At 56.1% G+C, this 227924-nt stretch carries 222 protein-coding genes and 1 tRNA gene (2 of these 223 cut by a window edge); 141 read left to right on the forward strand and 82 right to left on the reverse strand.

What is annotated here, in order from left to right; genetic code table 11:
* The 8 genes from J2I48_RS04475 to lodB form a co-directional block, all read left to right on the forward strand.
* A protein-coding gene (locus J2I48_RS04475; RefSeq protein ID WP_207334203.1) for a RagB/SusD family nutrient uptake outer membrane protein crosses the window boundary here: on the forward strand, nt 1-296 show its final stretch. The gene continues 1324 nt to the left of window position 1, outside the view; the window shows 296 of its 1620 coding nt (coding positions 1325-1620); the start codon falls outside the window, past its left edge; its stop codon occupies nt 294-296.
* A 26-nt stretch (nt 297-322) separates the two neighbouring features.
* Complete coding sequence (locus tag J2I48_RS04480; RefSeq protein ID WP_229375812.1) at nt 323-1447, forward strand: SusE domain-containing protein; 1125 nt, start codon at nt 323-325, stop codon at nt 1445-1447.
* 359 nt (nt 1448-1806) lie between these two features.
* Nucleotides 1807-2928, forward strand: coding sequence for a glycoside hydrolase family 76 protein (locus J2I48_RS04485; protein WP_207334205.1), 1122 nt, complete (start codon nt 1807-1809; stop codon nt 2926-2928).
* 110 nt (nt 2929-3038) lie between these two features.
* Nucleotides 3039-4460, forward strand: a complete 1422-nt coding sequence (locus J2I48_RS04490; protein ID WP_207334206.1) for a glycoside hydrolase family 125 protein — start codon at nt 3039-3041, stop codon at nt 4458-4460.
* 222 nt (nt 4461-4682) lie between these two features.
* Nucleotides 4683-5552, forward strand: a complete 870-nt coding sequence (locus J2I48_RS04495) for a hypothetical protein (protein ID WP_207334207.1) — start codon at nt 4683-4685, stop codon at nt 5550-5552.
* 68 nt (nt 5553-5620) lie between these two features.
* Nucleotides 5621-8962, forward strand: coding sequence for a VCBS repeat-containing protein (locus tag J2I48_RS04500; RefSeq protein ID WP_207334208.1), 3342 nt, complete (start codon nt 5621-5623; stop codon nt 8960-8962).
* A 274-nt stretch (nt 8963-9236) separates the two neighbouring features.
* Complete coding sequence (lodA, locus tag J2I48_RS04505; RefSeq protein ID WP_207334209.1) at nt 9237-11288, forward strand: CTQ-dependent lysine 6-oxidase LodA; 2052 nt, start codon at nt 9237-9239, stop codon at nt 11286-11288.
* A gap of 2 nt (nt 11289-11290) precedes the next feature.
* The gene (gene lodB, locus J2I48_RS04510; RefSeq protein ID WP_207334210.1) at nt 11291-12406 is read left to right on the forward strand and encodes a lysine-epsilon-oxidase maturase LodB; all 1116 of its coding nucleotides are present in this window, start codon (nt 11291-11293) and stop codon (nt 12404-12406) included.
* Nucleotides 12407-12417: 11 nt separating this feature from the next.
* Here lodB and J2I48_RS04515 read toward each other — a convergent pair whose 3' ends face one another.
* Nucleotides 12418-13347 (reverse strand): porin family protein, encoded by a 930-nt coding sequence (locus J2I48_RS04515; RefSeq protein WP_207334211.1) that lies wholly within the window; start codon nt 13345-13347, stop codon nt 12418-12420.
* A gap of 557 nt (nt 13348-13904) precedes the next feature.
* Between J2I48_RS04515 and J2I48_RS04520 the strand changes: the two genes are divergently transcribed.
* The gene (locus J2I48_RS04520; protein WP_207334212.1) at nt 13905-15047 is read left to right on the forward strand and encodes an NHL repeat-containing protein; all 1143 of its coding nucleotides are present in this window, start codon (nt 13905-13907) and stop codon (nt 15045-15047) included.
* A gap of 38 nt (nt 15048-15085) precedes the next feature.
* Nucleotides 15086-15817: a hypothetical protein gene (locus tag J2I48_RS04525; RefSeq protein WP_207334213.1), complete on the forward strand. Its 732-nt coding sequence runs from the start codon at nt 15086-15088 to the stop codon at nt 15815-15817.
* A 295-nt stretch (nt 15818-16112) separates the two neighbouring features.
* Here the strand turns inward: J2I48_RS04525 and J2I48_RS04530 are convergent, their stop codons facing one another.
* Entirely contained in the window at nt 16113-16634 is a 522-nt protein-coding gene (locus J2I48_RS04530; protein WP_207334214.1) for a transposase, read from the reverse strand.
* 460 nt (nt 16635-17094) lie between these two features.
* Here J2I48_RS04530 and J2I48_RS04535 point away from each other — a divergent pair, with 460 nt between their 5' ends.
* On the forward strand, nt 17095-21417 hold the full coding sequence (locus J2I48_RS04535) for a glycoside hydrolase family 9 protein (RefSeq protein WP_207334215.1): 4323 nt from the start codon (nt 17095-17097) through the stop codon (nt 21415-21417).
* A gap of 291 nt (nt 21418-21708) precedes the next feature.
* Nucleotides 21709-23019, forward strand: a complete 1311-nt coding sequence (locus J2I48_RS04540; protein ID WP_207334216.1) for a glycosyltransferase — start codon at nt 21709-21711, stop codon at nt 23017-23019.
* Here the strand turns inward: J2I48_RS04540 and J2I48_RS04545 are convergent.
* On the reverse strand, nt 22987-23250 hold the full coding sequence (locus tag J2I48_RS04545) for a hypothetical protein (RefSeq protein ID WP_207334217.1): 264 nt from the start codon (nt 23248-23250) through the stop codon (nt 22987-22989). The two genes, J2I48_RS04540 and J2I48_RS04545, sit on opposite strands and share 33 nt — an antisense overlap.
* Nucleotides 23251-23478: 228 nt before the next feature.
* On the opposite strand from J2I48_RS04545, the gene J2I48_RS04550 reads away from it, so the two are divergent.
* The 5 genes from J2I48_RS04550 to J2I48_RS04570 all read left to right on the forward strand — a co-directional run bounded on the left by J2I48_RS04550 (nt 23479) and on the right by J2I48_RS04570 (nt 33154).
* A complete protein-coding gene (locus tag J2I48_RS04550; RefSeq protein WP_207334218.1) occupies nt 23479-24537 on the forward strand; it encodes an efflux RND transporter periplasmic adaptor subunit in 1059 nt (352 codons plus the stop codon).
* Nucleotides 24538-24642: 105 nt separating this feature from the next.
* Nucleotides 24643-29223 (forward strand): efflux RND transporter permease subunit, encoded by a 4581-nt coding sequence (locus J2I48_RS04555; protein ID WP_207334219.1) that lies wholly within the window; start codon nt 24643-24645, stop codon nt 29221-29223.
* 315 nt (nt 29224-29538) lie between these two features.
* The gene (locus J2I48_RS04560) at nt 29539-30519 is read left to right on the forward strand and encodes a c-type cytochrome (protein WP_207334220.1); all 981 of its coding nucleotides are present in this window, start codon (nt 29539-29541) and stop codon (nt 30517-30519) included.
* A 152-nt stretch (nt 30520-30671) separates the two neighbouring features.
* Complete coding sequence (locus J2I48_RS04565; protein ID WP_207334221.1) at nt 30672-32435, forward strand: IPT/TIG domain-containing protein; 1764 nt, start codon at nt 30672-30674, stop codon at nt 32433-32435.
* A 95-nt stretch (nt 32436-32530) separates the two neighbouring features.
* Nucleotides 32531-33154, forward strand: a complete 624-nt coding sequence (locus J2I48_RS04570; protein WP_207334222.1) for an HAD hydrolase-like protein — start codon at nt 32531-32533, stop codon at nt 33152-33154.
* 109 nt (nt 33155-33263) lie between these two features.
* Here the strand turns inward: J2I48_RS04570 and J2I48_RS04575 are convergent, their stop codons facing one another.
* On the reverse strand, nt 33264-33752 hold the full coding sequence (locus tag J2I48_RS04575; RefSeq protein WP_207334223.1) for a cupin domain-containing protein: 489 nt from the start codon (nt 33750-33752) through the stop codon (nt 33264-33266).
* A 352-nt stretch (nt 33753-34104) separates the two neighbouring features.
* Between J2I48_RS04575 and J2I48_RS04580 the strand changes: the two genes are divergently transcribed.
* The 5 genes from J2I48_RS04580 to J2I48_RS04600 all read left to right on the forward strand — a co-directional run bounded on the left by J2I48_RS04580 (nt 34105) and on the right by J2I48_RS04600 (nt 38928).
* Nucleotides 34105-35061 carry a hypothetical protein gene (locus J2I48_RS04580; protein WP_207334224.1) on the forward strand — a complete coding sequence of 319 codons (957 nt, stop codon included), beginning with the start codon at nt 34105-34107 and terminating at the stop codon, nt 35059-35061.
* 276 nt (nt 35062-35337) lie between these two features.
* Nucleotides 35338-36405, forward strand: coding sequence for a sensor histidine kinase (locus J2I48_RS04585; RefSeq protein WP_207334225.1), 1068 nt, complete (start codon nt 35338-35340; stop codon nt 36403-36405).
* A complete protein-coding gene (locus tag J2I48_RS04590; protein WP_207334226.1) occupies nt 36402-37451 on the forward strand; it encodes a sensor histidine kinase in 1050 nt (349 codons plus the stop codon). Before J2I48_RS04585 ends, J2I48_RS04590 begins: the two co-directional genes overlap by 4 nt.
* Nucleotides 37452-37634: 183 nt before the next feature.
* Nucleotides 37635-38183 carry a hypothetical protein gene (locus J2I48_RS04595; protein ID WP_207334227.1) on the forward strand — a complete coding sequence of 183 codons (549 nt, stop codon included), beginning with the start codon at nt 37635-37637 and terminating at the stop codon, nt 38181-38183.
* Between the two features lie 40 nt (nt 38184-38223).
* Nucleotides 38224-38928 carry a DAPG hydrolase family protein gene (locus J2I48_RS04600; protein WP_207334228.1) on the forward strand — a complete coding sequence of 235 codons (705 nt, stop codon included), beginning with the start codon at nt 38224-38226 and terminating at the stop codon, nt 38926-38928.
* Here J2I48_RS04600 and J2I48_RS04605 read toward each other — a convergent pair.
* A complete protein-coding gene (locus J2I48_RS04605) occupies nt 38865-39893 on the reverse strand; it encodes a sensor histidine kinase (RefSeq protein WP_207334229.1) in 1029 nt (342 codons plus the stop codon). The genes J2I48_RS04600 and J2I48_RS04605 overlap by 64 nt on opposite strands.
* Nucleotides 39894-40043: 150 nt before the next feature.
* Between J2I48_RS04605 and J2I48_RS04610 the strand changes: the two genes are divergently transcribed.
* Nucleotides 40044-40601 (forward strand): cupin domain-containing protein, encoded by a 558-nt coding sequence (locus J2I48_RS04610; RefSeq protein ID WP_207334230.1) that lies wholly within the window; start codon nt 40044-40046, stop codon nt 40599-40601.
* Nucleotides 40602-40743: 142 nt separating this feature from the next.
* Nucleotides 40744-42093, forward strand: a complete 1350-nt coding sequence (locus J2I48_RS04615) for a hypothetical protein (protein ID WP_207334231.1) — start codon at nt 40744-40746, stop codon at nt 42091-42093.
* A gap of 151 nt (nt 42094-42244) precedes the next feature.
* Here the strand turns inward: J2I48_RS04615 and J2I48_RS04620 are convergent, their stop codons facing one another.
* A complete protein-coding gene (locus J2I48_RS04620) occupies nt 42245-42619 on the reverse strand; it encodes a hypothetical protein (RefSeq protein ID WP_207334232.1) in 375 nt (124 codons plus the stop codon).
* A 203-nt stretch (nt 42620-42822) separates the two neighbouring features.
* Between J2I48_RS04620 and J2I48_RS04625 the strand changes: the two genes are divergently transcribed.
* From J2I48_RS04625 to J2I48_RS04670, 10 genes are all read left to right on the forward strand, one after another.
* Nucleotides 42823-45318 carry a hypothetical protein gene (locus J2I48_RS04625; protein WP_207334233.1) on the forward strand — a complete coding sequence of 832 codons (2496 nt, stop codon included), beginning with the start codon at nt 42823-42825 and terminating at the stop codon, nt 45316-45318.
* Between the two features lie 372 nt (nt 45319-45690).
* Nucleotides 45691-47214, forward strand: a complete 1524-nt coding sequence (locus J2I48_RS04630) for a PKD domain-containing protein (RefSeq protein WP_207334234.1) — start codon at nt 45691-45693, stop codon at nt 47212-47214.
* Nucleotides 47215-47379: 165 nt separating this feature from the next.
* Nucleotides 47380-48456 (forward strand): sensor histidine kinase, encoded by a 1077-nt coding sequence (locus tag J2I48_RS04635; protein ID WP_207334235.1) that lies wholly within the window; start codon nt 47380-47382, stop codon nt 48454-48456.
* The gene (locus J2I48_RS04640; protein WP_207334236.1) at nt 48453-49490 is read left to right on the forward strand and encodes a sensor histidine kinase; all 1038 of its coding nucleotides are present in this window, start codon (nt 48453-48455) and stop codon (nt 49488-49490) included. Before J2I48_RS04635 ends, J2I48_RS04640 begins: the two co-directional genes overlap by 4 nt.
* Nucleotides 49491-49675: 185 nt before the next feature.
* Entirely contained in the window at nt 49676-51001 is a 1326-nt protein-coding gene (locus J2I48_RS04645) for a sensor histidine kinase (RefSeq protein ID WP_207334237.1), read from the forward strand.
* A gap of 139 nt (nt 51002-51140) precedes the next feature.
* Nucleotides 51141-52238, forward strand: coding sequence for a sensor histidine kinase (locus J2I48_RS04650; protein ID WP_229375814.1), 1098 nt, complete (start codon nt 51141-51143; stop codon nt 52236-52238).
* 170 nt (nt 52239-52408) lie between these two features.
* Nucleotides 52409-52846, forward strand: a complete 438-nt coding sequence (locus J2I48_RS04655) for a hypothetical protein (protein ID WP_207334238.1) — start codon at nt 52409-52411, stop codon at nt 52844-52846.
* 85 nt (nt 52847-52931) lie between these two features.
* A complete protein-coding gene (locus J2I48_RS04660) occupies nt 52932-54269 on the forward strand; it encodes an alpha-L-fucosidase (protein ID WP_207334239.1) in 1338 nt (445 codons plus the stop codon).
* Nucleotides 54270-54341: 72 nt separating this feature from the next.
* Nucleotides 54342-55055 carry an EcsC family protein gene (locus J2I48_RS04665; protein ID WP_207334240.1) on the forward strand — a complete coding sequence of 238 codons (714 nt, stop codon included), beginning with the start codon at nt 54342-54344 and terminating at the stop codon, nt 55053-55055.
* 270 nt (nt 55056-55325) lie between these two features.
* The gene (locus J2I48_RS04670; protein WP_207334241.1) at nt 55326-57716 is read left to right on the forward strand and encodes a beta strand repeat-containing protein; all 2391 of its coding nucleotides are present in this window, start codon (nt 55326-55328) and stop codon (nt 57714-57716) included.
* An 87-nt stretch (nt 57717-57803) separates the two neighbouring features.
* On the opposite strand, the gene J2I48_RS04675 is transcribed toward J2I48_RS04670, so the two are convergent.
* The gene (locus tag J2I48_RS04675) at nt 57804-58769 is read right to left on the reverse strand and encodes an alpha-E domain-containing protein (RefSeq protein ID WP_207334242.1); all 966 of its coding nucleotides are present in this window, start codon (nt 58767-58769) and stop codon (nt 57804-57806) included.
* Between the two features lie 284 nt (nt 58770-59053).
* Nucleotides 59054-59725 carry an HAD family hydrolase gene (locus J2I48_RS04680; protein WP_207334243.1) on the reverse strand — a complete coding sequence of 224 codons (672 nt, stop codon included), beginning with the start codon at nt 59723-59725 and terminating at the stop codon, nt 59054-59056.
* Nucleotides 59726-59875: 150 nt separating this feature from the next.
* Here J2I48_RS04680 and J2I48_RS04685 point away from each other — a divergent pair, with 150 nt between their 5' ends.
* A complete protein-coding gene (locus J2I48_RS04685; protein ID WP_207334244.1) occupies nt 59876-60670 on the forward strand; it encodes an NIPSNAP family protein in 795 nt (264 codons plus the stop codon).
* Nucleotides 60671-60761: 91 nt separating this feature from the next.
* On the opposite strand, the gene J2I48_RS04690 is transcribed toward J2I48_RS04685, so the two are convergent.
* From J2I48_RS04690 to J2I48_RS04700, 3 genes are read right to left on the reverse strand one after another with little or no spacing between them, the layout of a single operon-like run.
* On the reverse strand, nt 60762-61406 hold the full coding sequence (locus tag J2I48_RS04690) for an MOSC domain-containing protein (protein WP_207334245.1): 645 nt from the start codon (nt 61404-61406) through the stop codon (nt 60762-60764).
* A 27-nt stretch (nt 61407-61433) separates the two neighbouring features.
* Nucleotides 61434-62690 carry an ADP-ribosylglycohydrolase family protein gene (locus J2I48_RS04695; RefSeq protein WP_229375816.1) on the reverse strand — a complete coding sequence of 419 codons (1257 nt, stop codon included), beginning with the start codon at nt 62688-62690 and terminating at the stop codon, nt 61434-61436.
* The gene (locus J2I48_RS04700; RefSeq protein ID WP_207334246.1) at nt 62687-63319 is read right to left on the reverse strand and encodes a 2,3-bisphosphoglycerate-dependent phosphoglycerate mutase; all 633 of its coding nucleotides are present in this window, start codon (nt 63317-63319) and stop codon (nt 62687-62689) included. Before J2I48_RS04700 ends, J2I48_RS04695 begins: the two co-directional genes overlap by 4 nt.
* 113 nt (nt 63320-63432) lie before the next feature.
* Between J2I48_RS04700 and J2I48_RS04705 the strand changes: the two genes are divergently transcribed.
* Nucleotides 63433-65502: an alpha-1,4-glucan--maltose-1-phosphate maltosyltransferase gene (locus J2I48_RS04705; RefSeq protein WP_207334247.1), complete on the forward strand. Its 2070-nt coding sequence runs from the start codon at nt 63433-63435 to the stop codon at nt 65500-65502.
* A 94-nt stretch (nt 65503-65596) separates the two neighbouring features.
* On the opposite strand, the gene J2I48_RS04710 is transcribed toward J2I48_RS04705, so the two are convergent.
* From J2I48_RS04710 to J2I48_RS04755, 10 genes are all read right to left on the reverse strand, one after another.
* The gene (locus tag J2I48_RS04710; RefSeq protein WP_207334248.1) at nt 65597-67096 is read right to left on the reverse strand and encodes a RagB/SusD family nutrient uptake outer membrane protein; all 1500 of its coding nucleotides are present in this window, start codon (nt 67094-67096) and stop codon (nt 65597-65599) included.
* A 128-nt stretch (nt 67097-67224) separates the two neighbouring features.
* Nucleotides 67225-70404 (reverse strand): SusC/RagA family TonB-linked outer membrane protein, encoded by a 3180-nt coding sequence (locus J2I48_RS04715; protein ID WP_207334249.1) that lies wholly within the window; start codon nt 70402-70404, stop codon nt 67225-67227.
* Between the two features lie 587 nt (nt 70405-70991).
* The gene (locus tag J2I48_RS04720) at nt 70992-72074 is read right to left on the reverse strand and encodes a dipeptidase (RefSeq protein ID WP_207334250.1); all 1083 of its coding nucleotides are present in this window, start codon (nt 72072-72074) and stop codon (nt 70992-70994) included.
* Nucleotides 72075-72280: 206 nt separating this feature from the next.
* On the reverse strand, nt 72281-73360 hold the full coding sequence (locus J2I48_RS04725; RefSeq protein ID WP_207334251.1) for a D-TA family PLP-dependent enzyme: 1080 nt from the start codon (nt 73358-73360) through the stop codon (nt 72281-72283).
* A 35-nt stretch (nt 73361-73395) separates the two neighbouring features.
* Nucleotides 73396-74130: an SDR family NAD(P)-dependent oxidoreductase gene (locus J2I48_RS04730; protein ID WP_207334252.1), complete on the reverse strand. Its 735-nt coding sequence runs from the start codon at nt 74128-74130 to the stop codon at nt 73396-73398.
* Nucleotides 74131-74206: 76 nt separating this feature from the next.
* Complete coding sequence (locus J2I48_RS04735) at nt 74207-75178, reverse strand: 3-hydroxyacyl-CoA dehydrogenase family protein (protein WP_207334253.1); 972 nt, start codon at nt 75176-75178, stop codon at nt 74207-74209.
* A 136-nt stretch (nt 75179-75314) separates the two neighbouring features.
* A complete protein-coding gene (locus J2I48_RS04740; protein ID WP_207334254.1) occupies nt 75315-76754 on the reverse strand; it encodes a Gfo/Idh/MocA family protein in 1440 nt (479 codons plus the stop codon).
* Between the two features lie 46 nt (nt 76755-76800).
* Complete coding sequence (locus J2I48_RS04745; protein WP_207334255.1) at nt 76801-80211, reverse strand: VCBS repeat-containing protein; 3411 nt, start codon at nt 80209-80211, stop codon at nt 76801-76803.
* A 78-nt stretch (nt 80212-80289) separates the two neighbouring features.
* A complete protein-coding gene (locus J2I48_RS04750) occupies nt 80290-81849 on the reverse strand; it encodes a SusD/RagB family nutrient-binding outer membrane lipoprotein (protein ID WP_207334256.1) in 1560 nt (519 codons plus the stop codon).
* A 26-nt stretch (nt 81850-81875) separates the two neighbouring features.
* The gene (locus tag J2I48_RS04755; protein WP_207334257.1) at nt 81876-84986 is read right to left on the reverse strand and encodes a SusC/RagA family TonB-linked outer membrane protein; all 3111 of its coding nucleotides are present in this window, start codon (nt 84984-84986) and stop codon (nt 81876-81878) included.
* A gap of 252 nt (nt 84987-85238) precedes the next feature.
* Here J2I48_RS04755 and J2I48_RS04760 point away from each other — a divergent pair, with 252 nt between their 5' ends.
* Nucleotides 85239-86270, forward strand: coding sequence for a LacI family DNA-binding transcriptional regulator (locus J2I48_RS04760; RefSeq protein ID WP_207334258.1), 1032 nt, complete (start codon nt 85239-85241; stop codon nt 86268-86270).
* A gap of 38 nt (nt 86271-86308) precedes the next feature.
* Here the strand turns inward: J2I48_RS04760 and J2I48_RS04765 are convergent, their stop codons facing one another.
* Nucleotides 86309-87406 carry a GHMP family kinase ATP-binding protein gene (locus tag J2I48_RS04765; protein WP_207334259.1) on the reverse strand — a complete coding sequence of 366 codons (1098 nt, stop codon included), beginning with the start codon at nt 87404-87406 and terminating at the stop codon, nt 86309-86311.
* A 101-nt stretch (nt 87407-87507) separates the two neighbouring features.
* Nucleotides 87508-88884, reverse strand: coding sequence for a Gfo/Idh/MocA family protein (locus J2I48_RS04770; protein WP_207334260.1), 1377 nt, complete (start codon nt 88882-88884; stop codon nt 87508-87510).
* A gap of 317 nt (nt 88885-89201) precedes the next feature.
* On the opposite strand from J2I48_RS04770, the gene J2I48_RS04775 reads away from it, so the two are divergent.
* On the forward strand, nt 89202-90200 hold the full coding sequence (locus J2I48_RS04775) for a 2-hydroxyacid dehydrogenase (protein ID WP_207334261.1): 999 nt from the start codon (nt 89202-89204) through the stop codon (nt 90198-90200).
* A 17-nt stretch (nt 90201-90217) separates the two neighbouring features.
* Here the strand turns inward: J2I48_RS04775 and J2I48_RS04780 are convergent, their stop codons facing one another.
* From J2I48_RS04780 to J2I48_RS04795, 4 genes are all read right to left on the reverse strand, one after another.
* Nucleotides 90218-91321, reverse strand: coding sequence for a L,D-transpeptidase family protein (locus J2I48_RS04780; RefSeq protein WP_207334262.1), 1104 nt, complete (start codon nt 91319-91321; stop codon nt 90218-90220).
* Nucleotides 91322-91362: 41 nt separating this feature from the next.
* A complete protein-coding gene (locus tag J2I48_RS04785) occupies nt 91363-91710 on the reverse strand; it encodes a hypothetical protein (RefSeq protein ID WP_207334263.1) in 348 nt (115 codons plus the stop codon).
* Nucleotides 91711-91728: 18 nt separating this feature from the next.
* The gene (locus tag J2I48_RS04790; protein ID WP_207334264.1) at nt 91729-92856 is read right to left on the reverse strand and encodes an Acg family FMN-binding oxidoreductase; all 1128 of its coding nucleotides are present in this window, start codon (nt 92854-92856) and stop codon (nt 91729-91731) included.
* Nucleotides 92857-93288: 432 nt separating this feature from the next.
* On the reverse strand, nt 93289-94116 hold the full coding sequence (locus tag J2I48_RS04795; RefSeq protein WP_207334265.1) for a DUF6544 family protein: 828 nt from the start codon (nt 94114-94116) through the stop codon (nt 93289-93291).
* 265 nt (nt 94117-94381) lie between these two features.
* Here J2I48_RS04795 and J2I48_RS04800 point away from each other — a divergent pair, with 265 nt between their 5' ends.
* The 8 genes from J2I48_RS04800 (at nt 94382) to J2I48_RS04835 (ending at nt 104124) form a co-directional block, all read left to right on the forward strand.
* Nucleotides 94382-94588: a hypothetical protein gene (locus tag J2I48_RS04800; RefSeq protein WP_207334266.1), complete on the forward strand. Its 207-nt coding sequence runs from the start codon at nt 94382-94384 to the stop codon at nt 94586-94588.
* A gap of 43 nt (nt 94589-94631) precedes the next feature.
* Nucleotides 94632-95453 (forward strand): universal stress protein, encoded by an 822-nt coding sequence (locus J2I48_RS04805; protein ID WP_207334267.1) that lies wholly within the window; start codon nt 94632-94634, stop codon nt 95451-95453.
* 27 nt (nt 95454-95480) lie between these two features.
* A complete protein-coding gene (locus tag J2I48_RS04810; protein WP_207334268.1) occupies nt 95481-98102 on the forward strand; it encodes a cation-translocating P-type ATPase in 2622 nt (873 codons plus the stop codon).
* 17 nt (nt 98103-98119) lie between these two features.
* Nucleotides 98120-98989 carry a universal stress protein gene (locus tag J2I48_RS04815; protein ID WP_207334269.1) on the forward strand — a complete coding sequence of 290 codons (870 nt, stop codon included), beginning with the start codon at nt 98120-98122 and terminating at the stop codon, nt 98987-98989.
* 20 nt (nt 98990-99009) lie between these two features.
* Nucleotides 99010-100194, forward strand: coding sequence for an acetate/propionate family kinase (locus tag J2I48_RS04820; RefSeq protein WP_207334270.1), 1185 nt, complete (start codon nt 99010-99012; stop codon nt 100192-100194).
* Nucleotides 100191-102587: a phosphoketolase family protein gene (locus tag J2I48_RS04825; protein ID WP_207334271.1), complete on the forward strand. Its 2397-nt coding sequence runs from the start codon at nt 100191-100193 to the stop codon at nt 102585-102587. Before J2I48_RS04820 ends, J2I48_RS04825 begins: the two co-directional genes overlap by 4 nt.
* 217 nt (nt 102588-102804) lie before the next feature.
* Nucleotides 102805-103380, forward strand: coding sequence for a DedA family protein (locus tag J2I48_RS04830; RefSeq protein ID WP_207334272.1), 576 nt, complete (start codon nt 102805-102807; stop codon nt 103378-103380).
* Nucleotides 103381-103395: 15 nt separating this feature from the next.
* Nucleotides 103396-104124, forward strand: coding sequence for an SDR family NAD(P)-dependent oxidoreductase (locus J2I48_RS04835; RefSeq protein WP_207334273.1), 729 nt, complete (start codon nt 103396-103398; stop codon nt 104122-104124).
* Between the two features lie 3 nt (nt 104125-104127).
* On the opposite strand, the gene J2I48_RS04840 is transcribed toward J2I48_RS04835, so the two are convergent.
* From J2I48_RS04840 to J2I48_RS04860, 5 genes are all read right to left on the reverse strand, one after another.
* A complete protein-coding gene (locus tag J2I48_RS04840) occupies nt 104128-104361 on the reverse strand; it encodes a hypothetical protein (protein ID WP_207334274.1) in 234 nt (77 codons plus the stop codon).
* Nucleotides 104362-104435: 74 nt separating this feature from the next.
* Nucleotides 104436-105911 carry a M48 family metalloprotease gene (locus J2I48_RS04845; RefSeq protein WP_207334275.1) on the reverse strand — a complete coding sequence of 492 codons (1476 nt, stop codon included), beginning with the start codon at nt 105909-105911 and terminating at the stop codon, nt 104436-104438.
* A gap of 240 nt (nt 105912-106151) precedes the next feature.
* The gene (locus tag J2I48_RS04850; protein ID WP_229375818.1) at nt 106152-107012 is read right to left on the reverse strand and encodes a carbohydrate-binding family 9-like protein; all 861 of its coding nucleotides are present in this window, start codon (nt 107010-107012) and stop codon (nt 106152-106154) included.
* 19 nt (nt 107013-107031) lie between these two features.
* Nucleotides 107032-108231: a chromate efflux transporter gene (gene chrA / locus J2I48_RS04855; RefSeq protein WP_207334276.1), complete on the reverse strand. Its 1200-nt coding sequence runs from the start codon at nt 108229-108231 to the stop codon at nt 107032-107034.
* A gap of 136 nt (nt 108232-108367) precedes the next feature.
* Nucleotides 108368-109324, reverse strand: a complete 957-nt coding sequence (locus tag J2I48_RS04860) for an isopenicillin N synthase family dioxygenase (RefSeq protein WP_207334277.1) — start codon at nt 109322-109324, stop codon at nt 108368-108370.
* Nucleotides 109325-109513: 189 nt separating this feature from the next.
* Between J2I48_RS04860 and J2I48_RS04865 the strand changes: the two genes are divergently transcribed.
* Nucleotides 109514-111133: a sensor histidine kinase gene (locus J2I48_RS04865; RefSeq protein ID WP_207334278.1), complete on the forward strand. Its 1620-nt coding sequence runs from the start codon at nt 109514-109516 to the stop codon at nt 111131-111133.
* A gap of 115 nt (nt 111134-111248) precedes the next feature.
* On the opposite strand, the gene J2I48_RS04870 is transcribed toward J2I48_RS04865, so the two are convergent.
* The 3 genes from J2I48_RS04870 to pgeF all read right to left on the reverse strand — a co-directional run bounded on the left by J2I48_RS04870 (nt 111249) and on the right by pgeF (nt 114009).
* Nucleotides 111249-111947, reverse strand: coding sequence for a superoxide dismutase (locus tag J2I48_RS04870; RefSeq protein ID WP_207334279.1), 699 nt, complete (start codon nt 111945-111947; stop codon nt 111249-111251).
* A 122-nt stretch (nt 111948-112069) separates the two neighbouring features.
* Nucleotides 112070-113065 carry a TssN family type VI secretion system protein gene (locus tag J2I48_RS04875; RefSeq protein ID WP_207334280.1) on the reverse strand — a complete coding sequence of 332 codons (996 nt, stop codon included), beginning with the start codon at nt 113063-113065 and terminating at the stop codon, nt 112070-112072.
* Between the two features lie 194 nt (nt 113066-113259).
* Nucleotides 113260-114009 (reverse strand): peptidoglycan editing factor PgeF, encoded by a 750-nt coding sequence (gene pgeF, locus J2I48_RS04880; RefSeq protein ID WP_207334281.1) that lies wholly within the window; start codon nt 114007-114009, stop codon nt 113260-113262.
* Between the two features lie 120 nt (nt 114010-114129).
* On the opposite strand from pgeF, the gene J2I48_RS04885 reads away from it, so the two are divergent.
* On the forward strand, nt 114130-115032 hold the full coding sequence (locus J2I48_RS04885; protein WP_207334282.1) for a LytR/AlgR family response regulator transcription factor: 903 nt from the start codon (nt 114130-114132) through the stop codon (nt 115030-115032).
* A gap of 129 nt (nt 115033-115161) precedes the next feature.
* The gene (locus J2I48_RS04890) at nt 115162-117180 is read left to right on the forward strand and encodes a CPBP family glutamic-type intramembrane protease (RefSeq protein ID WP_207334283.1); all 2019 of its coding nucleotides are present in this window, start codon (nt 115162-115164) and stop codon (nt 117178-117180) included.
* Between the two features lie 80 nt (nt 117181-117260).
* Here J2I48_RS04890 and J2I48_RS04895 read toward each other — a convergent pair whose 3' ends face one another.
* Nucleotides 117261-118184, reverse strand: coding sequence for an aspartate carbamoyltransferase catalytic subunit (locus J2I48_RS04895; RefSeq protein ID WP_207334284.1), 924 nt, complete (start codon nt 118182-118184; stop codon nt 117261-117263).
* 187 nt (nt 118185-118371) lie between these two features.
* Entirely contained in the window at nt 118372-119898 is a 1527-nt protein-coding gene (locus J2I48_RS04900; protein ID WP_207334285.1) for an alpha-amylase family glycosyl hydrolase, read from the reverse strand.
* 119 nt (nt 119899-120017) lie between these two features.
* Here J2I48_RS04900 and J2I48_RS04905 point away from each other — a divergent pair, with 119 nt between their 5' ends.
* From J2I48_RS04905 to J2I48_RS04920, 4 genes are all read left to right on the forward strand, one after another.
* Nucleotides 120018-121394: a glutamine synthetase family protein gene (locus J2I48_RS04905; RefSeq protein ID WP_207334286.1), complete on the forward strand. Its 1377-nt coding sequence runs from the start codon at nt 120018-120020 to the stop codon at nt 121392-121394.
* A 106-nt stretch (nt 121395-121500) separates the two neighbouring features.
* The gene (locus J2I48_RS04910; RefSeq protein ID WP_207334287.1) at nt 121501-122550 is read left to right on the forward strand and encodes an aminoglycoside phosphotransferase/kinase family protein; all 1050 of its coding nucleotides are present in this window, start codon (nt 121501-121503) and stop codon (nt 122548-122550) included.
* Between the two features lie 39 nt (nt 122551-122589).
* Nucleotides 122590-123168 (forward strand): MarC family protein, encoded by a 579-nt coding sequence (locus J2I48_RS04915; RefSeq protein WP_207334288.1) that lies wholly within the window; start codon nt 122590-122592, stop codon nt 123166-123168.
* A gap of 17 nt (nt 123169-123185) precedes the next feature.
* Nucleotides 123186-123659, forward strand: a complete 474-nt coding sequence (locus J2I48_RS04920) for a pyrophosphohydrolase domain-containing protein (RefSeq protein ID WP_207334289.1) — start codon at nt 123186-123188, stop codon at nt 123657-123659.
* On the opposite strand, the gene J2I48_RS04925 is transcribed toward J2I48_RS04920, so the two are convergent.
* From J2I48_RS04925 to J2I48_RS04945, 5 genes are all read right to left on the reverse strand, one after another.
* Nucleotides 123660-125735: a thioredoxin domain-containing protein gene (locus J2I48_RS04925; RefSeq protein ID WP_207334290.1), complete on the reverse strand. Its 2076-nt coding sequence runs from the start codon at nt 125733-125735 to the stop codon at nt 123660-123662.
* 103 nt (nt 125736-125838) lie between these two features.
* Nucleotides 125839-127467 (reverse strand): T9SS type A sorting domain-containing protein, encoded by a 1629-nt coding sequence (locus tag J2I48_RS04930; protein ID WP_207334291.1) that lies wholly within the window; start codon nt 127465-127467, stop codon nt 125839-125841.
* Nucleotides 127464-127928 (reverse strand): type II toxin-antitoxin system VapC family toxin, encoded by a 465-nt coding sequence (locus J2I48_RS04935; protein WP_207334292.1) that lies wholly within the window; start codon nt 127926-127928, stop codon nt 127464-127466. Before J2I48_RS04935 ends, J2I48_RS04930 begins: the two co-directional genes overlap by 4 nt.
* Before the next feature lie 6 nt (nt 127929-127934).
* On the reverse strand, nt 127935-128105 hold the full coding sequence (locus tag J2I48_RS04940) for a hypothetical protein (protein ID WP_207334293.1): 171 nt from the start codon (nt 128103-128105) through the stop codon (nt 127935-127937).
* Nucleotides 128106-128285: 180 nt separating this feature from the next.
* Nucleotides 128286-128729 (reverse strand): helix-turn-helix domain-containing protein, encoded by a 444-nt coding sequence (locus tag J2I48_RS04945; protein ID WP_207334294.1) that lies wholly within the window; start codon nt 128727-128729, stop codon nt 128286-128288.
* A 183-nt stretch (nt 128730-128912) separates the two neighbouring features.
* Between J2I48_RS04945 and J2I48_RS04950 the strand changes: the two genes are divergently transcribed.
* A complete protein-coding gene (locus J2I48_RS04950; RefSeq protein ID WP_207334295.1) occupies nt 128913-129194 on the forward strand; it encodes a hypothetical protein in 282 nt (93 codons plus the stop codon).
* Here the strand turns inward: J2I48_RS04950 and J2I48_RS04955 are convergent.
* Nucleotides 129150-129473, reverse strand: a complete 324-nt coding sequence (locus J2I48_RS04955) for an HNH endonuclease signature motif containing protein (protein ID WP_207334296.1) — start codon at nt 129471-129473, stop codon at nt 129150-129152. The two genes, J2I48_RS04950 and J2I48_RS04955, sit on opposite strands and share 45 nt — an antisense overlap.
* A gap of 121 nt (nt 129474-129594) precedes the next feature.
* Here J2I48_RS04955 and J2I48_RS04960 point away from each other — a divergent pair, with 121 nt between their 5' ends.
* From J2I48_RS04960 to J2I48_RS05205, 51 genes are all read left to right on the forward strand, one after another.
* The gene (locus J2I48_RS04960; protein WP_207334297.1) at nt 129595-129888 is read left to right on the forward strand and encodes a hypothetical protein; all 294 of its coding nucleotides are present in this window, start codon (nt 129595-129597) and stop codon (nt 129886-129888) included.
* Nucleotides 129885-130112 (forward strand): hypothetical protein, encoded by a 228-nt coding sequence (locus J2I48_RS04965; RefSeq protein WP_207334298.1) that lies wholly within the window; start codon nt 129885-129887, stop codon nt 130110-130112. The genes J2I48_RS04960 and J2I48_RS04965 overlap by 4 nt, the downstream gene beginning before the upstream one ends.
* A complete protein-coding gene (locus J2I48_RS04970; protein ID WP_207334299.1) occupies nt 130093-130236 on the forward strand; it encodes a hypothetical protein in 144 nt (47 codons plus the stop codon). Before J2I48_RS04965 ends, J2I48_RS04970 begins: the two co-directional genes overlap by 20 nt.
* The gene (locus tag J2I48_RS04975; RefSeq protein WP_207334300.1) at nt 130229-130582 is read left to right on the forward strand and encodes a hypothetical protein; all 354 of its coding nucleotides are present in this window, start codon (nt 130229-130231) and stop codon (nt 130580-130582) included. Before J2I48_RS04970 ends, J2I48_RS04975 begins: the two co-directional genes overlap by 8 nt.
* A 27-nt stretch (nt 130583-130609) precedes the next feature.
* Nucleotides 130610-130981 carry a hypothetical protein gene (locus J2I48_RS04980; protein WP_207334301.1) on the forward strand — a complete coding sequence of 124 codons (372 nt, stop codon included), beginning with the start codon at nt 130610-130612 and terminating at the stop codon, nt 130979-130981.
* A gap of 2 nt (nt 130982-130983) precedes the next feature.
* Nucleotides 130984-131310 carry a hypothetical protein gene (locus tag J2I48_RS04985; protein ID WP_207334302.1) on the forward strand — a complete coding sequence of 109 codons (327 nt, stop codon included), beginning with the start codon at nt 130984-130986 and terminating at the stop codon, nt 131308-131310.
* Nucleotides 131311-131335: 25 nt separating this feature from the next.
* Nucleotides 131336-131557: a hypothetical protein gene (locus J2I48_RS04990; RefSeq protein ID WP_207334303.1), complete on the forward strand. Its 222-nt coding sequence runs from the start codon at nt 131336-131338 to the stop codon at nt 131555-131557.
* Entirely contained in the window at nt 131550-131807 is a 258-nt protein-coding gene (locus J2I48_RS04995; RefSeq protein WP_207334304.1) for a hypothetical protein, read from the forward strand. Before J2I48_RS04990 ends, J2I48_RS04995 begins: the two co-directional genes overlap by 8 nt.
* A gap of 20 nt (nt 131808-131827) precedes the next feature.
* Nucleotides 131828-132187: a hypothetical protein gene (locus J2I48_RS05000; protein WP_207334305.1), complete on the forward strand. Its 360-nt coding sequence runs from the start codon at nt 131828-131830 to the stop codon at nt 132185-132187.
* Between the two features lie 1059 nt (nt 132188-133246).
* Entirely contained in the window at nt 133247-133894 is a 648-nt protein-coding gene (locus J2I48_RS05005; protein WP_207334306.1) for a hypothetical protein, read from the forward strand.
* Nucleotides 133895-133954: 60 nt separating this feature from the next.
* On the forward strand, nt 133955-134230 hold the full coding sequence (locus tag J2I48_RS05010; protein ID WP_207334307.1) for a hypothetical protein: 276 nt from the start codon (nt 133955-133957) through the stop codon (nt 134228-134230).
* Nucleotides 134231-134328: 98 nt separating this feature from the next.
* On the forward strand, nt 134329-134508 hold the full coding sequence (locus tag J2I48_RS05015; RefSeq protein ID WP_207334308.1) for a hypothetical protein: 180 nt from the start codon (nt 134329-134331) through the stop codon (nt 134506-134508).
* Nucleotides 134505-134756: a hypothetical protein gene (locus J2I48_RS05020; RefSeq protein ID WP_207334309.1), complete on the forward strand. Its 252-nt coding sequence runs from the start codon at nt 134505-134507 to the stop codon at nt 134754-134756. The genes J2I48_RS05015 and J2I48_RS05020 overlap by 4 nt, the downstream gene beginning before the upstream one ends.
* A 50-nt stretch (nt 134757-134806) precedes the next feature.
* Entirely contained in the window at nt 134807-135064 is a 258-nt protein-coding gene (locus J2I48_RS05025; RefSeq protein ID WP_207334310.1) for a hypothetical protein, read from the forward strand.
* Nucleotides 135065-135364: 300 nt separating this feature from the next.
* Complete coding sequence (locus tag J2I48_RS05030; RefSeq protein ID WP_207334311.1) at nt 135365-135781, forward strand: hypothetical protein; 417 nt, start codon at nt 135365-135367, stop codon at nt 135779-135781.
* A gap of 101 nt (nt 135782-135882) precedes the next feature.
* Entirely contained in the window at nt 135883-136056 is a 174-nt protein-coding gene (locus tag J2I48_RS05035) for a hypothetical protein (RefSeq protein WP_207334312.1), read from the forward strand.
* Between the two features lie 176 nt (nt 136057-136232).
* Nucleotides 136233-136700, forward strand: a complete 468-nt coding sequence (locus tag J2I48_RS05040) for a hypothetical protein (protein ID WP_207334313.1) — start codon at nt 136233-136235, stop codon at nt 136698-136700.
* Entirely contained in the window at nt 136697-137041 is a 345-nt protein-coding gene (locus tag J2I48_RS05045; RefSeq protein WP_207334314.1) for a hypothetical protein, read from the forward strand. Before J2I48_RS05040 ends, J2I48_RS05045 begins: the two co-directional genes overlap by 4 nt.
* Complete coding sequence (locus tag J2I48_RS05050; protein WP_207334315.1) at nt 137031-137693, forward strand: hypothetical protein; 663 nt, start codon at nt 137031-137033, stop codon at nt 137691-137693. The genes J2I48_RS05045 and J2I48_RS05050 overlap by 11 nt, the downstream gene beginning before the upstream one ends.
* Nucleotides 137690-138280, forward strand: a complete 591-nt coding sequence (locus J2I48_RS05055) for a hypothetical protein (protein ID WP_207334316.1) — start codon at nt 137690-137692, stop codon at nt 138278-138280. The genes J2I48_RS05050 and J2I48_RS05055 overlap by 4 nt, the downstream gene beginning before the upstream one ends.
* A gap of 11 nt (nt 138281-138291) precedes the next feature.
* Nucleotides 138292-138504: a hypothetical protein gene (locus tag J2I48_RS05060; protein ID WP_207334317.1), complete on the forward strand. Its 213-nt coding sequence runs from the start codon at nt 138292-138294 to the stop codon at nt 138502-138504.
* The gene (locus J2I48_RS05065; protein ID WP_207334318.1) at nt 138497-138772 is read left to right on the forward strand and encodes a hypothetical protein; all 276 of its coding nucleotides are present in this window, start codon (nt 138497-138499) and stop codon (nt 138770-138772) included. Before J2I48_RS05060 ends, J2I48_RS05065 begins: the two co-directional genes overlap by 8 nt.
* 2 nt (nt 138773-138774) lie before the next feature.
* Complete coding sequence (locus J2I48_RS05070; protein ID WP_207334319.1) at nt 138775-138963, forward strand: hypothetical protein; 189 nt, start codon at nt 138775-138777, stop codon at nt 138961-138963.
* A 254-nt stretch (nt 138964-139217) separates the two neighbouring features.
* Nucleotides 139218-139478: a hypothetical protein gene (locus J2I48_RS05075; RefSeq protein ID WP_207334320.1), complete on the forward strand. Its 261-nt coding sequence runs from the start codon at nt 139218-139220 to the stop codon at nt 139476-139478.
* A gap of 88 nt (nt 139479-139566) precedes the next feature.
* Entirely contained in the window at nt 139567-140274 is a 708-nt protein-coding gene (locus tag J2I48_RS05080; RefSeq protein ID WP_207334321.1) for a hypothetical protein, read from the forward strand.
* A gap of 90 nt (nt 140275-140364) precedes the next feature.
* A complete protein-coding gene (locus J2I48_RS05085; RefSeq protein WP_207334322.1) occupies nt 140365-140700 on the forward strand; it encodes a hypothetical protein in 336 nt (111 codons plus the stop codon).
* Nucleotides 140697-141104 carry a hypothetical protein gene (locus J2I48_RS05090; RefSeq protein ID WP_207334323.1) on the forward strand — a complete coding sequence of 136 codons (408 nt, stop codon included), beginning with the start codon at nt 140697-140699 and terminating at the stop codon, nt 141102-141104. Before J2I48_RS05085 ends, J2I48_RS05090 begins: the two co-directional genes overlap by 4 nt.
* 4 nt (nt 141105-141108) lie before the next feature.
* Nucleotides 141109-141723, forward strand: coding sequence for a hypothetical protein (locus tag J2I48_RS05095; protein ID WP_207334324.1), 615 nt, complete (start codon nt 141109-141111; stop codon nt 141721-141723).
* The gene (locus J2I48_RS05100; RefSeq protein ID WP_207334325.1) at nt 141723-142193 is read left to right on the forward strand and encodes a hypothetical protein; all 471 of its coding nucleotides are present in this window, start codon (nt 141723-141725) and stop codon (nt 142191-142193) included. Before J2I48_RS05095 ends, J2I48_RS05100 begins: the two co-directional genes overlap by 1 nt.
* Before the next feature lie 5 nt (nt 142194-142198).
* The gene (locus tag J2I48_RS05105; protein ID WP_207334326.1) at nt 142199-142342 is read left to right on the forward strand and encodes a hypothetical protein; all 144 of its coding nucleotides are present in this window, start codon (nt 142199-142201) and stop codon (nt 142340-142342) included.
* Nucleotides 142335-142769: a hypothetical protein gene (locus tag J2I48_RS05110; protein ID WP_207334327.1), complete on the forward strand. Its 435-nt coding sequence runs from the start codon at nt 142335-142337 to the stop codon at nt 142767-142769. The genes J2I48_RS05105 and J2I48_RS05110 overlap by 8 nt, the downstream gene beginning before the upstream one ends.
* A gap of 3 nt (nt 142770-142772) precedes the next feature.
* Nucleotides 142773-142928, forward strand: a complete 156-nt coding sequence (locus tag J2I48_RS05115) for a hypothetical protein (protein WP_207334328.1) — start codon at nt 142773-142775, stop codon at nt 142926-142928.
* Nucleotide 142929: 1 nt separating this feature from the next.
* Nucleotides 142930-143436, forward strand: a complete 507-nt coding sequence (locus tag J2I48_RS05120) for a transglycosylase SLT domain-containing protein (RefSeq protein WP_207334329.1) — start codon at nt 142930-142932, stop codon at nt 143434-143436.
* A gap of 13 nt (nt 143437-143449) precedes the next feature.
* On the forward strand, nt 143450-143605 hold the full coding sequence (locus J2I48_RS05125) for a hypothetical protein (RefSeq protein WP_207334330.1): 156 nt from the start codon (nt 143450-143452) through the stop codon (nt 143603-143605).
* Complete coding sequence (locus tag J2I48_RS05130; protein WP_207334331.1) at nt 143599-143760, forward strand: hypothetical protein; 162 nt, start codon at nt 143599-143601, stop codon at nt 143758-143760. The genes J2I48_RS05125 and J2I48_RS05130 overlap by 7 nt, the downstream gene beginning before the upstream one ends.
* Before the next feature lie 19 nt (nt 143761-143779).
* A complete protein-coding gene (locus tag J2I48_RS05135; RefSeq protein WP_207334332.1) occupies nt 143780-144481 on the forward strand; it encodes a phage tail tip lysozyme in 702 nt (233 codons plus the stop codon).
* Between the two features lie 8 nt (nt 144482-144489).
* Nucleotides 144490-145548 (forward strand): hypothetical protein, encoded by a 1059-nt coding sequence (locus tag J2I48_RS05140; protein WP_207334333.1) that lies wholly within the window; start codon nt 144490-144492, stop codon nt 145546-145548.
* Between the two features lie 34 nt (nt 145549-145582).
* Complete coding sequence (locus J2I48_RS05145; RefSeq protein ID WP_207334334.1) at nt 145583-145852, forward strand: hypothetical protein; 270 nt, start codon at nt 145583-145585, stop codon at nt 145850-145852.
* 94 nt (nt 145853-145946) lie between these two features.
* Nucleotides 145947-146219: a hypothetical protein gene (locus J2I48_RS05150; protein WP_207334335.1), complete on the forward strand. Its 273-nt coding sequence runs from the start codon at nt 145947-145949 to the stop codon at nt 146217-146219.
* Nucleotides 146216-146347 carry a hypothetical protein gene (locus tag J2I48_RS28420; protein ID WP_262899081.1) on the forward strand — a complete coding sequence of 44 codons (132 nt, stop codon included), beginning with the start codon at nt 146216-146218 and terminating at the stop codon, nt 146345-146347. Before J2I48_RS05150 ends, J2I48_RS28420 begins: the two co-directional genes overlap by 4 nt.
* 8 nt (nt 146348-146355) lie before the next feature.
* Nucleotides 146356-147018 carry a transglycosylase SLT domain-containing protein gene (locus tag J2I48_RS05155; protein WP_207334336.1) on the forward strand — a complete coding sequence of 221 codons (663 nt, stop codon included), beginning with the start codon at nt 146356-146358 and terminating at the stop codon, nt 147016-147018.
* 3 nt (nt 147019-147021) lie between these two features.
* Entirely contained in the window at nt 147022-147579 is a 558-nt protein-coding gene (locus J2I48_RS05160) for a hypothetical protein (RefSeq protein WP_207334337.1), read from the forward strand.
* Nucleotides 147580-147583: 4 nt separating this feature from the next.
* Nucleotides 147584-148162, forward strand: a complete 579-nt coding sequence (locus J2I48_RS05165; RefSeq protein WP_207334338.1) for a hypothetical protein — start codon at nt 147584-147586, stop codon at nt 148160-148162.
* 4 nt (nt 148163-148166) lie between these two features.
* On the forward strand, nt 148167-149522 hold the full coding sequence (locus J2I48_RS05170) for an SGNH/GDSL hydrolase family protein (protein WP_207334339.1): 1356 nt from the start codon (nt 148167-148169) through the stop codon (nt 149520-149522).
* Between the two features lie 23 nt (nt 149523-149545).
* Nucleotides 149546-149689, forward strand: coding sequence for a hypothetical protein (locus tag J2I48_RS05175; protein ID WP_207334340.1), 144 nt, complete (start codon nt 149546-149548; stop codon nt 149687-149689).
* A 13-nt stretch (nt 149690-149702) separates the two neighbouring features.
* Complete coding sequence (locus J2I48_RS05180) at nt 149703-150278, forward strand: discoidin domain-containing protein (protein WP_207334341.1); 576 nt, start codon at nt 149703-149705, stop codon at nt 150276-150278.
* 49 nt (nt 150279-150327) lie between these two features.
* On the forward strand, nt 150328-150615 hold the full coding sequence (locus J2I48_RS05185; RefSeq protein ID WP_207334342.1) for a hypothetical protein: 288 nt from the start codon (nt 150328-150330) through the stop codon (nt 150613-150615).
* A gap of 87 nt (nt 150616-150702) precedes the next feature.
* Entirely contained in the window at nt 150703-151092 is a 390-nt protein-coding gene (locus J2I48_RS05190; RefSeq protein ID WP_207334343.1) for a hypothetical protein, read from the forward strand.
* 20 nt (nt 151093-151112) lie between these two features.
* Entirely contained in the window at nt 151113-152063 is a 951-nt protein-coding gene (locus tag J2I48_RS05195) for a hypothetical protein (protein WP_207334344.1), read from the forward strand.
* 109 nt (nt 152064-152172) lie between these two features.
* On the forward strand, nt 152173-152682 hold the full coding sequence (locus tag J2I48_RS05200; protein WP_207334345.1) for a hypothetical protein: 510 nt from the start codon (nt 152173-152175) through the stop codon (nt 152680-152682).
* Nucleotides 152683-152768: 86 nt separating this feature from the next.
* Entirely contained in the window at nt 152769-153146 is a 378-nt protein-coding gene (locus tag J2I48_RS05205; RefSeq protein ID WP_207334346.1) for a hypothetical protein, read from the forward strand.
* A 71-nt stretch (nt 153147-153217) separates the two neighbouring features.
* Here J2I48_RS05205 and J2I48_RS05210 read toward each other — a convergent pair whose 3' ends face one another.
* From J2I48_RS05210 to J2I48_RS05230, 5 genes are all read right to left on the reverse strand, one after another.
* Nucleotides 153218-153418: a hypothetical protein gene (locus tag J2I48_RS05210; protein WP_374758148.1), complete on the reverse strand. Its 201-nt coding sequence runs from the start codon at nt 153416-153418 to the stop codon at nt 153218-153220.
* A gap of 41 nt (nt 153419-153459) precedes the next feature.
* Complete coding sequence (locus tag J2I48_RS05215) at nt 153460-153759, reverse strand: DUF4160 domain-containing protein (protein WP_207334348.1); 300 nt, start codon at nt 153757-153759, stop codon at nt 153460-153462.
* A 29-nt stretch (nt 153760-153788) separates the two neighbouring features.
* The gene (locus J2I48_RS05220; protein ID WP_207334349.1) at nt 153789-153944 is read right to left on the reverse strand and encodes a hypothetical protein; all 156 of its coding nucleotides are present in this window, start codon (nt 153942-153944) and stop codon (nt 153789-153791) included.
* A gap of 92 nt (nt 153945-154036) precedes the next feature.
* A complete protein-coding gene (locus J2I48_RS05225; RefSeq protein WP_207334350.1) occupies nt 154037-155212 on the reverse strand; it encodes a tyrosine-type recombinase/integrase in 1176 nt (391 codons plus the stop codon).
* Nucleotides 155213-155426: 214 nt separating this feature from the next.
* A tRNA-Ser gene (locus tag J2I48_RS05230) sits at nt 155427-155511 on the reverse strand.
* Between the two features lie 191 nt (nt 155512-155702).
* Here J2I48_RS05230 and purL point away from each other — a divergent pair.
* Genes purL through J2I48_RS05245 form a run of 3 tightly spaced genes read left to right on the forward strand, consistent with a single transcriptional unit; the run spans nt 155703 to nt 159418 of the window.
* Nucleotides 155703-157976 carry a phosphoribosylformylglycinamidine synthase subunit PurL gene (gene purL, locus J2I48_RS05235; RefSeq protein ID WP_207334351.1) on the forward strand — a complete coding sequence of 758 codons (2274 nt, stop codon included), beginning with the start codon at nt 155703-155705 and terminating at the stop codon, nt 157974-157976.
* Between the two features lie 14 nt (nt 157977-157990).
* A complete protein-coding gene (gene truA, locus J2I48_RS05240) occupies nt 157991-158761 on the forward strand; it encodes a tRNA pseudouridine(38-40) synthase TruA (protein ID WP_207334352.1) in 771 nt (256 codons plus the stop codon).
* A gap of 60 nt (nt 158762-158821) precedes the next feature.
* On the forward strand, nt 158822-159418 hold the full coding sequence (locus J2I48_RS05245) for a nucleotidyltransferase family protein (RefSeq protein WP_207334353.1): 597 nt from the start codon (nt 158822-158824) through the stop codon (nt 159416-159418).
* Between the two features lie 4 nt (nt 159419-159422).
* Here the strand turns inward: J2I48_RS05245 and J2I48_RS05250 are convergent, their stop codons facing one another.
* The 4 genes from J2I48_RS05250 to J2I48_RS05265 all read right to left on the reverse strand — a co-directional run bounded on the left by J2I48_RS05250 (nt 159423) and on the right by J2I48_RS05265 (nt 165106).
* Entirely contained in the window at nt 159423-160385 is a 963-nt protein-coding gene (locus J2I48_RS05250) for an AAA family ATPase (protein WP_207334354.1), read from the reverse strand.
* 122 nt (nt 160386-160507) lie between these two features.
* The gene (locus J2I48_RS05255; protein ID WP_207334355.1) at nt 160508-161932 is read right to left on the reverse strand and encodes a peptidylprolyl isomerase; all 1425 of its coding nucleotides are present in this window, start codon (nt 161930-161932) and stop codon (nt 160508-160510) included.
* Nucleotides 161933-161977: 45 nt separating this feature from the next.
* Nucleotides 161978-164416: a peptidylprolyl isomerase gene (locus tag J2I48_RS05260; RefSeq protein WP_229375821.1), complete on the reverse strand. Its 2439-nt coding sequence runs from the start codon at nt 164414-164416 to the stop codon at nt 161978-161980.
* 12 nt (nt 164417-164428) lie between these two features.
* Nucleotides 164429-165106, reverse strand: a complete 678-nt coding sequence (locus J2I48_RS05265) for a hypothetical protein (RefSeq protein ID WP_207334356.1) — start codon at nt 165104-165106, stop codon at nt 164429-164431.
* A 229-nt stretch (nt 165107-165335) separates the two neighbouring features.
* On the opposite strand from J2I48_RS05265, the gene J2I48_RS05270 reads away from it, so the two are divergent.
* Nucleotides 165336-166652 carry a thioredoxin family protein gene (locus tag J2I48_RS05270; protein ID WP_207334357.1) on the forward strand — a complete coding sequence of 439 codons (1317 nt, stop codon included), beginning with the start codon at nt 165336-165338 and terminating at the stop codon, nt 166650-166652.
* Between the two features lie 192 nt (nt 166653-166844).
* Here the strand turns inward: J2I48_RS05270 and J2I48_RS05275 are convergent, their stop codons facing one another.
* Genes J2I48_RS05275 through J2I48_RS05285 form a run of 3 tightly spaced genes read right to left on the reverse strand, consistent with a single transcriptional unit; the run spans nt 166845 to nt 168380 of the window.
* Complete coding sequence (locus J2I48_RS05275) at nt 166845-167360, reverse strand: DUF6169 family protein (RefSeq protein ID WP_207334358.1); 516 nt, start codon at nt 167358-167360, stop codon at nt 166845-166847.
* A complete protein-coding gene (locus tag J2I48_RS05280; protein WP_207334359.1) occupies nt 167326-167517 on the reverse strand; it encodes a hypothetical protein in 192 nt (63 codons plus the stop codon). Before J2I48_RS05280 ends, J2I48_RS05275 begins: the two co-directional genes overlap by 35 nt.
* A gap of 56 nt (nt 167518-167573) precedes the next feature.
* Nucleotides 167574-168380: an SDR family oxidoreductase gene (locus tag J2I48_RS05285; protein WP_207334360.1), complete on the reverse strand. Its 807-nt coding sequence runs from the start codon at nt 168378-168380 to the stop codon at nt 167574-167576.
* A 140-nt stretch (nt 168381-168520) separates the two neighbouring features.
* On the opposite strand from J2I48_RS05285, the gene J2I48_RS05290 reads away from it, so the two are divergent.
* Nucleotides 168521-168721, forward strand: a complete 201-nt coding sequence (locus J2I48_RS05290) for a hypothetical protein (protein WP_207334361.1) — start codon at nt 168521-168523, stop codon at nt 168719-168721.
* Nucleotides 168722-168739: 18 nt separating this feature from the next.
* Here J2I48_RS05290 and J2I48_RS05295 read toward each other — a convergent pair whose 3' ends face one another.
* On the reverse strand, nt 168740-169273 hold the full coding sequence (locus J2I48_RS05295; RefSeq protein ID WP_207334362.1) for a hypothetical protein: 534 nt from the start codon (nt 169271-169273) through the stop codon (nt 168740-168742).
* Nucleotides 169274-169392: 119 nt separating this feature from the next.
* The gene (locus tag J2I48_RS05300) at nt 169393-169902 is read right to left on the reverse strand and encodes a PPC domain-containing DNA-binding protein (RefSeq protein WP_207334363.1); all 510 of its coding nucleotides are present in this window, start codon (nt 169900-169902) and stop codon (nt 169393-169395) included.
* Nucleotides 169903-169935: 33 nt separating this feature from the next.
* Here J2I48_RS05300 and J2I48_RS05305 point away from each other — a divergent pair, with 33 nt between their 5' ends.
* A complete protein-coding gene (locus tag J2I48_RS05305) occupies nt 169936-170934 on the forward strand; it encodes a transglutaminase domain-containing protein (protein ID WP_207334364.1) in 999 nt (332 codons plus the stop codon).
* A 163-nt stretch (nt 170935-171097) separates the two neighbouring features.
* On the opposite strand, the gene J2I48_RS05310 is transcribed toward J2I48_RS05305, so the two are convergent.
* On the reverse strand, nt 171098-173068 hold the full coding sequence (locus J2I48_RS05310; protein ID WP_207334365.1) for a hypothetical protein: 1971 nt from the start codon (nt 173066-173068) through the stop codon (nt 171098-171100).
* Nucleotides 173069-173644: 576 nt separating this feature from the next.
* On the opposite strand from J2I48_RS05310, the gene queG reads away from it, so the two are divergent.
* Nucleotides 173645-174595 (forward strand): tRNA epoxyqueuosine(34) reductase QueG, encoded by a 951-nt coding sequence (queG, locus tag J2I48_RS05315; RefSeq protein WP_207334366.1) that lies wholly within the window; start codon nt 173645-173647, stop codon nt 174593-174595.
* Between the two features lie 206 nt (nt 174596-174801).
* Nucleotides 174802-175470 carry a TetR/AcrR family transcriptional regulator gene (locus J2I48_RS05320; RefSeq protein WP_207334367.1) on the forward strand — a complete coding sequence of 223 codons (669 nt, stop codon included), beginning with the start codon at nt 174802-174804 and terminating at the stop codon, nt 175468-175470.
* Here the strand turns inward: J2I48_RS05320 and kynU are convergent.
* Nucleotides 175444-176718: a kynureninase gene (kynU, locus tag J2I48_RS05325; RefSeq protein ID WP_207334368.1), complete on the reverse strand. Its 1275-nt coding sequence runs from the start codon at nt 176716-176718 to the stop codon at nt 175444-175446. The genes J2I48_RS05320 and kynU overlap by 27 nt on opposite strands.
* Nucleotides 176719-176790: 72 nt before the next feature.
* On the opposite strand from kynU, the gene J2I48_RS05330 reads away from it, so the two are divergent.
* Complete coding sequence (locus J2I48_RS05330) at nt 176791-177798, forward strand: nitrilase-related carbon-nitrogen hydrolase (RefSeq protein ID WP_207334369.1); 1008 nt, start codon at nt 176791-176793, stop codon at nt 177796-177798.
* Nucleotides 177799-177912: 114 nt separating this feature from the next.
* Here the strand turns inward: J2I48_RS05330 and J2I48_RS05335 are convergent, their stop codons facing one another.
* On the reverse strand, nt 177913-178539 hold the full coding sequence (locus J2I48_RS05335) for an NUDIX hydrolase (RefSeq protein ID WP_207334370.1): 627 nt from the start codon (nt 178537-178539) through the stop codon (nt 177913-177915).
* 160 nt (nt 178540-178699) lie between these two features.
* Here J2I48_RS05335 and J2I48_RS05340 point away from each other — a divergent pair, with 160 nt between their 5' ends.
* Nucleotides 178700-179200: a GbsR/MarR family transcriptional regulator gene (locus J2I48_RS05340; RefSeq protein WP_207334371.1), complete on the forward strand. Its 501-nt coding sequence runs from the start codon at nt 178700-178702 to the stop codon at nt 179198-179200.
* A 105-nt stretch (nt 179201-179305) separates the two neighbouring features.
* A complete protein-coding gene (locus tag J2I48_RS05345; protein ID WP_207334372.1) occupies nt 179306-180064 on the forward strand; it encodes a thiol-disulfide oxidoreductase DCC family protein in 759 nt (252 codons plus the stop codon).
* A gap of 73 nt (nt 180065-180137) precedes the next feature.
* Here J2I48_RS05345 and J2I48_RS05350 read toward each other — a convergent pair whose 3' ends face one another.
* Together J2I48_RS05350 and J2I48_RS05355 are read right to left on the reverse strand one after the other, a co-directional pair.
* Entirely contained in the window at nt 180138-180338 is a 201-nt protein-coding gene (locus tag J2I48_RS05350) for a hypothetical protein (RefSeq protein ID WP_207334373.1), read from the reverse strand.
* 84 nt (nt 180339-180422) lie between these two features.
* Complete coding sequence (locus tag J2I48_RS05355) at nt 180423-180683, reverse strand: hypothetical protein (protein ID WP_207334374.1); 261 nt, start codon at nt 180681-180683, stop codon at nt 180423-180425.
* A gap of 226 nt (nt 180684-180909) precedes the next feature.
* Here J2I48_RS05355 and J2I48_RS05360 point away from each other — a divergent pair, with 226 nt between their 5' ends.
* Together J2I48_RS05360 and corA are read left to right on the forward strand one after the other, a co-directional pair.
* Nucleotides 180910-182115 (forward strand): MFS transporter, encoded by a 1206-nt coding sequence (locus J2I48_RS05360; protein WP_207334375.1) that lies wholly within the window; start codon nt 180910-180912, stop codon nt 182113-182115.
* A 63-nt stretch (nt 182116-182178) separates the two neighbouring features.
* Nucleotides 182179-183129 (forward strand): magnesium/cobalt transporter CorA, encoded by a 951-nt coding sequence (gene corA / locus J2I48_RS05365; protein ID WP_207334376.1) that lies wholly within the window; start codon nt 182179-182181, stop codon nt 183127-183129.
* Between the two features lie 101 nt (nt 183130-183230).
* Here the strand turns inward: corA and J2I48_RS05370 are convergent, their stop codons facing one another.
* The 3 genes from J2I48_RS05370 to J2I48_RS05380 all read right to left on the reverse strand — a co-directional run bounded on the left by J2I48_RS05370 (nt 183231) and on the right by J2I48_RS05380 (nt 187190).
* Nucleotides 183231-183716 (reverse strand): Dps family protein, encoded by a 486-nt coding sequence (locus J2I48_RS05370; RefSeq protein WP_207334377.1) that lies wholly within the window; start codon nt 183714-183716, stop codon nt 183231-183233.
* A gap of 184 nt (nt 183717-183900) precedes the next feature.
* On the reverse strand, nt 183901-186369 hold the full coding sequence (locus J2I48_RS05375) for a TonB-dependent receptor (RefSeq protein ID WP_207334378.1): 2469 nt from the start codon (nt 186367-186369) through the stop codon (nt 183901-183903).
* Between the two features lie 8 nt (nt 186370-186377).
* On the reverse strand, nt 186378-187190 hold the full coding sequence (locus J2I48_RS05380; RefSeq protein ID WP_207334379.1) for a hypothetical protein: 813 nt from the start codon (nt 187188-187190) through the stop codon (nt 186378-186380).
* A gap of 335 nt (nt 187191-187525) precedes the next feature.
* Between J2I48_RS05380 and J2I48_RS05385 the strand changes: the two genes are divergently transcribed.
* From J2I48_RS05385 to J2I48_RS05395, 3 genes are all read left to right on the forward strand, one after another.
* Complete coding sequence (locus J2I48_RS05385; RefSeq protein WP_207334380.1) at nt 187526-188983, forward strand: arginine deiminase family protein; 1458 nt, start codon at nt 187526-187528, stop codon at nt 188981-188983.
* Between the two features lie 149 nt (nt 188984-189132).
* Nucleotides 189133-190062: a citrulline utilization hydrolase CtlX gene (gene ctlX, locus J2I48_RS05390; RefSeq protein ID WP_207334381.1), complete on the forward strand. Its 930-nt coding sequence runs from the start codon at nt 189133-189135 to the stop codon at nt 190060-190062.
* A 40-nt stretch (nt 190063-190102) separates the two neighbouring features.
* A complete protein-coding gene (locus J2I48_RS05395; RefSeq protein ID WP_229375823.1) occupies nt 190103-190570 on the forward strand; it encodes a MarR family winged helix-turn-helix transcriptional regulator in 468 nt (155 codons plus the stop codon).
* Nucleotides 190571-190662: 92 nt separating this feature from the next.
* Here the strand turns inward: J2I48_RS05395 and J2I48_RS05400 are convergent, their stop codons facing one another.
* Nucleotides 190663-191250 carry a hypothetical protein gene (locus J2I48_RS05400; RefSeq protein WP_207334382.1) on the reverse strand — a complete coding sequence of 196 codons (588 nt, stop codon included), beginning with the start codon at nt 191248-191250 and terminating at the stop codon, nt 190663-190665.
* A 59-nt stretch (nt 191251-191309) separates the two neighbouring features.
* Here J2I48_RS05400 and J2I48_RS05405 point away from each other — a divergent pair, with 59 nt between their 5' ends.
* Complete coding sequence (locus tag J2I48_RS05405; protein ID WP_207334383.1) at nt 191310-191753, forward strand: hypothetical protein; 444 nt, start codon at nt 191310-191312, stop codon at nt 191751-191753.
* Nucleotides 191754-191842: 89 nt separating this feature from the next.
* Nucleotides 191843-192322 carry an MOSC domain-containing protein gene (locus tag J2I48_RS05410; protein WP_207334384.1) on the forward strand — a complete coding sequence of 160 codons (480 nt, stop codon included), beginning with the start codon at nt 191843-191845 and terminating at the stop codon, nt 192320-192322.
* Between the two features lie 96 nt (nt 192323-192418).
* On the opposite strand, the gene J2I48_RS05415 is transcribed toward J2I48_RS05410, so the two are convergent.
* Entirely contained in the window at nt 192419-193069 is a 651-nt protein-coding gene (locus J2I48_RS05415; RefSeq protein ID WP_207334385.1) for an HAD family hydrolase, read from the reverse strand.
* Between the two features lie 64 nt (nt 193070-193133).
* Nucleotides 193134-194315 carry an MFS transporter gene (locus J2I48_RS05420; protein ID WP_207334386.1) on the reverse strand — a complete coding sequence of 394 codons (1182 nt, stop codon included), beginning with the start codon at nt 194313-194315 and terminating at the stop codon, nt 193134-193136.
* A gap of 475 nt (nt 194316-194790) precedes the next feature.
* Here J2I48_RS05420 and J2I48_RS05425 point away from each other — a divergent pair, with 475 nt between their 5' ends.
* The 3 genes from J2I48_RS05425 to J2I48_RS05435 all read left to right on the forward strand — a co-directional run bounded on the left by J2I48_RS05425 (nt 194791) and on the right by J2I48_RS05435 (nt 198809).
* Nucleotides 194791-195819, forward strand: a complete 1029-nt coding sequence (locus J2I48_RS05425; RefSeq protein ID WP_207334387.1) for a glutamine synthetase beta-grasp domain-containing protein — start codon at nt 194791-194793, stop codon at nt 195817-195819.
* 131 nt (nt 195820-195950) lie between these two features.
* The gene (locus J2I48_RS05430; protein WP_207334388.1) at nt 195951-196580 is read left to right on the forward strand and encodes a carbonic anhydrase; all 630 of its coding nucleotides are present in this window, start codon (nt 195951-195953) and stop codon (nt 196578-196580) included.
* A 39-nt stretch (nt 196581-196619) separates the two neighbouring features.
* A complete protein-coding gene (locus J2I48_RS05435; protein WP_207334389.1) occupies nt 196620-198809 on the forward strand; it encodes a glutamine synthetase III family protein in 2190 nt (729 codons plus the stop codon).
* A gap of 103 nt (nt 198810-198912) precedes the next feature.
* On the opposite strand, the gene J2I48_RS05440 is transcribed toward J2I48_RS05435, so the two are convergent.
* Genes J2I48_RS05440 through J2I48_RS05455 form a run of 4 tightly spaced genes read right to left on the reverse strand, consistent with a single transcriptional unit; the run spans nt 198913 to nt 201710 of the window.
* The gene (locus tag J2I48_RS05440) at nt 198913-199530 is read right to left on the reverse strand and encodes an NADPH-dependent F420 reductase (RefSeq protein ID WP_207334390.1); all 618 of its coding nucleotides are present in this window, start codon (nt 199528-199530) and stop codon (nt 198913-198915) included.
* Complete coding sequence (locus J2I48_RS05445; RefSeq protein WP_207334391.1) at nt 199527-200171, reverse strand: TMEM175 family protein; 645 nt, start codon at nt 200169-200171, stop codon at nt 199527-199529. Before J2I48_RS05445 ends, J2I48_RS05440 begins: the two co-directional genes overlap by 4 nt.
* A gap of 4 nt (nt 200172-200175) precedes the next feature.
* Entirely contained in the window at nt 200176-200937 is a 762-nt protein-coding gene (locus tag J2I48_RS05450; RefSeq protein WP_207334392.1) for a DUF481 domain-containing protein, read from the reverse strand.
* A gap of 2 nt (nt 200938-200939) precedes the next feature.
* Nucleotides 200940-201710, reverse strand: coding sequence for a type 1 glutamine amidotransferase domain-containing protein (locus J2I48_RS05455; protein WP_207334393.1), 771 nt, complete (start codon nt 201708-201710; stop codon nt 200940-200942).
* Nucleotides 201711-201852: 142 nt separating this feature from the next.
* On the opposite strand from J2I48_RS05455, the gene J2I48_RS05460 reads away from it, so the two are divergent.
* The 8 genes from J2I48_RS05460 to J2I48_RS28535 all read left to right on the forward strand — a co-directional run bounded on the left by J2I48_RS05460 (nt 201853) and on the right by J2I48_RS28535 (nt 212763).
* The gene (locus tag J2I48_RS05460; RefSeq protein WP_207334394.1) at nt 201853-202224 is read left to right on the forward strand and encodes a winged helix-turn-helix transcriptional regulator; all 372 of its coding nucleotides are present in this window, start codon (nt 201853-201855) and stop codon (nt 202222-202224) included.
* Nucleotides 202225-202244: 20 nt separating this feature from the next.
* On the forward strand, nt 202245-203432 hold the full coding sequence (locus tag J2I48_RS05465; protein ID WP_229375825.1) for a M28 family metallopeptidase: 1188 nt from the start codon (nt 202245-202247) through the stop codon (nt 203430-203432).
* Nucleotides 203433-203448: 16 nt separating this feature from the next.
* Nucleotides 203449-204045, forward strand: a complete 597-nt coding sequence (locus tag J2I48_RS05470) for a hypothetical protein (protein ID WP_207334396.1) — start codon at nt 203449-203451, stop codon at nt 204043-204045.
* Between the two features lie 120 nt (nt 204046-204165).
* Nucleotides 204166-204999: an AAA family ATPase gene (locus J2I48_RS05475; protein ID WP_207334397.1), complete on the forward strand. Its 834-nt coding sequence runs from the start codon at nt 204166-204168 to the stop codon at nt 204997-204999.
* 104 nt (nt 205000-205103) lie between these two features.
* Nucleotides 205104-206306 (forward strand): vWA domain-containing protein, encoded by a 1203-nt coding sequence (locus J2I48_RS05480; protein ID WP_207334398.1) that lies wholly within the window; start codon nt 205104-205106, stop codon nt 206304-206306.
* Between the two features lie 103 nt (nt 206307-206409).
* Entirely contained in the window at nt 206410-209706 is a 3297-nt protein-coding gene (locus J2I48_RS05485) for a carboxypeptidase-like regulatory domain-containing protein (RefSeq protein ID WP_207334399.1), read from the forward strand.
* Between the two features lie 165 nt (nt 209707-209871).
* Nucleotides 209872-211992: a histidine kinase dimerization/phosphoacceptor domain -containing protein gene (locus tag J2I48_RS05490; RefSeq protein ID WP_207334400.1), complete on the forward strand. Its 2121-nt coding sequence runs from the start codon at nt 209872-209874 to the stop codon at nt 211990-211992.
* A 3-nt stretch (nt 211993-211995) separates the two neighbouring features.
* On the forward strand, nt 211996-212763 hold the full coding sequence (locus J2I48_RS28535) for a response regulator (protein ID WP_207334401.1): 768 nt from the start codon (nt 211996-211998) through the stop codon (nt 212761-212763).
* Between the two features lie 2 nt (nt 212764-212765).
* Here the strand turns inward: J2I48_RS28535 and J2I48_RS05500 are convergent, their stop codons facing one another.
* From J2I48_RS05500 to J2I48_RS05515, 4 genes are read right to left on the reverse strand one after another with little or no spacing between them, the layout of a single operon-like run.
* Nucleotides 212766-213428, reverse strand: coding sequence for a DUF2461 domain-containing protein (locus J2I48_RS05500; protein WP_207334402.1), 663 nt, complete (start codon nt 213426-213428; stop codon nt 212766-212768).
* A 3-nt stretch (nt 213429-213431) separates the two neighbouring features.
* Complete coding sequence (locus J2I48_RS05505) at nt 213432-214265, reverse strand: RNA polymerase sigma factor (RefSeq protein ID WP_207334403.1); 834 nt, start codon at nt 214263-214265, stop codon at nt 213432-213434.
* A 9-nt stretch (nt 214266-214274) separates the two neighbouring features.
* Nucleotides 214275-215318 carry a medium chain dehydrogenase/reductase family protein gene (locus J2I48_RS05510; protein WP_207334404.1) on the reverse strand — a complete coding sequence of 348 codons (1044 nt, stop codon included), beginning with the start codon at nt 215316-215318 and terminating at the stop codon, nt 214275-214277.
* 15 nt (nt 215319-215333) lie between these two features.
* Nucleotides 215334-215708: a DoxX family membrane protein gene (locus J2I48_RS05515; RefSeq protein WP_207334405.1), complete on the reverse strand. Its 375-nt coding sequence runs from the start codon at nt 215706-215708 to the stop codon at nt 215334-215336.
* Nucleotides 215709-215890: 182 nt separating this feature from the next.
* Between J2I48_RS05515 and J2I48_RS05520 the strand changes: the two genes are divergently transcribed.
* From J2I48_RS05520 to J2I48_RS05530, 3 genes are all read left to right on the forward strand, one after another.
* Nucleotides 215891-217525 carry an ABC-F family ATP-binding cassette domain-containing protein gene (locus tag J2I48_RS05520; RefSeq protein ID WP_207334406.1) on the forward strand — a complete coding sequence of 545 codons (1635 nt, stop codon included), beginning with the start codon at nt 215891-215893 and terminating at the stop codon, nt 217523-217525.
* A gap of 95 nt (nt 217526-217620) precedes the next feature.
* Nucleotides 217621-218067 (forward strand): peptidylprolyl isomerase, encoded by a 447-nt coding sequence (locus J2I48_RS05525; protein ID WP_229375827.1) that lies wholly within the window; start codon nt 217621-217623, stop codon nt 218065-218067.
* 93 nt (nt 218068-218160) lie between these two features.
* Nucleotides 218161-219135, forward strand: a complete 975-nt coding sequence (locus tag J2I48_RS05530; RefSeq protein ID WP_207334407.1) for a fatty acid desaturase family protein — start codon at nt 218161-218163, stop codon at nt 219133-219135.
* 21 nt (nt 219136-219156) lie between these two features.
* Here the strand turns inward: J2I48_RS05530 and J2I48_RS05535 are convergent, their stop codons facing one another.
* The 3 genes from J2I48_RS05535 to pth form a co-directional block, all read right to left on the reverse strand.
* Nucleotides 219157-220608 carry a cellulase family glycosylhydrolase gene (locus J2I48_RS05535; protein ID WP_207334408.1) on the reverse strand — a complete coding sequence of 484 codons (1452 nt, stop codon included), beginning with the start codon at nt 220606-220608 and terminating at the stop codon, nt 219157-219159.
* Nucleotides 220609-220790: 182 nt separating this feature from the next.
* Nucleotides 220791-221225, reverse strand: coding sequence for a hypothetical protein (locus J2I48_RS05540; RefSeq protein WP_207334409.1), 435 nt, complete (start codon nt 221223-221225; stop codon nt 220791-220793).
* 241 nt (nt 221226-221466) lie between these two features.
* A complete protein-coding gene (gene pth / locus J2I48_RS05545) occupies nt 221467-222027 on the reverse strand; it encodes an aminoacyl-tRNA hydrolase (protein ID WP_207334410.1) in 561 nt (186 codons plus the stop codon).
* 84 nt (nt 222028-222111) lie between these two features.
* Here pth and pyrR point away from each other — a divergent pair, with 84 nt between their 5' ends.
* Nucleotides 222112-222672: a bifunctional pyr operon transcriptional regulator/uracil phosphoribosyltransferase PyrR gene (gene pyrR / locus J2I48_RS05550; RefSeq protein WP_207334411.1), complete on the forward strand. Its 561-nt coding sequence runs from the start codon at nt 222112-222114 to the stop codon at nt 222670-222672.
* A gap of 88 nt (nt 222673-222760) precedes the next feature.
* Here pyrR and J2I48_RS05555 read toward each other — a convergent pair whose 3' ends face one another.
* A complete protein-coding gene (locus J2I48_RS05555) occupies nt 222761-223195 on the reverse strand; it encodes an Hsp20/alpha crystallin family protein (protein ID WP_207334412.1) in 435 nt (144 codons plus the stop codon).
* Between the two features lie 277 nt (nt 223196-223472).
* On the opposite strand from J2I48_RS05555, the gene J2I48_RS05560 reads away from it, so the two are divergent.
* A complete protein-coding gene (locus J2I48_RS05560) occupies nt 223473-224813 on the forward strand; it encodes a tetratricopeptide repeat protein (RefSeq protein ID WP_207334413.1) in 1341 nt (446 codons plus the stop codon).
* Nucleotides 224814-224836: 23 nt separating this feature from the next.
* Nucleotides 224837-225217, forward strand: coding sequence for a response regulator (locus J2I48_RS05565; RefSeq protein ID WP_207334414.1), 381 nt, complete (start codon nt 224837-224839; stop codon nt 225215-225217).
* Nucleotides 225218-225301: 84 nt separating this feature from the next.
* Here the strand turns inward: J2I48_RS05565 and J2I48_RS05570 are convergent, their stop codons facing one another.
* Together J2I48_RS05570 and J2I48_RS05575 are read right to left on the reverse strand one after the other, a co-directional pair.
* The gene (locus J2I48_RS05570; protein ID WP_207334415.1) at nt 225302-226063 is read right to left on the reverse strand and encodes a hypothetical protein; all 762 of its coding nucleotides are present in this window, start codon (nt 226061-226063) and stop codon (nt 225302-225304) included.
* Between the two features lie 236 nt (nt 226064-226299).
* Complete coding sequence (locus tag J2I48_RS05575) at nt 226300-227097, reverse strand: hypothetical protein (protein WP_207334416.1); 798 nt, start codon at nt 227095-227097, stop codon at nt 226300-226302.
* 169 nt (nt 227098-227266) lie between these two features.
* Here J2I48_RS05575 and J2I48_RS05580 point away from each other — a divergent pair, with 169 nt between their 5' ends.
* Nucleotides 227267-227924: the 5' portion of a homogentisate 1,2-dioxygenase gene (locus J2I48_RS05580; RefSeq protein ID WP_207334417.1), read on the forward strand. Its footprint extends 533 nt past the window's final position; the window shows 658 of its 1191 coding nt (coding positions 1-658); the start codon lies at nt 227267-227269; its stop codon lies off the right edge, out of view.

Here is a 227924-nt window from a genome sequence, read left to right on the forward strand (position 1 = left end):
CCCTGACCTTCCCCACGGGCGCTACACAGGCGACGTTGCGCGAGGCCGTTCGGCGGGAGCGGCGCGTGGAACTGGCGATGGAGGGCCTGCGGGTGTTCGACATTCGGCGGTGGCGCATTGCCGAAACGGTGCTTAACGGCTTTGCTCACGGTGCCAAATTCGGCGACCCTGCCGTTGACAACGGCTATGCCCGCGTGGACCGCCGCAACTTCGACAAAGACAAACAATACCTCTGGCCGATTCCCCAAATCGAGCGAGACCTCAATCAAAACCTGTCACAAAATCCTAAATGGTAAACAGAAAACAGAAGACTTCCTTTCCCATGAAAAAACTCCTCCTTCTCCTTTGCCTGGTGGGCCTGCTGACGCAGTGCAAAGAACCCGGCCGCGACATCAACACGAACATCAGCGATGTGAAGTCGTTCTTTTCGCCCAACGATAATGTATCAGTGAAACTGCTGCCCGCCACGGCCGCGGCGGTGGTTTTTGAGTGGGACCAGGCCCGCGCGGAAGACGGCACGCTGGTGCTGTATGAGGTGGTGTTCGATAAGGAAGCCGGCGATTTCTCGAAGCCCGTTTACAAGCTGGCTTCCGACCAAAACGGGGTGCAAAACAAAGCTACCATTGCTCACCGCGACCTCAACAAGATTGCCGCTCTGGCGGGTATTGGCTCGCTGGGTGTGGGTAAGCTGAAGTGGACCGTCAACGCCTCGCGGGGCATCAACGTGAAGCAGGCGGGCCTGTCGCGGCTCATTCAACTGGAGCGCCCCGCCGGTTTCACCGACATCCCATCGGAGGTGTACCTCACCGGCGACGCTACCGAAGCGGGTGCCGACGTGACGAAGGCCATTAAACTGAAAAGCGTGAAACCCGGCGAATTTGAGGTCTATACGTCGCTGAAGGCCGGTACGTACAAGTTCGTGGACAAGACCACCGGCACGGCCAAGACATTTAACGTGGAGGGCACCAACATCAAGGAAAACGCCACGACCACCGTGACCGGGGCCACCAAAGTGTATCGGATCTACCTCGATTTCAACAACGCCGCCGCCCGCCTGACCGAGATCAAATCGGTGGGGTTGTGGTACAGCAACGACAATGCTGTGCGTTTCGAACTGCCCTACACCGGCAACGGCACCTGGACGCTGGCCAACACCAAAATCGACTTTCCGGCCGTGCCCTGGGGTAAAGAGGAACGCTACAAATTCCGCCTGACGGTGGTGGGTGCCGACGGAAAAGATGCCTACGAGTGGCTGGGCAGCAGCAATTCAGACAACCAACGCGCCGACGCCAACAGCCCGGCGAGCTATTTCTACCTCCAATCTATCGGCGAAAGTCAGTGGGATTATTCCTACAAGTTCAACGGTGCCGTTGACGGTAGCAAAGTAGACCTGCTCGTTTCGCTAGCCCCCACCGGACCATATTTTCATAAGGTGACGGTGAAGTAGAAGAGGGGGTTCGTGGTTTGTGGATAGTTGTTCGTGGTTTGTGGTTGGCTGACGCAAGAGTAGCTGACGCGCGGCCCCGCAGCGGCGGACTAGGCGTCCCCGACCGTCTCGACTGCGCTCGGGGTGACAGGCCACTAGAACAATCTTCTTGAGTTGATTCAAGTTTGTTGTCACCCCGAGCGCAGTCGAGGGGCACGATTAGCGAAGCCAACCACAAACCACAAACCACGAACCACAAACAACTATCCCCCTTTTTCTTCATAGGTTAGGATTACCAACTGAGCGCCCGGCCTTGTTCCGGGCGTTTAGTATGTTCGCTCAATAATTGATAGACGCAGCACAACGTGAAAAATCTCAACATGAAATCGCTTTTCCTCCTGGCACTTCCTTTGACCCTAGCCTGCAAAGACAGCAGCATTGGGCAAGGGGCCGGGCCGGTTACTAAACCATATGTGTTTAACTGGACCATCATTGCCGACAGCAGCAGTCAGGCGCTCACCCAACAGTTTTACAACAGCAATGGCCGGTACTTCAACGAGACCAATGGCGGCAGCACCAAGTTCAACTACTGGCCGCAGGCCCACGCACTTGACGTGCTGGTAGATGCCTATGTGCGCACTAAAGACAACCGCTACCTGTCGCTGATGAACGATTGGTACGGCGGGGTGCCCATCAAAAACGGCAATACTTTCCTGAACGAATATTACGACGACATGCTCTGGAATGCGCTGGCCACGCTCCGCGCCTACGACGCCACCGGTGATAAAAAATGGCTCGACGTGTCACAACTGCTTTGGGACGATATCAAGCTTGGCTGGAACGACACCATGGGTGGGGGCATTGCCTGGCGCAAGGGGCAGCGGTACTACAAAAACACCCCCGCCAACGGCCCCGCCATCATTCTGGCCGCCCGCCTCTACCAACGCCTGAACCGCCAAACGGACCTGGACTGGGCCAAAAAGATCTACGACTGGCAACTAAAAACGCTTGTCGATCCTGCCACGGGCTACGTCTATGACGGCATCAACAGCGACAACGACGGCAAGACCAATACCACTTGGAAATTCACCTACAACCAGGGCCTGGTCATTGGCGCGGGGCTGGAACTGTACCGGGCCACAAAAAACGGCACCTACCTGACCGACGCCATCCGCACCGCCGACTTCACCCTGGCTGACCCTATCTTGTCGGGGTCGGGCTTGCTGAAAGACGAAGGCAACGGCGACGGTGGTTTATTTAAGGCGGTGCTGGTGCGGTATTTGACCCTGTTGGCCACGGAACCCGCCGTGCCTGCGGGTACCCGCACCAAATACGTTAACTTTCTGACCTTCAATGCCGAGACGCTCTGGCGTAGCGGCACCCAGAAACCACAGGTCGTCTTCGGCCCCAACTGGGCCAACCGCCCCACCAACGGCAAAGCCGACTTAACCACCCAACTCAGCGGCGCCACGCTGCTGGAAGCCATGACGAGAATTAAATGATTTACGATGTACGATTGACGAATTACGATTTATTGCTTACGCCAGAGCACGTTTACTCTGGCGTAAGCAACAATCCGAAATCCGCAATCCCCAATCCAAAATCCTTCCTTATGAACAGACGCACCTTTATTCAACACACAGCCCTTACGGCGGCGGCGGTTACGGCCGGGCCAGTTTCCTTTGGTAAAACTGCTGCTGACTTTCCGGTGGTTCGGGAGGCGGTGGGCAAACGCAATTTCCGGTCGGAGGCCGTAGAGCAGACGATCATGGCCGTGAAAAAGGGGATCAATAATCCCGAACTGGCCTGGCTGTTTGAAAACTGTTTTCCCAACACGCTCGACACCACCGTGGACCATTCGATGGTGGACGGGAAGCCCGACACCTACGTCATTACCGGCGATATTGACGCCATGTGGCTGCGCGATTCTACGGCGCAGGTGTGGCCGTATTTGCCCCTTATGAAGCAGGATAAACCCCTTCAGCAGCTGGTGGCGGGGGTTATTCGGCGGCAGGCACGAAACATTAGCTTCGACCCATATGCCAACGCCTTCTACAAAGACCAGACAAAAGTTGGCGAGTGGAAAGACGATGCCACCGACATGAAGCCCGGTCTCCACGAGCGCAAATGGGAGATCGACAGCCTGTGTTACCCCATCCGGCTGGCGTATTATTATTGGAAACAAACCGGCGACACCACCCCGCTGGATGCCGAATGGCAGGCCGCTATGCAAACGGTGGTGAAGACCTTCCGCGAGCAGCAGCGCAAGATGGGTAAGGGACCGTATAAGTTTGAACGGCGCACCACCTGGGCTACCGACGGCGTGCCGCTGGGTGGCTACGGCTACCCCGCCAAACCCAACGGCCTGATCTGCTCGATGTTCCGACCCTCCGACGACGCCACGATTTACCCGTACCTGATCCCGTCGAATTTCTTTGCCGTTACCTCACTCCGGCAGATGGCTGAACTGCTCACGGCCATGAAGGTAAACGCCCCGCTGGCCGCTGAAGCGCGGGCAATGGCCAACGAAGTAGACGCCGCCCTAAAGCAACACGCCACCACCACCCACCCCAAATTTGGGAAGGTATATGCCTATGAGGTAAACGGCTACGGTTCCTATAATTTGATGGACGATGCCAACGTGCCTAGCCTGCTGGCCCTACCTTATCTAGGTGCCATGCCCGCCACCGACCCGGTGTATCAGAACACCCGAAAAATGCTCCTGAGCGATGAGAATCCCTTTTTCTTTAAGGGCAAAGCGGGCGAAGGCATCGGTGGGCCGCACGTGGGCGTAGACATGATCTGGCCGCTGAGCATCATTATTCGGGGCCTCACCAGCACCAACGACGCCGAGATAAAACAGTGCATTCAGACCCTGCAAAAGGTAAACGCCGGCACAGGCTTCATGCACGAAGCTTTCCACAAAGACGACGTGAGCAAGTTCACCCGTAAGTGGTTTGCCTGGGCCAACACCATCTTCGGCGAATTCATCCTAAAGACCTTCAACGAGCGGCAGGGGTTATTAAATGGGTAGTTCGGCACGTCCCAAAGTGCTAGGCAACAAAGCCATTTATGGTAAAAAAGCGAGGACCAACCTTTGGCTAGGGGTTGGTCCTTGGCTATTTTTGATGTTCATTTTTGCCTTGTATTCATTAACAGGCTCCTTGTTTAAGATTAGATTTGTGTTCGATGTGTTGCAGTGAAAAAGCAAAATACTACTCCTTGCTATAGCAAGTTTAACAAATAGGATTGGCTCATGCTAGATAGAGAATACAATAATTCTGAAGAGTTAAAGCCAACGCTTCCCTCAAATTTAACCTCGCCAAACAGCGATTCAACGACAAAAAATACGAATCAATCTTCAGAAAACATGGAAGTTCATCATCATTCACATGCTTCACATGGAGCAAAAAACTGGAAATCATATATTTGGGAATTTCTTATGCTGTTCTTAGCGGTATTCTGCGGTTTTATGGCGGAATACCAATTGGAACATATGATTGAGGGCCAACGCGAAAAGGAATATATCAAATCGATGATTGAAGATGCCGAAACTGATCGAATCAACATAAAACAAGCCATCGAATTTGATAAAAAGCGTATGCTTCATCTCGATACACTATCGAATGTTTGCCTAGACTATACAGGTTCTGCAAAAGACAATGAACTGATGTATAAACATTACGTATATGGCCTTATCCACCCTTCTGTGATAGCTCCCACGGAACGAACGATGACGCAATTGAAAAATGCGGGTGGCATGAGGCTAATAAAAAGCAAGAATTCCACAGACAAAATCGTCAACTACGATGCAATGGCTCAAAAATTGCATGACCAACGAGCTTTCTATGAACTGTATCAAAATAATTCCATTGGTCTAGCTACTAAGCTCTTTTATTTTAAGCGTTTTAACTTCGGTAAAAATTCCTCGTTAAGAGTTGGTTCGGCAGCTTATCAAAACTATTTCAAACTATATGATAACGATCAGGGTAAGCTGGTAGAATTTTCCAATCAAATAAATATGTTCGTGGGAGTGGTTCAGTACTACAATGTACTCTTAGGTGAAATGGATCAGCAAGCCGTTGATTTAATCCAAACATTAAAAAAAGAATATAAAATTCAATAAAACGATATTGTCGGTTGTTGACCCGTATTGAACCGAGCTAACTAATCAAGCCAAATGAAATTTGTGAGATGGCTACGCAGATCAGTTTGCTATGGTTCAATAAGCAGCGTGTAGCGCGGAGCAAACAGGGCGTACCGGCGTTGGTCATGCAGGTTACGGTTTGCATTCTTTTATTCACCACCTGCCAATCGCCTCAGCCGCCCCATTTCCGGGAGCACACGTTGCCCTTTCAAAACACCGTTCACGACACCGATTCGCTGAATATTCTCACCTACCCCTACTTCTATAACGGGGGCGGCGTGGCGGCGGGCGACCTGAACAACGACGGGCTGATCGACCTGTTTTTTACGGCTAATAGGGCGGGCCGCGATGGGCGCGGGGGCAACCGACTCTTGCTCAACAAAGGGCAGCTACGGTTCGATGACGTGACGGACGAGGCGGGTGTAGCAGGCCACTCAGACTGGAATACCGGCGTGACCCTGACTGACGTGAACGCCGACGGCTGGCTGGATATCTACGTTTGTGGCGTGGACCTGCCGGGGCGGCTGTCGTCGCAAAACGAGCTGTGGCTGAATCAACGGAACGGGCAGTTTCGGGAAGCGGCGGCGCAGTATGGGCTGGCGTTTCGGGGGCACAGTACCCAGGCCGTCTTCTTCGATTATGACCACGACAACGACCTCGACTGTTTCCTGCTCAACCACGCCGCCAACCTCCGCGACGACTACCGCGACGCCCGAGACCGGCTGACGGTTGATGCCGAATCGGGTGATCGGCTGTACGAAAACCGCGTTTCCGGGCCGGAAAAACGGTTTGTCGATGTATCGGATGGGGCGGGGATATTCCGGTCGGGCATGGCGTTTGGGCTGGGCGTGGCCGTGGGTGATCTGAACGGTGATGGCTGGGACGACATCTACGTGGGCAACGATTTCCGCGAACACGATTATGTGTACCTGAACCGGGGCGACTTGGCGCGGGGTGGGGGAACGCGTTTTCGGGAGGTAGGGCAGACGCTGCTGGCCCATCACAGCCGTTTTTCCATGGGCGTTGACCTGGCCGATTACACCAACGATGGCCGTGCCGACCTGATTGTGGCCGATATGCTGCCTGACGATCCGCGCGTGTTGAAAGCCTCGGCGGGCGACGATGAGGCCGACGTCTATGATTTCAAACAGGGCTTTGGGTTTCACGATCAGGTGTCGCGCAATACGCTGCAAACCAACTTAGGCAATGACCAAACCGGCCAACCGCTACCCTTCAGCGACCGCGCCCTGCAACTCGGCGTGGCCGCCACCGACTGGAGTTGGTCGCCTCTGCTGGCCGATTTCGACAACGACGGGCGGAAAGACCTCTTCATCAGCAACGGCATTCAACGACGAACCAACGACCTGGATTTCAGCCGGTTCGCCCATCAGTCGGGGCGGGGTAAGGAGGGTCTGGCGCTCATTCAGGAGATGCCCGACGGCAAGGTGCCCGACTGCCTGTTTCTGAATACGCCCACCGGTTTCGTGAGTCAGGCCACGGCATCGGGTAAGGTGTTTCAGCGCCCTACGCTCAGCAACGGGGCCACTTACGCCGACCTCGACAATGACGGCGATCTGGACCTGGTGGTGAACCGCGTGAACGAGCCTGCCGTGGTGCTGGAAAACCGGATGCCAACCCAAACTGCGTTAACCGTTTCGCTTACTGGTCCGTCCGGCAACCCGTTTGGCGTGGGTACGCGGGTAGACGTCTGGGCAGGTGGAGTGCATCAGCAGGTGGCGCAGGTATTCACGCGGGGATTCCTTTCGGCCACCGCCGGTTCGCTGCATATGGGTTTAGGTATGAGTAAAGTAGTTGATAGTCTGTGGGTTAGCTGGCCGGATGGGCGCCGGCAGGTGCTACGTGGCGTAAAGGCGGGCCGGTTGCGGGTTGTGTGGTCGGCGGGTAGGGAATTGAGTAATCAGGCTGTTTCTCAGATAGCTTCGCGCTGTAGTGGGCGGTCCCGCGTCCGGGCCAAGCGTCAGCCTACTTCCAACACCACCATAATCCTCCCCTGGACACACCACGAAAACGCCTACAACGACTTCGCTGCCAACCCGTTTATTCCGCACAAACTCTCCACGCAGGGACCCAAAGCCGCCGCGGGTGACGTCAACGGCGATGGGCTTGACGACGTGTTTCTGGGTGGCGCAGCCCGGCAGCCAAGTGCCTTGCTGGTGCAGACCAAAACGGGCGGGTTTGTGTCAACTAACCAAGCTCTTTTTGCTCAAAATGCCACTGCCGAGGCCGTAGATGCCCTTTTCTTCGACGTCGACAACGACCGTGACCTGGATTTGTATGTGGCCAGTGGGGGCAACGAAGCCTACGGAAACGACCCCCGCCTCAATGACCGGCTCTACCTCAACAACGGCACTGGCACGTTTGCCCAGGCCCCGGACCTGCCCGATTTGCCCGAAACAAAAAGCTGCGTCCGGGCCGCCGATGTTGACCGCGACGGCGACCTGGATTTGTTTGTGGGTGGCCGCACCAATGCCCGGCTCTACGGGGCCACGCCTACCTCAGTGCTGCTCCGAAACACGGGTACGCCGGGTAGGCCGCGCTTCACGCCCGAAGCCCTGGTGATGGGTCTGGTAACCGATGCCCGCTTCTGCGACCCCGACCACGATGGCTGGCCCGACCTGCTGGTGGTGGGGGAGTGGATGGCTCCAACGCTGTGGCACAATACCCGTGGTCGACTTGAAAAAGTGCCTTCTACGTTACCCACGGGCCTTTGGACTTGCCTCACGCCCCTGCCTGATGGCGATTTTGTAGCGGGCAACTGGGGACTCAACAGCAAGCTCCGCGCCTCGGAAACCCAGCCCCTGCGCTACTACCTGGCCGACCCCGATCAAAACGGCGAGACCGACGGGCTGCTGGCGGTGGCCCATAACGGAACGTACTATTCCTTTCTGGGCAAAGACAAACTAGAGCAGCGGTTGCCGTACCTGAAAAAGAAACACCTCGGCTATCGCGACGCGGCCCTGTCGCTGGAGGTGCTGTTTGGCCCCGCGCTGGCCAACGCCCGAACCCTGGAAGCACAAACGCTGTCGTCGGCGTTGCTGCACCTCGACAACGGCCGGTTTACCCTGCAACCCTTGCCTGCCGAGGCCCAGACCGGGCCGTTGCTGTGTGGGTTGGCGCTGCCCGGTGGACGGTTGCTGGTGGGCAGCGGTTTTCGGAGCGTACAACCTTACGAAGGAGCCTACGATGCCCTCATACCCACCCTTTTTCAGATCGGAAAGACCGCTGACCTGGCTGTGCTGAAGCGGCTGAATATCCCCGGCGAAGTCCGCGACCTGAAGGCTATCCGGCTTGCTAATGGCCAGATGGGGGTGCTGGTATTACTGAATAATGCCCCGGCAAGGATTGTGATGCCTGCTGGTGGGCTATAGTCTGTTGTGACGAGACTGCCTGTGTCACGCACTACAATTAGGCAATAAAGCTGTTCTAGATTATTTCTTAAGTAACTATCGCGACTAAATAAGTAGTATGTTTTTATACGTATAGCATACTACTAGGTACCGTCTGGTAAAGAAAACAGGCGATTGTTTTTCCAAGAGTAAAAAACCGTGACCTTTCAACGCGTTGAATCGGACACGTAGTAGCCTCGACGAATTAAAGCCGACTTGAGCGCAGTCAATTAAACCACCTTTAACCTGACTACGCATGAATCTGTCACTACATCCTTCCGTAGGCGTGGCACGCCTGGGAAACAGTAAAACCGACATTTGTTTGTCGCCCGAATCGATTGGGGGTCTCCCTTTCGATGCCGATAGTAGCGGAAATTCGCTAGGCCCTATTTCAACGTTTAAAGACAGTATTGGCCTGGTAAAACGACAGGGACAGCCGTTTAAAATTTTCCAGGCTGATGGAAAAGAAGTAACGCTCGATTCGCCTAATGTGGCGTCAATTTCCTGGACGGTTCATCTGGCCAGTAAGAAAGCAGCCTGGTATAATTATAGTGAGTTACAGGGCAATCTGTTATATGGACAGGACAACAGTTATAAGAACCAGAAAATAGCATTCCGAAATCCTAAAATTCCTGAGGCCAAACGGCAATCCTTACTCGTTGATCCAGGTCCGCGGACGGTGGCTGGTCGGCAGAAAAAAATTGGTTTCTCGGCCGACAAAGCCCCTGCCAATTACCCGGTGCAATACCCACCCGCTACCGTGAAATATGGTGTGGCGGTAACTACCCTGGGCGATCTCCTTACCGACAAAGCGGGTAGACTGGTGGTGCTGGGTGGGTACGGAAATGCCGGGGGAGACCTTGCCCTGACCAGCTACGGGGGTTCCAGCACCTGGCACGACGATATTTCCGACGGGCCGGTCTATTGCACCATCACCTTCAAAACGGGTGAACCGCCGGTTACACTCTCGGCCTGGGTAGTGGTGGGATCGCCCGATTTTGCGCCGGAGATTGTCAATATTTCCAACCTGAGCGACACCATGTTCGACGTGGGGGTTCGGTATTTCAACCTCGTGCCTGAGATGTATGCCAAGGGTGCCTGGAACAAGCAGTATATGGCCAATTTTCAGCGCGATATTCTGCCCATTATTAACCGGATAGGCCGCTATCAATGGGTGGCTAACGTGCAGCCAATGGCCGCTTTTGCCAGTAATATTTTCGATTTCACAGACCCGTCTCCTGCTAATAAACAAAATCGACAAAATTACCTGAATTATTTCAGGCAGAATGACGCGCAGCCGCCCGTGCCGCCCAATTTACCGCAGGAACAATTGTTTAAAACGAATGGCACAAGTATATTTCCTATGATGCCATTAAATTCGGGTAGTAACTCGGTGAGTAATATCAATATCATGAAATTTTTATCGCTCGACGAAACGCAATTGTTTCTGTTGCAGCAGTGGGCCGATGGCCATTTTGTGAGCGATCCAGCCTACAAGCCGTACCCCGTACATCCGCTCGACGCTGCCAGCGTGGGCAACTGCGTTGGGCTGCCCATGTGCCCTGGTATTGAGGTGACCTGGAACATGCAAAACCCCGCCGTATATGCTTCACCGTACCGCATAAGGCAGCACGGCAACGAGGCCTCTTACCAGCAGCATGGCCTGACCCCCTCACGCGATGAGTGCGAAGGCGGCGGCTGTGAACCCGGCGACCTCACCAAACGGATGGCGTGTCCCTGGCAGGCCGACTTTTTCCAGTGTACCATTCAATACGTCAACTTCACCAACCCGGCCGTCAACAAGGTGAAAAACCCCGATGGCACGTCGGCCCCGCTGCCACCCACCTATTACACCTACTGGTGGCCACCGCAAAGCCCCTGGGACGTGCTCGTGGGCGAGTTTACGGCCGAGGGGCAACAGGCCACGGGCGTACCGGCGGGGCAGCAGCTCAACTACGCCCGCGGCATCAACAGCTTTACCCAGATGGTGCAGTACTGGTATGCGCTGGGCTTCATCCGCGACCAGAACGCCAGCAGTCAGGGCTTTCCGTTTATGGTAGAGACCGAACGTAACAACGAGCTGTTTACGGTAGAGGAAGTGCCTGTAAGTCAGATCAGTAACAACCAGCAGGACAGCGAAACCACTATTCCGGTGTTCTTTATCACCCAGAGCAAAAGCGAGGTGAAAACCCGGAGTGTGAAATCGAAAATGCTGATGGAGCATTTCGAGACGCACGTATTCAAAGCCATCGAGATTGCGGCGGAGGGACTGGAAGAACCCCGTTCGGGCACCCGGATACGGCAATAAGTATGGCCAGTTCTTTACAAACCGACGTACTCATTGTGGGTGGCGGCCCTGCCGGGGCCGCCACCGCACTGGGCTTGCTGACCTATTCGGGGTTGCGAGTGCTGATTGTGGAAAGCAGCGACCTGAGCGCCGTGCGCGTGGGCGAGCAGGTAGATCCCAGCCTGTTCGATCTGCTGGCATATCTCCAGATCACACGGGAACAGCTGGAAGAAGACAGCTTTATCCAGGGCTACAACACGCTGTCGGCCTGGGGGAGTAGCCATATCAGTTCGCGCAGTTCCATTACCAGCTCGCGCGAGGCGGCCTACCAGCTGGACCGTGAAAAATTTGACTTGCTGCTGCTGGGCAAAGCCGCCGAAAAAGGGGCCGTGGTCATGCCCAGAGCGCGTTGTATGCACTTCCAGCAGTCGGCAGATGGGCACTGGACGGTGCAGGTGAAGCACCAGACCCGAGGCGAATTGTCGGTACAGGCCCGCTATGTGGTCGACGCCACCGGTCGCCAGAGCAGCATAGCCCGGCAACTGGGCATTGGTGCGGCGGTAAAGGACCAGCTGGTGGCCGTAGGGGCCTTTTTGCAGGTAGGCGAGGGGGGCAGCGTGCGGCAGGAAGTGATGCTGGAAACCGTGGAAGAAGGCTGGTGGTACTGCGCCACCCTGCCCAATCGGCAGGTGGTGACCACCCTGTTTAGCGACGCCGATATGGTGAAAGAACGACAGCTGCAAAAGCCTGCAAACTGGAATGCCCTGCTGGCCAGAACGGTGCATGTGAAACAGCGCGTAGCCAATTCAACGGCCTTCGGCAGTCCGTGGGTACGGGGGGCGTTCTCTAAACGTATCGACACAACAGCCCGGCCTCATTTCATGGCCGTGGGTGACGCCGCCGCCTCGTTCGACCCCGTTTCGTCGCTGGGAATTGGCTTTGCGGTCAGTTCAGGGTGTCACGCTGCCCGTGCCCTTTGTCAGCTTGACGAAGGCGACGGGGCAGCGATCAACACCTATCAGCAGTCCATCGACACGATATTCGACCAATACCTGAGTACCAAAGCGACCTATTATAGCCAGGAAAAACGCTGGCTCACGGCCCCTTTCTGGCAGCGTCGTACTGCTACAACGTACTGATAGCTAGTCTATTAGTGACCACCCAGCGGAAGAAGGTACGCTACCGATAGCTTGGCGTTTTGCAGGCTCGCGTCGCTGTCGCTCGTTTTGAGGTAGGTACCCCGCGCTTCGATCTGGAAACTGCCCGACCCGGCTTTCAGGGCCACGCCCAGTCCCAGCGAACCGCCGTAATTGACCCGGCCATCGTTCGGACCAATTTCTATGGCACCCTGACTCGTTTCGCCGCCCTCTTTCACCGAAAGTGTACCGTTCAGCAGGTAGGTTGCCGTTGGTCCTGCGTTCACGAAAAAGCGCATCCCCGACTGGCCGAAGGTGTATTTGAGTAGCAGCGGCACCTCTACCACGTTATACTTGACCTGCGCATAGTCGGCACCCGACGTCAGTTTGAAGCCGTATTGCGAATACAGAATTTCGGGTTGTATAGTGAAGGCCCGCCGACCAAAGCTCAGGACCAACCCGGCATGAAAACCCGTAACGGGATCGATGGTGGCACCGGCTAAAGCGGCGGTCGACATACCCGACACCAGATTGCCGCTACCCCCCGCCCGAAAGCCGACGCGGAAACCGCTTGGCTGGCTGCTGGCGGGTGTGGCTTTTTCAGACACCCGGACTGGCTTTGCCGTACGCGCCGCCTTCCCATTTTTAGCCGACGCCGTAACTGGGGCCGCTGCCGCTACTGTGGCCACGTCGGGCTTGGTCACGGTAGCCACTGGCGTGGCCGTTGCGCTGGATGAGGCCACTGTTGGGGCCGTCGCCGTGGTGCTGGCCGGAGCCGCCGTAGTCATCATCACCGCCGACCGGGCGGCGGCGGGGCGTGCGGCTGGTCGGCTGGCCGATTGTCGCGTGGGTGCGTGGGTCGATTTGTGGGTTGCTGGTTTGGTTTGGGCCAGCAGGATAAGTGGCGCGAGGGCCAGGGCAAGGAGTACGATAGACTTGTTCATGGTAAAGAGGAAGGTTGATGTGTTGTGACTGTTCGCGTTGAACACCACAAAATTGGCAGGCCTCAATCCCAACGCAGTGCCCTTCCCGACTGGGTTGCCAAAAGCACGCCATGAAGTGACCTAATGGGGCGGTGAAGCAGCGTTTTCAGTTTTCAGTTTAGAGTTTGGAGTTTTCAGTTTAGAGTTTTCCGCGCCACCCTGGCCTGTGTCTCCACAGGCCTACGCCTGCGTAAGCCATCCGGGCGAGTAGGCTGGCGCCAGCGTAGGCCTGTGGAGACACAGGCCAGGGTGGCGGATTGATTCAAAGTCATTGTCACCCTGAGCTTGTCGAAGGGCCATGCGTCAGCCCACCAGAGCGCGAAGCAACTCTAAACTGAAAACTCTAAACTGAAAACTCCAAACTCCAAACTGAAAACTCCAAACTGAAAACTGAAAACGCTGCTTCACAGGCGGCTTTTGTTGTTTCAGGGAGTTGGCTGCTGGGGGTGGGCAGGAGCGGGGGCAACTTTGACCCGGTAGCCCCGATAGGGCGACCAGTAAACAACTCCCCGAATATCATGAACCACTTCCTGCGTCGCCTGGGCCTGTTGGCCTCCTTCTCGCTGGCCCTGGCCTGCACCACCCCCCAAACCGACGCCATCACGCCTGGCGATACCCCCGGCGGGGGCAGCACGGCAGGGAAGAAACCCTACGTGACCATCACTACTGTGGCCGGGGGCGATACCCAAAAAGGCTTTTTGGATGGCAAGGGCACGTCGGCGCGGTTTAATTACCCCGCCCAGATGACCATCGACAAAAACGACAACCTCTACGTCATCGACCAGCGCATCAGTTATTATGGCGGCAGTGTGATTCGCCGAATAGACCCGGCGGGCAACGTCACCACCTTCGTCAAAGGGCTGGCCTCTGTCACCGACATCTGCGTGGACCCCCGCGACGGCGTCACGCTCTACGCCATCGAATGCGGCGATGCACCTGGGGTCTACAACGGCATTTTCCGCATCAGCAGCAGTGGCGAAGTCACCCGTCTGAGTGGTGGCCCCGATGCGAGTGGTGGCTACAGTTTCGGCTACCGCGACGGGCCGCTGGCGCAGGCCAAATTCAGCAACCCCTGGAGCATAGCTATGGACAAAGCCGGGATGATTTACATCGGTGATGGCTTGAACCACTGCATTCGGAAGGTGAACCTCAGCACGGGTATGGTCTCGACGCTGGCGGGCAAACCCGAAAACACCACAACCTGCAAACTGGTAGACGGCAAAGGTGCCGATGCCCGGTTTTGCACCGTAGAAGACCTGACCCTCGACGACGCCGGGAACCTCTACGTACCTGACTGGGGCAACCACGCCGTGCGCCAAATCGCCCCCGACGGCACCGTATCGACCTACCTGGGCCTCAGCACGGGCTATTCGGCCGATAAGCCGCGCACCCAAAGCGGCGTGTATCAGCCCTACCGCATCCAGTATGACCCGGTCAACAAACGCCTGATTGTGGTTGTCGACACGGGCACGTACATGATCATGGTCACCCCCGACGATTACGTCCACAGCCTCGACCGGGTGCTTACCCACGACTATGCCGACACCAGCCCCGGCACCAGCCACGCCAACTACAGCCTGGCTGTCAACAGCAAAGGTGAACTGTTCACCCTCGACAAATACAACCACTGCATCCGCAAGCGGGCCATCACCTGGAAATAAGGCATCGTATTACTCTCACTATCTACATCCACTACACCATGAAACTTCTCCTATGCACCCTGCTCTTACTGAGCCTATTAACCTTTCCCTCCTGTCAGCACAACTCCGACCTTACCCCCGATGGTGGCCCCGATTCAACCGACGTGGGCGTACGCCCCGAAAGCTCGGCACCAGGTTTCGGCAACTCGAAAGCCCGACCACTGGGCACCCCCTTTGCCTTGCCGACAGGGGTTACGGTGGTAGCAACGCCCCGCTTCGATGAAGATTGCTGGACGGAGGCCCTGAAAAAGAAGCAGGTGAAAGGGTCGGGTGGGCTGGTTGAGTTTGGCCTCTCGTTGCGCAACGACAACGACCACCCGGTGCGGATAGAGCTGCCACCGGGGCTGATCTGGATTGCCAGAACCAACACCACCTACCAGGATATTCCGCAGAACGGCCTCATTGTCAAGACCGTGGTGATCCTGATTCCGGCCTATACCACCGAATGTGTCTGGCTCTTAGCGTACTGCATCAACTCGGACCGGAGCGTCACCCGCACCGGCGACACCTACGAGGCGACCCCTGTGGTAAGCAACCACCCCGGCGTGAAGGCACTGGCGCAGCAATTGGCCAACAAGAAGATTAACGAAGACGAATTTTCGCCCGAACCAACCCAGGCCGAGCGTAGTCAACTAGCCTTTATAGGCGTGGCCGTCGAAGACGTTGCTTCATACGGCACCGTGCAGCCCAGCACTCAAAAATATATCGACCAACTGCCCAATTCGAAATAAGAAAAATAAGCGTCTGGAAGGAATTGACACTGGTAATCAAGCTTGAACCTTGGCCTGTGAACCCTGGCCTGTGTCTCCACAGGCCTACGCTGGCGTAAGCCATCCGGGCGAGTAGCTGACGCGAGCGTAGGCCTGTGGAGAGCGGAACGCCGCCCGCACAGGCCAGGGTGACCGGCCCTTAACCTGACGGCTTCTGACAACTAGGGTGTATCCAAAGATCGGTAGGTGATTCCCGCTCTCCGCTCAGGCCAAGGGGCGGGAGACCCAAATCAGGGTATATGGGGCATGTACGAAGTTAAAATCGATCTTTGTAATGGGTTAGAATACCCCATTCGTCCAGGCCTGTCTCATAAAAGGGAGCCGAAGACCACCGATAATTTTCAGGGCTGTCAACTAGGTTCCAGCGTTCATGCAAGGGATTCCGATGCATATATTCGATCTTCTGCTCCACTTTTTCCTGACCATCCATTAGAATAGCCAGCGGGTCACGTTGCCAAACTCGGTGTAAACGATCCGAGTCATCCACGCTGAAAAAAGGTAGCACCTGAGGGTGATGCTGCTTCAAGTCGGCCAGTATAGTATGGCTGGTAAATTTGTTGAAACTAGCGTGGGGTATTTCCTTTCCATTAGGCTCAAGCATTTCCCAAACGATATGCAAGTGGTTGGGCATGATCACAAAACCATAGATGCACACAACGCCCCGACTTACCAACTCTTGCCAGGATTGGAGTATCACGTGTTTGTACTTGTCGGGCTGTAGCAACCGTTTCCAGTCTTTAATAGTGTTCGTCCAAAAATACACCTGGTTGAGCTCCATTCTTGAGTTACGGTATTGACTGTCAATATGTTCGCGCCTGGCCATCGCTGTTGGGTAGATTTAAATCAACTGCCGCCAAGTTAGCTGCTCTGCCGTTAATGCTGTCATCTTTTACCGCATCACCTCACCCTGGCCTGTGTCCGCACCTTGGCCTGTGTCTCCACAGGCCTACTCCTGCGCCAGCCATCCGGGCGAGTAGGCTTGCGCCAGCGTAGGCCTGTGGAGACACAGGCCAGAGTGCAGGGGTGCAGGCTGGTTTTGAATCAGCAACACAGGCTAGGATGCTGAGCGCTTACTTTTCTATTAGCCTCTCCCCACTTCAACCGTTGTTTCTGACGGTTCAGCCTGAACTGACCGGGCGTTCATATGTCGCCGCTATAGGTTTACTCCCGCTTTTGGCCCCAGAAAGGCACTATTCACACACTAATCGCCCGTTTGGGGCGCGGGAATCCTATTTTTTATGAAACAACAACTCATATGGACAATGGTCTGGCTGCTCAGCGTGTGTTACGCATGGGCAGCCCCACCCACCACCACCGGGTTTATCCGGATCGATCAGTTTGGGTATTTGCCCAACGCCCGTAAGGTAGCGGTAGTAGTCAGTCCCCAGGTGGGGGCCAACGCCGGTACGCCCTTCAACGCCAGCACCGGTGCCAACCAGTATCAGGTACGGCGGTGGGCCGACGATGCGGTGGTGTTTACCGGCACGCTCCAGACCTGGGGCGGCGGAGCCACGCAGGTGCAGTCGGGCGATAAGGGCTGGTGGTTCGACTTTTCGGCAGTCAACGTGCCGGGGTCGTATTACGTGTTCGACCTGGGCAACAACGTGGGGTCGTACCGCTTCGAGGTGGGCAACGGGGTGTATACCGACGTGCTCAAAACCGCCCTCCGCACCTTCTATTACCAGCGCATCAACGGCGCGAAGCAACCGCCCTACACCGACCCGAAATGGGCCGACGGGGCCACGCACGAAGGTCCCGGACAGGACCGGCAGGCCACCAGCCGCTATGCGCAGGGCGATCTGACCACGGCCAAAGACCTGCACGGCGGCTGGATGGACGCGGGCGACATGAACAAGTACGTCACCTTTGCCGAAGAGCCGGTGGGCCTGCTGCTGGAGTCGTACCGGCTGAACCCCTCGGTGTTTACCGACAACCTGAACATTCCCGAATCGGGCAACGGCATCCCCGATGTGCTTGACGAGGCCATGTGGGAACTGGACTTCATGCGCCGGATGCAGGACGCCACCGGCACGGGCGGGCTGCTGCTGAAGGTGGGCGTGGTAGATTACAACGAAGCCAACCCACCCAGTGCCGACCGTCGGCCGCGCTACTACGTACCCGAATGCACGGCCTCTACGCTGTCGGGGGCGGCCATGTTTGCCACGGCGGGGGCGGTGCTGCGTACCGTACCAACCCTGACCGCCTATGCGCAGGATATGACCGCCCGCGCCGAACGGGCCTTTGCCCGCGCCCGCATTGCGACTGCCAACTTCACGGCTTTCGAGGCCAATTGCGACGACCAGGTGGTGAAGGCAGGCGATGCCGACCGGCAGCCACCCGTACAGCGGCAGTCGGCCATAGTGGCGGCGGTTTATTTGTTCGAGGCCACCGGCAAGGCGGAATACAAGGCGTTCATCGACGCCCAATACACCCAGATCGAGCCGATTTCGAACAACTGGTGGGGGCCGTATGCCATGCACCTGCACGTGGCCCTGCTGCGCTACGCCGCCAACCCCGCCGCCACGCCTACGGTGGCCACGGCAATTCGGGCGGGCAAGAGCGGACAGGATAACGTGCTGTCTGTCAATGACTACACGGCCAAAACAGACCTTTATCGGGCGCAGCTGGGCAACGAGCAATACCACTGGGGCAGCAACCAGGTGCGGGCCAACGCCGGCGCGGCCAACCTCGACTTTGTGGCCTTCAACGTGAACCCGGCCAACCGGGCACTGTATAAGGAAATCGCGGGCGAGTACCTGCACTGGTTTCACGGCGTGAACGCCCAGGGCAAGGTGATGCTCTCGAACATGTATGCTTTCGGGGCCGAAAACGCCCTCAACGAAGTGTATCACGTCTGGTTTGCCGACGGCACCGACTGGGACAACGCCCTGACCTCGCCCAAGGGGCCGGTGCCGGGCTATGTGCCGGTGGGGCCGCAAAATCTGTACTACTACCAGGGGTCGCAGACGTACCTGAAAAGCGAACCGTTGCAGAAACGCTATAAAGACTGGAACGGCGGCTACGGCGACAATTCGTGGGAACTGACCGAAGTGGCGATCTACAACCAGGCGGCCTACATCAACCTGCTCAGCCGCCTGATGCTGCCCGCCGCAGACCCTACCGACACCGAGCCACCCACCGTGCCCGGCAACCTGACCGCGTCGGAACTGTCGCCCTATTCGGTAAAGCTGAGCTGGACGCCCTCCACCGACAACCGGGCTTTGGCCGCGTATGAGGTTTACCAGAACGGCAGCAAAGTGGCCGAAACCACCGAGACCAACCTGCCCCTGTCGACGCTCTCGCCCAGCACCAGCTACACCTTCACCGTGCGGGCCACCGACGTGTCGGGCAACCGGTCGGCGGTGAGTAATGCCGTGGTGGTGACTACGCCCGCACCCAGCGCCAACGACCTGATTATCTACGGCGACGCGCTTCGCAACACGTTTACGGAATGGTCGTGGAACAGCAGCAGCAACTTTGCCAATACCAGCCCGGTTAAGCTTGGTAGTCAATCGGTTAACGTAGCTATCACAACGGCCTGGGGGGCACTAAGCTTGCGAAACGCCGACATACTGCAAACGGCCAGTTACCCCGGCGGCATTCAGTTCTGGTTCTACGGCACCGAAAAGCCCGTGCGCGTCACCGTCAACCGCGTCGATACCGACCCGCCGTCGGTAGAGTATACCCTGACGGCCGAGCCCAACACCTGGACGCTCGTGCGCATTCCGTGGAGCGCGCTGGGCAGCCCGTCGCAGATTCAGCGGCTGTCGTTCATGGACGGGTCGGGCGGTGCGCAGCGGTTTTACCTCGACGATATCCGGCTTGTGGCCGGTGCCACCACCAACGATACGCAGGCACCAGCGGCTCCTACCGGCCTGACAGCCAGCAACATAACGGCCTCTGGCCTTACGCTCACCTGGACGGCTTCGGCAGATAACGTGGGCGTAACAGGCTACGATATTGTGCAGGGTAGCACAGTCATTGGCACAACTACGGGCACCACATTCAGCGTGTCGGGCCTGAGCTGCAACCTGGGTTATACGTTCAGCATACGGGCCAAAGATGCCGCCGGTAACGTGTCGGTCAGTAGCAACACGGCCTTTGCCACCACCGCCGCCTGCCCATCGGTGCCACCGGTGTCGGGCAGTGACGAGGTGATTTACAACGAAGCGCTGAACCCCAACTGGCAGGAGTGGGGCTGGTCGGTCACGTCCGACTACGCCGCCAGCAGTCCGGTGAAAGTGGGGCAGAAAGCCTTGAGTATCAATTACACCGACGGCTGGGGAGGCTGGGCCATCACGCGCAACGCCCACGTTGCTACCACGCCACAGACCACGATTAGGCTCTGGCTCTACGCTACCACGGCCAAGACGCTGGGCATATGCACCAGTTCGGAAAACGACGGTGGCCTGAGTCCTTACGTCTCGTTTCAGCCCACGCCCAACGCCTGGCAGGAGGTGGTGATCACGATGCCGCAGCTGGGTAATCCGGCGAAGATCAAGCGCCTCACGATCCAGTCGCAGGCACCGGGTGCCAACCTGATCTACGTCGACAATGTGCGGTTTGAGGGGTCATTTGGCGTGTCGGTGAGTAACGTGACCACCACGGGGCTGCAACTGAACTGGACACCGCCATCGGGTCTCTCGACCGTGGCGGCTTATGCGGTGTATCAGAACGGTAACCTACTGAATAGCAGCGTAATGAGTACATCGTTGGCAGTGTCTGGGCTGGTATGTGGCACCGCCTACAGTTTCCAGGTACGGGCAAACGACGCCCAGGGCAACGCGCTGGTGACGAGTGTCCCGCTGAGCGCCACCACCACATTTTGCCCTGGCTCTTCGACCGTAGAACTGATTTATGATGAGGCGTTCAACCCTAACTGGGCCGACTGGTCGTGGGGTGTGACGGAGAATTATGGCAACACCAGTCCCGTAAAAGTGGGTCAGAAATCGGCCTCACTAGTCTTCGACGGCTGGGGTGGCTGGTCGATTTTCCGCAACGCGCCACTAGCCACCACACCGCAGACGACGCTGAAGTTCTGGCTCTACGCTGCGACGACCAAAACGCTGACCGTGACCGCCTACACCGACAACGACAGCGGCGCGGGCACCACAGTAAACCTGACGCCTACGCCTAGTGTGTGGCAAGAAATCACGCTGACGATGGGGCAACTGGGCAACCCAGCCAGGATCAAACGGATCGTGATGAACCTGCCCACGTTCGGTCCGGCACCGATTTTTCTGGATCAGGTCAGGTTTGAAACGCCTAACGGCAGTGCCCGCGTGGCAATGCTGACAGAAGGTGACACCCACAGCCGGATGACCCTTAGCCCCAACCCGACCGATGGCCCCGTGCGGGTACAGGTGCAGGCGGCAGAAGCCGGTTCGGGTATGTTGTCGGTCATGACCCTCACGGGTACGGCGGTACTAAGTCAGGCGGTATCGATGGCGGCTGGTGTGAACGAGTATGCACTAGACGTGAGGTCGTTACCGGCTGGTACGTACCTGGTGCAGTGGCAAACACACACCCAACGGCTCGTGCAGCGGCTGGTGAAACGGTAAATAGTTTACTGTTTTCCGTTTGCAGTCTTCTGTTGCTTCGCGTTCCGCCACCCTGGCCTGTGTCTCCACAGGCCTACGCCTGCGTAAGCCATCCGGGCGAGTAGACTGGCGCCAGCGTAGGCCTGTGGAGACACAGGCCAGGGTGGCGGAACGCGAAGCAACAGAAGACTGCAAACTCTAAACTGAAAACTGCTTACCGTTTCATCCCCCGCTTTTGCCGGTTCAGGCCAATGCCCATTGGGGGGCGGTAAACGACCTGCCATTTTTGGCTACACAAAACAACACATACCGATGAACTCCCAACGTATTCTCATGGCCACCATGCCTATGGATGGCCATTTTAGCCCGCTTACGGGCCTTGCCGTTCACCTCTGTCAACTTGGGCACGACGTCCGCTGGTACGTGGGCGGCGATTATGGCGACCGGGTTACCGCCCTTGGGCTGCACCACTACCCGTTTGTGCGGGCCAAAATCGTTAACCAAGAAAACCTCGACAGCTTGTTTCCTGAACGTAAAGACTTGAAAAACACCATCGCCCGGCTCCGTTTCGACATCAACCAGGTGTTTCTGCTCCGCGCTCCAGAGTTTGTCGACGATCTGACAGCCATTCATGCCGACTGGCCCTTCGACCTCATCATTCACGACGTGGCCTTCATTGGCGGCTCGTTCATCCAGCAGCTGCTGTCGGTGAAATCGGTGGCGGTGGGCGTGGTGCCCCTGGCCGAATCCGACGAGTGGGTTGGGCCGTCGGGGATGGGCATGCCACCCCGGGCTGGGTTTGTTGGTCGACAGTATCAGCGTTTTCTGCGGTTTATGGTGCAGGACGTACTGTTTAAACCCTGTAATGACCTGCACAATCAGCTTCGCGTTGAGCATGGACTGCCCCCGGTGTCGGGCTTTTTGTTCGATTACCTGGTGCGGTCGGCAGACCTGTATCTACAGAGTGGCGTGCCGGGGTTCGAGTATCCGCGCAAACGTATAAGCCCCAACGTTCGGTTTGTGGGACCCCTGTTGCCGTTTAGCAGCAACAAACGGCGCTCGTTTACGCAGGCCGACAAGGTGTTTTGCTACAGTCACGTGGTGCTGGTGACGCAGGGCACGGTTGAGCGCGACGTAGAAAAGCTGCTGGTGCCTACGCTGGAAGCCTTCGCCGACGACCCCAACACGCTGGTGATTGCCACCACGGGCGGTTCGCAAACGGAGGTGCTACGCCACCGGTTTCCGCATGATAACCTCATCATCGAAGACTTTATCCCCTTCAACGCCGTGATGCCCTACGCCAGCGTGTACGTCACCAACGGCGGCTACGGCGGCGTGATGCTGGCCTTAAAACACAACCTGCCCGTGGTGGCGGCGGGCGTTCACGAGGGCAAAAATGAGATCGCCGCCCGCATTGGCTACTGCCAGGTGGGGGTGAACCTGAAGACCGAAACGCCCAAACCAGCCCAGATTCGCCGGGCCATACAAACGCTGCTGACCGACACCCACTACCGGCAGAATGTTCGCAAGCTGAGCCGTGAATTCAGCCAGTACGATGCCCTCAAACTGGCTGAACAGCATATTCAGAACCTATTGGAAAAGGAGGCCCTGGTTGCCGCCTAGCGCTGTGCTCCTGATTCTGGCCCACCGGTGCGGAAACCGCTTGCCTGACTGTGGGTAGACGTAGCTGTCTTCACTCAGTCGCAACTGATCTACGAAGAACGCCTGACTCGCCGCCTGAACATTAACCGGGCCAAAACAAAACGAAACCTGAATACGGTGCTGGAACAGACCCTGTTGGCCTGGCACAAAACGCGCCAATTCCCGGCAGACCGCCAGTTGGTAGCGGGCCAATTCGACAGAAAATAACAGGCCCACACGCCTTCCCACAAAGCCGCTTCAGGAGCGGCTTTTTTCGTTTCAGCCGGGCTTTAGCCGCTTTCGTAAAGCTTACCGTAGTGCCCGGTGCGTAGCCTGTCAACCTTTACATCGCTTTTCGAAGCCAACCTCTTTTTTCATCGGCCACCTGCCGACCTGCCCATTGCTGACGGGCCGACGATGACCACATCTGGACAACTACACATGAAAAAGTTAGTAACCATCATCGGCATCATGACCTGCATGGGCGGAACCACCGCCCTGCTGATGAGCAACAAACAAAAGCAGGCAGGGCAGATACGGGATGCGCAGAAACCGCTGGTCACCACCGTATCTACGGCCCCCGTCACCCGGCAATTCTTTTCAGAAGCGGCGCACTACGTGGGCAAGACCGAATGCTGGCGCGAAGTGACCATGAACGCCACCACGCAGGGCATCATCCGCACCCTTACCGCCCACCTCGACGGGCCGGTACACGAAGGGCAGCCCGTGCTGACGGTGGACACCGAACTGACCACCATTGCCATTGCCCAGGCCGAGGCCCAACGCCACAAAGCCCAAACTGACCTCGCCCGCTATGAGACCCTGCTCCGCGAAAACAACATACCCACCACCGACGTGGAAAACGCCCGCTTGCAGGTGCGTACCCTGGAAACCCAACTGCTCACGCTCCGCAAGCAACTCCGCGACGCGGTCGTGAAAGCACCCATCAGTGGCATCGTGACCACCAAACTGGTGGAGCCGGGCCTATTTATTGCCCCCGGCGCTCCGCTGATGACCATCACCGACGTGTCGGCGCTGAAACTGGTGGTGGGGGTTCCCGAAGCCGAAGTAGCTCAGTTTCGGCCCGGTCGGCACGTGACGGTGCAGTTCGATATGTACCCCCGTCAGTCGGTATCGGGCACGGTGCAGCAGGTACGGCTCAAGGGCGGCGATACGGGCAAGTTCCCGGTCGAAATCCGGGTAGCCAATTCACACACCGCCCCGCTCCGGGTGGGCATGACGGCGAATGTTTCGGTGCCCAACGCCAGCCGCGCCAGTGGCCTGGCGATCCCCCGCGCGGCCCTCGTCACTACTAGTGCCACGCCCGCCGTCTACGTGGTGCAGGGCAGGCAGCTCAGCCTCCGCCCCATCCAGCCCGGCCCCACTTTCGGCACGACGCTACTGGTTAACAAGGGCTTACAGCCTGGCGAACAAGTCGTCGTCAGCGGCACAGAAGGATTAAAAGAAGGACAAACTGTAGTGGTCAGTGATGAGCGATGAGTGGTGAGTTTGCTGCGGTCCGACGTCTCGGCGCAAGAGCAATACGCTGGCGGCAGCAAACTCATCACTTACCACTTATCGCTCACCACTTATTATTCATCACTCATGAAACTCACTCTCCTCTCCATCACCCGCCCCATCCTGGTGATTGTCCTGTTTGTGGTACTGGGCATTCTGGGGCTGTATTCGTACACGCAGATGCGGTACGAACTCCTGCCAAACATGTCGATTCCGTTCATCATCGTCACCACGCCCTATCCGGGGGCGTCGCCGGCGGAGGTCGAAACGGGGCTGACCAAGCCCATTGAAGATGCCGTTTCGTCGGCCGACCGGATCAAGCGCGTCACCTCGCTGTCCCTCGAAAATATCTCGGTCGTTATGGTCGAATTTAAGCACGACGTAGACGTTGACAAAGCGCAGCAGGACGTGCAGCGCAAAGTCAACACCGTGACGGGTACGTTGCCGACGGGGGCTAAAACGCCCATACTCGACCGGTTTTCGCTCACCGAACGGCCCGTCGTGCAGCTGGCGGCCAACAGTAAGCTCTCTGACCTGGAATTGGGCACGTTGCTGAAAACGCAGATCAAGCCCCGGCTGTCGCAGGTGGCGGGCGTGGGGCAGGTGCAGTTTGTGGGCCTGCCCGAAGCCGAGGTGAGCATTGCCCTCGACGCTGCCCGGCTCCGCGCCCTGAACCTTTCTACGTTGCAGGTGGTCGGGGCCATTCGCGCCGCCAACCTCAACGTGCCGTCGGGTAACGTACGCGATGCCGACGCGGCCTATTCGGTGCGCGTGGTGGGCAAAACCGATGCACTCGATCACCTCCGCGAGATCGTGGTATACCGCAGCCCGGCGGGTCAAAAAGTCTTCCTGGGCGACGTAGCGACCATTTCGCTCACACCCAAAGAACTCGAAAACCGGAGCCGCTACATGGTGGCTTCCGATACGGCCCAACCCGAAGGCCACGCGGCCGTGGGTATTCTGGTGAAAAAACAGGCGGGAGCCAACAACGTAGACGTGAGCGCCGCCGTGCGCAAGCTGTTGACCCAACTCGAAAAAGACTACGCCTCGGCAGGCCTGCATTTCACGGTGGCGCAGGACGGGTCGGAGTTTACGCTGGCGGCGGCAACGGCCGTTAACCACGACCTGATGCTGGCTATTGGGCTGGTGGCGCTGGTGATGTTCGTGTTTTTGCACAGCCTGCGGTCGTCGCTGATCGTGATGGTGGCTATTCCCGCTTCGCTGCTGTCGACATTTATTTTCATGAACCTGCTGGGCTTCTCGCTCAACCTGCTCACGCTGCTGGCCCTGTCGCTGGTAATTGGCATCCTGGTCGACGACTCCATTGTGGTGCTGGAAAGCATTTATCAGCGCATGGAAAAAGACGGCGTGTCGTCGGACGACGACCGGAAGGCGGCGGCGCTGAACGGGCGTGGCGACATTGGCTTTGCGGCCATTGCCATTACCCTTGTCGACGTGGTGGTGTTTGTGCCGCTGTCGTTTTCGCCGGGGCTGGTGGGCGACCTGGTGCGCGAGTTTTCGCTCGTGGTGGTCATCTCCACGCTCTTCAGCCTGCTGGTATCATTCACGCTCACGCCCATGATCGCCTCGCGCTTCGGCAAGGTCGAACACCTCACCCGCGACACCCTCATGGGCCGGTTTGGCCTGGGTTTCGAGCGGCAGTTTGCCCGGCTGTCGGCGGCCTACATGCGGCTGCTCCGGCGGACGCTGCATTACCGGAAAACCACCGTCCTGATCACGTTTGGGCTGTTTCTGACGGCCCTGATGCTCCCCGGCGCTGGTTTCATCGGGGGTGAGTTTATGGCCCCCGCCGACAAAGGTGAGATCAACGTGGTGCTGCAATTTCCGGAAGGCTACAAGCTTGAGCAGACCGACGCAATGGCGAAACAGTTCGAACAAAAACTCTACCGCCTGCCCGACGTTCGGCGCGTGTTTACCAACGTGGGGGCCAACCCCGAAGGCTGGTCGAGCCTGCCTACGAGCAAAAATGCGGTGGAATTTGCGGTGGCGTTTTCACCCCGCAACGAGCGCGACAAAGACCTGAACACCCTCACGCGGGAGGTGAAAGAACTGGCCGTTCAGGTGCCCGGTGCGCGGGTGCGGGCCTACCCGCTGGGGCTGCTGGGCAGCGATGGGGCCGCCCCGATTCTGCTGATGGTGAGCGGCACCAACCGGGATGTGCTGCGCCGCGAGACCACCCGCCTCACCGAGGCCATCCGGCAGATTCCCGGCACCGCCGACGTGCGGTTTTCGGGCAATGTGCGCAAGCCGGAACTGGCCATTACCGTCGATCAGGAGAAGCTGGCGCGCTACGGCCTCACCACCGAAGCCGTGGGCATGGCTATCCGCACGGCGCTGGCGGGCTTCGACGACCTTACCATGCAGCAAGACAACCAGACCGTGACCATGCGGGTGCGGTTTGCCGAGGCCTTCCGCAACCGGACCGAGCAGATCGGCCAGCTCACCCTAACCAATGCCTACGGACAGCCCGTTGAGCTGCGGCAGGTGGCCACCGTCCGCGAAACGGTTGACCCGGCCATTCTGGAACGTAAAGACCGCGACAATTCCATGACGATTACGTCACAGGCCGTAGGCCGCCCCTCGGGCGACATTGGCGGCGACATACAGAAGGCCGTGGCCGACCTGAAGCTCGATCCGTCGGTGCAGATTACCTACGGCGGCGACCTCGAAATGCAGGACGATTCGTTCGGCAAGCTGGGGCTGATGTTCCTGGCGGCCATCGTGTTTATGTACCTCGTGATGGTGGCGCTCTACAACTCGTGGGCCTACCCGTTTGTGGTGCTGTTCTCCATTCCCGTAGCCTTGTTTGGTGCCCTGTTTGCGCTGGCGCTGAGCATGAATTCGCTCAACGTATTCACCATCCTGGGCCTGATCATGATGCTGGGGCTAGTGGCCAAAAACGCCATTCTGCTGGTGGAACGGACCAACGAAAACCGCGAACGGGGCCTCACTGTGGTAGACGCCCTGCTCGACGCGGGTCACGTACGCCTGCGCCCTATCCTGATGACCACCCTGGCGATGGTGATCGGGATGCTGCCCATTGCGCTGGCGACCGGCCCCGGTGCCGAGCAAAAAACGGGCCTCGCCTGGGCGCTCATCGGGGGCCTTAGTAGCTCTATGTTCCTCACGCTCATCTTCGTGCCGGTGGTGTATTACTACGTAGCGCGGGGGGTAGGGCGAAGGGCGGGGAGCAAGGAGCAAGGAACTGAGGGCATGAAACATGGGGCGCGGAGCAAAGGGGTGGCGAAGCTGGCAGAGGCCGTTGCGGTTGCACTGCTCATCGTCACCATTGCACCACTCCACGGCCAATCCCCCACCCCAAACTCTTCACCCCACGCCCTCAGCCCCACGCCCCCAGCCCTCAGCCCCCTTCCCCTCTCCCTGCGCCACGCCGCCAACCTGGTTCGGCAGCAGAACGGCGAGGTGCGGGTAGCCCGGCTGGGTGCGCAGAAAGCCGACGCGCTGATTGACGAAACCCGCCGCCTGGGGCTGCCCACGGTAAACGGAACGGTGCAGTATCAGCGCAATATCAGCGCGCCGGTGTTCTTCTTCCCCGCCTTCTCGATCACGCCCGACGGTGGCTTTTCGCTCGACAATACCCGCATGACCCCCGTTACGGCGGCCCTTCAAAACCAGTACAATGCGGGCCTGACCGTGGGCATGCCGCTGGTGCAGCCCAGCCTCCGGGTGGCCCGTCGGCAGGCGACGGTGGGGCAACAGGTGGCCCTTGAGCAGGAACGTGCCGTCACGAACCGGCAGCTAGCCGACGTTAAAAAGTTGTATCTCAATACCTTGCTGGCGAAAGAGCAACGGGTGCTGATAGCCCAAAGTATTGGTCGTGCCGAGCAGGCCCTGCGCGAAGTGCGGAACCTCTACCGGGCACAGCTGGTCACCGATGCCGACACGCTGCGGGCTTTTGTGGAGGTCGAAAACCTGCGTCCTACCCTATCCAAACTCGACCGGTCGGTGCGGCTGCTCAAGGGTCAGTTGCTCGTGCTGACGGGTCTCCCCGCCGCCACCGACCTGATGCTGACCGACTCGCTGACCTACCCGGATGCGACCGTCGTGGCCGAAGAAACCAGCATCGAAGAGACTTATAATCAGCGGCCCGAACTCCGTCAGCTGGCGTTGGGGGTTGTGGCCAGTGAGTTGCAGGGGCAGTTGGAGCAGGCACGTCGTCGGCCTACGCTGAATGCGTTTGGGCAGGTGGGTACGTTGTCACAAACGGGCAGTTTCCGGTTTTCCGACAGTCGCTGGCCGGTGGTGAGCTTCGTCGGGTTGCAGCTGAACGTACCCATTGTCAACGCCGCCACCGCACCCAAAATCCAACAGGCACGGCTGGCGCAACAGCAGGCGCAGGAGCAACTGCGCTACACCCGAACAGCTATGGCCAACGAGGTGCGTTCGTGCCTGTATGCCCTCGACGAAGCCCGCGACCGTATCCGGGCGCAGGCGGGGGTGGTCCGCGCGGCCGAACGGAGCTACGCCCGCACCGAAAGCCGCTACCGGCAGGGCCTCACCAAACTCGGCGACCTCACCGATGCCGAGCTGGCGCTACGGCAGGCACAAACCAACCGCCTCCAAGCCATCTACGACTACCAGGTAGCGCAGGTGGAACTGGAGCGAGCCAAAGGCGAGGTGGAGTGATGGCCACAAACTGATTATTGCTCCCGTTGGCTTGGCTCCCGCACCCTGGCCTGTGTCTCCACAGGCCTACGCTTGCGTCAGCTTACGCGCTCGGATGGCTGGCGCAAGCGTAGGCCTGTGGAGACACAGGCCAGGGTGCGGGTGTTACACCCTGAATACACTCCCTTCAGCCCAAACAAAAAGCCGCTTCACAGGCGGCTTTTTCCGTTTCAGCCGACCTGGTCTTGAGTGGAGACAGGCAGGCGGGCAACTTTGTCACGGTCAGCCTATTCAGACCACACCAACCTCTTTTTCTCTTCTAATCAATTCACAGTCATGAAAAAAGTCATCAAAATCCTCGGCCTCGTGCTGGGTGGCGTAGTGCTGCTGCTGGCCGGTTTCTGCGGATACGTTGCCGCCGTGGGCGTACCTACCTACGACCCGCCCAGCGTTCCAAAAATCAATGTTGCTGTCACGCCTGAACGAGTAGCGCGCGGCGAGGTCATCGCCCAGATTCAATGCATGGCCTGCCATGCCGACAAAGATAACCGTCTCACAGGCAAGCACATGGACGACGTGCCACCCATGTTTGGCACTATCTACACCAAAAATATTACGCAGGACAAAGAAAAAGGCATCGGTAACTGGACCGACGGCGAACTGCTCTACTTCCTGCGCACGGGTATCCGCAAAGACGGTTCTTATGCCTTCATCATGCCACAGTACCCCAACCTGGCCGACGAAGACCTAATGGCCGTAGTAGCGTGGCTGAAGTCAGACCGGTTTCCGGTGCAGGCATCCAAACGAGAGCCGCAATCGTCGGAGTTGAGCTTCGTGTCGACACTACTCACCCACACCATGATTAAGCCGCTGCCTTACCCGCCCTCATTCATTGCCAAGCCCGACACCAACGATCTGGTAGCCTTGGGTAAATACACCGCCGACGCCTTCGGCGACTGCTATGCCTGCCACTCCGGCGACCTGATTAAGCAGGACAAGGTGCAGACCGAAAAAACCGAAGGCTACTACGGCGGAGGGATTGAGTTGGTGGGTGAAAAGGGGCAAAAAATCATCACGCCTAACCTGACCTTCGACGAGCAGACGGGCATTGCCAGGAGATACACCAAAGCGCAATTTATCCAGGCCGTGAAAGGCGGTGTGCGGCCCGATGGCAGCATCCTGCGCTACCCGATGGCCCCCAAAATGGCCTTGTCGGACCGGGAGGTGGGTGCCATTTATGAATACCTGAAAACGGTGCCCAAAATCAACAACGACATTGCCAAAAAAACCGCCGAAATGCAACTGGCGCAGAAGTAGGGAGGTGCGCCAACCACCCCCGCCAATCCCTATTCCGTTTTAACAACGGCTTTTTCCGTTTCACCAGCTTTGTCGCTGGGTCCGAGTTGGGCAGTGGTCAATTTTGAGGCACCAGCCCGATGACGTGGCGAACAGTAAACAACACATACTTCATGAAAACCTTCCTCTACACCCTGCTGGCAGCCATTACCCTGTCCCTTTTTTCGTGTAAACATGACCTGGACCCGGTAGCCCCCGGTCAGGATGGTGGCCCGGTGCAGGGCATCGAACAACCCGTGGGTGAGTCGCTGGGTGATCCGGTGACCAAAAAGATTGGCCCTGCCGGGGGCAACCTACAGTCGGCAGACGGGGCGCTTACGATCACCGTACCCGCCGGGGCGCTCACGGCCCTCACCGAAGTAGGCATTGAACCTATCACCAGCACCTGCCCCGGTGGTATCGGCGATGGCTGGCGGCTGACGCCCCACGGTACCACCTTCGCCAAACCTGTGCAACTCACCATCAATTACAGCGCCCAGAAAGACAGCGTCTCGCTGCCGCAGGCGCTGGGCATGGCCTACCAGGACAGTAAAGGCATCTGGCGGTTTGTGGGCCAAAAAGCTGTCGACGCCAATACCCACAAGCTAACGGTGCAGACTACTCATTTCAGCGATTGGGTTTATCTGCAATGGATGACGCTATCACCCATTACAGCGCGGGTGGGTGCGAAGCAGCAGGTAAAGCTGGAAGCTCTACAATATGCACCGGTGGCCCTGGATGCCGAGGGGCTGGTGATCCCGATTATTGCTGAGTACAAAGACGGCTACCCCGTGGGGGATCCGCATCCACTGCCAGCCAAGTACATTAAAAAATGGTCGCTGGCGGGGGCGGGGTCGCTCAACGCGCCGGGCGGGGCAGAGGCCACGTATACGGCGCCGGGGCAAATCCTGAAATCGACTACGGTGGCTGTTAGCCTGGAGCTGAAGGGCTTCAGGGAGCAGGCCATACTGGTGTCGAACATCACCCTGGCGGCGTTTGAGATTGCTTATGTGCAGGTAGCCGAGAAGACCGGTCCCAACGGGCGGGATAGTGAACTGATTATCTACGGCAGCCAGTTTGGGGCGCAGGACAAAGCCAAATCGGGCGTCACCGTCAACGGACAAGCCATTGATCCACAAGATATTGGCCTTTGGGGCGACAATATCATCGTCTGCCGGATTCCCATGATCGGCCCCGGCTCGTCGGGACCGGTACGGGTGAAAACAGCGTCGGGGGCCATCACCGAACCCCATCTTCTCAACGAATGGACCGTGGCCATGCGGCTTAAACACCTGTGTGCCCGCCCCATTCAGAGCCTGAACCAAACCAGCACCATTTACCTGCGCATTCGGGGCGACGCCTCGCCCGTTCCGCCCGGCCTGACACCCATCTATGATGAAGCGTCACGCAACACCGTCGCCATGAAGTCGTATGTGCACTGGACAGCCGACGGCGAAGGATTTTCAGTCATGAACAATGCCGAATTCTGCGGTACGGAAAAAGAAGTCTGGACCAAAAGCGCGGGCGACATCGACCTGACTTACGGGTCAGACCCCGCCGATAAGCAGTATTTCAACGTGTCGCTCAGTCAGTTGCCGGGGAAAGGGTTTGCCGTCAGTTTCACCTACGAGGCTAAAGATGCCGTGCCCTCCAGTCACGTGTCGACCAATTGCAACGGCTATACGGTCAATAGCAATCGGCCCCATACGGTTAGCTTTCCGAGTGAATTCAGCAGCGAACGCTTCCCGCTGCTGTTTAGCGGCAACACGCTTAAGGGTGGTAAATCGTCCCTGCGCGAAACGGGCACCTACAGCTACCTGCACTACGACTTCGATAAGTCACATGAGTGGAAAAATGAGCTTCAGGTCTTCTGGGACGCCACACCCGGCAAGTTCTAGGCAATGCATGCGACGCCCCACACGTACCCCGCAACATGGCACGATTCTGACACTGAAACAGCAGCCAACGGGCAGGTACACCCTGCCCTGAGTCAATGACAACACCGTATCAACTCCTTATTTTCGACTTCGACGGTACATTGGCCGACTCCTTTCCGCTGTTTGTGCGGTCGTTTAACGCCGTGGCTGATCGGTACGGCATCAAACCCATGAACCCAGCCGAACTCGATCAATTGCGATCGTTAGGCTCCCGGCAACTGATGCAGCAACTGCGCATCTCGGCCTGGAAAGTGCCGTTGGTCGCCTACTCGGTTCGTCGGCTCATGACGCGCGGCCTGGCTGAGGTCAGTCTATTTGAGGGCGTACCTGACCTGTTACGAAGAGCCATTGACGCGCACAAGCAAGTGGCTATTGTCAGCTCGAACAGCGAAGCCAACGTTCGGCAGGTATTGGGGCCGGAATTGGCGGCACTGGTTAGTCAGTATCAGTGTGGCACGGCCCTTTTTGGCAAAGCGCGTGCTTTCCGTCAGGTGATCCGACGGGCTGGAGTCAGTTCGTCAGCGGTGTTGTGCATCGGCGATGAGGTTCGGGATTACGAAGCAGCCCGGTCTGAGGGGATAGCCTTTGGTGGCGTCAGCTGGGGCTACACACAACCTGATACGTTACGGGCCTTGAATGCCCATTTTTTCGACGCGGTGACCGATATCGGCTACCGGTAGCCTACCCGTGGCATTTGTCGGCTCACCCACTCAAACAGCTTACCTTCCGCCCATAAACAGAACAGGCAGACCAGATGGTCTGCCTGTTCTGTTTATGGGCGGAAGTGCATTACATCTTGATGGCGTATTGCTCGTCGAGCAGTGTAAGCATGGCTTCGATGGCTTCGGCGGGTGGTGGCCCCTGCGGCACGGGTGGAAGCGTCAGCGACGTGGCCGGTTCGGCAAGGCCGGGGGTTTGGAAGTAGTTTTCAAACCCGGCCGGTGCAATGGTCATGACGGTTTTAGCAACGGGCGAAAGTACCTCAAACGTATGCTGAATGTTCTTGGGCATACAGACATAGTCGCCTGCGTTGGCCGTGAAGACGTGTTCGCCGATGGTGAACCGGATGGTCCCTTCGAGCAGGTAAAACGTTTCGTCTTCGCGGGTGTGGGTGTGGGCAGGCGGTTCGCAGCCGGGTTGCACGGTCATGGCCAATTGGGCGTAGCGTCCCCCGGTCTGGCTCCCGTCGATCAGGACGGTGACGAGTGAGCCATGATACCAGAACGATTTGCCGAGCGAAGTGGCTGGTTTGGTAACGGGTACTGTTGCTGTGTTCATTGTGTTGTTGTTTTAAGACTAAAAAATGGTGTAAGGGCCGGACCTCCCGGCTGACGAAGCAAAGATGCAGGGGGCCGATTCGAGCCGTATCGGCTGGATGGATGAACCGGAAGTTTTCAACGCTGAAGCGGTCAATATCCCTTTCTATGTGCCAGCGCTTTACCATAAAAGCTACGCCATACCCGCCGTTGCAGCATGCACTAACGGCAGCGCCACGCGGACCACGCGTCCGTCGCCGAAAAGGGGTTTTGCACCGCTCCACCAACCTAAAATACCGGTTCATCGGACTGGGTCTGTGCCAGGGCCGGGTTGCGCGCCATTTTTGGTCCAACGAACAGTAAACAACATCCCCATGACCAAGCCCCTTACTTCCCTGGCCCTCGTGGCCGCGCTCGCCACTTCGCTGGTAGCCCTGCGCTCCACCGACGTACTGACCGACACCGGCGTTACGATGGCCAACATCGAGGAAGCCGCCCTGACCAACCTCAAAGCTGACGGCTCGTTCTACGTTGAACCTACCGCCCTGATGCGCCGGATGGCCCGGCGTATTCCCACCGACGCGCAGGCTGCCACGGTACGGGCTCTCGGCCAGGTGGTACGTACCTACGTGGAGTCAGACGCGTTTAGGCAGGCGTACCGACAGTCGCTGAGTGGGCAGTATGCCGTTAACGAAACCTACAGCGACTCCAACATTGCTCAGCGCGAAGCCGAAGTGGGCATGGTCGATGAGGCAGTCGACGCGCAGTCTGCCGCCCTCCGCCAAACGATGAGCGCCGTCGACCCCGTCATGTTCTACACCATGATGAAGGCGCAGGTGCCCCAATTCGAAGCGCAGGCCGCAGCCGCCACCGGTGCCGAACGTACCCAGCTTACTCAGGAAGTAGCCGACCTAAAGCGCATGCTCGCGGCCAATGCCGGCAAGCCCGCCGAGTTCAAAAAACAGTACGTGGCGTATCAGGAAGGGCGGTTTCGCAAAGGCGGCAAGCAGTATGAGGCAAACGCCAATCAGGAACTTGCCGATGCCAAAATCCATAACGCGGAGTACCGCAAACAAAAAGCCGCCCTCGCCGCCGCCAGCGATGTGCGCCCACCGCTTCGGAAGCAGCTACAGGCCTTTGTAGCCCTCTGCGATGAGGTTGATTTTGGCGCCAAGCTCTACGCTAGCGGGTCGAAACAGTACTTCGTGAACCCGGCCTACGAGCGTAAGCCCGGCGCGTGGAAACTACTCTTCCGCCTGGGCAAAACCCCGACGATGGCCGCCCGACAGTTTGCCGGGGAGTGGCTAACTGCGTTGCCTACACTACGTTAAGTACTATGACACATCCGTTGCCACACACCATCAGGCACTGTTTCGGCGAAAAATGCTTATTCACTGGCATTCGCCATGAAGTAGACAACGATGCCTTATACTGCGAAAACTGGGTGCTGCTCAACAAACGTACCGGATGTATCTTAAGCCCACGCATTGCTCAACGCCTGCGTGGGCTTTTGCCGTATGTTATTGCCGACTGCTAGCTGGTTGGCTTCATACGTGCCTATTTTACATCGGCACTTGTATTTTTGTCGTCATCCTAACTACCTGACCGTGGGCACCTTCAACGATCAACAGCTACGCATCTACGGCCCGTTCGTGCTGTTTCTGATCGGTACGCTCTTTTTTCGGCTGAACTGGTACTTCGAATTATCACTCAGGGATCTGGCTATTTCGGACCTGATCAGCCTGATAGCGGGCTACGTTTGTTGGGAAGTAGCCCGCTGGACGGTTCTGCGGTTGCAAGCCCGCTATCCCGGTCTCCCCAACACCCGTCGGCGGTTGCGCTGGATGGCCCTGTTGTTGCCCATGCTGGCCAATGCTGCCTGGGCCTTGCGGCGGTTGTGTTATGTGCTCCTGGCAACAGACGATACGTTTGTGGTGCCCCTGCCACAGTATACCTATAGCCTGGGGATTCAGCTTTTTTACCATGGCGTGTATTACGTTGTCTACGAGGGGGGCTACGTGTTGCAGGCGTGGCGGCAGACATATAGCCACAACGAGCAGTTGAAAAAAAAACGCCTGACCCACCAGCTGAATCAGCTACGTACCCAACTGAACCCGCACTTTTTGTTCAATAGCCTAAACTCGCTGTCGATGCTGATTCAGGAAAACCCCCGGCAGGCCGAAGCCTTTGTTGATGAACTCAGCAGCGTGTACCGCTACGTGCTGCGGACCAACAACCACAGCGAGGGCACCCCCGAACTCACGACCTTAGAGCAGGAATTACAGTTTATCCGGTCGTATTTCGAGTTGCTGAAGATTCGCTATGGCCGGGGTATCGACCTGCATATTGATGTCGACAGCCGGTACCTGAACCACCAGATTCCGCCGCTGACGCTGCAACTGCTGATCGAGAATGCCGTAAAACACAACGTCATCCTGCCCGACAGCCCGTTGCGCGTGGCCATCCTGACCGAAGGCGGACCCCAACTGGTCATCCAGAACAACCTGCAACGGAAAAACACCGCCGTGCACTCCACAAAGGTTGGCCTGACCACTATTGCCACAAAGTACCGGCTGCTGGGGTCATGCGACATTGGTATCTGTGAAGACGCGGAGCAGTTTGTGGTAAAACTGCCGTTGCTGACCACCCAACCCGCCCCGGTCAACGAACCATGAAGCCCCTCAACGACACGCGCCTGCGCCTGCTGGGGCCACTTGGGATATACCTGTTTGTGGGCATCTTTTTCCGGCTCGACTGGTATCTGACCCTCCCCCTCAACAAACTGCTCATCAACGACCCTATTGCCCTGTTTTGGGGGCTGGTGTGCTGGCAGATTGCCCGCTGGGTGGCGTTGCAGGTTCAGGCGCGGTATCCGGGCCTGCCCAACACGCGCACACGGCTGCTGTGGCTGTTGGCCTGCCTGCCGGTGCTGGTCTGTCTGGCCTGGTTCCTGCGCCACACAACGCGGTTTCTGGTGGATGGGCAATTCCTGTACTTCGGCAGCGCGGTTGAGTTGAGCCGCACCATTGGTATCCAGCTCTTTTACCACTTCATTTACTTCACCGTCTACGAAGGCTGGTATATTCTGCGGCAGTGGCGGCGCGAAACCGTAGAAGCCAGCGCGCTGGAAAACGCGTCGTTGCAAAGCCAGATCTTGTCGCTGCAACACCAGGTAAACCCTCATTTTTTGTTCAACAGTCTCAATTCACTTTCCGCCCTGATTGCCGACGACACGGACCGTGCCGAGCTGTTTCTGGACGAGCTGACCACCGTATTCCGCTACCTGTTGCAGGCCAGCAACCAACCGTCTGCGACACTCGGCGAAGAACTGGCGTTTGTGCGGGCCTATAGCCACCTGTTGCAGGCCCGCTATGAGGCCGGGCTACAGCTGGACGTGGCCGTAGATGCCTCGCAGGAGCAGGCGTACCTTGTACCGCTGACGTTGCAGACGCTGATCGAGAATGCCATTCGCTACAACGTTATTTTGCCCGAACAGCCGCTCCGCATCCGTATCTACACCGAAGGGGGGCGGCTGTTTGTGGCTAACACCCTGCAACGCAAAACCCTGCGCGTGGCCACGGCCGGGTCGGGCCTGACCAACCTGGCCATGCGCTACAAACTGACGAACTATGGGCAACTTGCCATCAGCGAAACGGCCGGGTGGTTTGTGGTGAGCCTGCCACTCATGCACCAGGAAGAAAACGCGCTGCTTACGGCTTAGAAGCCTCACTCAAACCACTACCTACACCTCAGCGCGTACGTCCGGTAGCACACAAAGCCGCTTCATAAGCGGCTTTTTCCGTTTCATAGGCTTGCTCATTTCCCACGGCCCAACGCCTCCCCAACTTTACCACCGTAAACAACAACGCACCGCACGGTGCCTCACAAAAACTTCTTTGTTATCATGAAAACGGTATTTTTCTTCCTGCTCGGCTTTGTGCTGATCACCACAAGCTGCAAAAAAGATGGCGCTGCCGACGTACAGCCCGGCTCCAATCCGGGTGGCAGCCTACCCACTGCTGTCGTGGGCAAATGGATGTACGGCTCCTTCTCAATGGCCGACTTCTGGACGTATAACGGCACGTATGCCGGTAAGCCTTTTGAACTGGCCGTGGTGTTCGACTTTAAAGCCAACGGCACGTATGAGAAATATTTTGTCTCATCAGCGCGGGACTACAGTTGCCGCACCGAAGCCTTTACCTACGAGAAAGGCATTGTGAAATTCAGTGAAGCCGACGGGTCGTTCACCTGCACGCCAACCGAGGGGAAGTATCGCGGATTTTATTCATGCGTTCCCAGCAGAAACATTGACCGCAGCATGGAAAAGTCGGAGATGAAAGTACAAACGTACTACTACGAACTAAAGACCGGCAGCAACGGCAAGCCGACTATTGTTGTGCGCTTCAACAGGGCCGATGAAAACGTCAGCACGTTCCTGCCCACGTCGTGGTAATGGGCTACTAATCAACCCCAGGAGACTAAATCGCCGACCAATGAACCGCCAACTGCCCCCTCCTCTGCCCATTCAGTGGGCCATGAAGCCCCTCACCTCAGCCCGAACGGCCTTCAGGATCCTGCCATTTGGTAGCTACGAACTGACTATTGAGCATGACCTGATTCGGGGCGTAACTCCGGCCATGTTGCTGTGGTGGTTCCGGCACATCGGTGGCACCATGACGTATCAGGGCGATGCCTACCCCCGCTACCGGGTTTGGCATCCGCTCGATCACGTCTGCTGGTCGATGACTAACCCCGGCCCGGATGGTACCGCGCAGGTAGGTTCTCGTTTTCGCATCGTAGAAGCCTTTGGGCGTAATACGGCCCACTACGTAGACAGCGTTGAAACGGTTGTGAAGCTGGACGTGGAAGGAATCCGGCTTGTTCGGCAAGAGGTCGGGCAGGAGGTATTCAGCCTGCAACACTGGTTTGAGGCCGCACCGGGCGGTACATTATACCGGTCGCGGATGCAGGTCGGGGCAGAAAGTGCGTTCGGCAAGTATGTCCTGAACCCACTCTTACACCGCTTCCTGTTCAGCCGCGACATGGGCCACGCCTGGCTCAAACACAACATTGAAGAAGTGGGCAATTTCGAGCATTTTTTGCCGCAACTCTATATGGAAGTCGCTAGCCCTGCTCACACCAGCGGCAACGTAACGCGAAACTCACGCCCGTCGTCTTCGATGGTGGGGGCGGGCTGATCCAGCATCTGGTACTTGCTTAGAATATTGCTCAGGCCCACCCCGTTGCTCAGCGCACGGGTGGGCTTTCGCTGTATGTTGTTGCTCATAACCAGGCGATTAGTCTCGTCGGTGCTGAGCACAATGGTGAGCGGCTGTTCGGGCAAAATGACGTTGTGCTTCACGGCGTTTTCCAGCAGCAGTTGCAGCGTGAGCGGGGGGATTTGGCGGGTTTCGGTGCCGGGCAGTATGCGCCTTTCCAGGGTAAGGGCGTCGCCGTGGCGGGTCTTGAGCAGGTGGTAGTAGGAGTCAATAAAGTTCAGTTCAGCGGTCAGGGTGACCAGGGGTGTTTCGTTGGCCCGCAGCAGGTAACGATAGACCGTGCTTAGCTCGTCGGCATAAGCCCCGGCCTGCTTGGGATTTTCCTCGATGAGGGCACTGAGTGCGTTGAGGCTGTTGAAGAGAAAGTGGGGGTTCACCTGCTGGCGCAGGGCGTCGAGCTGCGCCTGAAGCTGGGCTTTGCTCAGCGTCTCGACCTCCTGTTTCGACTGCTGCCAGTAGCTGAAGTTATGTACACTTTCGTAAGAGACCGTCACGATGGCGTCGGTCAGAATAGTGAAGAGCACCCCGAATCCCAGTCGGCTCAACTGTGGTACAAAACCGGGCAGGTCGATCCACTGATAGATGAAAAAGGCCAGCCCAAACACCAGCGATGAGCCGGTAGCGGTAACGATGAACTGCCTCATTAGCAACTGTATATAGGGGTCTGATGGCGTGGTGGCCCCACGTAGCTGACCGACTGTCGCGCCGTTTATGATGAAATTACAGACGGCCAGGGCGATGACAACGCCCGTAGCCCACCCAAACGTTGTCCAGTTGTGCCAGTACGCATCGCCAATCAGAATCCAGTTGAAGGTGCCGAGGAAAAAAGGAATAACGACAACTTGCAGCAAGGCCAGATAACGGGTAGGTAGCAGTTGTTTCATGGTAGTACAGGGTTGGGTGTTAGTCAAAACTACAAAATCAGGTCGCTTCATGGGCAGGTTTTTCCGGTTCAGCCAGGTTGCCGTTGATGTCGGGCTGTTGGTGGTTGACCTTTGATCCAGTTAATCACCCCCTAAAACGCAGCAAATACCATGAACTTTACCTTCCCCCATAGCATTGACAACGGTACAGGCGAAACGCTCATTTTCAAGCAGTTACTCCACGAACCAGACGGTGACCGGCTGCTTGTCGACAACCAGGTAGCGCCCGGCAGTGGCCCGCCCATGCACGTACACTGGCAGCAGGACGAATCGCTGACGGTGGTCAGCGGCCGGATCGGCTATCAGGTACTGGGCCAGGCCGAGCAGTTTGCCGGTGAGGGCGACACCGTGCTGTTCGAGCGCGGCGTGGCCCACCGGTTTTGGAACGCGGGTACCGACACCCTGACCTGCACCGGCTGGATTAAGCCCGCCAACTCCATTGTTTATTATCTCTCGGCCATCTACGCCGCCCAGCGCAAATCGGGCAGTGTGCAACCCGAACCCTTCGACGCCGCCTACCTGCTGACGCGCTACGCCAGTGAGTACGACATGCTGGTCATCCCCCCGTTTGTGCGGAGGGTAATCATCCCCATCACCTACCGGATTGGGCGGCTCCTGGGCAAATACAACCACTTCGCCGGTGCACCAAGGCCCTTGCCTGCCATGTAGTGATAGTCAATTGATAACTCAATCTTCAGGATATCACAAAGCCGCTTCATTGGCGGCTTTTTCCGTTTCATGGGTTTCGTCATTTCCGACACACCTGCTGCTCCGCAATTTTGGCTCCGTAAACAACCAGTACGTCTGAGCCATGAACAAAGTATATGCCTTCCTCCTGAGCCTCGCGCTCACGGCCGGGTCGATTGCCTGCAAGCACGACGCCGACCCCGTCACGCCCGACACGCCGGGCAATACGCCCGATCAGCCACAAACCCGCCCCGGCAAAGTATGCCCTGTGGGTACGTTGCTCGGCGAAGCGACCACAACCACCATCGGACCCGCCGGGGGCAAACTGGTCTCCGCTGATGAACGCCTGACAATCAATGTACCGGCTGGGGCTGTTGAAACAAACCAAGCGTTCAGCGTACAGCCGATCACCAGCACCGGGCCGCAGGCCCTGGGCACCGGTTTCCGGCTGGCACCACACGGTGTCACGTTCAAAAAACCCATCACCATCACCGTTCGTTACGACCCCAATCACCTCGACGGTACCGTGGCCGAGGCGCTGGCCCTGGCCTACCAGACCGATAAAGGCGTTTGGCGATTGGCAGCGAAGGGAAGGGTGGATACCACGGCCCACACCGTTAGCGTGGAGACAACCCACTTCAGCGACTGGGCCGTGCTGGAACGGGCATTGCTGGCTCCCGGCGTAGGGTTTGTGAAACTGGGAGGAAACATGGGCCTGGAAGTCCGGGTGCTGTCAACGAACTTGGTTGTGCCAATGACCAACGAGGAGGATGTACCTGAACCCTACGAATCACCCTCGACCGTTGTGGACTACAGTAGTTGGAAGCTGATCGGAGTGGGGCAGTTGGTACCGGCAGCTTTCAAAGCACTGTATTACGCTCCCGCCACGGCTCCGGCCCGTAACCCCGTGGCCGTGACGATCAAACTGAACGGCCCAACCGTGATTGACGGGAAACCCTACGGTGAGCTGTGGCTGGTGTCGAACATCTACGTGGGCGACGACGGTATTACGTACCGCATCAACGGTGGCAACTGGGTCAACATGAAGGTGACTCAAGGTTGCCAACTGATGAGTACACCCAAAGGTCCGATGTTGATGATGACTGGCGGCGGTATGGATAACGGGAATCCGGTTGGGGTAACTATCCTGCAACTAAATCCACCAATAGACCCAACTGGCGTAGATTTCGGCACCATCGGTGGGGTAAGTCAGGCCTGGCAGTTAGGCGAAGCAGGCCTTCAGTTCCAGTTGTCGGATCAGGGCGGTGGGCGGCTGTATGTGCACTACTACCGGGTTGGCAAAGACCCGTATCCCAGCCCCGGTGCCTTCACCATTTCGCAGTTTGGCAAGGTGGGTGAACCGGTTACGGGCAAGTTTGAATTGGGCAAAGCGGGCATCATCTATCCCGGACAGGAGGCACTGGGCACCACCGCCCGCATTGAAGGCTTCTTCCGCGTCACCCGCACCAAGTAGGCTACCATCTCACTTTATAATTCCCAAAACGGGAATCTCATATCCAGGTAAAAAGCCGCTTCATCAGTAACAAACAACCAAAGAGCAAGAGGCCCGGCAGGCGGACGAGCAGGCGCAGCATCTTTATACCGAAACAGTGACCGTCAACGAGTTAAGTTCGCGTGGAGTGCCGCAGGTACGCTCCGTTGGCCAGTGCCGAAGAAAGACATAGTTGGTTGCATTTGTAGTAGACCAACTCACCCTTGGCGATGTACAGGTTGTTTTTGTAAAAAACCTGAAACGGCAGGTAAAACAGCCATTGCCTGTACTGCGTATAGACGGCCCCGAACGTCACCTGCGACGGCCGCACCTTCCAGGCTGTATCGCCCCGAAACCGAAACGTAGCCGTTGCCGCCACCCCATAGCCCAGCCGGGTTTCGGGCGTGTAGTAGACCACCGGCAATGGCAGCAGGCAAGACCGTTTTGAAGCCGTTGTGTCGGGTGGGGGTGTGGTGAACAGGAAGGACGTCAGTAGGGCAGTGAGCATACTACGCTACACGGCGAATGAGCGGGCAAGGTTTCTTTATGCCTTCCAGTAAATAGCGCATCCACTCAGTATATGTTTTGCTTTTTACGAATTGAACACCTGAAAATTGCCCGCCAGACAGAAGCCGCATCAGGCTACAAATCAGCAGATAAAGGATGAGAATGTATGTTCTACGGCAATTATTCGGCATAGGTTTGTTGCTTATGTGGATTAGTTACGCTGGGCAGGCGCAAACAACGCGCTATGTATCAACGACAGGCAGCAACGCCAACCCGGCGAGTGCCACCAGTTGGGCCAACAGCACTACCGACTTGCAGGGGGCCATCAACGCCAGCACAGCAGGCGATCAGGTATGGGTAGCTAAAGGAACCTACTACACCACCACTACCCGAAACCCTACCAGTAGCTTCTCGATGAAAGATGGCGTGGGCATCTACGGGGGCTTCGTTGGCACGGAAACCAGCCTGAGCAGCCGAACGCTAATGGTGGCCAACGCCAGCGTATTGAGTGGCGACATTGGTGTTGCCGGTGATGCCGACGATAACAGCTACCACGTTTTCATGAATGTGAACACCCTTACCCCAACCGCCATACTGGATGGCTTTGTGATCACGGGCGGCAACGCGAATCAGACGGTCAACGACAGGGGTGGCGGGATGCTCAACAACGGTATTGCCAGCCCAACCATACGCAACTGTACTTTCCGAGATAACCGGGCTTCCGACAGCAACGGGCAGGGGGGAGCCATTGCTACGTTTACGAACCTGCGGCTCATCAACTGTAGCTTCGAGGGAAATACAGCTCGATTTGGTGGTGCTGTTATTCTGCAAAACGTAGGTGCCGGAAACGCGACGACGATAGTGAATTGTAGCTTTCAGACAAATAGTGCGAGCGACGGCGGGGCCATTTTCAGCTTTGGGGCCAGCCTAACGGTCATTAACGGTAGTTTCCAGCGTAATTCGGCTACGTCTACCGGAGCGGCTATTGCCAGCCAAAATGCGTCGGCAAACGTAGCCTCTGTCGCGCTGATAAATAGTGTGTTGTGGAACAACGGCTCGACCAACACGCTGTCTCGCCTCTCAGGCACGTTCACGGTGCGGAACAGTTTGTCGGAAGCCACTACGTTTAGTAACGGCGGGATCAGCACCGGGCCTGGCAACCTGACGGCCACCGCCTCGCCCTTTATCAGCGCCACCCGAACCAACCTGCTGCCCTGCTCACCGGCCAGCAACACCGGCGACCTGGCATCGTATACCGCCCTGAACGGCCCTGCTACCGATTTGGCTGGCAACCCGCGCCTTCGGAACGACGGCCCGCCGCCCGGCCAGATCGACATGGGGGCCTATGAAACGCCACCGCTCGCTCGCCTGTATGTGAACGCCAGCGCAGTGGGCCGTGCCACGGGGCTTTCCTGGATCGATGCCTTTCCTTCGCTGCAAACGGCACTCACCTACGGTTGCACAACGGACCTGACAGAAATCTGGGTAGCTGGCGGCACCTACAGACCCACTACAACCACCGGCCCCGCCAGCCGAACTATCAGCTTCAGTATGCGGGAGGGCCTGGCAATCATCGGCAGTTTTGCCGGTTGGGAAAGCAGCCTGGGCGAGCGCGTACTCACCTACAACAACGGGATGGTGAACCCCACCAGCATACTCTCAGGCGACATCGGTGCGGGCAACAGTAACACCGACAATTCGTATCACGTGATTTTCAATGGCAGCCCCCTGAGCAACTCGGCTGTGTTGGATGGCTTTCGCATCACAGGCGGCAATGCCAATGCGGCCTCGGGATTAGACCAGAACGGGGCAGGCATGTACAATGCAGACAAGGCAAGCCCCGTGCTGCGGAATTGCCTCTTCAATACAAATCAGGCCGCAGGGCAGGGTGGGGGAATGCTAAATCTTACTCTGAGCAGCCCGATACTGACCGCCTGTGTTTTTCAAAGCAATACGGCCATCAGTGGAGAAGGCGGGGCTATCTGTAACCAAAATGGCAGCAATCTGCGGTTGACGAACTGTGCGTTTATTAATAATGCCGCGTTCTATGGCGGGGCCATTATGAACTTCAACAACACCACTACAGGCACCAACTGCTCGTTTCTTGGCAATACGGCACCATCCGGTGCGGCCATCTACAGCAATGGTGGGGGCAACAGCAGAACTAACAACCTGACCAACTGCATTATTTGGGGCGGCGGCGACCGTGCGCTCGGTCATACGGGCGGGGCCACGACCAACGTCAGTTACAGCCTGTTCGAGCCTGCCGTGCTGTCGATCTCCGGTTTCGTCGGTGGTCCGGGCAACCTAACCACTACCGCCTCCCCGTTTGCCAGTGCCACCACTCCGCAACTGAACGGCTGCACGTTGGGCATCAATGCGGGTTCACCAACCACCACAACAGCCCTGGCCGGAACGCTCGATTTGGCAGGCAATCCGCGCTTCTTCGGGGGGCGAATCGACATGGGAGCTACCGAATTTCAGCAGGTGCCTACGGCTCCTGTAAGTGTTCAGAATGGCAACTGGAACAACACCGCCACCTGGTTATGCGGACGGATACCGCTGCTGACCGAACCGGTGGGTATCCGCCATGCCGTGACCTTGCCAGTGGGCTACACTGGCAAGGCCCTTCGCCTAACGTACGGGCCAAACGGACAATTGATCTACACCACCAACGCGAGGTTACAAACGGGGCAGTGAGTAACGTGGCATAGCCAATCCGCAAACTGCTTCTTGATTAAGTAAATGATAGCACTGAACTAGTCGTTTACGTCAAACTGAGCCTTCTGCGACGTGTCGATTTTGGACCTAAACTGTACGTCAGCGGGTCGAAGCAGTACTTCGTCAACCCGGCCTACGAACGCAAACCGAGCGAATGGAAGCTATTATTCAGGCCACCCAGCAGCTCATGGCTTGATCAACGGTAAAATCACGATAACTAAAGCCCCTGTCTGATACGCTTCAGCAGGGGCTTTTTCCGTTTCATCGGAATGGCCCCTGTGCCAGCGCAACGTACCTGGTAGGTTTGACCCAGTTAAACAACAAACCGGCACGACCTGCCATCCTCTTTTTATGAAACCTGTTACCTTTCTCCTGCCGAACCCGCGCGTTCAAGCCTACCAGTTAGCCAGCAACTTGCTGTTAATTACTGTCATTGCCTGCCTGCTGGCGCTGACCAGTTGTAAGAATAACACAGACGTGAACCCTACACCCGTTGGCACCGTGATCGCCAACGCCGGGCCTGACCAACCAGTGCAGGTGGGGCAGACGGTCACGCTCGACGGGTCGAAGTCGTCCGACAGCCAGGGTAAGCCTCTCAGCTATGCCTGGACGGTGGTGCGTAAGCCTGCCAAAAGCACCATGACACTCGCTGACGCCGCCACGTTCAAGCCGACGTTCAAAGCCGACGAAGTAGGTGAATACGAATTTGAACTGACCGCCACCAGCCCCAACGGTAAAGCCACCGACCGCGTAGTGGTGTCGGCGTCGGCTGCCGAACCGCTCGTGATCTCGGCTAACATTACGGTGAAAACCACCCTCGTCGACCGCATTGTCAACCCCGACCTGCCTGACTACATCGTCACGAAAAACATTGACGTCAACCACGAGCTGACCATCAACCCCGGCGTGGTGATTGCCTTTGAGCGCGACGTGCGGCTGAACGTCAATGATGGTCAGGGCCTACTGATTGCCAAAGGCACTGCCGAACAGCGAATCAAGTTGGTGGGTGTACAGAAAACGAAAGGCTACTGGGTGGGCATTGCGCACTACTCGGGCAGCAACGCCAACATCCTGGAGTACGTAGACGTAATGCACACCGGCAGCCGGTCGCTCTACAGCACTACCAAAGCCGCCCTGTTTTTGTCGGGGGGCAGCAAGGCACAGATTGCGCTGAAAAACTGCCTCTTTTCGCAAAACGATGGCTACGGCATCTACGTCTACGAGGGCGGTATCCTGCGCGAATTTTCGACCAACGCCTTCACCAACAACACCGATGCGGGCATTCTGCTCGACGCCCCCAACGTGGCCAAACTTGACCCGGCTTCGACCTTCAAAGGCGGCAACGGACGCGACGTGGTCGAGGTCACACAGTCGGCCATTACGGGCAGCGGCGAAGTGGTCTGGGCTGGTTTCAACGACAAAGCACCCTACCGTCTCACGGGTAACCTCTCTATTGGCACAGGCTTCGCCCTTAGGCCCGGCGTAACGCTGGAAATGAACCGCGATATCGCCATTTCGGTCAACCTGGAAGGGTATCTGTCGGCCACAGGGACGCAGTCAGAGCCAATTGTGTTTACCGGCGCCAACCGCACGGCGGGCTTCTGGCGAGGGATTATCAGCTACTCGGCCAGCAGCAAAAACGTGCTGGAATACGCTGAAGTGAGCAACGCGGGCAGCATTGCCATCGTGTCGGGCAAAAAGGCCAACATTGCCCTGTGGGGTAATAAGTCGCTAATGAACATCACCAAGAGCCGCATCAGCAACAGCGGTGGCATGGGTGTGTTTGTGGGCTATGGCACGGCCACCAACGCCGACATCAGCACGGCCAATACCTTCGCCAGCAACGCCGAAGCGAATGTGTTTGTGGATAAGTAAAGGCAAGAGGTGAGTGATGAGCGGTGAATGATGAGTTTGCTTCCACGAGCGTAGTTACGCTGGCGGAAGCAAACTCATCATTCACCGCTCACCACTCACCTCTTGCCTCTCCCCTTAAAATTGATACGTTTGTGTCCGTTGTCTCACCTCAACCAGCTCCTCGCTTTGGAACGCCCGAATGACAAATGGCTGCGTATTGTGTTGATTCCACTGATCGCACTGGTGTTCGTTGTTGTTAGCTATAATACGAATAGCTTAACACTCGACTGGACCCAAGCGGTGGCCTGGTGGGTTGTGAACAGCCTGTTTAGCCTGGTTCTGTGGGAGGTGTCGATGCAGTGGGTGCTTTATGTTCGGCGCCGCTACAACCGAATCGAGCAGACGCGCCAACGGGTGCTGACTACCTTCATCGGCTACACGGTGATTGTCGTCGCCTGCCAATCGGCATTTATTCAACTAGTCAAGGTTACGCACACGAACACCGTACCGATAACGGTTGGTATGTATTTGAAAAGTTTTGGTATCGGCTTGATTTGCTTACTGCTTATCGGATCGGTATTAGAGTTTATTTATTACATGGAAAAGTACCGCGAGGCTATCCAGGAGTCGGAAGCGATGAAAAAAGCGGGGTTGCAAAGTCAGTACGACAGCCTGAAGAATCAGGTGAACCCGCATTTTCTGTTCAACTGCCTCAACTCGCTCAGCGCCCTCATCGGTGAAGACCGCGCCAAAGCAACCCTATTCCTCGACGAACTCGCCAGCGTATACCGCTACCTATTGCAGGCGGGTCAGCGCCCGCTGGTGACCCTGGCCGACGAAGCGATCTTTCTCGACGCGTACAGCTATTTGCTCGACACCCGTTTTGGCAGTGCGCTCCGCTGGGAGATCCGCCTGGATAAGTCGCTGATGGACCACTGGCTGCCGCCGCTCACGATTCAGACGCTGGTAGAGAACGCCCTGCGCCTGAACATGGCCCTGCCCGAACGCCCGCTCACACTGCACATCACCACACAGCCTGCTGGTATACTAGCGGTTTGCAATTCGCTTCAGCGCAAGAAAGTGGCGGTGCTGGCCCCGCAGGGCGGGCTGACTATGCTAGCCGAGCGCTATGCGTCGCTGGGGTTGCCCGTACCCACCATCGAAGACAACGGCGAGCAATTTACCGTACGCCTGCCCCTGACGCCAAAAGAACGGGTGCCCGAGTCGCCCTCCGAAACTGTCAGCCACCCAACTAGCCCATGAAGCTCGCGCGCTATTCGAATCAGGACGAAGTGATGCAGGTGCTGATTGTCCCGGTCTACGTGGGCGTGCTCAACTGGCTCATGCTGGGCAACCAATACTGGCGCAACGGCTGGGTGTTTCTCGTCGCCACGGTGCTGACATTGGTGGCAGCGCTGCTGGCCTGGTTTATTAATAACGCCGTCGGACTGTATCTAAACAGGCGTTTTCCAGACATTGACCAAACCCTTCTGCGGTTGTCGTGGCTGCTAGGCTGGTGCGCGCTGGTGGGCTGGTCGTACTGCCTATTTCTCTACGGCTGTTACTACCTGATCAACTCGCCCAACCTGCCCATGCAGCCGGGTCGGCTACCCCTGGTGTTGCTGTTCAACCTGCTGGTGGTACTCATGGTCATCGTCTTTTACGAAGGCATCCGGGCGTTTGAACGCTGGGAGAGCGCATTGCGCAAAACGGAAGAGCTGAAACAAGCGAACCTGCAAAGTCAGTTTGATAGCCTCCGAAGCCAGATCAATCCGCACTTTCTGTTCAACAGCCTCAACACGCTCTCGTCGCTCATTGAAGAAGACGCCGGGCAGGCCGAACTGTTTGTGGAAGAGATGGCGAGTGTGTATCGCTATCTGCTGCGAAGCAACGAATCGCAGATGGCTACTTTAGCCGACGAGCTGGCCTTTGCGCAGTCTTATTTCCATCTCCTCAGCACACGCTACGGGGCCAACATTCACTTGAGCCAGGCCGTAAACGAGCAGTACGAAACCTGCCTGCTACCCCCGCTGACGTTGCAGCTGTTGCTGGAAAATGCGGTGAAGCACAACGTCATTTTGCCCGACCAGCCCCTGCACATCAGCATCCGCACGGCGGACAACGACCGGCTGGTGGTGCAAAACAACCTGCAACGCAAAAGCACGCGCATCCTGAGCAATCAGGTGGGCCTGAGCAACATTGCCACCCAGTACCGCCTGCTGGGCGGGGGTGAGATTCGGGTGGAGGACGACGACCAGTTTTTCACCGTCACCCTGCCACTGCTCCGGCCCCTGTAACCCCCGTCCGCCGCTACGACGGGCATTCATTTAGCAGAATTAAACGACACTTCATGCCGCTGTTTTGACGGTTGAGTGGGTACGTCATTTGTCCCTAACCCGCCTGCGGCAACTTTTATACTGGCAATGCGGCAGAACCTGTTCGTGGCCCTATGCCGCTGCCTACCAAACGCAACAATACACACATGACTTTCCAACTCTGGGGTGCGGTCTTTACGGGTATGATGCTGTCGATCATGTTGTTGAACATGGTCCAGTGGACAATCTACCGCGACCGGAGCTACGGACTCTATACCCTGTATATGCTGGCGTGGCTGTTCTACTTCGGCCTGCGCATCTATGCCTTCCGCGACTGGTTTTCGCCTGAAACCAACCACTTCGTGCGCGCCGTGGCGCCTATGGGGGCCTACTACATCTACTTCGACTTTGCCGACGCTATTCTTGATCTGCGCCGCCGGTTGCCCCGTTTCTACGGCCAGTTGCAGCTCGTTAAACTGGGCATTACGGGCTATATAGGGCTGCATATTAGCCTGTGCTACCTGCTGCCCTGGTTGCCGGGTATCTACGAAACATCGTTTATCACCATGCGGCTGGCAATGGCCGTGCTGGGTGTATATGGTATCTGGCAGATGCTGCGCCTGGGCGACGTGGTCTCCAGGGCCTACGCCACGGGCACGGGCTTTCTGCTGGTAGGTGGTCTCACGGCCATGTTTTTATCGATGACCCGCCCCGCCGAAGACTGGAATGCCCCGTTTTGGCAGGTGTCGCTGACCTACATGCAGATTGGGATCATCGCCGAACTGGTGTGTTTTTCGCTGGGGCTGAGCTACCGGCAACGGCGGGCCACAGTACGCGGCGCGGTAATGGAGCAGGCCCTGGCCCACGAACGCGAAAAACACCACCGCGACCAGCTCGAAGCCGAACTGGCCCTGCGGCGGATGGAACAGGAAAAGGTGGAGGTGCAGATTCGGGGTCTACAGGCGCAGGTGAATCCTCATTTCCTGTTCAATAGCCTCAACTCGCTCAGCGCCCTCATCGAAGACGATACCCAGCGGGCAGGGGTGTTTCTCGACGAGCTAAGTTCGGTCTACCGCTACCTGCTGCGTTCTAACGACCAGATCCTGACCTCACTGGCGGCTGAACTGGCCTTCAGCCGGTCCTACTGCCACCTGTTGCAGACTCGCCACGGCAGTGCGTTGCGCGTGGAATGGCAGGTAGACTCGCCGCTGCTGGGTCGCCAGCTGCCTCCGCTCACGCTGCAACTGCTGCTGGAAAACGCCGTGAAGCACAACATTGCCCTGCCCGAACAGCCGCTGCACATTGCCATCAGCACCGACACCAACAACCAGCTCCAGGTACGTAACAACATCCAGCGAAAGAGCGTCCGGGTGGCCTCGCCCGGCCTGGGTTTAGCCAATATTCTCTCTAAATATCAGATGCTCAACCAGCCCATTCCCACCATTCTCGAAGACGCTGGTCAGTTTGTGGTGACGCTGCCGCTGGTGGGGTGATGGCCTGCCGCCACCTGGGCTGGTCATCCGCCAAAATGGCTGCTTTGTGGTTGCCTTTTTCTGTTTTGTCGGGCGGGAGCTTGCTTGTTTTGGGTCAATAGCGTAATCTGTGAACCAATTGATCTGAACGACCCCGCCTTTGATACCCCTAAACGACAGATGGTTACGTATTGTCGGCATTAGCCTGCTGAGCGTACTCTATATCCTGAGCAGTGGCATCCTGTCGCAGCCTTTCTCAGCGGCAATAGGGCTTCGGATTGGCTTGAGCGTTGGGATCTTCGTTGTTTTCTGGCATGCCTTCCGCGCCCTGATCGTATTCATTCGACGTCGGTTTTTGAGCAAACAACAAGCTGGTAAACGCTTGCTGCTCACGTTCCTGGCGGGCGTGGTGATGGCGTCTGGCTTAAGCTGGCTGTCGGCGGGGCTTCGGTTTTGGGTTCGGCATGGCACGTTGGTCAATTATCACAACGCAGAGCAGGCGGCCAGCTTTTCGCTCAACAGCATGACCGTCTCGTTCAGCCTGTTCGGGATCGATCTATTTCAGTCTATGCTGATAACGGGCTTCTACCTGGCTGTTTACGAGACTTTCTTTTTCATTCGCGACTCGGTTGTCAATCAACGGCGGCTGAAGCAGGTGGAGCAGGAAAAAGAAAAACTGCACACGGCCAACCTGCAAAGTCAGCTCGACGCGCTGAAGCAGCAGGTGCAGCCGCATTTTCTTTTCAACAGCCTGAACGTCCTCGATTCGCTCATTGACGAAGACCCTACGCAGGCCCGAATCTTTCTCGACGAGTTAAGTTCAGTCTACCGCTACCTACTGCGAGCCAACCGCGATAGTAACCTCACAGACCTTAGCACTGAGCTTGAGTTCATCCAGTCGTATTTTCACCTGCTCAAAACACGCCACGGCACGGGTCTGGGTCTGCACGTGGCCGTAGCGGACGAGTACCAGGCCTGCCTGCTGCCGACCCTGACCCTGCAACTGCTGGTAGAAAATGCGGTGAAGCATAACATCGTCTTGCCCGACCAGCCCCTGCACATCAGCATCCGCACGGCGGACAACGACCGGCTGGTGGTGCAAAACAACCTGCAACGCAAAAGCACGCGCATCCTGAGCAACCAGGTGGGCCTGAGCAACATTGCCACCCAGTACCGCCTGCTGGGTGGGGGTGAGATTCGGGTGGAGGACGACGACCAGTTTTTCACCGTCACCCTGCCACTGCTCCGGCCGGCGTAGCCCCGCCTGCTGTTAGAGCGGGTAATCGGTTTAGTTTCGGCAAATGCCGGTTCATCCGTCGCTTTTGACGCCTGAGCGGGCCAGGCATTGGCCTCCGGCCGCCTGTGGGGCAACTTTACATCGCCGATAGGGCAACAACCTTCTTCTTGAACAATAACAAACACATACTCATGAAAACTGCACTCATTACCCGTCGTCTGGCCATGGCTATGCTGGCCGTTTCGCTGTTCAGCGCCTGTAAAAAAGATAGCGTAGATGCCATTACGCCCACCACCGACCTCGGTACCCGCGCCGCTGGTCAGTACACCCTAACCGAGCTGTCGGCTGGTGGAAAGACCATCCCCGCCGCCCAAGCCGACCTGAAAGGGACCATCAGCATCACCCGCGCCACGGCCACGTCGGCCAACATTGATTTCAACATCCGGTCGAAGTCAGACAACGATGAGGTGCTCGTGGGCAACGTCAATGGCCTGGAACTGAGCGCCAGTGGTAATGTTATTGCCTTCAAAGGTCAGAATGCCCAGGTGGCCACCCTCAATGGCAACAAACTCAGCGTCGAGATCGAAGACAATTCTGGTGTTGCCGTTACGTTTATCGCTACAAAATAGGGGAGGGTACAGCCACCATTCACCGCAAATGCAGTAGTATTGGAGCCTAATGGACTGCTCTGTCTCAACCGGCCCCTGTCAACTCATGCGTACCCTCCTTGTTGCCTGCGCCGCGCTTGTGGCGCTCACTGCCACGGCGCAACCCAAACCCACCGCCCGGCAACTGGCCTGGCAACAGCGCGAAACCACGGCGTTTCTACACTTCACGGTCAACACCTTTACCGACAAAGAATGGGGCGACGGCACCGAAAGTCCGGCGGTATTTAACCCCACCAAGCTCGATGCCCGGCAGTGGGTGCGGGCGTTGAAAGCAGGCGGGTTCAGGCTGGCTATTCTCACCGCCAAACACCACGACGGGTTTTGCCTGTGGCCGTCGAAGCTGACGGAGCACTCGGTGAAAAACAGCCCCTACAAGGGCGGAAAAGGGGATATTGTGCGTGAAGTTGCCGATGCCTGCCGTGAATATGGGCTGAAATTTGGGGTGTACCTTTCGCCCTGGGACCGCCACGAACCGCGCTATGGCACCGCTGCCTACAACGACTATTACAAGGCGCAACTGCGCGAACTGCTCACCAACTACGGTCCCATTGCCGAGGTCTGGTTCGACGGGGCTAAGGGTGAAAACGCGAAGGACATGACCTATGATTTTGCGGGTTATTGGGCCATCGTGCGCCAGCTTCAGCCCGAGGCGGTCATGTTCTCCGACGCCGGTCCCGATGTGCGCTGGGTGGGCAACGAAAAGGGCAACGCAGGCGAAACCTGCTGGTCGACGATTGATACTACGGGCCTGGCTCCCGGCAAAGCCGATGCCGCCTACCTGAACCGCGGCGACGCCAATGGCCACGTCTGGCTCCCCGCCGAAACCGACGTGTCTATCCGCCCCGGCTGGTTTTATCACGCGTCGGAAGACGGTAAGGTGCGCACACCGAAGGACCTGGTGAACCTCTATTACGAATCCGTTGGCCGCAACAGCCTGTTGCTGCTCAATATCCCACCCAACCGCGAGGGCCTGCTGGCTGATACCGACGTGGCCAATATCCGCGAGTTTCGGCGCATACTGAACGAGACCTTCCGCCAGAATCTGGTGGCGAATAGCCCAAAACAGACGGATGGCAACCTGGCCACCTACACGGTGCTGGTAACTAATAAGCCATTGGAAATCAGTCTGAAAGCCGAAGTCGATTTTGACCGGGTTTCCATCCAGGAGAACATAGCCAACGGGCAGCAGATCATCGACGGGCGGGTAGAGTATTGGGATGGCAAAACCTGGCAGCTGATCAAACCGTTTACCACCGTAGGCTATAAGCGCCTGCTCCGTTTCCCGGCAATCCGATCCTCAAAAATCCGCCTCACCATCGCTAACGCCAAAGGCCCCGTTGAACTCGCCGAAGTGGGGGTTTTCAAGGCGAGTGAGGGGGAGTAGATTTTAATGTACAATGTACAGACAGTCAAATCCTTTTATTGTACATTGTTCATTATCCATTGTACATTAAACATGACCCCATACGAACAGGCCGCGCAACGAGAACTAGCCCTTTGGGCAGAACAGATGCGGAAGAAGCCGTCGCTGATGAACCGGATGGCCAAGTCGGTGCAGGTAGGCATGAACCGGATCATTCCTAAAAAAGTCCATGCGGTTATCACGGCGGCTATCAAGCACATGACGCGGGCGGTGTTGGTGGGATCGGAATATACCGCGCCGAAGCCTGTGGTGGAATCGCCGTTGCCCGAGCGGGAAGAGCGGGTGCGGGGCCGTATTTTGTGGTACAAGCGCGTAGGCGCTGCCGAGGGCGGCCTAACGGGCGCAGCGGGCTTTCTGGTGGGCCTTTCCGACTTTCCGCTACTGCTGAGCCTGAAAATGAAGTTGTTGTACGATATAGCAGCGCTCTACGGCTATGACGTAGCCGACTACCGCGAACGATTGTACGTGCTCTATATCTTTCAACTGGCATTTTCCAGCCAAAGTCGCCGACAGGAAATTTTCGCCCAGATGGAACATTGGGATGAACATGCCAAAACGCTACCCGAAGACATCAATCAGTTCGACTGGCTCACCTTTCAGCAGGAATACCGCGACTATATCGATCTGGCCAAGATGCTGCAACTCGTACCCGGCATTGGGGCCGTGGTGGGTGTTTGGGCCAATTGGCGACTGCTGGATGAGTTAGGAAGGGTAGCGGTGATGGCCTACCGGATGAGGATTCTGTAGCTACAAGTTTGATGAGTATTTATAGGTAAAACATTGATTCTTTTTACGATAGCAATACTATATAGTGGTTTTTACTTGAAATGCTCAATAAACGGAGCGAGAGTTACTTACCTCTAGGCAAGTATTCCACCTTTTAATTTATATGTCATACCGTCTAATAGATGTGCAATGTAATCGCCATTTCGTCATAATATGTTTGACGGATGCTCCATGTCCCGTCAACGGTTGACGAGTGGCCACTGAAGTGAATTACTTAACACACTATTTCGCATGAAAAAAGTTATCCTCACCGGCATGGCCCTGGTAGCCTTCGCTGCAGTCTCGTTCGCTCAGAACACAGCCACCCTTAACCAAAATGGCAACGCCCAGTCGGCCACACAAATCCAGACGGGATCCTTACAAAACTCAACCATCAACCAAAATAAGGGCGGAGGTAGCGCCGTGAATTTTGGTAATGTGGGTTATACCAATCAGACGGGATCAGCTATTAACACCGCCACTGTGAATCAGAACGGGGCAGGTGCCAACGGGTCACAACGTAACCGGTCAGGCATTACGCAAAGTGGAGGCAGCGGCAACGTGGCCACCACCAACCAGAACGGCGGCGCCCTAGGCGTCAGCGGCGGCGGAACGGTGGCACCTCCGGGCAACCTCAACACCCCTCAGCCTGATGGTAACTTTGCGGGCGTAGCGCAAAAGGGTAATAACAACGCCGGGGTGCAGATTGACCAGAACAATCTGAGCAGCAACAACTATGGCGAAATCTGGCAGAATGGCAATAACAACAGCAACACCACCATTAGCCAGAGCAACAACTCGCAACGCAATACTGCGAACGTCTTCCAAGGGTACACGGGACCAGCTGCCCTGGGAGCAGCTAGCAGCAATAATAAGGCCACGGTAGAACAAAACGGCACGGCTGGAGCCAGCAGTTTTGACAACAAAGTGCGTGCACAGCAGATTGGTACTAACCATAAAGCAACAATTGAACAGAATGCATCTGCTGCGTTCACCAGTCATAACAATCAAACAACGGTAGATCAGTCGGGTGTTAACCAGGCGGCCGTTGTCAAGCAGAGCGGTGGAGCCAATCAGATGTCGCTGGGTAACGTGGCTACTGTTACGCAGCAGGATTATGACAACACTGCCACCGTTGACCAGTCTAATGCCAGTGGCTTCAACACGGCCACCGTCGACCAGAAAGGGTCTACGGCGGGTAACGGAAATAATGCCTCAATCACGCAGACCAGCTACAGTGGATTGCCAGTGTCGGGTTATGGCAACACCGGCACGGTAATGCAAGATGGCGAGAATAATGGGTCAACTATTGAGCAAAACGGCAACCTCAGCAACAACAGCTATGGTAACGTGGCCACCACCGACCAAAAAGGAGAAGGCCACACGGCAACGGTGAAACAGAATGCAGGCGTGAATGGCGACTCCCGATATAACACGGCTACCGTTACGCAGAAAGACCACGATAACGAGGGTACGATTAATCAGACCAACTTCAGTTTTAATAACACCGCTGAAGTAAATCAGAAAAACTCGTCAAACAGCTCAGGTAACGAAGCTACCATCAACCAGACTAATAACAGTGGTGGTTCATCGACAGTAGACGGCAACAAGGGTAAGATCACTCAGGACGGCACTGACCACGACGCGTTCATCAACCAGAACGGCGACGGTTCTGGGGGGCATACCAGCAAGAAAAACAAAGCCACGGTAGATCAGCAGGGCTATGATCACCTGGCCAATGTAAACCAGAACGCCGGTTCGCTGGGCAATAGCGAAAGCAACGAGGCCAAAGTGAAGCAGGTGGGCAGCGGCACACTGGGCGGCGTAGACGAACACGAGGCTACGATCAACCAGAACAATAACAGCATCGGTAACCTGGCCGACGTAGATCAGGCCGACGATGACCAGACGGCTACCGTAAACCAGAATGGCGGCGCAATGGGCTTTAGCAACAGCAACGAAGCCTTTGTGAAACAAACCGGCCTGAAGCAAACGGCGACCGTTGATCAAAGTGACAAAAGCGACGACAACTACGCTAAAGTTGACCAGTCGGGAACGACCAACACGGCACTGGTACAACAAGTCGGTGATGCGTTGAAAAATAAGGGCACGATTACCCAGACCGGTACGTCGGGCAACGCCTGGATTGAGCAGGGGCTGGCCCAGGACCGCAGCATTGCCGACATCAAGCAGGGCGGAACGTCGAACGTCAGCGAAATCCACCAGCTAAAAGGCGGTGATGGCAATGCCAGCGGCGTGGGTAATGAAGCCTATACCGAGCAACTCACGGGCAGCAACAACTACGCCTACATCTATCAGGGAGACTGGATTGGCTACTCAGGCAGTTCGGCGGCGGCGCATGACAACTACGCCAAAGTGAAGCAGGTTGGCTCATCGAACCAAGCCCGGATGTGGCAGACTGGCGACGGCAACACCAGCAATGTGACCCAAACCGGCGACCAAAACAAGCTGGAAGGCCTCACGGGAAGCTCATACGGATTTAGCCAATTTGCGAAGCAATTTGGTAACGGCAATACCCTGACGGTATCGCAAACCAGCGCAACGGGTGGACCGGGCAACATGGCGCATGTAGAGCAGGTGGGCATTGGTAATACCTCAACCATCACGCAGAGCAACAACTAGGTTCAATTATCAGTAAACAGCGAATCCAGCTGCCCTAAATCTCTAGACGGGTAGCTGGATTCGCTGTTTACTGCCCACTGATAACTGTTAATTGTCTACCGGTTTCAGGTCAAAGTACGTCTGGTAGATGGCGGTACCGGCTTCGTTGGTCTGGGTCTGAAAATGATCGAGAAACTCGTGCAGGCCCATCTTGAATATGTCGTCTACTACGGTGAATTCCAGTTCGTTACGCAGCTTGCTAAACGCCCGCTCGGCCTTGTTGCCGAAGCCCTGGGTGATGGGCGTCCCCGATATTTCATAGAGCGACAGTTCGGCCTGCCGGATGCAGTGAGCCGCCGCACGCGGGAATAGCTTGTCGAGAATCAGAAACTCCACAATGTTGGCGGGCGTGAGGTTGCGGTACTGCTGCCGGAACATATTATACGCCGACGCCGACTTTAGCACCGCCGTCCAAATCACCAGGTCGAGGGTGCTGCTACTGGCCCCGTCGGCGTGGGGCAGGAGGGTGAAGTACTTCACGTCGAGAAAGCGGGTGATTTTGTCGGCGCGTTCGGTGAAGCGACCCACGCGGGCAAAATGCCAGGCCTCGTTGCGGGTAATGGTGGCGTCGATGATACCGTAGAACAACTGCGCCCCGTTGCGTATTTCGTTGAAAAACTCCTGCGTACGGCCCAGGCTCCAGTCGGCGTGATTACCGGTTTCGCGCACCATGTGGTAGAGCTGATTCAGGTTTTCCCACATCTCTTTGGAAATGGTTTCGCGCACGGTCCGGGCGTTCTCACGGGCGTAATTCAGGCTCGATACAATCGAGTTGGGATTCCGCTTGTCGAAAGTGAGGTACTCAATCACGGTTTCGCGGGTGGCCTCCTGGTAGTGCTGGTCGAAGCCATACTTGTCGGCGGTGGCAATGAGCAGGGGTTCCCACTGCGGCGGCACGTTGGGCGGCAGATCCAGCGCGAGGTTGAAGTTGACGCTCATGAACCGGGCATAATTTTCGGCCCGTTCAATGTAGCGGTTCATCCAGTAGATCGAGTTGGCAACGCGGCTGAGCATAGAGGAGAGGGGGGAGGTGTCCTTGTAAAAATAGAACATTATTAGTGGTGAGTGGTAAGTGGTGAGCGATGAGTTTGCTGCCGCCCGCGTATTTACTCTGGCGGCAGCAAACTCACCACTCATCACTCACCACTCACCACTAATTTTCTCTACCGTCAGCCCCGGCACCCTGGCCTGTGTCCCCACAGGCCTACTCCGCCGGAGGTACGCTCTGGCTGACGCACAAGTAGGCCTGTGAGGACACAGGCCAGGGTGCCGCAAGCACGCGGGCGGCAGCAAACTCATCACTCACCACTAATTTTCTCTACCGTCAGCCCCACGTAGTCGTCAATGGCCAAATCGGCTTTGTCGGTGGCTTCGGGTTCGTGGCTGATGCTCAGGGCCACCACTTTCATCTTCGCTTTTTGCGCCGACTCTACGCCTTTGGCCGAGTCCTCGAAGACCACGCATTGATCGGGTCTGGCTCCCAGTCGTTGGGCGGCTACCTGAAACACGTCGGGTTCGGGCTTGCCCTTTTCCACGTCGGCGTCGGTCACGATTTCCTGGAAAAACTGGCGGATATGCAGCCCGTCGAGGACAAAGTCGACATTCATCATCGGGGCCGACGTGGCCAGGGCCATGGGAATACCCGCCTGCTGAACGGCTTGTAGAAAATCGGTCAAACCAGCCACGGGGACTAGTTTCGGGGCCATTAATTGTTGATAGAGCGTTTCTTTTTCGGTGGTCAGCTCCTGTAGGCGTTTATCGTCGAGCTTTTCACCTTTCTGCTCGAAAAAGTACGGCATAATTTCCGGATTCATCTTGCCCGAAATATGCTCCTTGAAATCATCGTCGGTGAGTTCGATATCGTAGCGGGCAAAAAATTGCGTGTACGCTTCCTTGTGCGTGGGGTTGCTGTCGATAAGCGTACCGTCCATGTCGAAGAGGAAGTACAGCGGGGATTGATTGGTTGGCATAACGTTGGACGCTGGATGTTGGACATTGGATGTTGGACGTTGGATGCTGGCTATTGGGGAAGTCTAGAGTCCAGTGTCCAACGTCCAACATCCAGCGTCCAATATCCAACATCCAGTTGTATTTTGTGGCCTGTTTGACCACGAATTTCCATGAAAAATCCCCTGACGACCCTTGCCCTCACCGCCGTTGCGCTATGCGGTGCCACCGTTGCGGCCCTGGCGGCTGGCCCCGGCACCCCCGGTAACACACCTCCGGCAGCCCCCTCGACCAAGTATTACGAGATTCGGATTTATTACCCCACGCCCGGCAAGTTCGACGCCATCGTAGACCGCTTCCGGCAGTATACGACCAAGATTTTCGAGAAGCACGGCATGGAAAACATCGGCTACTGGACCCCCACCGACACCAGCCGCAAAGAACTGCTCTACATCCTGGCTTATCCCAGCAAAGCCGCCCGCGACACGTCGTGGAAGCATTTCGGGGCCGACCCGGAGTGGAAAGCCGTAGTGGCCAAAACCGAAGCCAACGGCAAACTGGTCGACCATGTGACGTCGATTTTTATGACCGAATCGGAGTTGTCACCGGTGGTGAAGCCCACGAAACAGTCGCCGCCCCGCACGTTCGAGTTGCGCACCTACAGCACCCATCCCGGCAAGATGCCCGACCTGATTGCCCGCTTCCGCGACCACACCCGCACGCTCTTCACCAAGTACGGCATGACGCACATTGGCTACTGGATGACCCAGCCCAAAGCTGACGAGCAGCCCCAACTGGTCTACATCCTGGCCCACCCCAGCGAGGCCGCTGGCAAACAGCATTTCGACGAGTTCCGCAAAGATCCGGTCTGGGAAAAAGCCAAAGCCGACTCCGAAAAGAACGGCCCGATCACTACGAAAGTGGAATCACTGTATCTAAAGCCCACAGATTATTCGCCAATGCAGTAGGTCTTGTATTTCATCGACAAGCAAAACGGCCAGCCTGATATCAGGCTGGCCGTTTTGCTTGTCGGCGCGGGCCGAACGTTCGCCTTGTGCTTTACTTCTTCTTGCCCGTCATCCGGCGGAGGGTACGCTGCCAGAAAGCAGGCAAAAATGGGATGGGTTGGAGGGCCTGAATGAGCGTTGCGTCTTTAGTTGGTGACCAATACAGATCCGTCATTTGCTGGATTGTAACCTGGTGTTCCGACGAGGCCAGCCGGGTGATGGTATTGCCCACCTGTAGTGTACCCGGCTCCATGACCCGAAAATAGATGCCACTGCGCCCAGATCGCGCAAACTGCTTAACCAGCGTTGGGTCGTTAAGTCGAATACCCAGTTTAAAGCAGGGCAGCCGGGGTTGTACGGCCATCAGCACCGCCGTACCCACGCGAAAAATATCACCAATACACACCTCGTGTTCCAGTAAGCCGCTGGTTGTCAGGTTTTCGCCAAAAGCACCCATCGTTAGCAGGTCTGCTGCTACGCGGCTCTGCCAGTAGTCATAATGCTCCAATGGATAGGCATATACGGCCTTATCACGACCGCCATGAACGCGCAGATCGGCCTGACCGTCGCCGGTCAGGTGGTTGGCTTCGACAGTCACCGGGTGGGTGACGGGTTGTTTGAAAATGCCCGTGGTAACCGGCTCGCCCTGCCAGCTAGCAGTTTGGGGAAGACTGATGTTGACAGAGACAAGGTGCATGGCATAGCGAATGAATGGGTGATAAACTTACTTCCCCTGCCTTGCCCAGATGACTTCCGTTAGCTCGTCGGCGAGTTTAGTTAGGTCCGTTTCGGTGTGTTTTTTATTGACGGTCAGCACTTGATTGACGAGGTCTTTGGGGAGTTTGTTGGCCCCGTGGTAGGCACCCAAAATGGCCCCGATGATGGCCCCGGTGGTGTCGTTGTCGCGGCCAAAGTTGATGGCGAACTGGAGGCTTTTCTGGAAGTCGAACCCGCCGTAGAGCATAGCCGTGAGCGTAATCTGGAAAATCTCGCCCGACTTGATCGGCGAATCCTGATTATAGCCATCCAGCAGCGTGAAGGCATACTGCCGCCGGGCCAGGGCCAGCGTGTCGGCGGTGCCGTGGCGCGGGTATACCAGGCCCGCTGTGTTCAGCACCGCAGGCGGCGTCCACTGCCCGGCCTTGTACACCACCGACCGTGCCCGTTCCAGCGCCCGGTAGCCTATGCGTCCCACCAGTCGGCTTTGGAAATACCCCTGCGGGTCGATGTCGCGCAGCACGTTCAGAACGGTTTCGGGCGTGGCACCGGGCGTTAGAGCGGCGGCCATCATAGCCCCGGTGAGGGCGGTCAGGTCGCGGGCGTAGCCCAGATCGAAGAGGGACAGGCGGAAGGTTTCGGCATAGGCGCGGTCGGGTTGGCCGGGGAAGAAGCTACCGAGTACGGGGGCGTAGAGCAACCCGGCGCAGGTCATCTCGCCGCCGTAGAAACCACTCAGCGCATCCAGGTAGGCGGGCCAGTTTTGGGCGGCATACGGCTTGGCCACTTTCGCCCACTCCTGGAGCCACGCCATGCGCCGGGCGTTGGCCTCAAACGGCCCCGGATCGTCGCCAGGGGTGTTTTTCAGGCGCTGCACGTCGGCGCGGTACTGCGTCAGGATGTGGTTGGCCCAGGCGCGGGCATCCAGCGGGCCACTCCGCTGGGTGAGCAAATAGCCCACCGTCAGCTTCTTCCAGCGGGTGTCGTCGGTGGTGCCACCGGCGGGGAGGTTTATATACCAGGTGCCCTCTGCCGACGGTTCGCGCACCATCGAGTCCAGCCCGGTAACGGAGCCGTACATGGTGCCGATCATTTCGCGCGACCACATCTCGGTGGGAGCACCCATCGCATCGCCAATGGCCGACCCAACCAGCATACCCAGCACCCGGTCGTGCAATTGTTCGCGGCCCAGGCGGGCGGGTGTTTGGGCGGTGGCCGTGGTGACGAAAACCAGCAGGAAAAGGTAACAGAGCAGGCGTATCATTGGGGTGTCGATGGCTGATGCACCGAAAGATACGTGGCATTTGTCAGCTTCATATCGGCATCGAATTCATACAGACGGGGTACGCCCGTGGCCAGTTCCGTTTTGGCAATGTCGGTGGGGCTAATCTGTTCCAAATACATCATCAGCGACCGCAAGCTGTTGCCGTGAGCCACAATCAGCACCCGTTGCCCCGCCTTCAGTTTCGGCTCAATCTCCGACCCAAAATAGGGTATCACGCGCCCATAGGTGTGTTCCAGGCTTTCGCCCTGCGGGGGCACTTCGTCGTAGCTTCGCCGCCACTTGTCGAGTTGCACTACGCCGTATTGTTTGGCGATGTCGTCTTTGTTCAGCCCCTGCAACGACCCGTAGCTGCGTTCGTTCAACGCCGCCGACTGGGTGACGGGCAGGCTGGTCTGGCCGGTTTGCTCCTCAATAATTGCCAGGGTGCGGATGGCTCGTTTCAGTATCGACGTATAGGCGCTGTCGACGGGGTAGGGTTTCAGCAGTTGCCCGGCTTGCCTGGCTTCAGCCTCGCCCTGCGGCGTCAGATCAACGTCTACGTCGCCCGTGAAGCGATTTTCCAGATTCCAGACCGATTGGCCGTGCCTGACAATGGCTAGATATGTCATGGGTTGCGTACAGTTTGCATAAGGTAAACCGCGTTGGCCAGGTAGAATGTTTAGCATTCGCATGGTTCTCCGACCAGGGGCTTATTTTTGCGCATCAATCGCCCTGCGTATTTATGAAGAAACAAGCGTCGGCTAAAAAAGCCACACCCTCCACTGACCTTTCCTTAGCTACTATTCCCGGCCAACAGCGCGTCCGAATCGAGTGCGTCTCGCCCGAAATTGACGCTGGTTTCGACCGGCCCGGCCGCTACCCCATCAAAGCCATCCTTGGCGAAACTATTGCCGTAGAAGCTGACATCATCACCGACGGCCACGACTACCTTGCCGCCCGACTGCTGTATAAACATGCCGATGAGAAAACCTGGCAGGAGTCGCCCATGACGTTGCTGGTGAACGACCGCTGGGCTGGTTCATTTACCGTTGAGAAGCTGGGACGATACCATTATACCATCGAAGCCTGGGTAGATCACATTGCCTCGTGGCAGCACGAAATTCACTTAAAAGTAGCTGACGGACAGCGTATTAGCAGTGAACTAAAAGCCGGTGCCGTGCTGATCGACGGGATGGCGCACCGGGCCGGGGGTGGCCCCAACACCAACGCTACGGCGGCGGCCCACGATGCCGCTGAACTCATTCGCACGGCTGCCCTCTTCCGTCAGGGTGCTGACCATATGGACGATGCTACCGCTGGCGACCCCTACGCCGAAGCCGTAGCCCTGGCCGAGAGCGATCAATTTTTGCAATGGGCACAGCGCTATCCCGAACGCCAACATCCCGCCCGATATCAATATGAACTCGGCGTGGAAGTAGACCGGGCGGCGGCGGGATTCAGCACCTGGTACTGCTTGTTTCCCCGGTCAGCCAGCCGCGAAGAGGGCACCCACGGCACATTTGGCGACGTGGAAAAACTCCTGCCCCGCATTGCCGGTATGGGCTTCGACGTGCTCTACCTGCCACCTATTCACCCCATCGGCACAGCCCACCGGAAGGGTAAAAACAACTCCGTCACCTGCCAGCCCGGCGAACCCGGTGTCCCCTACGGCATTGGTGCCGCCGACGGTGGACACGACACCATCCATGCCGAACTGGGCACCGTCGACGACTTCAAACACCTCATTGCCGAAGCTAAAACCTACGGCATGGAAGTGGCCATGGATCTAGCCATTCAGTGTTCGCCCGACCACCCCTGGGCCACGGAGCACCCCGAATGGTTCAAAAAACGACCCGACGGTACGATTCAGTACGCCGAAAATCCGCCCAAAAAATACCAGGATATCTACCCCGTCTACTTTGAAACCGACGACTGGCAGAACCTCTGGCTGGAGCTAAAACGCGTGCTGCTGGTCTGGGCCGACTGGGGCGTGAAGATCGTACGGGTGGATAATCCGCATACCAAGCCGTTTGGCTTTTGGGAGTGGGTCATCACCGAAGTGAAAAAACACCACCCCGACATGCTCTTTCTGTCGGAGGCGTTTACGAAGCCGAAGGTGATGCAGCAACTGGCCAAAGTGGGGTTCGCGCATTCGTACACCTACTATACCTGGCGCAACACCAAAGCCGAGCTACAGCAGTACATGACCGAGCTAACGGCAGGGGAAATGAAGCATTATTTCCGGCCCAACTTCTGGCCTACTACCCACGATATCAACCCCGGCATTCTGCAATCGGGGCACGAACCGCAGTTTCTGATCCGCTATTTCCTGGCGGCCACGCTGTCGAGCAATTACGGCATTTACGGTCCGTCGTTTGAGCTGATGGAGCACGTGCCGGTGCCAAACAAAGAAGAGTTTCTGAATTCGGAGAAGTACGAAATTCGCCTCTGGGACTGGGAGCGGACCAACAAGCTGACCTACCTCATCAGCCTCACTAACCGCATTCGTCGCGAAAATCCAGCCCTGCAACAGACCAACAACCTCACCTTCTGCACCGTCAACGATGACTACCTGATGGCCTACCTGAAAGTGACTGGCGACAACCGCCTGCTGACGGTGGTGAACACAGACGCCTACAACCGCCGCGCGGGCCTGGTGCAGGTGCCCATCTGGCAACTCGGCATCGGCCCCGACCAGCCCTACACCGTGCACGACCTCCTTACCGGCAACCGCTACACCTGGCAGGGCGAATGGAATTTCGTAGAACTAGATCCCTACATCCTGCCGATGCATCTGTTTCGGGTGGAGTAAGAGAATGTACAATGAATAATGCACAATGTACAATGGCTTCGCACCGACTACTCTAGCGCGAAGCCATTGTACATTGTGCATTATTCATTGTACATTAATTGTCCGTCGCCAGCGTGTTCAGCGACAGCTCGGTGGCGGAGATGGGCCAGATGTAGCCCGAATCGTTGGGGCCTTTGCTGGGGGCCGATCCTTTGGCGGGGATCGTTTGCAGCAGGCGCATCAGGTCGTTGTTGCGCAGGCCTTCGCCCAGAAACTCGATCTGACGTTCGAGCAAAATGGCGTTGATGAGGGCGGCGGGCGTGGCAAAGCTGGCTGCCGTATAGGTCGTGGCTGCGTCTGACCGGTTGCGCACGGCGTTGAGCAGCGCCACCGCCTGCGGATCAACCGAGTTGGTAGTCCGGGCTTTGGCTTCGGCCAGGTTCAGCATCACCTCGGCATACCGGATCACGGGCACCCAGTCGGTGAAGGGGCTGGGCTGCTTGTATTTGATAAGCCAGTTTTTCACCGCCGTACCCGTGCCTGTTTGCTTAATAAACGACCGGCGTTTGTCGGTAGCGGTCCAGTTTGGGTTGGCAATAATTCCATTCGGGTTGAGTGAGTACTCCCCATTTCCAACACCGCCAGTAACCTCAGTGCCAATTTTTGCCGGAGGCGAATAATAATAAGCCAACTGGTTTTGTGTACCCGGAAAATCGCCCGCCGTGGTGGTCATCGGCATCGAGAAGATCGACTCCGCCGTGTTGTAGTTTGGTGCTGTAAATACCGTCGTGATATCGGGCTGAAGCGCGAATTTTACGCCCGTCGGAGCCGTAAACGGAGCCGTGGCACTGACAATCTTGTTAGCTTCCGTTACCACGTTGGCGTAGTCCTGCATAGACAGGTAAACCCGCGTTTTCAGCGCAATAGCGGTGTTTTTGTGAGCGCGGGTCGTGTTGTCGTTGGCCGTTGCGTAGGAGGCGGGCAGGGCAGCTTCGGCTTCGTTCAGGTCTTTCAGCACCTGCGTATACACCTCGGCTACCGTGTTCCGCGCCAGGTTCGACTGGCCGGTGCCTTTGATGCCGTTCAGCCGCAGGGGCACCCCCGGTTTGGCCCCGTTGCCGTCGGCATAGGGGCGGGCGTAGTATTGCAGCAGGCTGTAGTAGCTCAGGCCCCGAATCAGCTTGGCCTCGGCAATGTATTTGGCCCCCGCGTCGTCGCCTACCACTTTGGTACCACCCGCCGCCATACCGTCGAGGAAGATATTGCACTTGTTGATGGTCAGGTAAGCGTAATACCACAGGTTCTGCACTGCCGTGGCGCTGTTGGTGGCGTTGAGGTTCCAGACGTCCGCACCCGTCACCAGGTTGGAGGTCTCGTTGATGAAGTGCTCGCCCCGAATGTCGCCGTAAACTACGTAGCGACCGCCGTAGAAGTTGCCGTCTTTCAGCGCACCGTAGAGCGAGAGCAATTGCCCCTGCACCCGCGTGGTGGTGCTAAACGACGAGGCATCGGAAACCGATGTTTGAGGAATGGGGGTCAGCAGTTCGCGGTCGCACGCGCTGACGCCCAGCAACAGGGCACCCGATAGGGTTGCCGTAAGCAAAGTATGTCTCATAATGTTGTTGTGTCGTAATGGACGCTGGATGTCGGATATTGGAGAGTAGACGGGCCGCCGTAATTTTGATGGGAGACCATTGTTATTTCCGCGTCTACTATCCAAGATCCGATATCCAGTATCTGGTGTTAAAATCCGGCGCGGATGCCGAAGGTGATCGTGCGGGCGTTGGGTACCGAGTTGCGGTCTACACCCTGTCCGCTGGTGCTGTTTCCGCCGTTCGACGACACCTCCGGGTCAGGACCGGGATACTGGGTCAGGATGGCCAGGTTCTGGGCGCTGGCGTACAGCCGCAGGTTGCTGATGCTAAACCGCGACGTGAGGCTGGCGGGCAGCGTGTAGCCAAACGTTACTGTGCGTAGTTTCAGGAAATCACCCTTGAACACGTTGATATCCAGCGGAATAGCCGAGCCGTTCGATACGTTGTCGCCGAAAACGGGCTTGGGGTATTTCTTGCCGGCATCCCCTTCTTTCTGCCAGGCATCGGTCAGCACGTCGTTGGCGTTGTTCCAGAAACGCTGATCGTGCAAGCCCGCATTGGTGCCGTAATACACGTACATGCCCAACTGATAGGTGAGCAATACGCCCAGGTCGAAGTTTTTGTATTTGAAATTATTGTCAAACCCACCATACTGTTTGGGTAGCACGTTGGCATACATCACGGCGTCGGCGGCCTGGGTGATCGACGTGCCACCACTGCCATTTACGTACTTCGTTTTGCCGTCGGGCGTGGTTGAGTAGTTGAACTGACCAGCGGGGGCGTAGAACTGGTAATACACGTTTTGTCCGGCCGAATTCACGAAAATGCGTTTGCCCGTGGTGGGGTCAACACCGCCCGTGCGCACTACCCACAGATAGCCCAGCGGGTAGCCCACCTGCGTCTGGTTGACCGTTTCCAGGCCCGACGTGGCCGTTTGCAGGGCGTTGAGGCCGGGAGCCAGGGCGGTCACTTCGTTCTTGTTGAAGGTGATGTTGAAATTCGACGACCACTGGAAGTCTTTGGTATTAATAATCCGGGCGTTCAATGATACCTCCAGCCCTTTGTTATACATGCTGCCCACGTTCTGCGGCGGATACACCACCCCCGACAGTGTGCCGGGAATACCCGTAGACGGTGCCTGCGCCACGTTCAGAATCAGGTTGTTGACGTCGTTGTGGTAGTAGGCCACTTCACCCGTGATGCGGTCGTTAAACAAGCCAAAGTTGACACCCACGTCGGTTTTGGTGCTGGTTTCCCACTGTAGGTTCGGGTTGCCCACGGTGTTGAAATTCAACGTCGACAAACCACCGTAGAGGCCGGAAGCGTAGATGGAGTAGGGCGAGTAGTCGCCGATGCCGCCAATGTTGCCCACCTTGCCGTAGCTGCCCCGGATCTTGAAGCTGCTGAACACGCGGTCGAGCGAGGTTGCTTTCCAGAAATCTTCTTTGGTGATCTCCCACCCGGCCGATACGCCGTAGAATGTCCCTTTTTTCTGGCCCAGCGCCGAGTATTCGTCCTGACGCAGGTTGCCGCTCAGCAGGTATTTCTCTTTGTAGTTGTAGTTCAACCGCCCAAAAGCAGAGAGCAGGTAGTTCTCGCCGTAGCCCAGATTAGATGGGTTGGTCGTTACCCAGCCTGCCTGAATGGTGCTGTAGGCAGGATCTGACAAGGTTTGGCGGTTCAAACCATACGACACAAACGTGCGCCGCTGCTGCTCCTGACCCACCAGCAAACTCACATTGTGTGCCCCGGCAAACGTTTTATCAAACTGCGCCGTGTTGGTCCAGAGCCAGGTTTTGTTACGACTAAAAATGCTCGATGCGTTGCCTGTCGACGAGTAGCCATCGCTCGAGAGGGGCGACTGGAAAATTTCGTTGTCGGCATAGAGGTAGTCAACGCCGTAGACGCTGCGGAGGGTTATCCAGCTCAGGGGTTTCACCTGCAAATACACGTTCGACTGGATGTGGTTGTTCTCCGTGTTCGACCGGTTCAGGTCAAGCTGTGGCAGCGGGTTTGGGTATGAAATGGCCGTGCCTGTGATGTTGTTGGCAAAACCAATGGCCGACCCGTTGATGTTGTAAGTGCCGTCGTTGTTATAGGGAGCCAGGATGGGGGGTAGCACCAGCCCTACCCGGCCCAGACCGCTCGTGTTGTAGGCCTCGCCGTTCAGCGACCCCGACGTACCCGACGACAGGTTCTGCTCGTTGGAGTAAGCGATTTTGCCCCCAATTGTCACGGCTTTGCCTATTTTGCTGTCTACATTAAACAACACGTTGGCCCGATTGAAGTCGTTGCGGCGGATGATGCCCTGCTGCTTGGTATAGCCCGCGCCGAAGTAATAGTTGGTGTTTTCGCTCCCGCCCGATACGTTCATGGCATGGCTCTGCGATACCCCCGTGCGGTAGATGTAGTCGTACCAACGGGTGTCGATGGGGTTACCGTTGGCGTCGTTGGTTTGCTTAAACGTGGCTGTCGAGTTGGGGTTGTTGACTACGGCAGCCGTTTTGAATCCTACGTACTCGCTGGCATTCATCATCTTAGGCAAACGGTAGGCTTCTGAACTACCAATCCAGCCGTCATAATTCACTTTCACCCTGCCCGACTTGCCGCGCTTGGTCGTGATAAACACCACGCCGTTGGCGGCCCGGCTTCCGTAGATGGCCGTGGCGGCGGCGTCTTTAGCAATGTCGATGTTCTCGATGTCGTTGGGGTTGATACTCGCCAGTGGGTTGCTGGGTGCGTTGGTCAGGCCCACGTCGCCTGTGTAGGTGGGAATACCATCGACCACGATTAGCGGCTGCGAGCTGAGCGAGATCGAGTTGGTACCCCGGATGCGGAACACGGGCGGGTTGTTCAACACGCCGTTGGGCACGGTAATCTGCACCCCCGCGCTGCGCCCGGCCAGGCCCGACTCGAAACTCTGAATGGGTGTCTGGGCAATGGCGGCCCCCTTTACCGAGGCAATGCTGCCTGTGGCATCCTGCCGGGTTTGGGTACCGTAGCCCGTAACGACCACCTCGTTGAGCTGCTGCTGATTGGCCACCAGCGTCACGTTGATCGTGGTTTGGCCATTGACAATCACTTCCTGGTTGGTGTAGCCAATGAAGCTGTAAACCAGCACCGCATTGGCCGGTGCATTGATCCGGTACGTGCCGGCGGCGTCGGTGGTGGTGCCACGGGTGCTGCCTTTTATTTGCACGCTCACGCCGGGCAAGCCGGCGGCATCGTCTGAGCCAGAAACGCGTCCGCTGATAGTTATGTCCTGCGCCAGTATGGGCAAACAAAACAGTAAACTCAGCCAGACAACGTTGAGTATAGTTTTAAACATCGTTGTGTTAATGAAAACGGTTGAAAAAATGAATAATCGAACCGCAAAAGTAAATAGCGAATGAATTGCTCAGATAAATAATTTGGTATATTTCATAAAAGGCAGCGTTTTCTTTGTGCGACTATTTTTCTAGATTAGTGCAGTTACTTATTTTTATTTATGTCCGTTATAATTTATAATTTGGTAAAAAATACTCAAGTGTTATTGTGAAAAAGAGTTTGAAATTTATTGATGCTGTTTTGAGTGGAAACTTAGCTCAGTTCGTGAGTATAAATTAATGGGTAGACTGGGAAAAAGGGTTTGGAGGGATTGTGAGGGGTTTTTTATGGTTTATTCTTTTGTGTGGCTTCGCGCTGTAGGTTGCTGACGCATAGCCCCGCGGCGGCGGACCGTCTCGACTGCGCTCGGAGTGACAACGATCTTGAATCGATTTCTTAGGTTGAGTCTATTTGCCTGTCACCCCGAGCGCAGTCGAGGGGCCTAGAGCACGAAGCCACATCTCACAAAATCCCTCAAAAAACAAGGCGCAAAAAATGCCTCACAAGGTTGCAAGGCATTTTTGTAATAATCCTTATTTATACTCAACACTACGTCCACAATTCGCGCAAAAAGCGCAGTGCATTTTCATGAAAAATAGCACTTATATCGTTCTCAGAATAACCACGACCTTTAAGTAATCCTGTCAGGTTTTGCACATCGGAAATGGTATCCAAATCGGCGGGCGATTGTTCGAGGCCGTAGGTGCCGTCGAGGTCGGAGCCGAGGGCGCAATGGCGCGAGGTGCTGGTGAGCTGACAGATATGGTCGATGTGGTCAATGAGCGTGTCGAGGGTGACGCCCAGGGTTTTGGCTTCAAACAAAGCCCGTTGCGTCAGTCCCGGTTTCATCATCCAGGCATCCAGACAGCCGCCAATGATAGCGCCCCGTTCGGCCAGCCGCAGAATCTGATGGTCCGTAAGTTGGCGCTGATGCGGCACCAGCGCCCGGCAATTGTGGTGACTGGCCCAGACCGCTCCCTGATACAGATCCAGCGCCTCGTCGAAGCCCTCGTCGGTGAGGTGCGTCACGTCGAGGATCATGCCCAGCCGGTCCATTTCGCGCAGCAACTCGCGCCCTATGGGCGTAAGCGGACCAGTCAACCCCGTGCCGGGGGCGTAGCGGCCTGTACTGTAGTGCGCCGGACCAATGGCTCGCAGCCCGTAGGCATACGCCTTTTCGACATACGACACGTCGATGAGCGAATCGGCCCCTTCCAGGCTGAGGATATAGCCAATGGGTTTTTGTGCGTTCGGAATGGCCTCGTTCTGCCATAGTGCCACGTGCTCATTCAGCGTAGCTAACGAGTTGATCTGGCGCATTTGTCCGTCGGCTTCCATAGCTTCGTACCAGGCCCGTTGCGCCTGCGTCATGGCCCAGGCCTGTTGCGGCGAGTTCCAGCCCGCGCCGGGCAATGTGCTGTCGGTCTGGTTGAACCGGGCAATCTGCGTGGCTACCACCAGCCCGATGTTTCCCCGCCGCAGATTGGGCAGCGACACCACGCCGCGTCCCCGGTCGGGCTTGTCGGTCATGCCGGTTTCGGCCTGCCGAATCGTGGTTACGGGCAACCGGTAATCGCGGTTCCATTCAATGGCGTTGAGCGCCATGTCGAGGTGGAGATCGATTGTAAACATCTTTTTTTGAGTGGTAAGTGGTGAGTGCTAAGTGGTGAGTGGCGGTCCCGCGCCTGGGCTGGCGCGACGTGTTTATGTCATCCCGACGCAGGAGGGATCTACTTTCCTTCATGTATACTCTACGTTAGGAAAGTAGATCCCTCCTGCGTCGGGATGACATAAACCGATGACAAAAACGCTTTAGCAACACGTTGCAAAACAGTTATTTACCGGTTCCGCGCCGTAACGGGCCATTCGCCGGAGACAGCGCCGTTTCTGACCGGTAAGGCTTTTTCGTACAGGGCCACGGTGGGGCAGATGTGGATCGGTACGGCGTACCAGATCTCGCCGGGAGTATGTCGGCCCGTGTCGGGCACACGAACAATCAGGTGTTCTTCGTTCTGACTAACTACTTTGGCATCAGACTGTTGTGGAAAAATCACGCGCGGTAACGGCGACTCCGACGCCACCGATTTATAGCCCAGATCCAGCGTCAGCGTATGCTCATCTACGACCGAAACGACCCGCGTGAGCAGGACGGCGGCCAGCTGAAACGGAAGTTCAGGTATGGTTTGAGCGTAGCCTGCATCCCAGAAAACAAACGTGCCGGGGCTGGTTTGCAACCGTTCGGCATGGTGTTGGGCATGAATAGCAAACGTGGGCGAACCGCCGATAATCAGGTTCAACGGACGATTGAATTCGTCCTGAACGGCCTGCCGAACGCCCTCGGCCAGCGCATAGGCAGCATCGGCCTGTTGTGTGCGTTGGGTGAGGTCCGTAGCATGAATGTGACCATCGTAGGCATGTACGCCAACACAGTTAATAGTACTAATATCAGCCAGTTCGCTAAACAACGTTGCTGCTTTCTGTGGTAAGATGCCCGTCCGGTTCATGCCCACATTCAGGTCCACGTACACCTCAAGCGACTTTCCGGCAAAGACGTCTGATAACTGCCGGGCCGCCTCGATAGAATCGATCAGGCACGAAAAATGGGTAGCGGGATACTGCTCGGTCAACGCCCGAAACCGCGCCATTTTCGGGCCAACCAGGGGGTAGGCCAGCAGCACGTCGGGCGCACCGGCCTGCCCCAGCATGTCGGCTTCGGCAATGGTAGCGCACTTGAATTGCCGGATGCCCGCCGTCAGCAGCAAGTCTGTCACGGCTCGCATCTTGTGGGTTTTCACATGTGGCCGCAGCCGATCAGCTCCCCCCGCCCGGTCAATGGCCATCTGTATATTGGCCTTCACCCGGTCGGGATAGACCAGCAGCGCGGGGGAATCAATGGCAGAAACGTTGGTGATTTGCATGGAAAGAGTACAGTTAACTGCTCACTGATAACTGTCTAATATGTTGCCCGGCCGCCGCTGAGGTCGTAGCAGAAGCCGGTAGTGAAACTGTTTTGTCTGGATACGATAAACGCCGCCAGATGGGCCACTTCCGTAAGGGTGCCGCAACGACGCATCGGAATACGGTCGGTCATGTAACGCACTTGTGCGTCGGGGAGGGCCTCAACGAGTGGGGTCATGATCACGGCGGGGGCAATGGCGTTGACGGTGATGCCTGTTTCGGCGTACTCTTTGCCCTGCGCTTTGGTCATACCAATCAGGGCCGCTTTCGAGGCCGAATAGCCCAGCATGCCGGGGTTGCCCTCTTTGCCCGCGATACTGGCAATGTGCAGAATGCGGCCATAATCCTGGGCGAGCATGGCGGGCAGCACGGCTTTGGTAAGGTACAATGCCCCCCAGAAGTTCAGCTCAAAAACGGCCCGCACGTTCTCAAGCGGCATGAGGTGCGTGGGTGTCTGGGTCAGGCCCGTGATGCCCGCCGCGTTCACCAGTACGTCAATCTGCCCAAACCGCGAAAGTACATCCGCAACCACATGATGCACAGCTATTTCGTCTGTCAGATCGACCGGAAACGATACGGCTCGTTCGCCTAGTTGGCTGGCCTCGGCAGTGACTGCTTCGGCGTTGAGGTCGAGCAGAGCCACGGTGGCACCGTCTGCAATGAATCTCTGGGCAATGGCCCGGCCAATACCCGATGCCGCCCCGGTTACAATGGCGATTTGGTTCTGCATAGAATGGTGAAAGAGCGAAAGAGTGAATGGTGAAAGAGGTTTTTGCAGCGTTTCTAACGCGTCACTCTTTCACCATTCACTCTTTCACAATCTTCTTCACCACGTCGGCGGGGTAGCGGAGGGCCAGTTCGCGAATCTCGTAACTAAACCGTTCGAAGGTGCGCTGCCAGGCTTCGGCTTCTTCGGGAGTATAGGTGTAAAAACCATCGGCGTTGGCCACGCCGCGCCCGCCCCGGTCTACGATGTCCTGAATCAGTTTGGGCACGTCGGTGCGGGTGCTGAGGGTGGGCCAGAGGTCTTTGAGCACGTTGAGGTAGGCCGGTACGCCGGTGAGGTCCATCCACCGAAACACGCCCACGAGGGTCATCCAGTAGCCCGCGTTGTTGCGGCAGGCCCGGTCTACGTCTTCAATACTGGCGTAGCCGTCTTCCACCAGCGTAAACGCCTCGCGGTACATGGCGTACATGAGCCGGTTGGTGATAAACCCGCGAATGTCTTTGCGCACCAGCGTGGGTTCCTTACCCCAGTGGTGAGCTATGTCGTAGAAAAATTCGGCGTAGCGACTATCGGTTTGGTCGCCGCAGATGACCTCCAGAAACCGCGTTGTGTGCGAGGGTTCGGCCCAGTGCAGCCCAATAAACCGCGCCGGACGGCGGGTGAGGCCCTGCAATTGCGTAATCGGGATGGCCGAGGTGTTGGAGGCAATGACTGCTTCGTCGTCCACCTGCACCTCAATTAACTCATACACCCGCCGCTTGATGTCGATGTCCTCAAGGGTGCATTCAATCACCAGCCGACAGGGTTTCAGGGCCGCATAAGCATCAGTGATGGTCAGGCGCTGAAGAAAAAAGTCGGGGTCCTGCGCCACAATGTCATGCTCAAGCAACTCGCTCAGGTGGTGCCTGATGCGCGGTTCGGCGGTGGTCATGTCGGCAGGAATGGGGGCTACGGCTACCACCGGGTGCCCCGCCATGAGCAGGCAAGTGGTGACGCTACAGCCCATCAGCCCCAACCCCACCACAGCCACAGGTATTGTTTCGGGAGACATAGGTGAAAGAGTGAAAGAATGAATGGTGAAAGAGCGAAAAGAAGGTTTTACAACGTTCCTAACGCGTCAGCCGGAATACCGGACCACACTCTTTCGCTCTTTCACTCTTTCACCATTCACGCTTTCACTCCCTCCCTCATTCATTTTTCGGTAGCGGCCCTCTAAATTGATCCAGCTTTGCCGTGGCCAACGTGGCACCTTTGCCACGGGTGGCTTTCACCGCCGAGGGTACTTTGACGGGCCGGCCCGTTTTGGCTGATTTATAGATGGCTTCCATAATGCGCTGATCCTGAAGGCCTTCTTCGCCGGGCGTGAACGGAACGCGGTCGGTCAGTACGCACTCCGACATGTGGTCGATTTCGGCGGCAAACTGGTTAACATCTGGAAGACTCACGGCTTCGCGGCGTTCGGCTTTCTTTTCGGCGAAGGCTACTTCCATCTTCAGGCCGCTGTACGAAAAGCCGGGGTCGAGACCAATCCAGCCGCGTTCGGCCATGACACGGTAGCGGCGCGTTTCGTGCACACCGTAGTGGGTCAGGCAATTGGTGATGATGCCACTGGGAAACCGCATCTGCCAGCTTACCATCTCTTCTACCTCCTTAAAACGAGGGTCGCCGGGCGTACTCGACTGGTAGGCAAATACTTCCGTGGGCTCCTCGCCGGTCAGGTAGCGGAGGGTGTTGAGGCAGTACAAACCAATATCGGGCAGGGCACCACCCCCGGCCAGAGCTTTTTTGAAGCGCCAGTGCGCCGGGTTGTCCGAGTTCTGCACGTTGACGGCCTCAATGGTTTTGGTCCGGCCAAACTGATTGCTGCGCACCATGTCGCGCACAAGCCGGTTGTAGGGTTCGTACTGAATGCGGTAGGCCACCATCAGCTTGCGGTTGGCCTTGCGGCAGGCGTCGATCATGGCCTGGCACTCGGCAGCGGAGTTGGCCATGGGTTTTTCGCACAGGATGTGTTTGCCTGCTTTCGCCCCGCGAATGGTGTATTCGGCATGCATGGAGTTGGGCAGTACAATGTAGATCACCTGCACCTCCGGGTTGTCTTTCAGGCGGTCGTAGGTGGCGTAGCTGTAGCAACTTTTCTCGTTGATACCATACTGACGGGCCACTTTGAGCATCTTTTCGGGGCTACCGCTCACCAGCGCCACCACCTTCGATTTCTTGCATTGGGCAAAGGCGGGCATCAGCTCTTCCAGCGCCAGGTGCCCCAGCCCCACAATGGCGTAGCCCACGCGCTTGTCGGGCGGCATGGGGGTGGGCGTAGGGCCGCTTTGGCGTTCGGTGGCGGCTTTCCACTGCTCCAGCTTCACGGGCTGTTCGGGGTTGGTGGTATTTTGTGGCTTCATCGTGGGCGAGGCGGCCACCGTTTCCGAACTTGGTTTACCCGCCGTGGGTGCTTCGGAAACGGGTGCCGAACTGCCTTTTTTGCCGGTCGATTTTCCTGTTGAACAGGCCGCGGCAATGGTGCTCACTGCCCCCACCGCTGCCGCCCGCAGAAACGATTTCCGTGATACCCCTGCCCGTCCATCAGTGCTCAGTAGTTGGTCTACCCATTCGTCTATCGAGTTCATAGCGTGTTAGTTTCGGATAGAAAAACGGGCGGAGTGGGGGTAATGTTTACATAAGAACCACCCGCAGCAGACTACCACCGTTCACACCTACAAGTACTTCTGAATCGTTTAATTGCGCCAGACCGCGTACGTCGCCGCGAATGCCCGCGTTGGCCCGGAAACGGAAGTGGCCGCGCTGATTGTCGAAGAGCGGTACATAGCTGGCGTCAGACCGACCTACCCGTACGCGGGCCTGGGCGATGTTGCCGCCAAGTAGCAAATCGAGGTCGCCGTCGTGGTCATAATCAAGCGGTTCCAGCGCGAATACAGGTGCGAACTGCGCTTCTACGGGTAGCGGATGGGCTACGAACTTGCCTCGTCTGTTTTCGTAATACGTTGATTGTAAGGTTTTAGCGCTAAGCTCTTTGCCCTTGATCAGTTCGTCGGGGGTGAAGAGGTCCGATAGGGTGGCGTTGGCGTAGAGGGTGTAGTCGGGGAAGCGGGCTTTGAGGAAATTAACCTGCCCCAGGGCCTCATCGCGGCTGGCGTAGGGGTAGGCCTTGCCCTGCACGAAATAAGTCATAAACGGGTCTACGCGCCCGTCGCCGTCGAAGTCGCCGTAGGTGAGCTGCACCGGTCGGGCGGGTGAGGCCTTGAATTGAGAGTTTAGGCCGTAGTTGCCCGCCACCATGTCCATGTCGCCGTCGTTGTCGAAATCGGCCAGGGTGAGGCAGTTCCACCAGCCTTCCTGGTTGGCGGGCATCCACTGTTTGGTGGCATCGGCAAAGCGGCCACCTTCGTTGAGTAGCACCATCGGGGCCATCCATTCACCCACTACAACGAGGTCGGGCCGCCCATCTTTGTTCAGGTCAGCAGCGCGGGCATCGCAGACAAGCCCATTGGAAGGCAGGGGCAGGGCTGACGCGGGGGCTTTGGTGAACGCCGGACCGCCGCCCGGCCCTTTGCCTGAATTGATGAGCAAAAAGCTCCGCTCCGAACGCGGGTATTGCCCAGGCACAAACCGCGTTCCGACAAACAAATCCAGGTCTTTATCACTGTCCACATCCAGCGGCACCACGCACGAACCAGCTTGATTGTCAACGGGTAAGGCATTGGGTGCTTTGCTGAAACCGCCCTTTCCGTCGTTCAGATACAGCCGGTCCTGCAACAACGGATCGCCCGCCGCGAAGGGGTAGCCGCCGCTCACTACATACAAATCCTGGTCACCGTCGCCATCGGCATCGAAGAACGCAGCGGCTTCGTCCTGACTGCCCTTATCGGCCTCAAAAGCAGGTACGGTTACCTTCGTCAGTGCGCCATTAGCCTGTTGCAAGAAAAGCACCCCCGCCTGATTTTTGGGTCCGCAGGCGTACACGTCGGCTTGCCCATCGCCGTTCACGTCGCCGGTGGCTAGTTTGGGGCCGCTGTACGAAAACTGGTAGGGGAGGAGTAGTTGCTGCTTGAAATCGTTGGTGTCTACGGGTGTTTGCACCCACCCCGGCACGGGCGCAATCGTGAACGGACCCGGAGCCTCTGCCGGGTATACAAATCCTGCTACGGCCTGCCCGTATCGCGGCTGCAACGGCTGCTTAACCGGCACGTTAACAAGCAGTTGCGTTTTGTTGTCGGGATACACAATCCGCACCGAATCGGCGGTGGCGTGGCCCGTCATACCGAAGCGGAGCGGGCCGTAGCTGCACGACTGAAACCCCCGCACGGGCGAAAACTCTTCGTACTGCACCCGCCCACCGGCATACACCCACACCTTTGTGCCAATGAGTTGCCGGGTGGGGTTGTCATGCGCCAGATCGACGGTCAGGAACCCGGCCTCGTGGTCTTCTACCGACCGGTTTTTATATACCACCGACGGCCCGTTCATGACGTTGGCCAGCAAATCCAGATCGCCGTCATTATCCAGATCGGCATAGGCGGCACCGTTGGCTTTCACGGCGCGGGTCAGGCCCCAGTGCTGCGTTATGTTCCTGAACGTCAGTGAACTATCGCCGTTGTTGCGGAACAAGTAACCCCCCACGTCGATGCCCGGCATCTTGTCCAGAATCTGATCGACGGAGGCCGCCTGCATGCCCTGCTGCGCTTTCACCCGTTCATCGACGGTGTATTTCAGGAACTGCATGTTGGTGTAGTCTTTCTCGTAGCCGTTGGTCACGAAGAGATCTTTCCACCCGTCGCCGTCATAATCCGCCAGCAGCGCCGACCAGCTCCAGTCCGTATTCGACACGCCGGAAAGTTGGCCGATGTCGGAGAAAAGGGGCGTAGAGCTGAGGGCGTGGAGCAGAGGGGTCTGTTCTTTGCTCTTGCCTCTCGGCTCTACGCTCTTTGCCCCACGCCCTACGCTTAACTGCACCATATTCCGCATGGTTTGGGGGTGGAAACCGGCGCGGAGGAGTTGGTTGTACTTGTCGAAATTATCATCGCCGGAGGAGAGCTTGATGCGCTCGTTGGTGGCGGGGAGCATGTCGAGGGTGATGATGTCGGGGCGGGCGTCGTTGTTGATATCCGCCACGTCCGACCCCATCGAATAGAGCGACGTATGGCCCGTGGCGGTCTTGATCACGTTCCTGAAATGCGGTTCGCCGGGCTTCGCGTCGGGGATGTTCAGCAGCAGGTAGTCTTCCTCGTTGAAATCGTTGGAGATGTACAAATCCGGCCACCCATCGGCGTTTAGGTCCGATACGGCAATGCCCAGTCCGAAGCTCAACGCGTTGTTAATCAGCCCCGACGTGGCCGACACGTCTACAAACCGGGGCGCAGTGGGGCTACCCTCGTTGCTGTATAGTTTCGAGCCAAAATGCGCGCTCTTCTCCGTCTTCAACGTACCTAGCAGCTTGCTGAACCCGGCGTACTGCGGCAGCGAATGGTTCAACACAAACAGGTCCAGATCCCCGTCGCGGTCATAGTCGAAAAAGGCCGCCTGGGTGGAGTACGAATCATCGGCGATACCAAATTCGGCGGCGCGTTCGGTGAACGTAGGTACGCCCGTGGCGTCGGCGTGGTTGTTGATATAGAGCAGGTTACGCCGCAGGGTGGAATCGCTCTGCGCCGACCGGCACACGTAAATATCCAGCCAGCCATCGGCGTTGACGTCGGCTAGGGTAACGCCCGTTTTCCAGCCCGCCGCCGCGCCCACCCCCGCTTTCTCGGTCACGTCGTCGAAGTGGAGTTGGGCCTCTCCTCCCTCTTTCTGGAAAATTGTCCGGTTCAGATACAGCTGGTTCGGCACGCGGTTGCCCGTAAAATACACGTCGGCCAGGCCATCGTTATTCAGATCGCCCACCGCCACGCCGCCCCCGTTGAAATAGTAAGGGTATTTGAGTACGTTGTTGTCCCCGTCCTGCACCACCGTATTGACAAAGGCAATGCCGGTCTGTTCAGACGTAAGTTCCTCAAACAGCGGCTTGTCGGTTTGGGAACAGGCTTGCAGGATGAGGAGGAAAAGGAGGGGGATGGGGAAGCGCATGTTGAGGGAGGGGTACACAAGCTACAAAAAAACAGAGCCACCAGGGGCAGCTCTGTTTCCGTAACATACCTATTTTGGTCAATTTTTGTCCCACCAGAGCGGTGTTGTCACTTTGTCGGCACCACCCAGCAGGGCTTCTGCCTTTTTCACTTCGGCACCGTTGGTGTTGCGCTCTACGTCGAGAAATGGGATGCGGCGCAGTACGCCCCCGGCCGGAATGTCGGGGTTGTCGGAGTTGGCCACGGGGTATAGCTTGGGCAGACGGGTGCGGCGATATTCGGCCCAGCCTTCAAAGCCGTCGGGGAAGAGGGCGAGCCATTTCTGCGTAGCAATCTGCTCACGCTGAATGGCCGCCGTGCTGCCCCAGGCCACGGGTACGTCGCTCATCGGGGCCGACTTCAGGTAGTCGTTAGGAGCCACGGGCTTTTTGGTGCTCGTCTGGTAGGCTTTGATCGCGGCGGCGTCGGTGATGCCCCACTGCTTCATCGAGTTGGCAATGCCCGTTTCGTAGTAGCTCTGGGCCGTACCACCACCCATGTTCCAGCCGTTGAGGGCACCCTCGGCGCGGAGGAAGTACGCCTCGGCGGTGGCCATCACGTTTTGCGGCGTCTCCAGGCCCGACGACGTCCAGCGCTCACCCACGTGCGAGTTGGCATCGGCGGTGTTCATAGGGTCGGTCAACTGACTGGTGGCCAATCCGTTGCGCAGGCCCTCGTAAGTGTTTGTTTTCACCGCAGGCAGGAAATACACCGGCATCCGGGGGTCGGCGTACCCTTTCAGGGTCGATTCCATAGACGCGCTCATGCGGAACTCGTTCCAGTCCGACATGATTGAGAGACCGTTGTAGTCGTTGCCTTTGGTGCTGCGCTGCACCAGGGCGTCGTCGTCGGGGCTGTTGGCCAGCACCCCACCCGCCACGGCCGCCTCGGCCTCGGTTTTGGCGCGGGCCGGATCTACTTTCGACGCCCGCAACGCCAGCCGCAGCCGCAACGTGTTGGCAAACCGAATCCACTTGTTCACGTCGCCGCCGTAGATGAGGTCAAACGTGCCAAAGGGCTTGTCGGCAGTTTTGGTTTTCAACACAGACACCGCTTTATCGAGGCGCTTGAAGAAGTCGTCGTAAATGGTGGCCTGCGCGTCGTAGGCTACCGATTGAGCCGGTTCGCCCGCTTTAAAATACGGAATAGGCCCCACGTGATCGGTCCAGCGGTGGAAGGTCCACACCCACCAGATATTAGTGATGGCGTTTTCGGCCGAGGCGGCGTCGGTGCTGCTGAGAATGGTCTTCATCTGCGGCACAGCCTGCGTGTAGGTTTCCACCCAGGGGTCGCCGATCCAGTCCATCCTGATCACAAACCGATCTGACGGAAAATAGGTAGCCACGCAGGCGAAATACTGCGCATACTGGTCAGAAAACAGGTTTTGTCCCACCTGATAATGGTAATAGTTGAGCGTGGCCGCCGACTGCGCTTTGGCAAACAGGTACGGAATTTCGCTTTTGCCAATAGTCGAAATCTTGGTCTTGTCGGTATTGATTTCGTCGAAATTGCTCGTGCAGCCCGGTGCCAGAACGGCCAGCGGACCCGCCACGCAAAGGCCGACAAGGGCTTTATGGACGACGTTGTTGTTGATTTTCATAATATAACTCAGTTGACGGGTCGGTTTTAAAACGAAAGTTTCAGGTTGAAGCCGAGGCTGCGGTTGGCCGGCAGCGTGCCGTATTCTACGCCCTGGAAATTACCATTGCCGAGGTTGATGTCGGGGTCGAACGGCATGGTGCGCTTGCCCACGCCGGGGATCTCCAGGATAGACTTACCCCGGTAAAGCCAAAACAGGTTGCGCGCTACAAACGACAGCCGCGCCGACTTGATGAAGAAGTTGCTGGGCACCGGAATCCCATAGCCCAGCGACAGTTCGCGCACCCGGAAGCTGGTGGCGTCGTAGGTGAAAAATTCGCCCCAGCCATACCGCTTGCCCGACACCGTTTGCCAGAACTGCTCGGCGTTGATAGCCTTGGTGTTTGGCGTGCCAATTAAGTCTTCGCTGTTTTTCAATACCACGCCGGGTAGCACCCAACCCCCTTCGCGATTTTGGGCCGTCACCTCAGGAATGCCGCTAAACGCCAGGTTCATTTCTGTCCCCGACGTCACGATGCCCCCTACGCGCCCATCGACCAACACGCGGAGCGAGAACCCCTTATAGTTGAAGACATTAGTGAGGCCCAGCAGCATTTTTGGGTTAAAATTGCCAATGTACTCCTGATTTTTTGTCGCCACGGGCCTGCCGTCGGCGGTAACCACATACTGACCATTGGCGTTGGTCTGCCAGCGATATGCTACCAGATCACCATATGAGCCGCCCTCTTTCACAATGGGCGTGGCCGACCGGCTGTAGCCACCACCCAGCAGGGCCTGCTTCACATCGTCGCTCAGGCTATTGATGGTGTTGCTGTTACGGCCCAGGTTAAAGATCACATCCCAGCTAAAATTGTCTGTTTTTGCCGCCGTGCCGTTGATAACCAGTTCAATACCCGAATTCTGGATATCGCCCGCGTTAATATATTGGTTCGAGAAACCCGACGCCGGCGCCAGGCCCAGCGTGAGCAACTGGTTGATGGAATTGGTCTGGTAATAGGTCAGGTTGGCCCCGATGCGGTTATTCAGGAACCGGGCATCTACGCCAAACTCCAGACTTTTGGTGATCTCGGGCTTCAGGTTACCAATTGCCTGTGTTCCCGCCCGGCTGATGAACCCCGTGCCCGCACCCTGGCTGTACGAATAGTTGGTTTGCAACAAATACGGACTAGCCCCATTGCCTACCTGCGCCAACGACGCGTTGACTTTCAGGAACGACAGCGCCCCCTTCATATCAAACAGTTCCGACAGCACCGCCGACACGCCCACTGAGGGGTATTGGTAGGTATAGGGCTTGGGTAGTGTGCTCGACCAGTCATTGCGGAGGCTGGCATCCAGAAAGATAGCGTCGCGGAAGGCCAGCGTGGCTTGTCCATAAACCGACTGCGTTTGCGAACGCACGAAATCATCGCCCAGCCGCTGCGTTGAGCCGAAATTCAGGTTAAACCGGTTAGGGATGTTCAGGCCATTAGCCTGCGAATAGGTGTTTTCGTAGCGCGAATCCTGCAAAATGGCTCCCACGCGGTAGTCGATTTGCAGGTCTTTGGTGAGGGTATTCTTGCCTTCCAACATCACGTCGAACCATTTTTGGGTCGTGATCGTGTTGTTGCGGGCAAAGAAACCACCCGGCTGCGATGCCCACAGCACGGTCCCCTGCGAATAGCTCTCTTCGTTCTTGTCGAATGACTTGTCGAGGTTGGCACGACCCTGCACACTCAAGAAGGAGGTAAGCTGGTATTTGGCCGACAAAAACCCGATTACGCGGTCGCGCTGCTCGGTTATATTGGTGCGGTTGAGCAGCCAGTAGGGGTTCTGGTAGATGGACGACAGCGTTGATGGCCAGGCGGTTGGTTTGGGCAGGCCGAGGTTGTCGCTGGTTTCGTAGTTCTTCGCATCATCCAGCGACACGTTGCGCGGAATCTGGTAGATGTCAATCACCGGGGCGTTTTCTTCGCCCGTGCGCGGCTTGTGGTCGATGCTCTGGTTGATGTACGTAATCTTGGCATCGGTCGAAAATTTCGAGCTGATCTGGTTGCTCAGGCGCAGGTTTACCGTGTGGCGCGTGAGGTCGTTGCCCGGCACGGTGCCTTGCAGCGCGTTGTTGGTATACGACAAATACGTCTGCGATTTCTCTGATCCGCCCGAAATACCGATGGAGTTATTGAGGCTTACGGCGTTACGGAAAAAGTCGCGGATGTTGTTGGGCTGGGCCGAATAGATAGCCTGATTGCCGAGGTAATTGGTAAACGACTGCCCCGTCATGGCCGCGCCCCAGCTTTCGCCTTTGGCGGGGTCGATCTTGCCGCCCACACCCTGTCCGTATTGATTCTGCACGCTGGGCAACACAAACGGGCTGTCCATAGAAACGCCCGCGTTCACATCGACCGATACTTTGCCGGCTTTACCACGCTTGGTGGTGATCAGGATCACGCCGTTGGCCGCCTGACTGCCGTAGAGCGCCGCCGCTGAGGCACCGCGCAAAATGGTAGTGGTCTCGATGTCGTCGGGATTGATGTTCGAAGCCCCGTCTGACCCCGCCACGGCCCCAAAATCGCTGCTGGGTACGCTGTAGGTACTATTGTTGATCGGTACGCCATCCACCACGATCAGGGCATTGTTGGTGCCCTGGATAGACCGGTTTCCCCGCAGCACAATCCGCGATCCCGATCCCACGCCGCCTGAGCCTTGGGTGATGTAGGCCCCGGCAATTTTGCCCTGCAAGGTGTTGAGCACGTTGCCGTCGCGCACCTCGTTGAGCTGGTTCGACCGGATCGTCTGCGTGGCATAGGTCAGCGCTTTAGCGTCGCGCTTAATGCCCAGGGCGGTTACTACCAATTCGTTCAGCGACCGGCTGTCGGGTTCGAGCGAGGCGTTAATCTGGTCCTGCGACCCCACCGTGACTTCTTTTTTCACGTAGCCCACAAAACCCAGCACCAGCACGTCGCCCGCTTTAGCCCGAAGCTGGTAAACCCCGTTGCCATCGGTGGTGGTACCGCGTGAGGTACCTTTCACGACCACACTTACCCCGCTGAGGGGGGCCGCCCGTTCGTCGATGACGGTGCCGGTGATGGTCCGGTCCTGCGCCAGTGCCCAGGGAGCAGCCAGCAGCAGGAGGTTCAGAAGTAGAAGTAATTTTTTCATGAAGCAAGATTATGGAGTACGATAAATACCGATTTTCTACTGAGCAAATATCCTTTTTCCCATCAGACCACAGCGGAGAAAAGCGGGTGTCAGCAGCGTGTTTCTGCCCGTTAATTTGCTTTCAGCAATGAACAACCGTTTGCACATATATGCGCAAACGGTTGCGCAAAAACCGATTTGTTACGGCATTATTACCATATTTATAAAACATACCCGCCATTTGCCTTTTGCAAGACCGGCTACCCATCGTTTATGAAAGAATTAGTGACCATAAAGGCCATTGCCCGCCAGTTGGGCGTGTCGCCCTCTACGGTGTCGCGGGCCTTGCAGGACCATCCGCGCATTAGCCTGCACACGCGGGAAGCCGTACACGCCCTCGCCCGTCAGCTCAACTATTTCCCCAGCACCACAGCCCGCAACCTCAAGTCGGGCAAGACGGGTATCATTGCCGTAGTGCTGCCCGAAATCAGAGAGAATTTCTTTAGCGAAATTATCAACGGTATTGAAGAACTGGCCTTCGACCGGGGTTATACCGTAGCCCTCTACCAGTCGCACGATAAGGTGGAGCGCGAGGAGCGTATTTTTACCGGGCTGGCTTCGCAACGCGTTGACGGTATCCTGGTGTCGGTGGCCAAAGAAACCCAGCGGTTCGGGCATATTCAGGCCGTCATTGACCGGCAGATTCCCGTGGTGCTGCTCGACCGGATTCCACCGGGCATTGCCGCGCACCGCGTAGGCTGCGACATGGAGCGCGGGGCCTACGAAGCCACCAAGTGGCTGGCCGGTCGGGGGTACAAACGCATTGCCCTGCTCAACGGACCCATTGCGCTGGTGGCCAGTGAAGATCGCTACCGGGGTTACGTGAAAGCCCTGCTGGAAGAAAACCTGCCCGTAGAAAACGCCCTCATCAAGCGCGTTGACCTCACCACGCCCGACGTGATTGACAAGATGACGCAACTGATTCAGTCGGCCATCCGGCCCGACGCCGTGCTGGCGTTTAATGATTACGTGGCACTGGATGCCATGCGGGCCTGCCGCGCTCAACACCTGCGCATCAACGTCGATATTGGGTTTGTGTCCTTTGCCAATCTGCCTCTTACCACTTACATGGACCCGCCACCCCTGGCCTCGGTCGAACAGCACCCGTTCAGAATGGGTACCACGGCCGTAGAAATTTTGCTGGCAACGCTGGTAGAGGATAATGAAAGTGCTGAATTTCAGACGATTATGCTTAAGCCAGAACTAGTTGTGAGTCAGGCAGCCATGCGGGTGCAGGAAGCGTAACAGTCATGGTTGTCGGCGTAGCTTCGCGCTTAAGGTCCTCACGCCACTACTGCCACTGGCTCCACTCGCGTGCCTTCGTCGATCTGGATAATTGCTGCCTCGCCGCCAGCGGCCGTGATGGCATTGGCCACGCGTTGCGGGTTTTCGGGGGCGTAAACAAACATGCACCCGCCCCCGCCAGAGCCGTTTATTTTACCGCCCAGCGCGCCCGCGTCGAGGGCCGCCTGGAGCATTCGGTCAATTTTTGGGGTTGAAATGCGCTGCGCTTCCCGTAGATTTTGCTGGTGCTTCGTCAATAATGCCCCAAAGCCGATGTGATCTAATGGGCTGATTTTCAATAAGATAAGTGCCTCGCGCAGGATGTCGCGGTTGCTGATGTTGCCCAGCAGCAGGGTCATTTCGTCGGGAGTAAAGAGATGAGCGTATTGGGCCACATCGGCGGCGGTGGTGGTGTGGAGAGAGAACGTATTGTCCAGACTCCGAATCTGTTCAATGATGCGCAACATACCCCCCTTCACCCGGCCCAGAATACCGATGGTGTCTTTGGGTTCGCCCGAATTGCCCAGCACAAACGTACCCAGCGCCGGGCGGATGGTCTCGACCTGAATGGCGGGCTGACTTTCGAGGTAGATCAGGTTGCCCATCGCCGTGGCGTAGTGGTCCATCATACCACCGGGTTCGCCAAACTCCAGCACCTCGGCGCGGTAGGCCAATTCGGCGATCTGGGCGGGCGGCAAGGTGCGGGGTTGGTCGGCAAGTTGGGTGAGCAGGTTGATCCAGCTAATCAGCAGCGCCGATGAACTGGAGGCCCCCGCGTTGATGGGAATGTTGCCCGTCACCTCGCCCCGAATACCCCCCGAAAACCGGAACCCCTCGCGCAGCAACACGTTGACAGCCGACCGGAAATAGTCACGCTTGTCCTGATACGTCAGCGGCTGTTTTTCGAGCGAAAAGGCCATCTGTTGTCCAATGTCGGGCAGTTCGAGCTGCACCACGGGCTGCGAAATGGCTTCGGCGCTGATCTGAATACGGCACGAAATGGCCGCCGCAATCACCGGCAGGCCCAGGTAGTCCTGATGTTCGCCAAACAAACAAATGCGGCCCGGCGTAGAGATGGTGTGGGAAGGTGTTTGCATTGGAAGAGAATGTACAATGTATAATGAATAATGTACAATGCGGTCCGACGGGTCGGCTTCGCGTCGGACCGCATTGTACATTATTCATTATACATTGTACATTAAAAATTGTTGGTCAATCCAAAAACGGGCACGTTGGTTTTCCACTTGCCGCGGGTGAAATCGGGGATGTCCATGGGTTTACTGCCTTTGGCAATGCTCTGTTCAGACAGCGGGCTGATGCAGCTCCAGGCGGCGGCATCGTAGACGTCGATGGGAGGCGCTACCTGATTTTTCACCGATTCGATAAAGCCGCGCAGCACGAAGTAGTCAATGCCACCGTGGCCCGCCGCCGCCGCCGAGTCGGCATGTTGTTTCCAGAGCGGGTGGTCGTATTTGTCCTGATACGCGGCAAACGGCTCCCAGACGTGGGGTTTGGCGCTGGTGCCTTCCAGGTAAATCTGCTTACCATCGTCCATCCAGATGCCCTTGGTACCCTGCGCCCGGAACCCCAGCGAGTAGGGGCGGGGCGAGTTGGTGTCGTGGATAATCACGATGTTTTCGCCGTTAGCGCACTCTACCACCGTAGTCACTACGTCGCCGAGTTTGAAATTGACTTTCGCGTTGGGATGGTTGGCCCCGCCTTTGTCTACGACATAGTTGTGCAGGCTGCGGGCCTTAGTGGCCGTTGACGTGAGCCGCACAAACTGGTTGCCCCGGTTAATGTTAAGCCAGTGTGCCACCGGTCCCAGGCCGTGGGTGGGGTAGAGGTCGCCGTTGCGGTCTACGGAGTGCTGGGTGCGCCAGTGGGCTTCGGAAAAGCCGTTGGCGCCAAATTCCACACCCCCGCCATAGGGTTGTTTGCCGTCGTTGAACTTTACTTCGCGCAGGTCGTGCTGGTAGCCGCAGTGGGCATAGAGCATTTCGCCAAACATATTTTGCCGCACCATGTTGAGCACGGCCATCACGTCGCGGCGGTAGCAGACGTTTTCGAGCAACATGCAGGGCTTGCCGCTTTGCTCGTAGGCATTGACCAGGTCCCACGATTCTTTCAGCGTCACCGTGGCCGACACCTCCAGCCCGGCGTATTTGCCGGCTTTCATGGTGGCTACGGCCATGGGCGTGTGCCATTCCCAGGGGGTGGCAATAATGACCCCGTCGATGTCGTCGCGCTTGAGCAGCTGCAAAAAAGCCTCGTTGCCTTTGGTGTAGGCAGGCGGTGCCTTTCGGCCCGCTTTTTCAATCATAGCGTTGGCCTGCGCAATGGCGTTAGGGTCAATATCGCACAGGGCCGTCACCTCCACGTCGGGGCGGTAAAGAGCCTGTTCCAGGTGGTTGCGACCTCGTAGTCCTACGCCAATAAACGCCAGGCGGACTTTGGCTAACGGCGCCGCAGGGGGCATGAAAAAAGGCCGGGCAAAAGCCGAAGCCGCGAAAGGAGCCACCGCGCCGGTGACGGCAACAGTTTGCAGAAATTTCCGACGAGAGGAAAGCGACATAGGTGGTATAAGACAGCGAGTTGGTTGTAAAAAAGGCGAAAGAGGAATAGGATCAGCTTATTGTACAAATAGCGCTGGTAATCGTGATAAAACGAAATGTTTTTTCGCCGGAATGGACCAGTTACACGGCTGCGCTGGTGTGCAAACGTGTGTATGACCTTTGGCAAACGTTTGTACAACTTGCGCGACGATGGTCATTTGCTTGACTGCAAGTGTGCAAGTGAATCTGGTTGCCTGAAATAAAATCGTTTCCGTGGCTGGCTTGTTCAGCAGGTACGCAGTAGCCACTGTGTGCCTGCCAATCCTGCTAACTCATCATGACTGTTGCGTTTTATAGTTGCCACACGTACGAACAGCCTTTTCTGGACGCGGCCAATCACAGCCACAACCACCAACTGACGTTTTTTTCTCAGCCCCTTACGCCCGACACTGTAGCGTTGGCGGCGGGGCAGCAAGCCATCTGCGTCTTTGTTAATGACCCGCTGACGCGCCCCATCCTACAGGCGCTGGTGGGGCTGCGTATTCGGCTGATCGCCCTGCGTTGCGCGGGTTATAACCAGGTAGATATCCCCGCCGCACACGAACTTGGCATCCGCATCCTGCGCGTACCGGCCTACTCCCCCCATGCCGTGGCTGAACACGCCGTGGCTCTGCTACTGGCGCTTAACCGAAAGACGTATCTGGCCTATCAGCGTACCAAAGAAAACAATTTTACCCTTGATGGGCTGATGGGCTTTGACCTTTGCGGCAAGCGCGTGGGTGTGGTTGGCACGGGTAAAATCGGCGCTGCATTTGCCCGTATCATGCTAGGCTTCGGCTGTCACGTGCTGGCCTACGATAACATACATTCGGCTGTACTACAGGAGATTGGCGTTACGTACCTGCCGCTGAACGAGGTGCTCGCCAACGCCGACGTACTGTCGCTGCATTGCCCGCTGCTGCCCGACACTCACCACCTGATCAACGCCTCTGCGTTGGCCGCAATGAAGCCTGGTGCCTACCTGATTAATACAAGTCGGGGTGCCCTGCTCGATACGCCCGCTGTGCTACGTGCCCTGGAAACTGGCCAGCTAGGTGCTCTGGGCGTTGACGTATATGAAGGAGAAGACGATTTTTTCTACGCCGACTGGTCCGATAAACCCCTGCCCGACGCCAACCTGAACGCGCTGACGCATTTGCCGAACGTGCTGGTTACGGCCCATCAGGGCTTCTTCACTCGTGAGGCAATGGAGCAAATCGCCCGCGTGACAATAAACAACTTAACGTGCCTGGAGCAGCATCAGATACCCATCAATGAGGCTACCGTTGTTGTGTAAATGGCTCCGTAAGATGCCTACCGGTAGGTGTTGCGGTAGACCTGAATAGATCCATTTTCGTCAATATCGAGCACATTGTAGACTATGAACAACGGCACCGGGTGGTGTAATCCCAGCGTTTGGGGGCGGGCGTTGACAGGGCACACAGTCAGATAATTGGGTTTGAACCGGACATAACCAAGTAACAGATTGGCCAGGGCATCGGGCTGCTCGACACGGATACAGCCGTGGCTCAACTGCCGGTTGTCGCGGACAAATGCCTGCCGGGCGTTGGTGTCATGCAGATAGATGTCATAAGGGCTGTTTACGTTGAATTTCAGCACCCCAAGGGCGTTGTCGCAACCCGTCGATTGGCGTAGGCGGTAGGGGAAGGCGCGGGCCGGGGTGTGCCAGTTAATCAACTTTGAGTCAACCAATTGCCCTTTTGCGTCAACCACTTGCAGCTTCATGGCCGCTAACACAGCTGCTGGGTTACGCTTTATTTTGGGCAGCAGTTCCTTTACGGTAATGGATCGAGGTACGTTCCAGTAGGGGTACATGACCAGGCTGGGAATATAGGCCGAAAACAGGGGTGTTGGCGTACTGGGCTTACCCACCACTACCCGGCTGCTGAGTAGCGTATTACCCTGTCCGTTGGTAACCCGCAGCGTAGCCGACGGAATGTTGACGATAACTCGTTTGGTGGCCGGAAACCGATTCAGCCAACGGTAGGTGTTCAGCGTTTCCTGCACCTGTTCAATGGTCAGCGAATCGCCGATGTAATCATCTACAAGGCAACGCAGGCAGTAGGCGATCAATTGGCGGTAACGCCGGTCGTGCGTTTCGAGCGAATCCAGGAGCGGGCACCAGTCGGCCCCCGTTAGCAACTGCCGGGTGAGTCGGCCAATGCGAACGGAATCGACCAGGGGCAGTACACCCTGATAGTGCATTTGGCGGGGCGTGTGGCCATAAACGACGTCAGTGAAGTAGCGACTTGCGCAGGCCGAATCGGGTTGGGCGCACAGGCTGTCTACGCCAATTTCCCGGCCATATTGCCGCAGCCGCCCCCACTCGGTGGTCAACTGGGCAGTAGCGGTGGAGGTAGTCAGTACGAAGAGGGCGATACTCAGTAAACGGACCATACTGTTCTGACGCCAACCTGGAAAGACGAAAATGACCGACTTCAATTCGACTTCGATTTTTGAATGGCTGCCTCGGCTTTAGCGGCCTGTTTATCCGCCTTTATTCGCATTTTTTGTGCCCTCTTCTCGGTGTTAAATGCCTTTCTCGATGCCTTGGCTGCATCAGCAGCTTCGTTGCTGATTCGTCGGGTCTCCTTAGCATCTGCTTTGGTGTCCTTTTGCTGTTGTTTTTCCTGCGTTAAAATAGCCTGGTTGCGTTGCTGGTTTATGTCGTCGGTAGTTGTCACCGTGGCTGACTGAGTAGCTGTAGTTGCCTGAGCGAAAACAGGAACGGAAAGGCTTACACAAGCGCCTGAGAGCAGAACTGACATGATGATTTTCGTAAACATGGTTGTTTTTTTTAAAAATTAGCTCACCCGCATCACCTGCTCCAATGGTCGGCGGAGCGACTGGGGCATGGCCGGGCCATAACCAAACCGGAACAAAAGCTGCGGAAACGCACCGTTCAGGTTCAGATGCGCTTGCAGTTGTGATCGTAGTTCAGGCACTTCGCAGGGTTGATTCATAAACGCATTTTTGATATTCATCGCCGTTGACAGCAGCGCGAATCGCTCGTAAGCCCGCCCTGTTTCAATCCAGGCCGTTTTGTCGTTGTTTGCCGACACCAACAGCATCATTCCCGACGAACTGCGGATAAATTTGTCGTCCTTTTTGGTCTCGGCTTTTGGGTTCAGCAGACTACCGATAAATAACGTGGCCATCCAGCGCGGAATAGATGGATTACCCATTACCCGGCTCGCCAGGCCGTCCATTTTTTTAACTGCCTCGCCGTTGCTGAACCGAATCCAATCGGTGAGTTCGCGCTTGAAATTGTTGTTGGTCATCTGCCGGTCGTTGCCTGCATTCACGTAGCCGAGCATCGGTTCTATGGTTGCTGCGCTCGTAAACAGCATGGGCGTAATGCCTGCACCGGCCGTTGCCGATTCGAGCTTTTTAAGGTTGGCGACGACAACAGGCTTACCGTCATACGCATTACGGGTGCATTGCCGTACGGGAATGGCGCTGAAAAACAGCGGTTGCTCCACAGTTTTTGCGCCGACTTGTTTAAGCGAAACCGCGATATATTCGTCGCCGGTAGTGCCAAGCGAGTAGGCGATATCGGTCTGATAGCCAGTGTGTTCTGCGGAAATAATCAGGTTTTCCAAAGCACCGCCAAGGCTAATCCAGAGTTCGCGGTTGTCTGGATCAACGGCGGGGACGCGCCGGGTCAGGTCGGGGTAGATCCGAATCTCATTTGGGGTTACGGCAAATTTCCAGGGTTGGGTATTGTGGCCCGAGGGCGCAAGCGTTGCCAGCCGAACCAGTTCGATCAGGGCCTGTTTTGTTCGGGTGTCGGGGAGACGGGCTTTGCTGGCCACCGTGTCGTAATCGGTAGTGCTGCAACTGGTAAGCGTTGGCACAATCGCCAGGCCCAGGGCCGAAGCACCGGTTATCCGCAGCATGTCGCGCCGATTTTGAAGCGAAGTTGGTTTCATCGCTGAGAATTTGCTGTGAGTATTGTCATCCGCATTGGCTGTCTGGTGCCGTAACCTTGAGTAGTTTTTTCATGATTTCAGCATAATGATCTCTGTACTTTGTTATTGAATGCCGAAGGTGTGGCTTTAGACAAAAACGTGGGCACCAAACTCTCCACAATATATTGCTACAGTAACCGGATTCCTCTGATTCTAGTCATACAGAGGTATGATACATATCAGGGCCTACTATCGCTTTAGTCTTGCTGGTTTAGTATCGGCGCAGGCTGATGATTATAGATGATGTATCGAAACCGAGCAAAATCAATGGTAACAAACATGGTTCCTCCTCCCACCACCAGGCTAAACAGTGCCCAACTGGCATAGTAGGTTCCATGGGTTAGTTGGTGCCGACGTAGGGGTAGTGATAAAAACGGTACGGGCCGTGGAAACTCAATACGCATATGGCTGATCGTAGGCGATGTCGCGCAGGACGAAACGGGCGTAGGGCTTTTCTACACCCCCAACCACCCAGGCAGCTCCACCCTGCGTAGGGACGAGTACTCCCTGCTTTTCGCGGTAATCGAACAGGCGACACACCCAGGTTTGGACGTGCGTTTCGTCGGATTGCCGTTGTGCCTCGCACCGCACGAGTTCATCGTTTTTGTTGAAACTCATCAGGCAGGATACCGTTTGGCTATGATCGGTGAGCGTTAGCGTAGCCGACTGGTCATCGACCGGCGACCAGACAGCCGGTCCACCGGGCAGCAAACTCGTTGGAAACCAGGCGGTTTCGGCCAGCCAGCGCAACAGTTCGCCCTGATCGTAGGCGGGGCCGCTGCCGTGCTGAATGGGCAATGCACTCAACAGCCGGACAGTCAGGCTGCCGTGCCCTGCCACGTACTGATCCCGCGCACTGAACCAGGCCGTCGTGCCGATCCAGATGTAGCCTGGTTTGTCGGCCAGAAAATATTCCTCGCCGGTGATGGACATCCAGTCTTTTTCCAGGTCGGTTTTGAAGTCGCCATCGTGCTTCAGCCGGACGGTGCGCAGGTAGGGTTGACCGGGTGTCAGTACATGTCGGAAGTACCGCTGCACAGGCGCAGGTAAATCAGCGAGTTGGGCGGGGCTATACTGCTTGACCGGTCCGGTGTCGGCCTGCGAAAATAAGTCGGCTACATCCTGGCGAAGCTGACGGCCTATCAGCCACCGGCCAGCCAGCAATGCCAGCACCGGCACGGCCACCGCCGACAGCACAATAAAAGGTGTCTTGTTTTTCATACTACTACCTGTGGCGACATTGGTACCCGCAAATACCCGGTCACCAGTTTTCTTCGACACGACTAGGTGTCATGACCGCAAAGCACGGGATAATAAGCCCCCTGTAACCTGACGCCAACCGGCTCCCCAACTGATATGTATCAGGTTCCCAACTGACTGGCATCATATGGCAACGGTGGGGCAGGCCATAGCTTTGATGCAGCCAAAACCCGACCTGTGGGCGGCATAAAGCCGTGGAATCTGACCACTAGAACCCTAACCAGCTATGATGGCCAAAGAGAAAGTGATGATTACTGAGATAACACATGCGATTGAACAGACGATCAGTCCAGCCTGGAACCAGCCTAAAAAAGTGATCAAAGCCATTGAAAAATCAGCACAAAAGCTGGCTCACAAACTGAGCAGAACAATAAAAAAGGAAGGCAAGTCGCTGCTTAAAGTAAAGCGCAATGCCCATAAACAACGATCCTGACAGCATCAGGAAAAGCTGCCCACTCGACCTGCATTATCCAGTTATGAAAACGATTCTTCTCGCCACTGATTTTTCGGCTGGTGCCCATCAGGCTGCCAACTTTGCCAGTCAACTGGCCAACGACCAGAAGGCCACCCTGGTGCTGCTACATGCCTGGCAGTTCTGGCCCGACAACCCCGCTAAAACCGGTGATTTCCCGCTGTCGGCAACAGCTACCCGTGCCGACAGTGAAGCTAAACTAGCCCAACTAGCCCACGAATTGACCAAGGTTTTTGGGATGTACACACCCATCCGTTGCCTTGCCCGCGAAGGTCATGCCCGCGACGTAATTCGGAAGGTGGCTATGGAAGAAGACGCCGACCTATTGGTAATGGCCACCGTTGGCACTGCCCCACAAACTACCCGGCTGATGGGGAGCCTCGCCACGGAAATGGTCACCAGCACCACACTGCCAATGTTGCTCATACCGCCCGTTGCCAGCTATGAAGGACTAAAAAATACAATGCTGGGTATCGACCTGGCTCATCCCCCCGGCGTGGTTGCCTTCGACAAGGTCATGGCTTTCGCCCGTATCTTCGGTAGTACGCTTAATGTGCTGTGTGTCAGCGCTAAACTAGATGATCCGAAAACGCACGAACAGGCAGCTAAACTGCGCGAACTGCTTAGTCGGCAGCCGTTTACACTCACGATTCAGGCGGAAGATGATGACCTTCAGGATACACTGCTTGCTTTCGCCCACAGTATCCAGGCCGACCTGATCATGCTGCTCCCCCAGCCGCACAACTGGCTGATGAACCTGTTGGTAGAGGGCGAAACCCAGCGCATGGCCCGCCTCACCAACGTGCCGCTGCTGGCCATTGTCTAGCCGGCGCACCGCCCGCCTGTAGATACAATGAACTACTACGCTACACCCGTTGCCGAAGTCGCCCGTTCACTGGCTACGTCGCCAGATGGACTTGATGCCGACACCGCCCGGCAGCGGCTTGGTGAATACGGACCGAATCAGCTTCAGGACGCAAAAAAGAAGACCGCCTGGGCAATTTTATTCAGTCAGTTCGCCGACGTCATGATCCTGGTGCTGATCGCAGCGACGATTATTTCGGGTCTGATGGGCGATTACAAATCGGCCGGTGTCATTCTGGCCATTGTAGTGCTCAATGCCACCATCGGGTTTTTTCAGGAAAATCAGGCCCAGAAAGCTATGAACGCCTTGAAAAAGATGGCTCCCAATCGGGCACAGGTGCAGCGAAATGGGCTACCTGTACAGATAGCAGCCACCGATCTCGTGCCCGGCGACGTAATCCTGCTGGAAGCCGGTAACAGCATCCCCGCCGACGTTCGGTTTCTGGACACGCACGCGCTGAAGGTTGACGAATCATCGCTGACGGGCGAGTCGGCGACCGTTGAAAAAAGCCATGCCGTGCTACCCGAAGGCGATTATTCGCTTGGCGACCGGCTGAATTTGGGCTACAAGGGCACTTTCGTAACCAATGGACGAGCTACGGCCTATGTAGTAGCCACGGGCATGAACACCGAACTGGGCCAAATTGCCAAACTGGTGCAAACCGACGAGACCGCCACGCCCCTGCAAAAACGGCTGGCTACTTTTGGGATGTATCTAGCAGTGGGCGCGCTAGGCATTTGTCTACTGTTTTTTGGTGTGGGCTGGCTACGGGGCGAACCGCTGCTAAACCTGCTGATGGTCTCGATTTCGTTGGCAGTAGCGGCCATCCCTGAAGCCCTGCCCGCCGTGGTTACGGTAGCGCTGGCGCTGGGAGCCAGTCGTCTGGTGAAAAGCAAAGCACTGGTTCGTAAACTGTCGGCGGTAGAGACGCTGGGGTCGGTCACCTACATCTGCACCGACAAAACGGGTACGCTGACGCTCAACAAAATGACAGTAGAAGCCAGCTTCGAAGCACCCCCTTCACCCGCCATTTTTGGTGCTGACAATGGGTTGCTGCTGGCCATGGCCCTCAACAATGACGTGGTCAAAAATACCGATGGCGACTGGACCGGTGAGGCCACCGAAGTTGCTTTGGCCCGGTATGCTGCTGAAAAGGCCTACGAACGCCTGCCGCTCACAGCCCGTTTTCCGCGCATTGCCGAGCTGCCTTTCGACTCGGAACGCAAGTGCATGACCACCCTGCACCAGACCGAGGCGGGGGTTTTGGTCGTGACCAAAGGGGCCGTAGGCGCGTTGGTGAAACAACTTGATAAAGCAGAGGCGGGCAAGGTTCCTGACCTGCTGAAACGAGTGGACACGATGGCCGAGAAAGGGTTTCGTACCCTGGGCTACGCTGCCCGCCTGCTGCCCCAACTGCCCACCGACGTTACGCCCCAAACCATCGAGACAGGCCTGACGTTCGTTGGTTTCGCCGGGCTGATTGACCCACCTCGCCCCGAAGCCAAGAGAGCCGTAGCTATGTGCCGGACAGCCGGTATCACGACGGTAATGATTACCGGCGACCACAAACTGACCGCCAAAGCCATTGCCGAATCACTCGGTATCATCACCTCCCCGGCCGACCTGGTGCTGACTGGTCCCGAACTGACCAAATTGGATGATGAAGCGTTTGCCGCCATTGTAGCGCAGGTACGCGTTTACGCCCGCGTTGATCCAGCGCAGAAGTTGCGGATTATCAGTGCGTTACAAGCCCAACATCAGTACGTAGCCATGACCGGCGACGGCGTAAACGATGCCCCCGCTCTGAAGAACGCCGACATTGGCATTGCCATGGGAATCAACGGTACGGAAGTGGCCAAAGAAGCTGCGCACCTGATTTTGCTCGACGATAATTTTGCCACCATCGTGAAAGCCGTACGGCACGGTCGGCGGATTTACGATAATATTCTGAAGTTCATCCGCTACATCCTGTCGGGCAACGCGGGCGAAATCTGGGCTATTTTTCTGGCTCCGCTGCTGGGCTTGCCCATTCCGTTGCTCGCCATCCATATCCTGTGGGTCAATCTCGTCACCGACGGCCTGCCCGGCCTCGCGCTGGCCTACGAACCCGCCGAAAAGAACGTCATGCAGCGCCCGCCCGTTTCCCCGGCGCAGACCATTTTTGGTAATGGCTTGGGCTGGTTTGTGCTGTGGGTTGGGCTGTTGATCGGGGCCGTCACCATTGGCGTGCAGGCGTGGGCTATTCACCAGAAGCTGCCGCACTGGCAGACGATGGTTTTTACGGTGCTGTGTTTCAGTCAGTTGGGAAATGCCGCCGCCATTCGGTCCCAGCGAAGTTCGTTTTTCAGCGTCAGCCTGCTTGTCAACAAACCTATGTTGGGCGCGCTGCTGGTGGCCGTGGTTTCGCAACTGCTCATCATTTACGTCCCCATCTTCAACCGCCTTTTCAACACCCAACCGCTGTCGTGGTCTGAACTGGGTATTACCGTGGTCGCTGCGAGTCTGGTTTTCTGGGCCGTTGAACTACAGAAACTAGTGACCCGCCACCGGCCCCGGGCAAAGACAAAAGCGCAAATCCGTCACGTAGCCCCTGAATTGGCTGCTGTTTAAAATCACCCCCATATACCATGAAGAAGATCCTTGTGCTCACCGATTTTTCAGTAGCCTCGCGCCATGCCCTTCAGTTCGCCCGGTCATTTTTTAGTGATACCGCCGCCGATTTTCACCTGCTCTATCCACACCTGGCCGACCCTGATGGCATTGAAGTACCTGATTTTGTGGCCGAAATGACCCATCTGACGTACGCCGCCGGACCTGCTGACACGGCAGCGGGCCTGCCGGGGCAGCCATCAGCCGACTGGCATACGTTTCGCTCGTCGAACAAGCTGGGGCAACCTATGGCTATGGTCGAGCAGTCGGTGGCCCAGGAGGTCTATGACCTGGTGGTGGTGGGACCCCATGAAACTAGTTCAGATGACCTGTTTGGTAACAGCGCCATCACGCTGATCCGGTTGCTGAAGGCCAACGTGCTGGTGGTGCCTGCCAACATACCTGTTAAAGCGGTGGAGCAGGTTGTGCTCGCCGTTGATTTTGCCCGTCTTACCAACCTGCACCTGCTGGACCCGGTGAAGGAACTGGTACTCTTGAAAGGAGCCGTACTCACCCTGCTTAGCATTGCCACCCCTGACAAAAAGGTCGTCAATGTGACGCAGGAGACCCAGATCAGACAGTATCTGAGTCCTATCGATCCCACCGTGGCGCACATACAGGCACCCTCGGCCAAGCAGGGTATCGATGCCTATCTGGAAAGCCATCCGGTAGACTTGCTGGTGACCATGCCCAAATACAATGGGCACCCGGTTCATTCGTCGGGAAATAGCCACGTACGGGCCAGGGCTTTCTCGCCCCATGTACTACTGCTGACAATTTATGATGGGCAAAGCGGGGCGTTACCCCACCACATTGAAGACTTATCGAACCTTGATTTCGCCCTCTAACCACCAATATCCAACGGGCTATGCCACCAAAAGAACCACACATCCTCAGCCTTAACGGTGGTTCATCGAGCATCAAGTTTGCTATTTTTCGGGTCGCCGACACCCTGGTGCGGGAACTGCACGGACAGATTGACCGGATCGGTATGCCTGGCTCGTCGATGACCGTCACCAACGCGGCCACCCGCCAGTCCAGCCAACTCGATGTGGCGGCTCCTGATCAGGCTGCGGCGGTGACGTACCTGCTCAACTGGCTGGAACAGCAACCTATATTCGAGTTTGTCGCGGCGGTGGGCCACCGGGTGGTGCATGGTATGCATCACGTAGACCCTGAGCTGATTACGCCCGAACTACTGATCGACCTGCGCCGGGTTACCAGCCTTGACCCTGACCACCTGCCCGCCGAGATTGCCCTTATCGACGCCATGCAGCAGCGGCACCCAACCCTGCCGCAGGTGGCCTGTTTCGACACCGCTTTTCACCAGAATATGCCTCATGTGGCTCAGTTGCTGGCTATTCCGCGCCGGTTCGAGGCGCAGGGGATACGCCGATACGGGTTCCACGGCCTCTCGTACGCCTACTTGCTGGGTGAACTCACCCACCTGGCTGGTACCGCCGCCGCCGAAGGGCGGGTAATAGTCGCACACCTGGGTAGCGGGGCTAGTTTAGCCGCCGTACATGGGGGAAAAGGCATCGATACCACCATGGGGTTCACGCCCACCGGAGGCCTGCCCATGGGTACCCGCCCCGGCGACCTCGACCCCGGCGTGATGGCGTTTCTAATGCAGTCGGAACAGATGACACCCGGCCAGTTCAATCAATTCATCAACCACGACTGCGGTCTGCTGGGCCTGTCGGAAACGAGCGCCGACATGCGCGATCTGCTGGCAAACCAGGCTAATGACAGCCGGGCGGCAGCAGCCGTATCGTTGTTTTGCTACCAGACCAAGAAAGCCATCGGCGCGTTTGCCGCCGTGCTTAATGGCCTCGACACCCTGGTATTTAGCGGTGGCATCGGGGAGCAATCGCCTGAGATTCGGCACCGTATCTGTCACGGCATGGCCTACCTGGGCATTAAACTAAACATCCAGCGCAACGAGGAAAATGCTTCCATCGTCTCCACCGACGATAGCCGCGTCACCGTCTGGGTAATCCCCACCGATGAGGAACTGATGATGGCCCGACTCGTACGCACCAAAATCTTATGAACACAACCACACCGAACCCTTGGACCTCACCAACCTCCCTGCATTCGCCGGAGTTATTGCGTCGGATCGATGCCTACTGGCGGGCAGCCAACTACCTGTCAGTGGGGCAGATTTACTTGCGCGACAATCCACTGCTGCGTGAACCACTGGTCCTGGAACACATCAAAAAAATGTTGTTGGGGCACTGGGGCACCACGCCGGGGCAGAATTTCATTTATGCTCACCTCAACCGGGTTATTCAGGCGTATGACCTGGATATGATCTACCTCTCCGGCCCTGGTCATGGTGGCCCGGCGGTGGTGGCCAATACGTACCTGGAGGGTACCTACAGTGAGGTATATCCAGCTGTCAGTCAAGACGTTGCGGGCCTGAAAAAGTTGTTTACGCAGTTCTCATTTCCTGGGGGGATTTCCAGCCACGCTTCCCCCCAGGTTCCCGGCTCTATTCACGAAGGCGGCGAACTGGGCTACTCGCTCAGCCATGCCTTTGGGGCCGTTTTCGATAACCCCGACCTGATTGCTGCCTGCGTGGTGGGCGACGGCGAAGCCGAAACCGGCCCGCTGGCTACAGCCTGGCATAGCAACAAATTTCTGAATCCGATCACCGACGGGGCCGTGCTGCCCATTCTGCACCTCAACGGCTACAAGATTTCTAACCCTACGGTGTTGGCCCGCATCACCCACCAGGAACTGGAGCAACTCCTGCTTGGCTACGGCTGGACGCCCATTTTTGTGGAAGGCCACAACCCCGAACCCATGCATGAGGCCATGGCCGCCGCCCTCGATACCGCCATCGCCCAGATCAAAACAAGTCAGCACCAGGCCCGCTACGGAGTGTCTACCGAACGTCCGCGCTGGCCCATGATAGTACTGAAATCGCCGAAAGGATGGACGGGCCCGGTGGAGATTGATGGCCTGCCCAACGAGGGCACCTTCCGGGCACACCAGGTACCACTATCGGTGTCGGCCACCGCACCGCCGGGTCATCTGGCCCAGCTGGAGGCGTGGCTGAAGAGCTACCGGCCCCAGGAACTTTTCGACAAACAGGGGAAGCTGATTCCTGAACTGGCCGAACTGGCCCCCACCGGCAACCGGCGCATGGGGGCCAATCCCCACGCGAATGGTGGCCTGCTACTGCAAGGCCTGCACCTGCCCGACTACGCCGACTATGCTGTGTCGGTACCTGTACCTGGCGTGACCATGGCCAGTGATACGTTTGTGGTGGGGCAGTTTCTGCGCGATGTGGTCCGGCTGAACAACGAACCCCGCAACTTCCGGATCTTTGGACCTGACGAAACGCTCTCGAACCGGCTGGAAGCCGTCTTTGAAGCTACCAACCGCCAGTGGAATGCCGATATGGCCGAGAACGACCAGTTTCTGGCCCCCACGGGCAGCGTGATGGAAATGCTCAGCGAACACCAGTGCGAAGGCTGGCTGGAAGGTTACCTGCTCACGGGTCGGCATGGGCTGTTCAATAGTTACGAAGCCTTTGTTCACATCGTCGATTCGATGTTCAACCAGCACGCCAAGTGGCTGAAAACCACGCTGGAACTGCCCTGGCGGCGGACTATTGCCTCGCTCAATTACTTGCTCACCTCCACCGTTTGGCGGCAGGACCATAATGGGTTCACCCATCAGGACCCCGGCTTTATGGATCACGTGGTGAACAAAAAAGCGGGTATCGTGCGCGTGTACCTACCCCCAGATGCCAACTGTCTGCTGTCGGTGATGGACCACTGCCTGCGGTCACGGCACTACGTCAACGTTGTTGTGGCGGGTAAACACCCCGCCCCGCAGTGGCTCAGTATGGAAGCCGCCCGCACCCACTGCGCCGAAGGTATCGGCATCTGGGCCTGGGCCAGCAACGACGAAGGTACCGAGCCTGATGCGGTTATGGCCTGCTGTGGCGACGTGCCTACCCTGGAAACGCTGGCCGCCGTGACCATTCTACGGCAGCACCTACCCGAACTGAAAATCAGGGTCGTCAACGTAGTAGATCTGCTGAAACTAGAGCAGCATACCGAACATCCCCACGGCCTCACCGATGCCGATTATGATGCACTGTTTACCCAGGATAAGCCCGTTATTTTTGCTTTTCATGGCTATCCCTGGTTGGTACACCGGCTCACCTACAACCGCAGCAACAACGTGAACATGCATGTACACGGCTACCGCGAAGAAGGCACCATCACTACTGCCTTTGACATGACCGTGCTCAACGAGATGGACCGCTTCCACCTGGCCATGGATGTAATCGACCGGTTGCCGCAACTGGGTAATCGGGGGGCATACCTGAAGCAATCGTTGAAAGATAAACTGGTTGAACATAAGCACTACATTACCACCCATGGCGAGGACATGCCTGAGATTCGGAATTGGGCATGGGCTTTGTAGCATCTGCCTGTCCCGCTGCTAGTTTAGACCAATTGACCAGATTCGTGAACAGCTTTATTTGGCTGATTCGGCGAAAAGCTCCATCGATTAAAAACAAAAACTGGCTACCCTACGAGCTTCCGCGAAGCGAGGCAGCCAGCCGTGGGGTGCAGTAAATCATTTTTTTTGGCCTTTTTACCCACTACCAGGTTATGAGCTGCATCCAACCTTTATCGCTATGTCGCTCGAATCCATCATTACCACCTACGGGTATCCAGCCTTGTTTTTCGGGGTAATCTTGGAACCGGAGGCGTTTTTGGTGCTGGGTGCCTACCTGGCTCATCGGGGCTATTTTTCGTTGCCCATGGTCATTGGCGTGGCAGTTATCGCCTCGTTTTCGGCCACCGAACTCTTTTTCTACGTGGGACGGCGCTACGGTGCCGCTTTGCTGCAAAAACGACCCAACTGGTACAAAAAAGTAGCCCGTATCCACGCCTGGTTTACCAAATATGGTGACGGACTGGTGCTTGGTTTTCGGGCAGTATATGGTATGCGGCTCGTGATTCCGGTCACCATTGGCACGTCGGCCTATTCACGCAGCCGGTTTACACTGTTCAATGCCCTTGGTGCGCTGGCGTGGGGGCTACTCATTGGGCTGGCAGGCAATAGCATTGCTCAGTTTGTAGAGGAATTCTTTTCGCACCTGCGCCACCACGAGTTGCTTGTTGTTATCGTGCTGGCAGCGCTGGCCGCCACGTTCGGGTTGGTGCAGTGGTATCGCCGCCGGAAGCTTATTGTACCACCCAAAATTTAACAGTAAACTGCTTTTATGCGATTTAAAAACAAGGTATGCATCGTTACCGGCGGCACCTCGGGGATTGGCCGGGCTACGGCCGTGCGCATGGGCGCCGAAGGTGGCAAAGTGCTGATCGTTGGCCGGAATGAGGAAGAAGCCAATGAAGTCATTGCCGAAATAACGGCTAAAGAGGGCGAAGCTCAGTTTGCCCAGACTGATATTGAAAACCCCGACGAGGTAAGAGCGGCTGTTGATCAGGCACTTGCCGCCTGGGGTCGTATCGACGTGCTGGTGAATGATGCCGCCATGATGACCTTTACACCCATAGTGGACCTGACAATGGACGACTGGGAGCAGGTGATGAACGTCAACCTGCGGTCGATGTTTCTGTTCTGCAAACACTGCATTCCGCACCTCAACGGCGGAGCTATCGTAAATGTTAGTTCTGTGCACGCCCATCAGACCACGCCCAACGTGATTCCTTATGCCACCAGCAAAGGGGGTATGGAAGCCTTCACGCGGGGGATGAGCCTGGAATACCCGATTGATAAACTGCGGATCAACTGCGTGGCACCGGGGGCCGTAGATACCCCCATGCTCTGGGACAACCCGAACGTGAAAAGTGGTAAAGAGAAAGTGGAAGGCGTGGTAGGCAAACCCGAAAATATTGCCGCCGCCATTTGTTTTCTGGCTGCTGACGAGGCTTGTTTCGTTAACGGCACGACGCTCGTGGTAGACGGTGGCCGACTGGCCATGCTCTAAGCCTTAACCGCCAATCAGGTGCCGGACTACGTCCAGAATGATCGCTACCAGGTCGGCAAGGCGGTCGGCAAACCAGTTAGCCAGGCTGAAATCAGCAGCCCGGGGCAGGCTCAGCGTGGGACGGGGCAGTGATATAGAGGTGCTGAATCGTACCAGCAACATGGCCCCAATCACGAGCAGGTTTAACCCAACGGTGAGTGTGGTTTTAGACGAAAAACGGTCGGTGAAGAAGCGCACGGTAGATTCAATAGCGGGGACGTGAGCTAGTCCCCGCTACAAAAATAAGTAATTTAGCTACAGGTGATGCTAAATTACTTACTGATTACCTTGATCAAATCGCCCTGGTTTACGCGCTCGTCGGCCTTCAGGCTGTTCAACACACCCAATTCTTCCAAACGGCTGGCGGGCATACCCAACGTAGTCATGACCTCGCGGAATGTGCCACTGCGGGATGCTGTCTTCACATACACGCGGTCTGGTTTGCGATTCAGCTTCTCGGGGTCGGTGAGGGTGCGAAACCGTTCAGACACACTTTTGAAAGTGGGAAACCTGGCCGAAAAATCGGTAGCTGCGGCCAGTCCATGCAGGGAATAGATGGCGTTGTTGTGCTGAATGAGGTACGTGCCGATTTGCAGGGTGTTGGCGGCGGTCTGCTGGGTTTGCTGCTGCTGGGGTTGCCCCTGTTGCTGCGCTGGCTGTTGCTGCGAAATAAATACCAAGGCCGGATTACCGTTGATAGTGGTACGGTTGCTTTCTAACACCTTTAAATTCAGCTGCTTAACTAATGCCTGCGCCGCTTCATCGAGCGAGTTGCCGGGGGCGGGCATCAGGATCATGGCCGACTTGCCGTCTTTTGGACCCATCTGAAATTGGGCGGGCGAGTTCTGGTATTGCCAGCCGTTGGGCACCGGAAACTGAAATTTCAGTTCAGGGTGGTAGAACATATCGTTTTCAACGAAACCTTGCTTGGGGTCTTCGCCAAATACCAGCCCATTCACCAGTTTCAGGTACTCGTTGCGCCGAATGGCATAGTTGCCGGGGTTCTGCGCCTGATACTCTTTGGCCAATTGATTCACCCGCGTGAACCGGTTGCCCGGGTCGGGGTGGGTAGACATCATGTTGGGAACGGCCTGCCCCGAATTGTCCTGAATGCGCTTGATAGTCTGGAAGAAGCTGGCCATTTCGCGGGCATCATAGCCTATTTTGCTCGAATAGCCTACCCCAATCTGGTCTGATTCCGACTCATGATCGCGGCTGTATTTAAGCAGGAACAGACCCGCGCCCTGTTGCACTACCTGCCCCAGTTGCGGGTTATAAATGGCCGCCGCAATCGTGCCCAGGGTGCCAAACAACTGCTTGGTCTGCTGCCGGGCGGCGTGTTTGGCCGTAATGTGGCCAATTTCGTGGCCTAGCACCCCGGCAAATTCGGCTTCGTTGTTGAAGTGGGCCAGAATACCCCTTGTAAAATAGACATACCCACCCGGCACAGCAAAAGCGTTGACCACTGGCGAGTCGACGATGTAGAATTGGTAAGGCAGGTCAGGGCGGTGCGAAATCTTGGCCATTGCTCTGCCTTTTTCGGTCATAAACGCCTGTAGTTCAGCGTTTTCGTACAAACCCATAGAGGCCACAATGGATGGGTGCGATTCTTTGCCAGTGGCGATTTCCTGCTCGGTCGACATCAGGCTGATCTCGCGTTTACCCGTTACGGGGTTGCGTGCGCAGGTAGAGAGCGTGAACAAGGCAGCCCCTAAAACAAGGGTGCGAAGGGTGGTGGTTAGATGCATGGGGTCCAATAACTGGTGAATGATACTGACACATCAACCCGCAAACATACCGAACCGGGTTAAAAAAAGAGTAACCGGCATTGCTGAGGTGCTGCGTGAGAAGTGAGTTTTGGACAGGATTAGCAGAATTTCGGCGGTCCGCCGTTGCGGATTTATAGGATTTTCTTTTTGCTCTACCGATTAAATGTTGAGCAAAAAGAAAATCCTATAAATCCGCAACGGCGGACCGCCAAAATCCTGCTAATCCTGTCCAAAAAACATTTTTTTCTCCTCAAACCGGACGCGTGTGAAGCACTGAGGCATGTGTGTGTCATACACGCCGTGTTTGTTAAAGGCCCAGGCCGGGTGCGGCTGGATTTCCTGCCCGGAGGGGGTTAGTTTCTGAAAACGGCCAAAAAACATGCGCCACTCGTCGCCGGGTTGCGGGGGTAGCGACCGGCCGTGGGCCAGCCAGGTCAGGCTTTGCCAGGGAATAGCTATTTCCAGCGTCCAGCCTTTGTCGACGTGGGTGGGGTCGTTGATCTGGCCGTCTACCTGTACGGCGGTTTGCAGGCCGGGCATGTCGTAGTCCAGAAAAGCCCACCGCAGGCCACGCGGGTGCCGCCCCCACCAAAACGAATCGCCGGTACGGTCGTAGTCGCCGCCGAAGGTCATGGCCCTGGGCTGATGCACGTCGAACTGGGGCACGTCGAACCGCCCGCCCCGTTGGTAGGCATCTTTCCAGATAAAAAACACCTCGTAGATCGTGTTGAGGGCGTTGACCTCCAATTCGTAATAGCAGTCGCCGCCGTCGATAAACACTTCGAGGTCGTTGTCGAGAAACACAATGGCATCGCGCTCAGTCTGGGTGGCGGTCACAAACGGCTCTTCGGCCCAAAAGGCAATGTAGAGGTTGGTGTCGTCCCAAAGCGCCGCCGAACGGGTGTCGTAAAAAGCGGGGCCGCCCGTCACCATATCGACAAACCGGGGCGATTTGAGGGCGTTTTGCCAGGCTGGTTTCGTCAGATCGCCGTCAATAATGAGCGGGCTGTCTACGCGATGACAGCTGTACTGGCCAATCTCCGACTCAGGAATGCCGTGGTGGTAGTGAGGTGGTTCCATCTGTCGAAAAGGGCTTGACTTACAAGATGACACCCAGGCCTAGCCCGCCCAGAATAAGCAGGTAAGGGGGTATTTTGGTGAATTCGAGCAGCAATATCGTACCCGCCACCACGGCCACAAACGGCCAGTGGGGGGCCATGGGTTCAAACAGCACAATGGCCGACGCCGCCGTGAGGCCAGTGGTGACAGCGTTGATGCCCTCCAAAGAAGCCCGCACGGGGCGGTGGCGTTTGAGCTGATCCCAGAATCGGTAGACGAAGAAGATAAGAAACGTACCCGGCAAAAAGATGCCCACGGTAGCCACCAGGCTGCCCAGCAACTGCCCGTTGAGGCCTTCGTGGCGCATAGCCAGCGCACCTATATAAGAGGCAAACGCAAAAACCGGCCCCGGCACGGCCTGCACCAGCCCCAATCCCGACAAGAATTCTTCGCGGGAGAGGTAATGCTTGAAGGCCACAAATTCGTTGTAGAGGATAGGCGTGAGCACTTGTCCCCCACCAAACACCAGGCTGCCGTTACGATAGAAATTCTCGAACAGCCGCACGGGCATCCACTGCGAGAGTGCCCCCACCACAGCCGCTGTAATGAGCACACCCAGCCACAGCAAAAAATTAGCCCAGTGGATGTGCATCGGCTGGGGGGGCATTTTTTCGTGCTTGCGGTACGTGAGGGAGGTGGTCAGCCCGCCAATGGCAATGGCAATGGGCGTCATAAACGGCGACCGAAACACGTAGGCCGCCACCGCCGCCAGTAACGCCAGCATCAGCCCGGTCTGATTATGGATCACCTTGCGCCCGATACGGTAGCCCGCCACCACCAGAAACCCCACGGCCATGGGTTGCACGTAGCGCATGAACGCCAGCGATCCGTTGTGCCGCTCTACGTAGGCAAAGCCAATGGCGGCAGCCGTCATAATCAGCACGGCAGGTAAACACCAGATCAACAGCGTGAGGTAAGCCAGGTTTGGCCCGCCAATTTTATAACCCAGGGCCGTAATCGTCTGCGTGGAGGTAGGGCCGGGCAGCAGCTGACAGAGTGCCGTTAGCTCCATGAGTTCTTCTTCCGTAAAGTACCGCCGTTTTGTCACCAGCCGGTCTAGAAACATAGCTAGATGCACCTGCGGCCCCCCAAACGTGGTCACGGCAAGAATGAGCACATCTTTCAGAAAGATGATGTACCGAATCTTACGGACGGGGGGTAGGGTAGGGGCTAGTTTCAAGGGTCGGGGTTTGATGTTCAAGATTCAATGTCTAAGGTCTAAACGGTCCGCCGTCGCGGTTGCTCCGCGAACTACTGTAGCAAGCGGAGCAACCGCGACGGCGGACCGTTTAGACCTTAGACATTGAACCTTGAACTTACTTTTTCAGTCCTAATTCCAACAGGCGCTCGTTCAAAAATTCGCCGGCGGTCATGTCTGAATAAAGTTTGGGGTTTTCCCCATTTACGCAGTCGGGCAGGCTGGCCAGGTTCATGTCGGCGCGGGGGTGCATAAAGAACGGGATCGAGTAGCGCGAGGTACCCATCTTTTCGCGGGGCGGGTTCACCACCCGGTGAATGGTCGATTTCAGGCGGTGGTTGGTTAGCCGGTCCAGCATGTCGCCCACGTTTACGATGATCTGGTCAGGCAGGGCGGTAATCGCAATCCACTGCCCGTCGCGGCGGAGCACCTCCAGGCCGTCGGCCGAGGCACCCATCAGCAGCGTAATGAGGTTGATGTCGCCGTGGGCGGCGGCACGTACGGCCCCGTCGGGGGTGGTGTTGGGGTCGAGCGGGAAGTAGTGGAGTGCCCGCAGGATACTGTCGCCGTTGCGCACTTTGTCTTCAAAATAGGTTTCGGGCAGGGCCAGGTAGAGGGCAATGGCCCTCAGCAGGGTCTTGCCGGTATTTTCCAGAATGCGGTAGGTTGCCAGCGTGTTTTCGCTAAAATCGGGGTACTCGGTGGGCAGTACGTTGGCGGGCATATCACCTTCGGGTTCGGGCTGACCCACGTGGTAAAACTCCTTCAGATCGGCCACTTTAAAACCTTTGGCGGTTTCTTTGCCTTTGCCGATATAGCCGCGTTGCCCGTTGAGGTCGGGGCGTTCATACTTTTTCTTTACCTCGTCGGGAGCCGAAAAAAACGACTGCGCTGAGCTGTACAGCCGGGTGGTGAGGTCATCGGTGAGGCCATGGTTGCGGATGGCCACAAAACCGATGTTGGTGAAGGCGTTGCCCAGTTTTTGCACAAAATCAGCCCGGCGGGTGGCATCGTCCGACAAAAAATCGGCCAGATCGAGCGAGGGAATTTCGTTATAGTCAGATAAGTCAGTCATGACAGCGAGATGATTTTTTGGCTTCAAAAGTACAAAAAGCGATGGAATGTTTCTGAACGGCCCCTAACCCAAACACTAGCCTGATAACTTGCGCCCCCAAAAAACATTACCAGATTATTACCTGTTTTTGGGATTGGTGGCCTTCCTGCGAGTACCTGCCACTACGCTGATTCCCTGGCCATTCAACGTATGAAACAACGGTCTATCGAAACGCTACATCCCAACGAGGTACCATCGCTGGCACTGATGCAGGCGGCACTCGATCAGTCGCCAACGGGCATCATTATCTATGAAGCCGTTCGTGATACTGACCAGCGCCGTGCTCAGCACCAGCCACAGGATGCGGTGGAAGCCAACGACGAACGCCCCCCCATTCGCACCCTGCGGCTGGTGCTGGTCAACGCCAAAACAGAACAGACCCTGGGACTTAACCGGGATCAACTGCTGGGACACACCGTCGACGTGCTTTTCCCAGAGTCGATGACCACCAACCTGTGGGACATCGTAGGGCGGGTGATTGAGACTGGTCAGCCCCACCGGCAGGACTTTTTCTATCACATTCGCCGAAACAACACCGCCGCCTGGTACGACATGACCGTGAAGCCAGTGGGCGACGGCGAGCGGGCCGTGGTTTCGTTCACTGACGTGACCGAGCTGCGGAGTGCCCGCCAGGCGCTGCTGGGCGACTCGATCTTGTTTAAAGCCCTGTCGTCTACGGTGCCGGAGATGGGCGTGATCGTGACCGATTTTTTCAAGAAAATCATCACTGCCAGCGGCGTCTTGCCCGGCCTGCTCGACAACACCAACCCCGACGAGTTGGCTGGCGAGATGCTGGAAAACATGGTACAGCCCGACTTTCGTGAGGACTGGCGTAACTACCTTGGCACGGCCCGCAACGGCGAAGCCCACTTTTTCTCCGACCACTGGGGGGGCTGGCGCAGCGAGGTCTACGTAGGGCCGGTGTTTAATGACGTGGGGGCCGTGGTGATGATTCTGGTAGTATTTAGAAACGTGACTGAGCAGTACCGGCAGCAACAGGCGCTCATTCAGAGCAACGCAGCCCTGCAACGGAGCAATCAGAGCCTGGAGCAGTTTGCCTACGTGGCCAGTCACGATTTGCAGGAACCCCTCCGCAAGATAAAATCCTTTGGCGACCTGCTGCGGTCGCAATACGGTCAGGCTATTGGGCAGCAGGGAGCAGATATGATTGGCCGCATGCAGTCGGCTGCCGACCGGATGAGCACACTCATACAGTCGTTGCTGGCCTACGCCCGGCTTAGCGCCGAGCAGAAACAGCAGCCTGGCATGGTGCACCTGGAAGACCTCTTCAACGACCTCATTGCTGACCTGAGCGTGCTTATTCAGGAGCGACAGGGGGTGGTTCGACTGAAACCGCCAATGCCCATCATCCCCGGCGATCCGCAACAGTTGCGGCAGCTGTTTCAGAATTTACTTACCAACGCGTTGAAGTTCGTCCCCATCAACCGAACACCCCTGATTACCCTGTCGGCGCAAATTGTTGAAGGACCAAATGTGCCGAGTCTGGCCACCGCTGCCGACTCTATCTACGCGCTGATTAGCGTACAGGATAATGGTATAGGTATCGATCAGGCCAATTACGATAAGGTGTTTGGGTTGTTTAATCGCCTCCACGGGCGGCAGCAGTTCGAAGGCTCAGGTATTGGGCTGGCCACCTCAAAAAAGGTTGTAGAGAACCATAAAGGCACTATTTCCATCGATAGCGAAGTAGGCAAAGGCACCACCTTCAACGTGTATCTGCCCATGGAAATAAGCCCAGTAGGGGTTTAAAATTTACGAATTATGAATTACGATGTACGGTTTATTGCTGACGCGTCAGCCCACTTTTGCGTAAGCTGACGCGTCAGCAATAAATCGTACATCGTAATTCGTACATCGTAAATTTTTAAGAAAACAGCTTCTCCACCTTATCCCAATCATACACGTTCCAGGCGGCGGCTACGTAGTCGGGGCGTTTGTTTTGGTACTTGAGGTAGTAGGCATGTTCCCACACGTCGAGGCCCAAAATGGGGGTGCCTTTCTTTTCGGCGAGGGCCATCAGGGGGTTGTCCTGGTTGGGTGTCGAGATGATCTCTACGTCGCTGCCGGTCTTGATAAGCCACACCCAGCCCGACCCGAAACGACCCGTGGCGGCCTTGGCCCACTCTTCCTTAAACTTATCGAATGACCCGTATTTTTTGTTGATCGCGGTGGCCACGGCACCCTTGGGTTGCCCACCGCCCTTCGGCGACATGATGTTCCAGAAGAAAGTGTGGTTCCAGTGGCCACCCGCGTTGTTGCGCACGGCGGCGGGGGTGCTGGCGTTTACGCTCTTCACCAAATCGTCGATGGCCATCTTGGCCATGTCGGTACCGGCCACGGCCTTGTTGAGGTTGTCAACATAGGCCTTGTGGTGCTTGCCGTGGTGGATTTCCATAGTCATCTTATCGATGTGGGGTTCCAGGGCACCGGCATCATAGGGGAGAGGAGCCAGCGTGAATGGCCCGGCAGGCTGTTGTCCCAGGCCACGGGCAAACCCAGCCCCGGCGGCGGTTATACCTAAGCCAGCCCCAAAGGCGAGCTTCAAAAAGTCAGCACGATTCATGTTGTCAGTTGTTTTTGATAAGACAAAAAAAGGCAGCAACAGGGCTGATTAAAGCCGTTTGCTGCCCTTCTCTGGGCAAATAACACTGTTTTACCCGGCAAACCAAGCCTGGCATGGCTGGCTCAACGGCCCGGTGCGCTACCGAAGGGCTGCCCATTGCCGAAGCCACCATTACCGCCCGGTCCCCCAGCGTTTGACAGGCCACTGCCCGGCACCCGACCGGGTGTGGGCACGGGGTTGCGGCGGCGCGAAATGATCCGGTCGCCATCGCGAAGGGCGTTTTCTTCCACCGTTTTGTAGGGGTCCACAAAGCGGTAGGGCTTATACCAGGCCCGACGGATGTAGAAATACCACTCGAAAAATTCACCGCGCGGGTTGGCAATCTGAATCATCCGGTTAGGGTTCTTGCGGTTGTCTTCGTCAATAGTCAGCTTGAAACCGTCGCCTACCAGCATCACGTCGGGAATTTTCGAGCGCATGTCATAGGGGTTAGGTTCGTTGTTGTTCACGTCGAGCACAAACGTGACCACCTTGGTGTTGTTGCGGTCGCGTTCGGTGAGGTTGGGCAGGCGAATGAGGGGGTTGTATTTCCAGATTTTGTAAATCTTGGGCGGAATACGCTCGTAGGCTTCGTAGGCCCAGGCAATGAAATACGGCAGCGGAAAGGCCATCATGGCGCTGGTGAGTGGCCGCACGTTGCCGCGAAACTCCTGCGCGTTGAGCGAGTCGAACCATTTGGTGGTATAGGTCAGGAAAAAGAGCGTCAGGCTACCTACCAGCCCCACAATAAGGACCATAATGGTACCCATGAAATAGTCGTTGGGCTTCACCCACTTAAATACCGATGACTGCACGTTGGCGTGGATCATGCCCAGCAGCAGTATCAGCGTCAAGGTGATAAGGTATACCCACAACCCCACATCAACGGTGGCGGGCAGGAGTTCATTAATAACAATGGCGTGGGCCAAAAAACCGACCAGGCCAAAGACCAGGATCACGGCCAGAAAATACAGGATCGTTGACCGTACGCCGGGCCGCGTAAAAAACCGCCCCTTCGCCTGATTGACGGTACTGGAAACGATGGTCCGGGCTTCGCCGCCAAAATTGGGAGTGTACATAAACTGGAATAGGTGTGTCTATATAACCACTAAACTCGATTGAATTACTGCCACACTAAGTAACGAAATAAACGGGAGAAAAGGCAGTATGACAGTATGTAGTATGCAGTGGGGCTGCGGTCCGACGTCTCGGCGCCAGCACATCCTCTAGCGTTAGCCCCACTGCATACTACATACTGTCGAACTGCATACTGTCATACTGCTCCAATAACCGCCAACATCCGGCCGGTGATGCCTTTTTCTAGGCGGTGGGAAAAATAATCGGTGTTGTGCGTCACCGTGGAATAGGGCGATAGCTCGATCTGCGATTCGGGAACACCCGCTTCCCGGAGTTGATCGGCGTTGGCCTGCTTTAGGTCTACAAAGGCCTTGCCGGGCTGGCTGGCGGGGCGCTGCCGGTGGGGGGCGAACTGGGCAGCCACGTCGTCGCTGACCTCGAAGTTACAATCGTCGATACACGTACCCACGTAGGCGAGGCAGTGGACGGGGTTGGTACCAAATTCGGTTTGCATCAAGGCCAGTGTGTCTGTTACGATGCCGCCCACTGTGCCCCGCCATCCTGAGTGGATGGCGGCTACGGCCTTATTTTGGGGGTCGTAGACCAGAATAGGCGTACAGTCGGCCACGGTCACGCCCACCAGCAGGCCGGGCTTGTTGGTAATGAGCGCGTCGAACCCGTGGGTACGTTCGCCCTGCAAAGCCACCCGGATGGCCGTACCATGCACCTGATACGACGACGCCAGGTCGGCTTCGGTCAGTTGCCAGTTTGCCAGAAATCGCCGCCGGTTTTCGGCTACGTGGGCGGGGTCATCGTCGGTGTTAATACCGAGGTTGTTGCTGGCGTATGGCCCCATACTAATGCCGCCATGGCGCGTACTCTCAGCCGCAATGAGGCCGGGAATAGTTTGAAAAATGGCAGGTGTGCGGTAGGAGGAGTTTTGCATCGTTGAATGAACAAGGAACAATGTACAATGTATAATGAACAATGTACAATGGCGCTTGCGGTACTCAAAAGCAAACGCCATTGTACATTGTTCATTATACATTGTACATTAATTTCACCCATGCTTTCCACCCTCCGTACTTTCCTAAACAGGCCGCTTTACGAGGATTTTAGTGTTCGCGCCCAACTCCGGCTGTCGCTGCTTGCGGGGTTTTATGTGTTCGTCTTCCTGATCGTATTTACGGGGACCAACACCAATCCCTACAACCCTTACTTGCTCTACGGCAGCTTTGGGTTGGGGGTGGTCGTCGCCTCGCTGCTGGCAAACACGCTGCCACCCCTGCTGCTCCCCATCCTCTACGACGACGACCGCTGGACGGTGGGCCGCCACGCCCTGCATATTCTGTGGGTACTGCTCTGCATTACGACGGCTAATCAATTGATTTCTTGGCTATTTGGGCTAAAAGGGCCGTCGTTTGGGGCTATGTACGCCATCGTTACGGCGGTGGGTTTTTTTCCCATCAGCGTGGGGGTGATGGTGGCCGAACAACGGCGGCTGAACCGGAATCTCGCCCAGGCCCAGCAACTGAACAGCCAACTCGACCGGCTCCACGAATCTGTGAAAACAACCCCGCCCGCTACCCCCGAACTGCCCAAAGGCATTTTGCTCACGGGCGAGGGAGGCAAAGACCGGCTGAGTCTGTTGCCCAATCAGTTGATTTATATTGAGTCGGTGGGGAACTACGTGGAGGTACATTGGCTGAATTTCATGTTTCCGCAAAAGACCATCCTGCGCTCGACCCTGAAAGACGTAGAAGCCGCCCTTGCCGATCAGCCTCAGTTTTTTCGGTGCCACCGGGCGTTTCTGGTGAACCTGCGGGCCGTTAGCCACACTACCGGCAACAGCCGGGGCTACCAACTCACAATGAGCGGTTCGCAACAAGACATTCCCGTTTCGCGCACCTACGTACCGGCCTTCGATGACCGCATGAGCAAGTTGGCAGCCCTTCCCAGATATCCCTAAAACGGTCATTTCGCCCCGATTTAGGCAGTTTATCCCACAAATGGGTAGTGCATCCCAATGGGTTGTGCAGAGGGCGTGGCCCCATCACCTTTGCTGTCAGTCATCGCTTAATAAACTGACTGAACCGCCATGAACCGCCTCCTTCCTGCCGCCACCCGCGCCGCATTTGGTGCCGTAAACTGGTCCGCCGTTGTCTGCTTTTACGCTCTTGCCTGCGCTATCTCATTTGCGTTGCGGAACGTGCCCAACCCCACCGAAAGCTGGCTGCCCTATCACACCATCTTTACCTTCGGACTTGGCCCGATTGGAGCGGCCTTGATCTGCCGCCATTTCTTCCCGTCTGTAGCCCTGACCGTGTCGGTGCTGGGTACGTCGCCGGGGCGGACGTTGCTCTTTGTTGGTCTGCCGTTCTGGTTGGGGTGTCTGTTTGGCGTAGCCAACAAACGTGGTATCGACCCGCATCTTTTCGGCGGGCTGGTCATGCTATCGGGCGTGCTGTATGGCATCGTGGAAGAGGCAGGCTGGCGGGGATTTCTGCATAACGCGCTGCGCCCGCTACCAACGTCCTGGCGGGTGGGCATCACGGCCCCGCTCTGGTTGGGATGGCACTTCACGATTATGACTGATCTGAAAGGGGTATTTGAGCATGGGGTATTTGGGTCTGCACCAGTTTGGGCTATCGTTTTGGTGTTCATACTAGGATCGTGGGGATTGGGCAACGCCGCCGAGCGCACCCGTTCAGTGTTGGTGGCAGCCTGTCTGCACGATGTCATGATCATAAAACTCACGGCCCAGCCCGTTGCAATGAGTTTATTGGCAACGGGCTGGGCCTGGATGCTCTGGCGGTGGCATCAGGAGCTTCTGCCCACGTTTTGGACAAAAACCAAACAGGTTGGATTGGGCGTTAGCTTACTACTAACCGGATTCTCAGCCCTGGCCCAGCCCGCCACGCCGATGCCCAAGCAGGAAATTAATCTGCAACAAGGCGTACCCGATTTCCCTTTGTTCGATAAGGCGTTTTACGACAACCAACTGTTTCTGTTAGGCGAGGTTCACGGCTATCAGAAACCGCAACAGGTCGATTTGGCCCTGCTGAAACACCTGAATCAGCGTGTGGGCGTTCGGTATTACATCGCCGAAGTAGACCCGACCAAAGCCTATTACCTGAACCAATACTTACAAACGGGTAATGACAGCACGTTGCGGCTCGTGTTCCGGTCATGGGTTGCCAATCAGGCGCAGTGGGGCAACCGCGATTTCTACCGGAAAATTCAGGCTATCCGGGCGTATAACCAGACCCTGCGCCAAGCTAAACGCATTCGGTTTGTGGGTATCGATGCGGTGCAGGACCGGGCGTTGGTGGCGCAGCAACTGCTGGAATTAACCGCCAATAACGGCCCCGCCCGCAACCTGCCCCTGCGCGATTCCATCGTGGCGGTGTTGACAGCCTACCCCAAACGTCCCGACAGTCTTGCCGCCCCTTTCGCCGAGCAATGGATGGCCAACCTAGTTACATATCCGCCTGACTACAAGGTTGTTGGTACAGAAAACATAGCTGAATTACAAGCTACGCTTACGGGTTTGGTGTACCGAAAAACTATCAAAAGTCGCGAGAAAACCATCTTCGCTAATTTCCGGGAGGCCATCGGTCGGTTGAAGCTTGGCAATGAAAAGTTATATGGCTTCTGGGGGTTCTACCACGTCTTGCAGGGCGTACCCAAAGGCAGTGGTAAACCCTTCGCCACACTGGTCAATGAATCTGCCCTGCCGATGCACGGCAAAGTAGTATCGTTGGTATGCCGGTACGTGGATAGTTACTCCATGCTGCCGACGCAGTACCTGCCGCCGTTCTGGCAAGATAAAGGCAAAGCATTCACCCGCATTGACAAGTTCAACGACAACGGCGAGATGATGAAGGTGAGCGGCATCGACAGCCTAATCGCCCAAAGTCGCCCCAATACCACGACGTTGTTTAAACTCACTGACACCGAGGCAGGGCGGCAGCCTCCCCACGTTACCTACTCACCCTTTATGCCCAAAGAGCAGCAACTCAACTTCAACCCCGCCTCACCCACGACCGACTATTTTCAGTACATCGTCCTGATCCGAAATTCGGACATGACGGAGCCAATGGAAATTAAGAATTAAGAATGCAGAATTAAGAATGAGTCGGCTTAATTATATAGGAGTGTCAGCCCATTCTTAATTCTGCATTCTTAATTCTTAATTTACTTTTCCTGCGCCAGCAGATACAACACCGCCATGCGGACGGCGACACCGTTTTCTACCTGGTCGAGGATGATGCTGTGGGGGGAGTCGGCGGCATCGGAGGTGAGTTCTACGCCGCGGTTGATGGGGCCGGGGTGCATGAGCACAATGGGCCGGTCAAGCTCGTCGAGCATCTGGCGGCTGATGCCATAGTAGAGGCTGTACTCGCGCAGGCTGGGGAAGTATTTGATCTGCTGCCGCTCCAGCTGAATGCGCAGTACGTTGGCTACGTCGCACCAGGCCAGAGCCTCGCGCACGTCGTGGCCAATGCGCACACCCAGCGCAGCCATATGTTTGGGAATGAGCGTGGTAGGGCCGCACACCATCACGTCGGCACCCTGTTTTTGCAGGCAAAAAATGTTCGACAGCGCCACCCGCGAATGGGTAATGTCGCCGATGATGGCGATGCGTTTTCCGGCGAGGTTACCCAGTTTTTCACGCATCGAAAACGAGTCGAGCAGGGCTTGGGTAGGGTGTTCGTGGGTGCCATCGCCGGCGTTGATTACGTTGGCCGGAATGCGGCTGGCCAGGTAATGCGGCGCACCGGGACTGCTGTGGCGCATCACGATCATGTCCACTTTCATGGCCAGGATATTGTTAACCGTGTCGAGCAGCGTCTCGCCTTTTTTCACCGAACTGCCTGATGCCGAGAAGTTTACTACGTCGGCCGACAGGCGCTTTTCGGCCAGTTCAAACGATAGTCGGGTGCGGGTGGAGTTCTCGAAAAAAACGTTGGCAATGGTGATGTCGCGCAGCGAAGGTACCTTCTTGATAGGCCGGTTGATGACCTCTTTAAACTGAGTAGCCGTCTCCAGAATAAGCTGGATGTCGGTCTGGGTCAGGTCTTTAATGCCAAGCAGGTGGCGCGTACTGAGTTGCGGCATGGGGCGCAGCGAGGGCGACGATTTGGCAAATATAGGGAAAAGGAGGAGGAAAGGAGCGGTCCGCCGTCGCGGAAGGCAGGAGCGGAGGAACGGAATGGCTGATGCAAAATCAACTACGCTGGCGTCAGCTATACCTTTCCTCCGTTCCTGCCTTCCGCGACGGCGGACCGCTCCTTTCCTCCTCCTTTTATGTCATCACCACACACCCATACCCCGGCACGCGCACGCCAGCATCCAATACGCGTGCACCGGTAGTTGTGGAGAAAATGAGCTGCCGATAACCTGCCTCGTCGGGTGAGAAAACTACGTCGATGGGTTGGGCCGAGAGGTTATGCAGCACCAGTATCCGCGCCCCACCTGTCGACTGTCGCCCGAAGGCCACGATGCCCCGCTGCCGTATGCCCGTGAGCACAAGCCGACTGCGATTGTCGTTGAGTATGGCATGGCCATTCCGAAACGCGATGAGCCGTTTATAATGCGAATAGAGCGAGTGGGGGTCGTTTTGTTGCTGCGCCAGTGGCCGCACCGTGCGGCTGGTACTGTAGCGGGCCGGGCGACCTGCCCCAAGGCGGGCGCGGTGGGAATCCTGTTTGCCCATGTCCCAGAGGAACGGTTCGCGGATGTACTCGTCGGGTTTCAGGCCCAGCATCCCGATCTCTTCGCCGTAATAGAGATACGGGTTACCCGGCAGGGTCAGCAGCAGGTTAGCCGCCACTTTCAGCTTGTCGATGTTGCCGTTGAGCAGGCTGCCAATGCGGTTCTGGTCGTGGTTCGACAGAATCAGAGCATCGATGAAATCGGGATTAGCGGTGGCGTAGGCAGCGTGGGTATCGGCCAGAAACGACATCAGGTCGCCCGAATCGGTGCTCCGGTTGATGGCCGTTTCCAGTTCCAGCGCCAGATCGAAATTGAAATTGGCCTGCAATCCACGGAAGTACGGGGCCACGCGGTCGGGGCGGGTCCAGACTTCGCCCACGAGGTAGGCACCGGGTTTGGCCACCTGCACCACCTGCCCGAATTCTTCCCAGAACTGGTGATTCTTAGGCTCCTCACTTTCCCGATACAAATGTCGCGCTGCGTCGAGCCGAAAGCCATCTACGCCGACCTCCGTCAGCCAATACCGGGCAATTTTATACACTTCCTCGCGCAGGGGCCGATGGTCGAAATTCAGGTCGGGCATACCGCTCCAGAACATGCCATAATACTTTTCCGTGGCGGGGTTTTTGGTATCGTCGCCCAGCGCATAATGCCACGGGCTACGTTCGCCTGAATCAGCGGTGATGTCGCGGGTAGCGAGCTTGCGGCGGGTGATTTCGGCAGGAGGCAGCCACTTATAAAACGCCCGGTAGGGGTTGTCAGGACCTTTTTTAGCTTCCAGAAACCACGGGTGCCGGATGCTGGTGTGGTGAATGACCAGGTCCATGAGTACGGCAATACCCCGGTTGTGCGCTTCGCTCACCAGTCGCCGAAAGTCATCCAGCGTGCCGTATTCGGGGTCGATGCCGTAGAAGTCGGTAATGTCGTATTTGTGGTAAGTAGGCGAGGGGTTGATGGGCATGAACCATATGGCCCGGATGCCGAGGTCGTGGAGGTAATCGAGCTTGCTGGTAACGCCATTCAAATCACCAATACCATCGCCGTTACTATCATAAAACGACCGCACAAAAATTTCGTAATGGACACCCGTGGTGCCGGTAGGTGTAAGAGAAAACATGGGGGCAAAGGTAGTTTTCAGTCTTTTGTTTACTGTCTTCTGTTGGCTTGCGCGAGAGAATTGCTTGCGCAAGCCAACAGAAGACAGTAAACAAAAGACTGAAAACTACCTTTGCCCCCATGGACGCTCCTCAACTGCTGGCCCAATTTGATGAACAGGGCACTACTGCTATCCAATTCGCCTTCGCCGACATCGACGGGGTGCTGCGAGGTAAGGTGATCAGCCTCGACAAGTTCCGGGCGGGACTGGCCGATGGTTATGGCTTCTGCGACGTGGTCTTCGGCTGGGATAGCGCCGACGCCGCCTACGACAACGCTACCCTCACCGGCTGGCATACTGGTTACCCCGACCGCCCTGTACGCATCGACCTCAGCACCTTCCGCGAAAAGCCCTGGGCCGATAGCAAGCCGTTTTTTCTGGCCGATTTTTCGTCAGCCACCAACACTGTTAGTGACCTGGTGTCTTGCCCGCGGTCGTTGATGAAACGGGTGGCCGGCCAGGCCGACAGCATGGGATACCGGGCCGAAATGGCGCAGGAATTCGAGTGGTTCACGTTTCAGGAAACGCCCCAAACGCTGCAACAGAAGGGTTTTCGAGACCTTGTTCCCCTTACGCCGGGCATGTTTGGTTACTCGATTCTGCGCCCCGCTCTGGCCCAGGCTTTCACCGATGATTTGTTCAACCTGCTCACCCGGTTTGGTATCCCTATTGAAGGCCTGCACACCGAAACCGGGCCGGGTGTGTATGAAGCGGCCATTCACCACGACTCCGCCCTCCGCGCTGCCGACAAGGCGATTTTGTTTAAAACGGCGGTGAAAGAAATTGCCTATAAGCACGGACTGGTGGCTTCCTTCATGGCCAAATGGAACGCCGATCTGCCCGGTTGCAGTGGCCATATTCACCAAAGCCTCTGGACCCCAACCGGTGCTGCTGACGGGGTGAAAAACCTATTCTACGACGCCACCCAACCCAATAACCTAAGTACCCTGGCCCACCAGTATATTGCCGGGCAACTGCACTGCCTGCCTCATATTTTGCCCATGTACGCCCCCACCATCAACAGCTATAAACGGCTGGTAGAAGGTGCCTGGGCACCCACCACGCTTACCTGGGGGTTCGACAACCGGACCGTGGCCATGCGCGTGCTGAACCATGCCGAGGCCTACACCCGCGTGGAAATGCGCGTGCCGGGTGCCGACACCAACCCCTATCTGGCCATGAGCGCGGCTCTGGCGTCGGGCCTCTACGGCATCCGGCACAAGCTGGAACTGACCACGCCCCCAACCACCGGCAACGGCTACGAAAACACCACTAACGGTAGCATTGCCCCCAACCTCCGCCATGCCACCGACCTCATGCGCACCTCGCCCGTTGCCGCTGAACTATTCGGCGCGGGCTTCGTTACTCATTTCTGCCAAACCCGCGACTGGGAGCACCGCCAGTATGCCCGCCAGGTAGGCGACTGGGAACTCCGGCGGTACTTTGAGATAGTTTAAAAACGAGTTCAATGTCTAAAGTCTAATGTTTAAAGTCGCTCCACCAAGTAGAGCAGTTCGCTTAGGCGAAGCCACTTTAGACATCAGACTTTAGACATCCTTCCCAATGACCTTCATCAATTATCCAATCATCATCAGGCAGGCGTGGGCGGCGTTTGATCCGAGCCGGTCGGTGCAGGAAGTAGACGACATCAGCGCCCTGGTCTCGACCAACCACGTCTTCCGCATAACCCTCGACGGGGGCGACCGCGTCATTGCCAAGCTGTCTTTTTTTGGGAAATTCGAGCAGTTCAAAGACGACCACCGCATCATTCACGCCCTGGCCAACAACCTGCTTTACCCCTTCGAGAACGTGCTGGCCAAGTCGCTGATGAAAAACGGGCAGGTGTTTATTTACCGCCATCAGGATGGCCCCGTAGATGCCTGGGTGGTGTTTTACAACCCCATCCGCACCCTCGACCGCCTGCCCCGCCGCCTCGACGAAACGGATATCCGCAGGCTCGGTGCCGAAATGGCCCGCTTCCATCTGGCCTGTGCGCGGGCGTCGTCGGTGCTGCCCAAATATGCCAAAACGTTGCGCTCCGACATTCAGGGGCTGCTCGACCTGTTGAACACCGAAGCCGGACAGGCCGAGCACCACGCCCATGCCGACGTTATCCGGCATCACTGCCAGTTGTTTCTCGAAAACCGACAAAAGCTAGTAGCCAAAACCGTGGAGACCATGCCCGTTTTCGTTGACTGGAACATTGGCAATTTCTCCGTCACCGACGACCTGAAACTGTTTTCGCGCTGGGATTACGACTGGTTCCGCATCAGCTACCGGGTACTGGACTTCTACTTTTTCAGCCGTGTCTGCTCCGACGCCGGCGACCGGACCGTTTTTTCGTACTACATAGGCCCGCTGGCCGAAGAGCGCTTTGGCTGGTTTTTGGAAGAGTATCACCAGATTTATCCCCTCACCGAGCGCGAAATCCGCTTTTTGCCCGAAGCGTATCGGTTCTTTATTCTTAACTACGTGATCAAATACGGTCGCTACTTTTTCAATGATACCTACGCCGCCCAGCTTCAACACGACGCCTACACGATCCACCTGCCCTCTATCGAACACTTCAGCGTTGACCCCATTTTGGCAAGACTAGGCTTAAACACGGCTTAACCGATCTGTCTATTCACCACTACACCTACACTAGCCGCCATGTTTATTTTTAAAGAAGTAATCTCCGTTACGCTTATTTTATTTTCCGTTATCGATATACTTGGTTCTTTGCCAGTGTTAATTGATTTACGAAAAAAAGTAGGCAAAATTGAGGCTGAACGAGCCACGTTTGCATCGGGATTATTAATGATTACGTTCCTATTTTTGGGCGAACGTATTTTGAAATTATTTGGTGTCGATGTGGCTTCGTTTGCCGTAGCGGGTGCCCTGATTATTTTTCTGATTGGCCTGGAAATGATTTTGGGACGTACCATTTTCAAATCGGAACTCGAAGCCGACGGGGCCGCCCACATTGTGCCCATCGCGTTTCCGCTTATTGCCGGGGCGGGTACACTGACCACGTTGATTTCACTGCGGGCTGAATATCAGACGGTTAATATACTAGTTGGCATTGTCCTGAACCTGGTACTGATCTATGTTGTCCTGAAATCGTCGGAGTGGCTGGAAGACCGAATTGGCCCCGGCGGACTGAATGTACTCCGCAAAATATTTGGTATTATCCTGCTGGCTATTGCCATTAAATTGATTAAGACGAATCTACTCCCCGCTAATTTTTGACCGTATTTTTACTATTTATGACTTCACCCGATGCTCTCAATGCGGTGGCCGAATTTCATCGCACGTTTCACGCCCCCGTACTCGATACACCCCAAATTCCTTCCGCAGCCCGTTGCGGTTTGCGCGTGGCTTTATTAACCGAAGAACTTGAAGAATTACGCGTGGCTATTGCCGATAATAACCTGGTCGAAATTGCAGATGCCCTCTGCGATTTACAGTATGTACTGGCTGGGGCCGTGCTTGAATTTGGCCTGGGCGATTCGTTCAAAATGCTCTTCGACGAAGTGCAGCGGTCAAATATGAGCAAGGCGTGCCTGACGGTTGAGGAGGCCGAAGCCACCGTGGCGCTATATACGGGCAAGGGCGTACCCTGCCACTACGTCGAATCGGAAGGCAAGTACCTCGTCTTCCGCGACGCCGACCGCAAAACCCTCAAAAGCGTCAACTATTCCCCCGCTGATTTAGTCAGCATCATCAACGCGACGGTATAGTCACGAAACCTGTTCCCACATGGCCGACACGCTAGTGACGGGCAGGCGGCAGGCGCGGTTGTAGCAGACGTAGAGGGCCGTTTGGCCGTCTATAGGTGTGCGGTGTTCGAGTAGGGGCAGGGCGCTCTTGCTCTCAGTTCCGGCCAGCACTTTGTTCGGAAAGAAGCGGGCATCGATCTCCTGCCGGAATGCCTGCGCACCTGGCCCCACCAGGGCAATTTCGGCCGTGGGCCGCACCCGCATCGTATACAGCGCGGCCCAATTCGAGAGATCGTATACCTGCCCTTCCAGCAACGCCTGAATGTGACCCAGCATCTGATCCACCCGCTCGGCATACTGCGGTCGGTTAAGCAATAGGCTGAGGGTGAATAGGTTATGCGCCATCATGGAGTTCGAAGCGGGAATTACATTGTCGAATACCTCTTTCTTGCGAGCTATCAGTTCCTCGCCCGATTTGTCGGTGAAGAAGAACAGCGGACTATCCTTTTTCTCGTCGGCAGTGGGGTTCACATCATCGAAATGCAGGAACACGTATTGCGCCAGCCGGTCAGCTTCGGTAAGCCAGTCTTCGTTGAATGTGGCCTGATAAAGGGCCAGGTAGCCATCGATTACGGCGGCGTAGTCTTCCAGAAAACCGAGTTGTTTGGCGCGTCCAGGCATGTTATTCGGGGCCATTTTGTAGCTATGCCACAGCCGCCCGCCATTGCGCGAGTCGGTCAGTTTTTGACGGATGAAAAACGCCAGTCGCAGGGCCGTTTGCAGAAAATCGGGTTCGTTAAACACACGATAGGCCGTTACTAATCCCTTCAGGGCCAAGCCATTCCACGAACAGAGCATCTTGTCGTCCAGACCGGGGCGGATGCGCTTGTCGCGCTCGGCCATGAGCTTTTGGTGGGCATCGGCCAGTTTCCGGGCTAGTTCGTCGGCCGTCCATCCCATCTGATCGGCGAAGGCGGGGTTGGTTTCGGTCCGGTGTAGAATATTCGTCCGCCCATGACCGTGCCCAATGTCCCAGTTCCCCTCATCGGTGATCGTATACAGCTGCTCGAACCACTCGAAATCATCACCTAAAATAGTCTGTAATTCCTGAGCTGACCAGGTGTAGAATTTACCCTCAATTCTCTCACTATCAGCGTCTAAGGCCGAATAGAAGCCACCTTCGGGGCTGAGCAGTTCGCGCTCCACAAACCGGACCGTGCCGTAGACCGTGTCGCGATAGAGTGCGTTTCCGGTTAGGGTATAGGCCTCGCTGTAGAGCGTTAGCAACTGCGCATTGTCGTAGAGCATCTTCTCGAAATGCGGCGCAAACCAGTGCCGATCTGTCGAATACCGCGCAAAGCCACCGCCAATCTGATCATAGATGCCGCCCAGCGCCATGCGGTTTAGGGTGAGCGTCAGCTGGTTATAGGCCGAGGCATCGCCGGTGAGGTCGGCGTAGCGAAGCAGAAACCCATAGATCGACGGCATCGGAAACTTGGGTGCCCGGCCCGTGCCGCCGTCTTCCGTATCGAAGCGCGTGGCCAGTTTTCGGTACATGGTCTCAACAGTTTCCAGCGCAAAGATCGGGTCGCCATTCGTCAGGTTAAACCGCGCCAGTTCCGACGTATTCAAATGCTCGGCAAACCCCTCTGCCGACTGCTGAAGCTGATCGCGGTTGTTATCGAACGCTTCGCGCACGCCACCCAGCAGGTTGAACCAGTTTTGGGCAGGGGCGTAGGTGAGGCCGTAGAAGGGTTTGGCGTCGGGCATGAGAAACACGTTGAGCGGCCATCCGCCCTGCACGCCCATGGCCTGCACGGCTTCCATGTAGATGGCATCAACGTCGGGCCGCTCTTCGCGGTCTACTTTAATACACACGAACAGTTCGTTCATACGCTGCGCAACCCGCTCATTTTCAAATGATTCGCGCTCCATTACGTGGCACCAGTGGCAGGCCGAATAGCCAATGCTTACCAGAATGGGCTTGTCTTCCTCGATGGCTTTTTGCAGGGCTTCGTCCCCCCACGCATACCAGTCGACGGGGTTGTGGGCATGTTGAAGCAGGTATGGGCTGGTTTCGTTGGCGAGTCTGTTCATGGGGAAGGGAGGGGAGTTTAATGTTCAATGTCTAAAGTCTAAGGTTGCTCCGCCCATGTCTGACGGAGCAACCTTAGACTTTAGACATTGAACATTAAACTCATTATTCAACTATAATCTGTTTCGTTACCCCTCCGCTGCGGATGAGGTACAGTCCGGCGGGGAGGGTGCTTATATCAAGGCGAAGCGGTCCCGAAATGTTCGGAATCTGACGCAAAATCCGCCCTTGGATGTCTATTAGCGCGACTGGATCGGATTGTTTCGTCTCGACGATGATCTCGTTTCGAGCGGGGTTAGGGTATATATTCAGGTCGGGTAGGGTAGGGGTTTCGGTAGTCAGCAGGCTCAGGTCATACTGGCAGAGGGCAATTTCGCGGCCCGTGAGGGTAATACTGCCCTGCCAACTTTTGTACGAAATAGGAAGCGTAGTGGTCTGACCGTCAGTCGCATAGGGATTATGCGCTGCCACCAGCAGCTTGTTCTGATTAAACACGCCCCGCCAGACTGGCTTGCGGGCGTCCATCAGATCGCGTGCGGGCGTTTCGATCACCAGCTCATAATTACCCGCAAACTGCCCGTTGAACTGCGACAGGCGGTAAAGGCCGTGAATGAAGTGTTCATAGGCGGCGTGAACGTCCTGCCGCGTGGTAGCCAGGTTGAGCTGATCCCAGAACCAAAGTCCCTTGGCCCCCGAAAAAAACGGAAAAATAGCCGTGGCTTCGGCCATGTTGGCCGGGATAAAGTTGGGGTTATTGCCGCAGCAGTCGTGGAACCGCATCCAGACAAACGGGATCACCGGCTTTTGGCTCCACGCCCGGTTAGCTTCGACCTGAAACAGCGAGTAGGCCAAAAAATCGGGGGCCAGCGGGTTAGGGTAATCGTAGTAGTAATAGCTCGACGGACTCAGAAAATCGAGTTGGTTGTAGAACGGTCCACCGGAGCGCAGGCCAGTGCTGTCGGCGGTCAGGAAGTTCAGCCGGGCGGGGTTAGTGGTCCAGTCGGTCCAGGCATTAGCCACCACGTTGGCGTAGGCGTTGCGGATGGGTACGTCGCTGTAGGTGCTTAGTTTTGTGCGCGTCAAGTCTGCTTTTTCGCGGAGAAATTGCAGCCCCAGGGCATACAGCGCGGTCATGTCTTTTTTGTATTGCCGCAAAAAATCGGTATCTGAGAGGCTGCGGTAGGCGGTGGGCGTGGCTGTGTTTTGCTTTAGCCGCAGAATCGCCGCGTCGGTTTCCAGCACCCGTTCCAGGTCCACCATCAGGATGTCAGCGGGGAGCACAAACTGTCCGGCGGCGTTGGTCTGTCCACCCGATTGCTCCCGCAACCAGGCCGTCCATTTCGCCCGATAAAGGCCCAGATCGTTGCCCCAGGGGCTTTCCAGGGTCTCCCATGGCTGATTCAGGCCGTACACAAAGCCGGAGTACTCCAGTGCCCGCTGCCCCCGCTGAACGTTCTCGGCCTGGCGGGGCTGGGTGAGGTGGGTGGACCCATGCGAAAGCGGCCCGCCCGTGTCGCCATCAAGTCGGGGGCCGCCGTAGATGAGCGTGAACGAGCCGGGCAGGGAAAACGCGGGGAACTTGCTCCACTCCACCCGGTTAGGCACACTCACGGGCGTAAACGGCACCCGCTCAGCGCAACGCGGCTGCGCCAACGCCACAGCAGGCAGCCAAGTTATAAGCAACAGCGTGGGCCAGCGAAAAGCAATGGCTTGAAAACTTACAGCTGCTTTCATTTCCAGAGCACGTTCAATCCCAGTGATTTGTAGAAAGGAAATAGCGAATCGGGTGAAACTATTTGTAGTTGACCAGTCAACGCATGAGCGATTAACATGCGGTCGAAGGTGTCTTTGTGCAAGGCCTTCTTTATTCCTGTCACAGACTCTCCATTTATGGTTTTTTCGTAGAGTGTATCAACAGACTGATATGCGAAGCTGCTGAGGTATTCGAGTGCATCCCATTGGATTGGCAGGAGTGTAAGGCCATGCACTCGTATAGCTTTCTTGAAGTAACGTTCAAAGTTGATTGAAACCTGAAATTTTCCGTCCCGCACATGATTGCCCAATTCCCATAGACTAACTACTGATAAATAAACTGCGTCGGCACGATCAATCTCAAGGCGTGACTTGAGAGGAATTTTTAGTGGATCCGTTAGTAGAAAATCAAATGTGATTGTGTCTAGTAGGAGCTTACTCATCAGGCGTTAGTTGGTCTCACCAGCCGACATCATATCTTCATCCCATTGAGTGGGATCGTGGTGAACGATGTACTTTTTCATTGGTGTGTTTAAGAGCACACGCTGGGACTTTCGTTTGCCCACTTGGGGCAGTTTTACAGATTTGTCCGAAGTGGGAGTTTTAGTGATCTGCGCCATAGTGAACTTCTGAATGTAATAAATCAAATATACAACCGCATTGGGGGACTTCAAAACCTTACTGAGCTAGTAAAATTGCCTAAACAGCCCAACAAAAAGCCCCGCCAACAAGGTTAGCGGGGCTGGGGCAGAGAGAGAGGGACTCATACCCCCTATAGAAACCAGTTCATTACCAGCATGTTACGAGAGGTTCGTAACCGCACGTGGGCGCTGACGTGGCCAAATGTCGGGAAAAATGCCCGAATCGGGTGTATTCACGTCAGGCTGGGACGCCACGCGCTTTATCTTTTTTCGTAGTTCGACGAAGGCTTTGTGCAACTGGGTCAACAAGTCTTCCTTGCGCTCGAGTTCTTCTTTAAGCTCATCGACCTCCGCCGCCAGGCTGTGGTTATCGGTGAACATATCACCGACACCAAGGATCAACCAGTTAGTGTTGACCTTATACCGTTTAGCCAGCTTTTCAGCTACGTAGAAGCCAGGGTTGGCCGTGTGCCCCTGCTCAATTTTTCTGAGGACCGGCAATGGTATGTCGGCTTCCTCCGCCGTTTGCGAACACGTAACACCTAGCTTTTGCCGCAAGAGCTTCAGCCGGTATCCGAGGTCTGATGAGATGATTTGTTCCATGTTAGAAAGAAAGAAGAGATAGTAAAAAAAATACAGGCAAAATTAGGAAGTAATAAATAATTACTACTATCATTGCATCAACAATGACGCAAATAACGCCTCCAGGGTTCCCCACGAAAGCCCGCCAGTAGGCTAAACGGTCATTAAACTGAGTGAACGCACAATTTCACCGCTATCCATTTTATGCAAAATAACGATTCTGGTAGTGAAAAGCCAGATCGAAGTCAACCGCGTAGGGATGATTTAATCCTCACGGTACGGATTGACGACAATTCGATCAAAGTAAAAGCCGAAGTGGTTTTATCCCCCTACCATAACATGGAAGCGGCCAATCAGATTGTTCAGCGGCTGGCTGATGAGTTCCGTCAGCACGTTGATGTGGCCATTCCGCCAGCTAATCCCTACGTGTGGCGTGAGGACCTACTTCCGCTTTCGGGCGGGCTTGAGCAAGCGGCTAACGGGTAATGGGTCAACCGACTCGATACCAAAGGGATAGGTAGCGCCTTTTTGCCGGTTGGTTTTCCAGTGGGTGGGTTGCAGGTTCCGAATGTTGTTGGAACCGCCCTTGCTGAGTGGCTTGCGGTGGTCGATCTCCCAACCCATCTCCCATGGTTTGCCGTGATGGGGCCAATAGATCAACGTGCCGTAGGCATCCAACCGGTGCAGATCGGGATTTTTACCAGGAATGGGTTCACCTTTTTGAAATACGCGCCAGGCAAGTGGCTTCTTTTCTTTCAACGTCATTGGGGGTATGTGGTGTTCAGTGAGAAGTATGATTGTCAGAGATCACTTCAAACTTACCCACTACCCCCGATACTACCAACCTAAGAGAAATGCTTACTAACAGTAGTTCAATGACCGGCTCATGAATGATGTATTGACCGCCGTGGCCGCATTGCTCATGAATTTTAATTGGCTGGAAAGCCTGTTGCTAGCTGCCTATGTGTGGTCGGGTATTCAATTGCCCAGGGTGGGCTATTCGGAGACCTACCGTATGGATCATGGCCAACCAGATAAGGTTCTTGAGTGGTCTGCGTCAGTGGCGCCCATGATGGGGTTTGGCGTCTGCAACCAACGCAGTGACGCATTAGGCTACCGGGAGACGTGTTTTTTACTGGGCTGCTTTGTTTTTCACATCCGCAGAAGTACCCATGCATGAACAGACTGAATCGAGATATAGACCGCCTGTTTGGCGACGTGCTGCTGTTGATGGGCCAGGTGATCACCAAAACCCTGGAACACTACCAGGCCGCGCAAGCGGCCAAACTCAAGCCTCGTTTTACCCCATCGGATGCCGCCGTAACCGACGTGCAGGCCGACCCACTACCAACCCCATCTACCCAACCAGTGAGCACCAATACCAATGAACGAAAACCAGCCTGACACCCTGCACGACGTGGCGTTGGTGGCCCTGCTGCTGCTGCTGCTGATGGTACCCATTCTGCCCCTGCTGATCTGGGCTAACAACCTCATTACCTGGCTTTTCCGCCCCCGCCGCCATGCCTAGCAAGCCCACCAACAGCTTTGATTTTCCCATGCTCGACCTGGGCGACGTGGTGCAGCAACGCGCCTACGTAGACCGGTTCACCGCCGCCGTGGCCGCTGCGCACCAGGTGCCGCTGGTGGGCAACGACTGCACGGTGCAGCCCCGCCCGGCCATGTTCGTCTACGTGCCGCTGATCCCCTTGAAATACAGCGCCGAACCCGGTGACATTGCCGCCTTCGTGGGTGCCCAGGGCCTGGATCTGGCCGATATGGCCAAGTATCTGGTGGGCTACCATTATGACTTCGCCACCGAGCTGGCCATGCACCTGACCGCCGCCCTCTGCGCGGTACCCGACCCTTACCGGTAGTTCCTGCACCAACCCCCCCAACGCTATATGGAAGCCCCCCCCCTTGCCCCCCTCCACCTGAGTAACGAGTCTGACTGCCTGACCTACATCGACGGCATCAACGCCGCCCTGGGCCGCGCCGCCAATGCCCAGGCCTACTACCCCGCCGAACCTAAGCTGGCCAATGCCGGCGTGAAGTCACTCGTCTACGTTGACCTGGCTGACCTGCCCGATCAGCAGCCGGGTAGTGAGAACCACAACTACCTGCTCACCATCCAGTCTCTCGGTGTCAACAAGTTGGCCTACGCCCTGGTGAACGAAAGCCCCGCCTTTGCCGACGCGCTGATGGTGGCCATTGGCACCCTGCTCATGGCCCAGGGCCAAACCGACGTCATTCCCCGCGACCACCTCACCGACTAGCCATGACTGACGCCCAACAAAAAGCCATGATGCTGGCCCTGAGCGAGGCCATTCAGGTCAATGTGCCGACCGTTATTCACTCGTTTCAGCCGCAGATGCAGACCCGCATGGCCCATTTCGCCATCGTGGCCACCGTCGAAAACGCCCCTACGCCCGGCACGTCGGGCTGCATGGTGGCCCTCAACAACATCAGCCCGGAGCAACTGGCCTTCGGGCTGGTGAGTAGCCTGCCCCGCCCCTACATCCAAGCGCTGGTGGCCTCCATCACCATGCAGCTGGCCGACGACGATGCCGACACCGCCGCGTTTACGCGATTCTCCGACAACTGATGCCGCTCACTAAACTCCCCTGACCATGCCGTATTTCCTCTGCATCGTGCTGGTGGTCGTCATTGCCGTGCTGGTGTATTTCCAGCACATGACCGTGCACGTGGTACGCCACTACACCGACGAAAACGAGCGCCTGCGGGCCGATAACGACCGGCTGCGCGGGCTGGTCTCGACGCGCATCGCTGACCTGACCAGTGACGATGCCAACGCCATGATGGACATCCTGCACCAACGGCCCCATGCATAGCGCCCCCCGCCGCTCCGACACCAGCCTGACGGTCTACCGCGTCCAGTACCAGACGCTTCAGGAAGAACTAGCCCATGTCAACGATGACCTCTACGCGCTGCGGCTGCGGCCCTGGCCCCTGCGGCTGCTGCAACGGGGACAAATTCGGCTGCTGGAGGCCCGTGCGCACCGCCTGCAACAGCAAAGTGACAGCGTGTACCGGCTCATGCAGCGGCTGGTGAAACAGCACAACCCCAACGCCTTCGAGTAAGTGTTTTAACCCCCTTTCAGATGCCTAAAATCATTACCTACGCCCTGCTCAAACCGCAGGTGAAGGCCTACCACCAGATCGTGTACGGTGGCGAGTTCTACAGCCTGGCCAGCTTCAAATCGCACTGCTTTCGGGCCAAAGTCTGGGAATACCCCGAAGGGGCCGTACAGCTCTACGACACGCGTAGCAAAACCTACAGCGACCCCGAGTACAGCGACGACCCCACGCCGGAGCAAACGCCCGACGGGATGCCCGCAGCGGACGGCGACGGCCCGGCCGACCCCGATCTGACGGCCCCCGATGCCCCTGCGATGCCCCCGCCCGACTTCAGCAACCCGCCGCCCGACTTCGTGCCGGGGCCACTGCCGGTTCTTCAGTAGTTTATAGTGACGCCAGACAACCCGGCTGGCCTGATCCGGCCGGGGCTGTTTCCCCTGGTAGCCACTTGGTAGCCACTTGGTAGCGATTGGCTACCAGTGTGGTACCCAGATTGGTAGCCAACTGGTAGCCAATTGGTAGCACGGTGGTAGCCAAGTGGTACCCAGTTGGTAGCAGGTTGGTAGCCAAGTGGTAGCCAAGGTGGTAACAGGCTGTTACCAGCTGGTAACAGGCATTTTTGCTGGTAGTAGCCTATACGATATTGCCGCCAGGTCTAACCAGCCTGTAAAGCGCCTATAGTAAGCGGTAGGCGACGTCTTGCACGTTGAGCGATCATTAACGTGCCGGTGAGCCACACTGGCCAAGGGCTGCAAAGGTGGCGGTAGGCGTGGGTACGTACATCAACTGTGGGGTGGTGCCCAAATCATGATGTGCCGACGTGGCGGTTCGATTCCGCCACCTACCACATGATCCGTAACGGGATCAATTGAGTGCCCTTACTGCCCCGGTTGGGCGGGTAGGGGAAGTACCAGCCCGGTAAGGCTGCAATGGTGTGGAAACGTGTTTGGCGGGCTGGTGTGATCTGGCCTGCCAACATCGAATCGACGCCGTGGCCAGCTACCTGCCAGGCTACCCAGCCACCCTTTTTTCTTCGCTTTCATGAACGCCCTGCACCCCCGCCCCCGGCCCCCAACGGCCTAACCACCATACCGCCCCCTCGTTGTCTGGCCAGGTTGCAAACTGGCTTGTGTTCGCCCGCAACGGCACCCGCTATACTGCCAAAATTTCACGATTTTGGCACTTGACTTGGAAACATATGGCCAGCCGTAACAAGCTGATTTTTTTAGGGCAGTGGTTCACTGTACTGTTTCGGACCTTAGTATAAAGTGTTTAAAACTGTTCGACTGTCCTAGTACCAAGTGTTACAGACGTACAAGGTGTACAGTGGCCCAAATCGCACGAAAACGCGAAAAACGACTGCCGCGTCATTTGCCCGGCCGCGTGGCTCCATCGGCCTCCAATGGCCCTACAACCCCCTTATTTTTCAACAAAACGTCACTATGACCCAACCAGGCGATTCGATCAGTGCTACCATCAATGACATTGCTGCCACGATTTCGGTTAGTCTTCAACAGCGATTTGGCCAGTTTGAACGGCGCAACGCCACCTACTGCTGGACCATCAACCGCGTCGGTATGCATAAACTCTACGGGTACAGTAAGCCCGTCGGTGCCGCTGAGAAAACCGATAAACAAGCCCTGCTCTTCGACGTGATCGGGCGGATTCATCGTTCCAGCAAGGGGTATATCCGGGCGGGTAACAGCGTCGAATTTTACCGTTGCTTCACCGACGATAACCGGGATAACGTCAAGTTCCTGACGATGTACGAAACCCGGTTCGATCTGGAACCCGTGGCGCTGAGCGAAACGTGGCTGGTGCTCTGGCTGAAGAACTTTTACGATTCGCCGGTGGCCCGCTACGGGACCGAATTATTCCCCAAAACGGCTCCCGTGCCACTAGGTGGCTTGCAGATTGACCCCACCAAGCCCGCCTACCACAACAAAGCGATGTACGACGAAACCCGGACGTTCAAGAGCACCGATAAACTGCTGGATTACGTCACGGCCTTGCTGGAAAAAGGCGAACCCAAAGGCCAGGTGGAAGACTACTTCCGCAAAATGTCGATCAAACTCAAGCTGAGTACCTGAGGCTGGTACCACGGTGTTACCAGGTGGTAACACGCGATTTTACTGCTACCTGATGATGCTATGACCACAGACCAAGACCCTGACATTGAATGGGTGTATGACCTGGCATGTCCCCAATGTGGCCACGAACCAGTTTACCGACGGGACTGCATCAGTCTTGTTTGTGAAGACGGCATGGTCGATGAGTCCGAAGACGATTTTTGCCTGCCAGGCACCATCCTGATTGAATGCAGCGAATGCAATGGCCACGGGGATCACCTGTGGTGCCCACAATGTGGCTATGACCTCAACGACGACCCTGCTAAGCTGCTGGTTGACGTCGATGACGACAATTAACAGCCCTGTTACCAGGTGGTAACACAAGATTTTACCCAAAAAAATGCCCTGACCGTGCTACCAACACCGGTCAGGGCCAACCCCAAAAAACTAAGTCGATGACAAACCTACAACATCCGGCTGGGGGAAGCAACCCCGACCGCTTCGCCAACATCCAGTCGTACCAGCTGTTTGCCCGCCAGCGGCTGAGCGCCCGCCGACAGGGCAAAACGGATACCGCCGTCTATTACCAGGAGCAAATGGTACGCACTCAACGCTTAATCAGCCAACACCCATGACCAGCATCTTCATATATACCCCAGGGGCCGACGACGATCCGGCCGACACGTTTGTCTACGATTGCGCCCACTGTAGCCGCCAGCTGGAGGCCTGCGTACCCGCTAATCAGTCCCCACCCGATGGGCCAACGCTCACCCCGCCCGGCCTGGACGATGATGATTTACTGGAGGAAGGGTACTGGCAATGCCATTTGTGCCGGAAGGTGCTGGTGGCCGCGACGGAACCCGATGACGACGACGAAAACTAACCCCCTCACGCCCCCGGCTCCTGCGGTCGGGGGCATAACCCATTGACACCATGGCCAAGATCAACTTTACCAAATCGCCCAAGTCCCAAAAAGTCAATGCCAGCTACGAAGAGAAATTTGAAGCATTAAATGAAGCCATAGCGGCGGTGATGGAAGCCCACGGGTTCGATGAATTTCTGCTCACCGTCAAGTCGAAGAACGGCCCCTACTCAACCGCCATAGGCACCGATACCTATGACCAGGCGTTGCGGCTGTTCGATAAATCGCGGTCAACCATCATTGAGTTTCGCGACAGCCAAACCAAATAATCTTCGGTTCGCTGTCGCCAAAAACACCCGATATCGGGCAGATCAGGCCAAAATAGGATCTGGCCAGCTCGTGCCGGCGTCGTTTTCGTCGATCCCAAACCAAACATTATTCTGAAACTGCCCTATGAACCAGGATGAACAAATTCGCTGTACGCGCTGTCGGCACACCCACCGGTTTGGCAGTCGAGTGGACATACAAGACAAAAAGGAAACGTACCTGAGGCATTCGGTTTGCCCCCGGTGCGCGGGCCGCTCCTTCACCCGTGACAAGTCGGCGCTTAGCCTAACAACCCCTTTCCCATGATCCGCTACTTTCCTATCAAGCTCCTGTTCTGCACCAGCGATTACGTAGCCCTGCATGATTTCTGTCAGGGGTTTGCTGACTACGTGCTTGGCCACGAAGACCAATTAGACCAGGTGCGCAACGCCCACCTGGTGCTGGCCCACTTCTACACCAAGCAGTTTACCTACGCCCGCAACCAGCTCTGGACGGGTGTCACCCGCCGCCGCTCGGGCAAACGCTACCCCTTTACCATGGGGCTGCTCTACGCCCGGCTGCTGCACACCTACATGCAGGAATGCGCCATCAGCCCCGCCCAGCAACTTGTACTGGGGCAGCTGAACCAGGCGCTGACCAACGCCGGTGACGTGCTCACGCCAGGCGGCCTGGAAAGTCGACAACTGGTACCAGTAAGGCGACACCGACTAACAGAGTAGTTCTAGCGATTAGTACGTATTGGTATAGTAAGTATATTTGGTGTGCGTCATAACAGCCCAACCTATCCTATGTTCAACGTCCGCCCCCCACATTCTTTTCCATGCGTAAAAGTCAGCTCTGCGCCGAACTATCGGCTACGGGCAAACCCATCTCGTACAAAACCCTGCGCCAGTGGCTGGACCGAGCGGGGTTATATGATGAGATTCCCGACCTGAAGAACCGGCGAATCTTAACCGTCAACGAAGCCAAGCTCATTCTCAACCGGCTCAACTGACTCCCGCACCAACCTGTCAGCCCCTGGCTGACAGGTTTTTTTTGCGACTAATTGTACCTATGTGTACCTATCTGTACCCTGACTAGCGGCATCGTAGTAGGTTGGCCCCCAGAAAAGAAAGAAGGGTAGCGACATCCGGCCAGCCCCCTGTGGCGGGCTGGATGTTTTGTTTTACTATGGCCAAATCTGCAACCGAAAGAGACCCCCAGGTCAGTTTCCGCGTCCGACGCGAGATCTTCGACACACTGACCCAACTAGCCGACGGCGAAACGTTGTACCAGTTCATGCCCCAATGGGTTGAAGACATGCTGAGCGGTGAGGCGATCACCCGGCTTACCCAGGAACTGGCCGACGCCCGGCGTGTCAACGGCAACCTGGAGCGCGAAAACCAGGGTATGGCCGACCGCATGTTTGCTGCTGAAGACACCGTAAAAACCCTCCGGCAAGAAGCCGTAGACACCACGATGAACGTGGAACGCCTGCGGGCGAAGCTGGGCACGGAGTCCCAAAAAGTGCAGGCGCTCCAGCTTCAAAACGTGGAACTGCTCACCGAAAACGGTGTCCTGCGCGACCGGCTGAAGCGGGTCATCGACAAGGCCGTCCAAAATTCATTCGTCACCCGTAAAACGTTTGAAGCCTTATGAGTCAGTCCGTTAGCTCTATCCATGCGCCCGGACGCGGGACCGCCGTTGCGGCCCAGAATACCGACCTGAGTGAAGCCATCATGGTCAGTATTCCCGTGGCACAGCTCGACCGGCTCAAAGCCGCCTACGCCCAAATGCTCACCGAAAAAGTGCAGATGGAGCGGGACGTCTCCGTGTTGATGACCACCGGCCGCAGGCTCATGGCGCTCTTCCAGGGCAAAAACATCCTCAAAACGGCCAGCCAGGTCATGCGCCACCCCGAAAAGCACAAAGCCGAATTTGCCGAACTCGAAGCCCTGTACCTGAAGTACCAGCACCTCATGCCCGCCGATGGACACTGATCTTCACCAGTTGCCCGCTGGCCGCGAGCCGCTACCCGCCACCGCCGCCGACGACCTCGACGCGCTGCTGAGCCAGCCGACCAGCTACATACCGCCGCCACCCCTGGCCACCGACGAGGGGCAGGAACCTCCGCCGTCGGGCACCGTACCCCCCAATCCGGGTGACTTCGAGGCCGACCCCCAACCCGACGACACCACCGCAGATCCCGACGCCGAGCCGCCCAAAACCCGGTCGTTCTACCGCCGCCAGGCCACCCAGTTCGTGCGCACCTTCGACGTGGCGCAAAAGACGGTGCTGGCCAGCTTTGTCTACCCCCGCACCATGCTGGAGCCGGGCGATCGGGCACTGGTGAGTGAGTACCGCACCCGCTACAAAACCGCCAAACGGTCCAACCGGCTGGAGGTACCGGTAGAAGGGGATCCGCTCTGGGATGCCCTGCGCCGCTACGAACAACTCGACGCGGCGGTGGGCGAACTACCCCTGACCGACGACGAAAAAGCCGACCTGGTAGCCCCGCTGACCGACGTGCTGGAAAAGCACCAGAAAAAGGCCCTGACGCCCGAATGGGCGCTGGTGGTGGCCGTTTTCCTGGTGATGCTACCGCGCCTGGAGCCGCTGTTTCCCAACCTGTTTTCCTCGCTACAAAAATGAGTGCTACCCCCGCCGCCGCCGTCGATGCCCGCGCCAACCTGGTGGTGCTGCGGGTGGGTTTTCCGCGCACGGGTAAAACGGTTCATCTGAAACGACTCATCGAGACGGCGGGCCAGAAAAAAGGGGTGCTCATCTACGACATCAACAACGAGGCCAAGTACCAGGACTACCCCCAGATCACGCTGGCGCAGCTGGCCAAGTGGAAGAGTACGGGCATCTACCGCATTTTTTCCGACGATGACCAGGCCGTGCTAGCCGCCATTTATAAGTACGCCTACAACTGTATGGTGGTCTTTGAGGATGCCACGGCCTACATCAAACCCAACGTGCAGGATGAAATCAGGAAGCTGCTGGTGAGCCGTCGCCACCGCAACCTGGACCTGCTGTTTACCTTCCACAGCCTCAACCGGGTACCCAAGCAGTTGTATGAAATGACCAACCTGCTGGTGCTGGGCAAAACCTCAGACGGCATCGAAAACGGCGGCACGTTGCAGAAGGTACCCAACTTCGAGCTGGTGAAAGCAGCCTGGCAACGGGTGCAGGCCCACGAGAGCCGCTACCATTACGAAGTGATTACGATCCAATAACCACCCCCCCGATGCCCGCGCATGAGAGCTATACCATCAAAGAACTGCTGGCCCTCTACAACGTATCGTGGAAGGTGTGGCGGGCCTGGCTACGGCCCATTCTGCCGCAGCTGGCGGCGGCGGGCTACGTGCCGGGTCAACGACGGCTGACGCCCAACCAACAAACCATTATTTTCAACCAGGTCGGTCAGCCACCGGCCCTAACGACTGATACCCATGCGTAAGACCCTGAAAAGTTATGTCCTGGTGGTGCTGCTCTTCGCCCTGACCGTGCTCACGTTCGTCAGCGTCTGGCTGGGCTGTTATGCCATCCTGGCCTGGTTGCACCTTACCGGCGCGTTCTGGCTGTTGCCCGTGGTAGCGCTCTGTTACGTGGCCACCTACGCCACCGTCGATGCTGTCCGGGCCTGGCTGCGGGGGGTGCTGCCCGGCCTTTTTGATGATGACGATACCAACTCTACCACAACGGGCGGTGCCTGCATTCACGGCTGACGATGGACCTGACCCCGATTTTTTACGGTATCTGGGCGCTGGTGAGCCTGCTGCTGGCCATCGCGGGCGTGTTGACGGGCTGGATCCTGGCCGACGACGTGCCGCGCGCGTGGGTGGTGGCCCTGCGGCTGATCACCGGGTTTCTGCTGCTCAATACCCTGGTGTTTTTGCTGTTGCTAGTCGGGCAGTAGGTCGTTCCAGTCGACCGGTACTGCACGTGAATAGGCCCCTTACCCACCGGTAGGGGGCTTTTTTTGGTCGCCCGTCGTGGCCCCTCATCGCCATTGGTGGCCGTTGGTAAACCGGGCTGTGCCTAGCTGTTACCCCGCTGACGGTGGTCCTACAGCTTTGGACTCACAGAACGGCAAACGGGCTGGTGTCGCTCCCGCTCCTCGAAGCGAAGACACCCCCCGTTTGGCCGCTCACCTGTTGCTGCTGCTATATCATGATCGAACAAGGAAAAATTAACCTGGGCTTCGTGGCCAGCATCGTGCTGGGGCTGCTGATTGCCTACCTGCTCATTAGTGCCCTGACGCGGGTGCTGGACCGACCGGCCACCACCGCCACCACGGCCGGGCCACCACCGCCCAAACCGGCCCGCCGCAAAGCCCCCATCGGCTTCACCGATACCGCCAGCGACAGCACGGGCGCGGTAGCCGATGATGACTCGGCGGGGGACGATGATGACGATGACGGATCAGTATAAAGCCTTTGGTGGCTTCACCGATGATGATTTATGGGCCATCGCACTGGGCGATGATCCCGATACGACAACTTTTATACCGAACAATTCAATGACGACTAACAAAACCGTCGAAGCCCTGGGCGTCGGCAACCCCGTTTTAGACTTTGGGCCTGAAGACGTGCATTTCGGCTCCAACTACAAAAAAGGCCGTGCCTTCACGCTCCAGATCACCAACTCCGCCGTGGCCGCTGGCCAGGACAACGGGGTGCGGAAACTGTGCATGTTCGCGGGCCTCGATCAGCTGGTGGGTGCGGGCACCGTACCGGGTCTGTTGAAAGATGGTGCGTTCAATGACATCGACGCCAAGGCTGGCCTGTCGGGTATCAGCCAGGAGGCCAAAACCATTCTGGCCCTGCAAAAATACCTGACCACGCGGCCGACGCTGCTGAAGGCCATGCACTTGCAGTTTTCGGATGCCCTCCAGGCGGGTGCGGCCTTCCGCATCAGCTACGACGATCCGTTCGCCGTCAAGCCCGACCGCACTTTGCGCTCATCGACCAACTACGACCAGAACACCAACAACACCAACTACCTGGTGGTCGACCGCATCGACGAGATTCTGGACGGCGACACCAGCATGTACTACCAGCTCAACCCGGGCATCACGGTGACGATCACGCTGTACTTCGGGGCGAGCACGAGCCTGAAGAAAATGCTGTCGGTCTTCAAGAAAACGGCCGAATCCGAAATTGCGACCACGGGCCAAGGGGCCATTGACCGCATGGACATCATTGCCGCCGCCAACGCGCTGCGGTAGGCCGGTAGCCCCCTTTTGTATAGCAGTGGTGTGTGACTGCGGGCTGGCCGATGGTCAGCCCGCACACGTTTTTAGCCACTCCCCACGCCTATGCCTACAGCCCCTGGTCTGACGGCCGTCCGCTTTTCGAATGCCCCCGGCCTGGAGGCCACCACCGACCCGGCCACCGGCGTCTGCACAGTGGGCAGCGCGTTGTGGCGTCGGCTCAGTGCACTCGAGCGGTATTTCCTGCTGCTGCACGAAACGGCCCACCAGGTGCTACAAACGGGGGATGAACGGGCCTGTGATGCCTACGCCCTGGCCCAGTACCGCAGGCGATTTCCCCGTGATGTGTGGCCCACCTATACGCTGCTGACTCACGTGCTCGATGCGAGCGATCCGGTTCACGCCGCCCGCTTGCAGCAGCACTTAACGAACCTGTTATGAATCCCATTTCGTACCCCCTGGCCCTGTACCTGGGTCGCCTGAGCACGACGCAGAAAGTGGGGGATAAGGTCATTTTCGCCGATTACACCAAGACGACACCCAAGTACACCGACGTGACGGGTGGGCAGAAAAAGCCCATCACGTTCCAGGAAATTCTGAACTACGGTACGCAGCTGGGCGGGCTGGCGGTGAACATCATCAACGCCCTCAAAAGCCCGCCGACGTCGGGCAGTGCGGGCATCAGCCTGACGGGCCTGAGCGGGGCCGAACAGGCAGCGGTGGGTGATCTCAAGGCTCAGGCTGACGCCGAAACCAAACGCAAACAACGCAACACGTATCTCATTGGCGGCATCGCGCTGGTGGTGATCATCGGGGCGACCCTCATTTTCAAACACAACAAGTAAGGCTATGACCTCACAAGTAAATCGGTTTTCCGATGCCCTGGCCCTGGCGCAGGGCAGTGCGTATTACGCCGACGGCGGTACCGTGCGTGGCATCACCCACAAACAGCATTTAGGCTGGTTCAACGCCGACGTGGCCGTATTCGCCTGGGTGCGCGACGGCAAAGTATACCCCGTGGTGATGGAGGCCAATACGAGCTTTTCGAACTACGGCGACTGCCGCATCGTGCAGGCTACGTGGCTGGCCGGTACCGAGTTCAACAAATCCATCCTGGCGCTGCTCGATCAGTACAGCGTCAACGGCGAACCCATTGGTAAGGCCGCCTCGCTGGGGCTGGTCGTTAGCCTGACCTACCCCAATTCAGCCACCATTGGCGGTGGTGGATCGGGTAGCGGTGGTGGCACCGGTGGGTCGGGTGGCGGCACCGGTGGCGGCACCGGTTCGGGTGGTGGCACTGGTTCGGGCGGTGGCTCCGGGTCGGGTTCGGGTGGTGGTGGTGTCATCAACACCCCGGCGACGACGGGCTTTTTCACCAAATACAAGACGCCGCTCATCATCGGCGGGTCGGTGCTGGGCGTGATCGTCATTGCCGTCGTGGCCTGGTTTGCCCTCAAAAAGTAATGACGACTTCCACGCGGTGGGTAATGGTGGGCCTCGCCGTGGTGGTGCTGAGTCTGGTGGCGGCGGTGGCTTCGGCTGCTGTCCGCCGCCGACAAGGCGACACCACCGCGCCGGGCAGTACCACCGGTGGCAGCACGGGTCCCAACGGGACCATCGACGGCGGTACGCTGATCGACAAGCTGCAAAACGAACCCTGTTTGCTGGTGTCGGGTGGCACGGTGCAGGCGGGGGAGGTGCTCTACAGCCTCAAAAACACGCCCATGGTGGTGGCTCCCGATAACAAAGCGGCCATCGTGACCGAGCGATTCGATAACGAGGTCGTTGGCACCTTCACCGGCAAGTACGCCTTCAACCCCAACTACTTCGCCGGGGGCAGCTGCTTTTTGCAGGTAAACCCCACCGGCGCGGGCGCGGGTAAGCTCCTCTGGGTGCTCACCAAGCACGTGTATACCAAGACGTATCCGATCTAATCGACATGACGGAGATTCCGCTAAAATACATCCTCACCGGCCTGGCCGTGAGCGCCATCCTGGCTTACCTCAGCTGGAGCGCCGGGGGGCGGGCCGGTACGCAGGCGGGCACCGACTACTGCACCCAAAACCTGTTTCCCAATGCCTAACAACCTCTGGAAATGGGCCGTGGGTGGCCTGGCCATCCTGGCGGGGCTGTACTGGCTCAACTACTACAGTAGCAAAAAACGGGTGCAGGCCTCCACCAAATGCCCCGGCACCCTGGATCTGCCCGACAAAGGCCGGACGCTGGGGGGCTTTTCGCTCATCCAGGCCTCGAACCTGGCCAAAGAGTGCAACGACGTCTTCGACGCCTGGATCAGCACAGGTTACGGGCAGGATGCCCTGATCGAGAAATTAACGGGCCTGACCAACGATCAGCTCTACGCGGTGATGACCGTCTACGACGGCACCTACCAACCCGGTCTGATCGAAGAAATTGGGGATGACTACACCTACATGATTCCCCAGTACGTCACGGGCGGGAAAGGTGCGCAACTGCTTAAACGACTTAAAGCCCTCAAAAGTGGGGCCTAATTTATGCTCTCCAGCCTTTTTTCCGATAACGGTGTGAACGCCAACGTCAACGTCAACGTGCAGGTGGATACCACCAGCACCATCAACATCGCCGTCGCCCTAACGGTGGCGGGTATCCTCATCATCATCATCAACCGGGTGGTGACTAAATACTGGTAAGATGAAGCAACTTCCCTACCAGGCCCTCATCGGTCCCCAACTGCTGGCGGGCATCATCGACCTGGCGCAGTGGCTGGGCATCAACCCCGCCTGGCTGCTGATCGTGATGTACAAAGAAAGTGGCCTGAACCCCAAAGCGGTGAACCGCTATTCGGGGGCCAGTGGCCTCATTCAGTTCATGCCCGGCACGGCCAAGGGTCTGGGTACGTCAGTGGCGTATATACGCACCCTGACGGGCCTCCAGCAACTGCCCTGGGTGAAGCAGTACTTCACGCCCTACCGGGGCCGGATGCACTCGTTATGGGACACCTACTTTGCGGTGTTCTACCCCGCCGCCATTGGTAAACCCACTGACCACGTGCTGTTTAGCCGGGGTTCGACGGCCTACAAATGGAACAAAGGCATGGATATGAACAAGAACGGTCACGTGTCGGTGGGCGACGTGAAAGCCTGGCTGCTGCGCTACCTCCCCGACGACTACGACCCCTGCGACTGCGATTGTCATTAACCTAACTGCGATTATGGACGGTAAAAAACTCATGTACATCGCCATTGCCCTGACCTTGGTAAGCGGTACCGCTATCTACATCGATCAGTACCGACGTCGAATTTCAGCGCAAAACGACTGCGCCAAAAAGAAGGCGGCTGCCAAGCCTGGTGAAAACATCATGTGCTAATGATCACCAAAGAAACCATCGCCACGGGCCTCATTGCCGGTGTGGTCGCAGCGAGCACCCTGCTGCTGGTGGCCTGGCTGCTGGCCGAATACCGGCACCGGATGACCACCGCCGGCACGCCCAAAACGACCCCCTGCGGCTGCGGGGGGCATTAACGTAAACCAACGCTGAGTCATGTTACTGGAATCGAAGATACCCGCCGCCGAACGGGCCGCGTTTGTGGCCAAAGTGAAGGGGGTGGCCACGGCCCTGGCGGTCGATCCTGACTGGCTCATGGCCACCATGTGGGTGGAATCACGCCTCAACCCGAAAGCCTACAACAGCGGCGGGGGGGCCTCTGGCCTCATTCAGTTCATGCCCGGCACCGCCGTTGGCCTGGGTACCACCACCGCCGCCATCCGCCAGATGACGCGGCTGCGGCAACTGGATTTCGTGCTGAAGTACCTCAAGCCCTACAAAGGCAAGATGACCTCCGCCTTCCAGGTGTACGTAGCGGTGCATTTCCCCAAACAGCTGGGGGCACCCCTCTCCGAGGTCTGGTATGCCAAAACGGGCAACGCCTTTTCGCGCAAGTGCTACGCGGGCAACAAAGACATTGATATCAAGTGGGGCAACAACGACGGGGCCGTGAGTGGGGCCGACGTGCAGGCGTTTTTTTACGGTTCACTGCGCGGCATCCTGGCTCCCCCCACCACGCCCACGGTGCCGGAAACAAAGCTCGTGCCCGAAACCCCCGATGAAACCCCACCGGCGTTTACGCCGACGCCCTACAACCAGCGGGGGTTCCCCTGGCTGGTGGTGAGCCTGGTGGTTGTGGGCATCACCCTCGCTATTGTCCTGCTTAAAAAACCCGCCCTGCTGCGGCTGGGCCGCTAACTACCTGCATGAAAGAGCAATCGTTTTACCTACAAAACCCGGTCACGGGGCAGTTTCACCGCCTGCGGGGCATTTCGCCGGTGGGTTCCCCGGTGGCCCTGGTGCAGAAGCCGTCGGGTATGGCCCTCTACCACAATTCGTTGTCGGAAGCCATGGCCTTCGCCAACCCCGGCGATACGGTGCTGCTGCTACGCGACACCCGCGAGTTTGTGACCCTCAAAAACGGGGTGAACATCAACGGCAACGGCTACAGCCTGTTTTCGGACCTCGACGGGCCGCTGATGACCGACGGTGGCCAGACCGTGCAGTGCGAAGTGACCAACTTCGAGCGCATGGAAAGCACCTTCGCCGGTGGCGTCTCCGAATGGAACGCGCTGGTGATGGTGTCGGGGGCTACCTCCAACATCACCATTCAGGGCAAAAGTTTGGTGACGCCCGCCACCGCCCTCAACTGGAACGGTAAGTCGGTGATCAACCTGGGTACGGGGGCTACCGTCACGCTCCGGGTGAAAACCATCCGGGCCAACGCCGTGGAAGTGGGGGGTACCAACGCCCGCGTGATCATCGAAGACGGCCGCTACATCAGCCCCATGGGGGCGTCGTATACCTACCGCGTGACGGCGGGGCAGGTCGGCCGGGTGATCTACAACAACATGGACATTCGGGTGAATAACGTGCTGACGTTCGACGATTCGTGTCAGGTGACGTTCAATGCCTGTCGGCTGACCTCGGAGCGCAACGGGCTGTCGGACCGGGGCAACTCCCGGTACACGTTCATCGACTGCCAGTTTCTGGGCCAGATCAAGGCCAGTTGGCAGGCTGAAGTGTGGCCCATGCATGGCCTGAGCGCCACGGGTAGTATCGAACTCATCGGTACAAACGTCATGGTCGCCAAAGGGGCGTCGGCGTCCTGGCTGGGCACGGCGGCGGGTAGCCAGGTGAGCATCATGGGCAAGGTGGTGGCCAACAAGCCCTCGCCAGCGGCCAATTTCGTGCCCACGGTGGGCACGGGGGCCAACGGCTCGATCCTCATCGACGCCGCCACGGATCTCAAATTCATGCAGTAAGCCCGTGCGCTGCGCCGGGCTACGACACTCAACGATGGAACCGCTTGCCGAAACAATGGCCGACTCCGATACAATCAAAGCCACTGCTATGGCCTTTGTGGGCTGGCTATTGCACCTGCTGAGCTACGATATGGCCGCTAAGGCGCTGACCCTGATTGGGTTGGCGCTGTACGTGATCTACCTGGCCTACAGCATCTGGTGCAAGCGGCTCGAACTCAGGCAACGCGAATTGACGACCACCAGCCCCGCGCCGGTGGTCGTCGTCGACGACGAATCAGAAGACCCCAACACGACGAGCCTATGAACTGGAAAACTGTCCTGCTGGTGCTGAGCATCCTCTATTTCATCACCGGCATTGCCGCCAACATCCGCCAATTTACCCACCAACCGGCCTGACCATGCCCCGCAAACCCACCCGCGTTAAACCGAACCCCGTTCGCCAGCTGGTGAGCCACGTGCTGAAAAACGGCCTGACCACCATGCTGGGCCTGAGCACCGGCGTCCCGCTCATGCTCGACGGCTACAGCCGCAAAGACTGGAGCACGCTGGGCAGTGGGGTGAGCACGGTGCTGCTGGGCCTGAGTGGTCAGGATAAGTTTGGTATGGGCAGCGGGCCACCCCCCGAATCACCCCGGCAACCCCCGCCGCCACCACAACCGCCTTACGTATGAGCAAGCTCCTGACAACGAAGACCCTGGGTATCACCCTGCTGCTGCTGGCGGTGGGGGCAGGCCTGTGGTACGCCCTGGCCGAAGCGCCCCGGCAAACCAAACTCGATACGACCTATAGTTTTACCTAAGCTGATCTATGGCCAACGTCATCATTCGCCGCCGCATGACCGAACAGGGGTTTTACACCCCGTTGCAGCAACAGGCCAACGTGCAGGCCGTGGCCGGTATTCGTGCCCGGTTCGGGGCCTACATCGACCAGGCCGCGCGGCTGTGCAACATCCCCGAACCGGTGATTACCTCGTTTATCTACATCGAAAGCGCGGGCAACCCCAACGCCAACACCGGGGCCATCGGCCTCATGCAGATCGACCACATCACGGCCTCGGAGGGTATCTATCTGGAGAAGAAAAAAGGACGGCTGACGGCCGACGAACGGGCGGTACTCTACCGGTTCATGGGCAGTCGGCTCGACTGCATCCTCAAGCAGAAAAGCCGGGGCCAAAAGCTGGCCTGCAACAACAGCACCGGCGTGGCCGTCACCCGGAGCGAGCTGCTGAATCCTGAATTCAACATCCTGGTGGGCAGCATCTACCTGGCGACGCTCATCGAGGAAGAAACCACCGGCGGCATCGTGCGGCTGGATAAGGTCATTGCCCGCTACAACCGCAAATACGACATCCGCCCAACCGGGGCCACCGCCGATGACGTCATCGCTGAATCACCGGCCGTGACGCAGAATTACATCAAAAAATTCGTGGGTCCCCTGGGCCTGCTCGAAACCCTTATAACCAACGTATAAGCTATGGCAGACATCATCAATGGTCAGGTAGTGGGCACGTGGGCGCGGGGGTACAATTGTGGCATAGGGGGATTAGGAACGTGCTACCAGTACAACACCTACCGGGTCCGCAAATTCAAGAACCGGCTGCTGATTACCCGGACGTATTCCTCCCGAAGTGGCGACAGCGCCGGTGAACTGGTGTGTAGTGAAGCCTACATCCAGGAGATCGTGGCCGCTGGCGTGTTCAACGTCGATTTTCGCCAGTCGGCCCTATTTGCCAAGCTGGCCAAACAGCCGGTGTTATCGGCGGAAGGTTTTATCGGCAGTGATACGCAACTCTCCTCGACCTACACCCAGGACAACGAGAGTGTGCTGAAGCTGAGTGATTTCGATGGTACCACACCGGCCATTACCAACCCCAATACCCCCAACAACCCGACCAACAACGGGAACAACGGTGGCAATAACAACGGTGGTAACACCACCAATGGCCTGACGCTGGATCAACTCTTGCCCTACATCGCCGGTACCATCGTACTGCTGGGGGTGGTGCTCATCGTCGTGCTCAACCGGAAATAAGACCATGGCTCAGGATGCCGTCTATATCGCCCAATTACAGAACTGCCAGTTGTACGACGGGGTGGCTAACCCCGACGTCGCTTATTCGCAGGCCTGTAAGCAGGTGCAGACGCTGGTGAGCCAGATCAACGAAGTCTACCAAGGTAGCAGTACGGCCGACCGGCTGGCGTTCCTCAAACGTCGGCGGGGGCTGCTCATCGCCCGTGCGGCGGTCATCCAGGGGGCCATGGCCGAACTGGGGGCCACCGATGCCCGCGACCGCACGGCGCTGACCATCAGCGGGTTGGGCGGGGCCGTACAGCAACTGTTTTCCGTCATTCCCGGCATTGGCGGGGCCATCGGTACGTTTGTCGGCCTGGGTGCGCAGCTCATCGCGGGTGCCTTCGACAACACCGCCGCCAACGAAGCGGCCAAAATTGCCGAACTGAACAAACTGCAAACCGATTTCACCGGTCTGCAAGTGCTGGTCAATGACCATACCGCCGAAATAGGGCGGCTGAGCCTGCCGTACTACGTCCTCTACGGCGCGGCGGGGCTAGTGCTCCTCGCGGTTTTATACACGTTTTTTCGCCGCCAGGCCTAATGCCATGACCCAAACCATCACCATCAGCCGACCGTTGCGCCACCTGGTGCACCAGCGCGACAATGCCAACCGGGCCGCCGTGCCCGTGGTGGGCGTAGCGCCCGTGGGCAGTGACCGGCTGAGCGTGCAACTGACGCCCGTGAAAGGCGGCACGGCCGTGGCCACCACCCTGACGCCCGATGCCACCACCGGCCAGTTTTCGGGCAACATTATTGCCACCGGGGGCAGTTATGCGCTGAGTATCACCGCCTACCAGAACGGGAGCGTGGTGGGCACGGGTCAGGTGAGCCGGGTCAACGTGGGGGAAGTGCTGCTCAACTTCGGCCATTCGGTCGCGCAGGGTGGTATCGACGCCAACGTGGCCAAATATGGCAACACCACCGGCCCACCGGCCACCGACGACCGCGTGATCGTGGCCACCGGCGTGCAGCCCTACCCCTACGACGAAAGCAAGCTGGCGCTGGATTTTCAGCCGCTGACAGCCGCGCCCATGAACATTTTGCCCTTTAATCCCGGCCCCTACGTGTATGGGCTGCTGGGCGACAAGCTGGTGAAGCAACTGGGTGTGCCCGTCCTGTTTTTGGGCTGCGCGTTTGGGGGTTCCAACCTCGACCAGTGCGTAAAGGTGATCCAGGGCATCCCTTTCGACCACTCGTTTATCAAGTATGACCAGCGGTTTCCGATTCGGCAAGTGGAATCGGCCTTGTCGGTCTACGTGCCGCTCACGGGAGGCCTGCGGGGCATCTTCATGAACCACGGGGCCAACGACCGCATCGACGGTACCACCGCCGACCAGTTCAAAGAGCGGGTCCGTATCGTGGTGGACCACCTGCGCAAAAAGGCCGGTCGGCCGGATCTGGCGGTCTGGGTGGCCGTCGATAACCAGCCCACCCCGGATGCCATCGACCTGGTGGCCATTCGCGCCGGGCAGGAAGCGGCCATTGCCAGTATTCCGGGGGTGCGGCGCGGGCTGGATTTAAGCAAATTGTTTGTCTCTGACCGGCCCGACAACGTGCATTTGCACGAAAACGGTTTCAACCGCTACGCCCAGGGGTGGGCCGATGTGCTCACGCCAGCGGCGTTGGCTAGTTGCCCCATGCCCGCCGTGGTGGTGCCTGCGGACCCCACCCCGACGGTGCCGACGACCCCCAACCCAACACTCACGACGCTGGCCACCACCCTGAGCCAGTACGGCCCCGCCGTGGCCCTGGTGGTGGGGGTGTGCCTGCTGACCTACGTAGCCTGGCAACGGCGGCAGTCGCTGCTGCTGGTGGCGGGTGGCGTGGTGGCCGTCGCCGGTGCGCTGGTGTTCACCCGGACGCCCCGACCGACCACTGATACGACCCCGACCGCCGCCTAACAAGCTAAACAAGTAAATTCCATATGGCCAAGAAAACCACGTCCGCCGCCCAGAAACGGGCACAATCCCGGCTGAAGAAAGCCGTTGCCGAAGCGAAAAAGATTCGCCGTTCATCGCCCACCATCGCTTGGAAGACTGCCATGAAACGCGGTTTCGCCAAGGTATAACCCCACTCGACGCATGAAATTGTCTGCAACGAACATACTTATTGGGTTCGCCCTCGTCGCCCTGCTGGCGGTGGGCGCGGGCCTCTGGCTCAGCCGCCGAAAAGACCCGCTGAGCACCGATACGACGGTGGTGCGCAACATCGCCCCGGAAGCCACGCTCACCACGTCCTCGCAATCGCCCTACTTCACCAATGCCAAAAGCATCCTGGCGGCGGCCATCCCCACCCCGTTCAAATGGGGTGACGGGGGCTGGAACGATGCCAGTGAACTGGCCTTCCCCGACTGGGTGGAACTGAACTGGCCTACGCTCATGCGCATCCAAAGCCTGACCATTGTCGGACTCGATGCCGCCATGCAGCCCGGCAAGGGAGCCGACGGTCCGTATGGGCTGAAAGACTTTACGGTGCAGGCCTGGGTGAACGGGGCCTGGAGTACCGTAGTGACCGTGACGGGTAACACCAAAGACATGACGACGCATACGCTCAGCACCCCCGTAACGGCCCAAAAGCTGCGGATCAGTATCACCGACAGTGTGGACCATGCCTGGAGCCGCATCGTGCAGTTGCAGGTGCAGGGCAGCGAAGCCTAACCGATTAACCCGATTAATCACCCCCGGCCCGTGTGCCGGGGGTTTGTCTATGCAGCGCAAAGCCCCCATCGCCCGGCTCGACCCTCAGGAAGTACGCCTGGGCTTCACCCCGTCGTACCAGTCGGCCAAATTTGCCGTCGATACCGACACGACCGTTAGTATTGGCAGTCGGCTGGATAAGTACTACAAGAAATACGGCTTTAAGCCCTACTACAAGGGGTTTTCAGCGACGGCCCGGCCCATCACGCCCGCATGGCCCAAAAGGGCATCGAAAACGCCTTCCTGCACAAAACCAAGTACGAAGCCTACGCCGGTGGCAGGATGCCGGTCTACCTGACCGCCGCCGAACTAAAGGGACTGATGCCCCAACTCGACACGCTGGTGAAGCAGCTGGCCACGATCATCAAAAAAGACTAGTAGTACCATGTTCAAATCCCTGTTCACCAACCTACTCACGCATATGGGAACCATTGCCCTGCTGGCCCTACTGGCCTACGTGGTCTACTGTGAATTTATTCGGCCATCAGCCAGTCGGCAGCAACTGGCCGATGCCACGGCGCTGGCTGCGAGTGCCCTGGCCGAATCGCGCCAGGCCCGCGCCGAGCTGGATACGGCCCGCCAGTTGGTGCAGACCATCGAAGCCCACCACCAACAGATTATCGACCAGGCTACGACCTTGCTGATCGACGTGCAGGCGCTCAACGACAGCCTGACGGCCCATGCCAACGAACTGGTGGCCAAAGAAGCGGAGCTGGAGAAACGCTACAAGGGGCAAAAACGACGGGTGCAGCAAACCCAAAAATTAGTGATGTAATCCTTTAACGACAGCCGACGATGACGGGTATCTGGAAACAAGTAGTGGATGAGCGGGGCTTTCAGACCATGATTTGCGTGAGCGGCCTGGCCACCACCACCACGCCCGGCGCGGTGCGGCTGGGTAAGGGTGATGCACCGGGCGCTATGCTGGAAGAGTGGGGCTGGAGTAATGACGTTGATGCGCTGGCGACCGACGTGGCCACGATTGAATTGGTGAGCAACCTGGCCAATCTGACGTTTAATGAGTCGGAGACTATCCGCGCCAATGTAGCGGTAAAGCAGCCCAAGGAAGCGGGTAAGGGCTTGTCAACCAACGATTACAGCACCGCCGACAAAAACAAGCTGGCGGGCATTGCCCCTGGTGCCACGGCCAACAGTACCGATGCCCAGTTGCTGGCGCGGGCCAACCATACCGGCAGCGAGACCATTACCGGCGGCGACCAAACCACGCTGCTGGCCCTGGTGCGGGCGGCCGGTGGTGGCGTGCTGGCCAAAGCCACCGTCACCGGGTTTGGTGATGCGATGGTCTTGCAGGGGGGCAACAACGCCGAGCACACTGAACTGCGGATCGCGTCTTTCGGTGGGCGAACAGCCCTCTTCCGAGCCTCTTCAGCCGGGGGCACCAGTGAATTTTCCGTCGATTCGGGCGGTAACACCGTTTTCCGGGGTAATGCGGCGGGGTCGATGTATTTCGATGCCCTTAATGGTACCCTCATCTTCCGGGGGGTAGGGTATGCCGAACTAGCCCGCTTAACCAATGGTCGGCTGTTGGTGGGTACTACCACCGACAACGGCCGGGACCGGCTTCAGGTGAACGGATCTATTTTACAGCAATTCGTCACCGCCCCCGCCGATCCGACCACGGCCACCGTGCTGGCGGGTACGTTTCTGGTTTGGAAAACCACCGGTGGCCCGCTGAAGCTGTGGGCCAACGACGGCGGCACCCTCAAATCGGTGGCGTTAACGTAAGGACCAATACCAAAGATAATTCGGCGGTCGCGGCCACGTCGCGCTGCTGCACCAGGCTGCGCGGAGCCACTTTTGGCCCGATCTGGCCCCAACTTCCGAGAAACGACGCATGACCACCAAATTTTCTACTGTTTTGCTGGTTTTCCTGGCACGGGCGGTTTGGGCGCAACCCGACACCACCCGGAGCGCCCGGATCGTGCCGTTGACCATCCGCCCGGCACCAGCTGGCGACAGCGTGTCGATCAGTCGCTACGACCTGGCTAAGCTCGAACTGGCCCGCCAAACGCTGCTGGCCATCGACTACACCGACACCGATGAGCTGATCAGCATCCTGAAAGAACAGGCGGCGTTGTCAGATCAGGGACGGGAACAACTCATGGCGTTGACCCAAACCCGGCTGCGCACCTTGCAGGATTCATTGCAACGCCAAACCGCTGCCCTGGTGGCCGTGTCGCGGCGGCTGGAGCGGGCGGGCAGCCACCTGGGCCGCGATGACTGGTTGCTGAGTCAGACCGCCGCCAGTCTACGCCGTTCCCGCCGCCGACTGTGGTGGGAACGAATGGGCACCGGTGCGCTGGGCGTGGCCCTGGGCATTACGGTTGGGTCATTCAGCAAGTAACCCATTAAATCAAAAAAAGACCCGTCGAACGTCATCGGCGGGTCTTTTTTGTGTAGCATTGTGGCCAATCTCAACCAACCATTCACATGCATTTAGCTACCAAATTAGTAACAGCATCACTCTTTGTATCGATGCTAGTCGGCTGTACCATCAACACCGTTGACCCAACCAAAACCACGTCGGGAAGCACCACTGGGGGCGGCACGGCCAAGCAGGATTGCGAATTGAAAGGGTATGGCTGGATAGACGCCAGCAACACATCGAAAAACCCCTATGACCTCTGGTTAAATGGGGTCTACGTGATGCGGCTGAGTGGCAACACGCTGACCAAAAACATTCAGATATCGCAGGGGCCATCCAAGATTTATGTCAAGCAGGTCACTGGCTATTTGCTCTATCCCACTGAAGTTACCTGGTCGCCGACCATCAACAGTTGCAAGAGTATGGCTATCTCGTTTCCCTAATACGACTGCCTGACAGGCTATTCCACAAAAAAGCCCCATTCACCAGAATGGGGCTTTTTTGTGAGGTAAACTCAGAGGTGGCCACGGTGCAGTTTCCAGGTGGGAAAAATCATGTCCCAGTCTTCGCCCCACACCAGGTTGCCCCGCTCAATCTGAAAGGTTTTGAACTGCTCAGGATCTTTGTAGGGATCAATGTAGGGGTGGGTGTGCGTGGCTAAATAGGGGCCAAAATCGACCACTTGCCGGGTGTCATCGCTAAAGCGAATGGCCACTTTATAGCCCTCCACCCACTGGGCCGCAACGACCTGAAGACTTACAGCTTTTTGGTGATTTTTTCGTTTTTCACCGTTGTCTTTAAGACGTGTATTTTCATCCATTTGTCCACGATGCCATTAGCATAGTTTTCAATAAAGCGATTGACTTCTTTTTGCTTGTCGGCGGGTAACAGCTTGGCTCCCCGCACTTTACGCACTTTCAGTGTTAACACTTCATCCTCAAAATGAAGTTCAACTTTAGCGGCATATTCGGCGTATTGCACATGGACGTGAATGGGCATGTGGTCGTCGGTATAGATGAACAGCACATAGCCCAGGTACTCGTAAATTTTTGGCATTGAGGTAACAGGATAATGGTCAACGAGTACTACTCACCAGATCCGGTTTCGATGTCCTTTTTCCACTGGTTAGGATCGTGATAGACAATGTGCTTGCGCAGCGCCCGGCTGGCGGGGCTGTCGATACGGCGCTTGGGTGAAGCGGTCTTGGTTGCCCCCGAACGGGGCTTTGTCTGTGTACTCATGGTGGTTGGCGCTAAACGGCTACTGGCTCAATCGTAGGCCTAAATATACAAAATACCCACCGGCTGCACAGGGTAGCCGGTGGGCATGTTACTTACGCCAGCCGCAGGCTCCGGTGGTCGATGTCGCCGTAATGCGCCAGGTACTTGGTCGAGCTTAGCCCCAGCATTTTGGCCACCTGGTCTTTGCTCCACTTCTTTTCATTCAAAAAGAAGTCGGTGAAGCTCTTGCGGCCTACTTTGCTGGTGAGTGGTACCGTGATCTTGGCCGCAATGGCCACCAGCTTCAGGGTCTGGTTGAGTTTCTGGTTGCTCATGTGGGGCAACGCGTCGATGCTTCCCGCCTGGTCGATCAGCCGACCGGCCAGGTCAGTGACGGGTACGATGAGTTCTTTGCCTGACTTCTGGCGGTCATCCACGATAAACCGCTGCCCATCCAGTACGTGCAGTTCGGCCGACGTCAGGTTGGTGTAGTCGATGTAGTGCATCCCTGTTGCGCACATAAACAAAAACATCGTCCTCGCCCGGATCATGCGGTCGAGGTAGGGCCGCAGCACCACGATTTGGGCGAGGTCGGCGCGCTCCAGCTGGTCGATCTGTTCCCGCGTCAGGTAGATGGGTTTGCCTGGCGCTTCGCGGGGGATGCGCAGGCCGTGCAGGCGGTTGGCGTTGATGTGCTCCATCATTACCCCGTGGTCGAGCACCGCTTTCAGGAGGTCCAGGTGTTTGCCGACGTAGTTGGGTTTGTAGCTTTTGAGCAAATGCGCCTGCCAGGCTTTGGCAAAGGCCACGTTGGTGGCTTCAGCCAGTAGGGTAGGAGTTTGGCCCGTGTCGTTGAGATAGGTCAGCAGGTTGGCTAGTCGATCCTGGTAGGCTGAAAAGGTCGATTGGGTGATGCCGCCCGGCTGACCGACCGTCTGTTCTTTGGCAAATAAGTATGCCTCCAGCAATTGGGCCAACGTATACTCCAGTCGGCGCTTGCCGACGTAGGTTTCCCGGATCATGTGCGCGGTGACGGGCCGGTTTTTGGCCTCGAAATGGTGGTAGATGGAATACAGTTTGGCCCGGATCCACTCCAGGCGCTGGGTGTCGGTCTGGGCGCGGTCGTTGCGGCCCTTAATCTGTTGCAGCCGGGCGTTCCAGTCCGAGCGGTTCAGCTCGACGCCGGTGCTAAAGGCGTTGGCCCGGATGCCGTTGACGCTGACGCGGCATTGGATCGTTGCCCTGGTGGCGTAGGTGGCTGACGGCCGGGCAATGAAGCGAACGTTCATGTGTTTTTAACATGGTTTTGGTTGAGTTATAAAAATCAAAAACCAGGTGCTACAAACGTGCCGCCATTCCCTGACCGGTCGGGCTGTGGGCGAATGTTTAGCCAGTGGTCCAGAACGTGACCAGAAGTTTACAGGCCTGGTTGATCAGCCTGCCCACATGCGGCATAAAAAAAGCCCGCTACAGTAGCGGGCTTGCTGGTAATGAACCTAGTTGCAGAGAGAGAGGGATTCGAACCCCCGGACCTGTTACAGTCAGCGGTTTTCAAGACCGCCGCAATCGACCACTCTGCCATCTCTCTGGGTGATTGATGATGCAAAAGTAGGCCGATTTCTGACAATTGTCAAGCCCACTGGGGAAAAAATGGCCCGAAACGGCCTGAAAACCGTATTTTTGCACCCGAAAACAGACCCGCCCCCAACGTAATCGGTTGATTACGAACCGGTCAGCGGGCTTATCTTCCGGCTTCGTTTACTCCCCAATTCTGTACTCTTGGAACTCCTCGATCCCCTGCCTACCGTAGAAACCGCCCGCAAACTGGGTGTGCTGCCCGACGAATTCGACCGTATCGTAGCGATCTTGGGCCGCCAGCCCAACTTCACCGAGCTGAGCATCTTTTCGGTGATGTGGTCGGAACATTGTTCCTACAAAAATTCCATCGTCTGGCTCAAAACCCTCCCCCGCGACTCAGACCGGATGCTGGCCAAAGCAGGCGAAGAAAACGCGGGTCTGGTCGATATTGGCGACGGGCTGGCCTGCTCGTTCAAGATCGAATCGCACAATCACCCCTCGGCGCTGGAACCCTATCAGGGCGCAGCAACGGGCGTGGGCGGTATCAACCGCGATATTTTTACGATGGGTGCCCGGCCCATTGCCCAGCTTAACTCGCTCCGGTTTGGTGACCTCTCCCTGCCCAAGACCCGTCGGCTGTTGCGCGGCGTGACAAAGGGCATCGGCGATTACGGCAACGCTTTTGGCATTCCCACGGTGGGCGGCGAAATCTATTTCGACGAGTGCTACAACACCAATCCCCTCGTCAACGCCTTTTCGGCGGGCATCGTGGAAATTGGCAAATCGGCCAAAGCGACCTCCTACGGGGTGGGCAATCCGGTGTTTATTGTGGGTTCGGCTACGGGTAAAGACGGCATTCATGGGGCTACGTTTGCCTCGGAAGATATTTCGGCGGCCTCGACCGATAAGCTCCCGGCGGTGCAGGTAGGCGATCCGTTCATGGAAAAACTCCTGCTGGAAGCCACACTAGAGATCATCGCCACGGGCTATGTGATTGGTATTCAGGACATGGGCGCGGCAGGCATCATCTGCTCGACCTCGGAAATGAGCGCCAAGGGCGAACACGGCATGATCATCGACCTAGACAAAGTGCCCACCCGTCAACCCAACATGGCCCCGTTCGAGATTCTGCTGTCCGAGTCGCAGGAGCGGATGCTGGTGGTGATCGAGAAAGGGAAAGAAGGTATCATCCAGGGCATTTTCGACAAGTGGGATCTGCACTGCGCCCAAATTGGCGAGGTGACCGCCGCCCCCGCAGACGGCATTGGCCGGCTGCACTTCTACCGCTACGGTCAGCTTGTGGCCGACGTGCCCGCGCATGACCTGGTGCTGGGTGGTGGCGCGCCGCAATATCGCCGCGAATACAAAGAACCGGCCTACATTAAGGAGTTTGCCAAATTCCGCATCGGCACCGTTCCCGATGTAACAACCGACGAACTCGGCGACGTAGCCCGGCATTTGCTGGGTCACCCCAACATCTGTTCGCGGCGGTGGGTCTACGAGCAGTACGACTCGATGGTGGGCACGGCCAACCGCAGCACCAACGCCCCGTCTGACGCCGCTGTAGTGCGGGTAAAGGGCGCGGGTATTCCTAAAACGGACAAATCCATCGTGATCACGGTAGACTGCAACAGCCGCTACGTGAACGCCAACCCCTTCACCGGGGCGCAGATTGCCGTGGCCGAAGCCGCCCGCAACATTGTTTGCACCGGTGGCGAGCCATTGGCCGTGACCAATAACCTGAACTTCGGCAACCCCTACGTGCCGGAGGTGTACTGGCACTTCGTAGAGGCTGTGAAAGGCATGGGCGAAGCCTGCGCCCGCTTTGAAACCCCCGTCACGGGCGGCAACGTGAGCTTCTACAACCAATCGTCGGACGATGGGCCGGTGTTTCCCACGCCTACCATTGGCATGCTTGGTTTGATGGAAAAGCCCGACAACCGGATGACGCTGAACTTCCAACAGTCAAGCGCAGGAGCGCCTGCCGACTTCATTTATTTGATCGGTTCACCGCAGAATGATATTGCTTCGTCGGAGTACCTGTACTCATACCGGAAGGTGAAAGCCTCGCCCGCCCCGGCGTTCGACATAGAGCAGGAGATTGCCGTACAAGCTGTTGTGAAACAGTTGATTACCAAAAAGCTGATTGCCTCGGCCCACGACGTTTCCGACGGTGGTTTGTTTGTGGCCGTAGCGGAATCTGCCATGGCTGGCGGCACCGGCTTTGCCATCGCCACCGACCCGGAATACCGCAAAGACGCGTACTTGTTCGGGGAAAGCCAGAGTCGGGTGGTTGTTTCCGTGTCGGCTAGTCAGCAGGCTGACTTCGAGGCGTTTATGGACAAAGCCCACGTGATCTGCACGCAGATTGGCACCGTTACCCCCGCCGATTACGTCGTAGATGGGCAGGTTATAACCGCTTCTGATAAAGCTACGATGCTCTATAATAATGCCTTGGGTGAGATTATGGCATAGCAGCCAAAGCATAGATGCAGCGTTATTTTATCCAACTAAGTTACAAGGGGACGGATTTTCATGGGTGGCAGATTCAGCCGAATGGTGTCAGTGTGCAGCAGGTGCTCGACGAAACACTGACGCAGCGACTTAGTCGGCCGATCTACGTAACGGGGAGTGGCCGGACTGATGCGGGTGTTCATGCGTCGCAGCAGTTTGCGCATTTCGATACCGACGGAGACCTGCCCGAGACCGACATGCTGGTTTATTCGCTCAATAACATGCTACCCGATGGCATCGCCATCCACGACATCTTTCCCGTTGCGCCAACTACTCATGCCCGTTTTTCGGCTACGGCACGGTATTATCAGTACCACATCCGTCGGCAGAAAAGCCCGTTTCTAGCCAGCCTGAGCTATATTTTTCGGCCTGAGCTAGACGTGCCGCTCATGAATGGGGCCGCGTCCAAACTGCTGGAGCACAGTAATTTTCGCAGTTTCAGTAAAGTGCGCACCAACGTAAACCATTACCATTGCCGCATCATGCGGGCCGAATGGGAACAACGCGCAGACGAACTCGTTTTCCATATTAAGGCCGACCGGTTTCTCTACGGCATGGTGCGCTGCCTGGTGGGTACGCTGCTCGACGTGGGGCAGCACCGCCTGACCGTCGAGGAGTTCGTGGCCATCATTCGGGCCGAAGACCGCACCGCCGCCAGCCGGGCCGTACCCGCCAGTGGCTTATTTTTAACCGAAGTAAGCTACCCGGAGGGACTGCTGAAGGGTAGTTCAAAGTCCAATGTCTAAAGTTTAAAGTTACCCTTTCGTGGTTGCATTGAACTTTGGACTTTAAACGTTAAACTCATTTTGCTTACAGGCATTATTATTCTCGCAGCGGGTTCGTCGAAACGATTTGGCGGCATCAGCAAGCAGTTGTTGAGCATCAACGGCACTTCGCTGGTGCGCCATGCGGCCGAAGTGGCCCTAGCGGCTAATCTGGGTGGGCCGGTGGTGGTGGTACTCGGCGACCGGCGCGAACAGGTGGCCCCCGAACTAGACGGACTGGCCGTAACCCTGATCGACAACCCTACGCATACAGACGGCGTTGCATCGTCGGTGAAGATTGGGTTGGCGGGGCTGTTTTTGATGGAACCACGCATCGATAAATTCATTATCATGCCCTGCGACCAGCCTTACGTATCGGCGGGGTTGTTGCAACAGTTGGTGGTTACCCAGACCGAAACCGACAAAGGCATTGTGGCCACCCGCTACGCCGATCAGGTACATATGCCCGCCCTGTTTGCCCGCCGCTATGCCGAACCCCTGGCCGCGCTCACCGCCGACAAGGCCCCCAAATGGGTTATTATTAAGCACAAAAACGACCTGGCCGAAGTGGGCTTTGAACTAGCTGCTATTGACCTCGACCTCTGGACGCAGGTAGAAGCATTGAAGAAAAACGACTAGTTCTCTACATCAACTTCTTCACCAGCGTTTCCACCGTGATGCCTTCGGCTTCGGCTTTGAAGTTGCGCACCATGCGGTGGCGGAGAATGGGCAGGGCCACGGCGCGAACATCTTCAATGTCGGGCGAATATTTGCCGTTGAGCAGGGCGTTGCATTTGGCGGCCAGAATCAGGGCCTGCGACGCCCGCGGACCAGCGCCCCACTCAATGTATTGGTTGGTTTCGGTGGCGGCCATGGCGGTGTTGGGGCGCGTTTTATGCACCAGCCGCACGGCGTAATCAACCACGTTATCGGCCACGGGGACGCGCCGCACCAGGTGCTGAAACTCCAGAATCTGGTCGCCCGAAATGATCTGCTTTACCTGATACTTTTCGTCGGAGGTGGTGCTTTTCACAATGGCTAGTTCCGACTCGAACGAGGGGTAGTCGAGCCAGATATTGAACATAAACCGGTCCAACTGGGCTTCGGGCAGGGGGTAGGTACCTTCCTGTTCGATGGGGTTCTGGGTGGCGAGTACAAAAAATGGACGCCCCAGGCTGTAATTCTCCCCAGCAATAGTCACCTTATATTCCTGCATGGCCTCCAGCAGGGCCGACTGCGTTTTGGGCGGCGTCCGGTTGATCTCGTCGGCCAGGATGATGTTGGCGAAAATGGGGCCTTTGATAAACTTGAAATTCCGCGATTGGTCCAGCGTTTCCGACCCCAGAATATCCGACGGCATCAAGTCAGGTGTGAACTGTATTCGGTTAAAATCGAGGTCGAGCGCGCCTGCGATAGTCTGAATCAGCAGCGTTTTGGCCAATCCCGGCACGCCCACCAGCAGGCAGTGGCCCTGGCAAAAGATGGCCGTTAGCAGCAGCCGAACGGTCTCGTCCTGACCAATGATGACTTTGCCAATTTCGGCCCGCAATTTTTCGTACGACTCTTTCAGCGCTTCCGCCGCCGCAACATCCGATGAGTAAGGCACTTTTTTCTTTGTTAAGAGTGAATATTAAGTGGTAAGTGCTGAGTGGTAAACGGTAAGTGCTTCGCGTCAGAATAGACACGGTCGACACGAAGCACTTACCGTTTACCACTCAGCACTTACCACTAATTACTTGCTTGCGCCCCGTTGGTCTGGGTGGTGCCGAAAATCTTGCAGCCGTTGTATTCTGGCTCGACGGTAATGTACACGTCACTGACCGATTTGCGGAACCACTCGTCGATAGCCCGGTTCTTTTTGTTTTGCAGTACAATGTTCTGCAACTTCTCGAAGTCCAGTTTATAGTCGGCGGTGTGGGGTTCAATCTTGGCACGGTAGTACAAAATTCGTACCCCCGTTTTGCCGTCGTCGGAGCGGTAAGGGAGAACGGGGGTCATTTTGCCCACCGTCATGGTGTCCAGGGTCGAGAAAAGAGCGTAGTCCATCGTGCCGTCCATGGCCAGGCGACTGTTGCCCGTCTGCGGGTCGCGGAGCTGTCCACCGGCGTCGGCGGTGGCTTTGTCTTCTGAATGCAGCTTAGCGGCTTTCTCGAACTTCAGGCTATCAACCACAATCAGGGTACGCAGGCTGTCGAGGAAGCGCGTGGCGTCGGTCACGTCGAGACGGGCGTATTCGGGGCGGAGCAGGATGTGGCGGGCGTGGTATTCGGCCCCACGCGTTTCGATCAGTTGAATCAGGTGAAACCCAAACTCCGACTCCACCACGTCCGACATCTCGCCGGGTTTCAGTTTCAGGGCAGCCCCTTCGAACGGTGCCACCATGGCCCCCCGTTTGGCATAGCCCAGGTCGCCACCGTTGGGTGCCGAGCCTACATCTTCCGAGTTCGCTTTGGCCACCGCCGCAAAATCAGCCCCTTTCGAGATGCTGTCGCGCAGGGCCAGCAGCCGCTGACGCAACGTTTCTTTTTGTGACTTAGTCACCTTGGCATACCGCACAATCTGTGCAATTTCTACCTCAGCGGGCATATAGGGCAGGCTGTCGCGGGGAATGCTGTTGTAGAACTTCAGCACCTCGCGGGGCGTCACCTTCATCTTCTCGGTGATCTTTCGCTGCATTTCGCGCGTCACCAGCTGGTCTTTTACTTGCGACCGCACCTCGCTTTTCAGCATCTCCAGGCTTTTGCCAAACTGCTCAACAATGTTCTTTTCCGAACCGTATTGCTGCACCATATACGACATCCGGCCGTCGAGCTGACTGTCGATCTCCTTGTCAGGCACCACCACCGAGTCGATCTCGGCTTTAGCCAGCATCATCTTGCTGATCACCAGGCTCTCCAGAATCTGGCAGTCTTTGGGCGCTTTGGGGTTGCCCGCATACTGCTGCATCGACTCGTCGAGGTCCGATTTCAGCACGTAGTAGTTGTCTACTTTGGCGATGATTTTATTCAGCAGCACACCCTCCGTGGAGGTGTCGGCAGTGACAGCTTTTCTTGTAAACTTAGCCGAACCCGGCTTAGCCGGTCCCGACAAGCTGTGGGCCAGCGCGAGGGTAGATCCCAGCAGCCCGAGCGATATGGTTTGTACTAGATTCATGATGGCTTTATTAATTAGTTCAACTTTAACTCTTGAATGTTGAACTCATTTGACTAATCGTTTCAATTCGTTTTCGTTAACCTGCACGGGGTATTTTTCCCGAAGTGTAGCCAAAAACTGTTTCTCTAATTGTGCCTGATACTCGTTGATGACCGCTCCTCGTGCTTCGGCAAAGGTCTTGGGCCGGGCGGGTTCGATGCGGGTAATTTGCACCTGCGCCACTCGGTTGTTTACCGTCTTCGTCTGCGTACCCACCTGCCACGCCACCGCGTCGACGTAGGGGTTCTGCCCTTTGGCAAACAGGCCCTCGGTCAGCACCAGGGCGTCGGTAGCCGTGCCGCTGATGACCCGCGCTACGTCGAGCTTGTCGGTCGAGGCGTAGGTGAACGTGACGCGTCGGGCCGACTGCGTTGCGTTGGCTCCGGTTAGTGCTGGGCGGAAGGCCCGCAGGTCTTTTTCAGTGATCCGCGATAGCGTTATGCCGTTGGTCGTTAGGTATTTAACTACGTTGCGGATGCGGCTGGCCGACGCGCTGTCTGCTTCCGTGACCTCATGCGAACCGGTCACTTCTAATACATAAGCCGGGTTTTTGACCATCGCTACCAGCACGTCGAACAGTTGGTCACGGGCGGCGCTGGTCAGCATGGTTTGGTTGCGCTCGTAACGTAGTTCGGGTGCCGACCGGCGCAGGGCGTAGGGAGCAGGGCCTGACAACCGGCTCTGAAGCTGGTCGATGAGGGCTTTATCCTGCGCCACGGCAATGGTTGCGGCCACACGTTCGGGGTAGTTATAGTTAGCGCGGTGGGCTTCGTAATAGGCTTTTTGCCCTACCGAATCGGCCATTGATCGCTCCCACACCTGCTCTTCCATCACCTGCGAGAGCAACACACCGTCACGCACTTCGGCCAGCAGGTTACGGAAATCGGGGTATTTGCGCTCCAGATTGGCTTCTTCGGTGGCCAGCAACTGGTCGCCCACAAAGCGGGTATACAGCTTTTCCAGCACGGCAGCGGGGGCCACGGCGGGCGCACCATCGCGGCGGGGTGTTTGCTTCTGCCGGGCATAAGCCAGAAACGCGCTGATGGGCACGGTCTTGCCGTCGATAGTCAGCAGGGGTTGGCCTGATGCGTCGGTGATGGCGGGTTTCCATTTGCCCTGCAACAACGACGAGTCGGCGGTGGCGAGCACGGACTGTTTCACGCTGGCGTATTCGGTGATGGGGTATTCGCGGCTGAGGCGGGTCAGAGTAGCCTGCCGCAGCACCTCGGCGCGGGTGTCGGTCACTACCTTTTGCCGCAGGGCCGGGGCCAGTTCAGCAAACGACTCCATCGGTTTCCGCTCAATGAGTTTCAGAATATGCCAGCCGTAGTTGGTTTGCACCGGCGGACTGATGCTGCCCGGCGTGGGGAGGGCAAAAGCGGCGGCTTCCAGGGCGGGCACTACCTGCCCAGTGGCGAAGGGTGGCAACTTACCACCCGCGTTTTTGCTCTGCACGTCGTCGGAATAGGCGCGGCAAACGGCTTCGAACGGCTCACCCGCCTGCAATTTGGCGTAAGCCTCGTCTATTTTGGTTTTGGCTTCAATGGGGGCGTTGGGCGTGGCCGAGGGCGATACCCGCACCAGAATATGCGCCACCTGCACCTTCCCGCGCGAGGGTCGGCGGTCGTTGACGCGCAGCACGTGGTAGCCAAACTTCGAGCGGATGGGCATGGAAATGGTGCCCACGGGTGTGGTGTAGGCCGCCGTTTCAACGGGATAGACCATCTGGAACGCCGTGAACCAGCCCAGCGTGCCGCCATTCTGCCGGGCGGTGGGATCAGCCGAAAACTGGTCGGCGAGGGTGTTGAAGGCTTCTCCTTTCAAGAGTCGGTTGCGCAACTCGATAGCCTGCCCGTACGCCTTCAGCGTGTCGGCGGGAAGGGCTTCTTCGGCCAGAGCGATGAGAATGTGCGAGGCGTTGACTTCCTGCTGCATCCGTTGGTAGGCTTCGTTGGCCAGCTGCTCCACCAGCCCTTTGTCAGTCAGGTAAGGTTGGGCAAGCTGCTTGCGGTAGGTGGCCATTTCTTCGCGGAAGGCCTCTGTGGTGTCGCGCCCGGCCTGTTCGGCGGCCAGCACCTTCAGTTTCAGGTTGGTATACAGCTCCAGGTACCCGCGCATGTCGGTACGCTGCGTGGTGTCAGACGAGAGCTGATTTTTGGTAAATGAATCGAAAAACTCGTCGCTGGTAATGGTCCGGTTCTGGCCCAGCGTAAGCACCACCGGCTTGGGGGCGGGCACTACCGGCGCGGGAGGCGTCACGGCCACGGGTTTCGCCGACTGGCAACCCGACAGCAGGGTCAGAAAAAGCCCGGCGGCGGCAAGCTGAGGGCCAAATGGGGAGTAGTTTCGGGGAGAAATCAACGAGAGAGGAATGGGCATTTTCTGGCGCATATCGCTACAAAACAAACAGCCCGACAGGCGTTTAGATTCCGGTAGGTTACTCATCAAAGGTAGTCATTATTGGCCAGAAGGCCCCATTTTAAGGGTTTTTAACGCCACATCGTAGGTCAGTTCGTAGTCGAACGAGTCGCGCAGGTGCTGTCCGGTAAAGCGGGCCGGTATGTGCAGTTGCTGCTTGCCCGACTTGCGCCAGGCGGCATCGTCAATGGTCACGCTGCTTTGGCCCAGCACGTCGTCATCGTCGAGCTGATTGGCGAACTGCAAACCCAGCCCCGCCGCTGCCAGCCCCGCCGAGACGTATTTCAGGGGCGTGAGCACTTCGGTAGCCGTCAGCAAAATGCCCGCTGGCACCGCCACGATGTTGTTCAACTTCTGAATCTGCATCACCAGCGTACTGGCCGTTTTGTAATCGTCTACTTCCACCAGCACCACCGAGGCCACAATTTTGCCCCCGCGTGGCATGGGTAATCGCACCGGAATGGCCTGCGCCAAATTGGCCGACTGCCCCTTTTTCAGCGTCTCCACACCCCAGCCGCCGTTGATGACCCCAACGGCCTTGTTTTGGTTGTCATAGCTCACCAATGAATAGGCCAGCATGACCTCGTCGCGGCGACTAATGGTTTCTTCGAGGTTATTAGCCCGCAGGCTGCGGGGCGTCAGTTCAGCCGTCAGTGATTTCGGCGCGGCGCAAGATGTGAAGAGCAGGAGAGAACTGATAAAGAAAGGATGACGCATGAACCAAGTACGGATTCAGAACCCCATTTGTTGTACGTGGATAGACAAAACCACGTCTGTGAACTGGGCCTATGCAACGAAGTTTGTTTACTGCCGGTGTTTACATGATACTGGGAGAACAATGCAGGCCGCTAAGTAACTAATGCAGTAACTCATATGGCAGCTACAATATAAATTGAGTTACTTTCCGTTGACTGTACAGTATAAATCCGTCTCAGGTTAACTTGTCATGAAAACTTCTGTCCTTCACCTATTGCTTTTGCTTTGCATTGGTCAAGCGGTAGCTCAACAAAGTATAAAGTCAGCTGCTGATTTTGATAAAGTGGTAGCAACTGCCCGCGAACAACACAAACCCATTTTCTTAGACTTCTACACAACGTGGTGTGCGCCTTGTAAACAAATGGACAAGCTAGTTTTTAGCCGCCCTGATGTTCAGCAAGTAGTAACTCAGCAATTCGTCAGTGCCAGAATTGACGCAGGTAGTTCATTCGGGTTATTATTGAAACAAAATTTCAATGTAGAGGCCTATCCAACGCTTTTATATCTGGATGACTATCAGGTGCCGCTCTATACGCAGGTAGGTAGCTTAGATGCAAAATCGTTTATCGATTTATCAAGGAAAGTAGTCGGATTATTTAGTGAAAATAAACCTGTTTCCTATTATGAACAGCTTTATGAAAAAGGCGAACGAGGTGATGCATTCATGAAACGGTACTTGCAAAAAATGATCGATGCTAACTTGGACGTTAAACTAAGCGATCAGCTAGGGAAATACCTTGCCAAACAGCCTGCCGATTCCTTGTATACGCCCGATAATTTTCAGTTTGTCTTGTCCTACGTGGCTGATTGCAATAATCCTTATTTTCATGTATTGGAGCAACGCCATACTCGAAAATTGCCGTTTGCTACGGTCATAAAGGCAGATCGGAGCTATAACAAAGCAATCAAAAACTGCCTCAGCCAGGCAATACGAAATAAAGACAATACTATGTTCAAAAGAATAGAAGATGTTGAGTTAAGCGATTCAACAAACATGTCGCCAGACGTAACGCTTCTACGTCTGCGGCTCAATTATTATAAAGAAACAGATCAAGATTCTTTGTACATACACTGGATGAACTACTATATGGATAAATGGGCCGGGTCGAAAGATGATAGTCTGATTAACGTTGCACAAAAAGCTTATCACAGACTGTTTCAGAAAGAAAAACGTACTGCTGCCGATGAAGCGGAGTTTATCAGGAAATGGATGCGCGGCGATAAGGAAACAATGGCGATTAATCTGAATGATAATGCTTTTGTTATTTATGAAAAAAATGGTTCGGTATATCAATTGAAGAAGGCGCTTCAATGGAGTCGAAAGTCAACAGAGTTACTACCCGAAGCTGCTCATTTTGATACGTATGCTCATTTACTTTACAAGCTTGATCAGAAAGAAGAAGCGGTGAAGCAGCAGAAAAAGGCCATTGATGTAGCTCGTCAGGCTAATGAAGATAGTAAGCGGTACGAAGCTGAATATAATAAAATGGTTCTGGGGCAACTTTGATGTTCGATTTTAACCAACCTTAAGCAGAAAGGTATTCAGTCAAAAAAGGCAATTTTAGTGCCTCACCCTCCCGTGGCGAAGCCTTCGAAGACGGTCATGCCGCCATCGATGAAGGTGCTGGTACCGGGCCCCGGTGATGTAGTTTATATCAATCTGGCGAACTATTGGAGGGTCGAGGCACGCAGATGGGGATTACTTTCCCTCACTGTAAGCACCAATAAGCCGCTGAAAGGCCAGAATTGTATTGCCCAGGTTAGGGTTGCTGGCCCGTAGAATGAGCGAGGTAAGGAAAACGGACCCGTCAGTATCGGCTAAACGACTGTCTATTTTCACAAAGTTGAGTTGACCATACTGCTCAAACCAACCACTAAATTTTCGTTGTCGCGCAGCTCCCCGACTGTCCGACGATTCGCAGATATAAACCACTACGCGCTCGTGAACACGCATGAACTGCTCGAAAACGGCAGCTATCGTTGGTGGAATTCGTGGGTCTATTGCAGGAGGTTTTCCGCCGGGATTACTAATGAGCGCAATCACCATTTCATAAACGTGCGGCTCAAGCAGTGGTTCATCTGGAAACAGATAGCCACTTGGCTTGAACCGCACTTCGTAGGCTATGTCCTGATCGGTTGTGAAGTAAAACAAATTCGATTCATTGCCGGACGAATCGATTTCATAGCTCACTAGCCGCTTGTCTTTTAGCTGCATTTTTCCGGCGGAGTTCGGCGACAATGGCCTGTTTAGCAGGGTCATTTTTGAACTCCTCGACCATTTTCTTTTGCTCAGCGCGCTTATTAGCCAACATCGTGCGCAGAAAAGTGAGACCACGTTCACTAACCGGCATTTCTTTTTCGGTAGGTGTCATCGCTTTGTCTGGTTTGTGTTCTCCCAAACCTACAAAAAATGGGCCGTTTTAGTGCCTCACCCTCCCGTGGCGAAGCCTTCGAAGACGGTCATGCCGCCGTCGATGAAGATGCTGGCGCCGGTGATGTAGTCGGCATCGTCAGAGGCGAGGAAGACGGCGAGGTTGCCGATATCTTCGGGTTGGCCAATGCGGTTGTAGGGCACCAGCGTCATCAGTGAATTATAGGCCTGCGGGGTGCTCCAGGCGGCGGTGTTGATAGGTGTCTGAATAGCACCGGGGCAAATGCTGTTGACCCGGATTTTGCGGTCACCGTATTCCTGCGCCATCGACTGCATTAGCATCTTAATCGCCCCCTTGGTGGATGCGTAGTTGGCGTGGCCCGCCCAGGGAATCAACTCATGCACCGAACTCATGCAGATAATTTTGCCCGTCGCCTTCGATACCTCCGGGCGGGGGCCACGGCGCAAAAACTCGCGGATAGCTTCGCGGGCGCACAAAAATTGCCCCGTCAGGTTCACGTCGATCACCAGTTGCCACTGCGCCAGGGTCATCTCGTCGAACTTGGCGTCGCGTTGCAGGCCCGCGTTGTTTACTAGTATATCAATCGTGCCGAAGTGGTCAATGGCCTGTCTGAACATGGCCTGCACCTGATCTTCTTTAGATACGTCGGCCATCAGGGCCAGGGCGTCAACGCCGTAGCCTTTAATTTCGGCCACGATGGCCTCGGCATCTTCGGGCTTCGAGACGTAATTGATGATCACGTTGGCCCCGGCCTGACCAAGTGATTTGGCCACCCCGGCCCCAATGCCTGAGTTGGCTCCTGTAATTAGGGCGGTTTGTCCCGAAAGTTTTTTGTCTGCCATAAGTTGCGGTTGACGTTGTGTGGTTTGCTCTCCTAATTACTACCAAAGGCACTGTTTGGTTAATCGGCGCTACCGATTTAATAGCTTCTTAAACTTTCGGGCGGGGGGCGGGTTCAATTCCAAACGAACCAACTAAAACCATGATTGAACGCCCCGAATCAGGACAGTCGCCCAGCGACGAAGACCCTAAACCCGGCACTTTCCTGAAAGAAGTAAACGAAGACACCGACGTAGATGCCGATGAGGTAAAAGACAAGTCAGACGGCATGCAGGAAACGGATTACCTCGGCAGAAGCAATCTTCGCAACCGAGATAAAGAGTCGGAAGAAGATAAGGCGTAGGGCGGGTGTACGGGCTGCCTACAGCGTTGGCCGAACCGTTTTAATGATGGCAAGCACTTCAGCCTGCACCTCTACATCGAACGCTACATTCAATGACTCTTTCAACTGCCCTTTTTCCGATAAGTAGAGCAGGCCCAGCGATTTGGGGGCTACGGAGTAATAGAAAATCCCGAGGGTCTGGCTTCCCTGCATCAGTGTAATCGATTTGTCGAGGGTTTGGCCGTTGTAGGTTACTGACGTGGATGCGCCCCCAAAAAGTGGGTTGCCATATTCATTGCAGGTAAGCGGGCCGCAGAAGCTATAGCTGAAAGCAGCCCGTTTGTCTATGCGGTTTTTTCCAAAGCTCAACCCCTCGAACCCAACGGCGCCTTCGCCTTCGTAGCCGCTCGGAAACTTGATGGTGTAGGCCGTGTTGAGTTTAATCGCTGGCCAATTTGTCGGGTCGGTAGAGATGGTAACCGTGTTGCCGGGCGTAGGGGTTGGTTGAACCGTGTCCTTACTGCGGCAAGTCACTAAAAACCCAACAAACAGGAGTATAACGAGCTGACGCATGGTAATTTGCTCTTTTCAATAAAACGAACAGACAAACGTTTCCGTGTAAAGATAAATCGCTGGCAGCGACTGTGGCTGTTACATCGCGGCTGTTTATCAGAAGGTACATAGCCAGCGCACTAATCCCTGTTGGGCTTACTTTTCTTCTTCCGCACCACCAGTTCCCGGTACCCAAACGTGGGGTCGGGTTCGCGGCTGAAAACAACGTCCGGCAGTATTCCCACTACAATCTCGGCGGTGGTGTAGACCTTGCAACCAACCATCAGGTGGCCACCGAGGGTGCGCCCGGTAGAGTCGGAGACCGATAGATGAACATGACTACCGCTAGCGGCAAGTGTGCCCACCAGCGAGACAATCTCGAAGTGACCCTGGTAGTGCGTTGGCCCATCCTGGTTAGCCAGCCGCAGCGACACATCGGTTAAGCTACCCACACAGGTAAGCAGCGTACCGGCCGCAATGTGCTGATTTTGAACCAGTTCATCCAACGCCAACTTTAGATCCTGCCCCGGTTTCAGGCGAAAAGACAGGGTAGTCATGGCCGACGGTTGGGCCGAAACGGTGGGCTGGGCGGTGGTGGTTTCCATAGTGGCGACGAGCAGATAGAGCGTAAACAATAAAATAGCGGGCATAGCGGTTAATGTGATGTGTGATTGAACCGAGGTATGCGAAAATACACCCTCCCAGCCATTCTTGCCGCTTTCCTGCTTACGGGAAGCACCGCCCTAACGCCCCAATCGGGCGAAACCATAACGACGGTTGCCGCAGTGGCAGCCAACCCAACGCGTTTTGACGTCATAGACACCTATGCCCGAAACGCGCCGGAAGCTTATGCAAAAAGTCTGCAAAGCCTTAGTGAGTACCTAACCTCGCCTGCCCGCACCGACCTGGCCAAAGCCCGCTCGATCTACGCCTGGATCACGTCGCACGTGCGCTACGACATGAGTACCTACACGGGTGCGTCCTACGCGTCGGAGATAGCCTATGCCAACCGGGCGTTGCAAAGCCGCCGTACGGTATGCACTGGTTTTGCGCTGTTGTTCAAGCAGTTGCTGACCCGGGCGGGGGTAGAGGCCATCACCGTAAAAGGCTTTTCTCGCTATGCCGATTCGCAGGCGGGCCTGCCTACGGGGGGCATTGACCACGAGTGGAATGCTGTGCGTTTGGATGGTGACTGGTATCTCTTCGACCTTACGTGGGCCTGTACGACCGCGCAGAAGGGAAGGCCAAACGATTTCTATTTCATGACCGATCCGCAGGCGTTTATTGCGCAACACCTGCCGCTCCAAAGCCGCTGGCAACTGCTGGACCGACCCGTGAGCAAACCCGATTTTGACCGGTTTCCGAAGTATTACGATGCCTACTTCACCTTAGGTTTCACTCCTTATTTTCCTAAACAGGGGTTGCTCCGCGCTTATGACGGTGTCACGTTGAATCTGACCAACGAGGAAAACGTTGAGTTTTGGTGTTCGGCTGGCCCACGTGGTTCGGGTTCTTCGTCAGCGGTGCCCATCAGAATTACCCGCCGCGACGATCAGTATCAGTTGCAGGTAAAGCTGCCTGCCAGGGGACCACAAACGTTATATGTGTTTGCTAAGCCCAAAGCCAACTCCCGCGAATCCTACAAACAGTACGCTGCTATTGCTTCATTTACGGTGCAGTAAAAAAGTGGTGAGTGGTAAACGATGAGTGGTGAGTTTGCTTCCGCTAGAGTAGATACGCTGGCGGAAGCAAACTCACCACTCATCGTTTACCATTTACCGTTCTGTTACAAACGAAAAAGGCCCAGATCGTGAGATCTGGGCCTTTTTCGTTTGTAACAGCCGCTTACTTATTCACTTCGTCGATGCCGAAGCTCATGTCGCGGCGACCGCTGTTACCACCCCGGCGCGATTTCCGTGGGGCTGGCGGCGTAACCATCTTCTGATACTGCTCGGCGTTCAGCGGCTTCAGGTCGGTGATCGAGTACGTGTTATCGCTGATCACGGTATTGAAGCTACCTACGCTACGCTCTGGCTGACCATTGCAGGGTAGTTGCGTTACGCTGAACACAGCACGGAAGTACTGTACCTGCGGACGAACGCGACGGCCTTTGAACCGGATGGCTTTGCCACTTTCGATCTGCGACTTCTCCTGTTGCAGTGTGCGGGCCAGATCGCCTGGCAGCTCACGAATGTTCAGGATCAGTGCTGTCGTGTCGAACTCGAATGGCTGGGTAGCCAGGCGACGATTCAGCGTACGGTAGCGCAGACGGGTGGTAGTATCGCCTACCGACGTAACCTGACCGTTGCAATAGCAGATATTAGCTATCTCACGCGTGTATGGGTTGCGGTAGTATACCTCCAGGCGCTCTAGGCGATGACGGAATTCGCAGGGAGGATTTGGCGGAGGCGTACCTGTTTTCAGGCTACCCAATACGGCGAAACTCGTCGTAGCTACTTCGCTCATGCAATCACCGCACTTGGCTGTTTGGTGGTTATGCACCGTTATATAGTAGAAACCGCGCGTTGGCTTGCCATTCTGCAAATACTGCGTGGGGAACGCCAGCGTGGTGTCCTTCGTATCGACCACCTGCGCAATGATCTGATCTCCCGCCTGCTGCGTACCAACACTGTCAGGGCGGAAGTACAAACGAGCCGTAAACGTTTCGTTCTTGGGGTTGATCGTCGTTGAGCGCCAGCTAATAGTTGGTGCCGACACGTTGTCTGGAATACTATCAGATGCCAGAGTAAGACCGTTGAGGGGTGTATTCCGGAAGCTAACTGCCAACTTGGGAATCGAATCGCAGGTGGGGCAGAACGTTGGCGCTTTCGGGATCAGGCGCTTCTGGATGAAGGTTCTGCGCACCCCCAGACCAGCCGAGAAACCACCATGCTTGCGAGTAAACTCGAACAGGTTGTTGGGCAGGTTAGTCTGGCCACCGTCGATAATCAGATAGTTTAGGTCTGTGTAATAGCCCTGTACTTGAGGACCTAGCAGCCAACTGTTACCAATAGGGAAGAAAACCCCCACCGATGCGTTAGCGCCGAAGTGCAACAGGCGGTTGCTGGGTTCCACAATCCGAACAATCTGTTCAGCGCTGGTACCCGCACTCGGTACTGAGGCACCGTTAAACGCCGACTCGGTCCGGTAGAGACCGCCACGGGCAGCTGCTTCAATAAACGTTGCCGTACGGAACGGGTTTTTCCGGCGACCAATTTCCCACGACAAAATTGGACCCACCGTTAGGAAGAAATCTTCTTGGGGCTTGTTTCTGAGTGTCACCCGGTCGCTTGAAATACCGCGTGTGTTGGCAATAGCCAGAAAGTCGGTTTTCCAGTCGTCGCGGGTGTAAAAATTCTGATAGCCCAGCGCGGCACTCAGACCTAGTTTAAACTTCTTCTCTGGCTTGGTAAAGAAGTAGTCGGCACTGAAGGTGGTGTTGATACCCGTACCATTATAGAGCGAATTGTCGCGTTTGGTTGGCCCAAAAGTATTGGCCCATGAACCGCAATAGGCAAACGCTGGGCCAGCGTAGAAACCCAGCCGCCAGGGTGAAATTCGCCGTGCCAAGGCGAATGTCTGCAACGTAGTGTCGCAGTCTTCCAACTCGGTGACGTTGGGGTATTGGCTCTTGAAACTGGCCCGTTGAACAGTGTCGCCAAAGTTTCCTTTACCAAGGTTGAAAATGCGTTCACGGGGGGCATAGCGATCCGGCGCCTGGTTTCGGCGTAACGTGTCGCCCTGCTGTGCATGGGTGGCCGTCGTACCCGCATAGAGGAACGTGAGGCCCGCCATGAGTCGGATAAGTCTGTGCATACGTACAGTTATTTTTGATTCGTTGGCAAAATACAACTTCACTAACTTAAATCAAGAGACGCTCCTATAAAGAATTTAGGCAACGGTCCAGGTATTAAGTCGCTTCTAACCAGTCCCCACTGCCATAAAGGGCTGGTTATCGGCTTGGTAACACTGTCTTGCTGAACACTAAAAAATGAAGCAGTCAACGCGGGCAAAAGTAGCTCAGAATTGTACAGAAACGTTTTTTAATCCATACTTCTGGACAAAATCGCTTTTATGGTCAGAAAAGCAGGCGGCAAATGTGTTACATTAAACCGGCTATTTTCCTGGTAGTCAAGATTGAAGAAGCCGTTGCTTAACAAAAGTCACGCCAAAGGTGCTGATTGCCCTGCCTTCATGCTGCAAGCTATTTTACACTGACAGTCCTCAATTTGTTAGCTTATCAGAACGAATTAGCTGTTCGCTGGTTAGTATATGTCTGACTATGAGTTGTTTGTGTTTGGCAGACTGCTTGTGGCTGACACGATAACATGGCACAGGTAAGGGTTGTTCTGTCAAACGAACCTGATACCCAACCCCCGTTGTTCTTGTTGTATGTCAACCACTGCTTCGTTTGTTAACGCCCAGAAAATCAAAGCTAAAGCGCTTGAATTAGGCTTTGATTTTTGTGGTATTGCCAAAGCCGACTTTCTGGAAACTGAAGCGCCCCGTCTCGAGAACTGGCTGACACAACATATGCACGGGCAAATGGGCTACATGGCCAATCACTTCGATAAACGGCTGGACCCCCGCCTATTGGTCGATGGTGCCAAATCTGTGGTGTCTGTATTATTAAATTATTTTCCGGGGCATGAAGCAGAAAATCGGCTACCTGAAGGAGAAGTTACTTATAAACTATCGAAGTATGCCTATGGAACTGATTATCATTTTGTATTGAAAGATAAATTAAAAGCACTGCTTGCCTACATCCACACAGAAATTGGTGAGGTAGGCGGGCGGGCGTTTGTCGATTCGGCCCCGGTGATGGACAAAGTGTGGGCAGCAAAAGCGGGAGTAGGCTGGGTAGGTAAGCATAGTAATCTCCTAAACCGGCAGATGGGCAGCTTTTTCTTTATCGGTGAACTGATTCTTGACCTCGAACTGACCCCCGATGGTCCTACCACCGACCACTGCGGAACTTGTACACGGTGCATCGACGCTTGTCCAACCGAGGCTATTGTAGCTCCATACGTAGTTGATGGTAGTCGCTGCATTTCCTACTTCACCATCGAATTGAAAGAAGCGATTCCGCAGGAAGTGAAGGGCAAATTTGAGAACTGGATTTTTGGCTGTGATATCTGCCAGGATGTTTGCCCCTGGAATCGGTTTGCCAAACCTCATCATACACCTGATTTTTCGCTCTCACCCGAACTGGCACAATTTAGCGCTATCGATTGGGAAGAGATTACTGAAGACCTATTCAATAAGGTGTTTCGGCGTTCGCCAGTGAAACGTACCAAACTGGAAGGGTTAAAGAGAAATATAAGCTTCGTGAAAGGTGAGTAGGGGGAAAAGTCGTAGAGTAGTCAAGATATAAGGTATTGATTCAAATGGTTACAGAACGCTGCTCACTAGAGTAAGTCTATGAGAAGTGTATATTCAGAATTCACTAATCTTGTGCATTGATAAACAATAGGACAGCAAACAAAACGTTGTAAGAAACAGTTCGTGTATATCCATACCCAACATCTTTGGTAATCCACACTACATAGATGACTCGAGACCGTTTACAAACCGAAAACAGGTTGATTGATGCTATTCACGAATTACTAACAGAAGAAGGCATAAGCCAGATTAAAATAAACCGGGTAGCACAACACGCTAAAGTAAATAAAATACTGATATACAGGTATTTTGGTGGCATAGAAGGGCTGCTTAACGCTTATTACAAAAAGTATAAACCTGTAATAGATACCCCCCCTATTGATATAGAGCGTCTCAAAGGTGCCCCGCTTGATGAGTTTTTTCAGGCCTGTTGCGAGTACGTAATAACAGAATTCAGGCAGCTACGAAACAATCCACAGGCCCAAAGCTTTTTGAAAAACGACCTGATGGCCTATCAACCAGGTGTTGTAAGCCCGTTTGCAGACCAGAAATCGACTCAGTTTCTTGCCATGATCGATGAATTGAGTGAGTTAATCCAGAGCGAGAATGGCCGGGCTTTCTCGGCTATCATTGTGAGTGGCATGACGCTACTCACGTTCATGGCACAGGATAAGCGTACCGTGTTTGGTGTTGACCTGAGCACTGAAGAAGGATGGGCCAATATTGAGAGTGCACTTCAGCGCATTTACCAGGCGCTGGCCGAGGTAAACAAAGCGCGCATTGGTAACACCCTGCCCATACCTCCCTTATCAACTTCTGGCCAGGAGTCTTCGTAGCGTATTGCCTACTTCCCAGACATCCTCAAACGACGTATAGAGGGGTGCGGGGGCTAGTCGTACGCAGTCGGGTTCGCGCCAGTCGCCTATGATGCCAGCCTGCGTGAGCTGGTCAAATATGGTTTTGCCCTGCTCGGGAATGAGTAGCGAGAGTTGACAACCACGCAGGTTTGGGTCCTCGGGTGTGATGATGCGAATAATATCGCCGAGTAAAAAATAGAGATAGCCAGTCAATAATTCACTTTTTTGGCGCAGGGCAGGCATACCCGCTTCGGCCGTGATCTGCACTGCCGTATCGTGAACGGCCATGGCCAACACGGTGGGGGTGCTCACCTGCCAGCCATCTGCGCCGGGCATAGGCACGAAGCCTTTGGTCATGGCAAACCGCTGTGACTGGTCATATCCCCACCAGCCTGCCAGCCGGGGCAGCATAGCTGCACTGGCATGATGCCGTTCGTGGACAAAAATACCCGACACGCCCCCCGGTCCGGCATTAAGGTATTTATAGGAACACCAATAGGCAAAATCAACCTGCCAGTGGTGCAGTTGCAGCACTACGTTGCCCACACCATGAGCCAGATCGAACCCTACCAGCGCCCCCGCATCGTGCGCTGCCTGAGCAACAGCCGCCATGTCGAACACCTGGCCGGTATAATAATGCACACCGCTGAAAAGAACAAGTGCCAGTGAATCAGCGTGTTGTGCTATGGACCGAAGCAGATCTGCCATCTGCCAGGTTTCGTGGCCGGGCCGAGGATATACCTCAATCAGCACGTCGTCGGGGTTGAGGCTACGGGCGCGGATGTGTGTTTCAAAGGCATACATATCTGAGGGGAAATCGCCGCCGATGGTCAGGATCCTGGTACGCTTGCCGACCGGGCGGTAGAACGACGTCAACAACAGGTGCATGTTGACGGTCAGGTTGTTCATGGCGCAGACCTCTGTTTCCAAGGCACCCACAATATGCGCCAGGGCGGGTTTGCTGCGCTCGTGGATCGTGAGCCAGGGTTTGTTGCGCACTACTTCATCCTCATCAAACCAACCTTCGACAGCCAGATTTTGCCAGACAGACAACTCATGGTCTAGGGCAGCCCGGACTGCTTTGGGCTGTAGTCCCAGCGAGTTTCCGCAGAAGTAACGGAGCGGCTGCCCATTGCGCTGAGGTATATAAAAACGGTCTCGAAAGGAGCGGAGCGGGTCTTTTTGGTCAAGCTGACGGGCAAAGTCAAGTTCGTTGATGAAGTTCATGGGCGAAAGTTAGCGCAGAATTTACGGAGGACTGTGTAATTTGGGCGTCGTATAATCTCACCCGTAACTAAGATGTATAAAGCGCTTGCCCTCCAATTAACCTGCCAAACCGTTAATGCTGCCACCAACCGCGATGAAGCCGAAGCCATGATGCTGGCCACCATCGACCGGATTGACAAACAAATAGAAGCCTCCATCGCCTACGCCGGGCGCGACACACTACTGGTGGTGGTTCCCGAATATTTTCTGACGGGTTTTCCGGTAGGAGAGAGCTTGATCGAATGGCGTGAAAAAGCGGCTATCGAGATCGACGGGCGCATTTATGAGGCACTGGGTGCCATGGCGCAGAAGCATAAAATTTATTTCTCCGGCAACGCCTTCGAGCTAGACCCGCACCTGACCGAACTGTATTTCCAGACTAGTTTCATCATTGGCCCCGGTGGCGACGTGATCTTGCGCTATCGGCGGCTGAATGCCCTTAACACACCCACTCCCCACGATGTTTGGGCCTATTACCTGGAGGCCTACGGCTACGAAGCCATTTTTCCGGTGGTGAAAACCAACATTGGCAACCTGGCCTGTATTGCTTCTGAAGAGATACTCTTTCCTGAAGTGGCGCGCTGCCTGGCCATGCGTGGTGCCGAAATTTTTCTGCACTCATCGTCCGAAATTGGTTCGCCGCTGATGACTCAGAAAAACGTGGGCAAGCTGGCGCGGGCCATTGAAAACATGGGATACCTGGTGTCGGCCAATTCGGCGGGGGTGTCGGGCACAGCGCTGCCACTTGGTACTATCGACGCGGGATCTAAAATTGTGGATTATCGGGGTCTGGTACTTGCCGAGGCCGGTTATGGCGAAAGTATGGTTGCCAATGCCGACATCGATCTGGCTGCTTTACGCCAGTACCGCCAACGACCCGGCCCGGCTAACCTGCTCTCGCGTCAGCGCTTTGAACTCTATGCCGAGAGCTACGCCCAGTATAGCTACTACCCTCCCAACACCCTGTTGGCCGAATCGCCCGACCGCGCCATCTTCGCCAGAAACCAACAAGACGTAATCAGGAGGCTATTTGAAAAATAGTCATTAGTCATTCAGTAGTCATTCGCTTCGCTGTCAGTCAATGGTCATTTATTGCCTTTACAACGAATGACCATCGACTGACAGCGAAGCGAATGACTACTGAATGACTAATGACTATTTCATCACCATCAACAACTCGGCGATCATCATGGCGGTAGCGCCCCAGACGCGGTGGCCGTCGATGGCGTAATAGGGAGCGTCGACAGTGATGCCGCGCACCTCAATCTGGCTGTCGCCTACAATGGTGTCATCGAGCAGGGTATCGAGATTGACTTCTACAACAGCGTCGACTTCGCGGGGGTCGGGGTAAAAATCGGGTCGGCCCGGCAGCATACCTACTACCGGCTGCACGAAGAAATTGCTGGGGGGAATAAACAGCTCAGATAGTTGCCCCAGCACCGTTACATCCTGCACACGAATGCCGATTTCTTCCTGCGCTTCTCGGAGAGCCGTCTGGGTCAGGTCGCGGTCGGTGCGCTCCATTCGCCCACCAGGAAACGCCATTTGTCCGGCATGAACACCGTCGTACTGAGGCCGTAGAATCAGGGGCAGGTAGATCGAATCCTGGTAGGGGTAGAAAAGAATGAGCACGGCACTGCGCCGGGTGCGCTCATTGGGGCGAATGCCCAGTTTAGTCCGTGCCGTTGATGCCATTGTCTGATGCGCCGCCTCGCCCGGCAGGGGTTGCTGTAAACGGTGCCTCAGGTGGTTGGTCAGGTCGGAAAACGGCTTGGGTAGCATTGGTCAAATGTAAGAATTACTACCGAACCACTAAGGCTACTGCCCGCATTTTCGTCAAAACACTAACAAGAATAACAAGCCAACCGAATAGAGCGACTGCTTTCGAAAATATATTTTCAGAAATAATTGAAAATTAGAAAACTACTGATACATTTGAGCCATGGAATTCGCAGACGCAAGAGACAAGTTTATTCAAACCTGGGGCACACTGGCCACGCAGTGGGGCATCAACCGGACGATGGCGCAGATTCATGCCCTGCTGATGATATCGCCCGAGTCGATGGACACTGATGGCATCATGGCCGGGCTTCAGATTTCACGGGGCAATGCCAACATGAACCTGCGCGATTTGATGGATTGGGGACTGGTATTTAAGCAACTGAAAACAGGGGAGCGCCGCGAGTTTTTTTACGCCGAAAAAGACATCTGGAAGGTAGCCAGGCAGGTTGTGAAGGAACGGCGCCGTCGTGAGATAGCACCAGTGCTGACTGTTTTAGACGAACTGAAAACGGTTAAAACGGATTCGCTGGAAGCCGCCGAATTTGCCAAAGTAATTGGCAACATCAGCCGGGTAGCCAACTTCGCTGATACTACGGCAAGCGCGGTGCTGAAAGCCGAAGAAAACTGGCTGGTGAACCAATTCTTCAGTGTCTTTGCCTAGCTGTCGGGGTAGGCAGGTGTAGCACAGGCCACAAACGGGTAGCTCTCTTAAGTGAAGAAACTTTCAATTATTTCTGAAAAATACAAACAAACATCAACGTAAGCCATGAATAAGGTCTTGATTTACGATGCCGACTGTCCACTTTGCCGGGCCTATACCAAAGGGCTGGTGATGACCGGTGCGCTCCCTGCCGCCATGCGCGTGTCTAGCAGTGCCGTGACGGATCAACGCGTGATCGACCAACTGGACCCGGTGCGTCGGCGGCACGAAATACCCCTGCTAGACCTGGAAACGGGCGAAACACACTACGGCGTGGATGCCGTCCTGACGGTGTTGGGCACGGCGTGGCCCCGGTTCGTATGCTTTGTGCGTGATACGGCCCTGTTCGAGATTGGCAGACAGTTCTACGCCTTTATTTCGTATAACCGCCGCGTGATGTTTCCCGTAGCCCCCGAACGCTGGCATGTGATGGATCTCGACCCCGACCTGCACGTGGGCTACCGCATGGTGTTCTTGGTGTTGCTCTACGCCGCCCTCGCCATGGGGCATCTGGGGGCCGTTGGCCACATGGCGCCGCTGGCTGTTGCTGCGTTGGCTGGGCAGTTAGGGCTGGCTCTAGTCTATATCAGGCGCCATTCAGGCAACCGCCTCACCGCCAATGTGCTCGATTACGTTGGCCACCTCGGCGTGAGCATTCTGGCGGGCGGTGTCTTCAAAGCCGCAGGCGTATTGCTTGACTTGCCCATGCTGCTACTACTTGGCAATGCGGTTATGATCTGGCAATTAGCCGTTCGCCAGCGCGTGATGCAACTGCCTGATTATGTTCTTATTCCGTTCATAATTTTTACCTGCCTGAATCATTAATTCAGTGTAATCAGGTACCTACAAAAAAAGCGCAGCAAGGATTGTTGCGCTTTTTTTGTAAGTACCTGAAAGCCTACGTGTTGGTGTTACTGCTGCCGCCGCCGAAGAGCTTGGAAACAAGCCAGATGACCAGAGCGATACCCACGATCACAAACATGGCACCTGTCCAGGCACCGGCTTTGAAGATGTCGCCGATGGCGGCGCAGCTGCTCATCGAGAGCAACAGGAAGAACATGAGCGAAAAAAGAACGTAGCGTTGTGCTGGCGTTTTCATGGTGTTGAGTGATTTTAGTAATGAATCTCAGATCAAACACGCTGCCAGTCAGGTTGTTGCTTTTTTCGAGCTAACGCGCCTAATTCAATCCTGACCGACCAGTTCTGACTTGCTTACAACGGTTTTTGCGGACTGATATAGTGAGTCTGTAGGTGCAGTTGGCTTGGCCGAACGGTTGAGTCGATACGATATCCAGCCCACACCTACGATGGTGGCGATGATAGTCAGTACGCCCAAGATTACTTCGGCTACGGGTGCTTCGCGGAAAAGCGTTAGACCGGCAACAAAAAGCAGGGCGGCCAGAAAGGCGGCTGAATATAGCAAGTGGCGGGTGAGCGTCTTCATTGGTTAGGTTGTGTTTCTGTCCGGCTACTATCATCGTTAGAACGCAGGCGGACCCTAAAAAATGACCATGATGCGCGGCTGACTGCCAACTTTAATAGCATTTAAATAGGTCGCCAGAAGCTGCATTCGGCATTTTGCCCTAAACTGGCAATGATCCTTTTGAGGTAACGGCGGGCGTATCCGGGCGGGGGGGCTTATCTTTGGGTCTCGCCAACGTTGCTCTCTTTTGATCGCGCACCAGCCCACTGTCAGTTCGCCTCGCCCCAGCCTCTACACGCTGCCATTCTGGTTGTTGTGTATCAGTAATTTCCTGTTTTCGGCCAGTTTTTCGATGATGATTCCCGAACTGCCCGACTACCTCACCAGTCTGGGCGGGCGCGAGTATCTGGGTTGGGTTATTGCCCTGTTTACCCTCACGGCGGGGCTATCGAGACCCTTCAGCGGCAAAGTAACCGACACCGTGGGCCGTGTACCGGTAATGGCCTTTGGCTCCGTTGTTTGTTTCTTTTGTGGACTACTCTACCCATTTCTGATCACCGTGGCAGGCTTTCTGACCCTACGCCTCGTCCACGGTTTTTCTACCGGCACCAAACCCACGGCTACCTCAGCCTATGTTGCCGACGTGGTAGCGTCCGACCGACGGGGCGAAGCTATGGGCGCGCTGGGTCTGTTTACGGCCACGGGCATGTCGCTGGGACCGGTCATTGGCTCGTTTCTGGTCAACAACGCTTCTATGAACACCATGTTCTATACGTCGTCGGTGTTTGCGTTGCTGTCTATTGGTATTCTTATGCGCCTTCCCGAAACGCTGGCACACCGGCAACCGTTTCGATTTGGTCTGCTTCGCCTTCAAAAAGACGAATGGTTTGATTGGGGGGTGCGGTGGCCGTTTTTGGTGCAGCTACTGGCTTCATTTGCTTCTGGTGCTGTTATCACACTGGCTCCGGCGCTGAGTCAGTCGGTGGGGGTGGCCAACAAAGGTTGGTTCTTTGCCGTCTATACGCTGGCCTCGCTGCTGGTACGGCTTTTCTTCTCAAAATCGTCAGATCGGCATGGGCGCGTGCCGGTGTTGATTGGGGCCAACGTGATCTTGGTGGTGTCGCTGGTGATGCTGTCTATGACCACAACCATTGCGCTGTTTTATGCCTCAGCCATGCTTTATGGTATTGCCTGGGGTATGAACTCGCCCACGGTACAGGCCTGGACGGTCGACCTCAGCGACGAAGCCACGCGGGGGCAGGCCGTGGCAACCACCTACATTGCGCTCGAAGCAGGCATTGGCATTGGTGCCCTGGCGGCCGGCTGGTTCTACACGCACATGCCGAATAGTGCCCTACAAGCTACCTTCGGCCTGTCGGCGGCCCTGTCGGCTGTGGGCGTCTTGTTCTTGTTTTGGGTGCAAACCAGAAAAACGTTGGACGTTGGACCTTAGACACTGGATCTACCTCGCCGAAAAAGTTCAACATCTATAATCCAACATCCAACGTCCCCATTCATGATTCGCATATTTCAGCAGGACGAGACGTCAGTACGAAAAATTCGCGATATCGACTCGTTTCAGGATACTGAACGCACGCTATGGGTGGATCTACAGAATCCCACGCCCGACGAGATCCGGAGCGTAGAGGAAAAATTCGACATCAGCTTTCAGACGCAGCAGGAGCAGGCCGAGATTGAAAGTAGCTCACGCTTTATTGAGGAAGATGAAATTCTGGTAGCCAACTCCAATTTTATGGTGCCCGACCGGCAGCAGCAGTACCGCACGGTGCCGGTTAACTTCCTGCTCAAAGACGACGTGCTGTTCACTTACCGCAACGCCGATCTGCGCTCGTTTGCCGATATGGTGAAGAAGATTAAATCGAAACGGACGGTCTTCAGCGACGGGGCGCAGATCCTGATTTCCATTTTCGAATCGCGCATTGATTACGATGCCGATATTCTCGAGGGCCTGTCGTCGGCGGTGAAGGCGATTAATAAGCAGATGGACCTCGATGCCAAACTGGAGCGGCAAATGCTTCTGCAAATAAATGACTATCAAGAGCTTACAATGTCCATTCGGGAAAATGTGGTGGACAAACAACGCGTAATTTCGGCCATGATCCGGTCCGACGGTTGGTTCACTACCGAAGAGCAGCAGCGGTTGCGTACGCTCATCAAAGACATCAACTCATTAGTAGATCACACGAATTTCGTGTTCGAACGGCTGGAGTTTTTACAGAATACGTTTCTGGGCCTGGTGAACCTGGAGCAGAATAACATCATCAAGATATTCACTGTACTCTCGCTGGTGCTGCTGCCGCCCACGCTCATTGCCAGCGTATACGGTATGAACTTCCCCAATATGCCGGAAGTAAACTGGCGCTATGGTTACGCCTTCGCCATTGCCCTTATGATACTCTCTTCTGGCGCTACCTACTACTTCTTCAAGAAGAAAAACTGGCTTTAAACGTAGTGGTAAGTGGTGAACGGTAAACGGTGAGTGGCTGACGCAACATTAAAAACGCGTCAGCCACTCACCGTTTACCGTTCACCACTTACCACTACCTGCTATCCTCGCTCGTCGCTTAAGTACTTGCGAAGCATCCATGCCATTTTTTCGTGGGCTTCCATCAAGCCGGTCAGGAAGTCGGCGGTACCGGCGTCCTTCAGGTCGTCGGCGCAGGTGTCTACGTCGTCGCGGAGTTCGCGGATCACCTGCTCATGGTCGGCCAGGAGGCGTTTGAACATTTCCTGCGTTTTGATGTGGCCATCATGGTCTTCCTGTAAGCTTGAGGTCGACAAAAAGTCTTTCATCGTGGCAATGGGGCGGCCACCCAGTTGCCGAATGCGTTCGGCTACCTGGTCGATTTCTTCTTCCAGTGCTTCATACTGCTCCTGGAAGAATTCGTGGTATTCTTTGAAACTTGGACCCGCCACGTCCCAGTGAAACTTGCGGGTTTTAATGTAGAGCACATGAAGGTCGGCCAGAAAGCCGTTCAGCAAATCGTTGTCTTGTTGGAGGACATCCTTGTCAAGGCCAATGTTGGGTTGCATGATAGAGTTGAGTATGTTGTTAAAAAATGGACCCGTTAACCGAGTTAGTCCACTAGTTAACTGGAAGGGGCGAAAAGAGTTTTGCCAGTCTTTTGCTGCGGCTCAACGTAAAAGTCCTCTGCTTACAGCACACCGGAAGACCGTGAGCTGTAAGCAGAGGACTAGTTACTGGAGACAGTGGTTGTTAGCGGAAATTCAGATATACTTCAACGCCGTAATAGCGAGGGCGGCTCCAGGCAATCTGGTTGCCAAATTCATACTCCCACCCATGCTGGATATACAGTTTGTTAGTCAGGTTTTTGCCCCAGAGTGCAACACTCCATTTACCGTTGGCTGGCACAAGGGCCAGGCGTCCGTTCACGATGCTGGCTGGTACACGGGCAAGTATCTCCGAATTCGAGATGTCGTTATAGGCCTTGCCTGTGTGGTTTATGTTCAAACCTACAAACACTCGATACCTGTCATTCAGGGGTATGTTGTATTCGGGGGCGACTGAAAACGTCCAATCGGGGGCCTTCAGCAGGCGGTTACCCGCGTAATTGACGGGGTTGCCATTGTCGTCGGTACCGAAGGGAAAGTCAATGAATTTCAGGTTCAGATAGCCTGCCGATAGGTCGAGCCGAAACCGCTTAAGCATGGCCGAAAACTCAACTTCGGCCCCGTAGCCCCGCGTCAGGGGAGCGTTGGCTACCCGCACCCGCGTACCCTGGTCGAGCAGTTCTTGCTTGTCTTTGTAGTCGGTGTAAAAGACGGCACCATTTATCTGTACGCGCTCGGTGGGTTTGGCTTTCACCCCAATTTCGTAGTTGTTTACGTATTCGGGCCGAAATACCAGCCCCCCACTTTCGCTGTCTTTGATCGGGGTCGTGTTGAAGCCTGCGCCTTTAAAGCCCCGTACAAACTTGGCATATCCCATCAGGTTCGATGTAAACCGGTAGTCCAGACCCACATCGTAGGATAGGGCCAAATTGGTGGTTTGGCGCGTTTCAGGGTTGGCCTTGGAGCCTATGTTGGTAGCGTATAGGTTGATGATGTTGAAGGGCTTGCCATTCAGGAACTGATTCCGTATCCGCTGATAATAGGCTAGTTCACGGGTTTCGGTGGTGAGTCGCAATCCGCCGCTCATCCGTAGCTTAGGCGTCAGTTCAAAGGTGCCAGATACAAACCCGGCGGTACTCTGCGACTGGATGACCGCGTTGGAGGTGTATCCCTCGCTCGTAAACTTGCTGGCGTTGGCAATAGGCGTACCCAGCAACCGGGCAGCAACGGGCACGAAGTCCTTATTGAGCGTGAAGGTATCGGTGACGCTGATGCGTTCGTTGAGGTAATACAGCCCCGCCACGTAGGCAAATTTCTGGTCGCGGGGCGAGTTGATACGCAACTCCTGACTGAACGTACGCAGACCCTGAGAACGGCCCCAGCGCGAGGCGTCGGCAGACGATATGTCATTGTCGCTGAAGTAGCTATCTGATGAGCTGTTCAGTGCCGAGATAGCTGTGAGCGTATTTCGCCCTAGTTTAACTTCCAGCTTGCCCATGGCCCCGTATTGGTCGCGGGTGAATTCGGCTGGTGCGTTCTGGTTGGTTGTCAGGCCTTCGTCTGCTCGAACGCCCACCGGGTTATAATCGGGCTTGCTGGTATACACAAAGGTGTTTTCAGCTTTGCCATCGCGCCCGTAGTTACCCCGTAGTGTCAGCGATACCCGATCACTGGGGGTGAAGAGCAGCGAACCGCGCAACCCGAAAAAGGCCGTTTTGTTGAGCGCTTCAATGGCTGGCGTACGGTCGGTAACATAGCCATCGCGTAGACTAAGGGCACCCGTCATTCGGAAGGCCAACTTGTCTTTGATGAGTTGTTGGTTGAGTTTAGCCCTGATCTGCCGGAAGTTGTAGTTGCCATAATTCAGTTCAATCTGTGCGTTGTTGTTCATATCTGGCTTTTCAGAGATGATATGAATAACCCCGCCAATGGTGTTCTTGCCAAACAGCGTTCCCTGTGGGCCGCGCAACACTTCCACGCGGTCAATGTCCATCAGGGTCTGGTTAAAGGCAAAACTGCGTGAGAAGTACACATCGTCGATGTACAGGGCCACGGTCGACTCGAACCCCACGTTGTCGAATACAGTCGATAGCCCCCGAATCGAAAATGACACCTGCGAATTCAGCCAGGAGTCGGTGATGAGGTTCGGCGTGTTGTTCAGGGCTTCCATGGTGTTGTAGATGCTGCGCCGCTCGAGGTCGCGCCGCCCCACCACCGAGGCTGCTACGGGTACTTTCTGGAGGTATTCGTCCTGCCGGTTGGCAGCTACCAATACATCAGCCAGTTGGGTGTCATTGCTGAGCAGATCGAAGTTCTGCTCAATGGGTTTGCCTGTTGGCAGCAGTAGTACCTCTACATCACGAAAACCCACAAAGCGGGCCACTATGGTTACGGGTTCGGTGAGTACAAGCCGGTAACGACCTGCTCGGTTGGTGATTGTGCCGCGTTTGGTCCCTTTTATTAGTATCGACGCGCCCACGAGGGGGTCGCCGTTGGACGCCCGCAATACGCGCCCGGTCAACACAGTCTGTTGCTTTTGGGCCAGCACTGGGCTGACGCACCACCACCATAAAGCCAGCCAACACGCTGGCCAGAAACGTATACTTTTTTTCATGCAACAGGTTATTTGTCAGCAGATCTGCGGAGGGTTCCTTCCAGCAGTTTCAGGGTTTTGTCGCGGTAAAGGGCAATTTTTTCAGTGTCGGCCTGTTCTTCGAACGGCTTGTTACTGTAGCGGGTTTTTTGCAACAGGCGCGAGTTGGCAAAGACCAGCGTACGGTTGTTGTCGAACCGATCACGTTTGAACTGAAGGGTAAGTTCAAGTATAGTGTCCAGCGTTTTGTCGAACAACCACCAGGCTTCAGTCTGGGCGTCGAAGTGACGGATAATCTTAAGCTCATTGGCCGTAGAATCCACATTATACTCAAAGCCCGATTCGGTCTGGTTGAGGTTTCGAAGCAATGTGGCCATCGTTTGGGAAGGTGATACCCGGTAAATCCGAATCAGATCACTAATGGTCAGCAAGTTGCGCTCGTAGGTAAGCCGGGCCACTTTAGACAGGGCTGAGTCGCGGACGACTTCGATCCGGGCGCGGGTAGCGTCGGCCTCGCGCCGGGCGATTTGCATTTGTGAGATTCTGCCGTTCAGGTCATTGATCTCCTGGATATAGCGGCTAATAGAGTCGTTGCGGCTCTCGATGGTCCTTTCGGCCGCAGCCAGCCGTTCTTCGGCTTGCTTACTTCGGCGTTCTTCCTGTCGTAGCCGGTTTCGGAGCGTGGTTTGTTGCTGTTGCAACGTCGTGATACGATCTCGTAACGATTCGATCAGCCTGGCATCGGTCTCAGACTGGACCGGGGTGGGTGTTTGGGCAAATAGGGACAGGGTAACCAGTTGTAGTAATATACCTGTTAGCCATCTAAATTGCGTAAGGTGCATACATAAAAGAGTTTTACTCATACAAAAATAGTTGTTTTTACCATATGAAGATCGGTTTAATCAGCGTATTTGCAGCGAGTATCTGATCGGCTCAACTCTCTGGTCAAAGATCTATCGTCACAATGGCGCATCAATGACTACAAAGGTCGGTCTAAACAGCTACTTAGAGCAATTACCCTGCCGAAATATAAGGCGTGAGCCACAAAATTAAGTAGCCGGTAGTTCCAGGCCGGTAGGCCCGGTCAGGTGCCTATGCCAACCATTACAAACGCTTTCCGCCGTACCTTGCGATTTTCCAATCCCGCCGTGGCGGAACAAGCTCTGTACCCAAACGTATGATTGCCCAGGACACACCCGTTGCCACTGATCAGCTTCATGTTTCGTCTGAAATCGGCACCCTGCGCCGCTTGCTCATTCATAGTCCCGACCGGGGCCTGGGCAAGGTTGTACCCTCCAAAGCTCAGGACTGGCTCTTTGAAGACATTGTGAACCTCGACATGATGCGGCGCGATGAATATGATTTTTATGTTAAGTTGCTACTCTACTTTCTCGACCCCGACAAGATTAAAGGCCGCGTAGCGGCGCTGGCACCCGGCACCGACCGGGGCTATTTCAAACCTGACCATGTCGACTATTTTGCGTCTGATAAAGTGGTTGACATCCAGTGTCTGCTGGCTGATATTCTGGCTGACGAAGGTATCAGGACCAAGCTTGTTGCGGCCATTTGTGGCATTGAACGAACTTCTTTTCAGACCCAGTTCAAGATCAATCAGTATGAGCCTGCCGAACTGGCCAAGATCCTGATATCGGGGTCGCTGCCCGACAAGTCGATGTTATTTGCACCCCTGCCGAACTTCATCTTCACGCGCGACATCGGCATTGTCATTAACGACCATATCCTGCTCAACAAGCCTGCCAAGCAGGCCCGCACCCGCGAGGCACTGCTGGCTCAGTACATCTTTTTCAACCACCCTATCTTTGCTGGTTACCGCGACAGAATTATTGAGATTCCCGACAACGAGCATGGGTTTCTGCTGCCCGATGGCGAAACCGCCCACGATCTTACCCGCGCCACGCTAGAGGGAGGCGACGTGATGATGATTGCACCCCGGCACCTGATTATTGGTTGCAGCGAACGCACCACACTTTATGCCGCCCAACAGGTGATGCGGCTGGTTTTTGAGAAGGGCGTGATTGACAAGCTGACAATTGTGAAGATTCCCAAAAAGCGCGATTACATGCACATCGACACGATTTTCACGCAGGTGAAGCGCAACGTGTGGGTGCTGTTGGGGTCGCTTGGCCGCACCGGCGATGAGGCGAGGAAGAAAGACGTAATCCATTTTTTCGCGCCCAAAGACCTGTCGGAGGACCTCAAAATTTTTCAGTTTACAAAAGGCCAGGAACACCAGCCCAGGATTATCGATAACCTTGAAGACCTGCTGATCGACATCAGCCAGAACGACCTGGGCAGCACCGAACCCGTACGGTTTATTTATTCGGGCAACAACGAGTTTCCCTTTGGTGCCCGTGAACAATGGACGGACTCGTGCAACCTGCTGGCCCTGAAAGACGGCGTGGTGGTGGGCTATGACCGCAACGACAAAACGGCACAGGCATTCCGCGAGGCTGGTTTCGACATCATCACCGCCGCTGCCCTTCTAGATCAGTTCGAACGGGGCGAGGCCTCACCCGAAACCATTGAAAACACGTTTATTATGCTCCCCTCCGCCGAACTCAGCCGCGCCCGTGGCGGCAGTCACTGCATGAGTTTGCCGCTGCTGCGGGATTGAAAGAGTGAATAGCGAAAGAGTGAATAGCGAAAGAGTGGCCGACGCTGAAGAATACCTCGCGGAAGCCACTCTTTCACTCTTTCGCCATTCACTCTTTCACCACTCACTCTTTAGTTTTCGTATTTTTGAACAACACGACTATTTTCTTCATGCAATCGCAAACTACCTCACGCATCCTCATGATTCGGCCCGTGCGGTTTGGGTTCAACGACCAGACCGCCCCATCGAACACGTTTCAGGACGCCACATTGGCCAACCAACCGTCTGAACTAGCCCAGGCCGAAGCCCAACGCGAGTTTGATGAAATGGTACGCCAACTGCGGGCGATAGGGGTAGATGTTATGGTCTACGACGACACCGCCGACCCGCATACACCCGACTCTATTTTTCCCAACAACTGGGTGTCGTTTCACTACAGCGGCACGGTCGTGCTATATCCCATGCAGGCAGAAAACAGGCGTCTGGAGCGCCGTCAGGACATTATCGATGAGTTGTCGCAACGGTTTCACGTCTCGAAGGTCGTAGACCTTACAGTCTTTGAGCAGGAAGGGAAATACCTGGAAGGCACTGGCAGCTTGGTGCTCGACCGGATGCACCGCGTGGCGTTTGCCTGCCTTTCGCCCCGTACCGACCCCGACGTACTGGCCGAATTTCGGCGGCAAACGGGCTACCAGACCGTAGCTTTTCGGGCTGTAGACCAGGCAGGCAAGGCCGTATACCATACCAACGTACTCATGTCTATCGGCGACACCTTTGTGGTGGTTTGTTTGCAGGCCATCCCCGACCTCGACGAGCGGCTAATGGTGCGGCAGGCGCTGGAAGGCCTCAACAAACGCATCGTAGAGATTACCCCCGACCAGATGAACGCCTTTGCTGGCAATATGCTTCAGGTACAGACTATACGGGGCCAAAAGCTACTGGTGATGTCGAAACGCGCACTTAACTCACTGACAGAGAAGCAAATTGATGTGCTTGATGACTATGCTACCTTGCAGGCGTTCGACCTGTCGGCCATTGAAGCTAACGGCGGCGGGTCGGCACGATGCATGATGGCCGAAGTGCATCTACCGCTTAAGTAGTGTACTGCAACGGAAACGTCGATAGACTTGTTTGCTCATTATGGAACCTGCAATTGCGCTTATGCCGCCTGAAACATCTGCCAGCACATCGCGCTACGGTGCCTGTTTGCTGTTTGCGGCCAATGCGCTGGCGCGGGCCGTTACGGTCATCGGCGACGCCCGGTTTGCCCAGCTAGGGTTGTCATACTCACACGCATACCTCCTCAACGAAGTAGCCCAGTATCCGGGACAGACGCCCACTGCCCTCAGCGAAACGCTATTCCTGTCGCCATCGACGATTACGCGCTTGATCGAAAAGCTTGAAGGGAAAGGAATGGTCCGTCGGCAGCCGGAAGGTAAGCGCACTCTAGTGTTTGCTACGGAGACGGGTCAGGCACTAGCTCCCGCCATTGCCAAAGCCTGGCAGGACAACTGGGCCACTTTTGCCGAGAATTTGGGCGAAGCAGAAGCCGTACAACTGACAAAACAGATTATCGCCGCCGCTGAAAAGTTCAGCGCAACGGAGTAACGTCTTGAAAAGGGTGTCTTCTGTTCTGCTGCGGCCGATGTCTCGGTGCCGGAGTTAGCAAAACAGAAGACAGCAAACTGTAAACAGAAAACTTATTTCTCCGAATTCTCCACATGCATATCGCTTACGCGCCAGAAGCTGAGCGTGGCGGTGTCTTCGCCTTCGTAGAGCGCAAACTCTTCGATGCCCGGCGCAAGCCGCTCGAAATAGAGTACGAATTTCACTTTGTCGTTGGCCTCCACTTTGCGGCTATCAGGTGAGAGGGGCAGGCCTTCGGCTTTGACAAAGGCAAAAGTGCTTTTACCATCGGGGGCCAGCAGCTTAGCTTTAGGGTCAATTGAAATCTCGGTGCCTGCGTTGTTACCATAGCCCGCCAGTGTATGGTCGAACGTAAGGTAGAGGACCGTGTACTGGGCGGTGAGGCGGATGTCGGTCACGCGCAGTTGAGGGTCATTGCTATGGCCAAGCCCACCAACCGGATCGGGCAAAATGCGGCGGTTAATAATATCGTCGGGTACGGCTTGTACGTAATATTCTGAATCGTCGGCGGCGCGGTGCGTATGCACGGGTGTAGTAGGGGCGCAAGCCGCCAGCCAGCAGCAACTCCCCATTACTAGCCAACGGATGGGTCGGTTCAGCCCTGCTCGAAGCGATCGGTTGATGTATTTCAGACGTGCCATAAAGTGAAGATACAACCAAAGTAGTGTTATTTCGTTCTGAGAAAACAACCACTCAACCCATGCGCAGACTACTTTTTCTGATCAGTATTGGCCTACTGAGCCTCACAGGCTGCAAAAAAGAAGACGTTATTCAATCGGCGGCTACCCGGTCTGAACTATTGGTGGCGAACAAATGGCGCATGGAGCGCATCACCAGGGCCGACGACGGTACCGTGGTGCCAGTCAACCAGCTTGGCGTGTCGGCGTTGGCGCTCAATTTCATCGACATCCAGTTTACCGATGCCAACATTGCTCGCGCCATCGACCGTGGTTCCAAGCAGATTGTCAACGCCGGTAGCTGGAAACTGACCCAAGACTTTCAGGGACTAGACGTTGACGTGACGGGTTTTAAGGGCATCTTCCCCATCATCGAACTCAGCCGCACCAAACTGATTCTTCGCCAGAATACCACGGTCAACAGCACCAAAACAGATGTAAATCTGGAGTTTGTACCATCGGTCTAAAAACAGTTTTCAGTTTGTAGTTTTCAGTTGCTGGCGCGAAGATTTCCTCGTGCAAGCAACTGAAAACTACAAACTGAAAACTCAAAGAAATGCCTGCCAATATCAAAGACCTGTTTGAAGTGTTTCCGCGCGTTGGAAAACTGGAATATATCAGCATCAGACCTGCTCGTAATGAGCCAGTTACGTCGCTCACTGAGGTTGTTGTGCTGGAGAATGGTGGCCTGGCAGGCGATCATTATAGCGGCAAAAACGGCAAGCGCGACGTAACACTGCTTCAGGCCGAACACCTGCCCGTGATCGCCTCATTCATGGGCCTGCCCACCCTCGACCCGGCACTGACCCGCCGTAACCTGGTAGTATCGGGTCTGAATCTGCTGGCATTCAAAGGCCATACGTTTCAGATCGGCGACGAGGTGCAACTGGAATATACCGGCGAGTGCTACCCCTGCTCGAAAATGGAAACCGCTCTCGGCGACGGTGGCTACAATGCCCTCCGCGGTCACGGCGGTATCACCGCACGAGTAGTTAGGGGCGGAGTAATCAGGGTGGGAGATGAGGTGAAGGTTTGATTTACGATGTACGAATTACGATGTACGATTTGTTGCTGACGCTAGCGTACTATCGCGTCAGCAACAAATCGTACATCGTAATTCGTACATCGTAAATCATACGCTCACTCGCTCCCAACTCATTTCGGTGAAGTCATGAACGGCGTCGTGGGTATAGGGGGCCAGTTCGTCGAGGGTATGGGTAGTGGCCACACCAATGACGCGGGCACCGGCGGCGCGGGCGGCTTGCAGGCCCGTCATAGAGTCTTCAAAAATCACTGATTCTGCTGCCGACACGCCCAGCATGTTCATGGCTTTGAGATAAATCTCCGGGTCGGGTTTGGGTCGGGTAACCAACTTTTCGTGCAGGAGCGCGTCGAAAAAGGGGCGGAGTTGTAGCGTATCAATGACGAAATCGAGGTTTTCGACAGGTGCCGACGTGGCCACGGCGGTTTTAATGCCGTGCTCTTTGAGCATGGTCAGAAAAGCCGGAAGGCCAGCCACGGGCTTGATGTCGGGTGCGTAAAGTTCGCGGAAGAGGGCTTCCTTTTCGTAGCCCAGCCGATACACGTCGTCAGGCGGCAGCACCTGACCGGGAAAGAGGTGGCCCACAATGGCGTTATTGTGCTTACCCGCAATGTGTTCTACAAACTCAGCGTCGGAGAGCGTCCGGCCATGTTGTTCGTAATAAGCCCGCCAGGCAATCTGGTGGTGCGCGTTGGTGTCGGCAATAACACCGTCCATGTCGAAAATAACCGCTTTAAGCATAGAAAGAAGGAGTCAATAGTCGTCAGTCAATAGTCGATGGTTGACTGACGACTATTGACTTATTTTAAAACAACTTCACAAACCGGCTCACGATGGCTGAGCCGATCAACATCAGGGCAACAAACAGCAGGCCCCACGATAGACCAAACCCCTGAGCAATAAACCCAATGAGTGGAGGTCCGGCCAGAAAACCCACAAAGCTAAACGTAGCGAAAGTAGCCAGTCCGGCTGCGGGCGAGATGCCGGGTACGCGCAACGCCGCTGAGTACAGAATAGGAGCGCCCAACGAACTGCCCGCCCCCAGCATGGCAAAGCCCAGCAAGGCTATGGGTGGGTAGGGGAGTACTACGGCCAGCACCAGGCCCGCCGCCGCCATCAGCCCGCCCAGCAGTAGCCAGCGTTTGGCCCCGATGCGCGGAATGATGGCGTCGCCCATGAATCGACCCAGGGTCATGGTCAGCGAAAACGCACCGAAGCCCAGTGCTGCCACCTGACTGCTGGTTTTGAGGGTGTCGCGAAGGTAAATGCCGCTCCAGTCGAAAGCCAGCCCTTCGCCCATAGCCACGGCCAACCCAATGAAAATCATCAACAGCAGGTCGAGGTTGGGTCGCACAAATGCCGCCGATTTTTCGGGTGGAATCACCGTGATCGACTGTAAAATGGGCCTAACCAGAAAGGTGCAGAATACCACAAATGCCGCAATGCCCGCCACATGCACGGCAGGCGATACGTGGTTGGCAATGGCAATGCCCGCAATGACCGAACTGAGTATACCCCCCACGCTCCACATCCCGTGGCACGATGACATAATCACGATCCCGTTGGCTTTTTCTACGTCGGTGGCGAGTGTGTTCATCGCCACGTTGATTAGGGCGCTACAGAGGCCCACTACATATAAACCGGTCACCAGCACATAGACATTGGGCGCGTTGATGGGTACCAGCAGGGCGGCACAAAAGGCCAGGGCAGCCCAGAAGCAGGCATTTACCTGGCCCAGTTTACTTACCAGCCAGCCCGTCATAGGGTTCATGGTGATCAGCCCGGCGGGCAGGGCAAAAAGTGTCATGCCTAGTTGCGCGTCAGTGAGTTGCAGTGTGTCTTTAACATGCGGAATATGCGCCACCCAGCTGCCAAAAAGTATACTCTCAGTGGCAAAAACCAATCCCACCGCCCTAGCCTGTGCATCGCTGAAGAACAGGGACAGATGGCGGGTCAACGAACGAACAGGTTGTATGGATGCATTCATGCCACAAAGATAAGGCCCCCCTACCAGGCTTAGCTTGATCAGATTTGCCAGTAGTAGCACTGTATTGACCAAAACTAAGCTCATACAACTGTCTTTAAGACAATTGACGGACTAATAGGGAGGAAGTGAAACAGGCAAAAAAGGTCTTGAACGGGATTATGGACTTAGTTATAAATAGATCCAATCTTGCTCAAAAAGTTGTCACATGATAAACTAGGTGTGCGGAAATTAACTTGCTTTTCAAACAGAAGGCGTTTTTCAGTCAAGGCTGGTTTAATGCAAAAAAGGGAGTCAACAGGGGAATCATTGGTATAAATAGGATTTAACGAATATTAATTGTCATTCAGGCATAATGCCTTTATAAAATCCTGTCCTCGTTTATAATAGCTTATTTTTATTTTGATAGCGTGGGTCTATATTTGATGCCGACATACACAAATCACGTATTTAGTTCGTTAAACGCCCGCTACAGATCATGGCAAAGTCCAAATTAGAGTACATCTGGCTCGATGGTTACAAGCCCACGCAAAGCCTCCGGTCAAAAACCAAAATTGAAGGTGATTTTTCGGGTAATCTGGAAGACTGCCCCATGTGGTCATTCGATGGTTCATCGACGGAACAAGCTGCCGGTGGTTCGTCAGACTGCCTGCTGAAGCCCGTGTTCATCTGCCCTGATCCGCAGCGGAAGAACGCCTTTCTGGTGATGTGCGAAGTGTTGAACGCCGACGGTACGCCCCACGCTACCAACGGCCGGGCTACCATAGAAGACGACGATAACGATTTCTGGTTTGGTTTCGAGCAGGAGTATTTCCTCTACGACATAGCTACCAACAAGCCCCTGGGCTTCCCCGAAGAGGGCGAACCTGCCCCACAAGGCCCCTACTATTGCTCAGTTGGTGCCAACAACGCCTTTGGCCGCAACATCATTGAAGAACACCTCGACGTGTGCCTCGACGCAGGCCTGAACGTGGAAGGCATCAACGCCGAAGTAGCCCCTGGTCAGTGGGAGTTCCAGATTTTTGCCAAAGGTGCCCGCGAAGCCGGTGATCAGATCTGGGTAGCCCGCTACCTGCTCGAGCGCATTGGCGAAAGCTACGACGTGGCTATCAACTGGCACTGCAAGCCCCTGGGCGTCGATGCCGACTGGAACGGCTCAGGCATGCACGCCAACTTCTCGAACTCGGTGCTCCGTACGGCGGGCAACAAAGAAACGTATGATGCCATCTGCCAGTCATTTGCCCCCGCCGACCGCATCAAAGCACACATCGATGTATACGGTGCCGACAACCACCTTCGCCTCACGGGCAAGCACGAGACCCAGTCAATCGACCAGTTCTCGTATGGTGTGTCAGACCGGGGTGCGTCGATTCGTATTCCCATTGCCACGGTGCAGCGCGGCTGGAAAGGCTGGCTGGAAGACCGTCGCCCCAACTCGGCGGCTGATCCGTATAAAGTAGCGGCTGAGATCATCAAGACCGTTAAATCGGCTGAGGTACCTGCCTAAGCTATCAGTACAGATTTAAATGGAAATGGCCCGTCAGCAATGGCGGGCCATTTTTTTGTGGGTAGCGGGGGGCGAAATCGCTTCAACACTTCACATCGTTCACGGGTTAGTACCTAAAAAAACATCTCACAATGACGCTCTACGAACGCGTATTTGACCATAACCAGCAATGGGTTGCCAAACAGTTACAGCAGGACCCCAGCTATTTCAGCCACATGGCCGACGGGCAACATCCTGAGTTTCTATACATCGGCTGCTCCGACAGTCGGGTGCAGCCCGAAGATTTTATGGGCGTGAAACCGGGGGAGGTGTTTGTACACCGGAATATCGCTAACCTGGTGCCTAACAATGATTTGAGTGCGCTGTCGGTGGTTCAGTATGCCGTTGAACACCTCAATGTGAAACACATTGTGGTATGTGGGCACTACGGCTGTGGGGGGGTGAAGGCCGCTATGGACAACAAAGATTTGGGTGGGCTAAACACCTGGATTCGTAACATCGACGACGTATATCGGACGTACCGTACAGAACTGAACGCCATTGCAGATAAGGAAGCCCGATTTCGTCGGCTAGTTGAGCTGAACGTGCAGGAACAGTGCATCAATATTATGAAGTTGAGTTTCATCCAGCACCGCCGGGCCGACAGCTTCTACCCGCACATCTATGGCTGGGTGTATGATATTGCCACCGGAACGGTGAAAGACCTGGAAATTGACATGGCCAAATTCAAAGACGAACTTGCCGTGTATAAATTGGATTAAGGCTGGTTTTTGTATGTTTGGGGATACTGAACTGCCCTTATGGCCCACCTCCGTTTTAACGCCCTACAGGTTGCACAAAGCCGTCAGGCTTTGCCCGTGCCGCCACCCGCCGAACGTATCGCCGATTATTTTGGCGTGTACACCTTCACCAAAGACATTATGCGCACGTTGCTCTCACCAGAGGCATTCGGGCGCATTTCCGAGGCCATCGACACAGGCGGGCGTATCGACCGCGACATTGCCGACGAGGTAGCCAACGCCCTGCGGTCATGGGCGGTGAGCAAAGGGGCCACTCACTACACGCACTGGTTTCAGCCCCTGACCGGCTCGACCGCTGAAAAACACGATTCGTTTTTCGACATTGCCAACGATGGAAAGGCCATTGAAAAATTCAAAGGCTCAGCGCTGGTACAGCAGGAACCCGACGCATCGTCGTTTCCGAGTGGAGGGCTGCGCAACACGTTTGAGGCGCGGGGCTACACCGGCTGGGACCCCTCGTCGCCCGCGTTTTTGATGGATAACGGCGCGGGGGGTAAAACGCTCTGCATCCCGTCGGTGTTTATTTCCTACACTGGCGAGGCGCTCGACTATAAAACACCCCTGCTGAAAGCCCTTGCCGCGCTGGACAAAGCTGCCACCGCCGCCTGCCAATATTTCGACCGGAACATTGATAAAGTCATGCCCACGCTGGGGATCGAGCAGGAATATTTCCTGGTCGACAAAGCGCTGTATGTGGCTCGGCCTGACCTGGTTATGGCCGGGCGCACCGTGTTTGGCCACGCCCCGGCGCGGGGACAGCAGCTGGAAGATCACTACTTTGGCACTATTCCGCCACGGGTCAACGCCTTTATGGTCGACTTTGAGTTTGAAGCCCTGAAACTGGGGATTCCCGTCAGGACGCGGCACAACGAAGTAGCCCCCGGACAGTTTGAAGTGGCCCCCACGTTTGAGGAAGTCAATCTGGCCATCGACCACAATGCGTTGCTGATGGATTTAATGGAAAAAGTAGCCGAACGGCATAGCTTGAAAGTGCTTTTCCACGAAAAACCGTTTGCGGGCATCAACGGGTCGGGCAAGCACAATAACTGGGCCTTGGGTACCGACACGGGCGTTAACCTGCTGGCTCCCAGCAGCAAACCCAAAGAAACGTTGCGATTTATTGCTTTTGTGGTCAACGTGGTAAAAGCCGTGCATGACCACGCCGATTTGCTCCGGGCTAGTATTGCGTCGGCGGGCAACGAGTACCGGCTGGGTGCCAACGAGGCCCCACCCGCCATCATGTCGATCTTCCTGGGCGAGACCCTGACGAAGGCCCTGGAAGACCTCGAAAACAAGTCCGAGATATCGCTCAATAAGGGCGACAACGTCTACTATAAGCTGGGTCTGAACCGAATTCCGGCCCTTATGCGCGACAATACCGACCGCAACCGCACCTCGCCGTTTGCGTTCACAGGCAACAAATTCGAGTTCCGTGCGGTGGGTGGCGGGGCCAACTCAGCCTCGACCATGATTGTGCTCAACACCATTGTGGCCAACCAGCTCATCCAGTTTCGGCGCGACATGGACGCCCGGCTCGACGCGGGCGAGAAGAAGGAACTGGCTGTGGTGGAGGTGCTGAAACAATACTATCGCGAGGCAAAACGGATTTTGTTTGAAGGCAATGGATACGCCGACGAGTGGGTAGCTGAAGCCGAACGGCGTGGCCTCTCGAACATCAAATCCACCCCCGAAGCCCTGGCCGTGTACCTGAAACCGGAGTCGCTGGCCCTTTTTGAGAAAATGGGCGTCATGAACCACGCCGAGGTGGAAGCCCGCTACGAAATCGAGCTAGAGAAGTACATCAAAAACGTGCAGATCGAGTCGCGCGTGATGGGTGATCTGGCCACCAACCACGTGGTATCGACGGCGTTAAAGTATATGAATCAGCTCTCGCAAACGGCCAAGTCATTGGTGGATTTGGACATGGTCAACGAAGCACAACCCGTAAAAGGCATCATCCGCGAACTGTCGGGCCGGGTGGTGGCGATCAAAAAAAACGTAGAAGCGATGGTAGAGGCCCGCAAACGCGCCAACAACATCGGTAACTCGGCCGAGATGGCCCGCCTCTACGCTACGGAAGTGAAAGATTATTTCGACGTGATCCGTTACGAAGTCGATAAGCTCGAACTCCTTATTGACGACGAAGACTGGCCGCTGGTGAAGTATCGTGAGATGTTATTTGTGAAGTAAAACGAGTTCAAGGTTTAAAGTCCAAGGTTTAAAATTGCTCCGCATCAGTAAGCTGGCGGAGCAACTTTAAACCTTGGACTTTAAACCTTGAACTCGTTTTACTTCACCGTTTCAACAATTTAAACGCCATGGCCCGCCCTTGGCCCTGCATGATGGCCAGGTTGATCCAGACGAAGGCAAACTGTTCCAGCAGCGGTACTTTGTCGTCGCCGCCGAAATCATAGCATTCGGCAAAGCCCGCGTCGAGGGCCAGTTGTTGGGCAATGGCCTTGCCTTTGGCGCTGCTACCCGCCATAAACATGTCGATGTGTACCCCGCCGTAGTTGGGGTCATGCATGTTTTCAGCCCCGGTACTGTTGAAGCACTTCACTATGTCGGGGCAATTGGTCCAGTGTTGAAGGGCTTCGGTGGTGTGCGAAAACGGCTCAGGCCTGGCGCGCAGGCCATTCATGGCGTCGATGATCACCTTTTGACTTACGTCGCCGAGGGCTTCAGCAATCGATTGGGTGGCCTGCGGCACGGCGGCAATGAGCACCACGTCGGCCGCTGCCACGGCCTCGCCAATAGGGTATACGGTGATGGCGGCAGATTTGTCAAGCAACGCCCTGCCTTTAAAGTCGGCCGTGTTGCGTACGCCCAGTCTGATGGTGTGCCCGGCCTTGGCCCAGGCTTCGGCCAGGGCGGCACCTACGTTGCCGGTGCCAATGATTGCGATGTTCATGCGTTTGTTTTGGCATGTAGCCCTGGCTGGTGAGCAACTGACTGTTGGGCGGAGTTAAAGAAAATAAAGTAGATGGGCACGAGAGCAAACACGGCCATGGCCAGCCTGTAGTCGACAAGGCCCAACAGCGCACCTGTGCTGTAGAGCAGCGGCCCGAATAGCAGCGACCGTACTGTAGCTTTCCGAAAATGAGCGCGGTTCACGTCTGGTTTCAGTACACCATGACTACGATAGGCCTGCCATCGTAACCCACTAAATGTCAGCGACATAAGGGCCATGACGCCACCAAATACCAGCGACGAGACCGGGTTGGTGAGGTAATCGCCCAGCAGGGCCGTCGGAAATGGAATAAAGGAACACCAGAGCAACAGAAAGGCATTGAGCCAGAAAACGCCGTGGGTGATGTGGGCAATTTGGTCAAGAATGCGGTGGTGGTTAACCCAGATGATGCACACCATCAGGAAGCTGATAACCCAGCTCACCAGCTTGGGTAACAGCAGCAGCAGCGCCTTATATAAGTCAGCCATCGACGCATCGTGTGTCAAATGAGGCACTTTCAATTCCAGCACCAACAGCGTGACGATGATGGCAAACACGCCGTCGCTAAAGGCTTCTACCCGCGATTTGGAAAAGTAGGTCATGGGGTTAGTTGTTGCTCAGTGAGATGCCGTAGGTGATAAACAGGTCATACGGTTTGTTTCCCACCAGCTCCACATGCTCAAACGTATAACGCAATCTGGCCCGCACCGCCACCCGTTTACTGATCGGTAGTTCCAGCGAATCGTCGGTGTGAAATCGGTAGTTTTCGCCATCCAGTACCGACTGCTGAAACCAGCATTCGTAGTGTAGCCGCAACTTATTGCCTAGTAGTTGTTGCCGCCCAAATACGCGCCCCGTTGCCCGGATGGTCTCGATCACATTGGGCCGTGAGCCGTTGGATTCGTGGTGTTCAAAGACAGTGCCGCCATAGGCTGAATGCTCGAAACTGGCTGTGAGTGACAGCTTTAGCAAGCTGTGTTTTTCGCGAACCAAATTATAGCTTATCCCCACGCCGGGCTGATACCGGAAGTTAATTTTCCGGCGGTAATTTGTTTCCATAAGGAGCATTACGTAAGGATATGGGCGATGCAACGGGTTCAAATACAGAAAGTTAGTCGAAAGTAGGTCTGATTCGGTCTGCCTGTTAAACGTCTGGCCATATTGGTAGTCGTTGCGGCTGCTGACGCCCCACCGCTGGTTGGCATACGCCAGCTCGGCCCGGTTAATGAGCAACAACCGGCTCACGATACCATCGAGGTAGGAGCCGGTTGTGGTCAGTTTCAGTTGCAACGGAATGGAGTCGCTCTCGTTGAGTTGCGCCAGCGCGGGCCGGGTAATCAGAGCAAACATCAGCAGCCACCATCTCATAGTTATTCGCCGAGGGCAGCAATGATGGCACGGGCGGTTTCGGCACCGCTGAAGTTCTGCTGTCCGGTAATGAGGTTGCCGTCGCGGATGGCAAAGCCGCGCCACAGACCCGCCTGCACGTAGTTGGCTCCCAGTTTCTTCAGTTCGTCTTCAATGCGCCAGGGCATTAGGTGCTGGCCACGGGGCATCAGGTTATAGTCCCAGACGGCATTGTCGGCAAAATCTTCTTCTACGTTGGCAAAGCCCGTAACTGTTTTGCCCTTCACCAAATACTCGCCGTTGCTCAGTTTAGCGTAGCGCAACACCGCTGTGCCGTGACACAGAGCTGCCGTCACCTTGCCCGATTCATAAAATTCGGCAAACTTGGCGTGTAGGTCGATGGCGTTGGCAAAGGAGAACATGGGCGCTTGCCCACCCGCCACCACGAGGGCATCGAACTCATCGATGTTGAGGGCCGCAATCGGTTTGGTGTTGTCGATGAGTGACCGCAGCCGGGGCGTGTGCATGAACCCCTGCGAAATGAGGTCTGTCGATGAATAGTCGCTTGGGTCGTTGGGATCACTCATGGCGTCGGCTTCACAGGGCCCACCGTTGGGACTAAACAGCTCGACATGGTAGCCTTTCTCGGTAAATTCGTAGTAGGGGTGAGTCAGTTCGCTCCACCAGAAACCAACAAGCCAGCCGGTAGTGGTCGACACGGCGGGGTTGGCAATGACAAGGGCAACCCGTTTGGGTTGCTTCGTGCTGACGATGTTCGGGTCTTTAAGGCTCATGATCGTACTGTGTTAAGAAAAGTGAGTAACGCGCCTTAGCGCACTACAAATCTGAACGGACCACCTACTTTTACAACCTGACACACTTTTTTGGTTGTCACTCTCTAAATAGTGAGCTGCTGATTATCAGCATATTAACTCTATGCCTGACTTCCTCGATAATGGCCGTGTGTACTACAACCCCGTCGATTATGCGATGCACCACATTGGCGGGACCTGGAAAACGCCTATTCTGTGGCGGTTGCGCAACCAGACCCTGCGCTATAGTGAGTTGAAAAAATCACTCGACCACATATCCCATAAAATGCTGACCACACAGCTCCACGAATTGGAAGAAAACGGGTTTGTTACGCGCACGGCCTATGCCACCGTACCGCCCAAAGTAGAATATGCCCTGACCGAAAAAGGTCAGCGGGCCATTCAGGTCATCGACGCCATTCGGGCTTATGGTATGGAGCTGATGCGCGAAGCAGGCATTGACCCGGACATTGTTTTTAAAAAGAGAGAAGCCTGATGGCACCCACCCAAATCAGCATGATTACCACACATTCGCTCCTTCAACTCCTAACCCGCCTGCCGCACCGGGGCGCGGCAACGCCGCATGAACGCGAGGCCGCCCAACTGCTGGTCGACACCCTGGCCGAGGCGGGGGCGGCCACGCGGCTGATGCCGTTTCAGACGCCCAAAACCTATGCCACGGTGGTTTACTGGATCATTGGGGGGCTGCTGTCCAGCATTGTGCTCGTGATCTCCAATGGCTTTTTACTACAGCAGGTGGGCCTCGTTATCTGTGGCATCGCGCTCACGCAGGCCTGGCTCTATTTCAACTGGCGGCATGCGTCGGTGGTGACGTGGCCGGTGCAGCATACCGCCCTCAATGTGCTGGGACAGTGGCCGGTAGCAGACAGAACGCCCCCCACGCGGCGCGTGGTGCTGCTGGCCCATTACGATACGGCCCCGGTGTCGGCGCTATATAATCCGAAGCAGCAGCGCGACTTCCAAAAATCACTGCAACTGTCGCTGGGGGTAATGACACTCACGGCTATTTTACTTCTGGTGCATACCGCCGTGGGGTTGCCCGCCTGGGGGTTCTGGCTGCTGGGGCTGGTGGCCCTGTACCTGGTGGCTCAGGCGATATTGGGCACCGTGGGCTTCTGGAATCAGGGTTATACCAACGGGGCCAGCGATAATGCCACGGGTGTGGTGGCGGCCATCGAAACGGCCAAACGCCTGCGGGAAAACGCCCCGCCGGGCCTGCTGGTGGAGGTGGTGCTGCCCTCTGCTGAAGAGGTGGGCATGATTGGTGCCCATGCCTACTGGCAGGCCAACAAAGGCCGTTTCGCTAAAGAAGCAGCCACTACGGCCGTTATCAATTTCGACACACTCGGGGCCGGTAAACTGACCGTGATTGAGCGCACAGGCACCGTCGAGATGATTCACTACGACAGTCCGCTTACTCAACTAGCGCGGGATCTGGTATCCAGGCCTGCCTTCCAAAATCGGGCGCAGGTTGGCCGATGGCACACCGCCGATTTCGACAGCGTGTGGTTTGTGCGGGCGGGCATTCCTACGCTGGCACTCTGCGCGTTAGCCCCCGACGGCACCATGCCGCGCATTCACCGGCCCGACGATATACTAGCTGCCGTTGACGAAACACCCATGCACGACGCCGTCGATCTGGCCGAGGCGGTAGTGCGAGAGTGGTGCGCCACGCCGCTATAATGCGTAACTTTGGCCCATGCAGGAATTTCCGAACCAGGGGTACGACCCCGATGTGATAGCCGAATTACGTGACGAATGTCGTCAGCAAGGCAAAACGTTTGTGTATACAGACGAGGAAGAAGACTTTGAAAACGACGACGTAGACGATGACGAGCCTCGCCAGTTTGCGCAGGTGATGTTCGTGGGTAAAGACGCCGCCGGGAAGGAGGTGATCTACGACGCCATGATCTGCACCCTCCGCCTCCACCACGGCAGCATCGTATTCGAGCAGGCCGTTGAGGAAGTGAAAAAGATGTTTCCCGGCTACAAACTGCCCGAAGAACGCCAGCCCGGCTACAAATTCGACGCCAGCAAAGAGCAGGAAGTAGAAGAAACCATGGCCGACATCATTGCCGAAAAGGAAGAAACCGAGTCGGTGAAGGTGCGCGAAGAGGTCACGGTTTCCGACGATGTTGACCCCGACGAAATTGGCCTTGAACTTGACGCCTACCTGAACGTCGAAGAAATCAACGATGAGGTCATCAGCACGTTCATCGAGCAGTTCAACAGCAACACCCTCAAACTCGACCCCACCATGTACTCGTTCATAAGCGAGGATGAGGAGGAGGATTAGAATGTACAATGAATAATGTACAATGGCTTCGCGTTCGGAATTTGCTGAGCCGCACCGGCGGACCGGCGAAGCCATTGTACATTATTCATTGTACATTAATAAACTAAATCAAACGCATTTATGCACTTCCAGGGTACCGATGCCTACGTGGCTACGCGCGAGCTGAGCGTGGCGGTCAATGCGGCCATTCAGTTGCAGAAGCCACTGCTGATTAAGGGTGAACCGGGCACGGGCAAGACCCTGCTGGCGTTTGAAGTGGCCAAAGCCCTCAACAAACCCTTGTTTACCTGGCACGTGAAATCGACCACGTCGGCGCAGCAGGGGTTGTATGAGTACGACGCCGTGTCGCGGCTGCGCGACTCGCAGTTGGGCAACGAGGGCGTAGGCGACTTGGAGCGGTACATCAAAAAAGGGAAGCTCTGGGAAGCCTTCGAGACCGACGAATCGGCGGTATTGCTGATCGACGAAATCGACAAGGCCGACATTGAATTTCCGAACGACCTGCTGCTGGAGATTGACCGGATGGAGTTCTACTGCTACGAACTGCGGCGCACGATTTCGGCCCGCCACCGGCCCATTGTCATTATCACGTCGAACAACGAAAAAGAACTGCCCGACGCGTTTTTGCGCCGCTGCTTTTTCCACTATATCCGTTTCCCGGAGCGCGAAACCATGCAGCGCATCGTAGACGTGCATTTCCCGAACCTGCCCGGCGAACTGATGGCCAAAGCGCTGTCGGTGTTTTATGGCATCCGCGAGGTGCGCGCCCTGAAAAAACGCCCCTCCACCAGCGAACTCATCGACTGGCTTCAGCTCCTGATGCACGCGGGCGTCACGCAGGACGATCTTCTCGACCTCGAAAACCTCCGCGAAGTGCCCCCTTATTTGGGTGCCCTCCTCAAAAACGAACAAGACTCCGAACTCCTGGCCGCCCTACGGGCGAAAGGAAGGTGAAAGTAACGGTGAATGATGAGTGCTAAGTGATGAGTTTGCTTCCGCGTCTATTCTTGCGGAAGCAAACTCACCACTTACCACTTACCACTCACCACTCAAAAGCCATGTTTCTCTCCTTCTTCCTGCTTCTTCGTCGGAATGCGCTGCCGGTTACGTTGCCGGAGTATTTGACCCTGCTTGAAGCGTTGCAGAGCGAGGTGGGGGGCGTGACAATTGACGACTTCTATTTCCTGAGCAAAACCGCCCTCATCAAGCACGAACAGCACCTCGATCTGTTCGACAAACTGTTTGGTCAGTGGGTGGCCGGGCAGGTTCCCGACGGAGCCGACAGCCTGCCCGCCATCCCGCCCGACTGGCTGCGAAACGCGCTGGAACAAAACCTGACCGATGAAGAAAAAGCCGCGCTAAAAGCCGCTGGGGGCCTCGATGCACTCTACGACCGGCTTCGTTCGCTGCTTGACGAGCAGAAAGAACGGCATGAGGGCGGCAATAAGTGGATTGGTACCGGGGGCACGTCGCCGTTTGGGACGGGGGGCTACGCGCCGGAGGGTTTCAAGATTGGGCCGTCGGAGCAGGGAGCGGGACAGCGGAGAGCGGCGAAGGTGTGGGAGCAGCGGGCCTACAAAAACCTCGACGATAGCGTAGAATTGAACACCCGCAATATGAAAATGGCCCTGCGCCGGTTGCGCCTGCTTACCCGCGAGGGGGCCGAAGATGAACTTGACATTGACGAGACCATTGCCGAAACCAGCCGCAACGGCGGTATTCTGGACGTGAAGCTCCAGGCCACGCGCAAAAACAGAGTGAAAGTGCTGTTGCTCTTCGACGTGGGCGGGTCCATGGATGAGCACATCGATCTGTGCAACCAGCTGTTTTCGGCGGCCAAATACCAGTTCAAGCACATGGAGTTTCTGTATTTCCACAACTGCGTCTACGAAACGCTCTGGAAAGACAACACCCGCCGCAAAGACCGCCTGCCCACCTGGGAGGTGCTGCACAAATACAACAAAGAATATAAGGTCATTTTTGTGGGCGATGCGGCCATGTCGCCCTACGAAATCACCGAAGCCCGTGGCAGCGTGGAACACTACAACGAAGAGGCCGGGCAAGTCTGGCTCGACCGGTTCAAGACGCAGTACCCGCACATGGTGTGGCTAAACCCGTCACCGTCAGCCTATTGGCAGTATACCCACAGCACCAACCTCCTCCGTGAGTGGTCGGGTCACCGCATGTTTCCCCTCACCCTCGGTGGGCTGACGCAGGCCATGAAATCGCTGAAAAATCCGAAAGTAACGTTCGAGGGGTAAGCGGGTTTTATCCCAAACAGATACAGCTCCGAACGTACGGAATGCGCTGAAAATGGGTAAGTTGCGGTAATTAGAATTGGCTACACTGGCTCACTACCGTATCATGAACACGTACTTAAAGCATCCCAGGCAGTTGTGGCTAGCGCTGTGCTGCCTGACTACCCTGGCCATAGCCCAACCCGTGCCACGGGCAACCCTCACCGGCCAGATTACCAATGCCGCCGACGGGCAACCGCTGCCCTTTGCCAGCGTGTACCTCAACGGTAGTACGCAGGGGACTACCACCAACGAACGTGGCCAGTTTACGCTGCCCAATGTGGCGCTGGGTTCCGTTGAACTGGTAATCTCCTACACCGGATTTTCCACCGTTCGGCAGGCGCTGCGAATTACCGACACCACGCCAAAACCCGTTGCCGTGGCGCTTTCGCCGCTGGCCAATCAACTGGCCGACGTGGTGGTGCGCGTGAAGCAGGACAAGACCTGGCTAAAGCAGCTCAAACAGTTCGAGGCTGACCTCTTTGGGTCGTCGAGCTACGCGGGCGAGTGTGTGCTGACCAACCCGCAGGTAGTCGAATTCGAAACGTCGGGCAATACGCTCTTTGCCACGGCCCGCGAGGTGCTGGTGATCGATAACCGGGCGTTGGGCTACCGGCTTCGGTACACGCTCCAGGGCTTTCGGAGTCAGCCCGAGCGGATCACGTTTGGTGGCACCACCCTGTTTGAAGAATTGCCGCCCGCCACGCCCAAGCAGGCCCGGCAGTGGCAGCGCAACCGGCAGGAGGCCTATCGGGGGTCGTTGCGGCATTTGCTCACCAGCCTGGTGCAGGGTAACTACGAAAAAGAAGGGTTTATGGTGTATCAATCTGACCCCTCGCGGCCACTGAGCACCAACCCGCCACCGCTGCTGAATGATGAACTGGGCCGGTATCTGCTGCCGTTTAAGCCCGCCGAGATGATACAGCCCGGCAAACTACCCCATGAACGCTGGCTCAGAAGTGCCACCCCGCTAGTGGTGTTATATACCCGCTACGCCTCGCGGCAGTCACCCTTTCGCGATGCGCCCTATGCCTATTCGCAACTGGTGCTGCCCCAGAAGATGCTGGGCTTCACAGTGGCCGGGCAGATTACGGCACCTATGGGTTTCGACGCCGTGGGCTACCTCAGCAACGACCGCCTGGGCAACGCTATGCCCGACGACTGGGACCGCGATGGACCAGCCCCCGCCATCCGCCGCGATTCAGTACAGCGTGACCTAGGAGTATCAAAAAATCTTGATAATCAATTGGTTAGTTTGGTGAAATCAGAAGCCGACGTTACGCTCGACACGCTGGCACGCCGATGGAAAGGGCATGAGATAGCAACGGCCCCCATTGTTTTTGCGCAGATCGACAAACCGCTGTACCTCACCGGCGACCGCCTTTGGCTGAGTGCTTACGTCCTGAACCGACAGGCTCAGCGCCTCGATACGGCGCTGGCTGGCCCGGCCCTGAACGCCGAACTTCGGTCGGGTGATAACCGGCTGGTGCAGCACCAGTTTTTGCCTGTCACCGACGGTCGCACGGCAGGGATGTTTCGGCTGGCCGACACCCTGGCTACGGGTATGTACTGGCTACGGGCCTATACCGAAGCCGACCGGCAAAGGCAGAAGCCCGCTTTTGAACGGCCACTTTGGGTAGTCAACAGCGCAATGGGTATCGTTACGCAACCCATTGACCGGGAGGTGCTTATCGTTAAAAAAGAGCCGGAAAGTGCCGTCGATCTGTTGGTTGGTGACGTACCGAACGCGCCGTTTCGGACCAGGATCAGCGCAGACAGCAGTGAGGCTATCCTGACGCTCGACAAGCCCATGTCGGCCCGGCAACCAGCCGTTTTTGCCCTGGTCTATAACCGCGACAAACTGTTACAGTCGGGGAGGGTGCCCGTTGGTGGGGCTACAACAAGGCTGCGGTTGTCGACCCTGACATGGCCCGCGGGGTTGGCGTGGTTGTCGCTGATGGACAGCACCGGCCACGTCTGGTCAACGCGGCCCATTCAGGTGCCCGACCGGGTGTTGCCTATTACCGTAAACCTGACCCTGGGCGAGGCAGAACCTATCGCTGACAAGCCTCGGACCCTGCTGCTCTCCCTGCTCGACGGGGTGGGGCGGCCAGTGAATGCCCACGTGTCGGTAGCCGTTACCGATGCCGATAAAGTACCTTCAGACTCGCTGGTGGCTGATTTTTCTAGTCACCTGCGTGAAAGTAAAAATGAAGCAGGTGGTGCCATGCAGATTGAAAACACGCCCAACATCACCCTCAACGGCCGGGTGACGACCACCGAGAAGCAGCCGGTCAATGTGGTCGTGATGGTGGCCGACGGGCAAAATACCCAGGTTCGGGCGGCACTGACTGATCTGGCGGGGCAGTTTCAGGTTGGCAACTTAACCCTGGCCGACACGGCGCAGGCACTGGTTCGGATAACCAACAGCCGGGGTAAACCCATCGACGCTACGGTGCAGTTTAGCCCCGCCGTCAGCGGGTTTAGGCTGCCCGCCCCACCGTCTGGTACCGGTTTGCTACTGAAACGTTGGCGGGCGTTGATTGCTACTGCCAAACAACGACAGGATGCCGAACCAGCCTTGTATCGAAGCAATGGTGGCCGACAGCTCCGCGAAGTGACCGTACGCGCGCCCAAGCCCATAGACCAACGCCCCGACGACATTAAACTCCGGAGCCTGCACAGTCAGGTTGACCAGACGATTTTGCTCGATGAAAAAACACCGCCCTACGACAATCTGTATTCCCTCATTCAGGCCAAAGTGCCCAATGTGCGGGTAGAGACCGTGTTGAACCGGGGTGTGGTGGCCTATTCGGTTAAGTTTTCGGGAAATGTGGCCTCGGTACTCAACGCGTCCATCCCTGCTCTTGCCAGCCGTGGCGCACCCCCGCCACCAGCTATACCCAAAGCCGACGCCACGATGCAAAATCCGCTATTTCTGATTGATGGTTTCCCCGTCAACGATACCGACGGCACGCAGTTGCTGATGTTTTCGGCGGGCAATATAGAGCGGGTAGAAGTGCTGAAGACGGGTGCCATTGCGGCTATGTACGGCACGCAGGCCAGCCGGGGCGTGATTGCGTTTTACACCAAAACCACCCGCGAAGCCACTAAAGCAAAAGGTATCAGTCGGCAAACAGTACTTGGCTATCCGGCCTTACCCCAGTTTCCGCTTTCCACGCAAGCGGTTGGCAGTCAGCGCGATGTGTTGGCGTGGCTACCTGTGGCCGTTACTAGTCAGCAAGGAAAACTCTCGGTGCCAGTCGCTGTTTCCGCAGCGGTGCGGACGCTGCGCGTGAGTGTTCAGGGTATCAGCGGTACGGGACAGCCCATCTCATTCGTTAAGCTCTTGCCTGTAAACTGATTAACCCGCGCTCGCTGGCCGTTTAGCAAATAGTTGTGCCTGTGGGGCAGTATCCGGGCGATTTTTGTTAATGATCGGTGACAATTGGTTTATTTTGTTCTTTTTCAGCGGTTTCCGGCTATGGTCTTTTCTCGTGTTGTTCTTGTATGTCTGAGCTGTTTGTTCGTGCACACCCTGTATGGACAGACTACCCAGCCACGCCAGACCGACAGTTTGCTGCGCCGCTATAGCACTGCCCGTAAACCGGAGCGTGCCGAACTGGCCATCCGACTCTCGGAATCCTACCTATACGTAGACCCCGCTCGCAGCCGTGACTATGCAGCCATGGGCCTTATCATGCTGCGCCAGTTTCCCGATGACACGCTCTACCTGGTGGCGATCAATAATCTGGCGGTGGCCTACGGCAGTTTAGGTCAAAACAAGCGGGCCGATTCCTGCTTTCAGGTGGGCATCCGCCGGGCGCAGGCCCAGCATAACATCGACAAACTGGTGCGTATGCTGGCCAACCAGGGTACTACCTACATGGACGAAGGCCGGAACCGCGATGCGCTAAAACGCCTGCGTCTAGCCCTGTCTTATGCTGTAGGCCCAAACCACGACGACAAGCGGGCACTGTTACTTAACAACATAGGATTGGTCTATGATAACCTGGGCGTTTATGGCCCCGCCCTGCGCTACTACCACGCCGCTCTCCGCGAGGCCGAACAACAACACAACCTAAACGTGCTGGGGCTGGCTAAAGGCAATATTGCCACCATCTACGCCCAACTCGATAACCCCCGGCGTTCGAACCAACTGCTGGGACAGGCCATTAGGCACCTCACCGACTCGAACGACCCGATCATGGCCAACCAATGCCGACTGATGGTGGCTGAAAACTGGCTCAACATGGCCCGCCCCGATTCGGCGAGTCAGTTGGTGTGGCGGGGCCTCCAACAAGCCAAAGCAACCCAGGTGCCTTATCAGATGGCTATGGCCTACGTGCTGCTGTCGCGGTTATATTCTAGCCAGCAGCGATACGTACAGGCCGAAATTTCGGCGCGGCAGGCCCTGCAACTGGCCCAGGCCGAAAACCAGTCGATGGAAGGACAGGCGCTAATGAACCTGGCCAAAGCAATTGATGCACAGGGACTTACGGCCAAAGCGCTGCCCCTGGCCCGTGAGGCTGTCACGGCTACGCAGCAAACCGCCAACAAAGGTGAACGGCGCGACGCCAACCGCATTTTGGCCGATATTCTGGAACACGACGGGCAACTGGACAAAGCGCTGGCCACCCGAAAGATCTATGAGGCTCTCAACGACTCGCTCTACACGGCTGGTTTTCGAGAGCAGTTTTCGCAGCTACAAGTTACCTACGAGTCGGAGCGCAAAGAGCAGCAGATTGCGTTCCTGAACCGCGAAAACGACCTGCGCGAAAGTCAGCTCAAGGCGCTTGGACTGGGGCTTGGTGTGGTATTGGCACTGCTGGGGCTGGTCTACTGGCTGTATCGTCGCCAGCACCTGGCTACCGAAAAAATTAGCCAACAGAAAGAACTCCTCACCCGGCAGTCGGCGCAGCTAGCACTCCTCATGCGCGAACTGCACCACCGGGTGAAAAACAATTTGCAGATTGTGTCAAGCCTGCTAAGCCTTCAGTCGGGGCGGCTTGTTGACGAACAGGCGCGGGCGGCAGTGCGCGAAGGACAGCGGCGGGTAGAGGCCATGGCTATGCTCCACCAGCGCCTATATGCCACCGCCGAAGTGACGAGCATCAACTTCCGAAGCTACGTGGCCGATCTGGTCGAAAGTCTGATGACCACCTACGGCTACCGCCCGGCCGACGTAGATCTCACGCTTGAGATCAGCCATGAACAGATCGAAACCGACACGGCCATACCCCTTGGGTTGATTATCAATGAGCTGATTACCAACTCGTTAAAACATGCTTATCAGCATGTAGCCCGCCCTGCACTGACCGTACGTCTGGAACCTACCCGCAACGCCGATGGCTTGCTGACACTCCGACTTACCGTAGCCGACAATGGCCCCGGCCTGCCCAACGTGCGCTCAACGGTAGCTTATTCGGCTGGGACCGAGTGGGTACCAACGGCGGGTAGCGTTGGGGAGAAAGTGTCACGGCAAGCTAAAAAAAGAAGTCGTTCGGGTGATCTTATGCCAAAGGTGCCAACGTTTGGTATGCAGTTGGTGCTTTCATTGGCGCGACAACTTCGGGCAACGGGCCATTTTGTCGACGATAATGGTGCTCAGTTTCAGTTAGATATACCGATGATCCAACCTACTGCCTGATCTGTGGAAACGATTCATATTCTTGTTGTGGAAGATGAAGCCATCCTGGCAATGGACATTGCTCAGCGCCTTGGTGATCTCGGCTATTTCGTGGTCGACACCGTCGATAACGGCCCGCAGGCGCTAACCATCATGCGCGAACAACCCATTGACCTGGTGTTAATGGATATTCACATCATGGGCGAATGGGACGGGATCGAAACCATCCGCCGGATGCAGACCACACAATCGATTCCGTTTATCTTTCTAACCGCCATGACCGACCCGACCACCATTGAGCGGGCACGGCAGGTGTCACCGTCGGCTTATATTACCAAGCCTTTCAACGACCTCAACCTGCGCATTGCCATTGACCTGGCCATTCATAATTTTGCCGCCCGCCAACCCGCCGACCGACCCCACACCATGGATAATACGTCGTCGGAGTCCTTGCTAAAAAATGAGGCGCTGTTGCTGGTAAAGGACTACTACTTCATCAAGCAAAACTATCGGTTCATCAAGTTTCAGCTCCGCGACGTGCTATTCCTCCAGTCAGACGGCAATTATACCGACATCGTAACGCGCGAGGGCAAATACACCCTGCGCGTGGTGATGAGTAAGGTAATCGAAAAAATGCAAACGACTGATATTGTGCGCATTCATCGCTCATTTGCCATCAATAGGCGGGTGATCGACAGCTTTGGCGAAAGCGAAGTCATTATTGGCAAACATACCCTGCCCATTGGCCGATCATACCGCGAAGAGTTTATCAGCGGGCTTGAGGCGATGTAATATCACAACGACTGGTTCAGAAAGCTAATCAACGGCTGAAGGCTGGCGTAAGCCGCCAGCATGTGGGCGGGTAATTCGGCTTTCGTGAGCAGCTTGTCAGGTAGGGGAGAGGAGGCTGTAAAGCTTTTCAGTTTTAGGAATTCAATGGCTGGGTTGTCGGGTAAATAGCCTTTGGGTGGGCGCGACAGGGCCTCCTCACGGCTTAGGCCGCCAAACTGTTTCTGGAAGGTCGCTTCGTTGACGATGGCTTCAAAATGGGGTAGGTTGTAGTCTATTTCCTGCCTGACCGTAGCCAGCAACGGGGGTTCAGGCATATAGAGACCACCCGCCACAAAAGCCCCGCCCGGCTCCAGATGAAGGTAGTACCCCGCCGAGTTGAGCGCCTTGCCCCCGATGTTAAACCACGCCCCAAAATGGTTTTTGTAGGGTGCTTTGTCTTTCGAAAAGCGCACGTCGCGGTTGATGCGGAAGATGCATTTCTTCGCCTCCAGTGGTGTTTCGGCAATGGCCGGGTCTAGCTGACTTAAGCCGGTAATCAACTCGCCAACCAGGCCAACAAAATCAGCCTTAGCGGCATCATACGCCGCCCGGTTTTCATCGAACCAGGGTTTGTTATTATTGGCTTTCAGGTTGCGCAGGAAGGCAATCGTGGCAGGTTTAAGCATGAGTTAGAACGTGTTTGTTTCGCCGATAGCTTTGCGGGTGCAGCGCATGATTGCGTCCTGCAAATCGGCCCCACCCGACGTTAGCGGGTCAATGTGCTGCACCAATGCGGCCCGAAGTTCGTACAATTCCGACTGAGATGCGTCCTCGGAAGCACGTACCAGAGCCAGTTTCATCAACTCAACTTGTTTATTCTGCTTCGGGTTGAAGACGCCGTTCAGTTCCGAGCATTGATGGCACGTACCGGTCTTGCTCACTAGCGCACAACGGTCTGCAAAAATACCGATCATCGTTTGCCGGGCATCGCGGAGCAGGTGTTTCACGAAGCTCTCCGTCCGGTCCAGAATCTGGCTGATCTCCACAACGCTGAAACCGTATACGTCTTTTAGCAATAAGGCCACCTGGTGCTCAATGGGCAATGTTTTTCCGGTGCAGGTAAAGCAGAAATCAATATGTTCGCGGATATCGTAGTCTCCCTGAGGCGAATGGGCATGCACGGCAAAGAAGGCGTCGCGGGTGTAAAGGTTCGCCATTGAGTAGGCCTTGCTAACGTCCTGCGCGTCGGTACGCCACCGGGGCCGGGTACGCAGGAAATCGTAGGCAAGGTTCGTCGCAATCTGGAACACCCATGTCTTCAGCGACGACCCACCCGCGAATGTGCCTAGCTTGTCGAACGCCCGCACGAAGGTGTCGTGCGTGAGGTCGTCGGTGTCGTTACGGTCGACCAAAAGGCGGTATAAATACGACTTAAGGTGCGGCTGAAACTGCGCGAATAGCTGCTGAAAGGCCACGATATCGCCGTTTAGGGCTTGTTTGAGAATTGGCTCTAACGAATTCATGGAGGTTGATTATAGTTGGGAATTGACTAATACGAGTTGTCCGGTACGTTGCCCGCTTTCCAGTCGTTCGTGAGCTGTGCGGGCCTTGACGAGGGGTAGTCGGTCGGCGATGAGCGGCTGTAGCTGCCGGGTCTGTACCAGGCTAAACAGGTGCGTAAGGTCGTCGGCAAAGCGTTGCGGATGGTTGCGTCGGCTGTCGATAATCCCAAAAAAGACGGCTTTGCGCCCACCGGGTAGGCTGTTCCAATAACGTAAGGTGAGCATCCAAAGGCCAAAATTTAGTCCGAATCGAAGAAATTGAAACGGGGTGCGGCCGAGAATCGATTGGGCAATCTGCTGCGTTCCGAAGGTAACGAGCTTACCCATAGGAGCTAGCAATTGCCATGAACGGCGAAAATTAGGGAGGCTCACCGCGTCAAAAACGGCATCGAACCCTTGGCCCGCCGCTCGCCTTAACTGCTCGTCATAGTCGGTGGCGTGGTAGTTGATGCCAGTGGCCCCGTACTGACGAATGGTAGGCAGGTGCCGGGCCGACGCCGTGGCGACCATCTCGATGCCCAGGTGTTGTCCCATTTGAAGCAACATCGACCCAACGGCCCCAGCCCCACCATGCACCAACATTCGTTGCCCCCGTTGCCCTGCCGCCACGTGTACAAGCATCTGGTAGGCTGTCATACCGGCCACCACACAGCAAACCGCCTCGGCGGCATCCAGAGCTGCCGGAACGGGCCACAGTGAATCGGCCCGGCAACAGACGTAGGTAGCGTGGCCGCCCACCTGCGGCATGGCCGCTACGCGCTGCCCCGGTTGCCACTGTGTAACGCCATCGCCAACAGCATCGATCCAACCGACCAAATCGTAACCCAGCGCGAAAGGCGGCGTGGGTTGCACCAACGGATAAATGCCTTTCCGAATGAGCATATCCGTTGCCGATACACATGTAGCTTCGACCCGAATCCGAACTTCGTTAGGTGCGGGTGTAGGCACGGGTATTTCGTCAATCCTTATCGTGCATGGCCCGCCATAGGCTACTACGCTGACTTGTTGATTCATGATGTAGTGTATGGGTTAACCAATGATTCGGTTGTCTTTGGCAATGGCTCCGGCGTAGAGCAGGGCTGCGCCTGCGTAGCCCATGTCACGCATCGCGCTGATGACACCCATGAAATCGCCCGCCACGGCTTTGGGTACGTGCATCGTAGCGATGAACACAATCATCATTAGGGCTAGTAGCAACGCCGCGAGCTTGTCGAACCTCTCAATCAGGATGCTGACGGCGAAGCAAAGTTGCCCGATGCCGGTGAGGTACACCCAAAACAACGGAGCGGGAAAAAACGTGGGTACTTGCTGGACTGTAAAGGTGGGGCCGGTGATGTGTAGCAGCCCGCCCATGATGAAGGTGAGGGCGAAGAGCTTTTGGCCCGTTTTCGCGTAGGTGTTCATTGGCTAGATGATCCGGGGTTTGTGCCGAACCAATCCTTAGACGAACAACGTGGGTAAGATGATCGGGAAAGCGAGGCAAGTGCTATTACCCTATTTTACCAACCGTTCTCCCATTCCTCCCTTCCTCCGTTCTCCCTCTTTTTTCGTACCTTTGCGGCCGAATTCAGCCACAATCAACGCGAATGCTATCAGTATCTAATGTCTCGCTTCGCTACGGCAAGCGGGTTCTCTTTGACGACGTCAACATAAAATTTAACCCCGGCAACTGCTACGGTGTGATCGGTGCCAACGGGGCGGGAAAATCAACGTTTCTGAAAATCCTTTCGGGCGAGATCGAGCCACAGACGGGCAACGTCAGCATGGGTCCCAATGAGCGGATGTCGGTGCTGAACCAGAACCAGTTTGCCTACGACGAATTCCCCGTTCTCCAGACCGTTATCATGGGCAACAAACGCCTGTATGAGATCATGCAGGAGAAAGACGAGATCTACGCCAAAGCCGACTTCTCCGATGCCGACGGGGAGCGGGTGGCTGAACTCGAATCGGAATTTGCCGAGATGAACGGCTGGGATGCCGAGTCTGATGCCGCCTCGCTGCTGTCGGGCCTGGGTATCCGCGAAGACCTCCACTACACGCAGATGGCCGACCTCAACGCGTCGGAAAAAGTGCGTGTGCTGTTGGCACAGGCCCTTTTTGGCAATCCCGACATCCTGCTGCTCGACGAACCAACCAACAACCTCGACGTGGAATCGGCGATTTGGCTGGAAGGTTTTCTGGCCAATTTCAAGAACACCGTGATCGTGGTTTCCCACGACCGTCACTTCCTCGATCAGGTCTGTACGCACATTGTCGACATCGACTTCTCGAAGGTAAAGCAGTATGCGGGTAACTACACATTCTGGTACGAGTCGAGCCAATTGGCGCTCCGTCAGCGGCAGGATCAGAACAAAAAGACCGAAGACAAGCGTAAGGAATTGGAAGAGTTTATACGTCGCTTCTCGGCCAACGCCTCCAAGTCGAAGCAGGCCACGAGCCGCCAGAAACTACTGGAAAAACTCACGATTGACGATATCGCCTATTCGTCGCGGAAATACCCCTACATCCAGTTCAAGCCCGAGCGTGAACCTGGCGATCAGATTCTGACCGTTGAAAACCTGAGCTACACCGGCGAAGACGGCCAAAAGCTGTTCAGCAACGTGTCGTTCAGCATGAACCGCACCGACAAGATTTTTCTATATAGTCGTGATAGTCTGGCCGTTACAGCTCTGCTCGACGTGCTGTCGGGTACGAAACAGGCCGATTCAGGTACGTTCAAATGGGGCGTCACCATCACCAGTGCTTATTTCCCCAATGATACGGGCCGTGATGCATTCTTTGAAGGCAACGACCAGAACCTGGTGGATTGGCTGCGGCAGTTTTCGGCAGAAAAAGACGAAAGTTTTATCCGGGGCTTTCTGGGTCGTATGCTGTTTTCGGGCGAAGAGTCGCTGAAAAAAGCTACGGTGCTGTCGGGGGGTGAAAAAGTGCGGTGTATGCTCTCGCGGATGATGCTGTCGGGTGCTAACGCCCTGATGCTCGACGAACCCACCAACCACCTCGATCTGGAGTCTATCGAAGCCGAAAACCGGGGTTTGATTGATTTTAAAGGCCCGGTGCTGTTCTCCTCACATGACCATCAGTTTGTAGAGACCATTGCCAACCGCATCATCGAGTTGTCGCCCAACGGCATCCTCGACAAGCTGATGACCTACGACGAGTTCATCACCGACGAACGCGTAAAACAACAACGCGAAGAATTATATTTAAAAGCAGTATAAAACGAGTTGGTGGTTTGTAGTTGGCTGACGCACGCTCTCGCGTCAGCCAACTACAAACCACCAACTACGAACCACAAACAGAAAACTCTCTTTCCATGAAAGCTGAAATGCGTACCAATAAGGGTACAATGACCATTGAATTTTTTGAAAAAGATGCGCCGCAAACGGTAGCTAACTTCGTGAAGCTGGCCAAGTCGGGCTACTACGATGGGGTGAAGTTTCACCGCGTCATTCCCAACTTCATGATTCAGGGCGGCGACCCCACCGGCACCGGCTCAGGTGGCCCCGGCTACAATATTCCCGACGAACTGACCGGCGACAATCAGTATCACGACCGGGGTGTGCTGAGCATGGCTAACACGGGTCGGCCCAATTCGGGTGGTTCGCAATTCTTTATCTGCCACAACCGGCAGGGCACGGCCCACCTCGACCGGAAGCATACTGTGTTTGGCAAGGTGGTTGATGGCCTCGACGTGATCGACCAGGTTCAGCAGGGCGACAAGATCGAGTCGATTGCCATTACCGAAGAAGCCGCTGCTTAATAAGCTTATGCTTCACGTAAAATGCCCCGCCAGCCGCTGGTGGGGCATTTTTTTGTTACTTGCCCCAAAGTTGGCCAACCCAGCTTGTAGCCTATGGAAACGTCGCACATGGCCTGGTATAGCCAGACCATCAAGCAGTACCTGACCCGGCAGGAAGTAGACGATATCATGCGGAGGTCTAATTGGCGGGCCGCTGCCGAACTGGTTACCACCTGGGGCTGGATCGCCGCTGCCTTTGCGCTGGCGGGCTTTTTCCCCAACCCGTTCACCATCCTGATTGCCCTGCTAGTGCTGGGCGGCAAGCAACTGGCCTGCGCCATTATCATGCACGACTGTTCGCACAATGCCTACTTTACCTCGGCCCGCTGGAATATGCTGGCAGGCAACTGGCTGGGCAGTTATCCCATCATTCAGAACGTGGAGCAATACCGGCCCTACCACCTGCAACACCACAAATTTGCGGGCCTCCACGACGACCCGGACCTGAGCCTGACCAAAGGCTATCCCACCACGGTACTCAGTATGGTCCGGAAATTTAGCCGTGATTTGCTCGGTGCCACGGGCTTAAAAGGGCAGTTAGCCGTACTTACCATGCACGCGGGCTATCTATCGTATTCGCTGGGTGGGGCGGCGCAATGGCTGCAAAAAAGGTCGCTTTCGTCGCACCTGCGGCAGGGCTGGCAAAACCTGCGCGGCCCGGTTGCGGCCAACCTTATTCTGTTTGGTATACTGTGGGCCTCTGGCGCGGGCTGGCTCTACCTGCTCTGGATTGGTGCCCTGTTGACGACCTACAACGTGTCGCTACGCGTACGGTCAATGGCCGAACATAGTGTGGTCGAGGAGCAGGAAAACCCTCACAAGAACACCCGGACCACCTACGCCAATTTTCTGGAGCGGCTACTATTTGCCCCGCACCATGTGAACTACCACGCCGAGCACCACCTGATGATGGCTGCCCCGCCCTACAATTACCCCAAACTCCACCGACTGCTGCTATCGCGTGGTTATTTCAACGAGGGCGTTCTGGAAACAGGCTACTGGCAGATTATCAGGAAAGCAATTAAGTAGTCATTGGTCATTGCGTACTGACTACTGACCAATAACCACAACCCGATCAGCCACACCAGCGGGGGCTTGTACAACGCCATTTTTTACGGCAACGCGCTGGAGGCTTTTGCCCGTTTTGGCATCGATCCATTCGGCGGTGTAGGTGCCTTTGGGCAAGTTCAGAGTCAGGTCGTAGGGCTTCGTGGCCAGAGTCTCGCAATAGATAGCCCAGCGGGTTTTGCCGTTGCTCATGGCCCAGGTCTGGGTGCCGGGCGCTGCTTTAACAATTCGTTCGTCGGGCGATAACTGACTTACGTTGAGTGATTTAAGTAGGTTAGCTAACACCTTGAACTGCGCCCGCAGGGCTGGTCCACCACCACCCGGCGACGTACTAACGCTGTCGGTACCGGTTTCTGAACCCACGGCATAGCTGTAGTCGAGCTGATTGAACAGGCCACCACCACTAAACAAAAACCGCCACGCCTGCCGCCGGTAGGTCGAGTCGGCCTGACCGGCAAAGCCCGTTTCGTTGAAGCCAATGACCTTGTTTAGGTAGCTGTTTTCGCGGACGGCGTCGGGCGAGGCGTAGTGGAACGTGAAGATCGACACGTTGGGATCGGGGTTGGTAATGGGGTAGTGGAAGTTGCTGATATCTTGCGAGATCAGGTGCTTCACGGGCAGTTGTTTTTCTTCGTCGGTGATCCAGCTTGCCACCTGCCGTTGCCAGTCGTTTGAGCGTTGCGACACCACTTGCAGCGTGGTGCGCCAGTCGGTGGCGGGGCCGTAGGCGTTATGCATCCGAACTACGTCTGACTGGTCGGCCCAGGGTTCATTCTGAATTTCGAAGTAGAGATTGCCAAACCCATTTACCCGACGAACAATCTCGCGGACATAGCGTTCCTGATGGCCCAATATGTTGCCATTCTGGAGCGTATTTACCGTCGTTGCTTTCACCGAATCGGTGCTGTTGACGTTGTTTTTGGGGTTAAAGGCGCTGTAATTCCAGCCGCCGCCGTAGTGGGCCGAGAAAAGATTGACTTCCACGATGATGCCGTTACGTTGGGCTTCGGCCAAAAAATCGTTGAGGCGTGTGAAATAGGCTTCATCCCAGCTGGTGAGGTCGAACTTGTTGCCGCCCAGTGCGTAACCAGAGTCATTGCTGCGTTGCCAGGGCAAAACCAGTCTACCAACTACCGGGGCCAGGGTGTTTTTCCGAATGCCAAAATCACCGAGCTTCTCCACGTAGGCCCCGGTAAAGAGGCGCGTGGTGTTCAGGCCGTCGGCAGTGGTGGCTTGCAGGTATTTTTTAAAATCGAAGTCGAGGTTGACAACCGAACCATAGTGTTCGCCGGAACCAATCAAAACCACAGGCTGCCCATTATAGGCCAGGTAGTGCGGGTTTGGGGCATAGAGCCGAAGCATATTGGCGGGCTGGGCGAACAGCGAGGTGGCAAGGCCAACGATGGCGAACAACAGCAGCAGTCTTGACAACATAGGTCGGGAGCTTAGAAAGCCCAATGTAGTGGTGCCGCTGCGAAAAATACAAAAAGAAAGAGTCGGATCACTGACCCGACTCTTTGCTGACTATTCCTAAACCCTTAACCTTTTCTACTTGAAAAACTAACTTAAACTCGTTCTTGTTCCAATAACCCAATTGATTGGGTAGATTTTTTCAGTTACTCATTCTCAGGCAGTTGCGCCTGATCTTGACTCACTGTCCAGAAGTACGAAATCGTACGAACTGTGTTATTTACCTGACCTGCCCATTGGACGGCTTCGGCTTGCTTTTGTCTCGCCAGTTGGCCAGAAACTTCCGACGATGCTTTCACAAACTCGGCCCGGTCAGCGGCTGACAAACGCAGCACATCAATCGGATTTTGGTTATACATCGACACGACATTCATGTATGTCTGCCAGGCCGACGTACGGCTGAAGCGGTTGGCGCGTTGCTCGATAAAGTGAGCGAATTGCTTTTCCGATCCATTAATCAACAGGGCACCCGCTGACTTGGTGGCAGCCGGGCTATCATCAGTGATGGTGGTAGCCGCGTTTGCCGTGGTCGTTAACACTAATCCAAGAATCAACGACGCAAAGATAACACGCGATTTCATTGTTTTGTTCTATTTGGTATTCAGTAATAGAACAGGGCCACACCTCGATAAGTTTATATTTATCAGCGCATATATAGTGTCACTTCAAAATTTTATGTTGATTTTTTAGGCATATTTACGGATTTAAACCGATTTATGGGGCTATTTTTTCAATTGGAACAGAATATTATTTGGGTTAGTGTAGGCCATATATACGAATTGTACTTTTTCGTGTTTATTGAAAGTTCTTTAAAAAAGTCAATTATTGGTTAAAATTATTCATGGCCTGTTGTATGCCCATAGTGCAAAATGCCAGTGCTGCATCGCCGGCCCGGTCCAGTACCTCAGGTAAAATGGCTAATTCGTCGTCTGGAAACTGACCGAGTACGAAATCGATCTGCCTTCCCCGCGAAAAGGCATTGCCAATGCCAAACCGCAGGCGAGCGTATTGTTGCGTGCCCAACACCTCGTCTATATTACGTAACCCGTTGTGCCCGCCAGCCGAACCTTTGGGTTTCATGCGCAGCTTGCCAAAGTCAATATCCTTGTCGTCAGAGATGACAAGGATATTTTCGACCGGGATGTTTTCCTGCTTCATATAATACGAAACAGCCCGGCCACTGAGGTTCATGAAGGTTGTGGGCTTGATAAAAAATAACTGCCTGCCCTTGTGCGACCACGCCGCCGTATAAGCTAGCCGGTTCATGATGAAGCTGAAACCGTGTTGTGCGGCCAGCCGGTCGAGCACCATAAAACCCGCATTGTGGCGAGTGAGGGCATATTCAGGACCAATGTTGCCCAGCCCAACGATCAAAAATTTCATGAATAGACGAATCGAATGGGTGCAAATTTGGGGAATTCGACGGCTTGTTCAGAGAAAATACGCGTAGAATCCTACTTTTAGCGCATGAATCAGAAACGCCTTATCCTAGCCAGTCCATTGCTCGAGATCGTGATTAGTCGACTAAGTCAGGAGTTGATCGAAAACCACACCGATTTTTCCGATTCGGTAGTTTTGGGCCTGCAACCCCGTGGTATCTACTTCGCCGAGCGCGTAGTGAACGAACTGAACCGAACGCTGGCGGGGCGTTACCCAGGCCGTACGGTGCCGTTGGGCTATCTAGATGCCACGTTTTACCGTGACGATTTCCGCCGCCGCGATGCACCCCTGCGGCCCAACACCACCCATGTGCCTTTTTTACTGGAAGACAAGCGCGTGATCCTCATCGACGACGTGATGGCTACGGGCCGGATGGTGCGCGCTGCGCTCGATGCGATGTCAGCGTTTGGACGGCCCCGGAAGGTGGAGCTACTAGTGCTGATTGACAGACAATTCAATCGCGACCTGCCCATCAAGCCCGACTATGTGGGGCAGCGCGTACAGACACTCGATACCCAGCGCGTACTAGTGGAATGGACCGAGCAAGGTGCCGAAACCGACCGCGTCTGGCTGATTGATAAGGAGTGAGTCTAAAGTCTAATGTCTAAAGTTGCTTCGCCAGTTACTGTACTGCGCGAAGCAACTTTAGACATTAGACCTTAAACTTATCTGCCCCTTAAGCGATTTCGATTTGCTTCACTTCGGGTTGTTTTTCTTCAACCTTGGGCAGTGATACGGTCAGGATACCGGCTTCGTAGGTGGCTGTGATGGCGTTGGCATCGACGTTTTTGGGCAGACGGAAGCTGCGTTCAAAGGCCTCAAAGCCAAACTCTTTCCGCACATAACCTTCATTGGTGGTTTCGTTGGCTTGCTCGTTTTTGAGCGTCAGCGTCAGCACGTTCTGGGTTACGTTCAGGGCGAATTGCTCTTTCTGGGCACCCGGAGCGGCTACTTCCAGCACATAATTGGTATCTGTTTCTTTCACATTTACGGCTGGACCGGTGGTGGCAGGTTTGCGGTAATTTACCACATAAGGGCGGCTGGCCAATGAGGGGCCAAAGAAGGTGTCGAATAAGGCAGGCATGGTGTTAATTCGTGCTAAGGTGTTCATTGCTGTTTGTTGTTTAGCTGCTCAGTAGCAGGTTGTACTGCCTATAGTACAAATCTATTGCCAGATCATTATTGCTGACAAGATGACCTATTTTTTGGCTATTTATTCTAAAAACCTGCCATTAAGTCTGATTCGAGCCCATAGTGTGTGTTTCATTATGTCAGTATTCGTATGCTTAGTGCTTATAAACTGGTTAGGAGTTGGTCAAGCCAATCCCGAATAGTAATTTTATGGTCCACCCACCTCCGAATTCTTGCATTTAACCCCAATTGTAACCATGTATCGACTTTACGCTTTATTGCTGGTCGTTGCCCTCGCCAGCTTCTGTCCCCACCAACTGAACGCGCAACAAACGGCGGTTGATTATTTCGAGAGCGGCGTGACCAAAAGCCGTACCGGCGATTTTACGGGGGCACTCCAGGCATTCAGCATGGCTATCACCATGAACCCCGATAATGGCCCCAGCTATTATAACCGGGGGCTGGCCAAAGCGAACCTGAAAGACCACCGCGGTGCTATTCTGGACTATGACCGAGCTATTGAACTCAATCCCAAAGATGCCCTGGCGTTTCTGAGCCGGGGGGTAAGCAAAAGCAAGCAGGATGACCACCGGTCGGCTCTACTCGACTACGGGCGGGCCATTGAACTTAGCCCCGACGATGCCCAGGCGTATTATAACCGGGGCGCCAGCCGCAGCCGCCTGGAGCAGTATCGGGGTGCGTTGCAGGATTTCAGTCGCACGCTGGAACTGGAACCTAACAATCAGGCGGCGCTCTATGCGCGGGGTATTACCAAACAGAAACTGGAAGAGTTTTCGAGCAGCCTGGTCGATTTCTCTAAGTTGATTGAACTAAATCCCAAGCGTGCGCAGGCCTATGCCTCACGCGGTGCCTCACGGGTGGAGCTAAACGATTTCACAGGGGCCATTGCCGATCTCAACAAGGCCATTGAATTAAACCCCGAAGACACCGAGTCGTACCTGAACCGGGGGTTTGCCAAGGGTAAAACAGAAGACTTTAAAGGGGCCAACGTTGACTTCGACCGGGCCATTGGCTTAGACAAAAACAGCCATCGCGGCTACTACGGCCGGGGCTTTTGTCGGAGCAAACTGGGCGACCAGAAAGGGGCCGTACAGGATTTTAATCAGGCTATTGAGCTGAACAACACCAACACCGACACGAAGGTGTTTTTCAACGGCCGCCTGAACCGTGGCGCATTGGACAATCTCCGTTCGGTGGTGCAGGAGCGGAACAAAATGAACGAACTGTCGAACGAGCGGTCGGAGGCATTTTTCAGTCTGGCCGTGAGTCGCAACAAGCAAGGCGATGCCAAACTGGCCATTGCTGATCTGAACAAAGCCATTGAACTGAACCCCACCTACGCCGAGGCCTACTTTACGCGGGGCATGATCAAATCGGCGCAGAACGACCAAAAAGGAGCCTTGCTCGATTGTAGCAGTGCCATTAAACTTAACCCACGGTACGCCGAAGCGTATTATATTCGGGGCATAATCCGACACAGCCTGGGTGACGAAAACGGCGGTTGCCTGGACCTCTCAAAGGCCGGCGAACTGGGCTATACCCCCGCCTACAAAGTCATCAGCGACTACTGCAACTAAACGCACACCTGTTCCCTCCCGGCATGACCCATATTCTTGTTGTTGACGACGAACCCGACGTTCGCCCGCTGTTTGAGCAGCGTTTCCGGCGTGAAATCCGGGGTGGTACCATCCACCTGACCTTTGCTTCGTCGGGCGAGGAGGCGCTGACTATTTTCACCGAACGGCCACAGGAGGCAGTGCTGATTTTGTCGGACATCAACATGCCAGGTATGAGCGGGCTGGAATTGCTGCGGCACATCAGGAGCGTAACGCCAAAACGCCCGCCGGTGGTGATGATGATTACGGCCTACGGCGATGAAGACAGCCACAAACAGGCCATGGACCTGGGGGCCGATGATTTTCTGACCAAGCCGCTTGACTTCACTGATTTGAAAGTAAAGCTGGCTAGTTTGCCGGTCTGATAACACCATAGCATTTGACCGAAAAAGGCCTCCTGTAGATACGGGAGGCCTTTTTAATTACGACAGTAATAAGAAGTAGGCGTTTTATTGAATCGCGGCTTGCCGGAGCTTGCGTAGCGTGACTACGTCGGCTGAGATCGTGTTGGTTTCCATGTCGGCCAGCCTCAACTGATTAGCCATAGCCTCCAGGCGTTCAAAAGTGAATTTCTCAGGTTGTTTCTGGCCCAGCGCTGCTTTGAGTTCAGCAATTCCTGTCAACACAGTGCGTTCTTGGGCTTCAGCTTCAGGAATCAGCGTGGTGAGCCACCCACCGAGCACAGGACGGGGAATATCGTTCTGGAGTAAGGGGAGTGCCTTTGCCAGCGTGGCGAAGTCCTGCGAATGGGCCTCGATCATGTGTTCTGTAAAATACAGAATCTGCTTGTGGTGGTTGCTGGCCAGGATGCCGTACCTGTTCAGCAAAATGCGCGGATAGAGTTGTTTAAAAACTACTAGAATGGGCGCGTTGGCATGGACCGTGAGATATTTTTTGTACAAAACCGTGGCTTCTTCTGCCGAAATCAGCGGCGGTACATTCGGTTGGGGAACCGGTATAGGATAATCTTCGGCTACCTGGCGATGCAGGCGATGCAATTCTTTGCGGCAACTAAGGGTGTTCATGCCTGGACAAAGCGCGGCAGCGCTCAGCCTGACTTCCACAAAAGACCGGTGGTGCGAAATGCCCAGATCCGCGTCCGTAAACAATGAAGGTGTCTCTGAGTCCGCTACGCTTAGCGATTTATCCGACTCGGTCTGGCAGGCAACACTTATAAACAGCAGGGTTGTTAAGAGGAAGAGTTTCTTCATGGGATTTCGTTATGAAAAGGCCACAACTTTCTGGATGCTTTCGACACTGAAATTCCACACGCACCGACGACAAAAGCAGCTTTTATGCAGGCAATAATTTAACGCGAAATACAGATTACCAATCCGCCAACGTGTTAAATGCCAACTACTTATCGCTAACGAGACTAACACGGCACAAAAGTAACACGCCGTCGGCTAATAAGCTGCTTCAAAAATTATCCATAATTCACGTTAACTCACACACGATCAGCTTGCCGGAGCTTGCGCAAGGCAGTCAGATCGGCAGTGATAGACGAATGTTCGAGGTGCTCCAGGAGAAATGTTAGGCTGATGGCGAGGCTTTTACGTTCCTTGTCGTCACTTCTCGCCTTAGCTTTCAGGTGCGCAATACGCCGTTGCAGTGCCGCAATAGTTTGCTGTTGGTTGGCTTGCTGAGCTTCGGCTTCCCGGATGGTCACAGCCAGCCATTGGTTATACTGGTCAGCGGGAACATCTGCTTTTAGCGAGGGAAGCGCTTTTGCCAGCGTGGCAAAATCCTGCGCGTGGGCCTCCAGCATGTGTTCCGTGAAATACCGGATCAACGCGTGGTCCTGACTGGCCAGCACGCCATATTTGTTTAGCAAAATACGCGGGTAGAGTTGCTTGAAGACAAACAGTTTAGGGTCACCTGCATTGTCGGCCATGTACTTTTTGTAACGGGCTACGGCCTCACTAGCTGGCATAGGAGCAGGCACGTTTGGCTGGGGAATAGGTATGGGGTAATCCTGCACAACCTGGCGTTGCAACTGAATAAGCCGGTTGCGACAGGTAAACGACGTGTCGCCCGGGCAAAGGCCTTCGCTACTAAGGGCTACGTCGGCCAGTGCGGTATGGCTATTGTCAATGAAATGATCCGCATCGAGCCGGTCAACGTCGGTCAGTGTGGCCATAGGCGGTAGTAACCGGACGGGCGCAGGCCTTGAGCGGTATTGATTATAAATGGATACTACGCCAAAGACGATAATGCAAAGGGATAGATAGTACGATTGTTTCATCTGCTGAAGGGATAAACAGAATACGACACTCCTCAAAGATACCTAACCCAGCAAGGGATTATTCACCAGCGCCAGCGTACTACTGGTAGGCAGTATGGAAGTTTTGGCGCGTACTTTTGCCACTGACGCGCCTATTTTGCGTTAGTCTACATATACTTCGTCACAAACCATGCCTATCTACCATCACCTCGGCCAACTGCCGCCCAAGCGCCACACGGTCTTCAAAAGTCCGGCGGGGGCGTTTTATTACGAACAACTCTTCGGCACAGTCGGCTTCGACGGGATGTCGTCGCTGCTGTATCACCTCCACCGCCCCACGCAGGTACAGGCCGTACTCGACCCCGTCGATCTCCGCCCGTCATTGGCGGTAGAACATAACATCATGTCGCGGAAGCTGATCGGGTTTGACGTGGCCCCGGTCGATGATTTTTTGCAAAGCCGTACGCCATTGCTCGTCAACAACGACGTGGTCATTGGCGTGGCGGCCCCGCGCCAGTCGCTTACAGACTATTTCTACAAAAACGCCGACGCCGACGAACTGCTGTTTGTGCACCGGGGTACGGGTACGCTGCATACGTTGCTGGGCCAGATTCCATTTGTGCCGGGCGATTACCTGCTCATTCCTAGAGGCATGATCTACCAGATTGCGTTTAACGAAACAGGCCCTGCCGATGCCGATTCGACAGGTAACCGGCTGTTCTACGTGGAGTCGACCTCGCCGATGTACACGCCTAAACGCTACCGGAATCACTTTGGTCAGCAACTGGAACACTCGCCCTATTCGGAGCGCGACCTAAAGCTGCCTCAGGATCTGGAAACTCACGATG

Origin of the sequence: Fibrella aquatilis (assembly GCF_017353255.1) — a bacterium.
Classification (GTDB): domain Bacteria; phylum Bacteroidota; class Bacteroidia; order Cytophagales; family Spirosomataceae; genus Fibrella; species Fibrella aquatilis.

What these genes read in the sequence shown, in the direction of transcription:
- lodA (WP_207334209.1), top strand. Translation starts at nt 9,237, where the DNA reads ATGAATCTGTCACTACATCCTTCCGTAGGCGTGGCACGCCTGGGAAAC.
- J2I48_RS05160 (WP_207334337.1), top strand. Translation starts at nt 147,022, where the DNA reads ATGGCAGACATCATCAATGGTCAGGTAGTGGGCACGTGGGCGCGGGGG.
- J2I48_RS05025 (WP_207334310.1), top strand. Translation starts at nt 134,807, where the DNA reads ATGGCCAAGATCAACTTTACCAAATCGCCCAAGTCCCAAAAAGTCAAT.
- J2I48_RS05425 (WP_207334387.1), top strand. Translation starts at nt 194,791, where the DNA reads ATGGCAAAGTCCAAATTAGAGTACATCTGGCTCGATGGTTACAAGCCC.
- truA (WP_207334352.1), top strand. Translation starts at nt 157,991, where the DNA reads ATGCAGCGTTATTTTATCCAACTAAGTTACAAGGGGACGGATTTTCAT.
- J2I48_RS05295 (WP_207334362.1), bottom strand. Translation starts at nt 169,273, where the DNA reads ATGCGTCAGCTCGTTATACTCCTGTTTGTTGGGTTTTTAGTGACTTGC.
- J2I48_RS05115 (WP_207334328.1), top strand. Translation starts at nt 142,773, where the DNA reads ATGCTCTCCAGCCTTTTTTCCGATAACGGTGTGAACGCCAACGTCAAC.
- J2I48_RS05155 (WP_207334336.1), top strand. Translation starts at nt 146,356, where the DNA reads ATGGCCAACGTCATCATTCGCCGCCGCATGACCGAACAGGGGTTTTAC.
- J2I48_RS05485 (WP_207334399.1), top strand. Translation starts at nt 206,410, where the DNA reads ATGAACACGTACTTAAAGCATCCCAGGCAGTTGTGGCTAGCGCTGTGC.
- J2I48_RS05215 (WP_207334348.1), bottom strand. Translation starts at nt 153,759, where the DNA reads ATGCCAAAAATTTACGAGTACCTGGGCTATGTGCTGTTCATCTATACC.
- J2I48_RS05105 (WP_207334326.1), top strand. Translation starts at nt 142,199, where the DNA reads ATGACGGAGATTCCGCTAAAATACATCCTCACCGGCCTGGCCGTGAGC.
- J2I48_RS04860 (WP_207334277.1), bottom strand. Translation starts at nt 109,324, where the DNA reads ATGACTGACTTATCTGACTATAACGAAATTCCCTCGCTCGATCTGGCC.
- J2I48_RS05500 (WP_207334402.1), bottom strand. Translation starts at nt 213,428, where the DNA reads ATGCTTAAACCTGCCACGATTGCCTTCCTGCGCAACCTGAAAGCCAAT.
- J2I48_RS05150 (WP_207334335.1), top strand. Translation starts at nt 145,947, where the DNA reads ATGCCCCGCAAACCCACCCGCGTTAAACCGAACCCCGTTCGCCAGCTG.
- J2I48_RS04675 (WP_207334242.1), bottom strand. Translation starts at nt 58,769, where the DNA reads ATGCTCAGCCGCGTTGCCAACTCGATCTACTGGATGAACCGCTACATT.
- J2I48_RS04770 (WP_207334260.1), bottom strand. Translation starts at nt 88,884, where the DNA reads ATGTCGCTTTCCTCTCGTCGGAAATTTCTGCAAACTGTTGCCGTCACC.
- pth (WP_207334410.1), bottom strand. Translation starts at nt 222,027, where the DNA reads ATGAAATTTTTGATCGTTGGGCTGGGCAACATTGGTCCTGAATATGCC.
- J2I48_RS05525 (WP_229375827.1), top strand. Translation starts at nt 217,621, where the DNA reads ATGAAAGCTGAAATGCGTACCAATAAGGGTACAATGACCATTGAATTT.
- J2I48_RS05120 (WP_207334329.1), top strand. Translation starts at nt 142,930, where the DNA reads ATGAAGCAACTTCCCTACCAGGCCCTCATCGGTCCCCAACTGCTGGCG.
- J2I48_RS05440 (WP_207334390.1), bottom strand. Translation starts at nt 199,530, where the DNA reads ATGAACATCGCAATCATTGGCACCGGCAACGTAGGTGCCGCCCTGGCC.
- J2I48_RS04875 (WP_207334280.1), bottom strand. Translation starts at nt 113,065, where the DNA reads ATGTACACTCCCAATTTTGGCGGCGAAGCCCGGACCATCGTTTCCAGT.
- J2I48_RS05140 (WP_207334333.1), top strand. Translation starts at nt 144,490, where the DNA reads ATGAAAGAGCAATCGTTTTACCTACAAAACCCGGTCACGGGGCAGTTT.
- J2I48_RS05175 (WP_207334340.1), top strand. Translation starts at nt 149,546, where the DNA reads ATGGCCAAGAAAACCACGTCCGCCGCCCAGAAACGGGCACAATCCCGG.
- J2I48_RS04755 (WP_207334257.1), bottom strand. Translation starts at nt 84,986, where the DNA reads ATGAAAAAATTACTTCTACTTCTGAACCTCCTGCTGCTGGCTGCTCCC.
- J2I48_RS04910 (WP_207334287.1), top strand. Translation starts at nt 121,501, where the DNA reads ATGACCTTCATCAATTATCCAATCATCATCAGGCAGGCGTGGGCGGCG.
- J2I48_RS05305 (WP_207334364.1), top strand. Translation starts at nt 169,936, where the DNA reads ATGCGAAAATACACCCTCCCAGCCATTCTTGCCGCTTTCCTGCTTACG.
- kynU (WP_207334368.1), bottom strand. Translation starts at nt 176,718, where the DNA reads ATGAACTTCATCAACGAACTTGACTTTGCCCGTCAGCTTGACCAAAAA.
- J2I48_RS05055 (WP_207334316.1), top strand. Translation starts at nt 137,690, where the DNA reads ATGAGTGCTACCCCCGCCGCCGCCGTCGATGCCCGCGCCAACCTGGTG.
- J2I48_RS04715 (WP_207334249.1), bottom strand. Translation starts at nt 70,404, where the DNA reads ATGTTTAAAACTATACTCAACGTTGTCTGGCTGAGTTTACTGTTTTGT.
- J2I48_RS04720 (WP_207334250.1), bottom strand. Translation starts at nt 72,074, where the DNA reads ATGTTTACAATCGATCTCCACCTCGACATGGCGCTCAACGCCATTGAA.
- J2I48_RS05050 (WP_207334315.1), top strand. Translation starts at nt 137,031, where the DNA reads ATGGACACTGATCTTCACCAGTTGCCCGCTGGCCGCGAGCCGCTACCC.
- J2I48_RS04705 (WP_207334247.1), top strand. Translation starts at nt 63,433, where the DNA reads ATGAAGAAACAAGCGTCGGCTAAAAAAGCCACACCCTCCACTGACCTT.
- J2I48_RS04890 (WP_207334283.1), top strand. Translation starts at nt 115,162, where the DNA reads ATGAACCGCCTCCTTCCTGCCGCCACCCGCGCCGCATTTGGTGCCGTA.
- J2I48_RS04940 (WP_207334293.1), bottom strand. Translation starts at nt 128,105, where the DNA reads ATGGCGCAGATCACTAAAACTCCCACTTCGGACAAATCTGTAAAACTG.
- J2I48_RS05000 (WP_207334305.1), top strand. Translation starts at nt 131,828, where the DNA reads ATGCCTAAAATCATTACCTACGCCCTGCTCAAACCGCAGGTGAAGGCC.
- J2I48_RS04540 (WP_207334216.1), top strand. Translation starts at nt 21,709, where the DNA reads ATGAACTCCCAACGTATTCTCATGGCCACCATGCCTATGGATGGCCAT.
- J2I48_RS04955 (WP_207334296.1), bottom strand. Translation starts at nt 129,473, where the DNA reads ATGACGTTGAAAGAAAAGAAGCCACTTGCCTGGCGCGTATTTCAAAAA.
- J2I48_RS04735 (WP_207334253.1), bottom strand. Translation starts at nt 75,178, where the DNA reads ATGTCTCCCGAAACAATACCTGTGGCTGTGGTGGGGTTGGGGCTGATG.
- J2I48_RS04815 (WP_207334269.1), top strand. Translation starts at nt 98,120, where the DNA reads ATGAAGAAGATCCTTGTGCTCACCGATTTTTCAGTAGCCTCGCGCCAT.
- J2I48_RS05415 (WP_207334385.1), bottom strand. Translation starts at nt 193,069, where the DNA reads ATGCTTAAAGCGGTTATTTTCGACATGGACGGTGTTATTGCCGACACC.
- J2I48_RS04745 (WP_207334255.1), bottom strand. Translation starts at nt 80,211, where the DNA reads ATGCGCTTCCCCATCCCCCTCCTTTTCCTCCTCATCCTGCAAGCCTGT.
- J2I48_RS05255 (WP_207334355.1), bottom strand. Translation starts at nt 161,932, where the DNA reads ATGAATCTAGTACAAACCATATCGCTCGGGCTGCTGGGATCTACCCTC.
- J2I48_RS05455 (WP_207334393.1), bottom strand. Translation starts at nt 201,710, where the DNA reads ATGAGCCTTAAAGACCCGAACATCGTCAGCACGAAGCAACCCAAACGG.
- J2I48_RS05340 (WP_207334371.1), top strand. Translation starts at nt 178,700, where the DNA reads ATGGAATTCGCAGACGCAAGAGACAAGTTTATTCAAACCTGGGGCACA.
- J2I48_RS04680 (WP_207334243.1), bottom strand. Translation starts at nt 59,725, where the DNA reads ATGCCAACCAATCAATCCCCGCTGTACTTCCTCTTCGACATGGACGGT.
- J2I48_RS05540 (WP_207334409.1), bottom strand. Translation starts at nt 221,225, where the DNA reads ATGAAATCGCGTGTTATCTTTGCGTCGTTGATTCTTGGATTAGTGTTA.
- J2I48_RS05530 (WP_207334407.1), top strand. Translation starts at nt 218,161, where the DNA reads ATGGAAACGTCGCACATGGCCTGGTATAGCCAGACCATCAAGCAGTAC.
- J2I48_RS04885 (WP_207334282.1), top strand. Translation starts at nt 114,130, where the DNA reads ATGCTTTCCACCCTCCGTACTTTCCTAAACAGGCCGCTTTACGAGGAT.
- J2I48_RS05135 (WP_207334332.1), top strand. Translation starts at nt 143,780, where the DNA reads ATGTTACTGGAATCGAAGATACCCGCCGCCGAACGGGCCGCGTTTGTG.
- J2I48_RS05380 (WP_207334379.1), bottom strand. Translation starts at nt 187,190, where the DNA reads ATGCACCTTACGCAATTTAGATGGCTAACAGGTATATTACTACAACTG.
- J2I48_RS04900 (WP_207334285.1), bottom strand. Translation starts at nt 119,898, where the DNA reads ATGTTTTCTCTTACACCTACCGGCACCACGGGTGTCCATTACGAAATT.
- J2I48_RS04625 (WP_207334233.1), top strand. Translation starts at nt 42,823, where the DNA reads ATGTGGATTAGTTACGCTGGGCAGGCGCAAACAACGCGCTATGTATCA.
- J2I48_RS04725 (WP_207334251.1), bottom strand. Translation starts at nt 73,360, where the DNA reads ATGCAAATCACCAACGTTTCTGCCATTGATTCCCCCGCGCTGCTGGTC.
- J2I48_RS05020 (WP_207334309.1), top strand. Translation starts at nt 134,505, where the DNA reads ATGACCAGCATCTTCATATATACCCCAGGGGCCGACGACGATCCGGCC.
- J2I48_RS05510 (WP_207334404.1), bottom strand. Translation starts at nt 215,318, where the DNA reads ATGAATCAACAAGTCAGCGTAGTAGCCTATGGCGGGCCATGCACGATA.
- J2I48_RS05030 (WP_207334311.1), top strand. Translation starts at nt 135,365, where the DNA reads ATGATCCGCTACTTTCCTATCAAGCTCCTGTTCTGCACCAGCGATTAC.
- J2I48_RS04690 (WP_207334245.1), bottom strand. Translation starts at nt 61,406, where the DNA reads ATGCACCTTGTCTCTGTCAACATCAGTCTTCCCCAAACTGCTAGCTGG.
- J2I48_RS04775 (WP_207334261.1), top strand. Translation starts at nt 89,202, where the DNA reads ATGACTGTTGCGTTTTATAGTTGCCACACGTACGAACAGCCTTTTCTG.
- J2I48_RS05265 (WP_207334356.1), bottom strand. Translation starts at nt 165,106, where the DNA reads ATGCGTCATCCTTTCTTTATCAGTTCTCTCCTGCTCTTCACATCTTGC.
- J2I48_RS04480 (WP_229375812.1), top strand. Translation starts at nt 323, where the DNA reads ATGAAAAAACTCCTCCTTCTCCTTTGCCTGGTGGGCCTGCTGACGCAG.
- J2I48_RS04925 (WP_207334290.1), bottom strand. Translation starts at nt 125,735, where the DNA reads ATGAACAGACTCGCCAACGAAACCAGCCCATACCTGCTTCAACATGCC.
- J2I48_RS05080 (WP_207334321.1), top strand. Translation starts at nt 139,567, where the DNA reads ATGACGACTAACAAAACCGTCGAAGCCCTGGGCGTCGGCAACCCCGTT.
- J2I48_RS04580 (WP_207334224.1), top strand. Translation starts at nt 34,105, where the DNA reads ATGACCAAGCCCCTTACTTCCCTGGCCCTCGTGGCCGCGCTCGCCACT.
- J2I48_RS05095 (WP_207334324.1), top strand. Translation starts at nt 141,109, where the DNA reads ATGACCTCACAAGTAAATCGGTTTTCCGATGCCCTGGCCCTGGCGCAG.
- J2I48_RS05195 (WP_207334344.1), top strand. Translation starts at nt 151,113, where the DNA reads ATGACGGGTATCTGGAAACAAGTAGTGGATGAGCGGGGCTTTCAGACC.
- J2I48_RS04780 (WP_207334262.1), bottom strand. Translation starts at nt 91,321, where the DNA reads ATGGTCCGTTTACTGAGTATCGCCCTCTTCGTACTGACTACCTCCACC.
- J2I48_RS05300 (WP_207334363.1), bottom strand. Translation starts at nt 169,902, where the DNA reads ATGCCCGCTATTTTATTGTTTACGCTCTATCTGCTCGTCGCCACTATG.
- J2I48_RS04600 (WP_207334228.1), top strand. Translation starts at nt 38,224, where the DNA reads ATGAACCGCCAACTGCCCCCTCCTCTGCCCATTCAGTGGGCCATGAAG.
- J2I48_RS05505 (WP_207334403.1), bottom strand. Translation starts at nt 214,265, where the DNA reads ATGAATTCGTTAGAGCCAATTCTCAAACAAGCCCTAAACGGCGATATC.
- J2I48_RS04620 (WP_207334232.1), bottom strand. Translation starts at nt 42,619, where the DNA reads ATGCTCACTGCCCTACTGACGTCCTTCCTGTTCACCACACCCCCACCC.
- J2I48_RS05405 (WP_207334383.1), top strand. Translation starts at nt 191,310, where the DNA reads ATGCGCAGACTACTTTTTCTGATCAGTATTGGCCTACTGAGCCTCACA.
- lodB (WP_207334210.1), top strand. Translation starts at nt 11,291, where the DNA reads ATGGCCAGTTCTTTACAAACCGACGTACTCATTGTGGGTGGCGGCCCT.
- J2I48_RS05560 (WP_207334413.1), top strand. Translation starts at nt 223,473, where the DNA reads ATGTATCGACTTTACGCTTTATTGCTGGTCGTTGCCCTCGCCAGCTTC.
- J2I48_RS04820 (WP_207334270.1), top strand. Translation starts at nt 99,010, where the DNA reads ATGCCACCAAAAGAACCACACATCCTCAGCCTTAACGGTGGTTCATCG.
- J2I48_RS04950 (WP_207334295.1), top strand. Translation starts at nt 128,913, where the DNA reads ATGCAAAATAACGATTCTGGTAGTGAAAAGCCAGATCGAAGTCAACCG.
- J2I48_RS05335 (WP_207334370.1), bottom strand. Translation starts at nt 178,539, where the DNA reads ATGCTACCCAAGCCGTTTTCCGACCTGACCAACCACCTGAGGCACCGT.
- J2I48_RS04995 (WP_207334304.1), top strand. Translation starts at nt 131,550, where the DNA reads ATGCATAGCGCCCCCCGCCGCTCCGACACCAGCCTGACGGTCTACCGC.
- J2I48_RS04790 (WP_207334264.1), bottom strand. Translation starts at nt 92,856, where the DNA reads ATGAAACCAACTTCGCTTCAAAATCGGCGCGACATGCTGCGGATAACC.
- J2I48_RS04975 (WP_207334300.1), top strand. Translation starts at nt 130,229, where the DNA reads ATGCCTAGCAAGCCCACCAACAGCTTTGATTTTCCCATGCTCGACCTG.
- J2I48_RS04965 (WP_207334298.1), top strand. Translation starts at nt 129,885, where the DNA reads ATGAACAGACTGAATCGAGATATAGACCGCCTGTTTGGCGACGTGCTG.
- J2I48_RS04655 (WP_207334238.1), top strand. Translation starts at nt 52,409, where the DNA reads ATGAAAACTGCACTCATTACCCGTCGTCTGGCCATGGCTATGCTGGCC.
- J2I48_RS05570 (WP_207334415.1), bottom strand. Translation starts at nt 226,063, where the DNA reads ATGAAGAAACTCTTCCTCTTAACAACCCTGCTGTTTATAAGTGTTGCC.
- J2I48_RS04895 (WP_207334284.1), bottom strand. Translation starts at nt 118,184, where the DNA reads ATGCCGCAACTCAGTACGCGCCACCTGCTTGGCATTAAAGACCTGACC.
- J2I48_RS04490 (WP_207334206.1), top strand. Translation starts at nt 3,039, where the DNA reads ATGAACAGACGCACCTTTATTCAACACACAGCCCTTACGGCGGCGGCG.
- J2I48_RS05015 (WP_207334308.1), top strand. Translation starts at nt 134,329, where the DNA reads ATGACAAACCTACAACATCCGGCTGGGGGAAGCAACCCCGACCGCTTC.
- J2I48_RS05395 (WP_229375823.1), top strand. Translation starts at nt 190,103, where the DNA reads ATGGAACCTGCAATTGCGCTTATGCCGCCTGAAACATCTGCCAGCACA.
- J2I48_RS04665 (WP_207334240.1), top strand. Translation starts at nt 54,342, where the DNA reads ATGACCCCATACGAACAGGCCGCGCAACGAGAACTAGCCCTTTGGGCA.
- J2I48_RS04750 (WP_207334256.1), bottom strand. Translation starts at nt 81,849, where the DNA reads ATGAAAATCAACAACAACGTCGTCCATAAAGCCCTTGTCGGCCTTTGC.
- J2I48_RS04640 (WP_207334236.1), top strand. Translation starts at nt 48,453, where the DNA reads ATGAAGCTCGCGCGCTATTCGAATCAGGACGAAGTGATGCAGGTGCTG.
- J2I48_RS04830 (WP_207334272.1), top strand. Translation starts at nt 102,805, where the DNA reads ATGTCGCTCGAATCCATCATTACCACCTACGGGTATCCAGCCTTGTTT.
- J2I48_RS05070 (WP_207334319.1), top strand. Translation starts at nt 138,775, where the DNA reads ATGGACCTGACCCCGATTTTTTACGGTATCTGGGCGCTGGTGAGCCTG.
- J2I48_RS05290 (WP_207334361.1), top strand. Translation starts at nt 168,521, where the DNA reads ATGATTGAACGCCCCGAATCAGGACAGTCGCCCAGCGACGAAGACCCT.
- J2I48_RS04535 (WP_207334215.1), top strand. Translation starts at nt 17,095, where the DNA reads ATGAAACAACAACTCATATGGACAATGGTCTGGCTGCTCAGCGTGTGT.
- J2I48_RS04595 (WP_207334227.1), top strand. Translation starts at nt 37,635, where the DNA reads ATGAAAACGGTATTTTTCTTCCTGCTCGGCTTTGTGCTGATCACCACA.
- J2I48_RS05145 (WP_207334334.1), top strand. Translation starts at nt 145,583, where the DNA reads ATGGAACCGCTTGCCGAAACAATGGCCGACTCCGATACAATCAAAGCC.
- J2I48_RS04865 (WP_207334278.1), top strand. Translation starts at nt 109,514, where the DNA reads ATGAAACAACGGTCTATCGAAACGCTACATCCCAACGAGGTACCATCG.
- J2I48_RS28420 (WP_262899081.1), top strand. Translation starts at nt 146,216, where the DNA reads ATGAGCAAGCTCCTGACAACGAAGACCCTGGGTATCACCCTGCTGCTG.
- J2I48_RS04845 (WP_207334275.1), bottom strand. Translation starts at nt 105,911, where the DNA reads ATGCATCTAACCACCACCCTTCGCACCCTTGTTTTAGGGGCTGCCTTG.
- J2I48_RS05005 (WP_207334306.1), top strand. Translation starts at nt 133,247, where the DNA reads ATGACCCAACCAGGCGATTCGATCAGTGCTACCATCAATGACATTGCT.
- J2I48_RS04710 (WP_207334248.1), bottom strand. Translation starts at nt 67,096, where the DNA reads ATGAGACATACTTTGCTTACGGCAACCCTATCGGGTGCCCTGTTGCTG.
- ctlX (WP_207334381.1), top strand. Translation starts at nt 189,133, where the DNA reads ATGCAATCGCAAACTACCTCACGCATCCTCATGATTCGGCCCGTGCGG.
- J2I48_RS05035 (WP_207334312.1), top strand. Translation starts at nt 135,883, where the DNA reads ATGCGTAAAAGTCAGCTCTGCGCCGAACTATCGGCTACGGGCAAACCC.
- J2I48_RS04825 (WP_207334271.1), top strand. Translation starts at nt 100,191, where the DNA reads ATGAACACAACCACACCGAACCCTTGGACCTCACCAACCTCCCTGCAT.
- J2I48_RS05330 (WP_207334369.1), top strand. Translation starts at nt 176,791, where the DNA reads ATGTATAAAGCGCTTGCCCTCCAATTAACCTGCCAAACCGTTAATGCT.
- J2I48_RS05480 (WP_207334398.1), top strand. Translation starts at nt 205,104, where the DNA reads ATGTTTCTCTCCTTCTTCCTGCTTCTTCGTCGGAATGCGCTGCCGGTT.
- J2I48_RS04495 (WP_207334207.1), top strand. Translation starts at nt 4,683, where the DNA reads ATGCTAGATAGAGAATACAATAATTCTGAAGAGTTAAAGCCAACGCTT.
- J2I48_RS05445 (WP_207334391.1), bottom strand. Translation starts at nt 200,171, where the DNA reads ATGACCTACTTTTCCAAATCGCGGGTAGAAGCCTTTAGCGACGGCGTG.
- J2I48_RS04800 (WP_207334266.1), top strand. Translation starts at nt 94,382, where the DNA reads ATGATGGCCAAAGAGAAAGTGATGATTACTGAGATAACACATGCGATT.
- J2I48_RS04610 (WP_207334230.1), top strand. Translation starts at nt 40,044, where the DNA reads ATGAACTTTACCTTCCCCCATAGCATTGACAACGGTACAGGCGAAACG.
- J2I48_RS04500 (WP_207334208.1), top strand. Translation starts at nt 5,621, where the DNA reads ATGGCTACGCAGATCAGTTTGCTATGGTTCAATAAGCAGCGTGTAGCG.
- J2I48_RS05280 (WP_207334359.1), bottom strand. Translation starts at nt 167,517, where the DNA reads ATGACACCTACCGAAAAAGAAATGCCGGTTAGTGAACGTGGTCTCACT.
- J2I48_RS04990 (WP_207334303.1), top strand. Translation starts at nt 131,336, where the DNA reads ATGCCGTATTTCCTCTGCATCGTGCTGGTGGTCGTCATTGCCGTGCTG.
- corA (WP_207334376.1), top strand. Translation starts at nt 182,179, where the DNA reads ATGATTCGCATATTTCAGCAGGACGAGACGTCAGTACGAAAAATTCGC.
- J2I48_RS05555 (WP_207334412.1), bottom strand. Translation starts at nt 223,195, where the DNA reads ATGAACACCTTAGCACGAATTAACACCATGCCTGCCTTATTCGACACC.
- J2I48_RS05180 (WP_207334341.1), top strand. Translation starts at nt 149,703, where the DNA reads ATGAAATTGTCTGCAACGAACATACTTATTGGGTTCGCCCTCGTCGCC.
- J2I48_RS05535 (WP_207334408.1), bottom strand. Translation starts at nt 220,608, where the DNA reads ATGTTGTCAAGACTGCTGCTGTTGTTCGCCATCGTTGGCCTTGCCACC.
- J2I48_RS05400 (WP_207334382.1), bottom strand. Translation starts at nt 191,250, where the DNA reads ATGGCACGTCTGAAATACATCAACCGATCGCTTCGAGCAGGGCTGAAC.
- J2I48_RS04980 (WP_207334301.1), top strand. Translation starts at nt 130,610, where the DNA reads ATGGAAGCCCCCCCCCTTGCCCCCCTCCACCTGAGTAACGAGTCTGAC.
- J2I48_RS05190 (WP_207334343.1), top strand. Translation starts at nt 150,703, where the DNA reads ATGTTCAAATCCCTGTTCACCAACCTACTCACGCATATGGGAACCATT.
- J2I48_RS05520 (WP_207334406.1), top strand. Translation starts at nt 215,891, where the DNA reads ATGCTATCAGTATCTAATGTCTCGCTTCGCTACGGCAAGCGGGTTCTC.
- J2I48_RS05285 (WP_207334360.1), bottom strand. Translation starts at nt 168,380, where the DNA reads ATGGCAGACAAAAAACTTTCGGGACAAACCGCCCTAATTACAGGAGCC.
- J2I48_RS04905 (WP_207334286.1), top strand. Translation starts at nt 120,018, where the DNA reads ATGGACGCTCCTCAACTGCTGGCCCAATTTGATGAACAGGGCACTACT.
- J2I48_RS05465 (WP_229375825.1), top strand. Translation starts at nt 202,245, where the DNA reads ATGATTACCACACATTCGCTCCTTCAACTCCTAACCCGCCTGCCGCAC.
- J2I48_RS05420 (WP_207334386.1), bottom strand. Translation starts at nt 194,315, where the DNA reads ATGAATGCATCCATACAACCTGTTCGTTCGTTGACCCGCCATCTGTCC.
- J2I48_RS04685 (WP_207334244.1), top strand. Translation starts at nt 59,876, where the DNA reads ATGAAAAATCCCCTGACGACCCTTGCCCTCACCGCCGTTGCGCTATGC.
- J2I48_RS05320 (WP_207334367.1), top strand. Translation starts at nt 174,802, where the DNA reads ATGACTCGAGACCGTTTACAAACCGAAAACAGGTTGATTGATGCTATT.
- J2I48_RS04555 (WP_207334219.1), top strand. Translation starts at nt 24,643, where the DNA reads ATGAAACTCACTCTCCTCTCCATCACCCGCCCCATCCTGGTGATTGTC.
- J2I48_RS05075 (WP_207334320.1), top strand. Translation starts at nt 139,218, where the DNA reads ATGATCGAACAAGGAAAAATTAACCTGGGCTTCGTGGCCAGCATCGTG.
- J2I48_RS04960 (WP_207334297.1), top strand. Translation starts at nt 129,595, where the DNA reads ATGAATGATGTATTGACCGCCGTGGCCGCATTGCTCATGAATTTTAAT.
- J2I48_RS05045 (WP_207334314.1), top strand. Translation starts at nt 136,697, where the DNA reads ATGAGTCAGTCCGTTAGCTCTATCCATGCGCCCGGACGCGGGACCGCC.
- J2I48_RS04945 (WP_207334294.1), bottom strand. Translation starts at nt 128,729, where the DNA reads ATGGAACAAATCATCTCATCAGACCTCGGATACCGGCTGAAGCTCTTG.
- J2I48_RS05350 (WP_207334373.1), bottom strand. Translation starts at nt 180,338, where the DNA reads ATGAAAACGCCAGCACAACGCTACGTTCTTTTTTCGCTCATGTTCTTC.
- J2I48_RS05410 (WP_207334384.1), top strand. Translation starts at nt 191,843, where the DNA reads ATGCCTGCCAATATCAAAGACCTGTTTGAAGTGTTTCCGCGCGTTGGA.
- queG (WP_207334366.1), top strand. Translation starts at nt 173,645, where the DNA reads ATGTCAACCACTGCTTCGTTTGTTAACGCCCAGAAAATCAAAGCTAAA.
- J2I48_RS05370 (WP_207334377.1), bottom strand. Translation starts at nt 183,716, where the DNA reads ATGCAACCCAACATTGGCCTTGACAAGGATGTCCTCCAACAAGACAAC.
- J2I48_RS05475 (WP_207334397.1), top strand. Translation starts at nt 204,166, where the DNA reads ATGCACTTCCAGGGTACCGATGCCTACGTGGCTACGCGCGAGCTGAGC.
- J2I48_RS04740 (WP_207334254.1), bottom strand. Translation starts at nt 76,754, where the DNA reads ATGAACTCGATAGACGAATGGGTAGACCAACTACTGAGCACTGATGGA.
- J2I48_RS04785 (WP_207334263.1), bottom strand. Translation starts at nt 91,710, where the DNA reads ATGTTTACGAAAATCATCATGTCAGTTCTGCTCTCAGGCGCTTGTGTA.
- J2I48_RS05110 (WP_207334327.1), top strand. Translation starts at nt 142,335, where the DNA reads ATGCCTAACAACCTCTGGAAATGGGCCGTGGGTGGCCTGGCCATCCTG.
- J2I48_RS05355 (WP_207334374.1), bottom strand. Translation starts at nt 180,683, where the DNA reads ATGAAGACGCTCACCCGCCACTTGCTATATTCAGCCGCCTTTCTGGCC.
- J2I48_RS04850 (WP_229375818.1), bottom strand. Translation starts at nt 107,012, where the DNA reads ATGGAACCACCTCACTACCACCACGGCATTCCTGAGTCGGAGATTGGC.
- J2I48_RS04575 (WP_207334223.1), bottom strand. Translation starts at nt 33,752, where the DNA reads ATGAACACAGCAACAGTACCCGTTACCAAACCAGCCACTTCGCTCGGC.
- J2I48_RS04920 (WP_207334289.1), top strand. Translation starts at nt 123,186, where the DNA reads ATGACTTCACCCGATGCTCTCAATGCGGTGGCCGAATTTCATCGCACG.
- J2I48_RS04805 (WP_207334267.1), top strand. Translation starts at nt 94,632, where the DNA reads ATGAAAACGATTCTTCTCGCCACTGATTTTTCGGCTGGTGCCCATCAG.
- J2I48_RS04605 (WP_207334229.1), bottom strand. Translation starts at nt 39,893, where the DNA reads ATGAAACAACTGCTACCTACCCGTTATCTGGCCTTGCTGCAAGTTGTC.
- J2I48_RS04485 (WP_207334205.1), top strand. Translation starts at nt 1,807, where the DNA reads ATGAAATCGCTTTTCCTCCTGGCACTTCCTTTGACCCTAGCCTGCAAA.
- J2I48_RS04630 (WP_207334234.1), top strand. Translation starts at nt 45,691, where the DNA reads ATGAAACCTGTTACCTTTCTCCTGCCGAACCCGCGCGTTCAAGCCTAC.
- J2I48_RS04730 (WP_207334252.1), bottom strand. Translation starts at nt 74,130, where the DNA reads ATGCAGAACCAAATCGCCATTGTAACCGGGGCGGCATCGGGTATTGGC.
- J2I48_RS05085 (WP_207334322.1), top strand. Translation starts at nt 140,365, where the DNA reads ATGCCTACAGCCCCTGGTCTGACGGCCGTCCGCTTTTCGAATGCCCCC.
- J2I48_RS04565 (WP_207334221.1), top strand. Translation starts at nt 30,672, where the DNA reads ATGAAAACCTTCCTCTACACCCTGCTGGCAGCCATTACCCTGTCCCTT.
- J2I48_RS05200 (WP_207334345.1), top strand. Translation starts at nt 152,173, where the DNA reads ATGACCACCAAATTTTCTACTGTTTTGCTGGTTTTCCTGGCACGGGCG.
- J2I48_RS05275 (WP_207334358.1), bottom strand. Translation starts at nt 167,360, where the DNA reads ATGCAGCTAAAAGACAAGCGGCTAGTGAGCTATGAAATCGATTCGTCC.
- J2I48_RS04795 (WP_207334265.1), bottom strand. Translation starts at nt 94,116, where the DNA reads ATGAAAAACAAGACACCTTTTATTGTGCTGTCGGCGGTGGCCGTGCCG.
- pgeF (WP_207334281.1), bottom strand. Translation starts at nt 114,009, where the DNA reads ATGCAAAACTCCTCCTACCGCACACCTGCCATTTTTCAAACTATTCCC.
- J2I48_RS05460 (WP_207334394.1), top strand. Translation starts at nt 201,853, where the DNA reads ATGCCTGACTTCCTCGATAATGGCCGTGTGTACTACAACCCCGTCGAT.
- J2I48_RS05470 (WP_207334396.1), top strand. Translation starts at nt 203,449, where the DNA reads ATGCAGGAATTTCCGAACCAGGGGTACGACCCCGATGTGATAGCCGAA.
- J2I48_RS05060 (WP_207334317.1), top strand. Translation starts at nt 138,292, where the DNA reads ATGCCCGCGCATGAGAGCTATACCATCAAAGAACTGCTGGCCCTCTAC.
- J2I48_RS04615 (WP_207334231.1), top strand. Translation starts at nt 40,744, where the DNA reads ATGAACAAAGTATATGCCTTCCTCCTGAGCCTCGCGCTCACGGCCGGG.
- J2I48_RS05385 (WP_207334380.1), top strand. Translation starts at nt 187,526, where the DNA reads ATGATTGCCCAGGACACACCCGTTGCCACTGATCAGCTTCATGTTTCG.
- J2I48_RS04810 (WP_207334268.1), top strand. Translation starts at nt 95,481, where the DNA reads ATGAACTACTACGCTACACCCGTTGCCGAAGTCGCCCGTTCACTGGCT.
- J2I48_RS04930 (WP_207334291.1), bottom strand. Translation starts at nt 127,467, where the DNA reads ATGAAAGCAGCTGTAAGTTTTCAAGCCATTGCTTTTCGCTGGCCCACG.
- J2I48_RS04560 (WP_207334220.1), top strand. Translation starts at nt 29,539, where the DNA reads ATGAAAAAAGTCATCAAAATCCTCGGCCTCGTGCTGGGTGGCGTAGTG.
- J2I48_RS04645 (WP_207334237.1), top strand. Translation starts at nt 49,676, where the DNA reads ATGACTTTCCAACTCTGGGGTGCGGTCTTTACGGGTATGATGCTGTCG.
- J2I48_RS04970 (WP_207334299.1), top strand. Translation starts at nt 130,093, where the DNA reads ATGAACGAAAACCAGCCTGACACCCTGCACGACGTGGCGTTGGTGGCC.
- J2I48_RS05125 (WP_207334330.1), top strand. Translation starts at nt 143,450, where the DNA reads ATGGACGGTAAAAAACTCATGTACATCGCCATTGCCCTGACCTTGGTA.
- J2I48_RS05430 (WP_207334388.1), top strand. Translation starts at nt 195,951, where the DNA reads ATGACGCTCTACGAACGCGTATTTGACCATAACCAGCAATGGGTTGCC.
- J2I48_RS04515 (WP_207334211.1), bottom strand. Translation starts at nt 13,347, where the DNA reads ATGAACAAGTCTATCGTACTCCTTGCCCTGGCCCTCGCGCCACTTATC.
- J2I48_RS05010 (WP_207334307.1), top strand. Translation starts at nt 133,955, where the DNA reads ATGACCACAGACCAAGACCCTGACATTGAATGGGTGTATGACCTGGCA.
- J2I48_RS05220 (WP_207334349.1), bottom strand. Translation starts at nt 153,944, where the DNA reads ATGAGTACACAGACAAAGCCCCGTTCGGGGGCAACCAAGACCGCTTCA.
- J2I48_RS05575 (WP_207334416.1), bottom strand. Translation starts at nt 227,097, where the DNA reads ATGAAACAATCGTACTATCTATCCCTTTGCATTATCGTCTTTGGCGTA.
- J2I48_RS05270 (WP_207334357.1), top strand. Translation starts at nt 165,336, where the DNA reads ATGAAAACTTCTGTCCTTCACCTATTGCTTTTGCTTTGCATTGGTCAA.
- pyrR (WP_207334411.1), top strand. Translation starts at nt 222,112, where the DNA reads ATGAATCAGAAACGCCTTATCCTAGCCAGTCCATTGCTCGAGATCGTG.
- J2I48_RS05450 (WP_207334392.1), bottom strand. Translation starts at nt 200,937, where the DNA reads ATGAGATGGTGGCTGCTGATGTTTGCTCTGATTACCCGGCCCGCGCTG.
- J2I48_RS04985 (WP_207334302.1), top strand. Translation starts at nt 130,984, where the DNA reads ATGACTGACGCCCAACAAAAAGCCATGATGCTGGCCCTGAGCGAGGCC.
- J2I48_RS04670 (WP_207334241.1), top strand. Translation starts at nt 55,326, where the DNA reads ATGAAAAAAGTTATCCTCACCGGCATGGCCCTGGTAGCCTTCGCTGCA.
- J2I48_RS05565 (WP_207334414.1), top strand. Translation starts at nt 224,837, where the DNA reads ATGACCCATATTCTTGTTGTTGACGACGAACCCGACGTTCGCCCGCTG.
- J2I48_RS04870 (WP_207334279.1), bottom strand. Translation starts at nt 111,947, where the DNA reads ATGAATCGTGCTGACTTTTTGAAGCTCGCCTTTGGGGCTGGCTTAGGT.
- J2I48_RS04695 (WP_229375816.1), bottom strand. Translation starts at nt 62,690, where the DNA reads ATGATACGCCTGCTCTGTTACCTTTTCCTGCTGGTTTTCGTCACCACG.
- J2I48_RS05260 (WP_229375821.1), bottom strand. Translation starts at nt 164,416, where the DNA reads ATGAGTAACCTACCGGAATCTAAACGCCTGTCGGGCTGTTTGTTTTGT.
- J2I48_RS04530 (WP_207334214.1), bottom strand. Translation starts at nt 16,634, where the DNA reads ATGGAGCTCAACCAGGTGTATTTTTGGACGAACACTATTAAAGACTGG.
- J2I48_RS05310 (WP_207334365.1), bottom strand. Translation starts at nt 173,068, where the DNA reads ATGCACAGACTTATCCGACTCATGGCGGGCCTCACGTTCCTCTATGCG.
- J2I48_RS05435 (WP_207334389.1), top strand. Translation starts at nt 196,620, where the DNA reads ATGGCCCACCTCCGTTTTAACGCCCTACAGGTTGCACAAAGCCGTCAG.
- J2I48_RS04550 (WP_207334218.1), top strand. Translation starts at nt 23,479, where the DNA reads ATGAAAAAGTTAGTAACCATCATCGGCATCATGACCTGCATGGGCGGA.
- J2I48_RS04525 (WP_207334213.1), top strand. Translation starts at nt 15,086, where the DNA reads ATGAAACTTCTCCTATGCACCCTGCTCTTACTGAGCCTATTAACCTTT.
- J2I48_RS04935 (WP_207334292.1), bottom strand. Translation starts at nt 127,928, where the DNA reads ATGAGTAAGCTCCTACTAGACACAATCACATTTGATTTTCTACTAACG.
- J2I48_RS04590 (WP_207334226.1), top strand. Translation starts at nt 36,402, where the DNA reads ATGAAGCCCCTCAACGACACGCGCCTGCGCCTGCTGGGGCCACTTGGG.
- J2I48_RS05375 (WP_207334378.1), bottom strand. Translation starts at nt 186,369, where the DNA reads ATGAAAAAAAGTATACGTTTCTGGCCAGCGTGTTGGCTGGCTTTATGG.
- J2I48_RS04520 (WP_207334212.1), top strand. Translation starts at nt 13,905, where the DNA reads ATGAACCACTTCCTGCGTCGCCTGGGCCTGTTGGCCTCCTTCTCGCTG.
- J2I48_RS04570 (WP_207334222.1), top strand. Translation starts at nt 32,531, where the DNA reads ATGACAACACCGTATCAACTCCTTATTTTCGACTTCGACGGTACATTG.
- J2I48_RS05065 (WP_207334318.1), top strand. Translation starts at nt 138,497, where the DNA reads ATGCGTAAGACCCTGAAAAGTTATGTCCTGGTGGTGCTGCTCTTCGCC.
- J2I48_RS05100 (WP_207334325.1), top strand. Translation starts at nt 141,723, where the DNA reads ATGACGACTTCCACGCGGTGGGTAATGGTGGGCCTCGCCGTGGTGGTG.
- J2I48_RS05090 (WP_207334323.1), top strand. Translation starts at nt 140,697, where the DNA reads ATGAATCCCATTTCGTACCCCCTGGCCCTGTACCTGGGTCGCCTGAGC.
- J2I48_RS04765 (WP_207334259.1), bottom strand. Translation starts at nt 87,406, where the DNA reads ATGCAAACACCTTCCCACACCATCTCTACGCCGGGCCGCATTTGTTTG.
- J2I48_RS05225 (WP_207334350.1), bottom strand. Translation starts at nt 155,212, where the DNA reads ATGAACGTTCGCTTCATTGCCCGGCCGTCAGCCACCTACGCCACCAGG.
- J2I48_RS05205 (WP_207334346.1), top strand. Translation starts at nt 152,769, where the DNA reads ATGCATTTAGCTACCAAATTAGTAACAGCATCACTCTTTGTATCGATG.
- J2I48_RS05185 (WP_207334342.1), top strand. Translation starts at nt 150,328, where the DNA reads ATGCAGCGCAAAGCCCCCATCGCCCGGCTCGACCCTCAGGAAGTACGC.
- J2I48_RS05515 (WP_207334405.1), bottom strand. Translation starts at nt 215,708, where the DNA reads ATGAACACCTACGCGAAAACGGGCCAAAAGCTCTTCGCCCTCACCTTC.
- J2I48_RS04700 (WP_207334246.1), bottom strand. Translation starts at nt 63,319, where the DNA reads ATGACATATCTAGCCATTGTCAGGCACGGCCAATCGGTCTGGAATCTG.
- J2I48_RS04760 (WP_207334258.1), top strand. Translation starts at nt 85,239, where the DNA reads ATGAAAGAATTAGTGACCATAAAGGCCATTGCCCGCCAGTTGGGCGTG.
- J2I48_RS04660 (WP_207334239.1), top strand. Translation starts at nt 52,932, where the DNA reads ATGCGTACCCTCCTTGTTGCCTGCGCCGCGCTTGTGGCGCTCACTGCC.
- J2I48_RS04915 (WP_207334288.1), top strand. Translation starts at nt 122,590, where the DNA reads ATGTTTATTTTTAAAGAAGTAATCTCCGTTACGCTTATTTTATTTTCC.
- J2I48_RS05165 (WP_207334338.1), top strand. Translation starts at nt 147,584, where the DNA reads ATGGCTCAGGATGCCGTCTATATCGCCCAATTACAGAACTGCCAGTTG.
- J2I48_RS05170 (WP_207334339.1), top strand. Translation starts at nt 148,167, where the DNA reads ATGACCCAAACCATCACCATCAGCCGACCGTTGCGCCACCTGGTGCAC.
- J2I48_RS05345 (WP_207334372.1), top strand. Translation starts at nt 179,306, where the DNA reads ATGAATAAGGTCTTGATTTACGATGCCGACTGTCCACTTTGCCGGGCC.
- J2I48_RS05040 (WP_207334313.1), top strand. Translation starts at nt 136,233, where the DNA reads ATGGCCAAATCTGCAACCGAAAGAGACCCCCAGGTCAGTTTCCGCGTC.
- J2I48_RS04835 (WP_207334273.1), top strand. Translation starts at nt 103,396, where the DNA reads ATGCGATTTAAAAACAAGGTATGCATCGTTACCGGCGGCACCTCGGGG.